Here is a 230,686-nt window from a genome sequence, read left to right as displayed (position 1 = left end):
TTGCTAGTCCCTTCTCTATCCCATCCTAATATAGTTACTCTAAATCCATCTTCTTGTAACCATTTTGCTGTCTTTTCCACTCTAGGTTCCGGGTCTATGGCTGTTGTTCTTAAAATTATCACGTTTATTTGATTGTAATCGCCTTCTAATTTCATATGAAATTGTATTCATCCTTTCATCCCATGTAAATGTAATCTTGTTACTATGCCTATTTCGATCTGAGTTTTCAAGAAAAAGTATTATTTTGGAGGATATTTCTCTAGCAAAACCTTCGCTTATATTTGCCTTTACTGAATTTTGTTCGGTAAGAACAGAGTTAGTACTACCATCATTAATTGTAGCAACTGGTATGTTTAAATAAGCTGCCTCCTGAATAGAGTTAGTCATATTGGAAAAATCACAAAATGAAAAAAGCATAGAAGCATTCTTCATTACTTGTAATGTGCTTTGATGGCTTAGAAACCCTGTTAGAGTAATATTGTTACTTAGCGAATACTTATCAATTAATAGTTCTATATTTTGTTTTTCTGGACCATCTCCTACTATGATTAGATGAGATTCTGGTTCTAATGTTAGCAATTCTTTAAAAACTTCAATAGATCTATCAATTCGTTTCCAGGTAACTAATCTTGAGGCCGTAACAAATGTATATTTATTTTTTGATATAATTCCCATAATATTATTATTAATGGCTATATCTTGCGAATAATTATTAATTTGTACACCATTTGGTATAAAAATAATATTAGCTTTATTATGCCCAAATGTTTCCAAAACCTTATCTCCTTGGGTTCCGTCATTAGTCATAATAATTAAATCAGCGTTGATTTTATGGGAAAAGTATTCTAATGGAAATTCTTTAATTAACCGCCATTTCCTATATATCCTTATATATGGATATATTACGGTTCCCTGAAAACTCGTAATAAATAAATTATGTGGTATTTTCCTCCTAATATGGTTGGTTATAATCGCTCCGGTTCGTTCGTATCCCCACAAAACATCATAACGTACATGTTTTTTTAAAATCAACCTAGTTCGAATCATAAACTCTAATAAGGCAACAATACTCTTCCATTGATTATGATCATTACTAAAAGTTGATTGATTATCCGTATAAGTATTTCTTGGCGTCACATAATCTTTTGAAAATAGATTTTTGTATAATCTTGTTAATTTTTTTATTACAAAGGAGTTTTTTATATGTCTATAAATAATTTGGGAGTATAAATAAACAGGAATAATATAAATATTGCTATCTTTTATTTCGTCAAAAGTGAGATATTCATTTCCATTTGCACAAGTTATTATTGTTATAGTGAACCCATTTTTTTCCAATCCCATAACCGTATTATATAAACTTTGATTTCCGGCCTTTAAAAAGAAAGTATTGCTTATTAATAAAATCCTATTGTCTTGCATGATATCCCCCGGTTTCATAAAAGTATAATAATTATTGCACGTTATACTGTTTGATGATGACTCAGATAATTAATAATCTTTTTCGCCGAGTATCCATTCCCGTACGGGCAATTACCCAAAATCCCATTTAATGAAACATATTCTTTAATTTCGCGGATAAACCAGACTAGACTATGTGGTTCCACCAAAATATTACAACCCATATCTACTAGTTCTATCCATTCTGTCTCCTGCCGCACAGTGATACATGGTACACTATAAAAATATGCTTCCTTCTGTACCCCACCGGAATCGGTAGCAATAAGGCGAGCATTTTTCTCTAACATAACCATGTCCAGGTAACCAATTGGTGGAATAACAACCAAAGAATCAATGACCGTTTTGTATAAGTTTTCCCGGATTAATGCGGCCTGCGTGCGAGGATGCAGAGGCAGTACTACCGGGATTTCCTCTGCTATCTGAGATAAGCCTTCAAAAATTGTCCTTAACCGTACAGGGTCATCGGTATTCTCAGCTCGGTGAATAGTGGTCAATATGTACTGCCGGGGCTGAAGATGGTTCTGTTCGAGTATGTTACTTTTCTCCGTAACCCTTTTCCCGTAATATAATGATGCATCGTACATCACATCCCCAACTAGAAAAATCTTCTCTTCGCTTATACCTTCGTTCTTAAGGTTCTCAACTGCCGTTTGTGTAGGAGCAAACAGCATGTCTGCTATATGGTCGGTAAGTACCCGGTTTATTTCTTCCGGCATCTGCCGGTTAAATGATCTCAAACCTGCCTCCACATGAGCTACCGGGATATGTAACTTGGCTGCTGCTAACGCCCCGGCCAAGGTCGAATTCGTATCGCCATACACCAGTACCCTTTCCGGTTCTTTATTGAGCAGCACCTTTTCAATCTCTTCCAACATCCTACCCGTTTGGGCTCCGTGACTGGCAGAGCCTATCCCCAAGTGGTAATCCGGTTGCGGTATATCTAATTCTTCGAAAAACACATCCGACATGTTTTCGTCATAATGCTGTCCGGTATGAACCAGGAATTCTTCTATTGGCTTCTGGTTATGAGTTAGCGATTTATTATATTCCGTTACTGCGCGAGAAACGGTTGCCGCTTTTATAAACTGCGGCCTGGCACCAATAATTGTAACAATCTTCATTTTCGCTATACCTTTACTCTGATTCTAGTGTTTAAGCTAACTAATTTTTTATAACAAGAATATATTCTACGAAGAACATTAAGAATAGTAGTATTTGTCTTAAAATCCTCATGGTTTCGAGGAGGACGATTCATAATTTCATCAAATTCTTCCCTTGTAATATCAATTTTATTAATGAAATATATTATATCCTCTTCAAGTTCTTGTATTTCATACAATGGCTTATTCAATTCCTTAATTGCTTCTTCTCGGGTTATCTGCCCAGCTACAATTAAACTTGATAAGTGTGCTTTCCTTTTATCATAACCGAATTTAACTGGTAGAATATGTGCTTGGAATAGTTTAGTGAACCTCGATTCATAATGCTTCCCTCCATAATATTGCCAACCCACTTCTTTTTCTAATATTTTTATTGCTTCTTCCTTATTGTAATCAATATAGTTTAATGGTTTAAGGATTATTATTTTTTTTAAAAACCGATACTTTATATACCAATTATAGAAACTCATTAATTTATAGTTCTTTAAAAGTTTGGAACCAAACTTCTTATGAATATCTTTAATATTTCTTGTATCATAAGCATCATGCCCCCATGCAGTTGGTAAAATTGATTCAGTTGCCAAATTAAATCCATTTATAACATACTTTATTTTGTTTTTCTCTGCATAGGAATATAAAACAGTAAAAAAAGCGTGATCCTGTGGTATATCCTCGTTAGGAACCCCTGCAAAAAAGTATGCCCGCTGTAAATCCATCATTTCATTAAAATCAACATTTTCTACAACAAGGTCAATACTTAATTTTTGACATAAATTCTTTACATTGTTATCTGCTATTTTTGAATTAAACCCAGCATCAACATGAACAGCTAACATCCTTAATCCGTATTGTGATGCCAAATATGCTAAATATGAGCTATCAATACCTCCACTTAAACCAATAATACAGTCATATTTATTATTAATACCCTCTACTTTTATCTTTTTAAAAAGCTGCTCCAATTTGACTTTTCCGTTCCGACCTCTAAGCCAATATTTTTCAATATTGCTAATCGCACTGCTACAGTGATTACAATATCCGTTATTGTCAAATGTTATTAATGGATCGGTAGTATCCATAACACAGCGATTACATATTTGGAAATTCATATATTAATCACCTCGTTTATATTTATCCTACTCAATTCCTATTTAACGTCAAATATGGATTTAATTATATATTTCCTATAAATTCAGCGACAGCTTTGACATTTTGCTCACCATTATAACAAGTGTTAAAACAATTAAAAGCATTATTCCTTAATTCTAGTTTTACTTCAAGTGGCAACCTAGTGAATTCATTTAACAATTGTGCTAATTCTTTTGGTGAAACGTTAGGATTTAATAATTTTCCCGTTTTATCGCTGACTATTTCTGAAGTGCCCCCGACATTAGTAGCATAAACAGGTATACCTGCAGACATAGCTTCCATAATAGATACTGGAATGCCCTCAGATGAACTTACATTAAGGAAAAGATCAACTGGTTTATCAATATAGAAATCCAGTACTCTATCTGGCTTGACTATTCCAACAAGATTTGCTTTTACATTGCCAGGAAGATTAACTACCCTTTCTTTTATTTGCTCCAATTCAGAGCCTCCGCCTATGTGGGTCCATTCTATATTGTCTTTGCATAAGGTTAATGCTTCTACAATTAACTTCACTCTTTTAACCGGTACTAAGAAAGAACAAGACACTATCCTAATAACCCCATCCTTACTCGGTACGGATAATCCTCTATGATAAACCCCTAAACGGAACAAATGCATTTTGTTTTTATTGGCTGGATAGTGCTGGGTTGCATAATCCAATCCGTGTTTAGATATAAATAATGCTGCATCAACAGAATTATACTGAGCATTACGAATCGGAAAATATCCATTGTTTCTTTCCTTATATAAGTCAGCTCCATGATATTTTATGATCATCCTTATATTTGTATTTTCAATATATGGTACTATACTGGCTGTACCACTTCCCCAAAAAAAATAAAAAACAGCATTTGTATGAATTACTCCACGCTTACTTAACTCTCGATAATAATATCTAGTTAATAACAAATCAGTTAACCATCTTTTTATCCAAGTTCGTTTAGTCCAGACTTTATTCTCTTTAAAATCGCGCAAATGGTACTTAACAGGAGAGTTACATAACATTGCTCGGAATAATAATTTTAAAAGCGAGAAATCAAAATATTTAAATTTAACTTTTTTAATGTATGGTATTATTGGTTTCTGTACTTCGATATCAGAAGGAACAGATTTCGCTACATTATTACCTCCATAGGAGTTTGGAATAACAACTATCTTGTCAAAATGATCTTTCAAACAATTAAGCTCATTATATTTCCATACCTCTCCTATACCAAATGGATACGAATTTGTAAAATAGTATAGTATCCTCATTATTATTTAACCTCTATTGTATTGTTTTCTCTTATTCTAGCTAACACTACAATTGTGTTTCTAAGTAATGAATGGTTCTGTATTTTTCGGTAATATAAATAATTCCTTACACGAGCGCGCTGACTAGGACGTTCTGATTCACACATGTATATTTTTTCTATTTCACATCCAGCATTTTTAACAATTCTAGATATCGTATAAGGTGTAAACCAAAAATAGTGGTCACTGTTGATAAATTCTATATTATTCCTAGTAAACTTTGTGTTTTCTAATGCAAATGCATTTGGTACGGTTATAACCAGATGTTTTACTCTTCCCTCTAGATTGTTTATCAATTTATTAATAAAAATAGATGGTGCAGGAACATGCTCAATAATCTCTCCCATAACTAACAAGTCCCATGATTTTTCTCTTATTTCGGCTAAGGGTTGATTTGAAAGATCTGCGCAATATACATCTTTATAACCTAATTCCCATTTCACATATTTTACAGCTTCATTGTTTATATCAACTCCTAAACACTTTTCACTGCTTCGTACTATTCGTGCATGCAACCAAGTATCTTTTCTTATTTTTTCTTGAATTAGAGGGAGATGGTCAGTGCACCCTAAATGAATTACTTTTAAGCCTTTTGTCAATGATTCCAACAACTCAATCCTATACATTAATTCCGTATGAGGAATTTCAACTTTTAATCCCGGATCAAAAGAACTGCCATTCAAATAATCCTTACATTCATAAAGACTAATCTTTGCCATAGCTACCTCCCTTAAGTAAATTATGTTTAGAAGTCTCATAAAAAATATATATTAACCCAATTGGTATGCTTACTACTATTGAAAAAGTACAGCTACACGATAAAGCATCTTTTACAAACAATAACAGTAATACAAGCACTGCCAATTGGATTTCTAATTTTGTAAGGCAGAATACATCTTTTAGACTTATGTTTGAAAAAATAATAACTAAATAAATAGCTAATAGATACATAATTGCACCTGTTAAACCGTAAAGCATAATTGCAAGCATATCGTTATTTAATAAATTTCCTATATAAATACTAAGGATTCGTAAAGACAGCGAACACAAGTCAAAGATCAGAGTGATATTTTGCTTTCCTAGAATAACAAATATACTTGAAAGTGGCGAAGATATAAACCTAAAACAAGCAAATATGCCTAACCAAACGCAATATTTGCCCGCTACATCCCATTCAGAACCGAAAATCAATCCAAATAATTCGGGAACAACAAAAATAAACAACATAAACGGAACTAATCCTAAACGCACAAGATATACAAGCATATTTAATGTTATCTCAGTAAGTTTATCCGTTAGGTAAGCAGCATTCGCTTTGGGATAGAAAACCTGAGAAATTGAATTCCCTATTAGCTGGGTTGGAATAACTAGAATCCTGCTGCTAAGTGCAAAAAAGCCAACTGTATGAGGATTAAACCAATAGCCAAGCAAAAGTAATGGCAAAGTTGATGCTAAGTTATTAAGTAATCCTGCTGGGACAAGATACAGTGGGAAACGCTTATAACGCCTCGCTACACGCCACATATTAGTTATCTTTATATGCTTGTATAATAAAGCTAGGTCTTCCTTAATCATCTTCATTAGTATTAGGCCTGTTGCAACTAACTGTCCTAATAATGATGATAAGAATAAACCTAATAAACCTCCACTTAGCGAATATCCGGAATATAATTGTGTTCCTATAGTTAGTGTACTCTGTGTAAACTGCCGTACTGCTAACCTCGGGAACTGACCTATTCTGATACTCCAATAAGTTACAGTTTGGAATAATACAGTAATAAAGACCCCGATTGCAACTAGCCATAGCCAATTTTTATAATTTAAAACATTAAGTATTGTTGATATTTGGTATCTAAATATATTGAATAAAAATAGAAGAATCAGGCTATAAATAAGGCTAATTAATAGAGTCAGAGCCATAATGTTTAAAGCATCATCATCTTGATCAGTTATAACAATCGCCTGTTCATAGGCACCACCTGCACATATGGCCAAAGCACCGACCAATGCCATATAAATTCCATATACTCCAAAATCCTCAGGTGTATATAACCGTGTTAATAGTGGTGCCGCTATTATTCCTAACGCCTGAGCAAAGGTAGTACCCGTCATTAGGGTTACTACGTTACGAATGAAACTGCCCGGGGGTAGTTTGCTTGTCAGGATTGTTCGAAGTTTATTTATCATTTAGAGTGAGGAGTGAGGGGTGAGGGGTATCCTTTCAATTAATTTCCTTCCCTATTTTCCCTACTCTTTCAACCTTTCTTTGGTTAGTAAGGTTTATTATTTGTATATATTTGTTCCAATAAATAAAGCGATTTTCTACCTTCTGGGCCAGTGCTGATTTGTTCCGCTGTACCATGGGAACTGCCGATTAGGTTACGATAGTATTCGCTATGGCCGAAGCCGTAAACGGAGCTGGGGTTAGTGTTGTATTTTCCTATTTCATCATCATAGGATTGTTTATCCGCAAATTCCCAGTGTTCGATTTTGTTCATGGAGGTTCCCGCAACTCTTACTGTACCTTTTTCACCAAAAATGGTAATGGATCCTTCCAGGTTTTGGGGGTAGGTCAGCATGGTTACGTTGATGCTGCTGATGGCACCATTTTGGAATCTGATTATGGCAGAGCCGGTGTCTTCAGCTTCAATGTTTCTTGCCAAGGTGGCGGTTATAGCCTTTACTTCCGCTATGGGACCGCCGAACCATTGGACCATGTCCACATAATGGGAAGCCTGGTTCATGAAAGCGCCGCCGTCCAGTTCCCAGGTGCCGCGCCAGGGGGCCATGTCGTAGTAGTCCTGGGGGCGGGTCCAGAAGACGTTGGAGGTTATCATGTATATTCTGCCGAAGCGGCCTTCTTCGAAGGCTCTTCTGACCAGTTGGATGCTGGGGTTGAGGCGGTTCTGGAGGACTACGAACAGTTTTACTCCTGCTTGGTCACAGGCTGCTATCAGTTCATCCGCTTCGTTGAGACGGCAGGCCATGGGTTTTTCGGTCAGCACGTGTTTACCGGCTCTGGCGGCCAAAATACCGTGCTCAGGGTGCAGACCTGAGGGGGTGCAGATGGATATCAGGTCGATTTCTGGGTTCTGGAGCATTTGTTCGTAATTAGTTGTCCAGGTGGAAATATTATATTTTTGTGCTGCTTCTCGGGCGCGGTCCTCGATTATGTCGCAGCAGGCGATGCACTGGGCATCGGGTTGCCTGGCAATGGCTTCAAAGTGATTTTTTGAAATTCTTCCGCAGCCGATTAATCCTATCTTTAACATATTGAACTCCTCTATAATAACTCTATATTCTCTCGACCAGTTACATTTTTCATAGCATTTTTGGTGTCGAATATGTGTTTGGCGTTTTGTTGGATGAAGTCGTAGTCTACTCCTTTTGTATGGTTTGTCGTTATTACTATTATGTCGGAGTTTTGAATTGTTTCCGCAGTTAGTTCAGGCAGACCTTTTTTTGTATGGCTTTTTTCTTTGTATTCGGTTATAAAGGGGTCATAGTATTGAACTTCTGAACCTGCCTTTTCGAATTCTTCTATTACCCTTATAGCCGGACTTTCGCGATAGTCGTCGATATCGCCTTTGTAGGCTACGCCCAGGATTAATACTTTAGCACCGTTTAATGCCTTTTTAAATTTGTTTAGGATTTTCCCGGTGCGTTCTACGGTATATTCAGGCATGCGGTCGTTTACCATCATGGAGGCTTCGATCATTGAGGTATGGAAGCCGTATTCTCTGGCCTTCCAGGACAGATAGTAAGGATCCAGGGGAATACAGTGTCCTCCCAGGCCGGGGCCGGGGTAGAAGGGAGTGAAGCCGAAGGGCTTGGTTTTGGCGGCTTCGATCACTTCCCAGATGTTTATGTTCATTTTATTACATAGCATGGCCAGCTCGTTTATGAGGCCGATGTTTACGTTGCGATAAGTATTTTCCAGTATTTTTTCCATTTCGGCCACTCGGGGGGAGGAGGCTTCGAATATTTCACCTTGGAGTACGTTGCGATACATGGCGGCAATGACTTCGGTGGCGTCTCTGCCTACTCCGCCTACTACCTTGGGGGTGTTTTTGGTCTGGTATATAAGGTTGCCCGGATCTACCCGCTCGGGGGAAAAGGCCAGGTAGAAGTCTTCTCCGCATTTTAATCCGGAGCCTTCTTCTAATAGCGGAAGCATTAGTTCTTCGGTTGTACCGGGGTAGGTTGTGGATTCCAAAACTACCATGGTACCTTTACGTAAGTATTGGGCTACGGCTATGGTAGAATCTCTGACATAGCTTATATCGGGCTGCTGGTATTGATCCAGGGGGGTGGGGACGGCTACTGCTATGAAGTCTGCGTCTTTCACGAAGGAGAAGTCGCAGGTGGCGGACAGCATACCGTTTTCTACCAGTTCTTTAAGTTCGCTGTCAACTACATCGCCAATATAGTTGATACCCTGGTTGACCATTTCTACTTTGCTGGGTTGGACGTCAAAACCAATGGTTTTATAGCCGGCTTTGGCTTTTTCCACTGCCAGGGGCAAGCCTACGTATCCTAGGCCGACTACGCCGACGATAATTTGTTTGCTGTTTATTTTATCAAGCAAGTTTTGTTTCAATGACATTATAATACCTCCCTGACAACTTCATTTTCCTTCATATATTGTGCAGCGCAGACAATACATTGGGCCTGTCCGGCTTCGTTAAATGCCAATCTTTCACCGCATTTGCAGACGTAGCCTATGATCCTGGCGGGGTTGCCTACCAATAGAGCATAGTCGGGGATGTCTTTACTGACCACTGCACCAGCTCCGATCAGGGCATAGCGTCCTATGGTGTTGCCGCAAATGATGGTGGCGTTGGCGCCGATGGTGGCGCCTCGTTTTATCAGGGTAGTTTTATATTCGGTTTTGCGTTCTATGAAACTGCGGGGGTTTATGACGTTGGTAAAGACGCAGGACGGTCCTAAAAAAACATCGTCTTCGCAGATAACTCCGGTATAAACGGAAACGTTATTCTGTATTTTCACTCCATTTCCCAGTATGACCCCGGAAGATATGACTACATTCTGGCCTATGTTGCAACTCTCTCCCACCCGGGCTCCCGGCATGATATGGGAGAAATGCCATATCTTCGTTCCGGTACCAATCTGGCATGGTTCGTCTATGTAGCTGGATTCATGGACGAAGTAGTCTTTTCCCATCAGGAATCCTCCTTTATAGCAGAAATAATATAATCCAGTTCCTCAGTCGTCAGTTCCGGGAAACAGGGTATGGCAAAGGTTCGTTGGGAAAGATACTGGGCCACCGGCATATCTTCCGGTTTATAGCCCAGATCCCTGAAGGCTTTCTGTTGGTGTAGGGGAACCGGATAATAAATACCTGTTGCTATACCTTTTGCTGCCAGTCTTTTTACTATGTCCGCCCGCTTTTCGGTCTGTAAAATATATAGGTGATATACGCACTCTCTTCCATCAATAGTGGCGGGAGTAATAAAGGAAGTTCCGGTCAGTGCCTGCCCATAATAAGCAGCTATCTGCTGGCGGGCCCGGTTATAACCGTCCAGTTTTTTTATCTTTATCCGCAGAATGGCTGCCTGGATTTCATCCAGGCGGGAGTTATGCCCGATAAGATAATTATAGTATTTACGGGGGTCATATACGGTGTTGTCACCGGATGCTTCCTCCAGTTCTTCTTCTGTTTTATACAGGAGATTATAGGCTATGCGGCCCCCTTCACCGCTGCCATGCAGTCTTAAGGCCTGGCAAATGGCGGCGAGATTGTCGTCATTGGTGGTAATCATACCACCGTCACCGGCAGCTCCCAAGTTTTTGGTTGGGAAAAACGAGAATACGGCTATGTCAGACAAACTGCCCACTTTTTTTCCCTGGTATTTTGCGCCTACCGCCTGACAGGCATCTTCAATCACCTTTAAGCCATATTTGTCAGCAATATTATTTATCTTCTCCATCTCGGCCGGCTGTCCGAAGATATGTACCGGCATTATTGCGCGGGTACGTTCGGTGATGGCAGCTTCAATACGGTTTTCATCCATGTTATAGGTGTCAGGGCGAACATCTACAAAGACTGGCCGGGCGCCGACGTTGGAAATGCTTTCCGCGGTAGAAAAAAAGGTATAGGGAGAGGTGATCACTTCATCGCCCGGGCCGATGTTTAATGATTGTAGAGCGATTACCAGGCCGTCGGTCCCGTTGCCTACCGCTATAGAATGTTTAACTCCTATATAATCAGCGAATTCTTTTTCAAAGGTTTTTACGTTTGCGCCCATAATGTATTGCGCATCAGCAAGAACTTCACAAACAGCTTTATCGATTTCATCTTTTATAGCAGCGTATTGTCTTTTTAGGTCTATGAGTGGTATTTGCATAGTTAGTCGGAACTCCTTTCTGTTACGCAGAAGGATGCAGATTTTTTATGATTGACACTGGTTCAATACTTCTTTTTTCGTGGCGTGGTACTCCGGTAGTACCTGACTGATTAGTTCTACTACGTCGTTATGGTTGATAAAGGCGTTTTTGGCAAATAGGGTGTCTATGGTTTCTATACTGTTAAAATTCCTGTCTTGGTCTTTATTGGATATGTATATCCGGTCATGGATGGTGGCAGCCATTTGTTCCCGGGTGCTGAATAGCTCTTCATATAGTTTTTCGCCGGGGCGGATGCCGGTGAATTTGATTTTGATGTCTTTATCGGGTTCATAGCCATGCAGGCGGATGAGATCCTGGGCCAGGTCAACTATTTTTACCGGTTCGCCCATGTCGAGGACGAATATCTCTCCCCCCGTGGCCATGGCCCCGGCTTCAATTACCAGCTGCACGGCTTCGGGGATAGTCATGAAGTAGCGGGTCATATCGGGGTGGGTGACGGTTATCGGGCCTCCGTTTTCTATCTGTTTTTTGAATGTGGGGATCACGCTGCCCCGGCTGCCCAGGACGTTGCCGAATCTGACGGCGGCAAGATTGGTTTGGCTATTCTGGTTTAAGTCCTGTATCAGCATCTCCGCGATACGTTTGGTAGCCCCCATAACACTGGTAGGGTTGACGGCTTTGTCGGTGGATATCAGGATGAAGGTCTCGGTACCGAATTTATCAGCCATTTCAGCTATGTTTCGAGTTCCCAGGATATTATTTTTAATGGCTTCAGCCGGGTGTTTCTCCATCATGGGTACATGTTTATGGGCAGCCGCATGGAAGACCACCTGGGGCCGGTTGCGGGAAAATACCAGTTGCAGCCGGGCCCGGTCTTTTATATCGGCCAGTTCGGTCTCAATCTGTATATCGGGCCAGACTTCCCTTAGCTCGTTATCTACATCAAAAAGGTTATTCTCACTGTAATCCAATACGATCAGGCTGTGAGGCTTGAAGCTGCAGATTTGGCGGCATAGTTCCGAGCCTATGGAGCCTCCGGCTCCGCTGACCAGAACGGTTTTGCCGGTCAGGTAGGCAGCTATTTCCTCCAGGTTTAATTTTACCGGCTCGCGCCGGAGCAGGTCTTCCAATTCAATATTTCTTATTTTATTACCTTGGCTTAAGAGATCGCCGGCCCCCTGGAAGATACGCATTTGAGCCGGAGTGGACTGGCAGATCTCAATCAGCTCTCTTATTACCCTGCCGCCGGCCGAAGGCATGGCGACAATGATTTCTTCAATGCCGTAGTGTTCGACTATATGAGGAATGGCTCTGCGGTTTCCCAGGACCGGTATGCCGTACAGGCTTAAGTTCTGCTTATAGCGGCTGTCATCTATGAAGCCTACTGCTTGCAGGTTTAATCCCTGGTTGTTTTTTAATTCCCGGGCCACCAGGGCTCCGGCATCTCCGGCGCCAATAATCAGGGTCCGTTTGGCTACGGAGCTGATATCCTTGATTATAAAATCTCTCAGTATCCGCCATCCCAGCCTGGACCCGCCTATAAGGGCAATCATTAAGCCCCAGGAGAGTATATATACGCTGCGGGGCAGGTAAGGCAGCGGGATGGTGTAGATCAGAGCCACTATAACGAGCATGCTGGTGGTAATGGCTTTTATTATGCTGTACAGTTCACCTACGCTGGCATACTGCCACATACGGTGGTAGATGCGGAAGAAGTAGAGGCTCACCAGGCTGATGATGGCGAACCAGGGAACCAGGGCAATGAAGGCCTGGTAATAAGGAGCTTCGATCCCGCCGTCAAATCTCAGTAACAGGGATAAATATACTGATGAGATTACCAGTACGGCATCGAAGATTATCATGCTTATCAGTCTGAGCCAGTAGTTCATGGGTATCGCCTCGTTTTATAGAAATAGACAACATAATCAGATTTTCGGGTACAGAATCATTACCTTAAGGGTTGCAGAGTAATCAGATTCTGGTACAGGGCAAACAAGTCCGGGTTACTTTGCTTTATGGGTTCCACTATGGTCAGGGCCCGGGCTTCTTCGCCGGTCTTGTAGAGAATAGCTGCATACCAGCTTCCGGCGCCGGGGTCAGTGGGCGGTGGTCCGGCAGTACCGTTCATTACTGGTTCCAGCACCTCCCGGGCGGGCTGGTAAGCTCCCAGCAGATAGTGGGCTTTGGCTGTGTTTAAACGGCTATCCGAACTGGGTATCAGTAAGGCTCCCTGCCAGTAGCCCATAGTGATTTTATTCTGGTCAGCTCTTTCGCTTTGTTCTATTAAGGAATTGTATTGTGACACCGCTTCTTTAAGGTAGTCTTTTTCTTTTTCCGGCTGTCCGCTGTTGCGAGAAAGCTCGGCCGCAGCCAGGGAAACCTTTATGGCGGTTTCATAGCTGGTGATATCGTTGGGATTGGCTTCTACCAGATAATGCGCCTGTCGCACCATTCCATCATAGTCCTGCAAGAGTATGCAGGAGTTTACCATGCTGCCCCGCAGTTTGATATCATATGGAGCCAACTTTTCCGCTCTTTTAATGGCTTCCCGGCCTTTATCCCGGTAAGAAGCGGCATTGGGGTCATTACGGGCAATCAGACCGTTATACTGCAGGGCGCAGGCCTGGGCATACAGAGCATAACAGCGGGCATTAAACGGGTCTAACTTGCAGGCCTGCTCAGTCTGTGCTGCCAAATTCTCCAGTTTTTTAGCTTTTTCCGCTCCCTCCGCCAGGGATGCCGCCTGAATCATGCGGGCATCGCCGGCAACAAATATGTTATTGGCCATCAGCATACGCTGCCCGGATACTAACAGAACCACGGCTACAACTATCCCTATTGAGAGCAGTATCCATGGCTGCTGCATGGTTTTAACGGTATATAATTTGTCGTTTCGGGCTGCACTGTCAATCAAGGCAAATAAGGTCCAGAGCAGTATCGCCATGGAACCCAGAGAAAGATCAAAATCAATGGCGGCATGAGCCCCGAAGGCCAGCGCAGCGGTTAATACTCCCCAGTTAAGCGCCCAGTGTTCGGTTTCTGTATTCAATTCATCTTCAGATGAACTGCGCAGCTTCCGCCAGCGCCTGAATGCCATATACAGCAAGAGCAACCAAATGGAAATGAATGCAGCCAAACCGACAATGCCCGTTTCCACCCAGACCTGCAGAAAATGGCTGTGTGTTTCCGTAGTCCAGGTGAGATATTCCTGGTACTGATGGTATAAAGCATTCCACCCCCCGGCTCCCGCACCGGTCAGGAAGTGATCCCTGCCGATCTGTCCAGCCCAGCGGTAAAAATCAATCCGGCTGGTGTAGCTGGTTCCTTTGACATCCTTAAGACCGGTAAACTCAGCTGCCAGACTGCTGACCTTTAATTCTTCTGTAATTTGCTGTACTTTGCCTGCCTGCTGATAAGCAGCCAGCCCGGCTAATAGCAGAAACAAGGTTATTATGACGGGAATAGTCCTTCTGCCCCAGCGCCGGTAAATCCTAAGCATCATCTGCCAGAACAGTTCGCCGGCCAGAATGATAAGGACACCGATCATTAACATTTTTAGGGCTCCGGCTGTAGGAGCCGACTTTATGGCCGGGAGAAATTTGCTTGCGGTGACCGCTGCAGCTGCCATAGCCAGCATAAGGCCGTATACTGAGCTTAAGCGGTATTTCCCCGGCATGCCCAGCAGTAATAACACTGCTCCCAGAATAAATATCAGCCAGGCCCCTTTGGACATGGTGGCCAGTACTACCAGTATCATGAGAAAGTTGGCCAGAGAGTAGAGCGGGCGCAGGTAAAGTCTGCGTTCCACTATCCACAGGGTGACTCCCAGCAGGCTGGCTATGGCTAAATAAACTGCTGTAGTATTGGGATACTGCAATGTGGACAGGATAACCCCGGTAGCAGGTTCGAAGGCAGCCGGATATTTGGAGCAGCCGGTAGCAGCCATAATGCCTATCAGGGCTACTCCCACCGCACTGGCGAACAGAACCCGCAGTATGTTTATGTAATCACGGTAGCTTCTTACCGCCTGGCTGATTATCCAGAAGACTATAAAGTAGTTAAGCGCCTTCAGGAAGCCGTAAACCGCTTCACCGGGGTGAACTGCTCCTATTATGGAAAGCAGATAAGCCAAGGCATAGGCCAGTACTGCCCAGTCCAGGGGAGTGCTCAGGAAGCTGTAATCCCGCCGGCGGATTTTATCAATGCAGACCAGGAGGAATACCAGAGCGGTAAGGCTGTGGTAGATGAACATGTCCTGGTTGAAGAACAGGCCCCGGAAAAAGGGCGGATAAAAAATCAATGCAGCGGCCAGGATAAAAACCAGCAGTGAGAAATAGTTTACGGTTGGTTGGGTGCCCTCTGTTTTAGGTTTGTTTTTTTTTACCTTTTTTTTGCTCATCGCGTCCTTTGTTAAGTCCCATGTATTTTATACGGTGGCGGCTTCTTAAGGTGGTGTTTTAGTTATCTTCCTTTTTTAAGTACTCCACCAGGAAAACGCCGAATACTGATATCATCAACCCGAGAACTCCGGCTATGGCGACATTTAATTTCTTATTGGGCTTTACCGGATCTTCCGGTACGGCGGCAGCAGACAAAACTACCACCTTGTCTTCTACCGAGTCGAAGGATTGCAAGACTTTAAGTTCCAGTATTTTGGAGCTAAGCGAGTTAACGATATTTTCCCTGCGGTTGACTTCGTTTTGTAACCTATTTAGTTCTATTTCTATTTGAACCGAGCCGGGGGCCGAGGTTTTAGCTGCCTGGTACTTTTTTAAGCCGGCTAAGGCATTATCCAGATCACCCTGGGCTGCTGCCAGCTGATTCTCCAGGTTTAGTGACAGGTCATCCATTTTCCTCTTATTCAGCCTGTTTAGGTATGCAGCGGTTTGGCTCACCAAGGTATTGGCTATGGAAGCCGCCAGCTTAGGATTATCGCTTGAGACGGTTACTCGGCTGACATCAGCCATTTCCCTTTGGGGTTCCACGCTGATCTGACCTCTGAGCTTAATAGGAGTAGTTTTTAGCCCCAGTTCTGCTATTGTATTCTGCAGGATTTCATTGCTGGTCAGGATTACCGAATAGCGACTGACATCTACCTTGGTCAGTTTGATGATGTTATCTACATTGTCCGACATCTTTTTGCTATTGGTAACATTGTTGTAGTTATCCTCGGTTACTATGTAAGCTATGTTGCCGGGACTGCCCAGAGGAGATACAGAGGCGGGGGCAACTATGGTAGTGGCTTCATAAACCGGAGCCATGAAATATAAGCTTATGATGCCGCTTAAGAACATGCATGTTAGGGTTACACTGATTATAGTATATTTCCATTTTCCCATGGTTTTAAATATATCCCGCAGGTCGATTTCGTCATATTCGCAGTTATACTCTGGCTGATTGTTAATCCGGTTCATTTTATACCTCTGCCCCTTGTTTTTTACTTTTTTATACCTTTTATAAAATAAGCTGTTTACACAATAATTAGATATAATTCTATAAGTTATTACTGTTTTCCTGCTGTTTGGTGAAATTATTAAAAGAATTATATGGAAAATAAACTATAAGCCGGGCCTGTCAGGCCCGGCTTATATGGTTTATGTTAGCAGTTTGTTCCTTACTTGGAGATTAATACTGTCTGAGAACCAGGATCCCAGCCAACATGGTAGCCAAGGCCTTCTGCCACATAGCGGGCAGGAAGCATGGTGCGGTCGCTGGCAATCTCAGGTGCTACGTCCATGGTCTGAGCTTCGCCATTTACGGTAATGGTAGTGCTGCCGATGGTCATTTCCACAACATTGTCACCCTTGGTCAGAGTAACTTTTTGAGTTGCTTCGTCCCAAACTACGTCAGCTTCAGCAACACCCAGGCCATATCCCAGGTAACGAACGGGGACATAAGTACGGTCACCCTTGATATAGGGGGCAACGTCCATAACTTTGGATACTCCGTTTACCTGGTAGATGTTGGAGCCAATTTTAAACTGCCCGGCAGCTGCACCAGCAGTTCCTTCATTGGGAGCAGGGGTTACGCACTTGGCTACAACTACTCTGTTGCCTTCATACTGTGAAAACGGCAGGTTTACTCCACCAACTTCGTTGATAGCTTGACCGTCTACAGCAACTTTGAATTCACCTTCGGGTATGGTCCGGTTCAGGGTCGCTTTCAGACCGCTGATTTTAATCGTACTTGCTTTGGTACTTTCGGATTTCACAGGTATGCTTATGGAGTGAATACCTGTAACCGGATTAAAGGACTTGCTCATGCTGCTTATGCCAAGTTCCAGATTACCCTCGGTTACTTCAACCTTGGGATATCCGCCGCTCCAGCTGGCACCCGCAGGTAAGCGCAATTCAATGCTGGTGTTGCCGGGATTTAGAACAGCATAGTTGGTACCATTGGTATAAACAGTGTTGTTTCTAAGGTTAACAGCTTCTTTTTTGCTTTCGACAATAACGATATCTCCAAGAGCCTGATCCTGTTCACCAATTCTTACATTGGTAACATTCTCAGATTTTAATTTAACAGCAGGGTCAACGGTAGCTACTTTAACCTCTCCATTAACGCCAGCATCTGAGCTTACAGATATCTTCACATCTCCAGTAAAGTCAGGAGATACGTCTACTTTCAAGTTATCTAACTCGAGTACAGCCTTGCTGGTACTCTGGGCAGCCAAACTGAACCTTAAGGTTCTTCCCTGATCACTGGCGTTATTGGTGTTTGTTCCAACCAAGAATGCCTGGATGCCACCTGCAGTGGGATTAGCATCGCTAAGCGCAATAGTTGCACCTTTTTTGATGCTCGGATTGGGTATCTGGTTAGTTATACCGGCGGGAACTAATGTGCTCTCGTCTCTGTATCCAGCCCACCATTTTACGCCCTGGGGAAGGGTCAGCTTGATGCTTCTGCCGGCCAGCAGGCTTCCAGCAATGCCTTCTTCAATGGTGAATTTGCCAATCTTTTGTTCTGATTTACCTGCAGTTAGGGTTTTTGCGTCTCCCTCAACAAGCTTTACACCATAGGAAGCGTAGTTGGCAACCACCAAATCCTGCTCAGTTACTTTGCCGGCAGCGTCATAGATAGTAGCAACTACTTCGCCTTCTTTGGCTACGGAATCATCAATAGCTATCGTTCCGCTAAATCTGACCTGGCCAGCGCCAACAGTAGAATTAGACGGGGCGGTAGGAATAGTTAAATCGAGTATACGGTTATCACTGCCATTAACAGCAACACCCAGAACTCCCGGAGCCCAACCCCAGTTCAGGGTTCCCGAACCGGCAGTCCATCTGAAACCAGGAGCCAATTTTACTTTAATGGTGTCCCCGGCGGGTATTCTGCCAGGAATAGTTTCGGTAAGGATAATCTCATCAGTAGTTCCGCCATTTGAGCCAAAGGTTCTTGCAGATTTAATGGTACTGGTTGTAGCACCACCACTGCTGATTTTGGCTACTGTAACAGATCCCTGCGGGAATACTCCACTGGCAGGGCCCATCAGGCTAGCGGTAATTTCATTTTCAACTGATCCAACAGTAGTGTTGGTTAAATAAACCATTAAGCGGCCAGGATTGGAACTACCTGCAGCTGAGAAAGTACCGTTGAATACCAGGTCCAAGGTATTGTTGCTGGCATTGATACTTGCACTTGCCAAGCTGGTTGTTGCTAATGCATTGGCTGTTCCCCCGATTAAACCAGGAACAACTACCTCTTCAGTAGCTGCTGTTCTGACTGCAACTACGGATACAGCACCACTAGGGCCGATATTCATTGAACTGGAAAAACTAACGGTGAGGACATCACCATTTTTAATGGGAGCACAATTGTCAATATCAATCTGCATGATACCCAGACCTTGTGCTGCTGTATTAGCTGATACTATAGGTACGGACAGAGCTTGATAGTTGACTGCTGCCTGAGCTGCTGGCGGAGCAATAAATACGGGAGCTATTAGAGCCATGCAGAGGCACAGGGTCATAACTATAGAAAGAGTCCTGTTTCTTCTTAGCATATTTTTTCCTCCTTGTTAATATAATCTTTGCTAGATTTAGTCAGGTAATCAGTGCTTGCAGATGTTTCACAATTCCCCCTTTTCCTGTATTTCCTAACTGTTCAGGTAATCAGTGGACATATACTAATCCACCAGCCAGTTTATATGGACGACATTTTCCGCCAGTTTGTTCCGCTTTATATTTATGTTTTAAATTATATATTTATGATATGTTTATTGTATTATAGGGCGAATTATGTCGTTACATTATTAAATTGCTCGTTGTTCCTATATTTAACAGCATTTACTTTTTCGACATAAACTGAAAAAGCAGAGCTCGTAAGCTCTGCTTTCATTTGAAACAATAACCAATTTATGTATTTGATGTTGTATAGCAGCTTGCAGACCGCGGCCTCAACTATTTTTGGGGTTTTATTTCCCCATATAAGCCGCTACACCTTCGGCTACGGCTTCAGCGGCCAAATTAATGAAATATTCTTGCTGCAATAGCCTTTCCTCCTCGGGGTTGCTGATAAAGGCTAATTCTACCAGGGCAGATGGCATAGTGGTGTTTCTTAACACTGCCAGGTTTTTAGTTTTTACCCCACGGTTGGGGCGTTTGAGCTTGGCTATTAACTGACGCTGCAGATTTTCGGCCAGGGATTTTCTCTCATCCTGCTGCAGGAAGAGCAGGTCATTATCTACCGGAGCGTAATAGTAGGTCTCCGTACCCTGAGCCGAGGAATTCAAGGCGGCGTTAACATGAATGGATACAAATAGAGCAGGATTAAGCCGGTTGGCAATCTCGCTGATCTCATCCCTGGTTTCCGTCAGCTCCAGGTATATATCGGTATCACGGGTATACTCCACCTCGATCCCTCTTTGCTTGAGCAGTTCCCCGGCTTTTAAGGCGACTTTCAGATTTATGTCCTTTTCTTTGATGTCGGCTCCGGAACTTCCGGGATCCTTGCCACCGTGGCCCGGGTCCAGAACTACCAGGTTGTCGCGGCGAGACTTGATTTGGCTTTTACCTACCATCAATATGTTGATATCGCGGCCATCAGTGCTCTGTCCCACTATGTATTTTGCCACTTCGCCGGTTGTAGCAATCTTAATTATCGTGGCACTGTTTGTCCCGGTCGTTTCTTCGATGGCGACGGTCTTCATCAAACTATTGTTATACTGGTATTCCTTCTGAACTTTGCCTTTGAGTACTCCCGGCAATTTTATTTCGATAATATCCCCATTCTTGCTGCTGCTGTATTTAGCGGGAGTAAGGGTGCTGATAACCAGACGCTCGCCGGAACTGCCTATACCCTTCTGTTCTATTGCCCGGATAGAATTAGGAATGATAAAGACTTCCCTTTTGCCGCCTTCTTCACTGGCGGTCTGGTATTGGGTGCTATAGGGGAATTCTATCTCCACTATGGTATTGCCCCCTACGTTCCTGGCTTTAGCCTTCGCTTCACCGGCGCCCAGGGACTGCTTGACCAGGTTCAGTCCTTCGATCTGGCGGTCTTTAAATTCATAGGTCACTTTGCCGCTGTCCTCTTTGATATCGGCGTCCAGTTTGGCGCCCGAGTCCATACGTATCTGGATGCCGTTTTCATCGGTATTGAGTGAGAGCCATATCGCTCCCGGGCCGGGATTCTCCGGCTTTGGTTCAGGTTTGGGCTCTTCCGGCTCAGCCGGGGAAGGAGCCGGGGGACTGGTAATGGTAATAGTACGGGTGGTATTATTCCAGTCTACTTTGCCGCCGAAGGCTTCACCTACAAAGCGCAGGGGAGCCAGGGTACGGTCGTTTTTTATTTTGGCCGGCACATCCAGAGGCCAGGCCTGTCCGTTTACGGTGGGACGGGTGGAGCCGATAGCCAGAATTACGGTGGTCCCATCCTTTACTGAAGTGACGGTACGGGTCTTGTTATCCCAGTCCACACTGGCGCCCATAGCTTCAAATATGGCTCTTAGGGGCACCAGGGTACGGTCATTTTCTATAATGGGCGATACTTCAAAGGTCAGCTGGCGTCCATCCAGGATTACGGCGGGAACGCCGGTATTATTGTTGGGGGTCGCGGGGGTGGTAGGCGCGGCGGCATTGGCGGGCTGAACCAGCCACCCGGCTACGTAGGCGCTGCTGCCGTCGGCCTTCTTTATTTTATACCAGTCGCCTTCCTGGCCCAGTACCAAAAGAATATCGCCTCCGGAAACGCTCCCCGTTTTATCGTAGCTGCTGCCGGGGCCGCTGCGCAGGAATACAGTCCCCGAGGTTACCTCTACCTGTTTGCCGGACGCAGCAGCAGGGGGAGGCACAGGTCCGGTATTGTTACCCGGAACCGGTTTTTCCGTTTTCTGAGTAAACGATGCCTTTATATAGGCCTGTAGACCGGCAACAGTCTTGACCTGGTACCACTCACCCTTGACGTCAAGCAGGGTAAGGATTTCACCTTGGCTGGCAGACCCTACAACATCAAAGCCAGTACCGGGACCGGAGCGCAGATTTACTCCGTTGCCGGTCACTTTCAGGAAATATTCTTTTTGCACGTTGATCAGGTCATTGCGAATCCAGCCGTTTAAGCCAGTCGATTGAATCTGATACCAGTCGTTTTTGCTGCTCAGTATTTCCACTTGGCTGCCCTGACTCAGCCGACCCAGTGCGTCATAGGTAGTAGCGGGGCCGGAGCGGATGTTTACGTTATCGGTATTGATGATACCGGTGGCAGCTGAGGCGCTGAGCAGGAAAGAGAAGAAAAAGGTGCTTAGCAGGACAACGAGCAGCGGTAATCTTATGGTTCGTTTTCTATAATCAGCCGGATTAGGCGTCGTTAATCTTTTAAAGGCAGCTTTTGGTTTCAGCATTATGTAATATTCTCCTCCATAGCTTTTGTCTTTTGTCTATAATACACTATTTTAAGTGTTTTACTTGCAGGCAAGTTAAATTTTTTGGCGGAAAATGTTCCACGTGAAACATCAATAATTTCCAGCTTGACGGTTGCCTATCGCTTGCAGCAGTTGGTATAGGCGGTGGAGGGCGTCGGCCCGGTATAGCAAAGATGATCATGCTCCACGCTGAAGGCAGGCACACCTTCTATGGGCAGGCTGCTGTTTTCTCCGCCGGCCAGGTTATAAAGCCGTCAGCCGCTATGGGTTATCCTGCAAACCAGCTTATCTCCCCATACATCCGGCATGCCGTATGGTGTCCGGTGGGAGAAGAAATACGAGCACAGGTCTCAGGCCCGGTATCCTGCTTTTTATCTGTTTTTCAGGCAGAAAATGCGTCAAGGCCGCTAGCTTGCTGACTTATGGCTAGAGTTGGCAAGTTAGCGGCCTTGACTGCTCTTATATATATCCGTCGGGTCCGGCGGGATCCGTATCCTCCGCCGGGGGTGTTTCGATTTCTCCATTATGGCCGGGACTGGGTAAGTTAGGCCGCTGCTTATCGACACCCTCCGTGACGGGGGTATCCTTATCATGAGTCTCGGCTTCACCTTCGGAACTACCGCTCCCTGCAGGCGGCCCGACTACTGCCGGAGGAGGAGATTGCTTTACCACGGCCACGGTCTTGCCGGCAAAGAGGTTGTCCAGCAAACTGGTGGCTTCATCTTCATCGGCCAGCCAGTAACTTTTCAGGAGTTTTCCGTTTCTGTCCACTTCGTCATAGAAGCAGCCGGGCAGGGTCTGGGTTATGACTGCATCGGATTTAAAACCCGGCGCCCAGCTTGCCATTTTCAACATGCCGGTAAAACCGATATCTGTTTCTACGTATTGTTTTAGCTGCTTAACCAGGCTGGGCAGTTTGGTAATGGTTTTCGGCTGCAGAACTTCGTTCGCCAGGGCTTTTATAAATACCTGCTGCTGGTAGGTGCGGTCAATATCACCGTTGATATAGTCCCGGAAGCGAACAAAGGCCAGGGCATTTTTACCATTCAGCTTCTGTTTGCCCGGATGAAGGTTGATTCCTTCCAGCGGCTTGTACATGCGCTGCGGCACATCTATGGTGACGCCGCCCAAGGTGTCGACTATTTGTTTGAATCCGTTAAAGTCCATCTCTATATAGTGATCGATTTTCGTCTGCATCAGGTCTTCCACCCGGTCAACGGCGTATTTGGGACCGCCAATGTAGTTGGCCGTGCATATTTTATCCAGATAGCTCCCTTTAACTTTTATCCGGGTATCCCGAGGTATGGAGATTACTGCTACCTTGTCCAGTTTGGGATCGATGGAAACGAGCAGCATGGTGTCGGAGCGGGAGTTTTTTTCTCCCGGTCGGGCATCCACCCCCAGCACCAGGATGTTGGTTCTCTCACCATCATCAGGATACTGCTTTTGGGCCTCTGCCGGTTTTTCTTTTTCCGGCTGCTCGGGCTGCATTAGTTTGGTAAGTCCTGCCCCCAGCCCAAAAAACATGCCAAATAACAGTCCGACCGCCAGCATCCATTTTAAGAATGATTTCTTCATTAATAATTGCTCCTTTTATAGCTCAACATTCCGTGTGTGACCTTCCACCCGGGTACTGGTCTGACGCTCTTCTCCGCTCAAGAGCCCGATTTTATAGGCCGCCAATACCACCAGCAGCAGGAGCAGGGCCAGCATCACATTAGCTTTGGAACTGCTGATGAAGGTAATGACAACGGCGACCGCGCTGAAAAAGGCACTGATGCCATAGATGATTAAAACGCTGCGGCGGTGGCTCATCCCCAGGGCCATGAGGCGGTGATGAAGATGGTCGCGGTCAGGCAAAAAAATCGGTGCTTTATTGTGCATCCGCCGTATAATGGCGAAGAAGGTATCGAATATAGGAATGGCCAGGATAACGATAGGTATAAAAAGCGAAATCAGGGCCGCACTTTTGGCCGTACCGATTATAGCCAGGCATCCCAGCGTAAATCCCAAAAAGTTGGAACCGGAATCACCCATAAAGGTTCTGGCGGGATAAAAGTTAAACGGAAGGAAACCGACGATGGCCGCAACCAGGGTAAAGGTGACTGCTGCAAACTCGGGCTGGCCTTTGATTAAAGCTATAATACCCATAGTGGTAGCGGCAATAGCCGATACCCCTGCTGCCAGACCGTCCAGCCCATCAATCAGGTTAATGGCGTTGCTTATTCCAACTATCCAGAGCAGGGTAAGGGGTATGCTCAGGAAACCCAGATCGAGGGCGCCATTAAAGGGGTTGGTAACAAAATGCACTACCACTCCAAAATGCACCGCCACCGCAGCGGCAGCAATTTGCCCCAAAAGTTTGATCCAGGCGGAAAGCTGGAATATATCGTCCAGCAAGCCTACCAGAAATATTATGCAGGCGCCGTAAATCAGGCCGGTAAACGGCCCCGATACTTTAAGAATAAATAACAGGCAAACGAGAAAGGATAGGAAAATAGCCATACCGCCCATGCGGGGCATGGGCTGGGTATGGACTTTGCGCTGTTCCGGACGGTCAACCGCCCCGATTTTAAAAGCCAGCCTGATGGCAAAAGGACTTGCCAGACAGGACAAGACAAAAGCTGACAGCAGAACTGCTATATATAAATGTGCGGCCATAAGGCACAAACCCTCCAAAACTCTACTAGAAACATTCTAGCACCGCCATATTACACTTGTCCATATGACATATACAGGCTAATTATGTAGACCGGGCATAATTTATGGTAGAATTAGCATGATTTGAGCGGATTGTAATCATATTATTTATTTCGGCCATTATCAATTATTTACGAAGATTGCAGGAGTAGCTTGCAGGTCGGCCGATGAGGATAATATTTATTGCCACCTGGTTTTGGCAAATACTATAATGAACTAGAATGCAAACGACAATTATACGACACAGGAGTCTAGGATATGAAGATTGCCCTTTCAGGTTATTATGGCTTCGATAATGCCGGGGATGAGGCTTTGCTCTCAGCTATAACCAGCACCATAAAGAAATTGGAACCATCGGCCAGCTTTGTGGTATTATCCGGTTATCCGGGGAAGACCGCTCGTCTGCATGGTCTGAGAGCGGTTAACCGCATAAATCCCTGGTCGGTCAGCCGGGAACTGCGCAGTTCTGATCTCCTGATCAGCGGAGGGGGCAGTCTGTTTCAGGATGTTACCGGTCCCCGCTCGTTGCCTTATTATATCAGTATAGTGGCCCTGGCTTTATGGCTGAAAAAGCCGGTTATTTTTTATGCCCAGGGGGTTGGCCCGATCAACCGCCGCTTCAGTAAGTTTCTTATGCGCCGGGTTGCCAATCGGGTGGACATGATTACTTTAAGGGATGAGGATTCAGTCCAGGTACTGCAGCAAATCGGGGTAACCCGCCCTCCGGTTAGGGTAACTGCCGATCCGGTTTTCAGCCTGGAACCAAAAGATAACGATTATGAGGCAATGCGCCGGCTGCTGCGCGAACATTGCCCGGGCAAAGGCCGGGTGGTGGGAGTGTCGGTGCGCCAATGGGCGGCTCTGGAAGGTTATCAGCCAGAACTGGCCCAAGTCCTGGACAAACTGGTGCGCGAGGGTTATCAGGTGATATTTATACCCATGGACTACCCGGCAGATGTGGAGGAGTCTATGCGGGTCGTTTCCCTGATGGAAGAACCGGCCGCACTAATAGATAGCTATCTGACCAGCCACCAGCATGTGGCCCTGATTTCACATCTTCAGCTCATGATTGGCATGCGCCTGCATGCTCTGATTTTTGCCGCCAGCCAGGAAATTCTTTTTCAGGGTATTTCCTATGACCCCAAGGTCGATTCTTTCTTAAGACAGTTCGGGGAGAAGCCGTTGACAGGTAATGCAGGCCAGATGACCGCGCAGATACGTTCCCTGCTGGCCGATACCGGAGTGCAGGAGAAAATCCGCCGGAAGGCCCGCGAACTGCGCACCCGGGCCGAAGAGACCGCCCACCTGGCCCTGGCCCTGTGCCGCACCCGCAGGCAAGGTTATTAAGCCGCAGATTACGCAGATAATAATATAATTAAGGGAGCAGCATTATGAAGCTTGAGAATCAGGATATATTATGTATTGCCGGGGTGGATTTTGAGCCGCTGTGGGCGCGTACCCAGCAGTTGGTGTGGCGCATGCCCGCATCCAACCGGATAATTTACGTGGAAGCTCCCTTAAGTTTGCTTTCGCCTTTTAAAGACCGTTCTCTCTGGTATAAATGGTCTCTCTGGCGGCAGGGCTTACGGCAGATAAAGGATAACCTCTACCTTTACTCGCCGCCCTTGCTTTTACCCTTCGCCAATCGCTGGCGCTGGGTAAACCGCCTCAACCAGCGTCTCCTGGCCCGGGCCCTGAAAAAGGCCTGTGCCGCTATCAGCTTTCATGAGCCCATATTGCTCACCTATCTGCCCAATACGGCGGATATGCTGGGACAGATGGGAGAGAAGCTGCTGGTATACGATTGCGTCGACGAGCACTCCGCCTTTCAGGGTTTTAACCCCCGATTGGTAAAAGAAATGGAAATTGAGCTGCTCCAGCGCTCCGACCTGGTCCTGGCCACCGCCCAGCCGCTCTATGACGATAAGTCCCGCTATGCCCGGGAAATACACCTTCTGCGCAATGCTGCCGATGTAGCCCACTTCGGTACTGCCCAGAACCAAGACCTGCCCGTCCCTGAAGATGTCCGGGATATCCCGGGGCCGGTCTTGGGATTTATCGGCCGTATTAAAGAATGGATTGATTTGGAGCTCATTCGCCAGGTAGCGCTGTCCCGGCCCCAATGGTCGATTATCATGGTCGGGCCGGTGGAGATAGACGCTGACATAACTGCCTTTGAAGATTTGCCTAATGTCTGTTTTACCGGCAGCCGCAGCAAAGAGGAACTGCCGGGTTACCTGAAAAAATTCGATGTCTGCTTAAACCCCTTCAGAGCCGGCCAGCTTTCCCAAGCGGTAAACCCGCTTAAGTTCTACGAATACCTGGCTTCCGGCAAGCCCATAGCTTCAACCCCTATGCCGGAAATGGAGATGCTTGATGCCGTAGTGGAAATCGGTGCAGGAAGGGACGGTTTCATAACCGCTATAGAGAGAGGCTTGGATGACAGCCCCGCCAAAATCCAGGCCCGCCTCAACCTGGCCCAAGAACATTCCTGGGAAAACCGGGTCGAAATCCTCTGCAGCCTTATCGCCCAACATCTGGACCAGGTACAGCATCGGACCGGGTGAAATTCATCCTCTTGCCTGTTATTTCAGCACTTCCTCATAGACCTGCTCGACTTTTTGGGCCATGCCGGGCAGGGTGAATCGGTTTACTTTTTCCCGGCCCTGGGCGACCAGACGGGCGGCCAGGTCGCTGTCTACCAGGATATTCATGATAGCTTGGGCCAGACCCCGGTAATCCCGGGGTTCGACCAGGAGGCCGTCGTTCCGGTGGCTTATTATTTCCGGAATACCTCCGGTGTTGCTGGCCACTACCGGGACCTTAAAGTACATGGCCTCCAGAACCACCAGCCCCAGGCCTTCCATAACCGAGGGCACGCAGAGGATATCCGAAACTCCGTAGATGTCCTCGATGGAGCTGTAGTAGCCTGGCATTTTCACTACTTCGGCAAGCCCCAGTTCCCTGACCAGCTGTTCCAGACGGCGGCGTTCAATACCTTCGCCGATAATCAAGAACTGGGCTTTAAAACCCGTATCTATCACCTGGCGGGCGGCCCGCAGGAAATACTCATGTCCTTTGACCGGGTGCAGGCGGGCTATCATGGTTACCGTTCGCCGCTCCGGATCCAGGTTCAATTCCCGCTTCACCTCACCGGCTTCCCGGGGAGGGGAAAATTTACCGGTATCCAGGCCGTTGTGAATAGTTACGATTTTATCGCCGGGAACCCCCATCTGCCTAATTTCGTCAGCAATGGCGCCGGAAATGGCAATGAATTTAGCGCTGTGTTTATTGGTAAGCCGGGTTAAGAAGCGCGCCAGGACAGATTTGAAGGGTGAATCATAGTCATAGCGCAGTACGCTGTGCACGGTGGTCACCACCGGTATCCCCTCCCGGGCCGCGGCCAGGCGGGCTACCAGGTTCGCCCGTACCCCGTGGGTATGAACCAAATCAATATGCTGCTCTTTAATATATCGTCTGAGCGGGTCAACCGTAGTAAGATCCAACCGGTGTTTCATGGCAACGATACCGGCGGGAAATCCCTGCCGGGCCGCCAAATCGGCAAATGGCCCCTCACAGAGGCAAAGCAGAAATGGCTGGTATTTTGCCGGGTCAAGCAGTTTCATCAGGGTCAGGACCAGTTCCTCAGCCCCTCCTACTTCTCCGCCGCCAATCACATGTAAGACTTTGACCCTAGCCATCTTGCTCAACTCCCACTTTCGGGTCGGAAATTAAAGGCAGTGCCAGCAGCACGCCCAGGAAGAACCAGAAGTAGGTGGATATCAGGGGAAACTCAAACAGGTTCTCCACCATATTATGTCCCAATATGGCGATCAGAGCCACCAGGATGCCGGTTCCCAAGACCTTTAGATATGGGTCGGAAGCCCTGTCCACCGCTCTTTTGCCCTTGCGCACCGCGGAAAACAGCAGATAGAGAAAGGCGGTTATCCCCATAAGACCGGTTTCGGTAGCCAGTTTAAGGTAGTAGTTGTCAACACTGTAGGCGCCCTTGGGGAAATTGGCAATGGCTACTCCGCCGCCGAACCGGCCCAATCCCAGTCCGGCGGCAGGTGCGCCCTGCCAGTATTCCACGGCTTTCGACCAGCCCGCAATGCGGCCGCCTTCAGAACTGGAGGCCACATACTGGGGACTGAACATATAAGCCATACGATTGTAGACCGAAGGTACTGCTGCCGGAGTAATAAAAGCCAGCAGCAGTAAAGCGATTATAATGCGCTTATCCAGCCACAGGGCCAGCAGGATGAAAGCAAAGAAGAATACCAGCCAGGCGCCGCGGGACAGGGTGAATACCAAACATAGGGCTGATATACCGGCAGTTCCCAGATAAAGGCGCTTTTTGATCCAGTTGGAGCTGGCCATAAAGGAAGCAAAGGCAATGCTTATGTTGAGTATGGTAAAGCTGCCCAGCACATTGGGGCTGCCGATAAAGGAGAAGGCCCGGGTGCGGATGCCTACCTCGGCCTTATCAACCCAGGCAGCAGGCATAGCCACCCCGGCGGCATATTGATAAATGCCGTATAAGGCCACTACCAGACCTACCAGCAGAAAAAGGTCACAGATATTTTTGATCTGCTGTTTACTGCTTACCAGGTTTAAGGCCAGGAAAAACCAGAAGCTGTATTGAGTCACCGCCCGCAGTTCCATCATGGCTACGGCTGGTTCCCCGCTTACGGCCAGGTAGTTGAAAAAGACCACGCCGTAAAATAGTAAAAGGGGTATAAGAAGGCCGCCGCTGACCGGTTTGACCCCCTTAACCGCGATATGCAGCACCCAGCTGCCGGCGATGAGGATGAAAAGGATTTCATCCCACAGGCTGACCAGCAGGGAGCTCCCGCTCAAGCGCAGGAAGTAGTCTACCAGCACGTAGGCAGGCACGATATATAGGAGATAACGGCTTAGTGCCTGACTGAATCGTTCCATTTGTTGCTCCTTAATATAAAAGCACAGATTTCGCAAAAATCTGTGGTTTCTTATTTTAATCGGTCCCGGTCCACCAGCTGCAAAAGCGGTAGATGATACTGCCCCGATAGATGCCCGGATAAGGTTTTAGTGCTGGCAGAAGCAGACCGGTTATCATCAAGAGGATCTCTATTAGGGTCCGCTTTAAGCCGTAATCGTTCAAGCTCAAGTCAAAACCGAAGTAGAAAAACACCAACAGGCCAACAAAGCCGGCGGGATTAGCGATAAAGGCACTGGTTTTACCCTGGGCAATAAGGACCCGTCCCAGACGCTGCAAATACCGGGTTAAAAATTTTGCCAAATTGTTGCCGAGCCGGTAAGCATACGAATTACTATAGCAGTCAGAGCGCTCCCCGGGGATGGATACCAGCCAGCCCAGGAACCAACTGCCGGATATTGCTCTATAAATAATGCTGTTTTCCCAATAGTTCATTTAAACCACCACTTTATTACCGCTACTTCTTTACTTCTACCTCCAAAATTTCACCCGTCACCTCGACCACCTGGGTCTTTAAGATATACTTGTCCAATCCTGCCCGGATACCTTGTCCGGCCATATAGATTTCAGCTCCGGTGTAAGAAACCGGCCCCTCCAGGGTAAGGTAAACATCCTTGCGGAAAGGGTGCTGCTGCAGTACCAGGGTGCCGTCATCCCGGGTATCGGAATCACGTGCGGTCACAATCTCAACGTCCTTGATATACACCGGTTGCAGCTGCCCCCGGGCCAGAAGCTGGTCGCCGTCATGTATCTGTTCAGCCACCTCGGGGCGCAGGTAAGGGCAGATAACCTTGACCCTGGCCGTATGGGTTGCAACCGGGGCCGCGTTTTTATGCTTGTAGAAAAAACCTGCTGCTACGACCAGAATCAATATAAGAACCAGAAGGTCTATGATGTTGATAAAACCAAACAGCCTTCCCTTCTCATCCAGCATGCTTACTCCTCCTCTTGTCTGCCGGTATATTCTCTAGTATCATATAGCAAATCCGCCCGACTAGCAAGCCGACAAAAGGGACGTTCCCTTCTGTCGGCGAACTGCCGGCAAAAAAGAAACGTCCCTGTTTGCTGATTTTATTGTCCCTGCAGTTATTCTTTTATCCGCAGGGTAGGAAAGAGAATTACGTCGCGTATCGAGGGGGAAGCGGTAATCAGCATGACCAGGCGGTCGATGCCGATGCCCAGGCCGCCTGCCGGGGGCATGCCGTATTCCAGGGCATTTATGTAATCCTCATCCATCATGTGCGCCTCGCCGTCCCCCTTGGCTCTTTTCTCCACCTGCTTTTGGAAACGCTCTTTCTGGTCGATGGGGTCATTGAGCTCCGAGAAGGAATTGGCTATCTCCCGCTGCATGATGAACACCTCAAAACGATCGGTAAACTGGGGGTTGGCCGCGTTCTTTTTGGCCAGCGGGGATATCTCCACCGGATGCCCGTAAACAAAAGTTGGCTGAATAAGTTTTTGCTCCACAAACTCTTCAAAAACCTCATTGATTAAATCTCCGCGGGTAGCGCTGTCGTTTACCTCCATATTGAGGCTGCGCGCTGCCGCTCGGGCTTCTTCATCCGCTTTTATGGCGGTAAAGTTAACCCCGGTATATTTTTCTATCGCTTCCAGCATGGATATCCGCTGCCAGGGTGGGGTGAAATCAATGCGCTGCCCCTCCATTTCCACCACCATACTGCCGTTCACCCGGTCGACCACAGCGGCAATCAGGTTCTCGGTCAAATCCATCATAACTTCATAATCAGCGTAGGCCTGATATACTTCCATCATGGTAAATTCAGGATTATGCCGGGTGGAAATTCCTTCGTTGCGGAAGTTGCGGTTTATTTCATAGACTTTTTCCAGTCCGCCCACAATCAGGCGCTTCAAATAGAGCTCGGGGGCAATGCGCAGATAAAGGTTCATATCCAGCGCATTATGGTGGGTAACGAAGGGCCGGGCCGTAGCACCGCCGGCTATGGGCTGCATCATCGGGGTTTCCACCTCCAGGAAGCCCCTTTCATCCAGGTAGTTTCGCATTTCCTTGATGACCCTGCTGCGCTTGATGAAGACTTCCTTTACCTCGGGATTAACGATGAGGTCAACATAGCGCTGGCGGTAGCGCAGTTCCACATCTTTAAGCCCGTGCCATTTTTCCGGCAGGGGGTGCAGAGATTTGGAGAGGTAAACCAGGTCTCTTACGTGGATGCTGATTTCGCCTTTCTGGGTACGAAAGACCTCGCCGGTAATTCCCAGTATGTCGCCTATATCCAGTTTCCTGAATAAGTCATATTGGGGCTCGCCCAGGTCGTCCTGGCGAAAATAGAGCTGGATATCTCCGGAAAGATCCTGCAGATTGGCAAAACCAGCCTTGCCATGGCGGCGTTTGGACATGATGCGTCCGGCAATTTTCACCGTATGGCCTTCCAGGCCGGCAAAGTCATTTTGAACCGCCTGGGCGGTTGTATCCCGGTCAAAACGCTGTCCGAACGGATCAATACCTGCAGCCCGCAGCTCTTCCAGCTTCTCTCGGCGCACTCTTATCAGTTCGTTAATGTTTTGTTCCTGTTCCGACATGTGTACACTTCCTTAAATACTTTAAGTACTACTTCTCTACCTTCATGATCTTGTATTTAATAATTCCTGCCGGGGCTTCTACTTCCACGGTGGATTTGACTTTCTTGCCCAGGATGGCACGGCCTACCGGCGATTCATCAGAAATTTTACCATCCTTTAGTTTCGACTCCACCGAAGAGACCAGCAAAAGGTTAACCTCCCGGCCGGACTTGACTTCTTTTAAGGTTACCCTGGAGCCTAGCGAAACCACATCGGTACGGATATCAGTTTCTTCCATAAGACGGGAATTCTTAAGAGTCTTTTCCAGGGTCATGATTCTGCCTTCGATAAAGGCCTGTTCGTTCTTGGCGTCCTCATACTCCGAATTTTCGGATATATCACCAAAGGCTATCGCCTGTTTGATCCGTTCGGCCACTTCCTCCCGCCGCACCGATTTCAGGTGCTCCAGCTCAGCCTCGAGCCTTTGCAGGCCTTCCTTGGTTAGAATAATTTCTTTCTCTTCTGTCATCTCATCGCTCCCTAACTCTAAAAATTAAGCCCTCTTATTTTTAGCTCTGGCCTGAAACTCCCTATAATAAAAAAGGCTGGCCCCTGCAGCTATCTTTATGGTATTATAAGGAGCTCATATGGCCTTGTCAAGAAACAGGTCCCACAGACCCAGTTCAGCTCCGACCTGCTGTAACCCAAGGAATTTCTGTCCTTCCTCCAGGGTTGCTCCGTTTGCCCATATCTTTTCTCCACCAGACGACAAAAATCCTGCTTCTGCCAGCATGCAAGTTTCCATTATCGGAGCCAGGTTATAAAGGTTGTTTACTATTCCATTTCTGTCCAGCTTGGCTTCCAGCTCCGGGGCCAGACCGCAGCTGTTATTGGTAAGCCGGATGCAGCAGACGCGGGGAAAAGCCACGGCCACCCCCTCCTCCCGGGGGTCCAGGATAAAGACCAGCTCGCCTTCATTCCAGGTTTGCGGGCTTAAAACGCTGGTACTAACGGCATATCCTTTCTCGTAGAGCAAACGGTAAGCCATCACCTCATACCGAGCCGGAAACCTGGTCTGAATCGACAGGGGGATTCCGTGGGCGCAGATTCCGCCGATAAAATCAGAAAAATAGTCGGTTTCTCCCACCAGGATGACCCTTTTTATCTCCCGGCGGGAAAGCATCCGGGCGGTCAAGGCTACGGCCAGCGCCTTGATAAAATTATCCCCAAAGACCAGCGGAAAACTAATGGATAATTCATGCAATTGCTGCTTTAAACGACGATCCGCAGCCAGGCCGGGCAATTGATATTCCCGCGCTATATCTACCGAACGATTAAGCATCAGCTGACGCGTTTCGGGCTCAATCAGGCTCAGATTACCCGGCCCCAGCGGCATGCTTATCTGGCACCCCCGGAAGTTGAGGTCACTTAACTGAATTAGTTTTTCCACTCGGGGAGAAAAAAAAACCGGGCCCAGTCGGTCCAGAAAATATTTCCGGTACACCAGACCCCGTTTTTCATCATGGTTCAAATTTAAAAAGGCAAAATCCAGATCAAGCATCTAACCTCTCCAGGTCCACCACCCCGGGCTTCATATTGAGCTCTTTCAGCATATTATAATAATCCTGTGGCGCAATCTGGTTCAGCGGTCTTTGCATAATGGCAACCATCAGGGCCTCAATTACATTGGTACCGAAAGAACGGCCGCCCATGTCCGGCGTAGTGGTAATCACCCTCTTGATTCCCCGCTGTTTCAGCAATTTCATATCGTCACTGGTGGTGGTATTGGTAATTATGGTCTGCCCGTTGAGTTTATCGGGCAGGTAGCGGCGGATATAGTTGAAATCACCGGCTAAAATATCCGCTTTATAATAATATTTCGAATGCTTGGGAATTATGACCTCCTGTTGTTTTCCCGTGGGGTAAATTTTATCAAAGGGCATACGCACCACAAAGGGGGCGGCGATGCGCCCGGCAATTTTTAAGGTATTAAGTGAATGCAGAGGCAGAGGAATCCCCACCGTATAGATAAAGTCGCCCAGGGTAAGACGGGCTCCTACCTCCTCGAAGGCTTCCGCCATGCCGAAACGGTCAACCGCACAGACCATAAGCACATTTTTCCCCCTGAGATCCATGATGCCGTCTTTTTGGATATCCATTACGCATTTGCGTTCCAGGGTGTTTTTGAGGCCGCTGCCATCAACCATGGGGGTCTTGCGGGCTTCCGCCACTAACCTTTGGGCATCTTTGATTATATAAGGTTTGCCGGCCAAGTGGACGTAAAGGTCGATCCCCCCCATGCCAAAGGCATCCACCTTTCCATCCAGTTCCCGTATAAGGTTTATGGCCTTGTCCCAGTCTCCATCAGTGCCGATTCTTTCGATGCGGAACGCTTGCCCCATGAAATCAGTTTCAAAGGCATGGTCGCGCTTGGACGAACCCAGACTGACACTTACAACCCGTTTCAATATTAAGCCTCCTTTGATATAAATTTATGACTCAAAGATAATATTACCGGGCGGATTTTATAGAGCGCAGGATTTTTCTTAATTCGGAGGGATCGACCCATTTGTCTTCGGTGATGGGGGATGTTCCTATTTCCATGGATATTACCTGCCCATCCAGCACCCCTTCCATCAACTTTATGCGTTCATCGGAGCCTATGCAGATGACAGCTTCATAGCTGCGTACCCGGGCGGTAAGATCCATCATTTCATTTAGCAATTCTTTACCGCTGCGACGGTTGACAAAATCCAGCCTTTCCCGCTCGCTCATCAGCAGGATGAAGTCCACTCCTTCTTTTTCAAGAATCTCCCGCACTTCCTCCTTGTTTAAAATGGGGAAACCTACGCAGGCGATGGACTGACCCTTACGCAGTTCACCGATGCTTTCCAGACGGGAAATAAAGGTACGGTCTATTTTCAAGCGGTCGGCGGTTTCCTGCTGGGAAAAACCCCGGGCCCTCATGCTCAGCGCCTTTTTCAGAGTCTTGTCAATTCTTTCCCAGCTTATAATCTTATCCTGAATACGATAAAATTCCATAAGCAACTCCTTGCGCACAATATTGTTCACAACTTTTCTCATTTTAGCACGTTAATAGAATCGTATGCAAGAGGAGAGCAAGCAGGGATCGGGGCCGTCCCCTGTCACCGATATGCTACTGCTGCAGGCTGCGGAGGATGGCTTCCATTTCTTCCCGGGTGATGGCGTGGTTTATGTCCTGGCGGATGCGGGCGGCGCCCCGCAGGCCCCGGGTGTACCAGGCCAGGTGTTTGCGCATTTCCCTTATAGCTACCGCTTCGTTTTTAAAGGAACAGGCCAGATCCAGGTGTTTATGGGCGGCAGCTATCCGTTCCTTGATGGCAGGAGGAGGCAGATGTTTCCCTTTTTCCAGCAGCTCAGTTGTTTCTTTGAATATGAAAGGGTTGCCCATGGCGCCCCGTCCAATCATGACGGCATCACAGCCGGTATGTTCCATCATGCGTTTAGCATCCCCGGCCGTCCAGATGTCACCGTTGCCGATTACCGGAATGCTCAGGTTTTTTTTCACCGTTGCGATCATATCCCAGTCGGATTGTCCGGAAAAAAACTGATTCCGGCTGCGCGGATGCAAAGTTACGGCACCGGCCCCCTCCATCTCTGCTGCTCCGGCCAGCTCGATACAGGTTTTATCCTCGTCGTTCCAGCCTCTGCGCATTTTAACGGTTACCGGGACCTTGACCGCCCGAACGATTTCCCGGATTATTTCCCGGGCCCGGGGTATGTCCAGCATCAGGGCTGCCCCCTCGCCATTCTTTACTATCTTGGGGGTGGGACAGCCCATGTTGATATCTATCAGATCAGCTCCCAGCTCTTCCAGAGCCAGAGCGCCCTTTACCATCGGCTCCGTCTGAGAGCCGAAGATCTGCAAAGCCAGGGGCGGGTCTTCCCCGCTGCGCTCAGCCAATTGGCGGGTCTTGGCCTGGTTGTATACCAGACCCATATCGCTTATCATCTCTGAAAAAACCAGCCCACAACCGTACAATCTGGCCATATGGCGAAAAGCCCGATCAGTTACTCCGGCCATGGGAGCCGATACCACCCGGTTGGGAATATTGACTGCTCCAATTTTAAACATTATTACCCCCGGTTCATTTCGTAAATCATGCGTAAACCATCCAGGGTGAGAAAATCATCCACAATTTCAATAGTATCGGTTTCCCGGGCTATTACCCGAGCCAGCCCTCCGGTAGCCACTACCCGGCACTGACCTGCGATTTCCTTTTTCATGCGGTTAATTATCCCTTCCACCTGGCCGACAAAGCCAAATATGATTCCGGCCTGCATACTGGCCACGGTATTCTTGCCTATCAGGCTGCGGGGCTTGGTCAGTTCAACCCTCGGAAGTTTGGCCGCTTTGGCTACCAGGGCTTCACTGGCAATTACTATCCCTGGCGCTATGGCTCCGCCCAGGTAATCCCCTTTGTCATTGACCACGCAAAAGGTGGTGGCAGTGCCGAAATCCACAATAATTAACGGCCCCCCGTATTTGTTGAAAGCAGCCACAGCATTTACCACCCGGTCGGCTCCGACCTCGCGCGGGTTTTCATACTTGATGGCCAAGCCCGTTTTAATCCCCGGCCCGATGACCAGGGGGCGGCAGGAGAAATATTGGTGGCTAAGCCTCTCCAGTTCTATCATCAGGGAAGGTACCACTGAAGAAATTACCACGGCCTTAACCAACTTCATGTCCAATTGCTGGTAGTCGAACAGGGCCTTGATTATCATGCCGTATTCGTCGCAGGTACGCTGGGTATCGGTGCGAATACGCCAGTGGGTAAGAAGGTCGTCTTCCTTAAAAACCCCGATTACCATATTAGTGTTGCCAACATCGAATACCAGTATCATCTTGGCCTCCTCCTTTAAGTCACAGCAAGCGGAATCATGTTAACGCTCTTTTTATATCCAATCTCCTGCTCAGTTCCCGGGCCAGCAGGGCAGCCACCGCCATCTTTGCCAAATCCAGGGCAAAGAAGGGGACGAATCCGATCTCTATTACCTTTAGTATATCAATACTGCTTTTCAGATAGAAATTCAATATCAAATACATATACGGCAAACCTATGGCATTATAAGTGATTATACCCGCCAGACCGGCCAATATAAAGTTTAGGAGCCCGGTGTTTTTTATCAGCCGTGACTGCACCCAGGCAGCAGGGGCAAAACCCAGCAAAAAGCCGAAGCTGGGTACCAGCGCGTATGCGGGTCCGCCATAAGGAGGACTGGAGAACACCGGCAGCCCGATCAGTCCCAGCAACAGATAGGCCAGCATGCTCAGAAAAGCGGCCCGGGGGGACAGGAGGTAGGCGGCCAGCAGCATTACCAGGGGCTGCAAGCTGAACGGGATTACTACCACCGGTTGAAAAACCCGCACCATGATGGTGAGTACACACATAATAGCAGTAAACATTGCAGCCAGTACAATTTCGCGGGTAGAGATTTTCATGTGATTACTCCTTTGCAATTTGTTAACCCCAATTTTATCATGCGGTTAACAATCTGCCAAGAAGCAATTACGGAGCTACAGCCCAGCCTTCCGGGCCACGTATTGCAGGTGCCGGTCAAGGTTTTCCGGGGTTACCCGCACCCCAAAATCCTCCGGCAGGCTTTCATCTTTATAACCGCTGATCCGGCGGGCTATCAAGGTGCCTGTCCGCGGGTAGAAATGGCTGGCGTCGTAATAGTTGCCAAGATCGCCGGTTATGGAGTTAGGATACATAAAGTTGTAAACTTCCCCATTAGCCTCCACGCAGTCGCGAATCCATCGCTCATAGTCGCCAAAGCGCCCCTGGCGGATGAGCAGCTGGAACAACAGATCCGAGCTGGGGGTGGTGAATATGATAAACCGGGTATGAGGGTTGGCCTTCTTCAGCTCCTGCAGGACCGGTTTTACACTATCATACCGGTAGGTGGCGCCATAGACCTTTTCCCCGTACCACTTGAGGTTGTTATTGATCAGCCACTGCCGGTCTTCCGGAGCAGGGGCCACCAGAGTCTTGACATTGGCCCGGTCATAAGCGTAACTGCGGGGCAAGCCTTCCCGCGAGGCTTCATAATTTTTGCGGGCATATTTCAGGACATCGGTTGACAGCAACGTTTTAAAGCGATACCCCAGTTGCTGCGATTGCCCGAAGTAATAGGAGGGTGGTTCAAACTGGCTGGGAAGCTCCAGGTTTTTGTTGGTAGCAAAAAAGTCCAGTCCGATTATTACGCAGTCAAAATCATGCCCCACCTGCTGTTTGGCATAATCGATGTATTCGCTGTACTCGCCAAGCAGCATATTGTTCAGGGCATAGTTGAATACCCTGAGTCGGGGGAAGTCATACTGGCTGATATAAGTCACCCGGCTGCTGCCGAGCATAAGGGCATTATAGTCATGGCTGCCGAAGGTAATGAGATTAGTCTTCTGCTGTCTTTCATTAAAAGACATTTGAATCCGGTTGCAATGATGAGCGTGGTTGAAATTCCACAGCGGGTCAATGTAAAAATTGAAGCCGGCAATGGCTGAAAGGGGCAGCAATATAAGGGTTAAGGTTGTAATTATCCATTTTTTATAAGCATCCATTAATGAATCTCCCGCCAGTTTTGGTAAAGTACAAGAATAGTTCCAGCATTTGTTTATTTTAGTAAAGATATCTTTAGAAATTAACGTAGATAAACTCGCTGACCCGCGTCAGACTCAGGATTGCGGTAATTGCCAGGGCGGCTGCAAAGACCGCGTTGACTGGTGAGGGCTTAAATTTACGCTTCAGTTCCAGAGAGTTCTTGGTGAAAACCACCAGGAGTAAACAGACCAGCAAAACGGGTACCGCCAGGTGCAGGAAATCTTCCATAAGAAATCCGCCGAAGCTTATATTACATCGGGTCAGAAAACCCAGCATGCCTGCCAGCGACTCGGGCAGCGTTACCCCATTTAAACCGGCCATGGCCTTAAGCACCTTGATGGCGTCGTTCCAACTGTGGGCCCGGAAAAAAACCCAGGCGGCATTGATAAAGTTGAAGGTTATCAGCCAGGCCAGAACCTTGTTCATGGGCAGGTTCAATTTCTGCCAGGCGCGATGGACAACCAATGCCATTCCATGCAAAAAGCCCCAGAAGACAAAGGTCCAGGCGGCTCCATGCCACAGCCCGCCAATTAAAAAAGTCAGGAGCAGGTTGCGGTAGAGCTTGAAATCACCAGCCCGGCTGCCCCCCAGGGGTATATAGATATAATCCCTTAGGAAACGGCTCAGGCTGATATGCCAGCGCCTCCAGAAGTCCTGAATGCTGACCGCCTTGTAGGGGGAATCGAAGTTTATGGGCAGTTTTATGTTGAACAGCAGAGCTACGCCCAAGGCCATGTCGGTATAACCGCTAAAGTCAAAATAGAGCTGCAGGGTATAGGACAGGGATGTTACCCAGCCTTCTATCAGGGTAAGGCTTAAAGCCGTGTCGAAGCCAAAATTGGCCCAGACTGCCAGAGTGTCGGCCATAACCAGTTTTTTAAACAGGCCCAGGCTGAACAGGAAAATTCCGGCCGCGATATTAGTATAATCCGGGGTCTTAAGGAGGGGGTCGTCATACTGTCCGGCCAATTCGTTATGGCGAACTATAGGTCCCGATAATAAATAGGGGAAAAAGCTGACAAAGAGCAAATAATCCAGCAGTTTTTTCTGCCGGGTCTCGCCGCGATAAATATCTACCAGGTAGGCGATTTGCACGAAGGTGAAAAAGCTAACGGCTACCGGTAAGGCTATTCGCAGAAATGCTATATCACGGCCCAGAAAGTAGTTCAGGTTGTTAATCAGGAAGTCGGCATATTTAAAATATCCCAGCAGGCCAATATTGAATACCAGGCCCGCACTGAGGAGAAGCCGGCTTTTTCCCGGGGCAAGGCTTTCCCGGCCCAGAACGCCGGCGACAAGGTAGTTGACCAGGATGGAGCCCAGTATCAGAGGCAGATAGTAAATGCTGAAGGTGCCGTAAAAGAACAGGGAACTGACTGCCAGCCATACCTTCCCGCCCTTGCTCCAACCCTGTCGGTTCAGCAGGAAATATACCGCTACGGTCACCGGGAGAAATATAAAGATAAATCCATAGGAGTTAAAAGGCAATTTTAACTATCCTTTCCTGGTCCGTTATTTAGAAAACAACCGCCCTCAGCGATGACAACTGCTTTTAGAAAGACATCCCCTTGTTTTGGTTGGTTGCAGAATATCCGTTTTCTATTGTATAGTAAATCTTGTTATTAAGTACATGGGGAGTGGGCATATTATGCGGGAGCGTTTAATCGAATACGATCTGCTGCGGATTTTTGCCGCCCTGGCGGTAATAGCCATTCATATCACCGCCCGCTATGACCTTGGCTCCAACTGGCTGGTGTTCCTGGGTAATCAGGCTACCCGCAACGCTGTTCCCATGTTCATTATTATGTCCGGTTTCGTACTCTACTTCGCCGACCGGCAGAGATGGCTGCCGGTCCAGTTTTTCCTCAGCCGACGCTTCGGCCGGGTATTGAATCCCTATATATTCTGGACGGTCATATACGTACTGGCGACAGCCTGGTTCTATCGTCAGTTCTGGCCTGATACCCAATCATTTGCGGTCAGCCTGGCTAAACACCTTATGTTCGGCACCGGTTTTTTCCACCTCTATTTTCTGATAATAATATTTCAGCTTTACCTGCTTTACCCCCTCTTGCGAATATGGCTAAAGCGTTATCCGGGCTCCCTTTTGCTGTTGTCTTTTGTGCTTACTCTAACCGGGCAAACATTAGTTTACCTAAGTGAACTAAAGCTTATAACCCTGCCCTACCTGGGGTTCCTGTATTGCACCCTTTTTCCGCTGTGGCTTTTTTACTTTGTACTGGGCATGTATATGGCTGCCCATACTAAAGAAATGGCGAATCTGGTGCGAGGCCGGGAGTGGCTGCTGGGGATATTGGCTCTGCTCAGCCTCGGCCTGTTGCTGGCAGACAGTTATTATACCCGGGTCTATATCGCTATAAAACCCAGCCTTATTTTGTACACCCTGCTGGGACATTTTTTTCTCTATTCTCTGGCTTTGCGCTGGAAGGAATGGTTTAGACGCTGGGAAAGTCCGATTCGCTGGCTGGCTGACCAGTCCTTTTTGATTTACCTTTCGCACCCGCTGGTGTTGTCTATCCTGTTCTTCGGCGTGCCTTCCCGCTGGTGGGCCTATCCCTGGCAGGGTGACCTACCCATGCTGGCCTTATACCTGCTGGTAGTGCTGGCCAGCACCGGCTTCTGCTACCTGGTAAGCCTCACCCCGGCCGCCACTTTGATCGGCGGGGTACGTATATCAAAATCATGGCACTCGCAAGAGGAACAGAAGAAACCGTAAGGCTCTCAGGGGGAGGCAGCCCCAAGCTGTCCTTCTCCGGTCCTTTTACCAGGTTTCGGTAAGGTCGAAACTGATGTCCAGGCTGACGGCGGAATGAGTAAGGGCTCCGGATGATATCAGGTCTACACCGCTCTTGGCCACTTCGACCAGGGTCTCTTCGTTGATGCCCCCGGAGGCTTCCAGTTGCGCCCGTCCGGCAGTGATTTCCACCGCCTGTTTCATCTGTTCCGCGTCCATGTTGTCGAGCAGGATTATATCAGCCCGTGCTTCCAGGGCCTGCTGCAATTGTTCCAGGTTATCTACTTCCACCTCAATTTTTACGGTATGAGGGATTTTTTTGCGGGCATCCGATACTGCCCGGGCTATGCTCCCCACCGCCCTGATGTGATTGTCCTTGATCAATACCCCGTCATATAGACCAAAACGATGGTTGCGGGCTCCCCCTACGGTTACCGCATATTTTTCCAGCACCCGCAGGCCGGGAGTAGTCTTGCGGGTATCTATCAGCTCAGCCGGCAGATATTTTATCAATTCCGCCATATGCCGGGTTTTGCTGGCGATACCGGAGAGACGCTGCAGGAAGTTCAAAGCTACCCTTTCGCCCGTAAGGAGAGTGGCAGCCTTGCCCGTAACCCGGGCAATTATATCACCCTTAGCCAGGGTCTCACCATCAGTTTTAAAGGCTTCAAATTTGATTCCGGGATCAAGGTAGCGGTAAACCGCTTCGGAGATATTTATTCCGGCAAGAACTCCTGGGCTTTTGGCCACAAACACTCCCGAGGCCTGCATTTCGTCAGGAATAAGGCTTGCGGTAGTCAAATCCCCGTGGCCGATATCCTCCGCCAAGGCCCAGGCAATAAGTTCGTTCAATCTGATATATTCCATAACCAAGCCTCCTGTTATATTTGACCGCAGATTTACCCGGACTCCCCTAGCAGTTGACGAAGCTGGTGTGTTTTAGCCAGCGGAGGTTGTCGCGCTGAGGATAATCGGAGCGGTAGTGGCCGCCGCGGCTCTCCTTGCGCCATAGGGCGGCCTGGATGATAATTCGGGCCACGGTCAGCATATTTATCACTTCGTAGTAGGCCAGCGGGTCATTCCCCCGGGCCAGGTTGTTATACAGATATTCAACTTGCTCATTAGCCTCTTTTAAGCTGTCCTCGTTTCGTATTATACCCACTTTATCCCACATAATTTCCTGCAGGGCAGGTTTGCATTCTCCCGGGGCCAGCTTTTCCTCCCCGGGTACAAAGAGTCCGCCCGGGTCGAAGTGGCGGAAAATCTCATCCGCTTTTATCGTGCGGCGATAGAGCACTTCTTCCACCTTGTCCACTATACGCCGGCCGAAAACAATGCCTTCCAGCAAAGAGTTACTGGCCAGACGGTTGGCCCCGTGTACTCCGGTACAGGCAGCTTCTCCGCAAGAATACAGCCCGTAAATTCCGGTTTCGCCATGGGTATTGGTTTCTATCCCTCCCATGGTGTAATGAGCTGCAGGTGATACCGGCACGTAATCCCGGCTGATATCGATTCCCCGCTGCAAGCAGGTGCGGTAAATATTGGGGAAACGGGCAGTTACCTTTGGTATGGCGGTCATGTCCAGATAAACATATTCACCGCCGGCCATGCTGGTTTCGTTTAAAATGGCTCGGGACACCACATCCCGGGGCGCCAGTTCCTCCAGAGGATGGTATTTATACATAAACCTTTCCCCCTGCCGGTTATAGAGTAGTCCGCCTTCGCCTCGAACCGCCTCGGAAATAAGAAAACGCTGGGTGTCGCGGCTAAAAAGCACCGTGGGATGGAATTGGATAAACTCCATATCGGTCAGGCAGCAACCGGCCCGAAAACAGGCAGCCATACCGTCAGCAGTGGCCACATCAGGGTTGGTAGTATTCTTATATAATTGCCCCGCTCCCCCGGTGGCGATAATAGTAGCCCGGGCAGCATAAAGCAGGGGGGTGTCACTGCCGGCATCGTATACCAGAGCGCCATAGCACTCTCTCCCCATGGTGCCGGTAAGAATATCCACCAAAAATTGGTTTTCTACGATTTTTATGTCCGGATTTTCCTCGCAGCGCTTGACCAAAGCTATGCGGATGGCTTCACCAGTCGCATCCGCCGCATGCAGGATGCGGGCTTTACTATGGGCTCCCTCCCGGGTTAACGAAATATTGCCGTCTTTCATGTCGAATTGGGCCCCGGCCTGGATAAGTTCCCTTACCCGGGACGGGCCTTCCCTGACCAGTACGTCAACTGCTTCTATGTCGCAAAGCCCGGCGCCAGCCTCCAGGGTGTCTTCAAGATGCAAAAAAGGGGAATCCTCTTCATGAACAGCAGCGGCAATTCCCCCTTGGGCCAGACCCGTATTGGACTCTTCAATTGTTTTCTTGGTTAGGACGGTGACTTTGCCATAGGCTACCGCTTTTAAGGCGGTAAACAGACCGGCTATACCTCCGCCGATAATTAAAAAATCGGTATTAATTACCGGCATATCCCGGGTGAGAATTCCTATGTACCTGGTAGTAATCATATCCCTATTCTCGTTTCCCATTAATGATGTTGATCAACCGCAGATTAACACAGATTCAATTTGGACTCCGCAAATAAGGCATACAGTTCCCTTTAAATTTCAGCCCATTAGTGGTGAAGGGCAGCGAATTTCCAAGTCTTTTAATTTACCTTAAGCATTCGCTCCAGGGTTATATAGGCTTTCTGCCGGATATCCTCCGGGACTTCAATCTGGTATTCCAGCCGTTCCAGAGCAGCAGCCAGTTTATCCAGGGAGGTCAGTTTCATATCCTCGCAGCGGAACTCCTGCCGGGCCAGGTGAAATACCTTGTCGGGACAGTTTTGCTGCAGGGTATATAAAAAGCCCTCTTCAGTACCAATAATAAACTCTTTTTCCGGGCTGGTTTTTACATAATTCAATATACCGGCTGTTGACCTTACGGCATCAGCCAGTTGGATAACATCGGGCGGACATTCCGGATGCACCACCACTTTGGCGCCGGGATGCAGCTTCATTTGATTTCTCACTTCTTCCCCGCCCAGCCGGTCATGAACCGGGCAGCAGCCTTCCCAGAGTATCATTTCCCGTCCGGTCCGGCTCCGGATATAGGCTCCCAGATTGCGGTCCGGGACAAAAATAATGGTTCTGTCCGCCGGTATGGACTTTACCACATTTACCGCATTGGCCGAAGTGCAGCATATATCGCTTTCCGCCTTAACCTCGGCGGTAGAATTGACATAGCATACCACCACCGCCCCGGGATGCTTTTCTTTTAGATTTTTTAAGCCATTAGCGGAAATCATGTCGGCCATGGCACAGCCAGCCTTTATCTCGGGCAGAAGAACCATTTTATCCGGGCTCAATATTTTGGCGCTCTCCGCCATAAAGCTTACTCCGCAGAATACAATGACTCCAGCATCAGTTTCTGCGGCCTGCCGCGCCAGCTGCAGGGAGTCCCCTACAAAATCAGCCACATCCTGAATTTCCGGCGGCTGATAAAAATGAGCCAGTATGAGGGCATTAAGTTCCTTTTTCCTGCGGGTTATAAATTCCCGTAACGCAATTGTCATTACTACGACATCCTCCCAATAGCAAAGTCGCAACCCGTTAAGATTTACGGCCAACTACGTGGAGCCGCATAGCTGCGCTTACGCCGATTCTAGGATAACGCACCTACTGGTAACGTCCCTGACAGATTTTTTTAATGCTGTTGTTTTCCCCAATAAACACCAGCGTAGGTTTGTGGTCAGCGCATTCTCCATCTTCCAGGATGGTGTAGGTAAGAATGATAACCACATCGCCTTTCTGTACCAGACGAGCTGCTGCTCCGTTCAGACAAATCACTCCGGAACCGCGTTCTCCCTCTATTACATAGGTCTCGAAGCGTTCACCATTATTATTATTGACTATGGTTACTTTCTCATTCTCCACTATATCAGCCGCATCCATCAAATCTCTGTCTATGGTAATGCTGCCCATATAGTTTAAAGACGCATCGGTAACCACTGCACGGTGAATCTTGGATTTCAGCATATAACGAAGCACCTGATTTTACACCTCCACCAACAGGTTGTCAATTAATCTTGTTTTCCCAAACTTAACTGCCACCGCTATCAGCACTATGCCGTCAACAGCCTCCAGTTCAGAAAGATCTTCACCGTTCACTATCTCAATATAATCGATTTCAGCCTGGGGGCTGGCGGTGATAATCCCACTGATTCTGTCTTTCAGCCGGGCTATATCCCTCTCTCCGCCTGCTATTTGCTCTTTGGCCTGGCTCAGGGCCTTATTAAGCGCCAAGGCTTCCTGCCTCTGCCCGGCATCCAGGTATACGTTGCGGGAGCTTAAAGCCAGCCCGTCGTGTTCCCTGACTATGGGCACCCTGATTATCTCCAGCGGAAAATTCAGCTCTCTCACCATTTTTTTGATGATAAGCAATTGCTGCGCATCTTTTTGCCCGAAAAAGGCCTTATCGGGCATACAGGCATGAAAGAGCTTGGTGCAAACGGTGGTAACCCCTTTAAAATGACCCGGACGTGAAATTCCGCACATCTTCCGGGTGATTTCACCGCTTACCTCAACACTGGAGCTAAACCCGGCCGGATACATCTCCCGGGCCGCAGGCGCAAAAACGGCGTCTACGCCCGCATCTGCCAATAAATCGGTGTCCCGGCTCAGGTCGCGGGGATAATCCTCAAAGTCTTCACCCTGCCCGAACTGCAGGGGATTCACAAATATGCTCACCACTACTAAATCGCAATTTCGGCGGGCTGCCTGTACCAGTGACAGGTGTCCATCGTGAAGATAGCCCATAGTCGGCACTAAACCGATGCTCTTGCCCTGTTTGCGAGCTTGTAATGACCATTCCTGCATTTTTTTTATGCTATCGAAAATCTGCATAACGTCTCCTAATGATATATAAAAAATACTGTCGGCTTTGCTATTGTAGTATTAATCCTCGCCACTACCAGTTAAAGCCTGCTTCGGTTGCTTAAAATTTAATCCTGCCGGGCAGGCTTGCACCCGCCCGGCAGTAAGGTTTTAGTAGAGCTTATCAAGCACATCGTCAGCCATGGTAAAGGAGTGCTCGGGGCCAGGGAAGCTGCCATCTTCAACCTCCTGCTTGTAAGCCTTCAAAGCTTCAATGATAATCGGCTGCAGATCGGCATACTTCTTGACAAATTTGGGGATATGCCCGGAGAATATTCCCAGCATATCGTTAATGACCAATACCTGACCATCACAATAAGGTCCCGCCCCTATCCCTATGGTAGGAACCGATACCTCGGCGGTAATCCTTTGGGCCAGGGCTGAAGGAACACATTCCAGAACGATAGCGAAAACACCGGCCTTATCCAGGGCCCGGGCATCCTCAATCAGTTTACGGGCAGTCTCCAGGTCTTTGCCCTGCACCTTGAACCCGCCAAACTGGTTGACTGATTGGGGTGTTAACCCAATATGCCCCATCACCGGTATCTGGGCATCCAGAATAGCCTTGACCGTATCCACCCTTTCCACTCCGCCTTCCAGCTTCACCGCCTGGGCGCCGCCTTCCTGAATAATACGGCCGGCATTGCGAACCGCCTCGCTGGTGGTAATGTGGTAAGAGAGAAACGGCATATCCCCTACTACCATCGCATGCTGCGTACCCCGAACCACCGCCCGGGTATGATGAATCATGTCATCCATAGTGACCGACAGGGTATTCTCATATCCCAGAACTACATTTCCCATGGAATCGCCTACGAGTATCATATCCAGACCCGCCTGGTCAACCAGGCCGGCGGTAGCATAATCGTAGGAGGTGAGCATGCTGATTTTGACTTGTTTGGCTTTTTTGTCTTTCAATGTTGCTGTTGTTGCTCTTGTCATGGCATATAACCTCCTTCGAGCCGGTAGCTTTAACTGGCGTTAACAACCCGCGAGAGCTGTTTTATAAACACCTTCTGAAATTCTTCCATGCTCTTATGGTCTATGCTGCCTTTCTCCACTGCAATTTGAGCAGTGTAAAAACCCAGCCAGCTATATAACTTCATGAGCTCCGGAGCCATTTCCTCCAGGCAATCAAGATGCTTAAATATGGTGCTGAAATCACCCCGGGCAATAGGTCCGGTTAAAGCTTTGGGAATGCCTATATTTTGAACATTATTGACTGTGCCGTTGATAAGCGGCAGCAGCGCTTTGGTCGCAATCTGCCGAGGTATTCCGGTTGATTCCAATAATTTGACCCCAAAATCAATAATGGTGACCAGGTAGTTGGAGACCACACAGGCCCCGGCATGATACAGGGGCTTGGCCTTCCTATCGATGAAGAAATATTCTCCACCCAGGGTTTCCACAATACAGACAGCCGTATCGTAGGCTTCCCGGTCACCTTCAATACTGAAAATAGAGCCAGGCAGAATACTAATCGCCCGTTCAACGCTGGCAAAAGACTGCAATGGATGAACGGACAGTACATGGGCGCCGTAATCCTTGGCTCGATCCAGGATTTCCGAAGACTGAGCCCCGCTCATGTGGACAATGACCTGTCCCGCGCGGAAGGCGCCACTATCTGTCAGGCTATCGACAACGTCCTCAATAGCCGTATCAGATGTAGTTATAAACAAAATATCAGCCGAGCGAGAAACTTCTTGAGGTGATGTATAAGCGGTACATCCAATCCGTTCCACAAGCTCTTTTGTAGATTCGAATTTAATATCATACACACTCGTAATCTCATAGCCCTTGTATTTGAGTACCACCCCAACAGCCGTTCCTACAACTCCCGCCCCGATGATGCCAATCCTCTTATCCATTTCCAAACCCCCTCTTTGGTATCAGGTAATCAATTGGTGACTTGATACCAAGGCCTCGTCCTGTTCCTTCAGGATACAGGCGAAACATTCAATAACCGGAATATCGGCGGGAGACCCCCTAAATTTTTCTTATTCCTCTGTTCTCTTCTCGGTCTAAAACGCTAACCAACACCTCCCTGAGTTTGACCCCATCATCAGGAAAGACCAAATCCGCGTTTATTTCCCTTAATGGAATCAGGACAAACAACCGCTCACGCATATGGGGATGAGGGACTCTCAATTCCGGCGAGTCAATGACTTCATCTCCATATAAAAGGATATCCAGATCTATAGTACGGGGGCCCCATTTTACGTTCCGCTGGCGGCCCATTTTAATTTCAATTTGCTGCAGCCGGTCAAGCAAATCCCCTGCCGGCAAACCGGTACTCACCTTGATAACCTGGTTAATAAAATCCTCCTGGTCAGGGTTTCCCCAGGGGGAAGTCAGATAAAGGGACGATGTCTGGATGATTTTTACATCCCCAATGCCAGCAATCATCCCTCGGGCCTGTTCAAGCCGCCCCTTTTTATCTCCTATATTCGAACCCAGTCCTATATAGACGATGTTTTTCATAACCGGTTTCATCCTTAAAATAGCATATAGCCTTTTTATGAGCAAGAACTTTTGCATTTTGATACCCCAGCAAAAAGTCCAAAATATTAATCCCCTTTCCGCCTGATCTGAACCGCAAAATAGTCGAATTCCCCTTCAACCGGGGCTTCAGGTTTATATACGGTCACTGCCACTTCGGCAAACGGGAATTTTCGCAACAGGGTTTGGGCAATTTTTTCCGCCAGTGCTTCCAGCAGGTTGCATGACGGGCCTGTCATAACCTCATTTACGGCATGATACACCCGATCATAATCCACGCTGAGGCTAAGGTCGTCCTGCCGTCCTGCCGCCCGCAGGTCAAGGTATAATTCCAGGTCGACCCTGAATGGCTGGGGGCAAATCTTTTCGCTGGTCAAAACCCCGTGGCAGGCCTTAAAATTCAGGCCCCGGGCTATTATACAATCCATCTTCTTATCCATCTTCCTTGACCACCGCATCGATCATGGCAGCTAACCGCTTGCTGGCTTTCACATCATGTACCCTTACTATATCAGCGCCATTTACAGCCCCCAGGGCCACGGCCGCCAGACTGCCTTCCAGACGCTCGTTCACTTCCAGATCAAGGGTTTGCCCGATAAAGGATTTGCGCGATGCCCCTAATAAAATCGGTTTTCCCAGGCTGCGGAAATCGCCCAGCCGTTTAAGCAGTACGCGGTTTTCGGCCGGTGTTTTACCGAACCCGACGCCAGGATCAATGATTATTTTATCTTCAGCCAGCCCAGCCCCGGCAGCCTGTCCAATGGCTTCCTCCAATTCGCTCAGAATATCGGCGATAAGATCCCGATAGGGTTCTCCACGGCGCAACTGCATACGGTTATGCATCAGAATTACCGGAGCTTCTTTTTCCACCAGCACCGGCAATAGCCCGCTATCCAGCTGCAGGCTGCCGATGTCGTTAATTATATGGGCTCCCCTTTCCAGACAGGCCCGGGCTACCCGGCCACGAAAGGTGTCTATGGAAATAATCATATCTTCACCGGCCAGTCTGTCCATTACCGGAAGCAGGCGCTGCAGTTCTTCCTCTTCTCCCGCCATCAGCGAATCCGGCCGGGAGGAAGCGGCACCGATGTCAATTATATCAGCACCTTCAGCAAACATCTCCTTGGCCCGCTCTGCCGCTTGGTCAGGATGCAGATAGCGGCCGCCATCGGAAAAAGAATCGGGAGTTACATTAAGTATTCCCATGATCAGGGTTCGTTCTCCCAGCTTCAGACTCTTCCCATGGGGCAACTGAATTGCCTGTTCCCCTTTTTCGAGGGCAGTTAAGATTCTCTCTATTTCCCCGGCCACTTTCTTCAGCCCCAAAGGCTGAATCCTGAGCTTGCGCCCGAGCAGACGATATTGTTTAAGCGTCCCCATAAGGATTATATCGCCTGAACCTTCACAGGTGATAGCCTGCCGGGATACGGCTGCCTCGCCCCCTTTGGAGAGCATTTCCTGTTTGATGATATTAGCCGCCCGATATGATATGTCCTTTAGCTTTATACAGTAAAACCTGGCCTTGGGTAAAAGATAGGGATAGGCTCCAGGGTCGACCCCGATATCTTCCAAAGCCCTCCGGGCTTCCTGCTGACTGCGAAGTAATATTACATGATTTCCTGCCAATTTGCCTTCCTCCTGTATGCCTTGCACCTGATCCCGTATGTTCCTAATACTCAAAACCGCTTACGTTTATTTCTTTAAATTTGGCCTTGGGGCACTGGGAAAGGTCAGGACATTCGCTGCAGATACGGGACAGATTATCCGCCCGGTGCAGACGCTCACCCAGAAAACTCATATCCAGGCTTATGTTCCGGTGTTCGAATATTGCCTGGCTGATGATATCAACCTCATTCTGGTTGAAAAAGGTCCGCGCCAGAATATCCCGGGCCAGGCGTGCACCGTAAGAGGCATGGTCGATCCCTTCTTTATATTCCTTCCATTTACCGATATCATGCAATAAACCGGCCGCATATATAACTTCCTTGGCCGCCAGCCTGCCGCTAAGTCCGCATTCTTTAATAAAATAATTCAAATCATTATGTTCCAAAACCAGAATATATGCAATCCTGGCTACATCAAGGTGATGTCCAAAGTCATGCTGACAGAATTTGGGCTCCATCTCTTCTTCCTGGTTATACTTCATATATTGTCGGTAAAGTGTATCGTTTATCAGTAGTTCCACCCTTTTCAATCAATTCACCTCAATATTATGTTTAATAGTTATGATAATGTATTTATATTATATTAAACGATAGCAGCAAAAATCCTTCATATTCATATGTAATTAATCATATTTTCATTTTTCGCTGACGGAAACCAGATAAAGACCGAGCATCTCCCGGCGGGATTGCCCCGGTAAATTTATTTTTGAGAGTGCAAAGGGACGACTCTCATACCTACTGAGAATCGTCCCTTATCTGAACATAAAAGAACCCTAGAAAGCCCATTTATCCATATCGCGCTTATATTCCAGTATCTCTTCCGGGCTGAAAAAGAGGCCAATCTCCCGCTGAGCAGACTCGGGGGAGTCAGAACCATGAATGATGTTCTGGGAGGTACTTACCGCCAGGTCGCCCCGTATAGTCCCCGGCAGGGCTTCCGAGGGGCTGGTCTTGCCCATCAGGGTGCGCATGGCGGCGATAACTCCCGGGCCTTCCCAAACCATGGCCACCACCGGGCCAGAGGTAATAAAATCCACCAGTTCACCGAAAAAAGGCTTATCCTGGTGTTCGGCGTAATGCTTCCCGGCCAGCTCCGGGCTGATGGCCATGATTTTAAGGCCCCGCAATTTAAAGCCTTTGCGCTCGATACGCCCGATTATTTCTCCCACCAGGCCTTTCTGCACTCCATCTGGCTTAATCATGGTAAAAGTTCTTTCCACTTATCCTGCTCCTTCCCAATACTTTATAATCAGTAATGCTTATCAATAGAACGGAATCCCCAATAGATTAACTGATGCCGCTGCCCGCATCTGGAATTGGCTGCGCTCCAGGGTTAAAAAAGTTTACGCGGATTTTTTTAAAAAATTCCGCGCTATTTTTGCCATTCCCTATATTTCCGATCTGAAAAGGTCACGGGCTTCATCCTATTCTTCCTCTTCGGTAATCTCCTTTTTCGAGCCCATTATTTCCTCGAATTCATCGGCTTCCATGGTTTCCTGCTCCATAAGGCGGGCCGCCACCTGGTGCAGTTTATCCATATTCGCCTTCAGTATTCCCTCCGCCTTCTGGTAACTGTTTTCGATATAGAGACTGGCCTCTTTGTCAATGGCATAGGCTATGGCATCCGAGTAATTACGATCCCTGGAGATATCCCGGCCCAGGAAAACCTCTTCACTCTTGTGGCCGAAGGTAATGGGCCCCAATTCTTCGGACATACCATATTCGGTAATCATTTTGCGCACTATGCTGCTGGCCCTTTCCAGATCATTCTGGGCGCCGGTGCTGATATCATTGAGAACCAGCGCTTCAGCCACACGCCCCCCCAGAAGGGTGGTTATTTCATCCAGCAGGTAGGAACGGGTAATATAGTTGCGGTCTTCCTCCGGCAGCAGCAAGGTGTAGCCGCCTGCCCTGCCCCGGGGTATAATCGATATTTTATGCAGTTTATCCGTATGGGGAAGAAAATAGCTGACTATGGCATGCCCACCCTCGTGATAGGCCACCAGTTTCTTCTCTTTTTCCGATATGACCCGGGATTTTTTCTCCGGACCGGCAATAACCCTTTCGATGGACTCTTCCAGTTCCTCCATCCCTATAGTTTCATTTCCCCGCCGGGCCGTCAGAAGAGCGGCTTCATTGACCATGTTGGCCAGATCCGCCCCGGTAAAACCAGGCGTACGTTTGGCCAGAACCTCAAGATTAACATCCTCGGCCACCGGTTTGCCCTCTATATGCACCTCCAGGATGGCTTCCCGGCCCTTGACATCCGGCCGGTCGATTAATATGTGACGGTCGAAGCGCCCCGGCCTCAACAGGGCCGGGTCGAGAATATCCGGACGGTTAGTGGAGGCCATGACAATGATGCCTTCGTTGGTGCTGAAGCCATCCATTTCCACCAAGAGCTGGTTGAGGGTCTGCTCTCTTTCATCATGTCCGCCGCCCAGGCCTGCGCCGCGCTGCCGTCCGACCGCATCGATTTCGTCGATAAATACTATGCAGGGAGCGTTCTTTTTGGCCTGCTCAAACAAATCACGGACTCTGGCTGCGCCAACTCCAACAAACATCTCCACAAAATCCGAACCGCTGATGGAAAAGAAGGGAACCCCGGCCTCACCGGCAACCGCTTTCGCCATCAGGGTCTTGCCGGTACCAGGCGCCCCGAAGAGCAGCACCCCCTTGGGTATTTTGGCCCCTATCTTGATAAATTTACCCGGGTTTTTAAGGAATTCAACGACTTCTTCCATTTCTTCTTTGGCTTCTTCGGCCCCGGCTACATCCTTAAAGGTAACTTTAACCTCTTCCCCGCTCATCATGCGGGCTTTGCTTTTGCCGAATTGCATGACCCGATTGCCGCCGCCCTGGGTCTGATTCATGATAAATATCAGAAAAGCAATCAGGATAAGTATGGGAAATAGTGTGGTTAGCAGTGACATCCACCAGGGGGTGGGCGGTACCGGAACCACATCATAATCGACTTTCTTGTCGGTAAGCAGTTTGATTATATCGCTTTCCTTAGGTGCGGTGGCAGTGTAGGCAGTATTGTCGGTGAGCTGCCCTTTGATGCGATAAATATTATTATCCGCCTCCAGTTCAGCCGTCTTAACCAGTCCCTGCTCAACTTTGCTATAAAACTGAGGATACTTAAGTTCACTGACCTTGTCATTGCGATTGGAGGTTATTTGTATCGCGAATAATGCCAGTAATACTATCAGGACGTAAATAGCAATGTTTTTTAGAGCTCTGTCCAAAAATATTTCCTCCCCTTCGGAGTATTGAGAATTTCGTCATATTTTAACATACCCGGCTGTCCTTTTCAATTATATCGCCTTTTGTACGGCAAGGCTTTAGGCCGGTCAAGGTCAGCGCTGATTTTAATTGTAACCAGCCTTTTTTAATCCGCTGCTTTTATCCTTATTCTTATCCCCGGGCAGGGTTTTTATTAGCAATACCCGGTCGGTGTCGGCATCGACAACGGCGAGGCGGGATATCCTGAATCCCCAAATGCCATATACGGTGCCGGCAGTTGCCAGCAGAGGAACCTGCTCCCGCTCTTCCCGGGGTACTTTAAGGTCAATGAAAAAATCCTTTATTTTTTTACGTCCCTGCATGCCCCAGGGATAAAACCAGTCCCCCGGTCGGCGGGAGCGCAAATAAAGCTCACCTTCTATTTTATCGTAATCCAGATAAAAGTCACCCGCTGCCGGACAAAAGTCTTCCCGCGCCAGCAGATAAAAACCAAAGGCCTTATCGATTTCCGGGATATAAAGCTGCCCGGGTACCTTAATCTTATAGCTAAAGCTAACCTGATCCGGTGGCTGGGAGCCAAAAACCAGCTGCCGGTATATTTTTTTAACGTACAGGCCCTTTTTTAGCTGCAGACTTTTGCTTGAACCCGATTTGGTCAGCAGGTCTCTAACCAGCTCGATGTCCTTGAAATCCCAGCCCCTCTCTCCCTGCAAGGCAAAAAGGACTTTGCGAATAATACGGCGCTGGTAGGCGGGATGCAGTTGCCCCAAGCCGCCAGTGTCGAGAATGATTTCATCGGCGGCGTTTCTTTTTATCAAATCTCTCCCCCAGCGGTCAGTTTCCAACTCCATCGCTTCGTTTTCCGCAGCCGCAATAGCGGCAAGCTGGTTGAGGCTTTCCATTATACGAGGATTATAATCCTGCTTTAATAAGGGCAGAAGTTGGTGACGGATGCGGTTGCGCAGATAATCGGTACTGTAATTGCTCTGGTCAATACAATACTCAATGGAGTTTATATCCAGGTAATTTTCTATATCGCTTCGGGTTAGACATAACAGCGGCCTGATTATCATGCCGTTCAGCGGTCTGATGCCCCGCAGCCCTTTAATGCCACTGCCCCGCACCAGGTTTAGCAGCACCGTCTCGGCGTTATCATCCTGGTGATGAGCCGTAGCGATCCGGGAAGCTCCCAGCTTGTCCGCCAGCTCGGCAAAATAGCGGTAGCGGCTTTCCCGTCCGGCCTCTTCCAGGGATTTCTTTTCCCGGCGGGCCAATTGCCCTATATCCAAACGGCAGGAGTAAAATGCAATACCCCGGCTTGCACAATATTCACGCACAAAGTTCTCCTCTGCTGCTGCCTCCGGGCGCAGGCCATGGTTGAGGTGGGCCGCCGCCAGGTCAAACCCCAGCCCCGGCCTTAAGCTAGCCAGTATATGCAGCAGAGCCATAGAATCAGGCCCGCCGGAAACGCCGACAATGATAAGCTCTCCCGGATTAATCAGGCTGTGCTCCTTGATATATTTCTGTACTTCAGCCAGCATCAGGATTCACCCCAATCAGATTCTACCCTAATGCTACCCAACTTCCACCCCGGGGTAAACCCCGAAGGAAATTATTAATTAAGTTCTATATACATGCAGATTGCGGTCATGTCGTCGTGGGGGTTCCCTTTACAAACGGATAGGGCTTTGTGGATTATCATTTCCGCCAGTACCTGGGGGTCTTTTTCATCCACGTCAACCAGAAAATCCCTGAGCCATAGCTCAGAGGAAGCATCACGGGACGCTTCCAGCACCCCATCGCTAACCATGACCACCATATCATGCGGGCAGAGAGCCCTTTTTTCGCTTACCACATCCAGGTTGTCCAGAATACCGATGGGAATGGAGTTGGAGTTTATAACCCCTACTTTTTTCCCTCTTTTGATAAACGATGGGGCACTGCCCACCTTGATGAAATCCAGTTCACCGGTGTACAGGTCAACCATCAGCATATCCAGGGTGGCGAAGCTTTCCGAAGCAGACCGGAGAATAAGCACGGAATTTATAGTCTTAAGGGCTGTTTCCCGATCAAATCCGGTACTCAGCAGGTTTTCCAGCAGCCGTACTGCAGCCCGGCTTTCGCTGCAGGCTTTTTCCCCCACGCCCATGCCGTCGCTTAAAGCCACCAGTTCTTTGCCCTCTTTGAGAGTAGCAATGGTGAAGCTGTCGCCACAGACCTCTTCCTTGCCCACCTGGGCTGCACCGCTGATCACCTGGTAATTGAAGGCCCGGGTAAGGGTAAATTCACAGTGCCCCTTGCCGGCAATTTTCGGGCATCTTTTATCACTGACTTCCATTTTTTCTCCCAGAAGGCCGGAGATAACCGGAGCCACCTGGATTTCGCATTCGTCCCCCGCCGCACAGGCGGGCATTACACTGTTGATATACAATTGCTGTTCCCCGCAGCGCATGGGACTTAACTCCTTGAGGTCCAACCCCCGTTTTTTACATTCTTTCTGCAACCGTTCACGCAGTTCAAAATCGACCACCGTTTTGACATCAATTTCCCGGGCCAGGTTCTTCATTACCCGGCTGATACCCTGCAGCTGCTGCGATACCAGACTGCGGGACTCCGTGAGTTTTCCCGACCAATATTCGTTAATACGCAGGTTGTCAAAGAGATGGTTGATAGTGGCCAGCATTTCCCGGCCGTAAATACAGCGGCGGCGGAAGCTTACCGGGCATTGTTCGTAATTAACCTCGCCGGCACTCTCCGCAATACTGAATATATCAAGGATCTCCCGGGAGGTAGTATAGCAGTTTTTGACCCAGCACTCCTCATAACGGGAGCAACTGCCGCAGAAACTGGCGGAGATTTCATCGTAGAGATAAGCCAGATAAGCTGACTCCCCTATTGGGTGCCGACTATAGCTTTCCTCGGCAAAAGTACTGCTTAATTCATCAAATACCGTGGCCAGATGTTCGATACGGTTGCGGGCCGTGTCCTTCACGCGAAAATCCATAAGGCTCAGGTCTTTTTCCCGGAGACTGCTAATCGGCCCCAAGGTTTGTACCGGCAGCTTTTCCTTTAATGAAGCCGGTAACAGTAAAAACAGGATGCTGGCCACTCCCGTTTCCCACATCCCCAGAACAGTTGCTTGGGTTTCGGCGACGAATAAGGACAGAGCCAGGGTGCCCAGCATATAGCCGATTATCACCCCCAATCGGCCAAAGTTTCTGAACAGACCGGCCAGCAGGCCGGATATGGCGTATATCCCCAGGCTCTGGGCAAAAATACTGGACGCTATCGAAGGTATGATTCCCGCCATCACCCCCACCATGGTACCTCCTCCGCTCCCCCATAGAAAGGCAGCAATGAGTATGCCCAGACGGCATAGGATAGCGGCAATACTCAATCCGCCTATATTTACCTCATTAAGGCCCATTATGATTCCGATGCCTAAAATCATGCCGGCAGCAATATCTTCGAAGGAAAAGGTGGCCAGAGGCTTGCGCTGCTTAATAAAATCAGCCGCTACCAGAAATACGAAGGTTAAAACCCCTGATATCAGAGCCTCGAATACGATCACCATCTCCTGGTAGAAGGATATGGCACTGAAAAACATGAATAAAGTCTTGCTCACAAATATTACCGCCGTGGTTAACAGCGGCAGCCCCCACCAGATTTTGTCGGCTGGTATTTTTATATAATTAATTACTCCCAGCAATACCAGGAGGGCGATCAGGGCAGAGCCCAGGCTGGTGCCCTGCAATACGGTGAAAAGTCCAATCACGGCACAGAATGCCAGGAGCAGCGAACGGGTTTTATCCCGGTAGCCGAAGGCAGTCAGACAGGCATAAACAAAGGGCAAGAGCTCACCCAGCACAAAAGCCCGGGACATAAAAATTATTAAGGCCGCAGGCAGGAGCCTGTCCAGAGTCAACAGGGAATTAAGATGATTGGCCGCTGCGGTCAGGATAGTCCGCGTATCCAGGTTTATTTTATGATTGGGTTTAAAAACCCGGCGCCTGGGTTTGTGTTTACCCGGCAGTGGCGTTTCGCTAATTCTCTGATAAGGATAAATTTGAAGTTTTTCCAGCATCCTTATCCCCCCAATACAAAGTCTTGCCCAACAATTATAGCAATGGGTCATCGGTAAATTTTGTCATTAGGGGGAGACGTTCATTATTTATTTCAAACAAATTAAGGCTATATTGTATAGAAGGAAACAGGAATTCTTTAAATTCAACAAACGGCCCGCCAGGCTTTATGCTCCAAACGAGAGGTGTTCCCCCCAACTGCCCCCGCTGCAATTCTTTTCATGTCCTCTAAAAAAATAGGAGACCCTTGTTCGGATCTCCGATATGTACGACTGGGGCATGTATTTAGATAGCTATGAAGTCAGGCCGATTTACCGCTACAGGCTGGCCAACCGAATCTGCTTGCAGTCATCTTGGCAACGGGTTGCAAGCAGGGGCGGAAGCTATTTTTTCAAATAAACTAACCAGTAAAACATACCTACGAATATAGCACCGCCTACGATATTCCCCAATGTTACGGGAACCAGGTTGGCACTTATAAAATTACCATAGCTGAAGAAAGCGGTTACCTGGTCTGGAGCCATATTGAAAAGGGAAACCGTGGACCCATCCGCTGCGACTTTGGTAGCTCCGGCAACCAGCTCGGGAGCTTTCTGAGCAATGCTGATACCCATGGGAATAAAGAACATATTGGCGACACTATGCTCAAACCCGCTGGATACGAAAGCCATGATAGGGAAGAATATGGCGAAGATTTTGCCTACAATATCTTTGGCGGCAAAGGCCATCCAAACGGCCAGACAAACCAGCCAGTTACAGCAAATGCCCCGGAAGAACGCTTCCCCAAAGCTTAGTGACATTTTTCCCTTGGCAATAGCCAGCGCCTTTATGCCATGGGCACTGAGCGCGGTGGCGGCGGCGGAATCAGCCCAGAATCCGCCGTAGAAAATGATATAAACAAGCAATACAGAACCTATAAAGTTGGCTAGAAAAACAACCACCCAGTTTTTAAGTAATCCGCCCCATGTAGCTTGCCCATTAATAACGGAAATACAACAGAACAAACAGTTGCCGGTAAACAGCTCTGAACCGGCAATGACAACCATCATCAGGCCCACCGAGAAGACTGCGCCAAACAGGAACTGTCCGCCTGACGTGCCTGCCATCTCCATGGAACCTATCTTGGTAGCCAGGTTGGCTCCAAATCCAATGTATGCCCCGGCCAGTATTCCCAGAATAAGCATTTTAAAAATCGGTAATTCACATTTCGCTTTTCCAGCATTACATGTAGCTGCTGCAATTTCTGCAGGAGTTAAAAAATTCATTCTCTCGTTCACTCTCCTTTTCCTTCTACTGTGCTACGTCCAAAAACACCTTTCCCCCTCCCTGTATATAGGTAAAAAGCCCAACTCATAGCAGGTAACCGTAGATAATCCCGGACCTTATATCTGATGGCCCGGGAATCCGAAACACATTTCCCTCTGCAGATTATCCCTCAAGAATCAAAATATTACATTAGTCATAAATCAATATGATACAATTAAGGCTAGATAAAAACATTTTATACTTCAAAAAGCTATTAACCGTCAAAATCAGCTCTTCCGCAAAAGAATTTCTACATAAAGCTGTGAATACCTGCGCAGTTATAAGAATTATAATTCTTAGTTATGGGCGTAATAAAATATTTTTATATGACGGAGGTGTCGGTTATGAGTCATTCTTCTCCCCATGTCGACCGGGATGCCTTGCTACAGGGTTTGGCGGCATCTGCCGAGGATTTTTGCCGCCAGTTTCCCCTGGAGGATTTCAGCAAGGGCGATTACAAACAATACCCGGTCATCACCTTGCTCACCTGCTCTGATTCCCGCATGCCGGTAAATATCTTCGGCACTATTTTTAACCGCATATTCGCAGTAGAAAATATCGGCAATCAGTTCCGCAGCAGTGAAGGCTCGGTACTCTATGGGCTGCTGCACCTGCACACCCCGGTGATGATTATAGCCGGACATACCGACTGCGGGGCTATCAAGGGGGCAATATCTAATTTTGTCGATGAGCCCCTGGGTATCCGTAATGAACTTTCCCTGGTCAAAGATTCGTTGGATGCGGCTCGCGCCCTCTATGGCCTGAACGATGTTGGGGATCCCGCGTTAAGCCTTACCCGCCTGGCGGAGATCAATGTGGACATGCAGATCAATTATCTGCTGACTAACCCGGCAGTCAGCCAGTTGGTACATAATAAGGAAGTATTGTTGCTGGGGCTGATGGTTGATTTACATAATCATTATCAGGAGGGGTTCGGCAGAACTTTTACCATCAACGTCAATGGCGAAAGGGATACCGTTGTCATAGGAGGCAATGCCGAACTGGGCAGGTTTGCTGAGAAAGCTAAAAGGCTGACCTGATAGGAGAATTTCCAGATTGGGGGAAACAGACACCGATTTGGACTGATCAACACCCTATACGAGGGCAATATAGGGCCGCATAGTCCGCAATTGCGAGACCAGATTTTTTAAAGTTATTGATTGCTTCTAAACCTGGTGATTCATTTTCATCCATGGTTGCCTGTCCGCCTGTGGCCGAAGGGTATGCCCTGTGGGTACGGGCCTGTCGGCCATGGGGGGTCAACACTAATTTAGCCGGGGGCGTCAGCCCCCTTATGCAGCTGGCGGATAATGCCTTCCAGTATGTCACTTTCACTGACCCTGATTTCCTGGCGGCCCAGAGCATCCATTATGAGCAGTATAATCCCGGCGCCGGCGGGGATTATATCAGCCCTTTCCGCCTGCAGGCCGGGCAGCCGGCGGCGCAGGTCCAGGGGCGTAAGTATCAGCATATCATAAAGATCGGCCACTTCCTCACGGCTCAAAATCTGTCCATGCACCTGCTTGGGGTCGTAGATTTCCAGCGACAGCTTCATTGCCACCAGTGTGGTGGCGGTTCCCCCGACCAACACCAGGGGGTATTCTTTAAACCGGTCGCGGTCGGCAGCTACCGGGGCCAGGATGTTTTTTATATCTATAACGGAAAGGTCTGCCTCAGTAGCTCGTACCGCCCCCAGGGGCAAGGAAAGCGAGAAGCGCTCATGGCTTTCTTCCAGCCTGAATTCACAGCTTCCCCCTCCTAAATCTGCCACCAGCGGTACCTGCTCCAGGGTTAGGCCTTCTTTTACTCCCCGATAGCTCAGCCGGGCTTCCTCCTCACCGTCTATAACTTCCAGGACCAGACCGCACGCACCCTTTACCATAGTCTGAAACTCCTTCCGGTTGAAGGCCTCACGCATGGCACTAGTGGCAACTGCCCGGCAGGAATCCACTTTCAGCCGCTCTATCCGGCCAGTGTAATCCTTAAGACAGTCAAGGGTTCGTTCCATGGCTTCAGGCCCAAGCTTATGGCCGGCATTCACCCCGGCACCCAGCCGGGTGCTTTGCAACTCCTGACATATAGGCTTAATTCGGCCATTTACCATGTCTGCCACCAGCAGGCGGCAGGAGTTGCTGCCGACATCAATGGCGGCATATCTCATTATCAGCATCTCCTTAACGGTATTGGGTTTAAAGCATTCTCCGGCAATACCCTTCCCTGTGTTCCGCGTCTAAACGTCAGCCCATGCCAAAAAGCACTTCCTGCCGGAAGTGCTTTCAATAATCTCTTTACACAAAGCGGTTGCGTTTTTTCGGTTCCATCCGGTTTTTGAGGGGCTGCATCCTTTCGTCGCTTTCCTTTAAAAACCTGGTTATTTTATCATCCAAACTGAGCTCGCTAATGGGAGCTTTGTTAGACTGGGTGTTGCTTCTATACCTGTCTGTACTGCGGTTACGAGCCGGAGGTTTTGCGGGTTTGTCCTCCCGAACCGTGGCCTGTTTAATCGACAAACCGATTTTTTTGCCGTCCACATTAAGTACCTTAACCTTAACCGTATCACCCTCCTGAATAAAATCCTTTACATTGCGGACATAGGTATCGGCTATTTCCGAAATGTGCACCAGTCCAACCGATCCGCCCGGCAATTCAATAAAAGCTCCAAAGTTGGTAATCCCCTGAACTTTGCCTTCTACCAGATCACCAGGATTGATATTGCTTTGTTCAATAGGCATAGAAAATGATGTCCCCCTCAATATATGCTAGATTAATTGTATTAAATGCCAGATAACTAGTCAACATCAACCTTGGCTTTCATATTATTATACTGTTCTTTTAAGGCAGGACTTCAATGATGCGAGTTTCGCCCGGCTTAACCATACCCAGTTGCTCACGGGCAATTTTTTCCACCGTAGCCATGGAACCGGCTTGCTGCAGTTCCTGTTCCAAATCCCGGTTAACCGACTGCAATTCGGCTTTTTGATTCTCCAGTTGTTCCAGACGGTGATTCAAATCCCATATGGTTTTTATCCGCGGAGCTATGGGCAAGATCAGCACAACCGCCATTACTCCGACCAGCATCAGTCTAAAGGGGGATCTACCCCGGCTATTGCTCATCTTCATTACCCTCCTCATGGAAGAGACCCAGAACGTCGCCTGGGAGCACGATAACTACTTCATACCCTTTGGAACGGGCACGATTATACAGAGTGGCAACGGTACTGGCACTTATTTTAAGAGTTCTGGATATCTCTTCCGTGCTTTTCCCCATCTCTTTCATCACCACTACTTGTCTTTCTCTGAAGCTAAGCTTCTCGGCTCCCCGGATCTCAATATGCATATCCTTAACAACTCTATCCACAATTTGTCCACAATCTGTGGACAAATTTAGTATAACTTATCTTCGGGAAGAGTCAAAATAAATCCTTCTTTTTTATGAAATTTTATTTGCATGGATACCGGTAACGCAGATCGCCAGGCTTTGCGGGAATCATTTTAATCATGGGGATCTGCCGGCGGGTCTTCGGGACGGGATTTGAGCCGACCGAGTTGTCCGGCCACCCAGGAAAATATTTTTTTGCTTCCCCTGGACAAAGCAGCACAGACAGCGACAGCCGCATGGGCTCCCCTGGCTACACCGGCGTCAAAACGGCGGGCAAAGCGGCGGTAGTATATGATTATTCCCAGAAGCAGAGCTATCAAAACGTAGATTCGCATTTCTCCCTGATTGATAAACAGCATGCTTAAAAAGACCAGAACAATAATAATTATCCACAGAGAAAAATCCAGCATATATAATACGTAGCGTGATACCCGGGCGGAACGGATAACGGTCTGGTAAAAGTGAAAGATGGTCCCGGTAACTAAACCCAGTACCAGGGTCAGGATAAAGGTTTCTATCTGTCCCAGTAAACTGGTCAAAAAAGCCTCCCCCCTTGGCGTGGGCTGCTTTTATTAGGATAGCCCAATCAGAGTAATCGGGTTATCCCGCAGCAAATAAAGCGGACAGCTTCGGTTCAGCTGCCTTTACCAGTCTGTACCGCAAATACGGGCAATTATATCCACCAGATCATGGCAGTTAATTTTCAGCGCCAGATTTGCAGAATATATTTTTCTGCCACGGACCGGATTGCCGACCTTTGCCGGCGGCGCTTTTATCTGGCCGTTGCCCCAGGCCTGATTAGCTTAAAGGTTACTTCAGCAGCCGGTTAAGGATATTTTTCCCTTTAGCCTTGATGTCGGCTCCCTGAGTTCTATATTCCACACTGTTAACCGTGCCCTCCAGAGCAACTTTTCCCTGTTCCAGGTTTAACATGCTTACATGGAGTTCCTGTCCCACAATGCAAAGGTAACCTAATTCGGTTTCCAGAATTATTTCGTCCTCGTCAAAGGTGTTCACATTCTTGATTCCGCTGAGCTGCATATTGCTCCGGTTCACCAGAGTCAAGGAATGGTCTGCCACGGCATCCGCCTCCTTATTTAAGCTATTTAACAATATGCAACAACATGCGGGGTTTATGCCTGAAGTTTTGGAATATAACGGGGTCAGCAAAGGGGACGTTCAATTGGTTTGCAAATTTGCAAACCAATTGAACGTCCCCTTTTTGGCTCTCGCTTGGCTTTTATTCTAATATGCGGTATAAGTTTTTTGCTTCGGCAGCCTTTACATTTTCCTTTATGTCCAGTACTTCAAAAGCGGTACTTTTGTCTCCTATCTGGAGTACAATAATATCCCCCTTTTTTACTTCACTGGAGGGTTTGGCCATTCTTCCGTTGAGCAAAACCCTCTCATTGGCAGCGAAATCTTTGGCAACGGTACGTCTCTTGATGATACGCGATACTTTAAGATATTTGTCCAGACGCATTTTAACTTACGGAGTCTTTTAATGCCTTGCCAGCCTTGAAAGCAGGAACCCGGGTGGCCGGAATGTCAATTTCAGCTCCGGTTTGAGGATTTCTCCCTTTCCTGGCCTGGCGATCCCTTACTTCAAATGTGCCAAAACCAATTAGTTGCACTTTGTCTCCGGCCTTTAAAGCATCTTCAACCGTTGCAAAAAAAGCATTAACTGCCTGTTCAGCATCCTTTTTAGTCATATCGGCCTTTGAGGCTACGTGAGCAATCAGATCTGTTTTATTCAAGCATGCATCCCTCCTTTAATGTGTATTAACTGGCTTATTCGCTGTTTAGCGGGATTATCCTTCTTTTACCGGTGAAAAGATATAAATTAATCATTATTTCCCTGTCTTTATAGCCCTTTGGTCTTGGCTTCTTCCCATATGGAGTCCATTTCTTCCAGACTCATCTCCGGGAAATCTTTACCCTTGCTCTTAATCCGGTTCTCTATGTAATTAAACCGACGGGTAAACTTGTCATTACTGGCCTGCAGTGCCTGTTCCGGTTCAATGTTTTGCAGGCGGGCGACATTTACCAGAGCAAAGAAAATATCTCCCCATTCTTCTATTTTCTCTTCCCTATTCACCGCCTGACACAGCTCGTCCACTTCTTCCTTGAATTTTTCCACGGCTCCATCCACAGAAGGCCAGTCAAAACCGACCCGGGCCGCTTTTTCCTGTACTTTTTCAGCCCGCATAAGGGCCGGCAGATTTTTGGGTATGCCCTCCAGGAGATATTTTTTCCCCTCCCGGCGCTTGAATCCCTCCCAGACCTCCATAACATCATCTCCGGTTTCCAGTCGTTCCGCGTCTCCGAAAACGTGGGGATGGCGCTTTATCATTTTCCGGCTTACTCCGGCAGCCACGTCGCTGAAGTCAAAATACCCTTCCTTCCGCCCCAGCGCTGTATGGAAGACTACCTGCAATAACAAGTCTCCCAGTTCTTCCCGCAGTTTATGCATGTCCCCTTCGTTTATAGCTTCGATGACTTCGTAGCTTTCCTCAATCAAATAACGGATCAGGGACTCATGGGTCTGCTCCCGATCCCAGGGACAGCCTTCCGGCCCCAGCAGTCTGTCCATTATCTCGATTAGCTCATTTATGGCTTGACCCGCATCATCCATTACAGTTCCTCCTTACAATTGGGAAAATAACCGTAGAATCGACCTGTTTTCATCCGTGGCTGCTTGCCTGCCTGCGCCTTATGAGTATGCCCTTTGGATACGGCCCTGCGGTCATGGGGCTAAAAATTTTTCCCCGTTGCTCCTAATGAATTCTCTGCCGGATATTTAGTTCCTGACGATTCTCTTCACCATATCCAGGTCCAGTTCTTTAAGCAGCAGCAGCAGTATGCCGTATATGCCTATGCCGACTGTTATCGCCAGCAAAGTGGCAATGTGCGAGTTGATATCCACCCCGACCATACCCTGATAGGAGAACTTTACTCCAAAAGCCATAACCGCAGTTACCAACCCTATCTTAACCAGGCGGCCGTTTTCATAGTCCATTCCGGTCAATTTCTTAAGGTAAATCATATTAAGCAGGGAGCCTGCCAGGAAAGCAGTAACCGTTCCTATAGCCGCCCCCTGGATGTTCAGCATGGGGACGCTGGTAAGGGTATAGTTAAAGATTACCTTAAGTATGCCGGTTATTATCAGGTTGCGCATGGCTATCTCAGGATGTCCTATACCCTGCAGCCCGGCGCTGGAAAGCTGAAAGGCCGCCAGCACAATACAGGAAAAAGCCAGCGGCTCCAGAGGCAGACCGGCTTCCGGAGTGGCATAAAGCAAATCACATATCTGAAAAGCCAGTATATATAACCCGGCCGCACAGGGAAAGGATATCAGCATACCAGCCCTAAAGCCGTTGTTGATTCGCGCATTTAGCAGCCGACGGTCGTTCAGGGCCAGAGCTTCAGATACCGCCGGTACCAGGCTGGTGGCAATGGAAATGGTAAAAATAGTAGGCAGGCTGATAAGGACAGCCGCCATGCCGGAGAGCTGACCATACAGGGCGGTAGCCTGGGAGGTAGTGTAGTTTATAGCCATTAAGCGGCCGGGGACAATGACGGCGTCCAGCATCTGCACCAAAGGCAGGACTACGGCGCCAAAAGAAACGGGAATGGCCAGGGTAACCATTTCCCGGGCCAGCTGTATGGAGCTGGCCCCTGAATATTGGAGAATCTGTCCCTGTTTCTTATTTTTGGCCCGGAAGTTAAGATAGTAGATGCTGAGTACAATCAGCCCGATTATACCTCCTACCACAGCACCGAAGGTAGCCCCGGCAGCAGAGTACTCCAGACCCCGGGGAAAGAGGAAAAAGGCCAGGATAAGCACTGCCGCTACCCGGAAGAGCTGCTCCAGGACCTGGGAAACAGCCGTAGGCAGCATGGATTGGTGCCCCTGAAAATAACCCCGAAAAACCGACATCAGGCCGGAGAAGAAAATGGCCGGGGCTACTGCCAGAATGGGATAATAGGCCCGCGGTTCTTTTAAGATATGGTTGGCTATGAAGTGAGCGGATTGCATGACCAGAAGGGTTAAAAGCACCCCGAAAATAAAAAGTATCAGTAGTGACACCCGGAATATCTTGCGGCTGTCCCCCGCATATCCTTCAGTTTCTTTGCGTGATACCAGCACCGATATGGCTACCGGTACCCCGGCAGTGGCCAGGGCCAGTATGGTTGTATATATAGGATAGGCCATTTGATAAAGGCCCATGCCTTCCCCCCCCAGCAAACGAGCCAGAGGAATGCGGTAAACCGCCCCCAGTATTTTACTAATGGCTCCGGCAATGCTCAAGACCAGGGCTCCCCGGAGGAAGTTTTTCTTCGTCTCCATTTTGTTCCTCCCCAATGTTCGTGAGCTTTATTATATCACACGCCAGTTTGAATTATTAATTTCTGATGTCTTTAAGTCCTCAATAACCGGGCACGGGCACCTTCAAAAAGCCGCAGATACTGATTCATTCTTGGCCGGAGGCCGTGCCGGGCTGCATGCTGTCCCCGCAGAGGATGTAATCTGTGATTATTAATAATCCAGTTCATAAAAAAGAGCGATCCTATAATATAAGACCGCTCTTTGCTTAACGCGATTACTGTTCCATTTGTTTGGCCAGAAAACCAGCGGCGGTTTCAGCCAGTTTAACCTCCATGTCACCCAGTTTTATTCCCGCTTCCTTGGTAACAATGATTACCGCTCCAATTGGGTCACCCTGGGTGATGATAGGCGCAATGACCTGTGATTTAATGGTGTACTCCCGGTCATCATTCTGAATCACATACACACTATCGTCATCCGCCGGCTGCAATTCATTCATTATCAAGGTGGTTCTCTCTTCCAGAGCCCGTTCAACAGCGGGTCCTATAGCCTTGCTCAGGAACTCCCTTTTGTTAGCGCCAGCTACCGCTATGATAACATCCCGGTCAGCTATCATGGAAATATGACCGATAGTTTCGTGCAGCGAGTCTGCGTATTCTTTAGCAAAATCCCCCAGTTCTCCGATGGGAGAATATTTCTTTAAAATAACTTCACCTTCACGGTCAACAAAGATTTCCAGAGGGTCACCCTCGCGAATGCGTAAAGTTCTGCGTATTTCCTTGGGAATAACGACTCTTCCCAGGTCGTCAATGCGGCGTACGATTCCTGTTGCTTTCATTTTACAATTATCCCTCCTTTTTTGAAAAATTGAAAATGCTGTTTTATTTCTCAGTGATAGTATATAACTCAAAATACCCTTTTATTCACTTTTTACCATCAAAGTGTGAATTTTTTTGGAATCCCTGATTAATGGGGTTTTAAGCTTTCCCCATTGGCCTTTCAGGCTTGTAGATAATTCCCTGCTTAAGGCAGCATGATTTTTTCAAGAGCCCTGCCCAAACATCTCTATGATATTAATACGTATATCATTTTTTTAATTGGGGGTTAACCAAAACCCATAATATATTTATTGGTTTAGGTAAGACTAAAAACATTAATTCTATATGGGTGGGATATATGAAAAAAATCAATAGGTTTCAACTTTACTGCATGTTATTGATAATGACTACCCCTCTTGCTTTCCTTATAGTGCCCAAACTAATTGCTGCTCCGCTCGAGAACAACGCCTGGCTGGCTATAGTTGTTTCCCTGATACCCGGAAGCATCATTATTTATCTTTATACCGCTATTATAAAAAAAAGCCGCCATCCCTTTCCTGTCCTGTTAGAGGAACACCTGGGCCGGTGGGCGGGTAAAGCCGTCGCCTGCTTGTATATACTGTTTTTTCTTCTTGCCAGCAGTTTTGCCTTGCGCATCTTCGTGGATTTTATTGAAACCAATGTCCTTCCCGGTACCCCGATAAGTATTTTTATTGGGATAATGCTTTTCTCCGGCTTTGCCGGGATTAAGTCCGGGCTCACCAACATAGCCCGTACGATAGAAATAATCACCTATGTGGGTTTGCCTTTTACACTGCTTATGCTTTTACTGACACTCGCTCATAACCCTGATTTCAGCAATCTGCAACCGTTCGGCTATATGAGCTACCAAGATTTCGCCCTGGGATTGCAATATGCTACCATACCCCTGCTAAATATGATGCCGGTGCTGACCCTGGCCTATTTTTTCGACCAGCAAAAACACCTGGTGGCAACCATGGCTCAGGCAATGCTGACCCACGTCCTGGTTATGGGGTTAACTGTCCTGGGTACCATCGTGGTTCTGGGGGGACAAAACGTCAACCTCTTTACCTTTCCTACTTTTGTAACCATACGCTTGATAAGCATCGGCGACTTTATCCAGAATATCGACATTATTTTTATAGGAATCTGGATACTTGGTATTTTTGGCGTACTTGCCATCTGGTGGTTCATGACCTGCTATACTATCCAGAAGGTTTTTAATCTCCATGACTACCGTTTTCTGGCAGCGCCTACGGCGATAATTATCGGGGTGGCCTCCATTATGATAAGTCCCAATATTCTGGAGCTCAACCTGGTTATAAAACGGGTTTTACCCCCGATCTATTACTTTTTTCTATTGCTGATCCCCCTGGTTGTTTTTATCATTACCCTATTCAAACAGCCGGTAAATCAAAACACGGAGATTCAAGGCCACGGCTCCAGCCCTGAAGTGGCGGCTAAATAGTAAGACCGAGCGCAGAATCCGTATAAATGTATTGAGTATGTTTAAACTAAAATAGCCAATCTTAAATAACAGGAGTAAAAATATGCGCTTTATCAAGAAGGAAAATAATCAGGTTAAACCGCCGGAAGCAAAAATACCCCGGCCTCTGTCCACCGATATACAAGAGAACATAAGTCAGCTGCAGACCATGCTGCAGCGCTGCTCCGACGCTATTTTCCGGGAACTGCTGCTGGGCAGCCATCCCCCTACCCGCTGCCTTATAGTTTATTTCGACGGTCTGGTGCAGCGTAAGATGCTGGACGACAATATTATCAAATCCCTGCAGTTGGAAGTGGAGATGACCAAAGACCCGCAGAGCAAGCTGGAACAGCACGACCTGCTGACTGCCGTTGAACAGTGCATAGTGAATGTCGCTGAATTAAAGCAAGGCGTGTCGACCTATGATGCGCTTATTCAGGCTATAAGCTCCGGCGACAGCGTGATTCTGCTAGACGGCTACAGCCAAGCCCTGGTGGCAGGAACCCGGGGCTGGGATGCCCGTAATGTAAGCACCCCTGAAAATGAACTGGTCATATTCGGGCCCAAGGAGGGTTTTGTTGAGAACCTGCGCTCCAACACGGCCTTGATGCGGCGGCGCCTGAAATCCAGTAATTTTAAAATCGAGAGCCTGGTTCTGGGAAGGATTTCCAAAACGGATGTCGTTTTCTGTTATATCGAAACTATCGCCCCCCCGCAATTAGTGGATGAAATCCGCCGCCGCCTGCAAAAAATAGATATCGATGCAGTTTTGGACAGCAATTATATTCAAGAGCTGATTATGGATAACAAGTCCACTATCTTCTCTCAGACTGAACATACTGAAAAACCGGATCGGGCAGTAGCCCACATGTTGGAAGGCAGAGTATGCATTGCGGTAGATGGCTCTCCCATGGTTCTGGCCCTGCCAACCTCGTTCCCACGCTACTGGATTTCTCCCGAAGATTATTATATCCACTATATTCCGGCCTCTCTTTTCCGCATAGGCCGTTTCGTTGCTTTCCTGTTGGCCTTGACCCTGCCTTCGCTATATGTAGCGGTAATCAGCTATCATCAGGAAATGGTTCCTACGGCATTATATCTTACCATTGCCGCTTCCCGGCAAGGGGTTCCCTTCCCCTCGTTCGTGGAGGCCCTTCTGTTGGAGCTAACTTTTGAAATGCTGCGTGAAGCCGGATTACGCCTGCCCCGGGCAGTAGGTCCGGCGGTCAGTATCGTGGGTGCTTTGATAATTGGTGACGCAGCGGTAAGGGCCGGCCTGGTTTCCACCCCCATGGTAGTGATAGTAGCTTTTACCGGCATCGCCTCATTCGTTTCCCCCAGCTATAACGCGGGTATTATAGTACGAATATCCCGTTTTGCTTTTCTGTTCGCCGCTGCTTTATTGGGTTTCCTGGGGATAATGGTGCTCTTTATCCTGCTGCTGATTAGAATGGTTTCCCTGTCGTCATTTGGGGTACCGTACCTGTCCCCTATTGCTCCGCTGAATACCCAGGAAATATCGGATATTTTGGTGCGGCGACCCTGGTTTAAGATGTACCGGCGCCCCTACCAGGAGGGTATGCAAAACCAGGTTCGTCTCAATACCGGGAAGGAGTCAAAAGGCTAATGCGGCGCTTTGGTTGCTTGCTTTTAATGCTGCTGTTGCTGCCCCTGGCCGGGTGTCAGGCGAAAGAGGTCAATAATACCAGCGCGGCTCTTGGTATAGGAGCCGATTTGGAAGGGGAACAGATCAAAATAAGCATCCAGATGGCCAAACCGGTCCCTCCCGAGAAAAGCGGTAAAGAGCTACCGTTCATAACTGCTTCCGGTTTAGGCAGGACTGCCAGTGAGGCCACCCGCAATATTTCTCTGTCTATTCCCCGGCAAACTCTATGGTCCCATGCTTCTATTCTTTTTTTGGGTGATACCTTGGCTCAGCGGGATCTGAGCCTGATAGCCGATATTTTGGCCCGCAACACTGATATCCGTAAAAGCGCCCGGATTTTCGTTGCCCGCGGCAATACCGCAGAAGAGATAATGTCATCCCAGACCCCCCTGGAACCTTACTCCAGCCTGGGTATACGGGATTTGGTCCGCACACAGGAAAAACAATTGGGCATATACACCACAGTAAGTCTGGGAGAATTCATTTTTGCCCTTTCAACGGCTGGAATAGACCCCCTGCTGCCCCAGGTAAGCCTAGTCAGGCAGGGGGACCGGGTGCTTCCTACCCTTAACGGAACCGCCGCCTTCAAGGGTAAAAAAATGGTGGGTTCACTGGATAAAGATGAAACCCAGGGCTACCGCTGGATGAAAACAGGCTTAGCCCAGGGCGGAATAATCATCATCCCCTCTCCCATCGATCCCCGGCAACAGGTTACTCTGGAGGTAATCCGTTCCCGGGGGCAAAGCCGGGCAGTTATTAAGGGTGATGAAATTAGAATAAAATTAGAAATTAATGCCGAAGGCAACTTCTATGAACAGGATTCCGCCGGCCCGGTTTTGACTGCGGAAAATGTCAAAAAAATGGAGGAACTAGCCAGCCGGGAGATTGCCCGCCAATGCAATGCCAGCATTGCCCGGGCTCAATCCCTTAACAGCGATATCTTCGGCTGGGGCCGGGCAGTGGATATTGCCTCTCCTCATACCTGGGAACAGGTTAAATCTGATTGGTATGAAATCTTTCCCCGGGTGCAGGCGGACGTGAAGGTCAAATTTTCTATACGCCGGACTTACCTCACCGCTGACTCTTTTGTCTTCCGTTAGATAGACAGGGAGGCTGCGGAGAACATATGGAGGCTCAAAGTGCTTGCGATCCTTATCTTTATTTTTATTGTGGTTTTGGCCCTGGAACTGCCAACCCTTTTGCGGCAGCGTCGCTACCATGCCCTGGCGGTTTTCTTGTTCTTTTACCTGGTCGGAGTATATTTGGCCCTGGCCCAATTTTACGGCTGGAACATCTATAACCCTATCGAGACTCTATTGACCATGTTGGGCGCTCTTCCCGCACCTGGTATGGAAGCACTGGCGAGGTGGGCCTGTGTATAGACATATAACCGCAGCGCTCCTCATTTCAATTCTGACTATGAACTGCTGCGGCTGCTGGAATCTGACTGAGGTTAACAACACGGCTATCGTAGCCGGTCTGGGAGCTGATGTGCTGGATGACGGGCAGATGCATTTTTCGGTACAGGTGGAAACCGCCTCTGCTGCCGCCGAGGGCGAACCGGTAAAGCCGAAAAATACGGTTCTAACCAGCACCGGCCGGACTATAACCGAAGCTGCCCGCAATATCACTTTAATCATGCCCCGCGTCCCGCTCTGGCCCCATGCCAGCAGTCTGGTCATAGGAGAGCAGCTGGCCCGTAGCGACTTGGCCCGGATAGCCGACTTTCTCGCCCGTAATCGCAATGTACGTATGGATTCAACCATGCTGGTAGCTAAAAACGCCAGACCCGACCAAGTCTTTTCCGTCAATGACCCCCTTACCGGGTGTTCGGCTCGCTGCCTGGAGGATTTGTTGGATTTTGAAGAAACTACCCGGGGAAGCTATGTCTCCGTTACCATAGCGGAGTTCTTATTCAAGCTTGCTACTCCGGGGGTTGACCCGGTACTGCCTATGTTGGCGACAGCTACCTCCAAATCGGGCCCAATCTTAAAACTGCAGGGAACCGCCCTTTTCCGGGAACGCCATATGGTGGGAGCCTTAAATGAAAGGGAAAGCCGTGGCTTCCGCTGGCTATGCCCGGTAAAGAACAGGGGGGGGCTGCTGGTGACCAGCATGCCCCAGGGAAAAGGAAGGGTTGCCTTTGAACCGATAAAGTTCAGCTGCAAGCAGCTTCCCCGTTCCCAGAACGGGCTGGTAGTTATGGATATTGAAATCAACGCGATACTTAATTTTTATGAACAGCAAGGAGATAATAAACTGATAGGGCTATATCAGCGGCGGGATTTGGAGATAGCCGCCGCCCGGGAAATCAGGAAAGAAGTCCGGGCCTGCATAGATAAGGCTCAGACCCTCAATAGCGATATCCTGGGATGGGGGCGAATCATTTACCGCCATCATCCTGTCCAGTGGGAAAAGATGCAGGGCAACTGGGAGCAATTGTACCCGCAAGTCAAGGCTAATATTAGGGTAAACTGCCGGGTAGACAAGACTTACCTGAGTGCCAGTTCTTTTAAATTCAGATAGTTTTGAAGGAGGAATACTTATTATCGGGTTAATGATAGTTTTTACGCTTCTAATAGCCCTATTTGAAGGTCCGGCAATCCTCAGGAGGAAAGAGTGGAAAGAAATACTGACGGTGGCTGTCCTGGTTCTTTTATCCTGGGCCTATGGAGTAGATTATTCCCTTCAGCTTCACCTTTTGCCTGACCCCAAAGCTCTGGTTTATAAGATTTTTCCCCTGGGACAGCAGTACGAAAATTTCTTTCATTTGAGATATTAGGCACCGTTTTAGACGGACGGTTAAAAACACAGGGGGAAAAGAACTTTTAAAGCAGATTGGGGCTACTTTTCCCGGGAAGTTTTTCACCAGACTTTGAGGAGATGGATATTATGCAGAGTACAACTCTGTCCTCCCGGCAGGCTGCCTTTATATTATTCATGATCCTGGTAGGCAACGCTCTGGTTCTGGCGCCTGCTACCGCTGCAGGACGCAGCGCCTGGATATCCAACCTGCTGGCAGCGCTGGTAGGCCTGTATATAATTGCTGTTATAATAGGTGTGCAGAAGGCTTTTCCGGGTCAGAGCATAATAAAAACCACCGAGCTCTGTCTGGGTAAACTGGCAGGCAAGCTTTTAAATTTTATTTATATTACCGCGATTTTATACGCTACCATAGTGTACCTCTTCGATGCCTGTATTATCATCAGAACCATATTGCCCTTTGTTACCTGCAACATACTGCGGCCTTTGATGATGCTGGCTGCTGCTTACTGCATCTATAAAGGGGTAAATGCAGTAGGCCGGCTAACTGAAGTATTGGCGCCTGTGGTATTGCTGCTGGTCATCATGAGCTTTATCCTTATGTTTATCGTAACCGACTTCAGCCGCTTGCAGCCGGTATTGGCTGACTGGAAAGCCCTGCTGGGAGGGGTCATTGAAAGTGCCGGCTGGCCCTATTCCAGCATCAGCAGCCTGGCCCTGTTCCTCCCCTTTGTAAATGATTTAGCTGAAAAGAAGCGCCCTATATACATCTGCTATCTGGCGGGAGTTTCGGTCGTTGCCCTGAGAAGCCTTCTAATCATGGCCGTGCTGGGTCCTGAGATGACTATCCTGCTCCGATTCCCTCTTTATTCATCACTGCGCACGCTGGCCCTGGCTGATTTTCAAAGGGTGGAACTGTTCTTTTTCATCCTCTGGTTTATTTGCGGGTTTACCGTGCTGATGATAAACTACCTGGCTGCATCCCTGGCCCTGAAGGATTACATAGAACTCCCCCGCCTTAACCCCCTGGTTCTTCCCCTGGGTTTTTTTCTTACGGTGATATCCCTTTATATGTACAATTCGGATATGGAATTTTATGCTCTGGGTTCAGTCACAACGCCGTTAATAAGCCTTACTGTTAATCTGCTGTATCTGACGGTAATACTGATAGCTGTCAAGCTGCGAAAGCAGACCGGCTAAAGAACTATCCATCTATATTATCTGCAGAATTTCACCCAGGGCCTGTAAAGAAGCAGAGCCGTCCAGATTAAGTACGAGGGTATGGTCATTAAGCCGGCGAAATTTAAACTCCCGGCTTACGGCGCTAAGATGCGAAGGCAGCTTGCCGACCGTCTTAATCTCCACCTCGCGGCCTTTGCGGCGCAGGGATTTTATATCCTTGTTACGTGCCATAATGCGCAATGACGCTATTTGCAGGAAATTTTCCACCGGCTGGGGGGGATGGCCAAAACGGTCCCACAGTTCACTGCGTATTTCTTCTATCTCCTGCTGTTCATTGGCCAGCAGAAGGCGCCGGTAAAGCCGCATTTTAGCGCCAGAGTCGGGAATATAGGCTTCCGGTATATAATAGTCGACATCAATATCCATCTGGGTAGTGATTTCCTCCCGGGGGCTTTGCCCTTTAAGCCGGGCGGTCTCCTGTTCCAGCAGACGGCAGTAAAGGTCAAAACCTACGGCATGTATATAGCCGTGCTGCTCCGGTCCCAGGATGTTGCCCGCTCCCCTTATTTCCAGATCCCGCAGGGCTATCTTCATCCCCGAACCCAGCTCGTTGAATTCCCGAACGGCATTGAGGCGCTTCTGCGCCGTTTCGGTAATAATTCTATCCGGGCGGTAAGTGAGATAAGCATAGGCGATACGGTCAGACCGCCCCACCCTTCCTCGCAGCTGGTATAGCTGGGCCAGCCCCATTTTATCAGCCTCGTCAATTATGATGGTATTGACATTGGGCATATCCAGACCCGACTCGATTATAGTGGTACAGAGAAAAATCTGGTATTTTCCTTGCAGGAAGTCCATCACCATACGGGAAAGTTCATCTTCTCTCATCCTGCCGTGTCCAACCGCTATCTTCACATCAGGAAGGATTTCCTGCAGATGTTCATACACCCGGTAAATATCCTCTATGCGGTTGTGGACAAAGAATACCTGGCCCTGACGTTCCAGTTCGCTTTCTATCGCCCGGGAGACTATATCATCGTTATATTCCAGCACATAGGTGGTAATCGGGTAACGCTCCGGGGGCGGGGTCTCTATTATGCTCAAATCGCGCAGACCGGTTAACGCCATATGCAGGCTGCGGGGAATGGGGGTAGCAGATAGAGATACTACGTCTACCGTTTCTTTTAATGCCTTGATTTTTTCTTTCTGAGCTACGCCGAAGCGGTGCTCCTCATCAACCACTAAAAGGCCTAGGTCTTTGAATTGTATATCTCGCGACAGCAGGCGGTGGGTGCCGATAACGACATCGGTCACCCCTTTTTTGATATCGGCAATGATTCGCTTCTGCTCACTGCCGGAGCGAAAACGGCTTAATACCTCTATGGTGCAGGGGTACTCCTGAAAGCGCTCGCTGAAGGTCTGGTGATGCTGCTCGGCCAGAACCGTGGTGGGAACCAGCACGGCTACCTGCTTCCCGTCCATGACAGCCTTGAAAACTGCGCGCATGGCAACCTCGGTCTTGCCGTAACCCACGTCTCCGCAGACCAAGCGGTCCATGGGGCGTCTGCCTTCCATATCCTGTTTAACATCATTTATGCTCTTTAGCTGATCCGGGGTTTCCTCATAAGGAAAAGCCTGTTCGAATTCCCGCTGCCAGGGGGTATCCGGCGAAAAGGTATAGCCTTCACTGGCCTCCCGGCTGGCATAAAGGCGCAGGAGGTCTTCGGCCATTTCCCGGATAGATTCGGAAACCTTCCTCCGGGTGCGCTCCCATTCACTGCCTCCCAATTTGCTCAGGCGGGGGGCCTTCTCTTCCGCGGTGGTATATTTATAAAGCAAATCCAGCTTTTCTACCGGCAGGTAGAGTTTGTCGGTTCCGGCATATTGCAGAAGAATATACTCCCGGGTTACCCCATCATTTCCTACCTGGGTTACGCCGCGGAAGATACCTATACCGTAATTCTCATGGACTACGTAATCTCCCAGCTTCAGATCCTCCAGGAGTATGCGTTCCTGGGACTTCTTACGCTGATGAGCGCCGCGCCCGGAGGCTTTACCCCATATGTCCTTTTCGGCAACCAGCGCAGCCTTCAGGGTTTGACTGACAAAGCCTTTTTCCACCGTACGGTTGAGAAAACCCGCCGCATTTATATGCTGATCAAGGAGTTCCTTCTGTATTTGCTCGCGGGCTACTTTGCTTTTGACCGCCAGTTGCACCAGATAGCCTTTTTCCTGCCATTCCTTAAGCCGGCCGTAAAGCATACTGAGATTGGCATAGAAGGGCTCCATCTCCTGCTGGGAGATATGCTCCATCAGGGCAACCGGCACCTGGGGGATATTACCGGGGAAAAAGGAATGGTACAGACTCGGCCGGGATTTTATGGCCTCTTGCAGGTTTTCCAATTCCATTACGACCGGTTCCCGGATCATCTTGCCTTCCCGCCTTGCCTCGCGCACAAACTCCCGGTGGCGCTTCAAATTCTTATCATATAAACGGTAAAAATCTCGGGCCTCGTCCAGAAACAATACGGTATTGGCAGGCAGGTAGTCCATAAGTGTGCTCTGCGGCTGCTCTCCATACAGTTCATCAGCCGGGGTAATTCTTACAAGGTCTTCCTTTTTGCCGGACCGCTGGCTGCCTATGTCAAAACGGCGGATAGAGTCGACAAAATCGCCGAAAAACTCTACTCTCAAGGCTTCTTTTACAGCCGGGGGAAAAACATCCAGTATACCTCCCCGAACAGCGAACTCGCCTGGCCTGCTTACGGTAGTAACCCTGTTATAGCCGCTGTCAACCAGTCTTTGTAAGATTGTCTGCAACTGCTGTTCATCTCCCGGATGCAGTTGCAGGGTGGCAGCCTGCATTTGCCGGGGGCTGACCAGATAATACATAAGGGCTGCCGGAGTAGCAATGATTATTCCGCTGCGAACCGGATGCTGCAAGCATTCCTGCAGGCTGAGGATGCGGCCTGTTTCCACTTGGGAATAGTTTTCTTTCATAAATACGAAATCCCGGCCCAGAAACATAAATATGCGTTCGGGCTCCATAAACCCCTGCAGTTCACGATTCAGGTCATAGGCTTTTTCTTCCCCTGCGACCAGGCACAGCATTTTTCCAGGCAGCGTTTTAAGTAATTCGGCCAGCACAAAACTCCGGGCGCTTCCCGCCAGCCCGGTTATTATTGCATTATTATTGTTCTGCAGGCACCTTGATACCTGCTGCAAGATTTCTATATGCAAAGGTTTAGGTAAACCCCCCCATCGGTAAAGGTGGACGCCTGCTGCAGACCTCCACGTATTCATTATTATTTAATAGATCCAGACAACGTAACGGAACTTCCCATTGCAGGGAAATCAATCCCTAGCTATAAAAATGCTGTCCCCTGCTGTTGAAGGTCTCGCCTATTCCCAGTTCGCTGGCGCAGTCATCGCAAGTTCCGTTTAACTGTACAGCACCTTCAGGGCCCTCCACCTCTATAGTGGAGTAAATCTGCTGACAATACTCACAAATATGGTATATCTTCATTATGCCTGCTCCTTCAAGGTTCCAGTGTAAACTTTCCCAGGAAGGTGTAACCGCAATATGGAATAAAAGAGGGTAGGATGCACATTATAGCTAAACCTTCCGCTCATTCACACAAGGTTATTCACAGAACCTTTAGATTTTATTAATATTCTCCCTGAGATTACAGGCAAATATACTGCTGATTAATTATACTCATTCATGGCCCGGTCTATGCCTTGCCTTACCCAGCACTCCAGGGCATCGCCAGTACGGTCAAGGGCCTGTTTAATGAGTTTCTGCTCGGCCGTACTGAATTTCCCCAATACCCAGTCAATGGCCTCATCGTCCGGGCGGCCTATACCGATACGGATACGGGCAAATTCTTTGCTCCCCAGACGCTCAATGATCGAAGTCATTCCCTTATGTCCCCCGCTGCCTCCCTGAGCCCGCAGGCGTACGGCGCCGGGAGCTAAATCCATATCATCGTAAACCACTATGAGCTCAGCCAGATCCAGCTTAAACCAACGCATAAGGGGCTGAACCGCCTTACCGCTAAGGTTCATATAGGTCAGCGGTTTTACCAGCAAAACCTTCTCCCCGTCAATACGCATATGCCCGATGATGGAATCGAAACGACTCTCTTCTTTTTCAATAGTATGGCGCCGGGCCAGTTCTTCCAGTGCCCGAAATCCTATGTTATGCCGGGTATCACTATATTTTCTCCCCGGATTCCCCAGCCCCACGATTACTTTCATACTCCTACCCTCAAGTTATTCTTCCGTCAAAAAAGGATTGAGCGCGAGGCCCAATCCTTTTTCAGCAGTAATTATTCGCCTTCGGCTTCTGCAGTTTCTCCGGCTTCGGCGGCAGTCTCTCCCTCTTCTACCCCGGTAGCGGCTCGGGATGGAGCCAATACCGTAACTATCAGGGTGTCCGGCTCGCTAAGCATCTCCACCCCTGCCGGCACCGTTAAGTCGGCCGCCGTAATCTTATCCCCAATTTCCAGTGTGCCCACATCACAGGTCAGGCCTTCCGGAATATCCTGAGGCAGACATAAGACCTCAATCTCCTTGGTACCCACTTGCAGGATACCACCTTTTTTGATCAGTTCTTCTTCACCAGTAATGTAAACACCTACGGTATTGTTTATCTTCTCATCCATACTAACTTTCCAAAAGTCCACATGAATAAGCTGACCGGTAATGGGGTGTCTTTGTATTTCCCGCACTACCGCCATAAGGGCCTTGCCATTGCCGCCTATTTGTAAAGAAAAAAGACCTCGCGAACCATGGTTTTGAAAAATCCGGGTAAGATGGCGCAGGTCAAGAGAAATAGCCTGGTTGCCCATTCCCTTGCCGTATACCGTTCCGGGTATAAACCCACGACGTTTCAATTCTTTCAGGTAGCCCCTGGTGCCTAATTCTCTTGGTGAGCAGTTTATTTTTTCTGCATTAACCATAACATCACTCCCTTAATTAAATGCATACCAGGCTGCACTTATTAAGTAGTAATTATACCAGTTTAAGCTACTGATGTCCAAAATCTGGCTAGCCCTCAAAAAGCTTGCTTACCGACAGGTCTTCGTGAATTCTGAGAATAGCCTCTCCAATAAGCGGAGCTACGGAAAGAACCGTAATATTGGGGAGTTTTTTCTCGTCGCTTAACGGTATGGTATTGGTAACCACAATCTCTTCGAAAGGCGCCTTGGAAATCCGGTCTATGGCCGGTCCGGAAAACACCGGGTGGGTACAGCAGCCGTATACTTTTAAGGCCCCTTTTTCTTTCATCACTTTGGCTGCAGTGCACAGGGTTCCCGCGGTATCTATAATATCATCCACAATTATGACTGATTTCCCATTCACATCACCAATTACATTCATTACTTCCGATACATTAGGCTCAGGTCGACGCTTGTCCACAATAGCCAAAGGCGCGCCCAACTTTTCGGCCAAATCCCGGGCCCGGGTCACACCACCGACATCGGGGGATAGAATAACAGCATTCTCGTTTAAACCGCGAGCCTTAAAATATTCAGCTATCGTGGGCACTCCAGGCAGATGGTCTACCGGGATATCATAAAAGCCCTGGATCTGAGTGGCATGCAAATCCACTGCTACCACCCGCTGGGCACCAGCCTCTGTAATCAGGTTGGAAACCAGTTTGGCGGTAATGGGATCGCGCGCTCTGGTTTTACGATCCTGCCGGGCATAGCCGTAATAGGGAATAACTGCATTTATACGGGACGCAGAGGCTCTCCGGAAAGCATCAATCATGATGAGGAGTTCCATCAAATTTTCATTAACCAAGGTACAGGTTGGTTGAATTACAAAAACATCTACCCCGCGAACACTTTCATCAATCACACAATTTATTTCCCCGTCCGAAAAGCGCGAAACTTTTGCATCTCCGATGGGCATTCCCAGGTATTTAGCTATTTCCTCAGCTAGGCAGGGGTTGGCGTTCCCGGTAAATAGTTTCATCCTCCACCTGGATGCTTTCATTGTATTAACCTCCTATAAAATTCTCCTTGCATATGGTCATGCTTTAAAGCAGTTTAATCGCTGGTTTTGCTTTTATTTATTTTTTTTAAATTTCTTTGTTCAGCCCGTTCCACGGCCAGGGTGTTGGCAGGAACATCCCGGGTGATGGTTGACCCTGCTCCGGTTATAGAGTCTTCCCCAACAGTGACCGGGGCAACCAGATTGGTGTTACTGCCTATAAATACCCGGTCTTCCAGTATGGTACGGTGTTTGTTTTTTCCGTCATAATTACAGGTTATGGTGCCTGCACCTACATTAACCCCTTTGCCCAGCAGGGCATCTCCGACATAACTGAGGTGGGGTACCTTGCTGCCCGCACCGATGCGGGATTTTTTTATTTCTACAAAGTCCCCTACTTTAACATCTTCATGCAGCTCGGCTTCAGGCCTGAGATAAGCAAAGGGTCCAATATTGCAGCGGTCGGCTATACGAGCCTGATTAACCCGCGAATTTTCAATTACTACATCATTGCCTATGAGGGAATCATTTATACGGCTGTGAGGTCCGATAACACAGTTCTGCCCTATGCGGGTCTGCCCTTCGATGATGGTGAAGGGGTACACTACTGTATCCATGCCGATTTCTACCTGGCTGTCGATAAAAGTGGTCTCCGGAGCCATTATGGTAACCCCGTTTCTCATCAATGCCTGGTTTTGCTTCTGGCGGATTATGCTTTCGGCCCGGGCAAGCTGAACCCGGTCGTTAATACCATGAATCTGGTCTGTTTCTTCTATAGCCATTACGGCTACCTTGTGCCCGCCTTGTTTTAATAGGGGTAAAACATCGGTCAAATAATATTCGCCCTGCGCATTGGCGGTATTGATTCGGGCCAGTGCTTTAAATACCGGTTGGGCCTGAAAGCAATACATACCCGTATTTATTTCTGTTATCCTCTTCTCTTCCGGACTGGCGTCTTTTTCTTCAGCAATGCGCTCAAGTCCCCCATCGGCCTCGCGTATGATACGGCCATAGCCATAAGGCTCCGGCAGAAAAGCACTGAGTACAGTGGCTTCGGCCCCTTGTTGCCGGTGATATGCCAGCAGTTTTTTGACAGTTGCAGCTTCCAGCAAGGGGGTATCGCCGGCCAGAACTATCAGGGTGCTGGCGGGATCGATGTTGTTTTGAGCCTGCATCAGAGCATGTCCAGTGCCCAATTGCTGTTCCTGCACCACAAAATGCAGGTTCTCTCCTCTCAGGGCTTCCTCCACTATTTCCCGGCCATGCCCTACCACCAGGGTAATATCACTAATTCCGGCTTCTCTGACCGCATTGACCACATACCATATCATGGGCCGCCCTGCCACCCGATGAACTACCTTGGGCATTTGGGAACGCATACGAACCCCCTTGCCCGCAGCCAGGATAATTGCTGAATAACTCACTTGTAAATCCACCTTTTTACCTAATATAAAAAATAACTATACTAATATTGTTTTTATCTTTAATATATGCCAGTGTGTATAAGGCCGGGAATCAAATCTCACAGTCAATTGTATTATACCTTTTATCAGAAAGAATGAAAAATTTTTCACAGGCTTGAGCGTTCTTGTTTTTCCCTGCAAATCCGGCTTAAAGCAGCCTACCCCTACAATCCGGGGCGGGCGCATAAAAATTCTCTATAGGAGGCCGGGATGAGTTTTCCCGTCTTCTCGGCCTGAGGTTCGGTGGATGAGACTTGAACGGGAGTGTTAAGATAAGGTTAATGGAGGAGTTGCATGATGGCCTATAGACTGCTGCTGGTGGACGATGAAGACAAAATTCTTTCCATGCTTGAAAATTATCTCGGCCAGGAAGGCTTTGAAACTGCCCGGGCGAGTAACGGACGCGAAGCTTTGGAGATTTTCCGTCAGCAGAGCTTCGATTTGATCGTCCTGGATTTAATGCTGCCCCAAGTCAACGGTCTGGAAGTATGCAAGGAAATCCGCCGTTTTAGTGAAGTTCCTATTATTATCCTTACCGCCAAAGGTGATGAAATCGATAAGCTGCTGGGGCTGGAACTGGGTGCCGACGATTATGTCAGCAAACCTTTCAGCTTGCGCGAACTCAGTGCCCGTATCAAAGCAGTATTGCGACGCAGCAAAAGCTCATCCGCCGGCGGAAGCTCCTCGATGGCAATAGCCAACCTGCGGCTGGAACCGGCTCGTTTTGAATTGTTTGTTGAGGACAATCCGGTTGCGCTAACCCCTACAGAATTTAAGCTGATTTTTTCCCTGCTGGAACACCCCGGTCAGGTTTTGAGCCGCTTGCAGCTTTTGGAAAGGGCTTACGGCGATATCTACGAAGGTTATGAACGCTCTATTGACACCCATATAAGCAACTTGCGCCGCAAGCTGGAGAAGGCCGGCAGCAGGCTCGGCATCAAGTCGGTCTACGGTATCGGCTATAAGGTGGAAAAGGAGGGAAACGGGCATGAAGATATCTCATAGGCTGGCTCTATCCATGGCGGCCATGGCGGTGCTTTCGGTCTTCCTCCTGGCAGGATTGATTTATAATTCCACCAGCAACATTTTCTCCCGCTATATAGATCGCAGCATCTCCGTTCAATGCCAGCATTGGGCAGGTTCCCTGACCGCCTATTATGCTGCCCGGGGCAGTTGGGATGGCTTGCAGAGCTACCTGCAGAGTTCGACCGGAGATATTGCCGTACCTGGCCACCATTTCCGCGGCCGCGGCCTGGGCATGAGCTCCCAACGCTATCTGATGGGTAGTGAAGTAGTGGTAGTGGATGCCAGTCATCAGGTAGTCGGCGATTCCAACGGTACCAGGCTGGGCAGAACCTTGAGCAGTAAGGATTGGCAAAATGCTTATCCTTTGTTGATAGATAATATGTATATCGGCAGCGTTATCTTTTTCAATGCCGGGGTCAGCCGCCTGGGGGACCTGGAAGTGGATTTTCTGCATAATATGAGTCGGGCCACCCTCCTGGCCGCCCTGCTGACTCTAATTATTGCGATTCTGGCGGCAATTTTTATCAGCCATAAAATAAGTCACCCCATAAGCGATTTGGTTCGGGCTACCAACCAGTTGGCCGAAGGCCGCTGGCAAACCCGGGCCCCGGTTGGAGGAGACCAGGAATTTGCAGTTCTGGCCGATAATTTTAATCTTATGGCTCAAAAGCTGGAAGAAGCCCAGAACCGGAGAGAAAATATGACTGCCGATATTATTCACGAATTGAAAACCCCCCTGTCCATTTTGCGGGGCAACCTGGAATCGCTGCAGAGCGGAGCGCTAAACCCTTCCGAGGAAACCTATCTCTCACTGCAGGATGAGGTTATTCGCCTCTCCAAGCTGGTGGATGACCTGGAGGTGCTGAGCCGGGTGGAAAGCGGCCGGCTGGCTCTAAATCTTAAGGCATGTGAACTGCCGCCGTTGCTGGATGCACTGTTTCCCATAATCAATACTCTGGAATTGCAGGGCAAAAATTTTAGCAGCGAGATAGCAGACGATGTACCTGCTCTTTATGTGGATAAAGACCGGATATTGCAGGTGCTGATTAATCTGCTCAGCAATGCCATGGCCTATACCCCGGAAGGCGGCACTATCAAACTGGCTGCCGGTAAGGGCGAGGGCGGTTTTGTCCACATAGCTATAAGTGATTCGGGAAAAGGTATTGAGGAGCAGGATTTAGAGCATATATTTGACCGCTTTTACCGGGCGGAGCGTTCCCGCTCCAGGCGCCTGGGGGGAACCGGGCTGGGGCTGGCCATAGCGCGGGGTTTTGTCGAGGCGCATCAGGGCAAGATCTGGGCTGAAAGCACCCCGGGACAGGGCAGCACCTTCCACCTCCTGCTCCCGGCAGCCTAAAATTTTACTCCGGCCAGATATTTTTGGGCCAGTTCCAGATCGCTGGGCTTATCTACGTCTACACCTACTTCGGCATAAGGAGATATTACAGCCTTGCCTCTAATCCCCAGCACTTCGTAGAATCTTTTTTCCACGGTCTCAATGCTCAGACGCCGGATAATGTATTTCCAAACCAGGCCAAAGCCAAATAGTTTGGCCATGGCCAGAGGGTTTTTCCTGCGCTCCACCAGTTTTAATGCTATATCCAGCACCTGTTCAAACAATGCTGATCTTAATATAAACAGGTTGCCCCCGGTAAAAATACCGTCTTTAATATTAACATAGGTGCGGGCAACCCCGGGGAATTTGGCTTCGTTTACCTCCTTGCAGGTTACCGGGTAATAGAAATCAGCCTCGCTTGCTTGTGCCTGTTTTATAAAGTCGTCAATAGCTTCAGTAGTAATAAAAGGTATATCCGAAGGCATTATTAAAACCTGCTCACTGATACCTTTTTCCTGTAGTATTTCCATACCGTGGGCAAAGCTTTCTATGGCATTTTCGCCTCCATTTACAAAGAAAAGCCGCTCTTCCCGGGCAAATATATTGCGTAAAGCTTCGGTGGGCCCGCTGATAACAATATTCCTTACGAAGCTCGATTGCCTCAGGGCCCTATAAACATAGTAAATCATAGGGTAATTGCCGATTATAATCAGAGCTTCATTATCATAGGGAGCTATTTTTTTTAGTTCGCTGCTGCTTTCTCCCCCCGCCAGGATGATGGCGTCGTATTGCATACTTATACCTCCGTTAATCAGCTATGGGAAATCCGTCCTTTTTTATAGACTCAATCATACTGTTTTCCGCATTCTCGATATGATCCTGAGCTGCCTGGCGGGCTCCCGGCACATCACGCGCCTGAATGGCCTCCACGATAAGACGGTGTTCTTCCAGGGACTGCTTCATTCGGCCCGGATAGGCCAGAGACGTAGCCCGGAAGCGTTGAATCTGTTCACGCAGGTTGTTTATTATGGTAAAAAGGCGTTCATTACGGCTGGCCCGGTATACGGCTTCATGGAACTGGGTATCAATCTCCACCAGACGAACCATATCGTTGTGGGCTATGGCGTCAGCTTTTTCCACCAGGTGCCTCTCCAGGTATTCCATTTCCTCTTCCGTTATCCGTTCTGCGGCCAGTCCTGCAGCCAGAGCCTCCAGTGCGGCTCTGATTTCAAATACATCGGCTATATCTTTGAATGAAATATCGGCTACATAGGCCCCTTTGCGAGGAACCATTACAATGAAACCCTCCAGTTCCAGTTTACGCAAGGCCTCCCGGATAGGTGTGCGGGATACCCCCAGTTCTTCAGCCAGCTGTATTTCCATGAGCCTTTCCCGCGGCTTTAAGGCCCCGCTTATTATAGCTTCTCTGATGGCCTCCAAGACAAGTTCCCGCAGGGGTTTGTAGGAATCAAGATTTACCGGCAGCAGTCTTTTCTCTTGCACTTCAATCACCTCTTCCATAGGATGAAACCAGGTATACTTCCCGGTAGTCCTGCTTAAACTCCGTAAATGCCTGGCGGGCTGTTGCTTCATCGGGGAAAATGCCGAATACGCTTGGTCCGCTGCCGGACATCAGGGCGTTAATAGCTCCCTGTTCTTTCATTCTGGCCTTGACTATTCCTATCTCCGGCTTTTTCCTGATACTGACCGACTCCAGCACATTACCCATATAAGTTGCTATACTAATAATATCGTTATTATACCATGCCTGCAAAAAGCTTCTGGTATCAGGGGATTGGTTGACTGCCTGCAGGCCAAACTCCGCGTAGATCTGGGCGGTAGACAGCTGAAATCCCGGCTTGACCAATAAGATAAAGGGAATGGTCTTGGCGGGCAGGGGTTCAAGTATTTCCCCCCGTCCCCGGGCTATAGCCGTAGCTCCAGGGCTCATCAAGACTCCGGAATAATGCTCTGTATAATGCTCAGGCAAGCAGAAGGGTACATCGGAGCCAACAGCAGCAGCCAGTTCAAGCAAATCCTGACAGGAAAACCGGCTGCCGTAAAGGTAGTTAATTCCGGCCAGCACGGCGGCGGCGTCAGTACTGCCCCCGGCCAAGCCGGCTCCTATCGGTATGTTTTTCTCGATAAATATCTTGATCCCGGCTCCCGGGCCACATTTTTTGAGAATGGCAAGCGCTGCCTTATAAGCCAGGTTATCTTCACCAACAGGAATTTCGCTGCTGCTGGTTGCAAGTTCAATTCCTTGATCCCATATTTCCAGCGCTATCCGGTCAAAAAGATTAATCTGGTGCATAACGGTTTCCAATTCGTGATAGCCATCATCCCGTTTCCCGATCACGTCCAGGGTAAGGTTTATTTTAGCCGGAGCTTCTAAGATTATTCTATTTCGCATCATTTACTGCTCCTGTATTTTTTTAATTATATAACTAAAATTCCACTCAACCAATATTTTTCCTGCCATAGCTTAAGCAGCAGTGTTTTTCCGATATGAAAAACGGGGAACGGCTGGGCCGTTCCCCGGGGTTAGGGGGGAATGTAATGAGATTTAAGAAAATAAAGGGAAAGTATTGTCAGCCCTCTGTCAAGTGCAGGGGCAAATCTGAGTTACCGGTTCATCATCCAACTTCGCTTAACCACCTATAAAAGAATACTCCATTCCTTTACAGGGCTGTCACATAACTAGCTTAATTTCCAGATAATTTAACCTTCATCCCCCGTGGGATTAGTTCCAGGCATTTCAGACTGACCTGAGCCTCGGAGGGGCTACTAAGACTCAGGCCCTGGTCAGAGGAGGAAACCATACACAGGGGCGGAAACAGGACACACCACCAGTTTTTGCCTTCCCCTCCTCCCAGCACCACTCTCACCGCTTCGTATCGCCCCTGGGGAAATACCACATTGCCGTAACTCTTGGTTGGGAAATCAAATTCTCCTATATAAACTGCTACCGGGTAGTTATACCCCCGGGCAGCTACCACCGACTCAGCCAGTTCTTTTATCTCCTCCTGTTTATTTATGGCAATAGAGCGGGCTTCTTCCGCACTTTTTACATCAGCGAATTCATTACCCATATGAGCAACGATGCGATCCTTGACCTCCAGTTTTAAAGCCTGATCCGCCGGGCTGTCGCTGTTAGCTATTACATGCAGCCTTAATACGCTTTTATTTAAGGGCTGGCCCCAGGCCATCAGAGTATATGCTCCCAACAGGGTCACGCATAATACGATGGCGATAGTCAGGCATTTTTTAAACATAAGTTGTCTCCCCCTCTCTGATACTAAAAATTATTTCCTAAATAATAAGATTTAAACCTCCAATATTATTTCCGCTGTGCTGTCACAGATATTTCGATATATTACTCTAATTCGGCAAGAATTATAGCGTAAATTGTCGTTGAAAAAGACCTTCTTTATTTATAGACTATAAGCGGAGGGTATAGCTAGAGAGGTGTGATCTCCTTGAACTGCAGAATACAAGTCTTATTTGAGATGGCAGCAACGGCTGCGCACCCATCCATAATGAAAAGTATTATTTCTTATATGGATCGCAATATGGTGCCGCTTTGCTATAAAAAACCTGAACTTTTGGCGCAAGAAATCAATGGCGTGCTCAATAATATGACCAATGGCTACCATATCATCAACTCTGTCCCGGAAAATTTGGAAGAGCAGCAGCTCTATATTGATTTGCAGATGGAAAAAAGTGATGAAATGGGTGTGGTGTACCTGCAGGGTCGTTTCCGGGTATTTGTTATCCAAACCGAGGAGCCGGTTATAGAAGACGTCTTTAATATAATCGCTAGCCCGGGGCCGCAGTTGGAGGCTCTCAACCGCCAGCTATATCTTTATGGCGAGACTCTTGACCGCAAACTTTTTCCCGGCAGCAAAAAAACGCGCTTGGCGTCCAGTCACCCGATCCTGCCCCAGGCGAGCATGGTTAACCTGTAATTTTTAAAAACCGTTTCCTTATTCCAAAACGACCGGGCGCTTATGGCCCCGGGTGGCTGTAAACAGCTTACTGTCAGGGCCCGGGCTACGGCTACTTTCTGCTTTTCACCACCTGAAAGGCGGAGGGCAGACTGCCTGCAAAAATGCAAGCAGAAATGGAGTATAGCAAAGAAGGGGCACATCGGAAGAAACCCTCCCGTAATACACCCCTCTCCTGATATAAAATTATAGTTCTATTTTATGGTTGTACACCAGTACCGCAGCTATAAACACTATTACCGTACCTGCCAGCATGATAAGCGTGTTTATCCCTACCAATTGATTAAAGGCTGCCATACTGAAGTTATACTGGCTCATGTGCATCTGGCTGTAGTTTCCCAGTTGTTGCCACAGAGGGGTCATTGCTTTACCCATCAGCCAGAAGGTGGCTACGAAAACAATAGCCGTTACCAGGCCGGAAAAGCGCCTTACTAATTTGCCCAGCAGCTGACTGAAAAAGCTGATACAGATTATATAAGCCATCCCTACCAGAGTCATCAGGAAACATAGAAGCCCTGAGCTGAGCATGGTTTGTATTCGGGTATCTATGCCCAGTGCCTGGGCCTGTCTCAAGGTTTCCAGGAGCCCCGGTTCAGGGAAGAGCACCAAGACCAGAATAATGCCTCCGATAGAAACCACCACCGTCCCAATAACATACTGGCTGAGCAGGGCCAGCAGTTTGGAACCCAGAATACTTGCTCCCCTTACCGGCAGGGACAGCAACAGGTAAACCGTGTTAAAATTCCATTCCCGTCCCAGCAGTTTAAAAGAGGATATAAAAGGCAAGAGCGCCGCCAGCCCTAAAATCATCATCAAAGGTCCGACAACCAAAGCGGGAAAATTCTGGGCTTTATAATACAATACAATGTCTATTACCAGAGTTGCTGCCAGCACTATGAATATTTCGGGGCGCAGATCCCACATTTCCTTGGCATAAAGCTTAAAAAACTTCTTCCAGCTGCTAGTCTGCATTTCTGAACGCCTCCTTCATCAGTTCTACCAGGGACATGTTTCTTTCCACCCGCAAATCTTCAGCATTGCCACTAAGCTTTACTGCACCGCGATCCAAGAAGATTACTTCGTCCACCAGGCTCTCCACCTCGGCAATTTCATGGGTGGAAATGATAATAGTCTGTTCCCCTTCCCGGTAATCCCTGATTAAGGTGTTGATAATCTCTTCCCGGGTTAAAATGTCAATACCGGACAACGGTTCATCCATCAGCAGATATGGTGCTCGCCGGGATACGGTCAGGAGCAGCTTGGTTTTGGCCCGCTGGCCTTTGGAAATCTTGGAAATTTTCATATCTTCTTTCAGATTAAGATATTTAATTAATTCCCGGTATTTGGCCTCATCCCAGTCAGCATAAAAAGTACGGATGAAATTGGCTGCCCGGGCTATGTTCATCCAGGGGTAGAGATGGTCAATCTCCGGCAGATAGGCTACATCCTGCTTCTTGTCCTGAGGGTTCTGCCCGTCCACCATAACTTCACCCCGATCAGAACGATTAAGTCCCATAATCAGCTTCATGCTGGTCGACTTGCCGGCGCCATTAGGTCCAAACAGGCCGATTATTTTTCCCTTGGGAAATAAAATACTGACATTATCCAAGGCAACAGTGCTGCCAAAACTTTTGCTTACGTTCTTAAACTCTATCACTAGTGACGGCCTCCTTCCGGCGGGATTGTTCCTCCCCGAGTATTTCCAGCATTGCTTCCGCACTGTAACCCAGCGACTCCATCTCACTGATAAAATTGTCTACCAGATTAACTGCCATTTCCATCTTTATATCCTCCAGCTTATCCCCGGATATACTGATAAAGGTTCCTTGCCCTCTTAATGTTTCCACCATATTCATGCTCTCCATTTCCCGATAAGCTCTCTGTACCGTGTTGGGGTTGATCCTGGCCTTCTCAGCATATTCCCGCTGCGAAGGTATTTTATCTCCTTCTTTTAATTCCCCGCGAATGAGTTTTTTCTTAAAATCATCCATTATCTGTTTATAAATCGGCTGCGAGGCATTAAATTCCACATCCGGCCACCTCCTCTGGTGAATTAGTTTACTAGTACACTATTATAATAATTCTCCGTTCTGTTCCTGTCAAGTTTATTACGCCTGTATATTTCCCAACTTTAGGCGGGGGTAAAAAAATCCCGCAGGCAAACACCTGCGGGGCGGATACGGTTAAGTTAATGCTGGCATTTACCACCATGGTGATGGTGTTCTCCGCAACAGTCACATTCTTGCGGACGGGAAGGATTAACTCTGACATCAAGCTGGGCTTTTACCTGCTCCCGGATGTTTTGCAGGTATACTGCATATAGTTCCTTCTGCTCCTTTAATTCTTCCGGGGTAAGCCCCTCTTCCTTCTTCTTTTTGGCCAGCTGGTTAATCCGTTTAATCATTTCCTCCAAAAAACATGCCCTCGCTTTCCCGTTTGTATAGTATTTTACCCCAATATCTGAGCAAGCGGTGTTTTAAACCCGTATTTTTATCCCATAAAAAAGATGCTTGCCCCTACGCAACAAGCATCTTCTTCACATAACTCCTATACCCCTCATAAACGAAGCCTTACTTTCCTTTTTCTTCCTCCTGCCTGGCCAAATATTCCCTTATTATCATCCTCACCAGTGCACTGCGCGATATTTGATTTTTCTTGGCCAATTCCTTTATATCGTTTACCTGATTTTTGGTCAGACAACAAGTGCAAACCACAGTAAATATTACCCACCTCTATCAGGTGCAGATTCAGAAAAAAGGCCGCAAAGGATATAATTATAACATTAATCAGGTAAATGGCTCTTATACTTTGAGCTCCAACTAAAAGACTAGTTCGATACCTTAAAAGATGTTCTCAGAACTACTACAAAAAGATGGCTTGTTCAAGTTATTGAGCAGGCCATCTTTTCATTTATTTAAGTATAATTATGATAGAAGACTGACTAGGTTGCAATCCCTCTACATATAGACTCTTCTTTCTGGTTGCTCATCTAAATGAGACTCGATTTTTGCAATAGTTTTTGTATAATCACTGCCACCTCAGCTCTGGTGATGTTATCCTTCGGAGCTACCATATTGGTACCCTTTCCGGATATGATCCCGGTTTTTATACAGACAACCGCGCTGATTTTGGCATACTCTGCTGTTTTGTCGGCATCTACATATGCGGCCAATAGCTTTTCGGCATCTACTGATGGGATTTCCACCTTTAATCCGGTGATATTCATAGCTTTTGCAATCATGGTCATGGCTTGTTCGCGGGTAACCTTATCTGTGGGACCAAATTTCCCGTTGCCGTAACCGGAGATTATTTTGTACTGGGAGGCCGTTTGTATGGCACCGCTATACCAGTCGCTGCTTTGAACATCGGAAAAATCCTCCTGGCTGCTGCCGGGTTTCAATCCTAAAGCTCGCACCACAATACTGGCAAACTCTGCCCGGGTAATATCTCGGTCAGGCTCGAAGCTACCTTTACTTACTCCGCTGATGACCATTCTTGATCCCATATCATTGACTGCAGTTTTGGCCCAGTGTTTATCTACATCCTTGAATTCGATGGGATGCCAGATAACTAAATAGGTACTGTTGGTTAAACTGTTGATTTTAGCATAGTATTTGCCGTCTATTTGTACTATACGGGTCGGTACTGGTCTTACGCTTCCATCTGCTTCAATCACTACTCCGGTAGTAATTTTACTTGGGTCTACCCCTTCCGGGATGGCTACGGTTCTTTCGACATAAGAGTTAAAGCTATTCACAGACACAGTTTTATTTCCGAAGGTGCATCGAACATTGAATTCTATCGGCGGTGCTACTATAGTAAACTCACCTGTCCTGGCAGAGTTCTCCACTACCTTGACTATTTCGCCTGCGGGAGTCGCCATCTGTATCTGTACCTTTATATCCTTTAGTTCTACATTGGAAGCGAATTGCGCTGATATTTCATCAATTCTGATCTGTTGAGCAGGGAGAATATAGGTTGCACTATCGGTCTTGACTTCTAATATAGCCTGTTTGTTTTCCATATTCTTAACCATTTGGCCAGTCAGTTCTCCAACCACAATATCAGATCCTGTCATAACTGGAATGGTCACTACGGCATTACTGCCTTCCGCTTCAAGCTTTGCTTGCAGCTTGTCAGGATTAACGCTTAGGATGGTTACGGTCTGATCACCTTGCTTGGACGTTGTAGCTATTCCTGCGTTTTCAGTATGGCCGTTTACCTGAATGTCGGCGCCGGTTACTGCCGTTATAGGGGCAGGCGTAGCTGTTGATGAATTACTGCCGCCACCGGGGAATGTACTGCTGACTGTCAGGGCTGCTGCATTGGATGTGGCCGACGGAGCTGCTGTACCGGTTATGATCACCCGATATTGATATCCGTTCATAGCCGCCGTGGCTCCGGTGATATTCAGGGTGGCTGTTGTTGCGTTGCTGTAAACGCCGCCGTCAGCTATATTGCTGAAGCCCGAGCCGGTATTCACCTGCCACTGGTAGGTGAGACCTGTTCCGGTTGCGGCTACCGTAAAGCTGGCGTTGTTTCCGGCATTGACGGTCGCATTGCCTGGCTGACCGGTAATGGCCGGCGGCCTGTTGACTGTCAGGGTTGCACTGCCGGAAGTGCTCGAGAGGGTACCGGCATCCGTTACCACACAGCGATATATATATCCGTTCATAGCTGCCGTGGCTCCGGTGATATTCAGGGTGGCTGTTGTTGCGTTGCTGTAAACGCCGCCGTCAGCTATATTGCTGAAGCCCGAGCCGGTATTCACCTGCCATTGGTAGGTGAGACCTGTTCCGGTTGCGACTACCGTAAAGCTGGTGTTGTTTCCGGCATTGACGCTTGCATTGCCTGGCTGACCGGTAATGGCCGGCGGGCTGCTGACTGTCAGGGCTGCTGCATTGGATGTGGCCGACGGAGCTGCTGTACCGGTTATGATCACCCGATATTGATATCCGTTCATAGCCGCCGTGGCTCCGGTGATATTCAGGGTGGCTGTTGTTGCGTTGCTGTAAACGCCGCCGTCAGCTATATTGCTGAAGCCCGAGCCGGTATTCACCTGCCACTGGTAGGTGAGACCTGTTCCGGTTGCGGCTACCGTAAAGCTGGCGTTGTTTCCGGCATTGACGGTCGCATTGCCTGGCTGACCGGTAATGGCCGGCGGCCTGTTGACTGTCAGGGTTGCACTGCCGGAAGTGCTCGAGAGGGTACCGGCATCCGTTACCACACAGCGATATATATATCCGTTCATAGCTGCCGTGGCTCCGGTGATATTCAGGGTGGCTGTTGTTGCGTTGCTGTAAACGCCGCCGTCAGCTATATTGCTGAAGCCCGAGCCGGTATTCACCTGCCATTGGTAGGTGAGACCTGTTCCGGTTGCGACTACCGTAAAGCTGGTGTTGTTTCCGGCATTGACGCTTGCATTGCCTGGCTGACCGGTAATGGCCGGCGGGCTGTTGACTGTCAGGGCTGCTGCATTGGATGTGGCCGACGGAGCTACTGTACCGGTTATGATCACACGATATTGATATCCGTTCATAGCCGCCGTGGCTCCGGTGATATTCAGGGTGGCTGTTGTTGCGTTGCTGTAAACGCCGCCGTCAGCTATATTGCTGAAGCCTGAGCCGGTATTCACCTGCCACTGGTAGGTGAGACCTGTTCCGGTTGCGGCTACCGTGAAGCTGGTGTTGTTTCCAGCATTGACGCTTGCATTGCTTGGCTGGCCGGTAATGGCCGGCGGGCTGTTGACTGTCAGGGCTGCACTGCCGGAAGTGCTCGAGAGGGCACCGGCATCCGTTACCACACAGCGATATTGATATCCGTTCATAGCCGCCGTGGCTCCGGTGATATTCAGGGTGGCTGTTGTTGCGTTGCTGTAAACGCCGCCGTCAGCTATATTGCCGAAGCCCGAGCCGGTATTCACCTGCCACTGGTAGGTGAGACCTGTTCCGGTTGCGGCTACCGTAAAGCTGGCGTTGTTTCCGGCGGTTACGGTCGCATTGCCTGGCTGACCGGTAATGGCCGGCGGGCTGTTGACTGTCAGGGCTGCTGCATTGGATGTGGCCGACGGAGCTACTGTACCGGTTATGATCACACGATATTGATATCCGTTCATAGCCGCCGTGGCTCCGGTGATATTCAGGGTGGCTGTTGTTGCGTTGCTGTAAACGCCGCCGTCAGCTATATTGCTGAAGCCCGAGCCGGTATTCACCTGCCACTGGTAGGTGAGACCTGTTCCGGTTGCGGCTACCGTAAAGCTGGCGTTGTTTCCGGCGGTTACGGTCGCATTGCCTGGCTGACCGGTAATGGCCGGCGGGCTGTTGACTGTCAAGGCTGCTGCATTGGATGTAGCCGACGGAGCTACTGTACCGGTTATGATCACACGATATTGATATCCGTTCATAGCCGCCGTGGCTCCGGTGATATTCAGGGTGGCTGTTGTTGCGTTGCTGTAAACGCCGCCGTCAGCTATATTGCTGAAGCCCGAGCCGGTATTCACCTGCCACTGGTAGGTGAGACCTGTTCCGGTTGCGGCTACCGTAAAGCTGGTGTTGTTTCCGGCGGTTACGGTCGCATTGCCTGGCTGACCGGTAATGGCCGGCGGGCTGTTGACTGTCAGGGCTGCTGCATTGGATGTAGCCGACGGAGCTACTGTACCGGTTATGATCACACGATATTGATATCCGTTCATAGCCGCCGTGGCTCCGGTGATATTCAGGGTGGCTGTTGTTGCGTTGCTGTAAACGCCGCCGTCAGCTATATTGCCGAAGCCCGAGCCGGTATTCACCTGCCACTGGTAGGTGAGACCTGTTCCGGTTGCGGCTACCGTAAAGCTGGCGTTGTTTCCGGCGGTTACGGTCGCATTGCCTGGCTGACCGGTAATGGCCGGCGGGCTGTTGACTGTCAGGGCTGCTGCATTGGATGTGGCCGACGGAGCTACTGTACCGGTTATGATCACACGATATTGATATCCGTTCATAGCCGCCGTGGCTCCGGTGATATTCAGGGTGGCTGTTGTTGCGTTGCTGTAAACGCCGCCGTCAGCTATATTGCTGAAGCCCGAGCCGGTATTCACCTGCCACTGGTAGGTGAGACCTGTCCCGGTTGCGGCTACCGTAAAGCTGGCGTTGTTTCCGGCGGTTACGGTTGAACTATCTGGTTGTGTGGTGATGTTCGGGGGAGTATTTTCAACAGTAAAGGTTGTACTCGGTCCAGCCCCTGGAGCGGCGTTTCCTGCCATGTCTGATGCAGTTCCCGCCGCTATGGAGATTCCCAGAGTGCCGTTGCCGGTAATACCGCTGATGGTGACCGTGCGTGTGAGGCCTGTTCCGTTTACACCCAGCGTTCCATCGGCATTACCCGTCCTATTAAGTGTTATGTTTTCTACAGCCAGAGTGCTGGCATTAAAATTCGCATCTGAATAAGTAACGGTATAGGTCACCGGACCGTTGGAAGTCAGTGCAGCCGATGGCGCACCAATACTTATAGCCGGCGGTGTTTTGTCAATGGTATATGATTGGTTGGAATAGGGCTTTACAGTTGTAATACTCAGGCTAAGGCCTGTATCGTTCACTAACCTGGGAGTTAAAGCGCCATCTCCGGTGCCAGTGTTCACCGTAATATCCCACTGGGCATTTGAGGATTCCGCCACAACGGATACACTATTGATAGAAGCACCGGTCACGGTAGGATTTAAATCAAAATTACTTGTGCTGACTCCGGTAACACCCTTACCGAAAGCAGCACGGTAGGTTACACTGGCTGCATTGGTGATACTTGATGCGGGGCTCGTACAAACTATAGAATCAATGGTTGTTCCAGTTTGTATACCCACACCGACACCGTCTAATACCGGATAACCTGAATTTTTGCCCTCTGTATCTGCTTTCCACGCAGTTCCTCCCGCGTTTAAACCGATCACAAACGCAGGAAGCGTCATATCGACTGAAGGTTTTCCAGTGGAATCATTGGTGCTGATGCCGTCAGAACCAATAGCACCAACTCCTGTTGCTATTGCAGTACTGTTCCAATAGCAATTTGTTATGGTTGCAGGATTGATGCCTCCGGCCAGACCGCCTACACTGCCAGCAGCACCAGTCACCCCGCCTGTTGCATAGCTGCTGGTTATTGTACAGCCGCTGGCAACTCCTAACAGGCCGCCCGCATAACTGCCTGTACCGCCCTTCACGTTGCCTGTTGCATAGCTGTTGGTTATTTGGCTGCTTCCTTCGCCAAATCCTGTCAAACCGCCCGCTTTGCCGTTATTTATTCCACACTCCACACTTGCCGTTGCATAGCTGTTAGTTATAATGCTGCCATTTATATATCCGACCAGGCCTCCAACCATGGCAACTTCGTTTACTCCTTTAATAATTCCTGTTGCATAGCTGTTGGTTATATTACTGGACAAAGCACCACCTGCCAGACCGCCTACATAGGAATTTGATGGAGATGAATCTATGACAACATTTTCCACCCCCACTTTGTTTATAGTTGCACCGTCTATATAACCAAACAAACCTACAATTGTTTCGGCTGAAGACGAATTTATCATCAGGTTGGAAATAATTTTTCCATTTCCATCAAATATTCCTCCAAAGGAATTGCCCGTTCCTATCGGTGTCCAGGGATGATTATTAAGATTAATATCGTCTGTGAGCTTAAAGAATTCGCCGGTATAAGGTTGCCCTAAATTTACCTGTTCCGCTAAATATGCAAGCTGCGCGCCCGTGGCAATTTGATACGGGGCAAGGGCTGATCCGTTCCCAACGGTAAACGCAGTTTTAGAAGAACCGTCCCAAGTATCTGCTGCACTTGCCGTCGGCGTAAGCTTGAACAGTATGCCTGCAACAATCACCAACGCTAAAGCCGTCATAATTAATGTATCCCTCAATCTTTTATACAATAGCGTTACCTCCCTTGTACATTGTAGTTAGACGTACCTAAATCAAAAAGCTTAGTTCTTTTGACAATCACATAGGAATTCCGGGGTAACTCGGATAAATATTCTCGTAAAGGCAGGGGGCTTCGAAGGTCCTCCTTGGGAAGTATTGCTCTGTCCCGAAATTAAGAGTGAAGCCCCACCCGTACGAGAGGACTCGAATGAGCACGTTGTTGATGCGGCTTGCCGCATGCTGCGAGTTACGCGCAAGGTTGAGGCTCGTAGGGGCTAAAGGGAACCTGCCGTATTTTGTGAAAGTAGGGGTTAGTATGTTCTATGCAGGTATTGACATCGCCAAGCACCGTCACGAGCTTTGCCTGGTTGATGAGACAGGTAAACCGGTTTTGCAGATTTTTATCGAGAATACTCACAAGGGGTTTGAAAAGCTTTTGCAAGCGATCAATGGTTTAGAAGTTGCTCCTGATGGAGTTCGGTTCTGCATGGAAGCTACCGGGCATTACTGGTTAGCTCTCTATTGCCATCTTAAGGAGCTGGACTATAAGGTTAGCGTTATTAATCCTATTCAGTCTGATGCCCTGCGCAATCTCTACATTCGCAAAATCAAAACTGATGAGAAGGATGCTTTGCTCCTGGCTGAGATGCTGCGTCTTGGTCTTGCCCCTGAAGCCAATCTGGCTTCGGAAACGGTAATGAAGCTGCAAACCCTCTCTCGTATTCGAATTGAATTTGTGCACCAGATCGGCGCTTTAAAGAACAGGGTGCTTGGTATCCTCGACCGGATCTTTCCTGAATACCCCAAGTGCTTTTCTAATGTCTTTATTCGCACTTCCAAGGAATTGCTTAAGCGCTATTGTGAACCCGAGGAAATCGCCGAGTTGGATATCTCAGAATTGACTGGCTTTCTTAAGCAGCACTCCCGCGGCCGCCTCGGTGCAGAACGGGCTGAACAGATTCAGGCTTTGGCCAAGGGTACGTTTGGGATTAACCTGGCCTTGGACGCTTTTACTCTAGAACTCCGCCTTATGGTTGAACAGGTTGAATTCATTGAAGATCAGATCGCTGTCATTGAGGAAGCCATCAACCAGGTCATGGAGGAAATGCGCCCCAGCCCTGATACGCCTTACCGCCATGTTCTGGAGACCATTCCTGGCATCGGTCCTGTACTGGCTGCTGCCATCATTGGCGAGGTGGGCGATATTAGTCGATTCCCTAATGCCAAGGCTTTGGTGGCTTATGCCGGTATTGATGCTACGGTTCGCTCTTCGGGTCAGTTTGAGGGCACCCGTAATCGGATGTCTAAACGGGGCTCCCCTGTTTTACGCAACAGCCTATGGCTGGCTGCCGTTTCGGCCCGCAGATGCAATCCGGAACGGAAAGCTTTTTACGAATTGAAGTGCAGCCAGGGCAAGCATTCGAGTGTGGCTACCGGAGCTGTAGCGCGGCGTTTGGTGCATTTGATCTATTCTCTTTGGAAAGAAAATCGCCCCTTTGACCCGAATTATACCTGGTCGCCCACAAACCCCAATGGGTAACCGGAATCTCTATGTGATTGTCAAAGAACTTTTTTAAACCTATTGACTTTTCATAGCACGTCTTAATAAATCAGGCTGTACTTAAACAAGGTTTAAATTAAACTCCCCCTCTTGCGCACTTTTGTAATATTCACTTGACCCATACCGAGACTAAGAATCTATTTTAAATAAAACTTACAGTCACTATATATTCCATATTCACATGCGACTTCCTCTAACCAAATTATATTTTTTTTGCTGCTGTTAATATGGTTTTATCAACCTTTTAACCACCACTACGGTAAACTTTTGCTGGAGTATTTTGAACAATTAATCATATACAAGGCCGAGCACCTATCATTATATATAGGTCGCCGCTGCACCCGGTATTTCTAATCGTAAAACCCGGGGGATAAATTACTGCCCTTACTCTCTTCGGGATTTGTGTGTTCCATGATATAGTGAACGAGAAAAACGGATGATTTTGTCTAGCCACCGGACAAATCATCCGTTTTATCGGTTTATATCTGAGCTTAGACGACTGTTTTCGCACATCTGGTCAATCATCATGTCCCTTATGTTGCATATCTCAATACCGGTTATAACGCCTAATTGAACAAACCATCTTCCTGGTCAAGTTTACAGGCCGGAAACAGCCCCTTATTAAATCAACCTTTATATTTGCAAAACGTAATTAAAATATCTCATACATCTTCTATATAATAGATGATCATTATGGCCGGCAAGGCTGCCGATGTGTCGTTAATTTCGGCCCTTTCGTTTAATGTAATTTGCGATTGCTTTTGCGATATCTTTTAGAATCTTTTCATCCCGTTCCGGATTTGGTTCAGCGTAAACAGAAATAACCTCGATTTGCTTCTCAGCCATCCTTCTCCCCCCAGAATTCCCTTTCTGGATTTTATGCATACGCTGCACAAAATCACCCCCACAAGTTTTTCCTTATAAAACAAAAAAAGCCGGGCGTTTAATCCCGGCACAAAAAGCGGATTCTGATAAATTCGCAGGGAGTTTTTTCAGGTTGAGATACAAAACCATTAGAGAATAAAAGCATCCTTAGCGTTTAAGCACAGATTGCACAATGTACGGGTCAAACTGCTGGCCGGAAAGAGAGAAAATCTCACCGACGGCTTCATCAAAAGGCAGAGGCCTTCTGCGATACGGCCGCGCCGAGGTCATGGCGTCCATAGCGTCAGCTATGGCTATGATCCGACCGGCTAGCGGTATGTTCTCTCCGGCCAGGCCGTAAGGGTATCCTCTGCCGTTCCAGCGCTCGTGATGGGCAATAATACCGGCAATAATCTCCTCCCCTATAGTCTTTTCAGCCTGTATCATACCGGCTCCGGTTACCGGATGTTGATAAAGTATCTCCCACTCCTGTAAAGTCAGTTTTTCACCACGGTTTAGTATTTCTTTTGAAATACTAACTTTGCCAAGATCATGGAGTAATGCAGAATAGTGTAAATATTGCAGAATAGACTGATCAAGTGATAATTCCTGGCCAATAAAAACGGAAATGCGAGCCACCCTGCGGCAATGTATGTATGTAGCGAAATCATGCTTTTTTATCAGTTTAAGATGTTTATAGACTACGGCACCTACCAAAACATACACCTCCGTAAGATTACTTAAAAAACCCCAATGCTTTATGCAAAGGGATTAATAAATTAGATTTCTTATTTCGCCATATTGGCTTTTTGCAGGAACCAGTACATCGTAACCACAACCTCGCTTTTGGTAAGCGGTTTGGACAGGTTGCGGCGCTCATTAGCCCACTTATTTATCTCCGCCTGGTTTACTTTTACTGGCGAAGCCTTAAGGATGTTATTAATGATTTGCTCCATTTGAGCCGGAGTAACAAATGTAGAGCCGCTTATACCGGGATTTATTCCGGTGGCACGGGCAGCTACCTGTGTAACGTCTTTTGTTGTGATATTTTCTCCTGCCGGTGGAGCAATCCCCCTGTTTTCAAACCAGTCTTTGGCCGGGCTGGCCCAACTCTGAGTTGAAGGGGAAGGCAAAGTTACCATAACATACTTATCGTTTCCGCCCAGAATTGTATACTTGCCACTTGCCGGATCATAAATGCTTGGAACATATTCATATTGTCCATCAGCACCAGGCTTAAAAAACGCTGTATCACCAGAAGGAGCTTGAACCTCGTTCCCTTCAACGGTACCGATTACGTTACCAGGAAGTTCAGTAATTGGTGATTCATTGTGTGGTTTATGTGCTTCTGCTGTATTTCCATTGTTACCTCCCCCATTATTCAGGGATATAACATAACGGCCTGAAGCTTCGATATACTTTTTACTACTGATATCGTAATCATAACGAACATAAAAACCGCCTGATAATAGCTCTTTGATAAAAGTATGGCTTCCTTCAAAAATGCCTGGATTGGTTTCACTGCATATAATCCTGGGATTGCCCTGGATTCCATAGGAAATGACTTCAATATTTTCCTGGCCGATTCGATTATAATCAGTTACGGTTATCGTCATCTTATCCCCGGTAGTATACTGGTCTTTGTCAATACTGATTGTCGGCAGCCCTGCATAAGTGGCCAAAGTAAAGGAAATGTTCTTACCGGCTTTATTTCCCGCTCGGTCAATTGCAGATACTGAGAGGATATAGGTTCCATATTCACAAATTTCCTGCCCGGATAACCAGGCTGCAATTTGGCCAAATCGTTTAAGATTAGCTGCTACCGTTACTTCCCCGCTGTTATCCTGGGCTGATACAATCGGTATTACCGGCGAGGAATACTTCCCGCCGTCTGTAACCCCAGTTATATTGACTTCAGGCGGTGTAAGGTCAACAATAATATCTACCGATCCGGTATCTGTTTTAGCCCAGGCAAAGGAAGCCTGGGCTAAAATCAGAAGGGCGATTAATATAAAAGTGGTTAAGCTTTTACGCATTGTCCCCCTCCTATCTGCCGTCATCAGCTATAACTTCAATAGTATGGGAACCTTCCGGAAGGGCTACCGCATCAAGACTTATACTGTAAGGCTTCCCTCCCTGGCAGTCTTCTATCACCACCGACCTGGTTATCCCGTAAACGCTGGCAGTCACGGTTACGCTGTCGTTGTCTTCATCGGACACGGTTCCCGAGACGGTGATAATATTGTATCCCTCCGCCTGGGAATAAGCGGTTCCTGTTTCCGGAGCAGAAATGGTTAATTCCGGCGCCTTGTTGGTACTTGCCTCTATATTAACACCCGCGGTCTCTATCTCGTCTCCGTTGCGCGCTTTAGCACTGATCGTATACTCTTTCCCCAGAACCAAACCGGTAAACTCATGGGCCAGCAGATTAGCGGTAAATGGGACAGTGTCAATGTATCCAGCACCATCGGTAATACTTACGGCATATTCGGTCCCTTCCGGATTGCCGTTGGCTTCCCATGAAAAAGCGAGGCTGGTTGAAGTCTTACCGGTTACCTGAAGATTAGCAGGATCGTTAGACAGAGTGAATACTGCTTTTTCAGGACTGGCCGGGCTGTTACCCATGGGGTTATACGCGACAACCTTGTACTGGTGGACAGTGTTCGGCAAAAGCCCTTCGTGGATATATGAAAGTTCAGTTACATCAGCTATTTGAGTGACTCCATCCATTAATTGATATCCGGTTGCTCCTTGAACGGCGGTCCATTCTACCTTTACTGATTGAGGAGTCAAGGCGGCAGTGGTCGGCTGCTCCGGAGCAACCGGAGCGCTCAGATTAAACTGCATGGTCCGGCTGGCAGTATTGGTAGCAGTATCAGAGGCATTGACAACCAAGGTATAATTTCCCGGGGTATTTACCGCCGTTCCAGATGTAAAGGGAGTAGGTGTACCACCGTCTTTGGCAATAGTTGCCGTACAGCCGGCCAGGCCGGAGCCCCCGGCATCAGCTGCGCTGTATACGGGGCTTACAGAACTGTAATAGGTCTCGTTGTTATCAATACCCGTGACTGTGATTACCGGCGCGGTTTTATCGATTTTTACGGCCCCAACGGCTTCAGGCCCGACGTGCCCTACCATATCTACTGCTTTTACCGACAGGTTATGATTACCTTCATCGGTAATAGCTATTTGGAACTCTGCTGAACCCGGGTTGCTGTGCTGTACCCCGTTTATTTCATAGTCCACTTGTTTGACCCCGGATGATACCCCGTTACTTACCGGGTCAACCAGATTATCGACTAATATCTGAACATCTTTATTCACCCAGGCGGGCGGTACACCGGTCAATACCGGAGCCAGGGGTGCGGTTTTATCTACGAGTATATTCCTATTGATATGGATACTCTCTGCAGCAATAGCCGTGCCTTGAATGCTAAAAGCAAGCATGACCATAAGAGCTATTAATTTGTGTTTCATTTTTACCTCCTACCTCCCGTCATTGGCCCAAAGGTCAATCGTGTACGTACCTTCCGGTTTACTTTGGTCAATTGTAAATAAAAAAGAAAAAGGCTTGCCTGACCCGCACTGCGACACCGATTGGTCCTGTGTAAATATAACGCTGCCATCTTTTCTAACCCTTACGGATACGGTCACATTATCGTTATCCGGATCGGTTACGGTACCCGACAGAGCAAGCTGATTGTATCCGTTTACTTCAGAAAAACTCGCTCCTTGCTCTGGATTTGTCAGAGCTACAGAGGGAGCAGAGTTCAGGACTACGAACGCCGAACGGAAACCAATGGAGGAGCTCGTACCGAACGCACCATAGCTGCCGCGATAGGACACTGGAAAGTTGCTTCCATAATTGTTGTAACAACCACCGCGCGTAAGACGTTCACCAGAGTATGTAGAGTATGCGTCCATTGTCCATTCCCATAAGTTACCCGCAAAATCGTAGATATTGTTTTTACAAAACTCTGAATAGGCACCCGTGTTCATTAAATTATTATTCCCGGTATAAGGGTCATTCGCACTGTTACCCCAGTTAGTGCTATCTGTTACATTAGCACCGCTGTTCTCCAGCCACTTACAGATTACATCCCATTCTTTGTCATATAATAGATGGGAGTAAACCCTTGTCCAACTATAATTAATGGCCATATTTTCGGATTGGGTTATTGAATTAGACCAACTAATATTATTCCAAGGGGCCTGGTTTTGTTTGGACTGGACCTTCCCCCCATTATTACTAGCTTCATATCTCGCTACATAGAAACCACCTGTAGCAGCAATAGCATCAGTGATCTGAAGCGGTATTTCTTCGTATTGTATCTGATCAGGCGCAGTTAAGCCTTTTCCCCAATCATAATGCGTTAGAGCCGCTACGCCTCCCGGGGCATTTACTGCCCCCACTGGTATCCATACAAATTCATTTCCATGGGTGTCTTGTATTACATACCCAGTACCCCAGGTGCCGGTCAAGTATGTCCAGCCCGGCGGGATAGGCGGTGTCTTCCAAGGCTCGGCAGAAGCCTCCGCAGGCTTTTGAACAAGACTTAAGAAAAATATAAGCATAAGGAAAAATCCCAGCTTCTTTAATTGGAACCGCATCTACATTCCCCCTTTTATAGTTTTAAATATCCGGGTAATTCCCGCTTTGCGAGTTGGAATTTGGGCAGAGACATTACCAGCACATACTTCTTTTACTATTGCCTGCCATGGGGCTTTGTTTATACCCGGAATCTGTCCCTTATGAGAGGCCCTGGCATACTTTTCCCACTGGTTGGGAATCAGCGCCACTATCTGAACATCACCGCGTATACCCTGGTTAAAAGCCCTGACGATTTCCTGTACCGGCATAAGCCTGCGGCTATACCGGTTTACAACCAGCTTAACTTTATGAGGATTAATACCGAGGCCCAACAAAAAGCTGCCGTAGTCAAATATATCCTGATCGGTGAAGCGGCTCTGGTCGATAATAACCAGAATCAGATCGGATTCCTGCAAGATAACCGGCGTATGAGGACAATTCAGATCACTGGGAGTATCAACAATTACGTAGGAAGCTGTATCCCTTAAAGCATCCAGGGTTGCCTTTACTTCTTCAGGGTCTGGCCAATTCATCGGAGTTTTACAACCGGAGCCAGGTAGTACATATACGTTTCTGTCTATTGGCACTACCGAACTTTTAGTGTCTCTATTATTTATGAAACCTCGTGAATCAACCTTAAAAAAAGCAGTAAGATCCTGTCTGGAATAGTCAGCATCTGCTGCGGTAATGGGTATTCCGCGCAACGCTAAAGCCTGCACGATTCCTGCCGCGACCGAGGTCTTCCCGATTCCCCCTTTTGCCCCCGCAGAGGCGATTATAATGCCACGATTACGTTGTTTTACTGGTGCTTCCGATACAGTATTATGTTTGTTTTGGGATGCTTCCACTTCAGGCAAGGAATACTGCAAAGCCTGATCTAACGTATAAGGGAGATCACCCGGGAGATCGCCGGTTACTATGTTCATAAATCCCATCTCTTTGGCCAGTCTCATATAATGGCGGCACTGTTCGTTTTTAGCTCCTACCAGCAATACAACATGCGTTTTTTGATTTTGATAGTGTTCGTGAACATAGCGGAGTATTTCATGGGGTTTATCCCCCGGCAAAAACCGCGAGATAACCAATATATCCGGATTTACAATAGTATTCAGCAGGTCACTATGTGAAATTGAAGAAAAATGCCACCTGCTATCATCACTGAACGGCTCCATGTGCCGAAGGTTGTCCAGAATAATATCATCAATCCCCGGCTCAACGGCTAGTACTACATTTGTCTTTGTAGCTGTCCACTGAAGCAATTGATTACCTCCTCACCAAATAGATTTGTTTCTTTGCTGCATACCCTACTACGACAGCGACTTTATCATCAGGGATTTCAACCTCAACCATAGTGGGGACCCGGTTTTTGGTTTGTGCTCCTATGCCGTCGTCCTCAGTAGGTGCAATTACCCGGCCCCCTTGGTCGTAACTGGCTACGACATAAGCATTTTCTACAAGGGGAGCATCAGCCATTACAAGCTGATTGTTTTCATTCGCAAAGACCGGGTATACGTCAACCCGGTCACCGGCAATAGCCTGGTCGCTGGAAGGCTGCGTAACCGGCAGTCCAACCTTCTTAAAAGCTCCTTTTGTGCCTGCAGATTCTTTGCTGACCTGGTTCATATAAACTGGATTTCCGGCTAGTGCATGACTGCAGAGTACTTTCCCCTCGATTAAGCTTTTATCCGTGACCATTTTTAATTTTTTAGCAGTGACTTCCGGTACCGGAATTGTTTTAAACATTCCAGGCTGTACTTTTGTTCCCATCGGAACGAACTCAGAGGCCACACAAACATTTATACTCTTTGAAACTTCGTTATACTTCTGATTGGCCCCCTTGGTGATCAAAGCGGTCAATATCGCCGCAACCAGAAGGCAAACAACAATAATGATGACTTTCTTACGCAATCTAATCCTCCTTCTTAACAATTGCTGCGCCATGGTGCAGCGGTTTATTGTAACGTCTTTTGGTGTAAACAAACGGAGGCCGGGGAAATAATACCCCCTCACTCAAAAACCCGGCCCCTTCGTTTTCAAGTTTCTTTACAACACGTTTGATGGGCATCGGTATAGCAACATGAGTTTCCCAATAATAAAGACCCGGACGGGTCTTAATAATGTCTTGTATGTCGGAGACAATATTATTTCTTTGTTCTTTCAAAGACACAGCATCAGAAACCATGATGTGTACTTCATACGCTGCATTCCATTTTCCCTGTAAAAATCTCTTCCGGAGAAGAATTCTCGCTATGAAAGGATGAATTGGTAAAAGCGCCACCTGACGGTAACGAATTGCATTGGGTCTTTCAATCAGAAGGAAATAGGCAATGACAACCATGGCCACCCCTTCTGGGATAAGAATATATATGATCCAGGGGGTAAGGATTCCAATACCGGACAGCACATAAAAAGCCCATACTACGATATCTCGTCCCTTGGTTCCTATCCTCATGGAACCACATACAGCCCGGGAACAAAGGTACTTACTGCAGCAGCCCTGGTCTTGATGTCATAGTCAAATATTGTATGCATATCTGCCAAAAACAGTCCTTTGCTGTATGGATAATTGATTTTCACGGATACTGTTTCGCCATAGACTTTTATATCGCTGCTGTCTGTCGGTACCAGCTGCAGGGTTAAATTACTTCGTTTAATGTTTGAACGGTCGCAAAACGACTGTAAGGAATCTTCGCAGGTGCCGTTGTAATAACCATATCGTGCCATGGTATTGACAATGATATGGGTCTGAGTTGAAATCTGGTACCACTTCATCACCCCACCGATTACTACTACTCCCCCAGTAAGGAAGAACACCAACAAGATAACAATAAAAACAAACATTACCGGTTTTTCTATCATGGCATCACCTAGTTAATTCCGAACTGACTTTGCACCCAGGTCCATACCGTATTCCAAAGATTAGTGGCAGTATCGGGAGCCAGAGCTTTAATAACAAGAACGACTACTACAACAATCACAAGGCATCCTATCACCCAGGCTGCAGCTCCCAGGTCGCCATTTTCATCATGGCAAAAGCGCTTCCAATACTTCTTGATTTTTTTCACAACTTTCATTTACAAATAACCCTCCTTTAGATGATTAGATTCCATAATTACCTAAGACAAAATCTGCAAGTCGATAGATAATGGCATAGACCAGATCGGGCGCTATTATAAAGAGAACAACAATAATAAATATGATTAAGACCACCACGCCTATTGTCCATACGCTTCCTTTTATCCCTCCTTCTTCTTTATGAATAAATAACTTTACCGGCAAGTGCCACACCTCCCAAAACCAGATATCCGGCCAAAATAAAGGGAGCGAGCGGTATATGAAGCCTCGTATCGTGCTTTGCAAACCACATACATATGAGGAAAAGAGCTAAGATAACAAGCACAAGAAATAATAGAACTGATACTGCAGGCCCCATCACAAAGCCCAGTGAACAAAAGAGTTTCACGTCGCCCGCTCCCATACTACCCAGCAAATAAGGAATCAGGGTAATACCTGCAACAGCTAACCCCGTAAAACCCAACAGCCAGGTATCATTTGTTAAATGAAGATAAAAGCCAAAAAATAAGACTATAATAGAAACGTAGTTTGGAATAATATGTTTCTGCCAATCTATATAGGCAGCCCAGGCCAGAAAAATCAAAACAGTGTATGCAACTAACATTCTCACCCCCTTGAAAAAGAAAAAGCCGGGATTTCCCGGCTATGCTCCGAAACCGGAGCTGACTGAATTTAATATATTCGATATTATCGGGAACCCGGCCAGTAGCCCCATGCCGAGAATTCCCACCAATACAACTACTACAAACAATCCTTTTTTCTTGGTTGTAGCTCTGGCGGCGGCCATCTCCTGTACATTGGCCACTTCTTCCCGCAGGTCGGAAAATAAATCCGGATTAATAGTTGCATCCCAAGTGGTAGCCAGTCTTGTACAGACTGCTTCCACAACCGGATGGCGTACCCTTGAAGATAACAGCATTAACTCCCGTCTGGCGTTCCCGGTTCGCTTAATAACCTCCAAAGTCTTGTTCAATTCTTCTCTCAGCGGACCCGGTATAAAAGGGATTGTGTATTCCAATGCTGCCCGGGTGGTGATACCCGGAGTTTCCAGAAAAGACGGCAGAAAATCAATCAGAGCCGGGATTCCCTGGACCATATTAACCTGCCATACCTGATATGCATTATTGATCGCGGCTTCCGCAATCAAGACGCTTGCCGCAATACCTGTGAGCAGAAAGACTATACTGTATGGCCCCAAGTATCCAAGTGTCACCAAAAACAAGAGCGCGCCACCTAAGATTCCGACTATAAAGGCTCTTTTTAAGAAGTCCTCTGCGTTCTTCTGAATGTTATTTAGTTTCTCCCAGCGGCCGTTGGAGTTAAGTTTCCTTAGAATACTGGTTCTCACGTTATCTACGGTTATCTCAGCCATGGTCATACCCACATTTTCCTCAACAGCAAAGCAGACATAAAGAGCTGTAAAGATACAGATGAAAATAGCCAGAGCCATATTACACCCCCACATCCTTGTTCTTTAGTAGGTTTAATATAAGTAAAGATAACCCCACTATGATACCCACCCCTATACCGAGCATCATCCCGGCCAGGCCGTTTGTTACAAATACCGCCCTGAATGTGGTCGCATCCAAAACAGAGGTCCCGATCAGTATTATCAGCACTAGACCGGCTGCAATCGCCGGTTCCAAGATGCCCCGGTACCTTTCTGCCAGTATGCGTTCCCTCCGCCTCATTGCATCTCCCAGCCGGGATAACCCCCGGGCAATTGCCCTGGCACCTCCGGTGATATCCCCGGCTTCGATTATCCTGGCCACAGCGCCCATCTCCGGGATCTGATAGCGATTGGAAAGCCGGTTGAACATAACCGGGAAGGCAGTTCCTTTAAGCTGTCTTTCAATTAGCATGTTCCGCAAATCAGACGCGATCGGTTCGGACATATAGGTAGAAGCCATCCGGACTACTTCCGGAGTGGTATTATCAGCCATATAAAGGCTGGTGGCGCTGGTCACAAAATCCTTCAATTGTTTTTGAACCTGCCGGCTCCGGTATGATGAGACATAACGGTCAATCTCTACTGCCAGCACCCATCCCAGCGAAGCTAAAAATATGCCGGCCACAGGAGTCATAAATAACGCCGAACCGGCTAAAAAAAAGAGAACCGCCGCTAATGACGGAACCCCTAATCTTCTTAAAAATCCCTGGATACTCTCTTTTTCAGGAAGTTCTTTGAAACAGGCAGCCATTAGTGCGGCTGCGATACATAAGAACAATAGAAATTTCAATTCATCACCTTCTTTTCCGGGTACAGGTACTTTTCATGTACTTTTTCATATTCCGGCCGTATGACAGCACCGCCGAAAGCCAACCGGGCCAGGCGTTCTTCGGAAACGGGTTTATGGTAAATCCACCGGCGTTCCTTTTTGGCTGCGTATTCGGCATAATCCAAAGTGATGATAGGTTCATAAACTCCGTCCGGCTTTACCTCAATAAGCTCGGTCATGGTTCTGATACCGTCGCCGGGTTTGCCGAAGAAGACTAAGAAGTGGAACATAGTGCTGATCTGGTCGTCCACATGCTCATATTTGAGTTCCATGCCGCCCCGGGCAAACATTTTGGGATATCGCGAACGAAGCTCCCTCACTCCGCCTGCGTGACCGGAAGTAATGAATCCCCCGGGAGTAACTTCCGCAACCTCGCTGGCCGATACGATCTCACCGGCTCTTATCTCACCAATAACAGAACGATCCGGGTTATTCCTGAGCATTGTGTTGTTGATATCACCTATGGTATATAGCTTACGGTCACCAAAACCTACTTCCACCAGATTCAGGCAGTTGGGCAGATGCGGAAAGGACAGTTCAAAAGAAGTCTCCCCAATCATCACCCGCTCATCGGGGTCGAATAAATCCCCGCAAGCCCGGATCACCGTAGTCTTTCCGCTGTCCGTGCGCCCGAACGCTCCGAAATTGGCATGCCCGGCAATCAGTAATTCTTGGAACATATCGGCAACGATCGGGGGGAACATCTGATTCTCAACCAACTTAGCAAGCGGCATGGCCGGTCTTACCAGCGGAGATTTTCTGATCGTAAACGCTGGCCCGGTGGGAGATACTTTAAACCCGAAAGCAGCTAACCTGCTGCCGTCTTTCAGCCAGGCGTCCACAATTGAGTTTTCCTCGTTGAATCCTCTTCCGGCATCTTCACATACTTTCTGGATGTAGTTTTTCACTTCGTCATGGTCTTCGAAGAAATGATCCCCGGCATACCACTGGCGGCCATGCCAGCCGTAGAAGACCCGGGGCCTGCCTAAAGGGTTGGGGTTAACCATAACTTCGGTTATATCTATTGCGTCTATCAAACCTTCAGGTCCCTGAATTTCACCCATGAAGAAAGGTTTTAACGGTCCGTATCCGACCGCCTGGCCCATTAAAATCTCTATGTATTTTTCCTGCTCCTGAGCCGGTATCTGGGGCGAAGAAATAACGGCTGACTGTACTACGGGATACAAGGATTCATATTGATTGGCCGTCTGAGCAAATAAATTAGGGTTTTCATTGCTTAGTGTGTGTACAATATCATCAATTACCCTTTCCTTTTCCCTCTTAATAGCCTCACTCCAGTTGCCATTGATTGCTTGCAAGCCTGTCATATTAACCTCCTTGAATTGATCTAAATCACTCTAAACCTAGGTGCGCGACACCCATGATATTCCTTGGAATCACTTTTAATTCTTGATTTAACCACCCTCTTTCTCGGTTCTCCTGCATAATAAAAACCCCGGCATTTCCGCCGGGGGCATATGGTAATATATAGTTATAAAAAGATTGACAACAAAGTCGATTCCGGTAGATGTTAGCTGATAAAAGCCAAAATAATGTGACTACTCTTTCTCTGTATGATTTTGATATTCTTTTCCCTTATTTTGACGGTCTTTTCCCATAGAATATTCTTTATCTGTCAGGTAATAAGCAACAAGTAAAAGCAGTATTATGAGCCAAGGTCTTGCAGATAAAACCGCAAGGAAATCGTTTTCCGGTTCCCAGCATTTATTAGGCAGAAACCATAGAAGCATTAAAGCCCCGGTAACAAGAAAAATATAATAAAAGATACAGTGCTTGAGTACTGGATCGGAGTTGATCCTTTTGAATAAAGATACAAACCGTATAATCAGAATAATATGCCCCCTTTGGGTATTACTATCTTTAGGTTTAATGTTTTACTCCTTGGAAAAGCTCACACCATCAGGATATCTACAAGATTTAAGTCTTATAAAAATTCAAGGATTATCGGTTAATTTGCTATATGGAACTGGTATAGGGCTCTTGTACATAGCTGTTGGAATAATACTTTTCAACAGGCACTCTAACTGGCGAAAAAGCATGGAGTTTCTTGTTGGCAAGGGTCTGACTAAAGGTAACGTTGGAAGATTAGTAATAATGTCTCTAACAGCAAGCATTTGGGAGGAAGGCTATACCAGAGGTTTTGTTTTAGTACTTTTTCCAAAAAACTATTCAGGTGTTATTCTTATTGCTTTTATCTTAAATAGCTTATGGGCTTTGAGCCATTTATTGAATAATCAAGATGATCTTGCCGATTCTTTCACAAGAACCTTTAAGCAAGCAACTCCACATATGATAATTATTTTCCTCTCAGGAATACCATGGTATTTTATTACTTTTGCTACAGGTTCACTTATTCCAGCAATCGTCTCTCACTTCTTGCTAGATTTCGGTATAGGGATTTTCTATCGAAAACAATTAATAAACGAGAATTTTTATGCATAATAAACCCCCCCCCGATCGTTGACCGAGGGATGCAGTATGACTATCCGGTTTTAACGGGCGCAGCCTGTAATATTCTATATAGCTTCATTTCTACTCTGGCAGGCTTTATCTTCCACAACCCACCGGCATATATGGGAACATCAACATGGACCACATAACCCGGCTGGTTAGCTTCCTCTCCTTCCAGCCTGGGCATGCCCGGTCCTGTCGGTGCAGGCGGGATAGGATCGCCCGGATATACCGGGTAAAAATCCTTTATGATAATATTGCCGGGTAATCCAGGGACAACGAACTCTCCCCCATCATAGCTGCCCTCAGTAATTTGGCAGAAAGCAACTATGAAGTTGCCCATGACTTTCTCCTGGCTCATATCTTCAATTCCACTACGATCTGTTTCTTCACTGGTTCTGGTTCCGGTTGTGGTCATTATGCTGACTGATGAAACTGCGTAGTCCATTGCTGATCCCACTGTATCGTATATGTCTGAAGCTTTGGTATAGGCTGCAATCCAGAGAACAACAATCACCACCAGAGCTATTACCGCAATTATCCCCGCGACCCCTAAGATAGTAGTAGCCAGAAATCCCTCCTCGTTTTTTAATAATTTCTTTATCCCTCTGATATCAAACCACCCTCTTTGCTTGATTTCCTGATGGGTCTATATGTATGCCGTCAAAAAGAGCTACCGACATAAAAATCCCCCGGCCAGTAATGACCAGGGGATCCGGCAGCAATTCTAATATGGCACTTCAACCAAATGAGGAAAGACATTCTTAAATTCTTCCACGTGTTGAGTAGGTACAGGCGCAGCTCCCGTTCCATCAATGAGAATCTTTCCGGTACCGGTATAGTTATATATAGCAGTTAAGCCTTTAGTCGTTTCATATTCACACCAGCAGGTTGTATTTCCTTCATCATCCGTCTCGCATACAAGATAACCGCATGTCTGGTCATAGGTTACTTTCACGGTATAGTTGGCCCGCAGAGTATAGTGTTTTGGCGGGCCGACAAAGTCATTAATAGTCCGGTCAAAAACCGGTGCTCCGTCCATCGCCCATTCTTCTTTGATTTTCTCTTTTGCCACCTTACCCTGCGGTTTCATAGACTTATATGTCCAATCATTATCCCAGAAAGGATGGCCAAAGGTAAATCCTTCGCTTTTTTCTGGGTAATGCAGGGTAGCCTTGGTGATCTCCCAGCCGGTCATAGTATTCCAGGCTCCGCAGCTGTCTCCACAAGTTGGTACCGGCGGGGCTATGGTATTGGTATAATCAACGCTTTCACCCTGCGACACCGTATATTTCACCTTCTTAATATTGGTCGGGGTGAGTGTTGTTTCAACAATATCAGTATATCTGGCGGTATTAGGCTTTCTGTATTCCCTGGGTTCCCCCATCACGTCTATGAACGACCACTGCCGCCAGGCCTGGAAGGTCAGTTCCTGCTGCCCGGTTCCGCTCATCGGGGCGGAAACGACCGTCATTACTTTGTTGTCCTTGTAATTATCTTCCGGGTAGACGGTCGTTAACGGCTCAACGTTGATAACGCCTTCCAGCTTGCTGTATTCGCATAAGGTCCACTGGAAGGTGAACTGCTTAGTTTCCCCGGGGCCGAAGTCGGCCTGGGTAACGGGGGTCCAGAATATATCTCTCAGGGTTGTTCTGTAACCGTTGTTGAATACCGCGATGGGTACATTATACAGGGTTACATTGCTGTTGTTTTTGAATGTTACCGTCCCGTTGTAATGTCCCCCGGTTACTGGTGGTGATGCCCCGGCTTTGATGCTTACTGCCGATAGATTAACGTTTGATGTAATCCTGATTATCATGATATTGTTTTCCTGGTTTGATTCCGCGGCCGGGGTCTTGCCGTCTAGGTTGGCCAGAAAGACTAAACGGGTTTCCTGTCCTGGTTCGGGGACTTTTACTGATAAGTTAAAGTCCTGTTTTTCTCCCTTATCCAAAGTGATATTATCAACTTTCCAGATGGGGTCATTCCAGCCGGAGCCGAACCAGGCGGCGGCAAAATCGGTAGTCTGTTTGTCACCGGCGTTATGCAGGGAGAAGTTGATGTTTACGGTCTCACCGGGAGTACCGATATAGGTTTTAGCGCAGGTCTTAAATGATTCCTGCCACCGATCGGAGCCTTCCGGGGTCGGAAAGAAATCGGGTACCCCCTTGGCATTCACTCTCAGCAAAGCCGCGGAGAAGTACCATATATGGCCCTTGGTATAAGGGCTGCCCATAGCTTTAGTTTTATGATAGGCGTAGGTTCCGTTATCGCTCCAGCCTTCCTGACCGGTCATCTTATCCTTATCGGCTACCTCCAAATATAATTCGATATAGCAGTCCTGCTCCGGATAGGTATCTTTCATTTCCTGCAGAGCTTCCTGGAAGTAGGTGTTTATCCCCTCCCCGGAAACGGACAGCTCACTGCGGAAATCAACCAGGGCTTTAATAGTAAACTGGCTGCGGTAAGCATCTATGTCCGCTATATCTTCTTCCGGCACCGGCAGGATCCTGTACTGCAGATCCCAGGTGCACAACTTATTGCCCGGATAAGCCCGGCTGATATCGCGGAGAGTGATAGTATCGTTAAGATTAATGTCTATTACGGCAGTGGGAGCGTCCAGGTCGCGGCCGGGATCGCTCTGTCCTATCGCCTGACCGTTTGCCAGGACTTCAAACTGGGCGGTTGGCTTCTCTTCTTTAGTGGCTCGGCTTGGGGCTTGTATACGCCTATAATCCACTGCATATTCTTCTCCGGTATCATCGGGGATTCCAGTGGGTGGAATAGTAAGTTTATTTACATCTGCCTGCGATAATCCCAACTGATACGCAGGAGGCAGAGCCGCCTGGGCCTTGCCCGGAAAAATCATCACCAGGATCAGCGGTATGATGATTAATGCTGTTTTTAACTTCAGCCTGGCTTCCCCCTTTCATAAATATCTATGTTCACGTTCGTCTACCTCCTTCCCTGACTTGATACCCAGAAAATAAAAAAGCCCCCTAAAAAAAGGGGGTACTTTTATTTGTATGCTTGTCCTCGCGGTAGAATGGCTACGATTTGGATTACGTCTTTTAATCTAAAGATTATGCGCCAGTCCCCGATTCTCAACCTATATTGGTCATTCCGTCCCTTTAATTTTGATATATCGCCCTGGGGCGGAACTAAGCTAATTTCTGAATGCCGGTTTTGATTCTTATTTGTACCGAATTTATCGAGAAATTGTTTTTTAGCTGTCGGAGAAAAGACAATTTGCTTATATTCCGGCTTCTTCCCAGACACTTTCCGCATCAACTCCTAAACCACTTTCTAATTCGGCCAGGGCGGCATCAATAATCATTGCGTCTTCGGGAGTTATCTCTTCAATATTCATTGATTCTATTTGCTGTTTTACCATTAAAGATTCCATAAGATAAATTACTATATCCAGTTTTTCAGGGGATAATCTCTTTAAAAGCACCATCGCTTTTTCCAGAGTTGACATATGGCCTCACCTCCATATTTAATTATATGTCAGGTTCCGGTGCCATTCAAATTCAAAATAAGCTGAATAATAAACAAAAAAGTCCTCTTGCGAGGACGCTAGGACAGTTATAGTTTCAAATGAAATTCTTAATAAAATCAACTAAAAAGGCACCGGCCATAGAAGTAAATAAACCGGAGGTAAAAACGGGTAAATGGCTTTTAATTAGAGCTGCCAAGCCTTTTTCGTCTCTGTTGACCGTGTACTTTATAGCATTCTGAATAGCAGTAAATTCGTTTGATGAATCGGGTAATTTGTGTATCAAGGCAAAAAGTTCGTTCTCTAATGACTCCCAATCAATATTTACCTCATTACGAACATGGACTACGTTGTTATTACCAATTGTAATGGTAGAATTGTCACTAATAATCTTGATGTTGCGCATATTAATCAGTTCCCTGCAGGTTAATTGTATTATCTACTTCTACCACATTTTTATCGCCAACAGTAATAGTAGAATTCTGAATATCTATTATATAATTCGCTAATTTATTGTTAGCGCAGCTTTGCAGCACATCTATTATTTCGTTCAAAAAGGGGCGATCTTTAACTATAAACCAAAATATGCTGCCTGAATTCAATTCAATACTAAGAACCTCTCCTAAGTCAGAATTTTTCTTATATACTGTATAAATAAAAAAACCGCCACATACAATAAGCAAAATCCCTACGGTAACTCCACCTTCATAATGAGACCTTGCCAACAGTATTCCTATTATCACCAACACAAAAGCAAATATAGGATATGAATGCTTTTTTACCGGAGCTATTGATACCTGAGAAATATTGCTTATCTGAAGAAAATAATCCTTAAAACATAAAATATTTTTTTCAATTTTTAAAGTTGCTGTATCAATAACCTTTTCTTCACTTGCTAACAGTTTATCAAAATTCAAGTTCCCTATCCTCCCACCTTGTAAAAATGGCAAATTATACATTTACCAATAATATATCTGATATTTAGAGGAAGAACAAGGTAAATAAACTATTTAAGGGTTTTTATAGCCTAATAATAATAAAACTGACATTTTCATCGGCGCAGGTAAACTGAATCACAGTTCGCTATAACCCCAATAAAATAAGAAGGCAAGGCTGCTTGAGCCTTGCCCGGTATATCAATATCAAAGCTACATTTGGAAAGTCATTTCATAGAGCTTATCGCCGGCTTCGTTGTAGACATCGTATTCAATCGTCATGCCGGGTTTAATCTCGTTATTCTGATAAAATCCATTCGAGATAAAGAAATCACCATAATAACCAGTATCTACTCGGACTGGCCCATTTTTAGTACCGCTAGTATCACCAAATGTCGCAAAATATTGAGAATTTAATACTTCGTGGCTGGTGCAGACAAACCGGTATTTATTTGAGTCTCTACTTACAAACTTTACTGCTAATGGCCAAGTATAAACCTTAAACTCTTCATAATCATTTATTAAGGCTCCTGCAGAAGACTTATAGCAATCAATAGTCACCTGCTTAACCCCGGTATCATGGGTGTAGATATTTACCGTATAAGTACTCGCATCCCACTCCACCCTGGCCCCCATGGCCTCCGCCGCAAAGCGAATCGGGAAAGCGGTTCTGTCGCCAGTAATCACCGCCCGGGTATCCATAGTTTTATTTACCCCATTTACCGTATAAGTATTACTTCCGATGGTAAATACCGCAGTATTTCCGCCTTTTCTAATAGTCGCCTGGTGGCTTTTATCATTCCACTCCACCTGGCAGCCCATAGCCTCCATCGGTGAACGGACAGGAACCATAGTCCGGTCATTGGAATCAATATAAGGCAACTGGTCAGGAAACCCCACCAGCTTACCATCTACCTTAACACTAACATCCGAAGCCGCATAAACCGGAGAAATAATACCGCCGCTGATGAAACCAGCTGCCAGCAGCAGACCGACAATAACTATAACCATAAACCGCCGCATACACACATCCCCTTTCATTAACTGATATCTCATTGAATTAAACATCCAATAATGTATAATAGTGGGAAGTTTACTACAACTCCTGGTGCGATCGTTAGTACAAAATAATTACGACTTAGCTAATACGTATGTATTAGCTTATTTTTTACGGTTGAACTGGAGCACAAGACTCGCTGTCGTCATCGGCAGCATCAACAATCCGCTGACCTCAAGAAAGCTCATCTTGCCACCCCCTCTCCCGGCAACTGCACCAGGAGCCGGAGGCCTCCCCTATCTGGTTACCTTATTTTACCCTTAAACCGTAGGGATTTCCATATTTAGCTATTACAAATCCCGCCTTCCGGAGCACTCATACTAATCCAAAAAAACATCTCCCCGGCATATCTGGGCAGTAATAAACGCCAGCATCTCTTGTTTTCATCCGCTGCCTCCATGTCTTCCGGCTTTCAAACTCTGCCAGCAAACTATCCAGTTCCCCGTTACTCAGTCCATTCAACCAGTCCCAGACTGCCTCAAAACTGTCCCGCCCCTCTTTCAGCGCTTGCCATCGAACCTCCAGAACCTCCCGCACCCCTCATTCCCCCTTACCTATATTTAAGCTCGCCCCCCGCCGCTTGCCAGGCTACCATCATGCCTGCAGAGGCTCCGGGTCAAGGTTTGGGAGGGCCCCTTGGGGAGGGACCCAACCCGAAGGGCCTGACCTTGACTTGGAGAGGCGGGCATGATAGCATTCCCGTGCTGCCTGGCGGGTAAGCGAGCCGGCCTTGAATATCGTTACATCTTTAAAAACAGGCATAAAAAAACACCCCGCAGGGTGTTATGTATCAATATCATTAAATTTATTTCATACGCTTTTTCAAATATATCTTTAATTCATCATAAAAATTCTCCCGTGTACCAGCCAGAATAATAATAAGCAACTGCCCTTCCCGTTCTATAACCTCATAGGCCATTTCATAATTAACGCCATTGTGGTATATATCATACCCTATAATTCCTTTAAGATTTCCCTTTTTGGGTACTCCTACGGAGGGGTCTGTGCGTATAGCTATTATTGCTTCACGGTACTTTTTCTTTAATTCCCTATCTTTTAACTTTTTAAAATACCTCTCCGCTTTTGGCGATACCTTATAATCTATCATGCTATTCCTCGCCAAATAGCGCCTTGTCTAACTCTTCAGGCGTACGATTATCATAAGCTGTCTTATCTCGTACATCCTTAACATAGTCTTGCACTGCCAGAGGCAACAAATTCATCCGCAGCCTGAACTCTTTCAAAATCTCTTCCTTACCCTCAATCCCTTCATCCAGGATAGATTTCAAAATCAAATCGGCAAAATAATCATGTGACTCTTCTAATCGCTGGTATCTTCTGATGCGCAATTCATCATTATCAAGGATCATTTCTACATCACCTGATAAACCCAATTTATCAAAAAAATCTTTAGGAATCGTAAGTTGCCGTTTTGAAGTAATCTTTCCCAGTCTGGTTTCGGGCATAACTTTCTCCCTTTTGATCAGTTCTGCACTCATTATATACACCCCCGTATATTTTTATTCCTTCTCCTTACCCTTCCTTACCAGAGTATAGCATATATTTTCATTAAGTGCAGAATAAGATTAACTACTCCCTCCTGCCGGGGAGCTGGTTCGGGTGCAGCATAGCGTAACCCGAAGGAGCGGACGGCCACGGAGCAAAAGCGATGCCCAGGCTTAGGTATGCTTTACAGGCATGGCTTGCAGCGGACTTACTTGTATACGTACAGAATTTTGATCGCCTCCAGCATGTAAGGTGCAAGACTGCAATTAAAAAGGTTGTATGGTGTGTAATTCCTGGTCTGCTCTGATTCGTCATATTGTCCGCAAGTTCCATTGTAAAGGTTGAATGCCAAGCGGCAAACCCGGATTGTGGTTCCTGTTTGCCAGGGCTTTTTTAGGCCTTCCGATTTAATGCAGTTTTCATCGAAGTCATAAAGTTGATTAATGTTTTCTCTTGTCTCAGCAGTAAGGCCCAGGGTATAAAATAACGCTTTTCTTTCACGATCTCTATGGCTGCCAGTTTTATCAACGGAACTATTATAAAAAGCCTTTTGCTGGTCGTCTTTAAATAACATCTATCGTTCCTCCTTTGGGGTTGGTTTATATAATTAACTCTTTCTGAGTCAGGATTTCTTTGGACTGCGCAGTTAGTAATCATTTGTTGTTCAAATATAATGCCTTGAAGTTTTCCTATTGGTGGAAAGCCAAAGGGGATAAGTTATACCATGATGATTTTGAATATCTATCCTGTTCATCTACTTCCCTTGCTAATACTGGAAAATCTGGTGCGTGTTCTTTGATTAGATAATTAGGAATAATTTGAACCGCTATTTTTTCTTCTGCCATCCGCTTTCTTGTAATATCATCCATCATTTTCTTGTTCGCTCCTTCCCAAATGTCTTGTTTAATTTTCGGTGGGCTACAATGAACCTTGCTCCATATAGTCTTTACATGGAGGATCATACTCCGTAATGATTTTGTCATGCATTGTGCAATAGTTTCTCTTTCCGTTTCTATATTCACTAAAATCACAGTTTATACAACCTTCAGTACCATCCTTACTTATTTCTTTGGTAATAAGTTCAAGTTTTTCTTGTATAGAAAACTCTTTATTAGCCATTCAAAAAGCCCTCCTTTTTAACGCTAATCCGGGTGAAGCATAGCTTAACCCGGATTATTTTTGCTGTTAAACCTATTCCTTTATTAAAGGCCCTGACCCTTAATCAAATAACTCACTATCCAGTTCTTTACGCCGCTTTTCCAGCTCATTAGTTCCTGCGATCTTCCAGGCCAGACAGCCTCGCATATCATTTGCCCTGCGATCCTTTTTATTTATCTGGCATTTACCTTTACTTGGCCAGCGGGGCTCAAGGTCAAAACGGCAGCAGGTACCACAACATTTAACCAAACCACCACCACCCTTATTATTTTTATTGCTCTCCGAGCAATGGTATTACTTACATCAGTTTCTCTTTACGGTCATTTGCCGGGTATCCTTCTCCCAGACCACATTGTACCCCGCAGCCTCACATACGCATCGGGCCGGCAGGCATATACGCCCCGGGGGAATAACGGCCGGTACCACATCCATCAATTCGTACTTTCCGTTGTTGTTCAAGAAGATTTCTCCGATCTTCAGTATCAAGACCTTGCCGTTCTGCAGTTTAAAGGCGGCTTCTTTTTCGGCTTCGTTCCATATGACCTCCGCTCCCAGCACTTCCCCCAGGTAACGGGCCGGTAAAAAAATGCGGTCCTTCTCAATATAGGGAGATACGTCGATGATGAATCCAGCCTCGTCGACCTGGACCGCACTCTGGTTCACCGTGAATACCGCCTTCTTCTGCAAAGGCGGTAAGGCAGGCTCCTGTGCCGTTACATTTCCGGCATCTGTGCCGATCAATAACAGCATCAAACCAACAACGACCGCCTTAAACACCTGTTTTTTCAAGCTTTCGCCCTCCTTTTTCCGAATAAAACAAGATCCGTTTCCGTCCGGTCAATCTGTGGATCAAATGCATTTCACCGGGCGGATTCTTCCGGATCAACCAGTTTCCCGAGTTCAGCCTGTACCTTTCAATGACTTCTCTTTGCCTTCGAGTAGGCGTTTTGCCACTGGCCATACCTTCACCCCTCCGCATAAAAATAGGCATAAAAAAACACCCCGAAGGGTTAATAGAGTACTATGTATTTAATTATTTGCAGTACTTATGCTCTAATTTTTTACCTTAAGCTTCCAAAAAAATTTCTAAAACATAAGCAGTATATTATCTGATTTCAAAAGTTGCAGTCCTCTTGGCTATACGATTGTATGCTTGTAAAAAATCAAGCTTAAAAGCATCTATAACTTCTTTATTATCTTGCATCCAGAAATCCATCAGCTTTGTTGACTCAAAATATTGTCTATGATTGTTGAACCACGCTTTGTATTTATCACGATCCTTTTCACCTTTATAATCATCAGATAACGGCCCACGTTCTTTAAAATAGTCCCAAGTAAAGCCGACCCGGCTTGCCGGACTACTCCAAAAAGCATGATCCGAGTCCAAATTTAACAAGTATTCATAGATAACTTGCTCGGGAGGCTTTCCTCCCGGGAGCTTAATAATATTACCTAAATTTTTCCGTATTGCATCTGGAATTTTTTTTAGCTGTTCCTCAGACACATCCCCGTCAAAAACAATAAGCGTGTTTCCAAAATAAGAAATGTCGGCATTATACATGCTAATAAGGGAATCGCATCCAATGGAGGATTCAAGTAAGTCTACGTAGCATAAGTAGTCCGGTATCAAGTATTTTAAAAACCATCTTGCCTCAGCATCTTCTGAATAAACCTTTATTTTATTACTATTTTGTACGACAGAACTCACTAATAAATCACTCTCAATTTCGGTGAAAGCGATATTGCGCTTAATCTCTAGTCTTCTATTTGCACTTGTGAGGTAGTATAGTTCAATATCGTTATTCACATCTTCTTCGTGACTATTATATGCAGTTCTGCCGCAAATATCCCTTAAAAGGCTTATACTGTGTGTTGTTAGGATAATCTGCAGTTTATTAGCACGCGCTTCTCTGATAAATAATTTAATCAACCTGTTCTGGGCAGCCGGATGAAGCGTAGAATCTATTTCATCAACCAATAGAACGCCTCCATCCCATGCTTCGCCCCGCTCTTCCTTAAGCTTGCGGAAAGACAATAAGGCCAACAGAATTTGGCCTAAATTATCTTGTCCTGATGAGTTTGTCAAATAGTCATAATGATCGGTGCTAATTCCTATACCGTTTTTTTTATCTGTTTCTCCAATGCTGTAATTAGTTATGTCCAGAACGTCTGATTGCATTGATAATATTGATTTGTAATTGTTTATAAACCACTGCTTGTGTTCTTCGTTTTTAAAAGTTATTTCATTTGTAGTTATCAAGTCATCGCTGGATTCCCCGAGAGGGAATAAACGCGATAAGCCAAGATAAATTATCGGGTAGTTAAATTTAGCTTCAGTCCGTCTGTTATCTTCCTTTTTAAAAGGAATAATGCGAAATCGTTCCCTTTTTATATCTGAAACGTAATTGCTAACAGAATTATCAGATACAGAGGCATCGCCACTTGATGCTCGGCTTTTTCTGTCCTTATCCTTTTGTTGCCAGGCGGTTCTAAAGCTTCTGTAATCTGTCTGTTTGCCATCATCGTCACATAATGTGATCAAGAAGCGATTAGCTCCTATGGCGTCAAAAGTTTTACTGCCCTTAAACAACTCGCTAAAATCTGCACGAAAAGCTTTGGATAAATATGTTACGCCATCTTTCTTTTTAAGTTCTCCAGAATTAGCGATCATTCCAAGAATCGTAGATTTCCCCGTGGAATTTCGCCCACTTAATATTGTCAAATATTTACCTAACAACATCTTCTGATTTTTAAATAATCTGAAATCGTCAATCTGGATGCTTTTATACATAAACGAGTCCCGCCTTTAGAAATTGCTTATTGCCAATCTAGTCAATTCATTTTTAATTTCAAGTTCATTTGGCACTAATCCCGATGACTTGAATATAATCAATTCTGTTCCTTTACCCTTATTCGCAGCACTATAAGTTAAAACATAATTTCTCATAGCATAGTTCGAATATAAGCATCTGATCCTTGCCTCGTCATCATATGTCATAACCCAATCACAAGTTACATTCTGCACAATACTGCGTGCAATCTCTACATGATCATTCTCAACAAAGAAGTTCTTATAAAGCCTTTTTCCGTTCATAAAATAAGGCGGATCAAAATATATAAATGCATGCTCTTGAAATTTAGGCACTATGTGGGTCAAGAAGCTTCGCACTTCTTTATTGTATACAAAAATACCTTTTTTCTTAGCAGCAATAGACTGTATGCGTTCAACTAACATTGCCTTATTATATCTGGCATCCATTTTATACAAGCCGGTTTGACTATACCCCCCAATTGGACCCGCATTTAATATACCGGAACGATTTGTCCTATTCAAAAAGAAAGCTGCAAACCCAAGTTGTAATGAATACTTCCGGTTTGAGGTAGAATATATCGCCTTCTGTTTATACCATTCCTCAATAGTAACTGGCGTATCTTCAATTAAAGAAATTAAACCGTCTGTTTGCTCTTTTAAAGCACGCCAAAAGGAGTATATAGCCTTATCATAATCGTTAATGACGATCTTATCGACAACGCCATCCAGCAAGAGGTTTATCGCAACCCCTGCCCCCCCTGCAAAAGGCTCAATATATGTCGTCGTTCTATTATCTTTTTTGGAAAGAATCAATTTAATTAAAGGGGTGATGCTGCTTTTCCCCCCCGGATATCTTAGCGGAGATCGGTTCAAAAAATCACCTCCATATACAATTCTATATAAAGATGCCTATTCTATCGTCTTCTTGAAACTGAATAAATTGGCTTTATCCCATCCATATTTAAAAATATTCTTCTTTAAAACCAAGGATAACAATTTTCCCCATATTTTGCAAAAGAATTTTAATCAGTATTATTTGTTATTTTTAGTTCATAGCGTAGAACTAAGTATTTCTTCACCAAATAACTCGCTATCCAAGTCCTTGCGCCGTTTTTCCAGCTCATTAGGCTCTGCGGTTTTCCAGACCAGACAGCCCCGCATATCATAAGCCCTATGATCCTTTTGTTTATGCGGCAGCGGTGTTGCCAGATAAGTAATGCATCTATACGGTCATTCAGATCATCTCTTTGACCTATACCCGACAAATCGAGTATAGGTCATATAACCCTTGACCCCATTTATTACCAAAGTTATAATCACTTATAAATGCTTATGGTTAGAAGGATAGGCTATGTCTACTGATAATAATAATCCTAATCAGTACAGCGTAACATTTATTGACTTTCTATTTACATTTGCTATCTTAATCGGATTAGTGCCCGAAGGCAACGGTATTAGATTAAAAGGAATCTTTTCTGAAAACTGGATATTGCATACGCATTTACCAAATGTAAATGAACTATTTACTTTCTTAACCTTCTTAATATGTTTTTTAGTAGTAGTATTGAGCTGGTTCGGATATCATCGAGCAATCGAAAAATACCCGCATTCGAAAAATAGTTTACTCGGTATTGCAAGGTTTGTAATTGACGTTTTATTGGTCCTGCTTTATACATTACTGCTAATGGAATATAAATCCTTGAAATCAGTTTTAATTATAACAGTCATAATATTTGCTCTTTATGTAATATGGGATATCTGTCTTGTTTTTGAATATGATTTTCAGTCGCGGGTTAAAGCGGGTAGCTCTTTCCGAAATGCCTATCGGGCACAATTTGTCACATTTATATGGTTTCTCCTCATTCTAATACTACTCTGTTGCCAACCTATATTATCTAAATGGATTGTAGTATCTCTAGCAATTGTCTTTGTAGTGATGCATCGTGTAAATAAAATTTACCCGATTTTTAAATCTTTCTGGAGTTAATTATTGTGAATAGCATGAAAATTTACATTGCAAGCCCTTATTCTGCGGAAACAGAGGAAGGTCCGTTGAAGACATACCTCAAGTATAGGACTATCCGATTCCCCCCTTTCTTTTTTGCAGAATTCCCTGTGAGGCTTTTTCTGGTCTATGTATGCCTGATAAGTACATTAACAACCAAGCTAGCAAAATTTTTTCTAATCAATTTTAAATATTGATTTGTACACTGTTTGCATACTAATTGGTATATTATTATTTATCGCTTACCAATAGTTCTATCATAGAATCGTATCCGGACAAAATTCCACGGAACATACCTGCGCCGTGGAATTAAAATATAATAATTTACGGTTTGCTCTAAAATTACACTTATGTTATGTAATAACGGCATTTGCAGTCATATTACCGTTTCGGCAGACTGACTGCAACTTCCTTCATAGCCGGCAGCCTGGCGGATATTGATTCCATGTGCTTGATCATATCCTCGACTATGACCGCTTCCTTAGCGCCGACTTCCCCGTGACTGTCCTTCAGGATATCATGCGCTCCTGTACGGATCCGGAATGCGTCCTCAGAAATAATAAACAAGAGCTTGCTTATATCCGTACCTTTATTTTCATTACGTTTGCTTTCTTTCATACTATTTCCCCACTCCTTACTTGGTTCAATGGAAACTTCCCGAAAAATCCAGCCGACCTCCCCTTTGATCCGCCCTCCTTTCCGAACGTTCATTTCAGCAGTTTCAGCCCGTCGATCCACCGGCCGTTTTCCTTTACGCCCAGATGTAAATGGGGGCCGGTACTCCTGCCGGTACTTCCTACGTATGCGATCATGTCCCCGGCCTTCACGGCCTGCCCCACCTGCACGGCGGCAAAATGTGAACAGTGCAGATATGCGTATGTCCTGCCGTCCGTTCCGCTGACAAACACCTCATTGCCCCCGATAGGGTCGCCCTGCACCAGACCCGATATCACCCCGTCTGCCATAGCGTATATCGGGGTACCCAGAGGGCAGGCAAAATCGACCCCGGTGTGGGGCCCGGTGCTGCGCATTTCCCCGAATGAAGAAGAAATAAAATACCCGGTCTGGATCGGAGAAGCAAATTTACCTGCAATTAGGGGCGCCGGATCGCCGTGGTCAGTCCGCAGTTCCCTGAAAAACGCCGATACCCCTTTCCACCAATCAGGATCGGTGGCATACATCCCCCCTTTGTTGTCCGTACTGTTCAGCCAGGCGACCGGATGGAATCCTTCCGGCCGTCCTCCCGACAGACGGGCAATGCATTCCGCCGCATACATAGCCGACTTCTCAACCGGATGATCGGTGTTCTGCCAGCTTCCGAACGTATTCCACGGGTTTCTCAGCATTGCCGCCGGCGAGCCCGCCGGGCAAAAAGATTGCTCCTGCCCTGTGATCGCGACCAGCAGCAACGGATTCACATTATACTTCCTCCCTGCTTCAATGCAGGCGTTGGCAAATTCCATCGTTGCGAGAGCCGAATTACACCGCTGCAGCCAATCGATTATAAATTGAGGCTTTATTTCCTGAAAGGCGATTTCCTCGGCAACAACAAAGGCGGCGCCGCCGCTCCCTCCTGGCAACATCTCTTTATTGTTTATATCCAGAAAAGGTATCAGGAAGAACAGCGGGATAAAAAAGATTACGGACAATAAGGCTAATATTCCGGTTGCCATGAGTTTCCCGGCTTTCCGCTTTATAAACCGGCTTGCGCCACGGACTAAAATCGAATCCGACACCCTTCTCTACTCTCCCAATAATATTTCTCAGAAAATAACGAAGCAGCAGTTATGCACTGCTGCCGACAATAGTCGATTATTGATTTATTCGATTTTACTATACGGAGATGTATTTGACCTCCGTTTTCGGCTTAGGCAGCGGGATCCCGTCTTCTTTCAAGCCTTGTACATGCATATTAAACGCTTGTTTGATATTCTTAAGGGTTTCTTCTTTCGTTCTGCCTGTTGCTACGCATCCGGGGACATCAGGAAGATAGGCCGAATAATTCTCTCCCGCCTTTTCGATGATCACTAAATAATTCATTTACCCTGCCTCCTGTTCAACTGCGCTTGTTTAAATATACTGTTGAGCGTTCCCGCCGACACATCATCGCCAAGTTTTCCCGCAACAGTTACGCGGCCGGGCTTGGTCGGGTGCTTATACTGGCGATGGCTGCCCACCTGGTTCACTATGTACCAGCCGTCTTGTGTAATTAATTTTACCACTTCCCTAACTTTTATAGTCATAAATAAACCCTCCAGGAAAATACATTAATCGGCAGATCCCTTAAGTCCACGGGTACGGTATAAAGCCAGTTCTTCATCGGGGAGCTGCATTTTCAGCCGGTCATAACCCCCGGGGGTTTTAAGGATGTAGGAATAGGTTCCCTGAAGACGGCTAATAGATGATGTAACCGTTTCCGGAACCGCCCCGTGGTCGGCGATCTGCTTGATTTCCGATTCTTCCATATAAAAAAACACCTTATAATGCGTATTGTTCCAAAGCCCCTCGCCTCCCTGGGAGCCGCCGGTTTTATCCCCCCACAGGATGGCTGAATTATTGGTAGCCAATACCGCCATGGAGTTGAACTTTCGGGCCGTGGTGGCGATGCGCAGGACAAAGTCCGAAATACTGTCCACCGGCAGGGCCCGCTGGCCTTCGTCGAAAAATATGGCCGTATAAACCTTTCCCCGGGCTCTTTCACGCCTTACCATATCCCATACGGTGGCGAAGGTCATAGCCAGCTTTATGGAACTGGTATGAGCGTCCTCCGTGTTGTTTACCGCCCCGGAGATATCGAAAACAATATAGTCGTTGTCGTAAAGGTCTGTTTCTTCTCCCGGTTCGGTAAAAAGGCCCTGCTGAGAACCGCGGAAAAAGATCCGCACTTTGGCCCGCAGGCTTACCGCCCCCGGAGCCGTCTCGGTGTCGTCGTTTTCAAGAAGATTATACCAGCGCCTGATTCCTCCGTGGGGAAGGTCCCAGGTGTTCTGGTTTTCCCTGATAATGCCTGTCTCCAGCCACAGAGCGCTCAGCGCTGTGTCACAGGCGTTCTTTTCCAGATGGTCCATGCCTTTGGCCAGCAGGTCTATCGCCCAGAAAACATTGCTTTCAGTATTTTTTACCCGGGCGCCGTCCTCGTCCCGGTCTCCGATCCCGGCCGGAATCCTGCTCGGGTCGGGGAACCTGGAATTCTGCGTGTCTACTATTATGCCGTCCAGTTTGCGGGCTAAGGCGATATACTCCCGGTCAACGTCGATTACGAATATCTTCATTCCCGTTCCCTGAAGACTGACGCTGAAGCCTTTCTGCCAGGTCGACTTGCCTTCGCCCGTTTTGCCTATCACCAGGAAATTTTTCGCTCCGGAGCCGCTGATCAGATCCAGGAACGTCAGACTGTTATTGCTCACCCGGTTTCCGACATAGACCCCCGTTTCACATTCCTCCGATAACGAGCCTTCCAGAAAAGGATAGAAGCAGCCTGCGGCTTCACCGTCAAGCAAACGCGATTTGCCGGAATAAGCGGGAACGATGCCCAAAAGCCCGGACAGGGCGAATGCGTCAAGCTGGGTTAGGATCCTTTCGTCCGTTTTCAGCTTTAACCGGGATAAATATTTTTCAAGCGCTCTGCTGCTGTCGAGCGCTTCGTCTTCCCCGGCTCCCCAGGCTGTCACCACCATATTCATGTCATACAGTTCAGTCTCATTCCAGTCGGTCTGCTGCTGTAAATACTTCAGGCCCTGCAGAGCCCGGGCTTCGTAAGGTTTTACCCCTTCGACTGTGCCTTGGGCAGCGGCTATGGATGCTTCCAGCCTTCGCATTTTCGCTCTCATCTGCCAATTCCATTGGAATTTGGCCGGGCGAAAGTGTAAAGAGATCCGGTTATAAACTCCGGGCAGCCTGCTCAGCCCCTGCAGCCAGCCGGGAAAGATCTGTTCGGGATAGCTTCTTACTGTTAGGTTTTTTTGGATTCCTTTGCCTGATTTAACGACCCGGTCGGTTATATACATAATTCCCTCCCCTGCTCCTCTTCCGGAACGTACTTTATGATATTGATTCCGGCGTTCTCCATCCTTCCTACGGTCTCGTTCATATATTTGCCGTCTTCAAACTGCGGAACGATGACCGCCTCGCTGCATCTGACAGCTGCCAGCGTTCCCGGATGGGACGGATCCGCAGGGCAATCAATCAATACCACTCTCGTCTCCTGCCGTACGCTTTTTATCAATTCTTCGTACTCTTCAGCGGTCATTACCCGGGCGTCCGTAACTCCCATAGTGTTTCCGGCCGGCAGATACAGGATGTCATATCTGTATTTATAAAGCAGCCGCGCCGCTATTTCCGGCGTTATCTGACTTCCGAAAGTCAGCAGCCCCGCTCCGATTTCCTGCGGATCGCGGTTATAACACTTTTCCAGGGAAGGTCTCGGTATGTTTAACAACATATCAAGCCTGGGATTGACACAGTCGAATTCTAATAGGACTGCCTCACGTCCGGCTTTTCTGAAACTGATTGCCAGCTCCAGAGCTGTGCCGGCTTTTTTGTACCCGTCCGGATTCCATACCGCCAGACTGCGGTATCCCTTGACCTCGGCAAATAGCCGGGATTCCGCGCCCGCTGTTGCCTGGCGGGGAATAGCCGGCATTTTTATGTGAGGCCTTCGTTCCGTCAAAGCAAGCAACCTGGCAGGCTTCGTCCGTCCGGTTCCGGCCGGCTCCCGCCATCTTAACCCGGTATTTTCCGCCGCCTTGAGCTCTTTTTTCCGCGTGCCGGTCAATCCTTTCCCGGCTTTCCCGGAACTGTTTGTTCCGCCGCTATATCGTTCCCGCAGACGCTGCCGCAGCTGTTTGGGATCGGCCGCCTCTTCGATATCCGGAAAAGGATCACGCTGATATTCCATCCAATTTAAAATGCTTTCCCGGGCCAGGAAAGTATAACTGATATTCTGATTCTCCAGGCGACCCATAAAATCAAGCGCAGCTTCCTTGACGACATCCTGGCGCTTGCCCCAGAAAACCACATGATAATAGGCCTGGAACCTTTCCATCCCGTTCCAATAGTCATTGCGCGCTTCCAGCATGGCCAGGGTCCCGGGGCATGTGCTGACCGCTCCGGGTATGTTCCGGGTCTCGTGATAATTTTCTAAAACTACCTGGGTCATTACTCCGGATTGATTGGTCTCTGCCAGGGCTGCCCGGAAACTATCCGCAGCCGCCTGTCTTTCGCTCGGGGTCAAATAATCCCACGGCCCGGGCTTGATTTCACAGACCATGACGACCTGGCTGCCCAAAATAACGGCGATATCCTGCGGGCTGCCCGGTTCCGCCTCTGTTTCGTCCGCGTGACCGCTTTCCTGCCGGAACAATTTCCATTTGTTTAACCATCCCGGGATATCCAGAGCCAATATCACGGCAGTGCTTAACGGGATCATGAAAAGGAAAACGAAACCTAAAACTACCGCGGCGGCTGCCCAGCAGAAAAGGAAGATCATCCCCGCAGCTCCGCACGCAATAACAAACGGAACGATATACGTTGCTTTCACCAAAGGGAATATATAGGTATCTTCAGTAATATCCGCCGGCAAATAAGTATAGTCCGATATGGTTTTCCCCTCTCTTTCTTACAGCGATACCGATAAAAAAACCACCCTGGCTGCAGGGTGGCGGACGCAGGGGGGTCTACGATGACAGACCTTCCAGCTTGCTCTTTAATTTATCCCTCTCGCTTTTCTTCCTTTGTATCAATGCTTCCAGGGTCCCGTTCGATTCTCTGCCGGCGCCATTGAGATGAGCCAAAGCCTTTTCGTACCACTGGATGCCATCTTCCAGGGATTTTATCTCTCTTTGGATTGATTCCGGACCGCAGTCTTTGGATTTTGCTGATCTCAGCCTGGTCATAATCACCACTCTCCCATATATACTCCGTCCTCCGGCGGAGTCTTTACTTTTACGGGAATATTCTCCTTCAAGATAATAAATCCGTCGCCTTTTTTCCAATACTTCAGAGGCTGGACCTCCTGAGCAACGTCATCCAGTATCTCTCCTGCCCCTTCGGCATAAGCCGGATGGACCCATACCTGGGTCCCCTCAGTATTCCATACATATGCCTGAGCAGGTACGCTATCGTAATTATCTTCCGCAGCCTGCATAACTTTGTCCCGAATGCCGCCATTTACTTTAAAACCCTGATATCCCTCCAGATTATTATCATGTTCGTGCTTCAGATCGGAATAGTATAATGACTCTAAATAAGAAGCATCAGTTTTATTGGCCCTATCAAAAGAATCGTTAATCTTCTCGATCGTTTTGCCCCGGTCGGTATTGTCCCGGGCCTGTTTCAACCTGGCAGTAGCCTTATTACGTACGGTATCATATCCGTCTTTAATGGCACCTGGGAAAGCATTGAGCCCTTCCCTTTCCAACCGCTCCCCGCCTCTTTGAATAATCCGGGCCCCTGTTCCCGTCCATCCGGCCGTCTTTTCTATGCCCCGGCCCAGCTTTCTTCCCCATACTCCGGCCCGCTCGGAATTGGAAAGCATCCTTCCCCCGAGTCCGACCGCCGCGGCAACTCCGGCCGCTCCGCCGGCCACTGCGGCAGTGATCCGGCCCGTGCGGTTAATTACTTTAGCTCCGCCCAGATCGCCGGGAGATCTTATCGCCTGGAGCACTTCCCTGATATATAGGAAATGAATGAGAAACACCAGCACCAGGATCATGATCAGAGTGATCAGGTCCGGGCTGGCGCCGCCTAATCCGGCCTGGCCTTCGGCGCGGACACTGCTCACAAATAAAAAGAAGGCCCCGAACAGGCTTTGCAGAAACAGACTTCTGAGTATTATATTCCAAATACCTATAATGGGCTCCATAGCTGTCTTCAAAGCCCCGACGCCGGTATAGAGAGGCGAAAACACCAGCCCCAGGGCCAATATCCAGATATGCAGCATAGCAGCGAAAGCGATCAGGATCAGGCAGGCCATCACTATGACCATCATGGCAAACGATCCGCGATCGGAGTCCGGATCGTACAGCACTTTGGATACCCCCATGGAATCAAGCTGGTTGACGTCGATACCGCTCATATTGCCGCCGGTCAGCATGGCCTTCAGGACCATATCGGCGCGGACTCCGGACAGTTCGCCGTCCCAGGCCGCCCCCCCGGCGCCGTAAGTGGTGCTGATAGCCGGACTCAGCGTCTCCTGCCAGACATTGTTCTGCACATCCGTCCCGAACCTTACCAGGAATAAGGCGAAGAACGATAATAACAGCGCCAGCGCTAAAGGCTTGAAAGTTTCCCAAGGTCCTTTGCTGTTTTCGTCCCTGGCGAAAAAGCTCCTGTACACCGCGGACAAAACCGCAATCATAACGAGGCCTAAAAAGACAAGAAGCGTTACCGACCACCAGTTTTTTACCCAGGAGTCGGCAGGAAAGGGTTCCGTATAAATAAAAGCGACCGCAAACGCATTCTGGAAAAGCTCCAGTATATCGTCCAGCAGAATAGCGATCAGCTTTGTGAAGGCTTTCCATAGAGTCGCACCCGGATTCGTCAGGAATTCGGCCAGCTTTTGAAAAGCATTGACGATCCACTCGGGGATAAAACTTCTTCCTCCCCCCTCTTCTTCATCTTCTTCGTCCTGCTCCGTTTCCTCCCCGGTGTCCCCGCTTTCCTCCATGCCGGCTTCGGCAGCAGTATGATCCGGTTCGGCCGCAGCTTCGAAAATAAATATCTGGAACAGGTTGAACAGCAGCAGGAATAACAGCAGCACTGCCGGTGATTTTCTCCGCGTCATGGCTGTTCTCCCGTTTAACCCGGGTATTTGAAAGCGTTGAGGATCGCGCCGGTGGTTCTCACATTATTAAGCCCTTCTTCGGCCTGAGGCACGATCATCGTCCAGAGGAATACCAGAAACTTATACCACAGCCCGGTTATGGCGAAAAGCACCAGTATAATACCGAACAAAACCGGTTTCAGCATATCCAGGACATTCTTGACTTCATAATCGCCTCTTCCGGTAAAGACCTGCCAGACGATTTTCAGCGTTTTCCATATCCCTATCACCACCAGGATCAGTCCGAAAATACCCGCAGCCCAGTTGATCAGGCGCAGTATCGGAGCAACCGTCTGCAGCGAAGCATTCAGATCCGGGGTAAAATACTCCACCCCCGGCAGCGCGCTGGCATCGTTGGCCGCTAAAGCATCCGGCGGAGAAGTTATAAGGAAAAATACAAATACTAATAAAAATACTAAATATAGGTTTAGGCCTTCTTTTTTTGAAATTTGAGGATGCAAAATAACTCCTCCTTTTCAACATTTTTGCTGCCGGTCAATGTTTGCTTGCTGATAAACCATACAGCCAGGATATTGTGAATCTTTTTTACAAAAGACTTCAGCTTTGGCCTTATCAATTTTTCTAGGTGTATCGCTTGCATTGCAGAAATATTTTAAAATCGGCTTAGAGCCCCCGTAAAATGGGCACATGATTTAACACCTCCCTCTGCATATCATCCAGAGCATATAAAGCGCTGCCGCCATCATCCCGGGCATGATAACCAGCTTTTCCAGCACCCCCGAACTGCTGACCAGGGGGATGCCGAACCGGCCGGGCAGCGGCCACAGCCACGGTACTCCCATGGGATTAAGGGAATCCAGCAGCAGATGGCTGATCATCCCTACCGCAAATGCCTTTATGTACACGCCGGGTACGGGCAGTATAAATGTCAGTAAAACATACATGGCGGCGGTAAAGACTAAACTGTGGGTAACCCCCCTGTGGCGCAGGGTATGCCCGACAACTGCTCCTGCCCCGGGTATATATTTCTGTATCCGGGAATGCGGCGTATCAATATCCGGTATCAAAGCCCCCGCCGCAGAAGCAGCCATCAGCCAGCCCAGCGGTTCTTCCGTTCCGGCGACGCCGATCAGCAGACAGCCGGCGACGACCCCTCCGGCAGCATGCGTCAATCCGTTCATTACATCCCTCCTATCTTTAATGCTTTCATTACATGCGGAAACAAGACGGACGAGATTGAGGCGATTGCCCCCATCTCGTCCGGAGCAGGAGCGGCACAGGTTTACTTCTTTTGCTTGTTCCAGACGTCGATAATGGTCTTTTCAAACTCTTCTTTCTTGCTCTTGTCCTTGAAGTAGACCGTGTCGTAGTACTTGTCGCCGCTTTTTTCGCTGGGCATGGATACAAACAGAGCGCTTTCATCATCCTTTTTGTGGTAGAGACGGATCCCCTTGATGTAGAGCCCGTGATAAAGGACCTTGACGTAGGCCAGCATCGGGTCCTTCATGTTTTTGGTCTCGAAACTGATTTCTTCAACAGCCTTGGCCATCAGAACACCACTCCTTATTCAGTGTAATAGGCTTAAGTAAATTCACCGCTTTCCTCCTTCGCATGAATTGCCCATAAAAAAACCCGGCTTCTGCCGGGCGAGCAAACCATATTCAGCCGTAAATCGACGAATAGGCCTGAGAATTATGGGCGCTTCTGCGGGCGCCTCCGCGCCCCCTGGTATAATTTCCGTCCCCGGCGGCAGCCCCGGCCTTCTCCTCTTCTCCGTCGAAATAAGGTTCATGGGGACAGCGATCGATCCTTTCATAGGACAGAACATAACTGTCCTGCCGCTGGAGGGCTTTTAAATCAACGTAGCTGTTATATGCGATCCGTAAGCCGTGACCTGATTTATTCAGGTTCCTCTTTACCAGCTTGGGGGCATACCCGGTTTTGATAATCAAAGAAGCTACGGTCGGGCCGAATATCAGAGCAGGATCGGATTCCACCAGATCGTTTATCTCCTTTTCGATCCCTTCGTCGATTTTGTGCTGCTGCCTGTAATTGAGTACGGTTCGGGCCGTACATCCATAGATTCCTGCTATTTCGGAATTACTTAATCCTTGTTTTATGTACGCCGTAATTTCAGCAAGGCTTTCCGGACCTAATTCCTTCCGCCGGCCGGTATTGTCCCTTAACCCCCCGCGCTTCACACTGATGCCGTGTTTCTGTCTAAATCTTATGACCGTGCGGCGGGAGCAATTATAATGCTTTGCGATATCATTATCGTTTTTCCCCTCGGCGATCATATGCAGAACGGCCTCTTTATCCAGGATGTCACTTTGATTTTTTCCATTTCGGCTTTCCTCCGGGCATACCAATGCCATTGGCGCCACCTCCCCCGTTACCGCCTTTTTGATTTCAGATTCCGTTTATTAGGCTCAGAATATCTTCGGCTTCGGTCGCCGTGATATTGATATCGTCCCCGGGGGCCCGTACCTCAGCCCCCCGGCAATTACTCAGGATATCTGAGATAACATTCCTGAATTCCGCCGACTGAACAAATTCCCGCAGCGCGTTCCTGATATCCGCTTTTTTTCTGCCTTCGTCCAGATCTTCCCGGATCAGTCTTTTGATGTAGACACTGTACCCTTCAGGTCTTGCCTCCGCCCAGTTTTTTAAATATTCCTCCCCGGCGGTAAAGTAAACCGACTTCTTAGAATTGAGCCCGGGCATTACGCGCACCCGGTTACCAGTTTGGGGAGAATAGCCTGATTCACAAGTGTCTTATACATAGCTCTGACATTGGAAAACTGGGCGTCCTCCATCAATATGCAGCGGGGAAAGAGCTCCCGCATATATGATCCCAGACTGATAAATCCACCGCCGCATAAGATATTTTCATCGGCCGTGCTTGGACTGAAAACATTCTCCATATCCTGCACCAGTTCGTAAACATGTTCGCGCCCGACCTGAGCAGCTAATTCCGATACGTCTTCGCTCCCTGCCGGAGTGGGGAAAAACCCCTGTTCAAAAATACGCCTGAGCTCTTCAATAGAACTGAAATTTAGCGTGGGATACTTGGAGTCAAGTTTCTTGCGGAAGGTGATCAGCATGGGGATGATCCCCAGATTTCTGGTATAGAGCTTGGTTTCCGGTTCTTTCTGGGGTATCCCTCCCCGGAATTCGGCAACGTCGAAGGTATGCCCGCCCAGATCCCAGATCAGAACGGTCGCCTGTTTTTGCTGGTACTTTTCTCTTTCCTCCTGGGGCAGCGTGTAGTAGGCAATCATGGCCTGCGGCATGGAAACGGCCTTTTCCACCATGATCTCCTTAACGATACCGTCGCGCGTTACCTTTGCATACTGCCCGCCGGTTCCCAAATAATCCAGCAGAGCACGGCTCAGATTAGTTTCGGTATGGCTTTTTGAAAGCGGAGTGCCGGTGACCACCAGGAACTTGCCTTTTTCACCTTCGCAGAGCTGGTGCAGGTAATTGAGCATTTCGATCTTGGTCTTCATGCTTTGGGTCTTGTCATGATGCAGATCGGGAGGGACGTTTAAACCGTCGCCGACCCGGTATTTCTTTCCCTGAAATTCGACTAAAGCGGCTCCGCCGTCGGGCACTTCGCTGTCGGCCACTTCCTTCACCCGGGCCAGGCACATGTACTTGCCGCCTGCGCTGTACCCCTTGGTGAACTGAAAACCCGGGTCGAAAGCTACTGTCTGGATATCCATTCTCTCTACCTCCCTGTCAATTTATCTTCGGCAACAAGCTCTTCCACTGATGCGCCGAGAGCCCCGGCCAGCTTCTTCAAGGTATCTAAACGCGGCGAGAGGGTCTGACCCCTTTCAATGGCACTTATGACCGATTGGTGGACCCCCGATAAATCTGCCAGTTGTTCCTGGGTCAACCCTCTCTTTTCGCGAATACCCTTTAAATTCATCTCACCATCCCGCTTTCTTTGGTTTAATCAATAAGGTAAAATTGCTATTTTCCCGAACTGCAGGGATACGCACAATCACATCGAAATCCATTGGTATCCATGCTGTTTCCTTCGATCAACTGCGCTGCGGAAACGTCCAGAGCTTGCGCAATATTTTCTATGACTTTCAGCGAGGGGTACACCCGGCCTGATTCGTACCAGCTTACGGTTTGCTGAATCTTGCCTATTTTTTCGGCCAGGTCCGCCTGGGAAAGCATTTTCTGCTTTCTGATCCGTCTAAGATTACTGCCAAACATAATACCCCTCCCCATAAAGACTGGATAAACTTGTATAAATACCAATAAGATTGGTATAATCGAATTGTTAAGAAATATAGGATTTTTTTAATCATCTTGATTAGCCAGTAATTCACTGGCCGGAATATTAAAGAAGCGTTCAAGGCGTTTTTCTACTTTACGAGAAGGCAGTTTTTCGCCTGATTCTATGTAATAGTACATACGCCTTCTTATACCAATGGCTTCAGCAACTTGCTCTGCTGTAAGCCCCAGACTTTTACGTTTATTTTTTAATAACATAACTATCTCATCACCCGCGCACTTTAATTGCACTATTCATTTTTAATATTAGTGCAATATTATTGCACTTGTCAACGAATTTTTATTGGGGGGAATAATGTGTCTACCTTTGGTGATCGGCTTAATCATCTAAGAAAAGACAAAAATTTAAAAGCCGAAGACCTAGGTGAAATTTTAGGTCTAAAAAGACGTATCATCTTTCTTTATGAGAAAAATGAGACAAGGCCAACTTTTGATACATTACTTGCCCTGGCCGATTACTTTGACGTATCCCTGGACTACCTGGTGGGCCGTTCCGACGACCCGGCCAGGCGGTAAATCGCTTAGGAGGAAACCCATTATGAATCATGATTCTGAAAATAATTCCAACCCAGCTTTAATTAAAATTATTAAAGATAATCCTAATCTTTTTACTTTATGGAATGATACTGAGCGTCAACTCCCCAATTGCTTCTTGCGGATAATGTATATGAACGACTACGCTCGAATTACTGGGGTTAATAGAGCCCAAACAAATTATGCTTTTTGTAAAATAGAACCTTTTTCCAATAACGTGGAAACTGATAAAGATTATTTAGCAACAATGGTAATTGCATCAGATGCACTTATACCTGATATAGGACATGAACTGATGCATTTATACATACACAGTATTGGTTATCCTTTTATTGTGCCAACTTATAAATATGGCGAAGTTTTAGATAACAGCGCCGAAATCCTCGAAATGGATAAACTGGCCACTCGTATCCATGATGTAACTGTTCACCCTATTATTGATAGAAATTTAACTACAATAAATTTATTTGACAATCAAGTATGGGAACGAATGTTCAGGACTTATTCAAACGAATTACAGAGTTATCTTAAAAATCCGAATTATTTCAAGGACAAGAACTACATAGTAATTAGAACGATAGAATTACAACATCGGTTACCACCGGAAATGTGGCAGCAGATAGAAACTATGTTTAAGGAAAGACCCAGTTATCAGAGGCTCTTAGGTAAAATTAAACAATTACCATGTTTCCCTGACAATTTATCCCCGCAAAATGTTTATGAGTACATTAAAAATATGTGGAAATATTATAGGATTAAACCTGAACAGTTAAATCTGGACTTAACGTTTAACAGTCCTCTTCTGCAGAAACCTCACTCCTCGTAAGGAACACCTCCGTGTTCTCTCTAGGGGTACCAAACGTAATGCGGTCCGGATTCTGTCGCAAAACAGCATTCATTAACTCATTAAGTTTAAGTGTTGCAGGCTCCGGCTTGATATTATTTTGATCAGTTTTTTTAGGAGTATCATTCATGGAATTACCTTCTTTCATATATATTTTCCATTTCGGCCAGCAGCTCGCCGGCCGGGATACAAAAAAATTGTTCGAGACGTTTCTGAACTTTCCAGGATGGGTTGCGGTAACCAGTTTCAATAGAACCGTACATTCGGCGGCTAATACCTATGTGAACAGCAACCTCTTGTTGGGTATATCCTTTTTGGTTTCTTAGTGTAATTAAGTTTTTTCTCAAGTAAGCTCAATTCTTTAGGCACTAATTGTGCCTAATGTGTTTTAAGTATAAGGCACCTATTGTGCCTAGTCAATACTTTTTTGGAGGCCTAAGTTGGTTACTTTAGGTGAACGTTTACGCGAACTAAGAAAATCAAAGAACCTAAAAAGAGAAGAACTTGGTGAAATAATAGGTTTAGGCCCTAGAATTATCACCTTTTACGAAACTAATGATAGAGACCCGAGTTTAAAAGTTCTAATCGCCCTGGCCGATTACTTCGACGTATCCCTGGACTACCTGGTGGGCCGTTCCGACGACCCGGCCAGACGGTAAATGCTGGTTTTCTAGTCAATTGAGACTTATCTCGGAGGCCATAGTATGTTTGTCGGAAAATTACCTGACATTCTAATTAACATAGGATGCGGTCTTATATTAATGGTTGTTTCTTTTGCTGTCGGAAAGTTGCTCTCTTCAAGAGAACATCTGAACGACTACTCTGTTATATCTGTTGATAACCGCTTTATTGAAAAACACCATCATGACCACTACCATAGCTATAACTATTATCAGGCCGCGCCTGTCCCCATACAGCAGACTTCGCAGCCGCAAGACAATGGGGGTTTGTTTGTATTTTTGCTTTTTATTGTTGCCCTCTTAATTACTCTGGCCATTTTCTATATCAAATACGGTCAGTACTTCATTTATACCGGGTATCTGATTTCATTTATGTTCTTATGTATAAATAGCTCAATGATTTGGTTTTCAATTAAAAATAACCGCTATGCTTTGTTAGAACCTCAGCTTAAGGGATTAGCCTTCACTTTAACCGTATTATGGGTCTTGTTATTTGTTATTTTCTTTTCCGGTGCCCATCCTTACTACATACCCGACGGGGTTCCGGAATTAATGTCCCGGTTAAAGCCGCTACCCATTTTCGAATCTTTTAAAGCAGCTGGCGAATACGGTTCAAAACCGGAATTATATTTCTTCAGTTTCCAAGCAGTAGGTTTAATAGCAGCAATGTTATCAACAGTGTTTTTATTGGGCTGTCAATTACTTTGTTTGAAAAGCTGGGGGTCCGGACGTATAGTTACTACCAGCTCAAGCAAAATAATTCGTTTTTTCTCGGGCTTATGGAATAAAAATGGTAAATGGACTGCTTTTACTATATTTATACTTGTTCTGGTACCTAGTTTTTTGTTACTTAGTGGAATTTTTCATCACTGGATATCGTGGTTAAGTCAATATGGGTATATGAAGTATTCCTAAAGCCGCTATAGTAAAAGGCCACATAAAAGTAAATGCCTTGTCGCAAACACGCCACACCAACCTTAAAAAGATATTAACAGCAGGTTGGGAAATGAACATCTGAAGCTGGCGTTCAATCGGGTACCAATAAGCTGTCAATAAAGCATAGAACGAGCTTGCATAAATCAAATATATAATCAGACAGAAAACGATTGCCGAGTAGGGAGAGGCAGAAAGGGTACTAGGATGATAATTAGCGTTATAGATGCTTGAGAATATATGATACATAAAATAAGAAGATGTAAATAGGTAAAAATAAAAAATACCGAAAAGCATTATAATAGTACTCCAAAACCTCAACCTGAAGGATTTTTCTATCATTACTAAAATGACTGTTGCACAAGAGATTATGTAACCCATTATTAAAACAGCACATACCTCTGCAGCAAAGGAACTAACACCATGAAACCGGCAAAATTCGGTTAGATAATTATAGGTAAATTGAATAGGCAACAACGCTCTTTGGATCACAGGCATCGGCATCAAAGGTAAAAACAGACTTATATATATCCAGGCGCATAACATGTACATAAAACTGTACCAACGTTCAGATTCTTTATATGTCAGTTCACCGAACCAGTTACTGCACTTAAAGTTATTAGAATTATAAACATGGATTAAAAAACTCATTTTAGATCTCCTTTAGGGAAATTATTATTATTGCTCAGGGTTCTTCTTTCGTTTCAGCCAGTAGTTCACTGGCCGGGACCTTAAAAAAACGTTCGAGTTTAAAAGCTACAACAATTAAAGGCCTGCGTCTGCCAGCCTCAATGTTTATGTAGCCGGATTTTGATAAACCAACCATTGAAGCAACATATGCGGCTGTGACATTTAATTTCTGTCGTTCGTTTTTTAGTCGTGTTGTCATATTTTTACCTCATTGAGGTGTTCCTCATGAATACTTTTACTAAGTATAGTTTTCTTATTGAATACAGTCAAGGGGTTTTTTATGTTTAATAAAGATATCCTTAGATTCAGATTACGAACCATAAGAAAAAATAAAAATCTTACACTCCAAAATGTTGCAGATGCTGTTGGCTCTACAAAAAGTACTATTAGCAATATTGAACGTGGAGCAAAGCCAGCAAGTTTTGACCTCGTGATAGCCTTGGCCAATTATTACGAGGTATCTATAGATTATCTATTGGGAGCTACCGATTTCCCCTACCCCCTTTCCGAAAAGGTGTTAAACATCATTAACCAGTCCCGGGATCCGGATGAGTTGCTGGCTATTATTAAAGAAATAACGCAGTCAGAAAAGAGCGGCCAGGCTGCGGAACAGCCTGGCCGGAGTAAGATAGATCGCCTACTAGAAGGATTGGATGAGGAATCAATGGTTGAATTAAGAAAGTATATTGCGTTTCTGCGAATCAGGCAGACGCTAGACGGTGGGGGCGACGAAAACTCCGCTGGATTGGATGGAGACGCCGGCAATAAGAAATAGGAAATAAAGGTCGGGATTTACATATGGAAAACAGGTGGGGATATTTATGCAACAAGGGTCGCTAGGATACCATTGTCTTAAGTTAAGCACAGAGGGGTAAAAATGTTTTTTCTTAAATGTTTTTTTCCCATTTCCACACTTTTTTCAATAATTTTTGACGTAATAAGATACTTTAAAGTGAATTCACATGAGTCAGATTTCCTAGCAGATAAAATTTCTTCTACCTTATTACCTTCAACAGAAAGTATGCCAATGCCAGATTCTACAAAAAGCCTTTGTTCAATATTCTTAATATAATTGCTTGGCATAGCGATGTATGCATAATCAGAAAAGCATAAATACCGCTGAGCTTGCAGACATGCACCTCTCCAATCTTTTAATTTTGCCTCTATAGAAATGGTAGTTCCCAATTTTGCTGAAAAAATATTTTTAATTGCTCTTACAATATCATTCTTAACTTTAACAAAGCTCATTTTGGCTAATATAACAACATATTGTTTAACCTTATCAAGTGTTATCAAAAATTCATTTTTTATTTCATGAAAAGAAGTACAATGCTTTTTATTCACAAATTCTAGAATAGATAGTAAAAAGTAATCATCCATGGGTTTCAAATAACGGGTTGCACCAATATTCAAAGAAATATCAGGAATCCCAACCCCCATTCTTAATTCATTGGAAAAATGGATTCCTTTACATTCTAGGTAAGTATTTATATTATTTACAATTTCTATTTCCAGCATATAATCACATCCATTTCTCTTTCAATTTTCCAATGACCTCTAGCCAAGTTTTAAGAAATCTAGAATCATCTTCTTTAAAAATAGGTTTTAAATTATTGTAATAAAATATGGCATCCTTAACTCGTTGCTCAATATATTCGACTCTATATTGTGTTGTGTTTAAATTTCTTAGTTTATCAATTTCCTGATTCCGTCTATATAAAAAATGTTTTCTTGTCAAACCATCACCGACCAAAGCGAGCGGATTCTGCCCCATACAATACGGGCAAGTGCATCCAATATTTTTCCCTGTTTCAGTAGCTAATAGTTGAACAATTTTAGCGGGATTTTTTCGTTCGATAGCTACATTACTTAATAACTCAGGGAAATAATACCTAACATACATATTATAAGGATCGCCAACTTCTTTATATAAATCTTCATAAAAGGACTCAAAACGAGATGTTCCAGATTCAAAACCGTATAACCCAAATGACAAAAGAATCAATCCAAAAGCACCTATACGGCCAGCAACAACAGGTTTCTTTGCTGCTTTTTGTAACTCCAATAATACATTAGCATAATTATAAAGTTGCGAAAAATTTGTACTATTATCAATGCAATCCACATAAACCCAATAAACATCACATTCTAAGCCCGTAAGCACATTTAAAAAGTATTCTCGTTCCGTTTTTGATGTCAATATATCAGTCTTTACACAAAATCCTCCAACTAATTTCCCGGAATAGTTTATACTGTTTAAATAATCTTTAGTTTCCTTTAATAACTTCACATCTAGACTAAACCAATTCTCATTGGTATCCATTTTTATGTGTACTAAATTAGAATTATTACTGACATGGAAGGGTGAAACTATTAAAGAAGGATTATGCTGTAACTGCTCGTCAACCACACATCTAACATAGGTTTTTTTTGCTTCGTAAGATTTTAAATCATCTAATTCAAGTCTGCTTAAATCTTTTGGCGCATAGGGTAGAGCAATTAGGCCCTTTACATCTGAGTAAGAATCATATGCTAGTCGCATTGTAGCAGGGTCTATTATAAATTCAACATTTTGCTTTTTGATAAAATTCAAAAGATTCCTCTGCTGATTTTGGTGGTTTATTGGAAAAATAGCATGTTCTATTGAAAAGCCATCCTTATAAAATTCCTCTAAAACTTTCTTTTCGTTCCATAGGCGAACAAAAAAGGTTGGTTCGATTTTAACTATATGATGAGTAGAGCTACTACTCCCAATTTTATCAAGATAGGCTATTATATCTTGTAATGTATTTGGTCTTTTATAATTTTCTTTCTGTAAAAGTTCATTTATCAAATTATCAATTGCATTATCAATAGTGGGTAGATATGTCCTTATAGAAATCGGTGGCTCAACCTGAATTTTATAATATAGCTCTTCTCGTGAAGTAATATGACCATAAGGAGTTTTATTGGCTAACATTTTAAATAAAATAACACCTAATGCATAATAATCAGAGCGATAGTCTATATTTTTGCTATCGCTTATCTGCTCGGGAGACATGTACAAAGGGGTTCCTAATTGATCTCCTGTATTTGTAATAGAAGTAAAATCAATAAGTTTTGATAATCCAAAATCTAAGATTTTTACATTTCCATCTTTAAGTAAATATATATTGGCTGGTTTTAAGTCTCTATGAATTAGTTTAGCTTCATGGATAGCGAAAATACCATTTAAAATTGAATTAAAAATAATTAAAGCTTCTTCTTGCGAAAATGTTCGTTGCTTCAGGATATTTTCTAAGTCATCTCCATCTACGTAGTCCATTACCACATAATAATACTTCCAATTATTATCAATAAAACTACCGTCATCAATATATTTCACGACATTTTCAGAATTCACCAATTTCAAAGCTTCTATTTCTCGGCTTATCCGATTATCATTTCCTTTAGAAAACTCCGAATATACAAAGTCAGCAGAAAATATTTTCATCGCATATATGTTGCCATCTTTTTCACATCTATAAACAGAGCCAAATGTGCCTTTACCTTTAAACTTGATAAGTTGGTAATCACCAATTTGCTTGTAGGGCATGTTGCCTCCTCCAATTCAAACATTATACAAATAATACCACAATCAAAAAAAAAGTGGTATAATACTTTGTTACAGAGATACCCAACGAACTTAACGTTTGAAAAGAAGGATAAACAAACGCTACTCAGCAGGTTTACCTGCCATATAGAATGCTGCATAAAAAGCTGGGAAGAAAATTGGTATATTCCGAGTACTTTCTTTGCATATCCGCAGGAGGCTACTCAACTAATGAGTAGCCTCCTGCTCAATTATATAATTTGAGTTGAATTTTTCTTAATATTATCCATTATGCATGATTGCACCCAGATTTGGGATGAGCTCAAGAACCATTCATTCTTTTCGCTAGCCAACAAGCTCATTCCTACGGTCTCAAACCAAGCCCGAGCTGAATCCGGCGGCACCGCATTTCCGATTCGCTTTCTCCACCGGGCTGATGATTTCCCTGCCAGAAGTAATGGACTCCCATCCGGCATAATAAGCGGAAAACTCTGCAGCGCCGCGTTTTCATAATCAGTCAAGGGTCTATGCCATGTCCCGTCCAATGCAATGATGACAGGTGGAGGATCCGGCCGTTCGTGGTCAAGGGGTATCCTCGGATCTGCCACCGCAGACGCTCCCGCATGGATATCGCCGCTGGCCGTAACTGTATTGGCCGGCTTATCCCAAGCCTGTACTTTATATGAGCCGTTTCGAGGGCTGCATCCCAAACGAGGATCTGCTACGGCCAGAGCTCCGTTGTTTACTCCCAAGGCGCCTGTTACCGTTGGCGACGGCTTTTCCCACGGAACCACCCGGTATATGTTTTGATGGGTTCCTACGCCAAGATTAAGCCGAGGATCTGCCACGGCCGCTACTCCATTACTTCCACCTACCCTGGCATGTCCTGTAATAGTCCTTGACGGCTTATTCCATTCGGCTACTGAAAAAACTCCGGTTCGCGGCACATGCTCTATTTGGTATGGCCCACAGCTCTTTAAGTCTTTCCAATCTCCACCCTGGCGAATAAGCGCAAGTCTTACCCAGGTTTTCCAGGTTAAGCGAGGGCTTCTATGCATCGGCCCGGCGATGGGGTCGTCGGGCAAAGGCAACGGGCTGAGAACATCCCCTATAGTTTTCATCTTTTGCCGATGCGGCCTGAATATAATAGCGCTGCACTTTTCCTTATGCCGGGCTATCATCATGTACCTTTTGCGGTGCTGCCCTAATCCGCCAACTTCCCCGCAATCGTGGTATCCGTCTTTGTCTTTTACGGGATGGATCTCATAGTCATGGGACCGGAGCATCATCCGGATACGATTCAGCAGACGGGCGCTACGCGTTGTTATCCTGGGAACGTTCTCAAAAAGAAACACCGGTACCGGATTATCCCGGAAGGCCTCAAGCATAAGCCACATAACATGGCTCGCAAGGTTATTCAAGGCCTGATATTTATCCGACTGGGCTGCGCTCTCAGGTAGTAAGCCGGAGTTCCCCTGGCAGGGAGCTGATACAAATACGACATCCGGCGTATCTTCAACTAGAATCTGAATATCTGCCGGCGTAATCTCCCGCCAATCTTCCGGCGGCCGGCGGCCGTGGTATGCTGTATAATCATCCCGGGAAAAGAGATCCATGCAATGCGCCGGCGCTCCGGTTAGCTTTTCAAAATCTTGACAGGCCTCTGGGTCAACGTCAATGCCGCCTACCACCCGAAACCTGCCAACATGACCTTTAAATTCTGATATTGCTTCAGCAGCTCCTATTGCCGCACCTCCACTGCCGCAGCAGGGGAAAAAGGCAGTGTATTCTCTAATCATATGGTCTACCTCTTTCTTATTAAGAAAAGCGGCTCCCTTTATGGAACCCGCTTATTAATAGATTAATTTAAGTGGCCTCTAAGTATTAAGAACCGCTTATCAAAACAAAAAGCAGAATAGCGTGGTCCAAAACTTAGTCTTCGAATTCGAAAACGATCCTCCTGTCTTGGTTCAGCGCCAGGAATGCTTCAAAATTGCCGCCATGCTTTGCTTTGAAGCCCTTTATTTTATCGCTTCTACCCTTAGCCAGAATTTTTTTAGCCTGGGCCTCAGATATGCTTTTGCCCGCTATTTCTTTCCAAATAGCGAATTTACAGCCTTCCTTCCAGGCCGAACAGGAGTATGCTTTTTTGGTCTCTGTCACAGGGGCGCCGCATAACGGGCATTTTCCTAATTCCTTCTTCCCTTCCGGAATGTTATCTATAGTTACACTTCCCGCATCTGCTACAATAGCGGTTACGTACTCTTTGATCTCTTCAATAAATTGGTTGAAGCCTACTTCCCCCTTTTCTACGCCTATCAACTTATCTTCCCACGCTGCGGTCAGATCGGCAGATTTCAGCCCTTCTGTTTTCAGGATATCAATTATGCGTTTGCCTTTGGCTGTCGGCATCAGGGCTTTACCTTTTGCAGTTATATATCCCCTTTTCTTAAGGGTTTCCAGGATAGCGGCCCGAGTGGCCGCCGTGCCTAATCCCCAGTCGCCGGGCACGTCGATACCTGATTTTTTACTGGCTGTTTTCATTGCATGCAGTATTGTCGCCTCGGTGTATCGTTTCGGAGCCTGGGTGGTTTTTTCGCTGAATTCAAGATTGCTTATTTTAACATCGTCGCCTTCTTTAAGTTCCGGAAGTGATTGTTCCGCTTCCTCCTCTTCTGGCTCCTCGGTCCGTGATGCCATGCCCGGTATTTCTCTGTAGCCCGGCTGTTCGACAAACTTAGATAATGCTTTGAATTTATGGCCGCTTATTTCATATTCGATCCGGCGCTCCCTGAAAACGGCCGGCGGGTAAAATATGGCCAGAAAATAGGCCGCAATAAGCTCATATAAGGTCAAAAGATCCCCGCTCAGTTTATCCGCTACGGTGTCCAGCGGAATAATGGCATAGTGATCGTCGACTTTGCTGTCGTCAATTGCTTTTATGGTGGGCCGGGCTGATTTAATGTGGTCAGCAAAAGGGCCATACCGTTCCATATGCTTTATTGCCTGGAGCCGGCTCATGAAAGTGGGCTCCAGGTCCGAAGATAAGTACCTGGAGTTGGTCCTGGGATAAGATATAAGGCGTTTTTCATATAGTTCCTGCGCCAGCAGCAAGGTTTGGGCCGCCGTCCAGCCAAACCTGGTATTGCATTGCTTCTGAAGCTCGGTAAGGTCCGGCGGCAGGGGCGGTTTCTGTTTGATTTGCCTGTTTTCAAATAAAGTCACCTTTCCTGTGCCGTCTTCTACTTCCCGGATGATTTTTAACAGCTCGGACTTTTCCCTGATCTGTTCTCCGGCATATTTGGCAATAAAAGATCCTTTACCGGATTCGGTATTGGCCGACAGCACATAGTAAGGCTCCGGTTTAAAGTTTTCGATTTCTCTTTCCCGGCTGACTATCAATGACAGCGTGGGGGTCTGCACTCTCCCTACGGAAAACAGTTCGTTGGTATGTAACCTGGTGGTATAGGCTCTGGTAGCGTTTATACCCACATACCAGTCGGCCATATTTCTGCACCTGGCCGCGGCGTACAGATGGTCATAAATGACCGCCGGCTTCAGGTTATTCATGCCTTCCAGTACTGCCGCCGGTGTCTGGGATGATATCCAAAGGCGCTTCACCGGTTTGGAGTTATTGGTATAAGACAAAATGTAGCGGGCGATCAGTTCCCCTTCCCGCCCTGCGTCCGTGCCTACAATGACTTCTTTGATATCTCTGCGCTGCACTAAACTGCGAATAACATTCAGTTGCTTACTTTTCCCCGGGTTATGCGCAGCCGTTAACCGGAAGTCTACCAATAACGGCAGGTCCGCATAGTTCCATTTTTCCGGAACGCCGATTCCCTGAATCTCAACCAGATGCCCCAAGGCCCAGGTGATGATAAATTCCCCGTTTTCGAGGAATCCGTCCTTTCTTGAGAATGAGCCCAGGGCCTCCGCATAGTTCATAGCTACGGATGGTTTCTCCGCTATGATCAATGACTTGTCCATTTTCCCCCTCCTTATAATATGGTAATGAAAAACACCACCAATTGAAGTATTTGAAATTTATTTAGTCGTGAAAAAAGCTACTATATATTGACCATTCGTATATTTACTTTGCTGACCCGATGAGGATTAGACCGTAATAAGTATGCTTCGCCTGTATCCAGTTGTTTAATCTTATCCGGATGAACCATAAAGGAACGATCCTTTTTTACTGTCCCACCTCCGGTCAGTTCTCTTTTTCCTGTTTCTAAATCGGCATTTACCTGCTCTGTCCAAACTGTGGTCATTTTCGTTCCGATAGTCGTCGCAAACAGCTCTGCGCTGTCCGGATTACGCTGGCTGTGAATGATCTTGGTATTAGTATTGGCAAGCACTTGCTTCGCATCCTGGGGCGGAAGGGTGGCGATCTCCTGTAAAGCTAAAATTACATGAAAACTGGCACTGCGGGCTTGCCGAAGTATGTTATAAAACTCTGAATTAGCATAATCGCTGAATTCATCAAAAATAGCATACACCTTGCTGGTATTGCTCTCTTCCCCTAAACGCCTTCTTTCCCGCTCCGCAACAACGGTCTTAATATCTTGAATAACTAATCGGGCAATCATTGGGGCATACTGGCTATATTTCGAGCTGGAAAGGCTGAAGAGGATTATGGCGCCTTCGTCCATTGCGTCTCTGATGTCTAATGTCCTGCTGTCGCCGGTATCGGTTAACAGGCTTCTCAGTTCCTTATCGGCTTCGGCAAAGACCATAAGCCGTGAAAAAATGCCCTGATAGGCCTCTATTTCCTCCCCTGTCAAGCTTTCAATGGCAAGGGCCGCCCGTACTGCTTCTTCGTTTCCTCCCCTGGCCAGGCTGATCAATTTATCTTCCCGAAGATTTTTCGAGGCGTTGATCAAATCAATGCTGCTGCCCGTATTCAGGAGAATATGAAAAGCATTCTGCAAATAGCGTTCTGCGCTCAATTTGTAATGGGGTTCGGTCCAATCACTGGTACCGATGATCTTGTCTTTAAGCTCGGTGGCGCCGCCGTGACGGAGAGGGTTGTAATGACAGCTGTCTTCCGGATAGGTCAGTGAAAACATATAAAAGGGCCTTCCAAATTTATCAGCCAGCCTCCGGCATAAGCTTAACAGACCTGCATCTCCCTTCCCGTCTATAATGCAGCAGGAAAGGAGACTCTGGCAGCAATACTCAACAAAATTGGCCAGGGTTGTTGTTTTTCCCGCACCGGTTGCACCGGCTACCAATATGTGGGCATTTGCCTCACGATTAGTAATGACTTCACCTGGGGCAATTAACGTACCATCTTCAGGATGATCCATTTTGGATATATCTTCTTTTTGTTGGGTCACTATAGCCTGTTCCTCTTCTTCATCCATCCTGGTTAAAGCTTCTTCAATCTCTCGCCGATCACCCAGGATATCTCTTTCTGGTTGGTTGGGCCAAAACTCAAACCCCAAATATACAAAAGGAGTACCGGTCAGTGCAAATTTGATTATTGGCTTCAAGGATTCAGGTTGAATATACTCACTAAATCCTGTATAGTGTCCGATAAAATATAAGATGTACTGAAGTTCCAGAGCCAACCATTCTTTGAAGGCCGGAACGACCTGCGAGTAAACTAGTATACACAGAATAAGTCCTATTCCCCGGCATATCCAAAGTATTTTACGGCTATGTATATATTTTCTTCCGGCGAGATGCAGAGCGCCTGCCGGGATCAAGGCGGGCAGCAGAACCAGGGCCGCAGGGAGCTTCCACAGATCGTTTTTCTTTTCCTCGTCATACTGCTCATACACGGTCTATACCCCTTCCCGGCCGAATATGCTTGAAAGTTCCGTATTCCCATTAGTAAGACATAGGGCTAAGTCTAATTTCCATGGTCCCATGTATCTGGCGCCTTCCGGCTTTTTACCGGCCTGGTTCAACCTTTCTCCCGGCTTTTTTATGATATAAATTCCGCCGTAATAAAAATCCCAGAAGAATACCTCATCCCCGGATGTAACCAGATCGAAATCCCGGATAAGCTTGCCGGGCTCGCTTGGCAGCCAGTATTCTGTCAAGAATGGGTTTTGACGGATATGCCTGATCAATTGTTCCATGTATTCCCTGCCGTAAAACGGCAGCCATTGATCATAAATAAGCTGCAATTCATGCCCGGGCTCTGCCGTCTGTTTGTCAGGAGTCGCCGATTCCCGACCGGCATTTGCATTTACAGCTGCTTCAGGTTGCGGCTTCTCCTGAAGATCGCATTCTTCCTGAAGACCGGCGAATATTTCTTCGGCCGGCATTTCAAAAAAACCGGCTATTATTTGTTTGGTTTCCTGATCCGGTATCCGTCTGCCGCTCTCATAATTGGCGATTTGACTCCTGGTCAAGCCCAAAAGCTCTGCTAACTGGCTTTGACTCAGATTCCTTTTTTTACGCAGTTCGATCAGTTCTGTGTTTTCCATCTTTATTCACTCCTTCCGACATTCCGGCCGACACAATAGGGTGACACGACCACTGGCTGACACAGCTGCAGGGGTGACACAAATTGCCGGGCGACACAACCGCTGGCTGACACAACCGCCGGCCGACACAACCGCTGGGGCTGACACAATCGCCGGCCGACACAACCGCTGGCTGACACAACCGCCGGCCGACACAGCCGCTGGCTGACACAACTGCTGGCCGACACAACTGCTGGCCGACACAACTGCTGGCCGACACAGCCGCGGGACCGACACAGCCGCGGGACCGACACAATCAGCCGCCAAACTCCAGCGATTTCTGCGGCGGTTTCCATTCCCGCATGGTACTGAGCATGTAAATCTTCACATAATCCCGGCTGCCGCCGTAGCTCAGTATCCTATGGGCCATAGCTTCCCCGGGCACATAATATCTGACTTCATGATATTCACTGCGCTGAAAATACCAGCGGAATATTCCTTCTATGCGCTCTTTATTCTTGGCGCTGAGCTCCACTTCCACGGCTACAACTTTCCCGTCCGGCATGTAGGCGATAATGTCCGGGCAGTGCTCTCTTTTGCCTTTTTGGGTACTGAATACGTTGATGCCTTTATCGCTTCTCAATTCTTGTTCCGATAGCAATCTGGGGCTTTCCTGCTCCAGCGCCAGAGCTACGTCAACGGCGGCTACGGTATGCCTGAAAAAATGTTCCGATATCCGTTCCACCGGCGGTAAATTAGTATCAGCCAGCATCCTGCCTTTAGGCAGGCATCTATAAACCCCGGGTTTATCAGCCAGGACTTTTTCATGTTTTAAGATGCTGGCCCGGCACAGTTTATCCAGGCGGCGATACATGGCGGGAGTGGAGGTACCGAATTTCTTAGCTAATTGCTTTACATTGGCATAACGCCACTGCTGCAGGAATACGCATATTTCTTTATCGCGAGCCGTAAGCCGTATTCCCCGTATGGCCAGAAAACTTTCCGGCTGGGGTACATTCACATCAATCACCTTCTTTAGCCTGTTTTCCCGGTATACCGGTTTTAGCACTTTGCCGGGCGGCCCAGTTTACTTGGTTTGCGTAGTTTTCTGATTGGCCGAGTTTAACTAGTTTTATTAACTAAATATTTAATTTTAATTAATCTTTAAATCTTAATATCAAAACTTTTAGTTATTGTTTTATAATCTTTATAAGACACTAATAAACTTAAATTAAATATTTAAAAAACACTATGCTGACCGTGGGTAGATTCGGGTCGGAAACATGTATAACTGCTTTACTCGAGCCGAAGCTATCCACGGTCCATTTTAACTGGCTTATGTGTTTATTAGAAATTACCCCGGACCGGGGTTGTGTCGTGTTGAACCCGTTTCAAGGCCTCAATTCTACAGGCAGAAAGTCCTATTCATATAGCTGACACATAACTAAAAGTTTTGATCTGTTTTTAATCAGGCGGAATAAATAAGTCATATTCAGAGTAGCTTCTTTCTTTTGTTGGCTCACTTTTTTCACTTTTGTTTTTAAATTCCTTTATGGCTTTTTCTACATCCTCTACTGTATTTAACCCCTTATCTCGCCAATCGTTTAATACCCGGTCAATGTACTCAAGACTGCTTTTTTGGGCATAGAGTGCCATTAATTCCGCTGCCTTCAGAATCATTTCCCGGGTGAAGCCCCAATCTTTTCGCCATTTTTGATATGTACCTCTGCGAATAAGCGATTTCATGTCAATTCCGGTATATATCATGAAATGCTCTATTTCCGCTTCTAAGGATTCCACTTGTCCTTTAGGAGTATCCAAAGGCTCCGGATAGAATGTGCCATTTAAAATGCTTTCTATGACGCCATTGGGATTGTTTATCAATATGCCCAACGGGTTTATGATTCTGCCTTCAGCTTGCTTTCTTTGGAGGGTAGATGCTATTAACTGAACTTGACTGCTCTCCTGGCAGTACTCCAATAAGACCGGATAAATATTATCCGGAATGCTTTTACTTAAATACTTAATAAAGGTTTCCTCAATCATCTTTTTATCAACAACCGCCGATTGTTCTTGTAGACTCGATTTTTCATCCCTTTTGTTGGTGTTAACAAGATTAAGATCAGTTTTATATTCTTTACTGCTATCGTTACTGTTGTTATTGTTAGCTGCAGGTTTTCCGGCAGCGGGTTTTCCGATTTCAGATTTACCGATATCAGGTTTTCTGCAATCGGTAGAATCCCCTATTTCATGGGATTCAGCTGGTTCCTCATAAACTTCCCACACTCTACCTATATACCGGCCATGATCGTCGCGGATCCAATCGCGGGTTAGGTATCCGTACTTCTCCAACTCTTGTAAGCCAGTGGCCACACTGGTACGTCCGTCTGTTCCATGGCTGCAGATTTCACTCTCATAAAATTGCCATGAATCACTTTGATCTAATAGATATGTAAGTAGTCCCTTCGCTTTCCAGCTCAAACGCGAATCGTTAATAATGTCCCTGCTGATTTGTAAAAAAGGATTCTTTCTCTTATGCTTTCTTAAATAATTCGTTACTTCATTTTTTTCCCGCACAAGCAAGCCCTCCTGTGTTTAAGGATTTTAATGGACCAAAAAGAGCCCTGGAATTAAACTCAGGGCTCTCTATAAAAATAAAATTATTCGATTGTCGAAAATCGTTTCACTTTACTTGGTTAAAAATCCCTTTATAGCAATCCCCCCCTTGATGGTATAATGGGAATATCTTCTATATAGGAGAAAAAATCCTTTGAGAGAGGTATTATAGATGCTCTACGGTGCTTACTGCCGCGTCTCAACCGAGGAACAAGCAAAAAATGAGACTATAGATGCTCAAATTGATGCCATAAGGGCATATTTTAAAAAAAATAATATCAGCGTCCCCAAAGAACGCTGGTACATAGATGATGGGGTATCAGGCGAGCTTATGCTTCGCGAGCGGCCTGATGGTGCAAGGCTGCTGCTGGATGCTGTTGAGGGAAAATTAACCCACCTGGTAGTTGTAAGGGTAAATCGAATTGCACGCGAGGATTTTGCCGCACAGGAGGCTTTTCATACGCTAAAAAAATGCGGAGTATCTCTGATTTCTCTCAGTGAACCTTTTAACTACTTTGAACCATCCGGCCAAATGATGGCTACGGTGTTCTCATCCTTTGCAGCTTATGACCGGGCAACGATTAAACAGAATTTTGCAGATGGCAAAGCACGCAAAGCACGCAGAGGGAAGCTGCCGCAGGGAACAATACCCTATGGCTATACGGTTGCTGACGATATGTCTGTTAAGGTCAACCCTGACCAAGCAGAGGTAATTAAACTGGTTTATAAGCTCTATATTGAAGAAAATATGAGTCTCAGAGCTATAACAGAATATCTTACCGGTATGGGTATTCCTGCCCCGGCCGACTTTAAAGGAACTTGGTACCGAAAACATAACCGTACTGGCGGTTGGTGCGAATACTCGGTAAATAATATTCTGCGAAGTGATATTTATACCGGCATCTATCCTTATAAACCACCGGGACAGAACCCTATACCGGTACCCATACCCAAAATCATAGATTCGGAAACTTATTTTAAAGCCAGGCAAATAGCACAGGACAAACGCAAACATTATGCACCTAATGAACAGTACCGAACCTACCTGCTGCGTGGTTTGGTCGAATGCGGCACTTGCCATAGCGCATATGTAGGCACATCATCAGGCAAAGGCCGCTTTGCCTATTACCGCTGCACTAAAAAAAAATCGGATGATATGACCTGTGAGAACCCTAATATCAACGCTGATCTGTTGGAAAACACCGTCTGGGAAGACTTGTGCAATACATTTAAAAATCCCCAAAAATTGATTAGGGAAGTCTCCCGGGAAATGGAAAGCAGGTCTTTACTTATAAGTGATTATGCTGCTGAAATCAGCGAAATTGATAAACGGGTCAATGAAATCACCCAGGAACGAAAGCGATTACTGGATTTATATGCAAAAGGCATTACTGCGGAAAATGAATTAGTTGAAGCTATTAGCGAACGTGAAGAGTCTTTGGACACTTTACAATCACGGAAAAAGCTTCTTGTCCAGCAGACACAGATGCAGCAGAATCAGCAAGAACTTGTTAGCACGGTAATGGAGATAGCAAGAGAGATTAAAAACATACCTGACGAAGCAGATGATGAACTTAAAATGGATTTAATAAAAACCTTAGTTGATAGAGTTGAAATTATTCCTGGAGAAAGTCCGAAAATCAGGATTTCTTACCGTATCAGTTTAGGTTTGTTTAATGAATGTTATTTGGTCAGGTAGAAAGTAGCATGTTCGAATTTGTCCGTAGCCATTTTAACCTCCTCCCTGCCTTAACCCGCTGTATCGGCTAATCTTATGCTTTGTCGATATTATATGTAAATTACTGTCTGTCTGTTACACTGTTAAGCCAGGAGGTTTCTTTTTAACTTAGCAACCTCTTTTTTCATGGTCCGGCGCCCGATACGGATGATTTCCGCTGCTTTGTCCAGGTCGCTTAGCCTTACTTCACTCACATCAGGGTAAATGGACATATCGGCAAAAATTTTTTCTTCCGTGGCCGAGGTTTCATAGCCCAGGATGTTTAAAGCGCGGTTCACTATTTCCGGTATGCCCTGTACCCCCTGGTCATAAATATACTGCCCCAGATTTACAGCTAGGACATACTCCGCTCCCAGAAGCTTTTGCACAGCGACCGGAACCATACTGCGGACTCCTCCGTCTACCAGTTGCATTCCCTGCAGATGACTGGGGACGAAGGTAGCCGGAATCGATATACTGGCCCTTACAGCCTGGCTTAAAAGGGCATCCTGGACAACCAGCCCGTCATTATCGTCCAGCCTGATTTTTTCACCGGAAAATATAATCTCCCTTCCGCTGTCAATATCGCAGGCAATTATAGCCAACGGTAATTTGCTGTCCTGCAGGTATTTGCCCCCGGTTAAATGGAAAATCAGCTTCTCCAGGCGATCACCCTTGATAATTCCATCCAGGGTGGCACCCATTGTCGGGATAAAGCAGGACAAGAGATACCTGATCAGTCCACTGATATTATAATCCAGGTAATCACCCGGCTTAAGCTTTAAGACCTCTTCTTCCATGCTATAGGGGGACAGTCCGCTGGCATAAAGGGCTGCCATTATGCTCCCGGAACTGGTTCCTGATACCATGGATACGGGAATGCGGTTATCCTCCAGCACTTGCAATATGCCTATATGAGCCAATCCCTTAAGCCCTCCACCACCCAATGCCAATCCAAGCTTCTTCATTATTATCACCTACTAACCACCCTTTATTAGGGTACCAAAACTCCCTTTGGCCGTTATTAAGAAAGCAGATTACACCGACTACAAAGGTGTGTGCATCCGGGGTTTACTAAAAAAGGCAAACTGCCTCTTGGGTTAAATTCAGCGGTTGCACTTGCGTACCATGAAGCGCGACAGCTTTTGCATGGTTTCCGTGTTGTTCTGCTTTAGCTCCTGCCAGAATTGCTGGTATTCCGGCACTTCCGTTTCTTTATGGAAATCATCTATTATACGCTCCGTTTCCCTTTGCAGCTCCAGCACTTTTTCCAGTTGGCTGCGCATTATGTTCTTATGCCTGCGGTCTATTCTCACATCGGGCACATAGCCACCTCCTCAACTAGGAAAAATAAATGCCCGGCCAGAGCCGAGCATAAAGTGGGCAGGGGGGTCTTAAAATTCTACTTCCGGATCAAGTTCGCCATAAACAACCACATCATGCATTTTACCCAGCTTGTCGATAATATCGACAAACACTCTTAACCCGATGCAAGTTCCTCTGATAGGGGTGGTCAGATTGCAAGGGTTACAGGGATCTTCACAATTACCTTTGATTTCATAGTCAAAGGTCCAGTTCTTAAGGATTAATTCGGATTGTTCGATTTCCTCTCTGAACTCTTCTGCGGTAAGGGGCGGATCGAACTCATCCAGCTCGATACTTCTCTCGAAACGGTCAGTAACCGTTATAATCTGATACTCGCCATCCACGATAACAAAGAGAATTACTTCATAGTCGATAAAAATTTTGACTTTGTTGAAACAGGCCACATCCTCAAATTTTTGGATTATCTTGACCTTGATGTCCTCTACACAGGCTACTTTCCCCCCCACCTGCTCATCAGGCACACAAAACACGGTATCCAGGACTTTTACCTGTTTTTCGATAAATTTGGCTTTGATGACCTTCGCCCATAAATCTAATCTACAACCATCCGGAAATTCACATTTAAGTCCAGCCATGTTACTCTCCCCTCCTTTGTTCTTTTTCTTTCTCTTGCCACCAGGGCTTCTGTTGAAATTTGTAAGTTCAAATTTCTAGCTTATACTATGAGAGAGAGCAACAAAATGTGATTATCCTAGTCACTTAACCTATTTTTTCTTGCATATAATGTAAGCATTCCACCCGGCCATCACAGAAAATACCAAATCCCTTGGTGCGTGCAGCCTCGCAAAAAGCTATATCCTCCCCGCCACGCCGACCGGAGTAGCGAGTCCCCGCTTCTATGACTGATCTCTTTATCAGGCAGGCGGCGCCGGTACAGTCCACCGGGAATACCTGGTTCCGGGGGAAATCCCTGATATGCAGGTAGCTGCCTTCCCCACCCCGCTGCAGTATGTTGTAAATACCCGGGTCTCCAAGCTCATGCCCATTGCATACCAGAGCCGATACCATATCACATTGATCCCGGAGTAATTGGACAAGGGTATTTGGAGGTACCAGGATATCGCTGTCCAAGGAAAAAAGGTAATTACAATCTGACTCTAAAAAAGCCTGCAATAGGAAGTTGCGCAGCTTGGCCAGATGGGAGAAGCTGTACTCCCCCCGGCGAAATCCTCCCGGCTGCTGATGATCCTTGAAAATCAGGGTCACCGGTTCCGGCCCTTCCCGGGCAAAGCGGGCCAATATTCCAGGGCTGGCATCACTGCAGTCATTGATGATAAAGCAATAGCTGATCTCAAACAGTCCCTTATCCAATTTTTGCAGACAGTCCAGGTAAGAAGGCAAAACCCAGGCGCGGTTACGTACCGGACAGCCTATCATCACTTTGGGCATGGATAACCTCCGGTTAGTGACAACTTAAATTTCTTGACTTCCGGGTATTTCACCCGGCTGGGAGCATAATATTTCCTGCATCGGTAAGCAACGGCTGCAGGTGGGGTCGGCAGGCTTCCCCGGGTCCTAATCCCTTTGGCCTGAAGCTTTTCCTCTATGGCCTTAAGCATTTGCTTTGCCCGGACCGTCCAGGAGTTTTCCCGGGCCAGAGCCATTCTCTGTTCACGCCGGTTCCCGGTTTCTTGCAAAGCCTGGCGGGTATGGCTTATAAACTCTGCCCGCCCGGCCGAGCAGTAAACTATATCACCGTATCTGCCCGCTTCCGGTAGTGCCGTAGTAACTATCGGGATTCCCAGCGCCATGTATTCCCACATCTTAATCGGGTTAACTGCCTCGGTCAGAACGCTGGTTTTAAAAGGAATTATACCTACGTCAAAATGGCCGGCATAGTCAATCAGCTTATCGTAGTCCTTATATCCTAACCAGTGGAGATTGGGACGCAAGGGGATATTATGAACGCCATATAACGGACCTATTATCAGGAGGCTGCAATCGGGAAAAGCTGCCGCCAGCCCATCCAGAAGTTCCAAGTCACACCAGCTGGCAACAACACCGATATATCCAATTACCTTAGCCCTAAGATCCGGTAAATCAACCGGCCTGGCCCGTTGCCCGGTTCCGGCCTGGCTGAAATAATCGTAGTCACAGCCATTGGGAAGCAGCACGGTGCAGGGATTGATTTCCCGAGCCCGTGAGAAAAGCTTATCCGAGGCCGCCAGTACTAAGTCGGCTGAAGCCACCGCCCGGGGATAATAGGTCTTCCAGGTTGAAAACCCCTCCACTGTATCATCCAGGCTGTCAAACACCCGCAGACCAGGGTTGTAGCTGCTGATGTTTTCCACCTGGGTCGGGTTGCTATAGTAAACCACCGGCCTTATATGCGCCGGATAGGAGGGCTCCTCCTGATGAAACAGGTAAAAATGCTCATTATATCTTTCAATGCCCCGCGGCTCCTCCTGGCAATGGGCACAGCGGTTCAGAAAATAAATCGTCACTCCCAGTTGGGACAGGGCCTTTAGCAACTGCTGGGGACGCTGTACCAGATAGTTGAAATCTACCGTAGGAGGGTAAATTATACCTGGTATACCGGCCATATATAAAGCCTCCAGTCATGAGTCATATCTTCAATAACCTGGGTTGATCTTCGTTCCTATAAATCTGGCGATAATCTTTCCCCGAATGTGTGGTTTTGCTCTATGGGTTCCACACCTTTTCCCTTAGGTACCCGGGGATCAGTCTTCATCATACTCCTCTTCACAATCATGCTCTGACAAGCACTGGCTGCAGAAGTCCAGCCCGCAGCCGGAACAGGTCTCCAGTTCCTGTTTTTTTACCCTCATCCCGCATTCGGAACAGTTATAGCTTACCTCGATATTACTCCGGCGTGCGGTTGCAACCATAAAAATGCTTTCTTCAATGGCGTTCTTAACCGGAACCGCTCTAAAGATTCTGGTCTTTACCTTTACTTCCGGAGCGCGTTCTTCCTCTTTTAACTCGCCTTTTTTAATCGCAAACACCTCCCCTTCTTCTCTGCCCACCGGGTTTAAAGGTGGTTTCACCTTCCGGCAGTTATATCATTATATGAAAAGTGTTCACATAAGGTTACGCAATGGAATAATTCGTTGTGCAAAATGGCAGCAGGGGGAAATCAACCATCAACTTAAATCAGATTATTTAAAAACAACCGCTTTATCCTGCTGCCCAAGCTGGGTTCGCTTTCCTGTTCCCCCGGGGAGCTTTCCCGGTCAGGAAAACCGGCTACCCGGGGATAGTGCTTTAACCGATATATATGCGATTCCTTCTCCTGCAGGTTTTGCCTTAAGCTTTCTGTTTCCCGCTGGTATAAGCTTATATCTTTAAGCAGACTGCTATTGCGCTTCTCCAGCTTGCTGATGCCTCGTTTCAAGCTGGAGATGTCGCGCTGATAAAAAAAGACTTTTCGATGCAGTTCCTGGTTCTCTTCGGCCAAACGGCTGACTTCAGCTTCCAGCCGCTCGAACAGTTGGCTGAGGGATTCCTGATTAACCTCACTCTGCTCCCCAGTCCATAACCTGACTACCTGTTCCCGGGTCGCTATCAAGGTATATTCCACCAGAAACCTTACCCGAATCTCTCCGCCCTTCAACTCACCGTCAAAAGAAATATCCTTAACATTGATGACAAAGCCTATACCCTCTTCCCTTTCCAGGCTACGGTCAAATTCGGTATAGGCTACCCGCTCGCGGAGGGTTTCTTCCTTCTTGACCAGATGCATGCGTCCTGCCGGGTCTTCCAACAGGCACAGTATATCAATTTTAACCCGCACTTCCACTGCCTGCCCCTGGGGAATTACTTCGGATTGTTTGACTTTGATTTTCAAGTCCTCCAGCATGCGGAAAAGCCGTTCAGCGGCATAGCTTCGTTCATCCCCCAACCGGCGCGGAGTATTAAGCTGAGCTGTGATTACCGGCGACCATATAGAAAAAGCCTGTTCCATACTTACACCTTCTTTTTCCATTCAATGCTAATTTATATTACAAAGTGGAGCCAAGTATGAGCCCAGGCTAAAAGGGTAAAAAAAACTGCATGGTTTGCATGCAGTACTTACCTGTTTTATTTAGTTGTTGGCAGAGGCTATACGGATTTCCGCGTCTTGAGTATCGTAAACGAAGAGTTCAACTGTTTCTGTCAGAACGTCGGCATAACTATATGAAACCCGGCGCTCGATCTTCCTCTCGTTTAATTTAACTACGAATATATTGGGGTATATAGATTCAAGAACTCCTTCTCTTTCTACGATGCGGTTCCTTCCCCGATTGGCCTTTAATCTGATTTTACTGCCCACAAAGGATTCCAGGTCTCTTTTAATATCGGATAAAGCCCTGGGAGAACTCACATTACCACCTTCTTCATACAAATATCATTTTAATTTTATAACAGGAAGGAGGCAAAGTCAATATTGAAATAATTAGTATATTAAAAAACGTTTGTGATGTCAACTGATAAATGGGCCAAAAATTTCGCTAATTACAGGTGTTTTTCGGCCTACAGACCTGGTAACGTCTCTTTTATTTGGTATATTTGTCGGCTACTTTACTGGCTGCACAGGCATTGGGTTTTATTTTGGCATCAAAACCGCTGTTGACTATCATTCCCGTTACTTCTCTTATCAGTTCCCTGGTTTCCCCGTGGGTACCGATATCCAGATGGATTTCCACCTTCATTTCTTCGTGTCCGTGCTGTTTGAGTAAGTGGGAAAGCTGGTCAGCCAGGGTCAGACTAAGAGAGGCTTCGTAGAAAATACGTTGGCGCAGGCTTTTTATTTTCTGCTCCATCACCTTGTTATAGTAGTAACGGGCGCCTTTACCCAGACGGTGAATAATAACGGCGCTGACAAAACAGGTTCCCTGCTGGCTGGGGTGAGAATCACTGCCTACCAGAAGCTTGTACGGCCGGTCTATATCTTCACTGATATAGGCCAGGATATCATTCACTACTTGGTTTAGTTCCATTTGACCTTTACTGGGGCTATGAAATATCACATTTACGCCTCCTGTAAGGGCAGGTTGTTGGCCAGTAAGGCGAAATCCTCCAGGGTGAGGTTTTCCGGTCGCGCCAGAGGAGAAATTCCCCATTGGGTTAGCCAGCCATGGATTAGGCTTTTTTCCTGTCCCGAAAAATCTGTGCAGATATTTAAGATAGTCTTTCGGCGCTTTTGAAATGAAGTTCTAAGCAAAGTTTTAAAAAGAACCTCACTTTTCAGTTCGATTCTTCGCTGCCTGGGAGTTAGGCGCAGCACAGCCGAATCAACCTCGGGCCGGGGATAGAAACAGTTACGGGATACATTCATCAGCAGTTCACTGCTGGCATAGTAGGAGGTCATCAAGGTCAGTAAGCCGTAATCCTTCCCGCCCGGACCGGCCATTATACGTTCGGCTACCTCTTTTTGCATCATAAGGGTGGCAGACTGTAAATGAGGACAGTTTTCCAGCAGGTAAAAAATAATCGGTGTGGTTATGTTATAGGGAATATTGGCACAAACCTGATAAGGCTGGGGCTCAGGCAAGGAAAATGCCCGAATCAACTCCGTTTCCAAATCCACTTCCAGAATATCGGCGAATAAAAGGCGCACGTTATCCTTGCCGGCCAAGGCTTCCTCCAGCATTACTTGTAAATCCCGATCTATGTCTATAGCCAGTACTCCCCGGCCATACTGGGTTAGCTTGGTGGTAAGAGCACCCATGCCAGGCCCGATCTCCACAATATAATAATCCGGGTTGGCTTCACATGATCTGGCTATTTTATTTAATATGTTGCCGTCTACCAAAAAATTCTGGCCCCATTTTTTACGGGGGAAAAATTTGTGGCGACGCATTAATTCTCGAACTTGAGATAAGGATTCTGCTGGTATCATACCTTTCGTATTTTCTTTGCTTATTATACTACAAATCGTCATTAAGCTGAAATTTCTGCCTCCTGTCTCCCTTTAATAAGGATAAACCCCGGGGGAAGTGGCCTGAAAAGAGCCTAATTGAAAAACCCCGGATGTTGAAGCAACACCCGGGGCGCACATTGATTTTAAAATGCCGGACGCTGTTGTTTTACCTTTCTGGTTATATCGTTAATATCGCTCTGGAAATTCTGTATGGGTTTGCCCTCAATAATACCCGCCGCAACATCATTAATCCGTTTAATCAAAGTAGGGTCAGTAGTAACCAGGACTTGAGAAATACGCCGGTCACTGGCCTTTAGTTTATTAGCCACTGTGCTCTTAATCTTGTTTTGGGTAGCAGGGTCCCTCGTCGCGGTAGGTTCCAGGGTTAGCCCAACCATTACCATCTGGCCGCTATAATTGGTTTTAGCGGTATTGGTGTTGTTCATTTTATTGTTGAGATTGTTATTAGGATTGGTGTTCATCCTACTATTGGGATTGGTGCTATTAAGGTTATTTGTGGTGGTGCTTTTATTAGTACTTTTGGTAGTACCCATACCTGCATTACTCATACCGATACTGGATACCACTACACTAGCCCGCCGAACTCCCTTTACGTTTTCGGCCATTTTTGATAACCGGCTGGCCATTACCCGTCGCTCGCTGGCAGTCATCTCGCTACTGGTTTTTTTGGCAGTGACACCAGGTTTACGTGCCGGGGTCGTCGGCTTTTTGGCTGCGTTCTGACATCCTACCAGGCTGATAAGTAGGAAACTGATGCATAATAGTAAAGTAAATAATTTACGCATGCAAGACTCACCTCCTTTATTTTTATCTATCTTATTTTTCTGTCATTAGCGCTATTTAAACCGAGGAAAACGATGGCAACTTTTAAAAAATTTGCACAAAAAAAACCCTGCCGGGTTTCGACAGGGGACTCGGATCAAGGTTTAATTTAGAACATATACCTTAACGGTTCTACGCCCCCAGCTTAAACACTGGGAACGTTCTTCCATAAAAAGATCCAGCCGATCTCCCTTTATGGAACCGCCGGTATCAGCAGCCCGGGCAAAGCCATAGCCTTCAATATACAGCCTGCTTCCCATAGGAATTACGCCTGGGTCTACCGCCACCATTCCTACCTCGGGATGCCTGCCGCTGGCGGTACGGTAACCGGTATAGGTATAGGCTGATGCCTCCATATAACGCGCTTCGCGGAAGTTTAACAGTTGATTGCCACGCGATACAGCGGTTATGGTTCCCATGGCAATAACCCGGTTTTTAGGTTCCATCAGGGTTTCACTGCTGATTACTTCCCGCTTTGCTTCCTGACCATTATGGTAGGTGATTTTAATGGTATTCCTGGCCAAACCATTCTTCCCGGGACTAAGCGTTTTAGTAAGACCGCGCTCCAAGGTATTGTCCGTAGTCCGCTCAACCCCACAGGGAATAGGTTCCTCTGTCTTGACTTCATTTTCCGTAACCCGTATTACTTCAATTTCCTGATCGGGAATAGTTTTAGGCACAGGAACGGTTTTAACAATATCCTTTTCTCCCAGTTTATAACCGGCCAAGCGAATAGCTTCTCTGATGCTTATGGGTGTGGTAATTATCTCTTTGCTGCTTCCATCAGCCGTTACTGTTACTTTGAAAGCCCGGGTCACCACGATATTGACGTCCTTTTTGACTTTGCTGCCAAGAGAAGGCTCAACCCGATCATGCTTCCCCAAGATGATAGCTTCTTTTTCCAGAACTCCCTCAACACTGCTGACAAAAAACACTCGGCTGTTGATTACTTTACCATCAACAGCAATGGTGACTGGTTTTTGTAAGGCGAAGAAAAAACTTACCCCCAGAACAAGTGCAAAGAGAATAGCGGCTGTCAGGCAAGTCTTTTTCCCAGACCAGACAATCCCCATAACTCTCCTCCCTTTCATTCAAACTATGCTTTGTAAATAGTTTGAATACATACAACATTTTAGCCAAAATATCAGACCCACGTCAAATTTTATGGGCGCTAATGGTTTTGCCTACTCTTTATGGCTGCAATTCCAAAAAGAGTCATTATTAATTATTATCGTTCTATCCTTATTTTATTCCTTAAGGGGCAAAAACTTTGCTGAAAAACATTTTTTTCCATTGCACTAATATCGTCGAAGGGAAACGGTTTGAATAAAAAAAGAGCCTTTTTCGGCTCTTCAATCATTTATGTGGAAGGCGCGCCTGGCATTAAGTCCAGTCAAGTAGGCTATCTCTTGAGGGTCTTTGTTTCTTAGCTCGGCCAGTTTACTGGCTATATAACTGACATTGGACGGTTCGTTGCGCTTGCCCCGCAACGGTTCCGGGCTTAAATAAGGGCAATCGGTTTCTATCAGAATACGTTCGAGAGGGATTTTGGCTGCCACCTCCACCGTTTTTTTGGCGTTCTTGTAGGTCAAAGGGCCGGCAAAGGACAGGTAAAAGCCTTGCTTCATCAGATCAATGGCCAGGGGCAGATGTCCGGAATAACAGTGCATTATCCCTCCGCTGCGGCCGGCCTTTTCTTTTTTTATGATATTCAGAACCTCCTGATGAGCATCCCGGTCGTGGATTACAATGGGCTTATACAATTCCTGGGCCAGCTTTATTTGCTCGATGAAGGCTCTCTCTTGCATCTCCTGCGGCGACAGGTTGCGATAGAAGTCAAGCCCGATTTCACCAACGGCCAGTACCCGGGGCTCACGGGCTAAGTCATAGAGCCCGGCTAAAATGTCATTGTTAAGGGTTTTGGCATCATGAGGGTGCACTCCCACCACGGCATAAATTTGTGGGTGCTTACGAGCCAGTTTTACTGCCTCACAGGATGATTCGTAGTCATAACCTATACATATTATCTTTTCCAGACCGGCTTGTTCAGCCCGCTGCAGAACCTGTTCCAAATCCTCTGCAAATGCCTCATCCTGCAGATGAGCATGACTGTCGATTAGCATTCAATAAACCCTCCAGCATACAGATTCCATGTATTCCAAGCCCATTCCCAAAATTAATCGCTATTTTACTCTGTTCCCGGATGCTATGCGCTCCACTGTCAGGACTTCGATATCATTGTCACCCGGGTCGGAGGCAGCGAGAATCATGCCCTGGGACAAGGTTCCCCTTAATTTGGTCGGCTTCAGGTTAGCCACCAGAACCACCCTTTTCCCTATGAGCTCCTCCGGCTGGTAGTGCTTGGCTATGCCGGATACCACAGTGCGTTCCTCTTCACCCAGGCGAACCCTGAGAATCAGCAGCTTATCGGCTTTCGGCATTTTTTCACAGGCTATTACCTCGGCCACCCTGAGTTCCATACGAGCAAAATCTTCGATACTGATATATTCCTGCTGCTTGGGTTCCCCTTTTTCTTCACTTGCTTTTTCCGCAACTGCTGCTTTGTTGTCATCCATGGCATTATCCTCCTCCAGTGTCTTTAAATCAATGCGGGGAAAGAGTATCTCTCCCTTGCTGACTTTGCTGTTACTTCTGAGCAGTTCCCACTTCCCGGCATCTTCCCAGACAAGCCGTTCAGGGTCGTCAAAAAGCTCTATCTGCTGATTGACCCTTGAGGCCAGGGTCGGCATGGCCGGAGCCAGCATGATTACTGTCATCCGTATGGATTCTGCCAGATTATACATCACTGTGCCCAGACGGGCCTTTTTATTCTCATCCCGGGCCAGCAGCCAGGGTTCGGTCTCGTCAATATATTTGTTGGCCCGGGATACCAGTTTCATCACGGCAACGAGATAGCCGGAAAAATCCAATCCCTCCAGCTTGGCGGTAGCTTCCTGATATACCTGGGCAGCCATCTGCTTTAGTTCCAGGTCAACCGGTTCCTGACCTGCAGCGGCAGGAATTTTGCCATCAAAGTAACGAATTATCATGGCCGCAGTCCTGCTGATAAGGTTGCCCAAGTCATTGGCCAGATCGGAATTGATGCGGGTAACCAGCATTTCCTCCGAGTATAGTCCATCCTGGCCGGAAGTAAGTTCTTTCACCAGGTAATAACGCACCGCATCTACCCCGTATTTTTGGATAAGAATGCGGGGGTCAATAACATTCCCTTTTGATTTTGACATTTTGCCACCTTCAAGCATTATCCATCCATGGGCAAAAACCGTTTTCGGGAGAGGGATATCCAGGGCCATCAGCATAATTGGCCAGATAATAGCGTGGAAACGGATAATATCTTTGGCCATCAAATGTACATCGGCCGGCCAGTAGCGCTGGAATTTTTCCTCATCACTGCCGTAGCCGATGGCGCTCAGGTAATTAATTAAAGCGTCAAACCACACATAGACCACATGTTTGTCATTAAACGGTACCGGAACCCCCCAGCGAAAGGTGGTACGGGATACACAGAGATCCTCCAGCCCCATCTTAATGAAACTTACCACTTCGTTGCGCCGTGATTCCGGCTGAATAAACTCAGGGTGGCTTTCAATATGTTCCAGCAGGCGGTTAGCGTATTTGGCCATTTTGAAAAAATAGCTCTCCTCTTTTACCAGTTCCGTTTCGCGTCCGCAATCCGGGCATTTGCCGTCCACCAGTTGCCGGGCGGTAAAGAAGGTTTCACAGGGGGTACAATACCAGCCTTCATACTCGGAGATAAAGATGTCTCCCTGGTCATAAACCTTTTGAAATATTTTTTTTACCACAGCTTCATGGCGTTCCTCGGTGGTACGGATAAAATCATTGTTGGTAATCAAAAGGGTATTCCACAGACGACGGATATTGCTGACTATGGTATCCACATACTCCAGTGGTTCCTGCCCCTTTTCCCGCGCCACCTTTTCTATTTTCTGACCGTGCTCATCGGTACCGGTCAGGTAAAATACATCATAACCCTGCATTCGTTTAAAACGGGCCATGCAATCAGCCGCCACCGTGGTATAGGCATGGCCTATATGTAAATTGTCACTGGGGTAATAAATAGGGGTGGTGATGTAATAACTGCGTCTTTTTTCCATTGTAATCCCTCCTGTTAAACCTGTATCTTAATTAAGAAATTGACCATTCAAAACTCATAATTTACATAGGGTTCTTCTATATAATAAGCAAACTTCACCGCGACAGCAAACGGAATCGGAAAGGAGATTGATTATAGTTTTTCATATTATCAGGTCTGATATCCGCAGCCCGGAAGCAATACCATATATTGATAAAAACGGTGGTATCTTGTGTTTCAACGTGTTATTTAGCCCATAATAAACAAATATATACTTTAAACTATATTTTTTCGTCTGAAAATGTAGAAAAATACTTGACTATTTCTCCCAGCAATGGTATATTTGCGGTGAAGAACGAAATTTGTTGATGGAGGAGGGTTGTAGCAATGATGAAATCAACCGGTGTAGTAAGAAAAGTTGATGAGCTCGGTCGTATTGTTATTCCCATTGAGCTGAGACGTACCATGGGTATCGAGGAAAAAGATGCTCTGGAAATCTATGTTGATAGCGAAAAAATTATACTTAGAAAATACGAACCCGCTTGCATATTCTGCGGTAACGCCGAAGAAGTATTTAACTATAAGGGCAAGAACCTGTGCAGAAACTGTCTGACCGAGTTAACCAAGCAAGTAGGCTAATACATAGCAATTATTCCTTGATTTCAAGAAAATACTTATAAAGGGTGGATTTTTTAATCCCGTATTCCCGGGCCTTCAACTTGAAGGCCTCTTTTTTATCCATACCCTTTTGCAGCAATTCTTCTACCTCCCGGGCAATTGCGGGCAGGCTTTTAGCCTCTGCCGCCGCTGGCTTGCCGGCAATAATCAGGCTGATCTCCCCCCGGGGTGGATTGAGGCTGTAAAAGGCGCACAGCTCTGCCACCGATCCTCTTTTAACTTCTTCATGGATTTTGGTAAGTTCTCTCACTACTGCTATTCTCCGTTCTTCTCCGAAAATAGCTTTTATATCTTCCAAACAGGCCGACAGGCGATGGGGTGCCTCATAAAGAATTATAGTCCGGCTTTCCTCTTTTAATGCCTCCAGCTTTGCCCTTCGGGGAGAACTGCGGGCGGGTAAAAAGCCTTCAAATACAAAGGCATCGGTATCCATACCAGACAGGGCCAGGGCTGATACCGATGCTGAGGGCCCGGGGACAACCTCCAGGTCTATCCCTGCCTCTATGGCTTTTTTGACCAGGCGTTCTCCCGGATCGGATATGGCGGGCATACCTGCATCAGAGACCAGCGCTATGTTCTTGCCACCTTCCAGTAGTCTAATGATGTGGTCTTCTTTTTCCGGTTTGCTATGTTCGTGGTAACTGAGCAGCGGTTTTTTGATGTGGTAACGGTTTAAAAGCCTCAGGGTGTGGCGCGTATCCTCGCAGGCAATCAAGTCCACCCGGCGCAGAATCCTAAGCAGCCGTATGCTGGCATCTTCCAGGTTGCCGATGGGAGTACCGCATATATAAAGCTTGCCCACCTTATCTTTCCTCTCCGTAGTATAAACTCATTACTTCTTTACTGTATATGCCTGCCCGCTTATAGATAATCAACGGGGAGAGCAGTTTAAACGGCCCCTGTTCTCTTTTCTGAGCCTCTACAAGTACTAACCGGGCCTCCTGCTCCTGAAAAGAATGAACTGCTCTCAGGCGAACCGGCAGAAGCCTGTGAGCCATACAGCAATTAATAATGTCCGGCAGGCGCTCACAGCGGTGAATCAGACAAAAACTGCCCCCCGGGGATAACAAATAATAGGCAGCCGCAACAAGGGCATCCAGGGTCATAGCTGTTTCGTGGCGGGCAACCGCCTCTTCCGGATCCCGGCTTATCCGCCCCTGCCCCCGGCCATAGAACGGCGGGTTGCTGATAACCAATCCGGCCGACCCCGGGGGCAAGTGTCTATCGATTTGGCAAAAATCACCCTCGACAATCTGAACTTGCTGCAGCAGGCGGTTATATTCTACACTTCTTTGGGCCCGCTCTGCCATCTGTTCCTGGATCTCAATCCCGGTAATCTTTAAATTCGGCGACCGGGCCGCCAGCAGGAGTGAAATTACCCCATTGCCACAGCCCAGATCCACCGCCTGTTTCACTTTTTCCAGAGCGGCAAAATGAGCCAGCAGGACAGCGTCTATGGAAAAGCGGTAGCCCTTCCGGGGCTGGATTAGTTTAAACCCTCCGATAATCAAATCGTCCAGGGTTTCATCCCCACCCACCAGCCTCATTGCTTCTTGCTCCACTTGTTACTCCTTTTCCAAAAAAGCTATGCAGAACAGGCATTCTTCATGGCGCACCTGACCAAAAGCAGCCGGGCAGATATGATATCCCTGCTGATAGATTCGGCCAAGGTTTTCATAGCTTTCCCCTTCCAATTCCAAATTATAGGCCGGGGGGGGTATCGGAGCCTCCTTCTGCCCCAGTTCTATCTCCAGCCGGTTCACCCGCTCCTTGATTTCCCCCACTTCCAGCATCAATTCCCGTAAGATCAATTTCAACTCCTGCAGACTTTCGTCCATGCTTGTCCTCCCCATTGCCCTTACCGGACTCATATAATTCCGATTCATATTTGAGGCAGCACATCAAGCGTCCGCAAATGCCGGAGATTTTGGTAGGGTTTAGTGACAGGTTCTGTTCTTTGGCCATGCGGATAGATACCGGTTCAAATTCCCCTAAAAAGCAATTACAGCACAGCACCCGTCCACAGGTTCCCAAACCCCCCAGCATCTTGGCCTCATCCCGCACCCCAATCTGCCGTAACTCGATTCGGGTTTTAAATATGGCTGCCAGATCTTTAACCAGTTCGCGGAAATCTACCCGTCCCTCAGCGGTAAAGTAAAATATGACTTTACCCATGTCAAAGGTATATTCGACATCAATTAAGCGCATGGGCAGCTGGTGCTCCTTGACTTTCTGCTTGCAAATCTCCATGGCTTCTTCTTCCCGCTGCTTATTCTTTCGGAAAATCTCAATATCAGCCTCGGTAGCCTTGCGAACCACACTTTTAAGCGGTAGAACCAGGTCGTCCTCGCTCATCTCCCGCCTGCCGATAGCCACGCTGCCACACTCAACCCCCCGAATAGTCTCAACTATAACGGCGTCTCCCGCCTGCAAATCGATATTTTCACACTCAAAATAATATATTTTACCGGCAGGTTTAAACCTTACCCCTGCAACCCAGGCCAATCCGATTCCTCCTTTGCGGTCTATCAACTATTGCAAGGCATTCCACAGTTGATAGCCGATACTGGTGTTTAATAATAGTGTGTTTACATTGCGCCGGTAATAAGTTTTCAGTTTCTCTATTTCCATAATCGCTGTCATTAATCTGCCTGGATCTTTAGCCTGTAATAAACTCATGATCTCCGGCGCCTCCGGAGCCAGTAACAAATCCTGGTTCCCACCCCCGATTACCAATGCGTCTCTTAAAATTGTTTCCACTATCCGAATTATTAAGTCAGGAGCGGGCTGCAATTTCTCCGCTGCCTCGAAAATAGCGGCCCGGTCGCCCTGGGCCATATCTCTGATAAGGCCCAGGGCTGCCTCCCAGATCTCCTCCAGTCCTTCTTCCTCGACAAAGCGAAGGGCACTGGCGACACTACCCTGACCCAGGCGGACTGCCCGTGAAGCTTTTTCCCTATCAAAACCGCGGGCTCGCAAAAACTCCATCAGTTCCTTTTCAGTTACCGGGAAAAAACGCACCAGCTGGCAGCGGGAAACGATAGTCTCCAGTATATTTTCATCGTCACATATGAGTATTATTAGTGCATAAATCGGCGGTTCTTCCAGAGTCTTTAACAGGGCATTGGCCGCCTCCAGGCTCATCAGGTGGGCATCCCGGATTATAGCTACCCGATGCTCGGCCCGATAAGGCTTTAAAGCCAGCCAAGGCTCCAATTGGCGGCTTATCTGTTCCTTCCCTATTAAACTGCGGTTCTCCAACTTTTCTATGATTAAAAGGTCAGGATGCATTTCTTCATTAAAATATACCCCGGCCTGTTTATCCTCCAATTCAATCAGGCTGCGTGCAAAAGCCATTGCCGCCTGCATTTTGCCTACTCCGGCGGGTCCGGAAAAAAGGTAGGCGTGGCTGGTGCTGGCATGGGCAATACTTTTTTTTATCAGCTTAACGGCTCTATCCTGTCCTACGATACCAGAAAAATAATCCATTATAACCCCTATATTCATATCATCAAGTCAACCAGCATCCCCCTGATTTTATCCAGGGCAGCCAGCACCTCAACCGGTTTTTTACGATTTCTGACAAAGTCCTCCATCAACTGTTCCACTTCACTGTCTATGGTAGCAATGGAAATCAACAGGCTGCGCCCTCGTCGATTGCGGCCTCTTTCCTGTTTGACGCTGTAAGCTCGGGTAGTAGCTTCGGTAAGAAATCTTTTCACCATTTTTTTGTAGGTCATTAGATCCTGTACGGTCAAGCTCCTACTTAATCTCTCATTTAAGCGGTCAATCTCTTTCAGGATCTCCTGCATGCGAAGCTTTTCTTCCATATCCCGCCGCTGGGCCAATTCCTGTTCAAAGGAAGAAGGAGCGCCTTTCTTTATCCCCTGCAAGCCAGCTTTGCCCGGAGCAGCAAAGTTATTCAGTTTATCCCGCTCCCGTTCTATTTTCATTAAACTCCCTCCGATCGGAGCCTATAGCCGCTTCAGCAGCAATTTGTCCAGATAGCACAAAGCCTCACCTAACACCCTTTCCGGTTCCTGTCCGGCATCAAGGATCTTTATCCGCTCTCCTTCCTCTCGGGCTAACTGTAAATATCCATCCCGGACCTTTTCCTGGAAAATTAAGCCTTCTTTCTCCAAACGGTCAGGAATATCCTTTTTTCGCCTTTGCAGAGCTTCTTGGCTGTCCATATCCAGCAGCAGGGTCAAATCCGGTTTAAGCCCGCCGGTGCACAGCTGGTTTAACTGCTGTAAAAAATTGAGTTCCAGACCACGTCCATAGCCCTGATAAGCTATGGTGGAATCCATATAACGGTCGGCCAATACTACTTTATCTGCCATCAGGGCCGGACGTATGACCTCTTCCACCACCTGGCTGCGGGCTGCTGCATAAAGCAGGGCTTCCGTTCTGGAAGTCATACCCTGATTGCCGGCATCGAGCAGTAATTTTCTGATTTTTTCGGATATGATATTACCCCCGGGCTCTCTCACTCCCAGCACTTCCAGTCCGCAGTTTTTCTCCAAATAAAGCTGAAGACGCTCTTTCAAACTGGTCTTGCCTGATCCATCTATTCCTTCCAGACTAATAAACAATCCTTTACCTGACAGAATATTCACCTCTTTATATCGGCTTGGCTGCGCTCAACTTATATTCATATAATAGACTATAAACGCTAAACAGGAAACTTAAGACGGCAAATCAATAATGTTAATATAGTTTAGCGCAGCGTCCTCAGGCCCCTGTATCCGGGCACCACTGCGCGATAGATAGGCAAGGTAGTCTATCATTTCCCGGCTGATTAATTCTCCCGGAAGAATGCAGGGTATCCCTGGGGGATAGGCAGCTATCATCTCACCTGCAATCTGGTTTACTCCATCCTTTAAGGCCACACGCCGACAGGGCGCCATAAATGCCTGCCTGGGGCTCAGCAGCATAGGAGGCAACGGATTAAGTTCAACCTTGACCGACTTCCTTCCCTGGCCGGGATAGGAATATGCAATATCCTCCAGGGCCTGATAAAACCTCTTCCAATCCTGGGCCTCATGAAAAATCGAAAACATGGCCAGGATTACATTGCTATCCTCCAGTTCCACCTGAATTCGGTGTTTATCCCTTAGCTGGGACGCAAACTGATAACCGTTTAATGCGGTACCCTGCACCGATACCAGTACCTTGAGAGGGTCAAGCTGTGCTACCCCGGTCACCTCCCGCAATTCCTGCTCACAAGTCTTAAGGCCGGTAATATGATTTATCTGGCAGCGGTAGTGGCGGGAAAATTCGTAGGCCCGCTCCAATAAGGATTCCCCGTTTTCTTCCATAAACTGTCGGGCCAGCTCAATTGAGGCCAGTACCGGATAGGAGGGACTGGTAGTAGCGAGCAGGCTGGCCGCCTTTCTTATCCGGCTATTATCGGCCAAACTAGCAGATAGATGCAGAACGGCACCCTGATTTAAAACCGGCAGGGTCTTATGCAGGCCATTTACCACCGCATCGGCTCCACTCCTCAGAGCCGGTTGGGGATATAATTTACTGAAGCTAAAATGGGCACCATGAGCTTCATCCACCAACAGATTCTTCCCCCAAGTCCGGGTTACTGCAGCGATAGCGGCAATATCGCAGGTAGTTCCATAGTAGCTGGGACTGGCAAAAAACACCGCTTCTGCCTCCGGGTTGCGCCGCAGCAGGCGGTCTATATCCTCGGCGGTAACCGCCAGGGCTATACCCAATCCCGGTTCGGTCTGGACTGGTATATATACCGGCATGGCACCGGAAAGCACCATTCCTCCATAAAAAGAACGGTGGGCATTACGCGGAAGCAATATCTTCTTACCCTCGCTCCCCAGGGCCAGAAATAAGGCATGAATACCCTCGGTAGCACCATTCACCAGGAAACAGCTGTCCCCGGCGGCAAAAGCCCGGGCCAGCAGCTCCTGTGATTGTTGGATGATGCCGGCAGGCAGATGCAGATCATCCAGTCCGGGAACCTCAGTCACATCCAGAGAAGCAAAAGCACTTAATTCCTGCTGTTTAATACCTTTTCCGGCGTGCCCCGGCATATGCAAGCGCAGGAAATCCTTCCCCGCATATGCTTTCAGGGCCGAATAAATAGGGGTTGCTTGCGGCAAATTATTACTCTCCTTTAAAGGCACAGGATAAACCTGCGTGGAGGGAATTCATTCCCCCGGTCTATCCAGGAATAAATTCCCCGCCAATGGTTCGTGGCCCTTTTTCTTTGCAGTCTTTTTGCCTTTCAAATAACCAGTTGTAAGGCGGCAGGCATTATTTCAAACTCGAAATCTCCCCGACCGACTGATTCGCCATCTATCTCCAAATAAATATCCTCAGTCGATTTGATGATCACGTGCCGTCCCCGATGAAATTCGACCTTGGAATGATTTAAATGACCTCCCCGATAAGCACTGGGCATAATCGAGAATAGCTCCATCTTGCCAAAATCTTTCGCAATAATGACATCCAGTAAGCCATCATTGGTAGTGGCCTGCGGGGCTATTTTCACCCCGCCTCCAAAATACTGTCCATTGGTAATAGCAATCAGGCAGGAGCGACCCTTAAATACCTCTTGCCCATCAATACTGGCGGCTAGATAACGATTTTTATACAAAGCTATACTGGTCAGGGCAGCCAGCAGAAATGACCAGAAACCACCCAGCACCTTACTGCTCCGATTGACCCGGGCCACGGTTTCACTGCCAATACCGCTATCAGCAATATTTATGTAATATCGGTTTGAGCGCCTTCCCTCCCAATCGGTATAGGCGGCTCTAACAACATCGCAGGCCTGCAAGCGGTTAATTGCCAGTAAATGGACAAGAAATTGGCCGTCGCTGCTAAAACTAAACAATCGGGCAAAATCACCGCCTGTACCAATGGGAACCACTGCCAGGCAGGCCTCGGGATTAATAATTCCCTCTTCATCATAAAAACCATTTACCACTTCGTTCAAGGTTCCATCCCCGCCTGCGGCCAGGATGCGGTTATACCCCTGCTTCAGGGCTTTTCTGGTTATACTGGTAGCATCAAGAGGACGGGTTGTGAACTGGACATCCATCTTAATTCCTGCTTTCCGTAGAGAGGTATCGACCTGTTGCCATCTCTGTTTACCCCGTTTATTACCAGCACACGGATTTACTACGCATAAGGTCTTGTATTCCAATTCTCTTCACTCTCTCCCCAGCTTACAAAAATAACTCCATTCTTGATTGTATATTAAAAAGGTAAAAAAAATAAGCACTCTTCGTGCTTATTCTCAGGTACTACCAAATCTTCTTCAGTTCCTCCAACAGATAGCGGTATTCACTGCATCCTGCCTGCAGGGAGACAATATGTGCCTCGCATCGCTCACAGATAAAGGCTTTTCTTATCCTTATTCCGCCCCTTATTCCCTTCTCCGGCACTTGCCCACAAAAATGGCAGCGTGGTAAAAGTATTCCTGCAGTTCGCGTATTGTTATTACCGCAGGCCTCCGGCATTTCCATAAATAATCCCCTTTTTAGTGAAATTATCTCCTTCCCTCCATATTTTATGCACCCGGAGCAGCAAGTGTTAACCCGCTGCTGGACATTGTTTAAAACCTACTGGTTTGCTATATTATATACTATCCGGCATTCATAAAAAAAACGTGCTTACCGGGACAAAGCAGGCCCTATCCACAAAACTCGGTAGGTTTTTACCTAATTTAAGGAGATGAATACACCGGTGAAGCTCATGGAATTGTTTACATCGATTCAGGATACGGACCCTCGCAATATGGATATAATCGAGAAAATTACCTACTATACCTGCGCCGCTCATGCTGTTTTTGAAGAGGCCAGAAATACCCTTAACCCTGCTGCTATTGCCCAAGCTGAGCATGCTCTGCATGAAATGCTGGAGGTTATAGACAAGTCCCGAATCCATATTGAAGCTCCTGAAAACCTTGCCATTCTGCAGGAGGCCAATGACTTGCTGCAAGCCGACTACCAGTTATTTAGATAAGATGGTCGCCATCCTTTTGCAGGTATCGGCGGTTTGTTTAAAAAAGGAGCAGGTACAACCGCACCTGCTGAAAAAGGATTTTGAAGGAAGTATTGTATTCGGAAACTGCCCCAGGCCCCCAATATGGGAGTGGGCTGCTCCAGACTAATTAAATATCTCTGGTCCACAACGAAGCCATGCCCGGCCCGCCGCCTACACAGAGGGATGCCCCGCCGACGGTCTTACCCAGTCTTTCCATTTCATAATACAGGCTGACTATGATGCGCAACGCAGTACATCCGACCGGATGACCCAGAGCTATTCCAGAACCATTGTGGTTGATGTTATCAAAATTCATTTCGATACCCGCTTCATCCTTAATCATTTTCTTTACACCAAGAACCTGTGCCGCAAAGGCCTCATTAACCTCCCAGTATTCAACATCTTCATATTTCATGCCTGCCTGAGCCAGACACTTGGGGATAGCCTTGGCGGGCCCAAGGCCCATGACCTTGGCATCTACACCGGCAGAACACACATTAATCAATTTCATTAAAGGCTTAATTCCCAGTTCATCCGCTTTTTTCTTGGTCATAAAGACTGCCGCAGCCGAGGCATCATTCAGTCCGGAAGCATTGGCGGCAGTAGTTACACCGGTTTTGGTAAATGCTGCTGGTAATTTAGCCATCTTTTCCAGACTGGCATCTTTAATGGGATGTTCGTCGTTTTCAAATACCTTGACCCCTTTTTTGGTTTTGATTTCAACCGGTACGATTTCCCGTTTAAATATACCTGATTCAACCGCAGCAGTAGCTCGCTGATGGCTCATCAGAGCCAGTTCGTCACATTCCTCCCGGGTTATTCCGTACACCTCAGCTACTCTATCAGCCGTGCTTCCCATATGTCCTTGAGCCAGAGCGCATACCAGTCCATCTGACAACATGGGATCCTGGAACTTGCCATCGCCCATGCGGTAACCCCATCGGGCATTTTGAACGATATAGGGTATATTGCTCATGCTCTCGGTTCCTATTACCAAAGCTATATCAGTCTTGCCCAGCATAAGACTCATGGCTGCCATTTCCGTAGCTCTCATACCGGAAGCGCAGTTCTGGCTTACCTGGCTGGCAGAAGAACTTATATCCAATCCCAGTGCCATAGCTACCTGGCGCGGAGGCAGAGAGCCATTGCCATGATGCAGACACATGCCCAGCACCAATTCGTCAATCATCTTCGGGTCTATTCCCGCTCTCTTAATTGCTTCTGCTCCTGATATAGTAGAAAGCTGGTTAGCCCGCACGTCTTTCAGCCCCCCGCCATAGTCGCCTATTGGAGTTCTGCAGGCGCTGACCATTACCACTTCATTTATCTCTTTTGACATTTTTTAACCCCCTTATCTGTCTCTCTAACCATTCCAATATATGTGACACCAACATAATCAGCGTAATTTAGAGGTGTCATTACGTTTTTTAGAGCATAACGCCAAGCTGTTAAACCCATCCTCCCTTCATTTGTAGTAATTAAAATTCATTCTTGTCCAGCATTTATGATTGCAAAATACGTTCCACAAAAAGCGATAAATTAATAAACCCAATATTAACTTATGGATTGACAATTATTATCCATTGCATTCCATATATGTTGCTACTTGGTTCAATATTAGGCATAAATCGTTCTATTACGCAGGAATATATTACATATCGGTATTTTTTTCTTGCGCTTATGCAAAAACATATTGCTAAAATGCAATAATTGCATTCTTTCAGTGCTTGTCGATGATGCTAAAAGAAAGGTCCATAAAGAGTCAGGGGGGATTCGATATGTAGCCGGAAAAATAAAGACAGATCCTGGCAACGACGCCTCGCCCAATGCCGCCGAAAAGAAGCCCGCGGGGCAGGACTGGCGGCGCCCGCAGCGGGAGGCTGGAAAAAGAAAGACTCTGCCGATGCAGAGTCTTTCCAGAAAAAATCAAATCCTGGCAACGTCCTACTCTCCCACAGGATTCTGCAGTACCATCGGCGCTGGAGAGCTTAACTTCCGTGTTCGGGATGGGAACGGGTGTGGCCTCTCCGCCATTGTCACCAGGAAATATGATTACGTATTAAGTTTTGCTTAGATTAACCTGTCTGCCGAGTTTTGACTTACGTATGGCGGAGACCGCCATTGCGAGCCGACGATATCTCGGCGAGTGTCGATGGATCGAAGCCGTTAGGCTGAGCATCGACGCACCAGGAAATATGATTACTTGTTTGGTTTTTGTTTCAGTTCCCTGGCCCATGACCTCTGGGTCAGGATGTGATAGCCCGGCATTTCGCTCTTCGCCTTGCTCAGGCGAAACGCTCGTGTTCTCTCAAAACTGCACAGGTATTAAGCAGATACTGTTCTCTTTAAGGTCAAGCCCTCGGTCTATTAGTACCGGTCAGCTTAATGCATCGCTGCACTTACACATCCGGCCTATCAACCACTTAGTCTTAGTGGGACCTTACTTCCTTGACGGAATGGGAGAACTCATCTTGAGGTCGGCTTCGCGCTTAGATGCTTTCAGCGCTTATCACGTCCAGACATAGCTACCCAGCTGTGCCTCTGGCGAGACAACTGGTACACCAGCGGTCTGTCCATCCCGGTCCTCTCGTACTAGGGACAGATCCTCTCAATTCTCCTGCGCCTGCGATGGATAGGGACCGAACTGTCTCACGACGTTCTGAACCCAGCTCACGTACCACTTTAATGGGCGAACAGCCCAACCCTTGGGACCTTCTCCAGCCCCAGGATGTGATGAGCCGACATCGAGGTGCCAAACCTCCCCGTCGATGTGAACTCTTGGGGGAGATAAGCCTGTTATCCCCGGGGTAGCTTTTATCCGATGAGCGACGGCCCTTCCACTCGGCACCGCCGGATCACTAAGCCCGACTTTCGTCCCTGCTCGAGATGTCTCTCTCGCAGTCAAGCTCCCTTATGCCTTTACACTCTTCGCGCGATTTCCATCCGCGCTGAGGGAACCTTTGGGCGCCTCCGTTACTCTTTGGGAGGCGACCGCCCCAGTCAAACTGCCCGCCAGACAATGTCCCTGACCCGGTTTACGGGCCCAGGTTAGAACTCCAGCAATCCAAGAGTGGTATCCCACCAGTGACTCCTCCAAGCCTTGCGACCTGGATTCTTAGTCTCCCACCTATCCTGTACATGCACTACCAAAATCCAATATCAAGCTGCAGTAAAGCTCCACGGGGTCTTTCTGTCCTATCGCAGGTAACCGGCATCTTCACCGGTATTACAATTTCACCGAGCCCCTCGTCGAGACAGCGCCCAGATCGTTACGCCTTTCGTGCGGGTCTGAACTTACCAGACAAGGAATTTCGCTACCTTAGGACCGTTATAGTTACGGCCGCCGTTCACTGGGGCTTCGGCTCAAGCCTTCGCGTTGCCGCTAAGCTCTCCCCTTAACCTTCCAGCACCGGGCAGGCGTCAGCCTCTATACTTCATCTTTCGATTTGGCAGAGACCTGTGTTTTTGCTAAACAGTCGCCTGGGCCTGGTCACTGCGGCTCTCTCACGCAAAGTACATGTTTTACGTACTCACGCTGTCAGAGCACCCCTTCTCCCGAAGTTACGGGGTTATTTTGCCGAGTTCCTTAACGAGGGTTCTCTCGCGCGCCTTAGGATTCTCTCCTCACCTACCTGTGTCGGTTTGCGGTACGGGCACCCGCTTCCTTGCTAGAGGCTTTTCTTGGCAGTTTGGACTCAATGACTTCGGTACTACGCTTCCCTCCCCATCACACCTCAGGCTTACACCAGGCGGATTTGCCTGCCTGGCACCCTACGTGCTTGGACGCACTCTTCCAATCGTGCGCTTCACCTATCCTCCTGCGTCACCCCTTCACTCAATCGGAAACTAGGTGGCACTGGATTTTCAACCAGTTGTCCATCCCCTACGCCTTTCGGCCTCGGGTTAGGTCCCGGCTTACCCTGGGCGGACGAGCCTTCCCCAGGAAACCTTAGGTTTACGGCGGACAGGATTCTCACCTGCCTTCTCGCTTACTTATGCCAGCATTCTCACTTCCTATTAGTCCACTGCTCCTTACGGTACAGCTTCTGCCCCATAGGAACGCTCCCCTACCGATTGAGAAGTGAGATGTGAGAAGTTGGACGCGGGATTTTTATTCCCACTTTTCTATCAGTCTAAAGAGCTGTTTTCCGAGTACATCATAGTCTTCTATGATTTTATCGTCTTGCATGTATCCTAAATCTTTGCTTAACTTTAGAAGAACTATCATTTCGTTGCTGGAACCTAAGGCATTTCTTAGGTAATGCTTGAATTCTTTGGCGGAGTTCTTCCGGCCATAGCCTTCGGCTATGTTGGCTGGTATGGATACTGCTGCTCTTCTTATCTGATATCCTAATTCCCTTTTCTCTGCTTCTGGAAATGTGTTAGTCAGTTTGTGAGCTTGTAGTACTAGTTGGTATGCTTTTTGGTACACTATGAGATCTTCAAAGCTTTTTATCTTTTCTTCTCCCATCTGGCACACCTCTCACTTTTTTCTCACTTCTAACTTCCCACATCTCACTTCTCAATCCCAAAGCTTCGGTACTATGCTTAGCCCCGTTATATTTTCGGCGCAGGGCCACTTGACCAGTGAGCTATTACGCACTCTTTGAATGGTGGCTGCTTCTAAGCCAACATCCTGGCTGTCTGTGCAGCCCTACATCCTTTCCCACTTAGCATAGATTTGGGGACCTTAGCTGTTGGTCTGGGCTGTTTCCCTCTCGTCTACGGACCTTGTTACCCGCAGACTGACTGCTATGTTTTTCCTTATGGTATTCGGAGTTTGGGAAGGTTCGGTAACCGAGTAAGGCCCCTAGCCTAACCAGTGCTCTACCCCCATAAGGCACTTCATAACGCTAGCCCTAAAGCTATTTCGGGGAGAACCAGCTATCTCCGGGTTCGATTGGCATTTCACCCCTATCCACAGCTCATCCACGCACTTTTTAACGTACTCTGGTTCGGGCCTCCATCTCGTGTTACCGAGACTTCACCCTGGCCATGGATAGATCACCCGGTTTCGGGTCTACCGTATCATACTTTTTCGCCCTTTTAAGACTCGCTTTCGCTTCGGCTCCATCCTTTTTTGATTTAACCTCGCATGATACCGTAACTCGCTGGCCCATTCTACAAAAGGTACGCCATCACACTTGGGAAGTGAGAGGTGAGAGGTTGGGTTGACAGGTGTGAGGTGCGATGTTGGAGGTGAGACATTTCTCACTTCTAACTTCCCGCTTCTCACTTCTCAATTAACTTCCCACTTCTCACTTCCCAATAGTGCTCTGACTGTTTGTAGGCATACGGTTTCAGGTTCTTTTTCACTCCCCTCCCGGGGTGCTTTTCACCTTTCCCTCACGGTACTGTTCGCTATCGGTCGCCAGTTAGTATTTAGCCTTGGAAGGTGGTCCTCCCTGCTTCCCACCGGGTTCCACGTGTCCGGCGGTACTCGGGGTCCTGACTAAGAGTCCGATGTTTTTCGGCTACGAGGCTTTCACTCTCTGCGGCCTGACTTTCCAGACAGGTTCGCCTAAATATCGGTTTTGTAACTCTTTGACAGCTCTGCAATTCTGCCCTGTCAGCCCCTCAACCCCTCATATGCAACGCTTGCAGGCTTACACATATAAGGTTTGGGCTCTTTCCCGTTCGCTCGCCGCTACTAGGAAAATCTCTCTTGATTTCTCTTCCTCCGGTTACTAAGATGTTTCAGTTCACCGGGTCTCGCTTCTCCTACCCTATGTGTTCAGGTAGGGATGATACCTGTTCTCAGGTACCGGGTTTCCCCATTCGGATATCCACGGATCTATGCTCGCTTGCAGCTCCCCGTGGCGTTTCGCCGCTAGCCGCGTCCTTCTTCGCCTTCTGGCGCCAAGGCATCCACCATACGCCCTTTTTATCTTGACCTTTGCGAGAGAACTTTCTTTCGTTTAGCGGGTCTTTTGAACCTCGATTCGCCATTCCCGCTTCCCTCGAATGAAATTGTTCTGCTTTTTTTATCCTGTGCAGTTTTCAAAGAACTTTCAGTGAATCTATCACTATAATAATATGGTGGAGATGAGGAGACTCGAACTCCTGACCCCCTGCTTGCAAGGCAGGTGCTCTCCCAACTGAGCTACACCCCCGTATTTGGAAGTGGAAGGGGAGATGTTTGATGCAGGCAAAAATAGAATCGGCACCGCCGATTTCTTTTCCCACTTCTAACTTCTCAGTTCACACATCACAATGGTGGGCCTAGATGGATTTGAACCATCGACCTCACGCTTATCAGGCGTGCGCTCTAACCGACTGAGCTATAGGCCCTTGATATATAAAACGAACAGCAAGGTCGAAGTGATCGACCTGTTTCGGGTGTTAACCCTACTCCTTAGAAAGGAGGTGATCCATCCGCACCTTCCGGTACGGATACCTTGTTACGACTTCACCCCAATCACCAACCCCACCTTCGACGGCTCTCTCTATTGCTAGTTGAGTCACCGGCTTCGGGTGTTGCCGACTTTCGTGGTGTGACGGGCGGTGTGTACAAGGCCCGGGAACGCATTCACCGCGACATGCTGATTCGCGATTACTAGCGATTCCGACTTCATGCAGTCGAGTTGCAGACTGCAATCCGAACTGAGAATGGCTTTTTGAGATTCGCTCCACTTCGCAGTCTCGCTGCTCTCTGTACCATCCATTGTAGCACGTGTGTAGCCCAGATCATAAAGGGCATGATGATTTGACGTCATCCCCACCTTCCTCCCGCTTGTCACGGGCAGTCCCATTAGAGTGCTCAGCTTTGCCTGTTAGCAACTAATAGCAAGGGTTGCGCTCGTTGCGGGACTTAACCCAACATCTCACGACACGAGCTGACGACAACCATGCACCACCTGTCTCAGAGCTCCCGAAGGCACCCCCTGCTTTCACAAAGGTCCTCTGGATGTCAAGACCTGGTAAGGTTCTTCGCGTTGCATCGAATTAAACCACATGCTCCACCGCTTGTGCGGGCCCCCGTCAATTCCTTTGAGTTTCAGCCTTGCGACCGTACTCCCCAGGCGGGATACTTATTGCGTTAGCTGCGGCACGGAAGGGGTCGATACCTCCCACACCTAGTATCCATCGTTTACGGCGTGGACTACCAGGGTATCTAATCCTGTTTGCTACCCACGCTTTCGCACCTCAGCGTCAGGGTCAGTCCAGGCAGCCGCCTTCGCCACTGGTGTTCCTCCTGATTTCTACGCATTTCACCGCTACACCAGGAATTCCACTGCCCTCTCCTGCCCTCAAGATATCCAGTTTCAGATGCAACCCCAGGGTTGGGCCCCGGTCTTTCACATCTGACTTAGTTATCCGCCTACGTGCTCTTTACGCCCAGTAATTCCGGACAACGCTCGCCCCCTACGTCTTACCGCGGCTGCTGGCACGTAGTTAGCCGGGGCTTGCTGGTAAGGTACCGTCATTCCGTATCACTATTCGCAATACGAACTTTCGTCCCTTACAACAGAGCTTTACGACCCTAAGGCCTTCTTCGCTCACGCGGCGTCGCTGCGTCAGGGTTTCCCCCATTGCGCAATATTCCCCACTGCTGCCTCCCGTAGGAGTCTGGGCCGTGTCTCAGTCCCAGTGTGGCCGTTCACCCTCTCAGGCCGGCTACTGATCGTCGCCTTGGTAGGCCGTTACCCCACCAACCAGCTAATCAGACGCGGGCCCATCCATAAGCGATAGCATATTCAGAGGCCATCTTTTCTATCAAGGTCATGCCACCTCAATAGTTTATGCGGTATTAGCAGTCGTTTCCAACTGTTATCCCCCTCTTATGGGTAGGTTGCCCACGCGTTACTCACCCGTCCGCCACTAAGATTATTAAATCGCAAGCTTCATTAATAATCTCCGTTCGACTTGCATGTGTTAGGCACGCCGCCAGCGTTCGTCCTGAGCCAGGATCAAACTCTCCAATGAAAGTTTATTTCCTAGCCTCAATCTCTTAAGGCTGACTTTTCGTTGTCTCTTTTCGGAGTCCTGGCTTTCATTTCTTTAACAAAAATGTAGTTCCATTTCTCCCGCACTTCTTTCCTTGCTGTTCTGTTTTATCAAGATCCTGCGCCCCTCTCTCATGGGCGCAAAACATATATTATCATGCCCCTGTTTCTATGTCAAGCGCTATTCTTTGCTTATTAATCTTTGCTTTCCGGGGGCATAAAATAAGTACTTCGCAAATTAGGCTGCACAAGTACTTTTCTATTATATATCTAAGTTTATAATTTGACAACAGATTTACTGTTTCCATAAGCTCTTAGCTAAAGGCTGATGGGGTAAACAGATTTATCAGGAGGAGGAAAATCCCTACTGTCAGAAAGATGTCCCTCATTTATTAAATGCTGATTATGATACAAAAAGTAGGTCAACTTCCTTTACCCCAGTGAGTTTATTACAGGATCCTTTTTACTTCTTTAGTATAAAATGAATGTAGTTTGCTAAACGTAAAAAAATGTTTTCCTGTTTAAATGGTGCGGATATATCAGTCTTCATACTCCCCGATACCCCTTCCTCCGGATTTAGTCCTTTATTAATCTTAGACATCTTTTCAACTTTTTCCCCTAAAACTGATTTTAATTTGTCAGAAGACATCAATTCCTTTGATTTTAGCCCATACTCAGGATCATCATAAAAAGGTATATATCCAAAGTTCTTTCCGTCCTTATTGTTTAATACAAAGGTTTCTCCGGCAAATCCTAATATTTTGGCATCCGCTACATCAAATCCTTCTCGTTTGGATACATCATAAATGGTCTGGCATAGATTGCCGCCAACGTCCACTTTCTCCCATTTTCCGTTTTCTAACACAACAGTCAGGTCAGTGACGGGCTCCCCATCTACCATAACCGGGAACACATAAAAAATAGCAGGTTTAACTTGGTTAATTAGATGGTCATACATATCTAGATCATTAATATTAAATCTGGGAATTGGAGTCCCTAACTCCGCTAGCTTTACATCTTCCTGGCTGAAAAAATTAAAATCTCTATAATAAGCTTCCATCGTGCTTCTGAAAAAGTCTAAACTTTCTTCAGCACATATCCGTGCCTGTTCTTCGGCGGAAACAGCATAGCTTATTCCAGTTATAAGCAATATAGCAAGTATCAGCAAGCTTCCTGCTAATCCCATCTTTCGCATTTAACTCAACTCCTTAATGAATCTTCTATTGACAACTGAATATACTATGGATCCAATTATAGTATTGATTATCCCAATGGGTACCACTGCAATACTTCGTATATTGCTGGGCGTGGTAGCTTCCGTTTGATGGATCAAAAAATAGGACTGTATCATTAGATGTATCATAACCTCTAATTACATTATTGTGGAAAGCTCCAGAAAGAGGATCTAATACTGTAAGTATTGGATGGTCATTATTGATTTGAGATACAACTGCAGTATAAGAAAGCGGATTAAATTGGCGCGAACTAGATACCTGCCAATTTGTTAATACACTTCTAATCTGGTCAGTTGTTGCTCCTTGATTTATGGGACTTCCGAAAAGAAAGGTTGCCTCGTCTGACTGACTTGGTGATGAACCTTTGCAGAATTGAATTATACTTTTATCGCACGCAGCCCAGCACCACATACTTTGCGCTTGAGTGACTGCTGTTACCGACAATAATTTTCTCGCCGCAAAAGCTGGCGTTGAACAAACTAATATTAATATCATAATAATACACGCAGTTGAGACAATACGTTTAAACATTATATAACCCTCCTTAACTTAGTGAATTAAATGAGTTTTTAATTAACCGTTAGTCTTCACCTCCATTGTCATTATTTGACACCCACCCCTATTCCAATTATGTCGCCTTTTTTGGTTTTGTCAACCCAAATTTTCCATAATTCGTAAAATAAAAAGACGGCTTGGTTATTTGGGATTGACATAAACCATTAAGCCGTCTTTTATAAATGATATTATTAAGTGCCCCTCTTTTTTAGCCAATTTACTAATATAGTGCAATCGGGGCAGATCATTTCACAAATATTACAGGCTATTCCGCTGTCTCCATCTTTTGGCTTCACCGTATACGTTACTATAGACACCCATTTTCCGACCATTCCAGTACATCATTGAGACACTTTTCTTTACTATTTCGTTTTTATCTGTCTCCTTGACAGGGAGCAGTTCAGTTTTTTATACTATAGCGCTTTTTTCTGGCGAATTTTTTCTACCAGAATGGCACAGTCGGGGCATACCATTTCACATATGTTGCAGGCTATGCAACTGTCCTCATCCTTGGGCTTTACCGTAGGGGTGCCGTACACACCCAACTTATCCGACCATACCAGGACACCGTTAGGGCACTTTTCTTTACACAGGCCGCAGCCTTTGCAGTAATCCGGGAATATATGAAAAATTGCTTTTTCCAGGGGGAAGGTTATTGGCTTCAATTCTCTACCCATATTAAAACACCCCTTCCTTCAGGGACTCTTCAGCCATTTTTTTACCCAGTTCCAGCGCCTTGAAGTTAAGCTCTCTCAAGTTTGGATTCTTTTCAAATTTATAACCCAGTTTATGCTCCAGGGCTTCTTTGGCTGCTTCAAATGCTACCATATTGGTAAGCCCGATCACCGCACCCATAATAATAATGTTGAAGACCCGGGGGTGTAACTGCTGATTAGCAGTGTCAATGGCTGGTAAACCAATGATTTTCTTAGCCTCCCGGGGCAAGTCACCCGAATCTACCTTGAACCCGGTGTCATAAACAAACAGGGTGTTCTGGTCGGAATAATTTGCCGTCCTCCCAACAGCCCTTTCACTCAGGGCGATAACCACATCCGCTTTATTGAATTTGGGGGCGCCTATTCTCTCGTCACTGACCTGAATAAAGGCGATGGATACGCCCCCCCTTTGCTCCAGGCCAAAGTTGGGGATATATATTGTTTGCTTTTGCTCATTATAAGCAGCCTCCGCCAGTATCTCCGCTACCGATTGTACTCCCTGTCCGCCTTCACCAGCCAGCGCTATTCTTAATAAAGCCATTTTACTTATCCCCCTTTCCGAAGGGGCTTTTCAGTTCTCCCACCGGGAAATACTGCTCCATCTCATCTTCCAGGAAATGCCAGGTCTGTTGAGCATTTGTTCTCCAGTTGGTGGGACAGGTAGAAAGAACCTCCACAAAGGAGAACCCATTACCTTCTATTTGATTGCGCAAGGCATTTCTCAAGAATCTTTTCAGCTGCTTGTATTTGGATACGGTTGCCCGGGCTACATAAGCATTGTCAGGGGTAAGCTGGGCCACGAATTCCGGCCCTTTGGTCGGATAGCCGGTCAATTCCGGGTCCCGCCCGAAGGGAGTGGTTTCTGTTTTTTGTCCGGGAAGGGTGGTGGGCGCCATCTGTCCTCCGGTCATGCCGTAATTGGTATTGTTGACCAGTATCAGGGTAACCTTTTCGTTTCTCACCGCTGCATTAAGCAGATGCTGGGAGCCGATGGAATATCCGCCTCCGTCACCCATATACCCTATAGTGATAAGTTCCGGCCGGGCTCTTTTTATGCCTACCATAACCGGAGTGGTCCTGCCATGGTGTGTCTGAGTACTGTCACAGGCAAAAAAGTCCCACGATAATAATGAACAGCCTATGTCACAGCCAAATATGGTTTTATCCTGTATCTCCAGTTCATCTATCACTTCACCCAGGGCTTTTAACACAATCCCGTGTCCGCAGCCCGGGCAGAATTTATGCGGTTTGGATGGCAAATACCATGATTTCGGTGTTGCGGGTGCTACATTTTCCATTTCAATATACCCCCTTCCTTATATAATGCTCTTTACTTTATTAATAATGTCGTAATCAATAATTCCAACCCCGGGCATAAACAAGGTTTCTATATTTACGGTTTCTCCGTAAATTTCCTGCCTGGTTAAACGGTACAATTGCCCGTAAGCGGATTCGGCCACCAGCAGTTTTTTGGCCCCGCTTTTAGCTATTGCTTCCCGCAGTTGGTTTTCCGGATAAGGCCTTAAGGTTATAGGTCGGAAATACCCAACTTTGATGCCCTGGGCACGCAGAACTTTAACGGCATCATCAGCTGCCCGTGAAACTACCCCATGGGATACTACTATTATTTCAGCATCATCGCATTCTTTTTCCTCATATTCCACTACTTCGGGGCTAATGGCTTCAAATTCAGCAGAATACTTCATGACTATTTCATAGAGCTCTTCTTCCAGGCTATAGATATTACACAGGTGTTGGGGATCCCGCTGGGAGGCGGCAATACTGCCTTCTACCCCAACCAGAGGATAGGTATCGACCATTTTAATGCCCCGGTCTCCGGGATCATACATTTCCAGTGGTTCTCTCATTTTGGCCTGGTAGCCGTCTCCCAGAATAAAGGTGGGGAATCTGTATTTCCAAGCCGTATTAAAGCCCTTAATAATATAATCGTATATTTCCTGATGAGTAGCAGTGGAGTATACGATACGGTGCCCTTCCCCATTACCTCCAAAGGTGGTCAGGGTTACTTCCTGCTGGGAATAAACTACGGTCCCCGAAGAAGGACCTCCTCGTTGCTGGATTACAGCAACCAGAGGCAGCCTCATACCCTCTGCCATACCAAAGGGCTCCTGCATTAGGACGTTACCTGGGCCAGCCGTAGCGGTAAAAGCCTTTTTGCCGCTCTGGACTGCTCCGCAAACAGTAAATCCGGCGGAGATTTCGTCTTCGGTTTGGAGAAAACTCCTTTCATACCGGGGAGCCAGACGGGTCCAGTAATGCATTATTTCATTCTGGGGAGTAATCGGATAGCCAAACATAACATCAGCGCCAGAAACCAGTGCCGCCCAGGCTGCGGTTTCATTACCAGTCATAAATGCTTTTTTAGTCTCGGTGATGACCTTCTGCATTTATATTGAACACCTCCCATTTTTGTCTTATAAGCTAGATTGCAGCAAATTGGGTTACCATAAAGCCTGTGGCATGTATCTGTGTATAAACTTGACTGGAACCTCAAATTCTTCTTGCTTAATCAAACCCATCATATTTTCATCTACGGCCAAATAATCCACTGGGATACTTAGCTTTTGTGCTACGGCCAGTATCTCCTGGGTTCCCTTTTTGATGATATCAGTTGTAGTCTGGTCTCCCAGATGAGTGTTGGCTACTATGGCATCTACTCTACCCAGATGGTTGATATATTCTAGTATTCTTTCCTGGCTATCAGTCATGGGGCGGGTATAATTAATTACCGCAATAACGCGCAATTCCGCCGATTCATTGGCTCCCTCAACCAGGTTTAGGGTTTGGGCGCCGAAAACACCGTAGCCGATATCAAGGATTATATCCCCTTCGCGCCACAGTGCCCATCTGGCTGCGGGATTGAGCATGGCTCCGGTTTCCCCTAGGCCAAAGGCATTTTCCCTGGAATAACTGATAACGGTGAGGCCTTTTTCTTCCAGGATTTTTTTTATTGGTCTTAAAGTATAAAAAGGCTCTACCGTGTCCAGGTCTACCAAGGTTACCATATGTCCCTGGATTTTAAGATCTAGAGCCCTGTTTATAGATAATTCGCTTTTACCACTGGCGTACTCTCCAACATATGCTTCTACAACCTTTGCCGGAATTTCTGGACTAAAAGCAAACACCTCCTGCAGGTCTAAATATTGTAATTGTTATTAGTATAAAATAGGTCTTAATTATGAGTCAATAATAATATGATTTGGACAAATAATACTCACATTTAATCCTTGACGGTTAATTAAATGCACTATTTTAAATCCAGAATCTTGCTCACAATAAAGATTAAATTTAATAATACACTTTTTACTTATATGAATGCACTATTTTTTTGTTAATTTTAGATTAAGATTTGTTTTAATTATGTTAATATGGTTTGCTTTATTAATTATCTTTATCAAAAATAAAAAAGGCCGACTACGGCCTTTTTTAAAAATCTCATTTTAAAGGATATTTACTGCATCAACAATTGCAGGCAGATGAGCAGAAGAACACCGGGTATACCTAAAAAGCCAGCAATCAAAACACTTATGATATTTACCGGCAGGGAAAACTCAAAAAACGCCCCCAGATAATTGACCAACAATAACAAAACCAAGCCTACTACAGAGTTTATTGCCAGCTTCCAGAGCAATTTTACCGGTTTGATGAACACCTGGGCCACTATGTAGATGATAATCAATAAAAAAAGCGCCGCTATGATTACATTCAGCATCTCCATTATTCCACCCCGTTTCCGCCTAACTGGCCAATCATAGTCGTATTCTTCCGGGAGTAGCGCTCCTGTTTTATTTGTTTAATCAGGTAATTGTAACGCTTTTCTGCAGCGTTGATGCTGAAGATGGCACAGTCCACCATGTCTTCGTCCAGCATCCTGGCAAACATATTATGCGCACACATGAGTTCCAGATGAGCCTGCTTTAATAATTGCTTATCGGAGTAGTCCTGCTTATCCGGGCGATCATCACCCAAAATCCGGTAAGCAAGGAACTGGCTATACAGCCTGGACCATATTCCCATAGAAAAACCTCCTGGCATATCTTAGTATGTTACCCATCCTATGCCATGAGGTTCAATTTTATGTTATATTTCTTTACGGCCTTCCAGAGCCCGGCGCAGGGTGATTTCATCCGCAAATTCGATGTCTCCGCCTACCGGCAGGCCATGCGCCAGGCGGGTGGCTTTGACCCCGTGGCTGGCAGCCAGCCCGGCCAGATAGCGCGACATTACTTCCCCCTCAATATCCGGGTTAAGGGCCAGTACTACTTCTTTTACTTCCCCGGAAGCCAACTGGCTTATAAATGAGTCCAGCTTCAAGTCCTCTAAATTATTGTCATCCATGAGGTTGAAGTTTTTGTTTAAAACATAGTATCTGCCCCGGTATCCGGTACGCTCCATGGCAATAATATCACTGGCCTCTTCGGCCACACACAGCATGCTTTTCTCCCGGGTTTCATCCTGACATATAAAACAGGGGTCGCTATCGGTAAGGTACCCGCAGTGAGAGCAGGGAAAAACTTTTTCCCGGGCATCAATTATGGCCTGGGCCAACTGCCGGGCCTCTGCAGCCGGCATCTTTAATATATACAAAGCCAGCCTCTGCGCAGTCTTGGGCCCGATAGTGGGAAGTTTGAGCAAATTATCGATAAGATTTTCCAGCGGCCGGGCAAGTCTCATTTCGGACCTCCTGAGTAGTATTTATATGGAGATTACGGGATTTAGGAACCACAGAATTACACAGATTAATTAGAAAACAGACGCGGATCACGCACCCATAGGGCCCACTGATGCTCGCTGCCGCTCACTATTAATGCAGCTGATTAATAAGGGCTACACGGATTTTTTAAAGAAATTTTTCCGCGTTATTCCTAATTGATTTCCCATATTCCGCATCAAAAAATTATTTGGCAAAGCAGTTATTTAACATCGCAGATCTATGGTTATTATTTGACTATAGTCCGGGGATGTTGAAGCCGCCGGTGATTTTGGCCATTTCGGTGGAAACCATTTCCTGGGACTGCCGGATTCCTTCATTGACGGCGGCCATAACCAGGTCTTCCAGCATTTCGATGTCTTCCGGGTCTACTACCTCGGGTTTGATTTTAATGGCCAATAATTCCTGCTTGCCGTTTACCCTGACCGTAATGGCCCCGCCGCCGGCAGAGGTTTCAATTTCCCTTTGCTGCAGCTCCTCCTGCATTTTTACAATCTGCTCCTGTACCTGCTTGGCCTGTTTTATCATTTTGTTCATAGATCCGCCGCCAGGGTTGAATTTCATTGACACATTCCTCCTAATCCTTTATTTCTACGATATCCTCGCCAAAATATTCAATGGCTTTTTTTACAATAATATCATTATATTGTTCATCGTCCAGGAAAATAAACTCTATTTGCACTTCTTTTTTTAAGATATCCCGGGCTACACTTTCCACCAGTTCGCGGTTAGGCCTCTCCTCCATGCGTTCTTTATGGAAACGGTATCCTTTTTTATAGCCTATATAGAGAACGTCATCACGTGCTCCCAGCAGTTTTCCCTGGGACAGCAGGGCATGGGTGGGAACCTTTTGCTCTTTGACCCCGGCTAACAGCCGGTTCCACAGCATCCCCCGGGCATCATCCTTATCATTCTTTCCACCCGGCCGGGGAGGCCTGACTTCTGCCTGTACCTGCCGGGGCTTGGTATCTGCCCTGCTAAAAATCTCCGCCAACTGCAGAAAGGCTACTTCGAGAATAAATCGGTTGCCTTCGCTAAACCTTAATTTATCAGCCGTATCCATCATTAGCCGCAGAGCCTGCAAAATTTGCCCCCGCTGAGCCCTGGACTTCTGCTGTGCCAGGAATGGCCGGGCTGATTCGGTTACTACTATAAAGTCGGCTTCATCGCCCAGCACCGTGTATAAGAGCAGATCCCTTAAGTAAAGTGCGCTTTCCCGCGCCAGCTGCTGGGCCTCTTTTCCTTCTCCCAGCGCCGCTGCCAGCATCGCTATTATATCGGCCGTATCCTGCTCCAATACCTTTTCCACCAGTTGGGCCAGATACAATTCATCCACCAATCCCAACACGTCCAGCACATCTTCCTTGCCAATCATTTTGCCTTTGTAGGAATAAATCTGATCCAGGGTACTGAGGGCGTCGCGCAGGCCTCCATTGGCACGTCGGGCAATGAGCTGACCTGCTTCCCGGTCCAGTTCTATACCATCATTTTCTGCTACCTGCTGCAGTCGATTAAGTATCTCCGGCCCGGTCAGACGCCGGAAACTGTAAGACTGGCAACGGGAACGAATAGTATCCGGAATCTTCTGCGGCTCGGTGGTAGCCAATATAAATATGACGGAATCGGGCGGTTCCTCCAGGGTTTTCAGCAGGGCGTTAAAGGCCTCGGTAGTGAGCATATGGACTTCATCGATAATATATACCTTTTTCTTGCCCTGGGCCGGCAAGACCCGTACTTTTTCCCGCAGGTCCCGGATTTCATCTATACCCCGGTTGGAGGCAGCATCGATTTCAATGACATCCATGAAATTGCCGCTATTTATATCCGTACAGGAGGAGCAGGCGTTACAGGGCTCCCCCTCCGCTATATGCTCACAATTAAGGGCCTTGGCCACAATTTTAGCAATACTGGTCTTGCCGGTTCCCCGGGGGCCAGAAAAAAGATAGGCATGGGTCAAGCGCCCTTCTTTGATGGCATTGCACAGAGCCGTAACGGTTTTTTCCTGCCCTACCACCTCGGCGAAGCGCTGAGGGCGCCAGGCACGGTATAACGCCAGGTAAGCCATAATATCTCTTCCTTTCAGCCAGGTTGCAATAACAAGGAGTTCTTGATTTAAACCGTTCTTTCCTGCTCTATAATACAAAAATAGCAGGCTTAACCTGCTTTCCGCATTATGATGATAAAAACTCAATCTAAAAACAAAAATCCGCGGTATCCGCGTTTAAATATTCAAGCCGACGTATGAGTTCCATTCATAATAAATTATTAATTGCCGTGCACCTGGCTTCGAGAATACCCTCCAAGCGTTACTTGAACAGTTAACTCCATTCAGGCTACCCTGCGTCACACGGGGTTAATCCCTTAGTGCTGCTTCCTTCCGGACCTGACACGGTTCAAGATGTCCCGTTGCGCCGGACCCAAACTTCTCAGCCACTTATTCAAGCCAGACCTTACAGGATAGACCCTCAGCTCAGGAATTCGACCCTGCTATAGCGGGTTGCAGGTTACAGGGCACCGCTAATTCCCCATCTAGCACGGCAAATATTTTTCTTCTATGGCTCATTTATTGTACCTGCTTTTCCCCTGATTTGCAAGCTGTAAAGCTTTGCCAGATAGAATCTAGCGCATTGTGGTGTCGGTATATAATAATCTATAATCAAACTGATACTGTTATCTGTATTTCCTGCCCTCAAGCTGGTAAAAGTAATGGTATCACGGCTTAAAAAATTGCAGAAAAGGGGAACTATATCGAATTGATAACATTTGAGCAACTGAACATTGACCATCATATCCTTAAAGCACTCAGCAACATGGGGTTTGAAGAAACAACTCCCATACAAAAAGAAACCATCCCTCTGGCTTTGGCGGGTCGAGACCTTATAGGAAGGGCACAAACGGGAACGGGTAAAACGGCAGCCTATGGTATACCATTGGTGGAGAGGTGTGACCGGGACTCAGACCATATCCAGGGTATAGTTATTACTCCTACCCGGGAACTGGCCATTCAGGTAGCTGAAGAACTTAATCGCATCGGACAGTATAAAAGTATCCGCGCTCTCCCCATTTATGGGGGACAAGAGATTGAGCGCCAGATTAGAGCCCTCAAAAATCGCCCTCACATCATAGTCGGTACTCCTGGACGGCTTATGGATCATATGCGCAGAAAAACTATCCGCCTCCAGCAGGTCAAAATGGTGGTTTTGGATGAAGCTGATGAGATGCTCAATATGGGCTTTAGGGAGGATATTGAGGTTATTTTGCAGCAGATGCCGGCCGGAAGGCAGAATCTTCTGTTCTCAGCTACCATACCGCTGCACATCCAGACCCTGGCCGGCCAATTCATGAATAATCCGGAAATGATTCATATTAAGCCCCAGGAAGTTACGGTATCCCATATTGAACAGTATTATATCGAAACTCCCGAAACCCAGAAGCTTGATGTACTCTGCCGCCTGCTGGATATAGATAATCCAGGTCTGGCAATTGTCTTTGGCCGAACCAAACGCCGGGTGGATGAAATCGCCGAGGCCTTAAACAAACGCGGATATTCCGCCGAAGGCATTCATGGTGATTTAACTCAGAGCAGAAGAGAAACGATAATGCACCGGTTCAAGTCGGGCATGACCGAACTGCTCATAGCTACCGATGTAGCAGCGCGGGGTCTGGATATTAGCGGCGTTACCCATATTTATAATTTTGATATTCCTCAGGACCCGGAAAGCTACGTACACCGCATCGGAAGAACGGGACGGGCAGGCGAAACCGGTAAAGCCATCACCCTGGTTACCCCAAGGGAAATCGGTCATCTAAAATATATAGAGCAATTTACGCGGCAAAAGATAGGGCGTCAGCCGGTACCAACTATTAATGACGCTCTGGCAGGTTTACAACGTATAGGCGTGGAAAATCTTCTTGCCGTAGTAGAAAATGAAGATATCGGGCAATATAAAAGCTTGGCGGAAAGTTTATTGGAGGAGCACGATTCTATTACCCTGTTATCGGCAGCTCTTAAACTTATTACCCGGCAGCCGGATAATATTTCCTCCCAACTGCTCTCAGAAGCACCCCCGATCAAAGTTAAGGAGCCCTATATCGGTAACCGGGGCAAAAGGCCTTATGGAAAAAATGCCTCGCGCAACCACAGAAAGCCTAAAAGGCCAAATCCCAGCAGTTACTAATACTTTTAAGGGCAGGGGGTTCCCCCTGCCTTAATTATTTAAACAGTCCGGTAAATTTTTTCGGCACTTCCGTTTCAAAACGCATCAATTCCCCGCTTACCGGGTGATAAAAGCTGAGAATGTGGGCATGAAGGCCTACTCGGCCAATGGGGTTGGTAACAGCACCGTACTTTTTATCCCCTATGATACTATGACCCATATCTTTCATATGAACCCGGATTTGATTCTTCCGTCCTGTTTCCAGCCTTATTTCCAGCAGGGAATACCTGGCGCCTGCCTGCAGCACCTTGTAGCGGGTTACCGCTTCCTGTCCGTCTCCGGGGTTAGAACTGGAATATACCAGCCGGGTTTTGGTTTCTTTTAACCAGGATCTGACCACGTCTTCCGTTTTATCTACCTGCCCTTCCACCACTGCTACATAAGCCCGATCCACTACGACCTCTTTCCAGTTATCCTGCAATGAACGTTTTATTGCTTCGCTTTTGGCAAAAAGCATTACCCCGGAAGTATCACGGTCCAGCCGATGGACAATAAATATTCGCTTTTCCGGATCCTTTAATCTAACATAATCGGTCAATTGACGGTAGGCAGTACGCTCTTTTTCTTTATCTGAAGCCATGGATAAAAGTCCCGCCGGCTTATCAATTACAATGATACTCTCGTCTTCATATAAAATCCGAGGGCCCCGACCCGGCTTCTCATCCCTGACCAGAGACCAGTTGATGATTACCTCCTGCCCCACCGCTAAAGGATGATTATACCGGGTAGCCACCTGCCCATCCACCATTATCTGACGGTGAGTCAACAAGGACTTAATATTATTGCGGCCTTTATCAGGCAGCTTGGCGATTAGAAACTTCATTAACTCCCCGGGTTCGGTTACGGAGAGGCAGGTCTGCCGCCCCTGTCCTGCTTTAAAACTATTTTTCCGGCTATATGGTTTCATATGATCCTCCCTGCTTAAATCGACGTAATCCTATTATATACAATAAGACCCAAGTTAACGAATCAGGCTCGTTTTATGGTTAGACCAGTTAGTAAAGAAGGTGATTATTTGACTAAAGTTTTAGCTGGCAAAACAAAAGATTAAAATGATAAAATAATCTATAATTGTAAAATATGAACAATTTAAGTCGGGGGTTTTTTTATTATGTCTATGCAACCAAAAAATCTGGGTGTATTGAAATTACAGCCGCATGATCATGCTTGCCTGATTTATGAGTCTGAAAACGAGTGGCGAGAAAACGTTATTCCATTTATTTTGGAGGGACTTAAACGGGGCGAAAAGTGTATTTATGGACTTAATCACCGGAAAAAACAAGAAATTATAGATTGCCTCCGGGAAGAAGGTATAAATACCGCCGGTTACGAAAACTCGGGGCAATTGTTAATTATGGACAAAAGTGTTCTGCCTGCTGAAAGCAGCATTGACCGCCTGGAGCAAATTCAGGAGTTCTGTGTCCAGTTCCTGGAACAATGCCTGGCTGAAGGCTACTCGGCCATACGTTTTACCAGTGAATCCTTATACACTTTAACCGGGCTTGACCCTGCCAAAAATATGATAGAGGCAAATTCCCGCATGAATACCAACCTCTTCCCCCATTATCCTTGTGTTGCCTTATGCCAGTATGACCGTTGGAAAACCGATCCTATGATATTAAAATACGCTATCATCAGCCACCCGCTTATCATAAAAAACGGTGAGATTTACGTGAATCTTTCCAGCATCTGCGATGAGCGTTTCCTGGAAATAACCAGTGACCGTTGGGAAGTTGAACACTGGTTGGCTATCATAGTATTCCTGCCAGGAAGGCTCTATATCGTTAAGGTGGCGAATATATTCTCCGCTGCGGCCTATAAGCTGTAAAAAGGCCTTATTGTAGGCAATAATGGAACCGTGAAAGAGAAAACCGGGAAGTACAAATGCTGCAAAAAATAGCCTACACTCTGGAAAACTGCAGCCAACCATTATTGTGCTTCCATAGCGCTGGCAGAGATCATGCAGGAATTAAAACATAACGGCACCGACCGCTACGAAAAAGACTGGCCTCTGCAGAATGGCAACAGGTTGGTGCTCGATATGTCTATTCTGCAAAGATTGGATGAGTCGGGTAATATATCCTACTATTATGCCTTTTTAACTGACATTACCCGGCAAAAAAAAGCCGAAGAGTCTTTAAGAGCATCTGAAGCCAGGTATCGTCTGATTGCAGAAAATGCCTACGATATGTTCACCATTATCGATCGTGAAACTTACCAACATAAATATCTGAGCCCATCCCACGAGCGGGTAGTTGGTTATACTAACGAAGATTTGCTGGGCAAATCCTGTTTGCTGCATGTGCATCCGGAAGACTTGCTATCCGTAATGAAAAAACTTGAGGAAGGTATAAAGAAGGGCAGCGATGCCACTCAGTACCGTGCACATAATAAAGATGGCGTCTACCTCTGGCTGGAAAGTTTAGGCAAAGTTATTGAAGAAGGGGAATTTGCAGGCGATATTCTGCTTATAACCCGCGATATCACTGAGAAAAAACAGGCGGAAATCGCCCTGCTGAACTCGGAGGAGAAGTATCGCCTGATAGTGGACAATGCTTACGACGGCATTTCTATTGTAGATTCCCATACCCTTACCAGTCTTTATCAAAACCCGGCCTTAAAGCAAATGCTGGGATATCCCAAGGACGGCTGGCAGAACAGGCAGCTTATGAGGTATGTACATCCAGATGACTCGGCTTTGGTAAAGCAAAATTTGCAGGAAGGTCTGGAAAAAGGTGAAGGCAGCATGCAGTGCCGGATAAAAAAAAATGACGGCAGCTATATCTGGATGGAGATTAACGGCAAGGTAATGAACTGGGAAAGCGACAATCCCCAACTACTGTTCATCGCCCGCGATATCAGTGAGCGTAAACGGGAGGAAGAGGAACTGAGAGCCAGTCAGGCCCAATTACGTTTCAGTGCCCAGGAGCTTAAACATCAGCTTGATTATCTCAACTATCTGATAAATACCATGAGCGAGGTATTTGTAATCTACGATTTGAATCAGCGTATAACGTTTATAAATCAGGCTGTCTATAAACAGCTCGGTTATCAGCCTGAAGAAATGCTGGGCCAAAATGTAATTGATTTTATCGTGGGAGCCGATAATGAAAAGGCGGGTCGGTATATCCGTGAGCGTCTGAACAAAGGTGAAGCCGATACATTTGAGACCGTTGTAAAGCGTAAGAACGACAGTGAAGCTCTAGTCCGGATTAAAAGCTCGCCGATCAGAGAAAACGATACCGTGGTCGGTATCATGCTGCTCATGGAGGATATTTCCGAATACCGAAAAATCCAAAAAGAGATGGCCCGGCTGGACCAGCTTAATACGGTGGGCGAAATAGCAGCAGGAATCGGGCATGAGATAAGGAATCCCATGACTACGGTAAAGGGATTCCTGCAGATTTTGAGCCAGGACGAAGATTTCACCAGGCATCAGCACTATTTCAATCTTATGCTGGAGGAATTGGAACGGGCAAATGCAATAATCACCGAGTTTTTAGCCCTGGCCAAGAATAAGCTGGTCGATTTACAGCCCCGTAATTTAAACAGCATAATAACCGCTCTGTTTCCCCTGCTTCAGGCCGATGCTACGCTGGCAGATAAATCAATTATACTGAACCTCTCTGAAATCCCGGATCTGCTCCTGGACGAAAAAGAAATCCGCCAGCTGCTGCTTAATCTGGTTCGCAACGGCTTGGAGGCCATGCAGGCCGGAGGCAGGGTGCACATTAGCACCTGCCTGGAGGAAGAGCAAGTAGTCCTGTCAGTGCAAGATGAAGGAAACGGTATCGACAGCGAATTGCTGGAAAAGTTAGGAACTCCCTTCGTCACCACCAAGGATAACGGTACCGGATTGGGTCTGGCCATATGTTTCAGTATAGTTGCGCGCCATGAAGCAAGTATCCAACCATATACCAGCCCTACCGGAAGTACCTTCGTTGTGCGCTTTAATGCTCTCCCCTTAAGCCTGGGCCAGATGACCTTGCCCTTGATTTGAAGACTTTCCCAAGAATTAAAATACATGTACGGCAGTAGTTTTAAAAACCGCCCAGACCTGTTGACCTTCCGTAAGGTTAAGTTCCCCGACTGCCTGCCGGGTAACCAGTGCAACCATAGGTATACCTACATCCAGTACAACTTTACATAAAGATCCCCGAGGCATAATTGCAACTATTATCCCTTTAATCGTATTTTGGGCACTACTAGCCATTGCCTCCCGTGCAATTATTATATCCTCAGGCCGAATAGCAACCCGTACCTTTCCCTTAAGATCCGAAACCACCCGCAGCGGAAGGTTATTCAGGTGAACAAATTTATCTTCCCCCCGGGCCATGATTTCACTCTTATAAATATTGTCCACCCCTACAAACTGGGCTACAAACTCAGAGCCCGGTTTCTGAAAAACTTCTTCCGGGGTACCAATCTGCACCATCTCACCTTTGTTCATAATCCCTACCCGGTCAGCCAGAACCAGGGCCTCATTAAAATCATGGGTGATATGAACAGTAGTGGTTTTTATTTGCTCATGGATGGCTTTTAACTCCTGCTGAAAAAGCTCACGGCTGCGTGGATCCAGGGCACTCAAAGGTTCGTCCAGCAACAACACTTGGGGCCGGGTAACCAGAGCCCGGGCAATTGCCACCCGTTGCTGTTCTCCCCCGCTCAGGGTAGCTGGATAACGCTTAAGCAACGCTTTTATTCCCAGCAGTTCAGTTATCTCATCCCGGCGAAAATTCATTACCTCCGGCGAAGCCTTTTTAATCTTGAGTCCAAAAAGGATATTATCCTCTACGGTCAGATGGGGAAACAGCATATAGTCCTGGTATACAAAACCTATATGTCGCTCCTCCGGATACTTATGGGTTACGTTTTCGTCACTTATCCAGATTTCCCCCTGGTCGGGAAGATACATACCGGCAATTAGTTCCAGAATGACGGTTTTGCCGGTACCGGTGGGACCCAGTATAACAAAATACTCATTATTCTCAATATTTAAGCTGATGTTCTTTAAACTAAATTGACCCAAACGTTTGGATATGTTCTTTAAATAAATCATTTACTACTACTCCGACTTTAAACTTACCCGGGAATCATGCTTATTGCTTTTCCCCAGCATTTCAAAAACCAAAAGCGCAGTTACCGATATAACAATCAAACAGGTGGCTGCGGCCATAGCCATGTCCAAATTACCAATTGACATATTTAAAAAGAGAGCCACGGGCAGAGTCTCCGTTTTCATTCTGGTGGCGCCGGCCACCATCAAGGCACAGCCGAATTCGCCAACGGCCCGGGCCCAACTGATAACCAGCCCGGCTATGATACCATTTTTAGCCAGGGGAATGGTAATCCGGTAAAAAGCTTCCCATTGGGAACAACCCAGAGTACGAGCCACAAATTCCAAACGGGGATTAATGTCGGCAAAGGTGGAGCGCAATACCCTTACCATGTAAGGAACTATTATAAAGAACTGTGCAAGAATAACTCCATTTACTGAAAACACAAACTGTAGTCCCTTTTCAGCCAGAACTCTTCCAAACTCCGTGTTTCCAAACAACAGAAGCAAAGCTACTCCGGAAACCAGCGGCGGCAGGGACAGGGGGATCTCCAACAATACATTAATAAATCCCTGGCCGAAAAATCTGAAACGCTCCAGGCCATAAGCAACAGGTAAAGCTAATCCGAGACATATCAAGGTTGAGGTAACGGAGGTAAGCAAGCTTAAACGAATGGCAAAGCGGATCTCTGCGCTGGCTAAACTTGAAACCAGACCGGCAGAGCCTTTCCATACAATATTGGCCAGGGCGGCTAGGATAAAGATGAACAGTATAACGATAACCAACACTACCAAGCTCTGAAAAAACCGGTTCCTTACCTTAAAGGAACCTTTGCCATGGATGGACGCTTGCTCAGCCGCTCCCTGTCCACCGCCTTTTTTTTCCGATAATACTGTCCGCTGCTTCATTATAGCCTCCCTGCCGTTTTTCAACCTAGGGTATTCAAAATAGACGCGATGTAATGCCGGTTATAATGGCTCTTTGCTATTCAATAGGTTTAAAGCCATGCTTTACAAAAAGGGCTTTCCCTTCAGGGGAGATTACATAATCAGCAAACTTCTGGGCTAACTCGGTTTTTCCCGAAAAACTTAAAACACAGACCGGTACCTTGTCAATCACATTTTGCTCCGGGGGAATACTGACAACTTCAATATCTTTGGCCCCAAAACCGTTGTCTTCCCAGATCAACCCGGCATCGCCCTGCTTCATGGCTAAATGGGTTACGATTTCATTAACCGTAGCATCCCGGGCTACAACATTCTTGTTAACACCCTCCTGCAACCCGTTTTTGGCAAATATTTTGGCTCCTTTTTTACCGATAGCATTGCTTTGCTCATCACCCAGCACCAGCTTCACTCCTGGTTTTGCCATATCTGCCAGACATGTTATCTGGGCAGGGTTTCCCTTCGGTACGCCTATAGCCGGAATATGGTAGACCACCTCATAATATTTACTGGTAAAGCCCTTCTGAGTGGCTATTTCCATATCGTTAAGCGACCCGCCGACAAAAACATCACCTTGCTTGCTAAGCTCCATCTGACTCAGCAGCTGGGCACAACCGGCATAGTTGTAATTAACCTTTACCCCATACTTCTGTTCAAAAGCCTGTCCGATTTCATCCATAGCCACCCGCAAACCGGCACCGCTATAGACAGTCAGGCTATCCCCTTTATCCGCTACAGCAGGGGTCGAGGTCTTGGACGGGTCAACCGGCTGTTTTCCACTCTGCGGCGAATTACCACAACCAACCAGAGTCAAACACCCTACAATTAATATTGCAGCTAATAATAAGGCCCCTAATTTTGTTTTCCTCATAAAAACACTAACCTTTCCTTATTTGTTCTCCTGCAGCTGCTCCGGCAACATACAAAAGTACCGGCACTAGCGCTCTTCTCAACAAATCCCTGGAAATAACATGCATAGGCTGTATTGACGCAATTGAAGCTTGATCACCCCCCACGGATATTCTGATTGTCTGCCACGAATTCCATATCCTTTATGTTAGTTCTTGTTGGAACCAAAAACCACTATATATAATAACATAATGCTACATAACTTTACACATTCCAACTGCACTTTACATAAAAAACAAATCCGGGGGAAAACCACCCGGATTTGTTTCAATCTTCATTTAGCTCTATCTTCCGACCAGCGCCAACGTCATTGCCAGCAGAAACATTGCCCCTTGGCCTCTTCTTTTTCCGGCCTTTCCTATATTCAAGCCGTTTGCCACTCATGGTGACAATAGGTCACCTTGCCGGTGCTGACGGGAGTGCTATGCTACACTTCACTTCATCATTGGGGACAGTTCCTGTGAGCTAGCCACATACTCCGAGGTACCGCTATAATCTCGTGGCATGAGTTGCCTTTCCGCTATGCTTTGAAATAATCGGTTTTGGATAAAGCATTAACATAGGCGCGGGCACTGGCCTCAAAAATATCGGTACTGATTCCCTTCCCGATGATAATCATATTACTGTAACGAACCTTGACGGTTGCATCACCCAGTGCTTCCGCCCCCCGGCTGACCGATTTCAGGGTATAGTCCTCCAGTTTTACGGTCTTTCCGGCAATACGGTCAATAGCTTTAAACACTGCGTCTACCGGACCATTGCCGCAGGCGGCATCGGTATATGTTTCTCCGTTCATCTCCAGCACTACGGTGGCTGAGGCTGGGGCCGATCCGCCATTGGTGGTGACGGAAACACTCTTTATCAATAAGCCGTTAGTCTCTTGTTCGGCGTTGCCCATCAGGGTATGCAGATCCTCATCATAAACCTCCCCTTTTTTGTCAGCCAACCCCAGGAATCTGGCATACACCTCATTGAGCTCCTCCGGCGCAACGGCGTATCCGAGTTCTTCCAGCCGGTGCTGCAGGGCATGACGTCCTGAACGGGCGCTTAATATGATCAGGTTGCGGGGTATCCCTACCACCTCCGGATCAATTATTTCATATGTCTGCCTTTCCTTCAAAACCCCATCCTGATGGATCCCGGAAGCGTGCATGAAGGCGTTGGCCCCTACTATGGCTTTGTGGGCCGGTACCGGTACCCCGGTTACTCTGGCTACCATGCGGCTGGTAGCAGCGATTTCCCTGGTATTTACCCCCAGATCAATCCCGAATGTGCTGCGCTGGCTATAAAGGGCCATGATCACTTCCTCCAGCGATGTGTTGCCTGCCCGTTCCCCGATGCCGTTGATAGTTCCTTCCACCTGGCGGGCTCCCGCCTTAATCCCGGCCAGCGAATTGGCGGTAGCCATGCCCAGGTCATTATGGCAGTGGATACTTACCACCGCCTGGTCGATGTTTTTCACATTATCCATGACATAGGTTATCAGATCGCCATATTCCCATGGAGTAGCATAACCAACCGTGTCGGGAAGGTTTACCACCGTGGCTCCGGCAGCGATGACCTTTTGGATAATATCAACCAGGAAGGCGGGCTCACTGCGGAATGCATCCTCAGCATAAAACTCAACATCACTGACATACTTGCGCGCCCGCTTAACCGCAGCTACGCTAGCCTCACTTACCTGCTGCGGCGAGAGCCTGAGCTTCTTTTCCATATGCACCGGAGACACCGCTATTCCGGTGTGAATTCGAGGCTGCTCAGCCTCGCGCAAGGCTTCGGCGCAGATGTCGATATCCTTCTCTACTGCCCGGGAGAGTCCGCATATACAGACCCCCTTGATTTGCCTGGCTATGGTTCGCACCGAATCCAAATCACCGGGAGAAGAAGCGGGAAAACCAGCTTCGATAACATCTACGCCCAGCTTCACCAATTGACGGCTTATCTCCAATTTCTCCTTAACGTTTAAGGTTATCCCCAGGGACTGCTCTCCGTCTCTCAAGGTGGTATCGAATATATATAACTTGCTCATTGGTTATATCCTCCTTTGGTATTGATAGTCTGTATTCTCTTTTAAGGTCGTCCAGGTCTATTTCCACTGCCACCACCACCTTTTAAAACATAAAAAACCCTTCGCTCAAATATCTTGAGACGAAGGGTTTTAAACTCCGCGGTACCACTCATTTTAACGGCCGACAGCCGCTCTCTCAGTCAGGATACGGGATTGGTATCCGATATCCCCTTCCTTTTAACGGTGGAAGTTTCCGTCTGAGCCTACTTTATTAGTATTTCGGTCAGCAACTCCGGGGAGAGTTCAGCGTAGCGTTTCGACCGCCTCACAGCAACCGGCGGCTCTCTGAACCCACGTACACGCTTACTAAGCCCTGTCATCGTCTTTTTTAAATATTGCCTTATATTTTACCGGGATTAAGCCTTAAGGTCAAGGGTATCTTTTGTGTCCAGATAACCATCAAAATGATAATCAAACGTATCGATAGCTTAGCCTCTTAAATCCTTTAAAACTGCGATATCCCGGTCAATTGCCTCGAATGGTGTTTCCAGGATAAAGGGAAAAGCCCCAAAAAAGTCATGATTCAGCAGCCGTTTAAATCCGGCCGGTCCTATAAAGCCATCGCCGATATGGGCGTGGCGGTCACGTTTGGAACCTAATTCCTTTTGACTGTCATTACTGTGTATCATTTTAATACAGCTGCGCCCGAAGGTATGGTCAATCTCCTCCATTACCCGGACAATGCCCTCTTCACTGCTTATATCATACCCGGCGGCAAAAACATGGCAGGTGTCCAGACATACTCCCACCCGGGGTTTATTATGGATTAACTCTATTATGGTGTTGAGCTCGGTAAAATCTTGGCCTATTTCCGTTCCCTGCCCGGCCATGGTCTCCAGGCAAATGGTAACGTCTCCGGTGTAATTATCCAAAATACCGTTTAAAAGCCCGGCTATCCTCTCTATCCCCTGTTCAAGCGTGGATGTAGTATAAGAACCCGGGTGCAGCACCAGATAACCGGCCCCGATCAGAGTGCAGCGCTTCAGGTCTTCTTCCACCACCTGTCGGGCAAATTCATACAGGTCATCCTTGGCCGCGGCGGGATTGCAGATATAGGGTATGTGAACGACTACCGGATCAATGTTATGGTCTTGCATGGTCTGCTTAAAGTAGTCCAGTTCTTCCTCCGTCAAGGTGCGCGCCCCGCGCCCCCGCGGGTTGCGTACAAAAATCTGCAAGGCCTCCAGCCCCCGGGCTACTGCCTCATCTGCGGTGTTTTTCAACCCCTTCCCGATAGGTAAATGAGCTCCGATTCTTGGTTTCGTGTTAATTACGGTTCACTCCTTTAAGCAGTTTTACTTTCCCGGTTCTTTGTCTTATTCGCCGGTAATAAGCGGCCTCCCCCTTTTTCCCGGATCTGCCCCGCTTACATTATAGCCATTAATCGAAGCGTCTAACAGATATGCCCCTATGAAATCCATTGATTATGCCCGGGAGGCCGGGAATATGGGTAACCAAAGGCAAGAAAAGGGTTTCAGTCTAAAGTCTGAAACCCCTTGATAATGCTTAAATAGCACCCTGCGGATATACCGATATTCACTTCGTTCATATATTTTATGAAATGATACGCATTCCACGAGGAACATATGAAATGTTTATCTCCATCCTTTATATTTTCAATATAAAGGATGGAGATAAAAAGCTGTCCCGACATGCCCGTTATTCCGCGCTTTTTAATGCTTCTACCATGTTAATGCGGTCAAGTGCCCGATTGGTTATCCAATTGACGATGCTAGCAAAGAAGAATGTGGTCGCCGCCGCAATCAGGTAACTGACCGGCTTTATATACACCGCGAAATGGACAGATGGCATGTTGAGTGCAGCGGTGAGAAGTCCGCCTAAAATACGGCCCGCCGGTAAACCAACTAAGATACCCATTGCGGTCAAAATCAGCGTTTCTTTATTGACATATTGATACACCTCTTTATCGTAGAATCCCAGTACTTTGATGGTGGCCAGTTCCCGGGCGCGCTCCGAGATATTCGTGTTCGATAGGGTGAAAAGCACCACGAATGCAAGACCTCCGGCCATGGCAATAAGCAATAGAACGATTGCATTGAGCAAATCAAATCCGAAATCGTCTCTTAAAGCGACGGTGCTGACAGCGGAAATCACGGAATCGTTGTCGAGCAAAGTTTCTGCATATGTCGCCGAATCGATAGTGGCTTCGGACAAGTGCGCAAGTATGCCATTTGGCATGTATACGCCAAACAATGATTCGTATAACTTTTGCGTCATATATACGTTATTGCCCAGATAGTTCCGCACAACGCCGGACACAATAGCCTCGTCTTGCGCAAGCTCTAAATTTTGCAGAGAAACTGTGCCGTTAGGTTTGAGGCCAAGGATTCGGGTCGCGTTTTCAGTGATTAGAACACCACCATCATCCAGATGGGATAGTGTTCCGTCCAGGTTTTCTATCCGAATGTAGTCTTCGATAGAGCTTCCGGTGGGGATAACCATCAATTGCGCCGGACTTGATTCTCCGTCAGCATTGAGCAGTTTTATGCTTTCGATTCGCAGATTCAGATAGTCGTCGATACTTTCGTCCTTTTCTAATTGCCGGATCATATCGTCGTTGTCCTTTTCTTCGAAAACAGCCATGAGGTCGTACTGATAGATATAATCATACTGATTTGGCGCCAGCTTCATCACCGAATCCTTGATTGCAAATCCACAGATAATCAATGCAGTACAGCCCATGATGCCGCCAATCGTCATAAATAATCGCTTCTTATACCGGAACAAATTGCGAACGGTCACTTTATTCAAGAAATTCAAACGGTTCCAGATAGCCGGAATACGCTCCAACCATACACGCGATCCCGAGCGAGGAGCTTTGGGACGCAAGAGGGCCGCTGGCATTTGAGCCAGTTCACTACGGCAGGCAAGTACGGTTGCTCCAATAATCGCAACCATAAACAGCACGACACCACCTATGCCATACAGGATGTCAAAACGCAGATAAAACTGTGGAAGGCTGTAAAGCGACTCCAAAATAATCATTACAAATTTCGGCATGAAGACGAAGCCGAATATATCGCCTAAGATACCTCCGATCACGCAGGCGGTAAAAGCGAACAAGATGTATTTCCGGTAAATATCAGCATTCCCAAAGCCCAACGCCTTATAGGTGCCAATCAGGCCACGTTCTTCTTCTACCATCCGGGTCATTGTGGTTAAACTCATGAGCACTGCGACCAATAGAAAGATAATTGGGAAAACCCTACCTACAGCCTCGATGGAGGCTAAATCACTGTTAAGGCTGGAAAAACTGTCCAGTGAGGTGCGGTCTTGCACATACCACCTTGTCATATCAATGTCGTCCAGTTCTGCATACGCATCGGAAAGTTTTTGCTGGGCTTCTTCCTTTTTCTCGGCATATTCCTGCTCTTTCTGGCTCAGTTCCGCTTCGCCGTCTGCCAACTCCTGTTTTCCCTCTGCAATATCATCCCATGCGTCGGCAATTTTAGATTTGGCGTCAGCCTCTTCTTTTTTCAACTTTTTTTCGCCATCGGCCACCTCGATTTCCCCTTTTTCCAGCTCAGTGCGCCCTTCGGCCAGTTCAGCCTTCCCATCTTCCCATTCGGCCCAACCATCATCGAGTTGAGCTCTGCCATTTTGCCACTCGGCCCAACCCTCAGCCAGTTCAATTCTTCCATCTTCCAGTTTGGCCCTTTCTTCGGCTAGTCTGGCTTTTCCGGCAGCCAGTTCGGCTTTCTTAGATTCTATGGTGTTTCGAGCTTCTTCTATCTTTGCCTCTCCGGCAGCCAGTTCTGCTTCCGCCTCGGCCAAAGCCTGTAAAGCAGCCGCCTTTTGTTCCGCAAAGCTGATTTTCTGCGCATCCAGTGCCTGCTGACCGCCGTTCACCATACCGAGGCCAATAGCTGCCTGAACAACAGAATCCGCAGACAGAGCATCTAATTGTCCTGCTTGTATATTCATTTGCTCGATAGCAGAGGCAAGTTCTGCCGCTGTGGCAGCTTGGGTATCACGCTCATCCGTCAGATTTGCAACAGCTTCGTTTGCAGCATTCAGCGCAGCCTGAGCATTGATCACAGCGACTTTCGCAGCATCCAATTCACGCTGCGCATGGGCCACAACCGCTTCTTGCGCCTCATATTCCGGTGTTCCTTCTTCCAGAGTGTTCAGTTTTTCGGGTTCAGCGTTCAACGTGCTCTGCGCCTCATTGGCAGCAGATTGTTTTTCGGAAAGCACCGTTTGCGCATTGCTTACCTGTTGTGAGGCGAGATCAATCTGTTCATTAAGTGCGTCTATCGCCTGATCCATAAGGGCTAAAGCGCTTTGTGCCTGATTGATTTGCTCTAACAGAACGGCTCCCATTTCTGCAACCTGCACTTGAATTGCGACGGCGAGAGTGGATCTTTCGTCAGCGGTACCCGCCGCTACCGCAGTATCATCAGCACCGGTTGTCGCCAGAGCAGTAGCAGCATCAACCAGCGCATTCCACTCATTTGTCGGCCATACAGCGCCAAAAGAGCTTTTAAGTTGTGCAATTCCCGGTTCTAACTGCGACCGGACAGCATCTAACTGGTTCTGCGCCGCATTGAATTTTTGCTCCGCTTCGGCAAACTGCACTAAGGCTGCATTCCGTTCTTCTTCTAACCGCTGTCTGCCGTCTGCCAGCTTTTGCACATTTTCGTCCAGTTCCGCTTCACCCTGCGCAAGCAGGGCTTCACCGTTTTTTAGTTCATTTTCGGCCTCTATAAGCTGTTTTTCACCATCGGCCAGTTCCCGCCCGCCTGCTAAAAGCTCCTTTTTGCCATCAGCCAGCTCCCTCTCGCCATCCAGCAGTTCGGCCTCGGCCTCGGCAAGTTTCTTTTCAGCTTCGGCAAGTTCTTCCTTGGCTTCCGCTGACTCCCGTTTTGCTTTTTCCAGTTTTTTACGGGCCTCAGCAATCTTTTTTTCTGCATCCTTCTGCTCATCAATAAGCTTGGCCTCGCCATCAGCCAGTTCCTGTCCGGCCTCGTATATATCCCGCCATGCATCGGCAAACTTCATGTCTGCCTCCGCAAATTTCTCGTTCATGGTATTCTCAGCATCTGTGATTTTTGCTTTTGCCTCGCTTAAAATAGCGTCGTAACGCGCCCGCTCCCGTTGGACTTTTATGCGATTTTCAATATTCCTGACAACAGACCGTACCTTTTCTTCATATTCGTCGGAATAGGAGTTCATTGCCTTTGTGCCAGACAAAACAATATAAACAACGGTAAAAATATCGCCGTTAGCATCGGCTTCCTTAATAAAAAACGTATAATCAGCGGTGACAGTAGAACGGAAAGCACCATTGATGTCATCAGTGCTACGAATATCCTTGGGGTCTAAGACAACGCCTGTGATAGTATAGTTTGTGTTGGCGAAGGTGGGTGTCTCTTTTTCCTCCTCCAAGCCCGTATCCCAGTCTATATCTATATCAAGGTTAGAATCGCCAACCCCGTCCGCGTTGTCTTCCGAATTCATATTATCGGGTGTTTCTTTCGTATTTTCTTCGTCGCTCTCCTCCTCAATGTCTTCCTTTATCGTCACGATATCGCCTATTGACTTGCCGCTTTCATCCAAGTACCTTTGGGTAACAGCGATCTCACCTGCTTTTGCTGGCAAAGCCCCAGCCAATAATAGCGGCATGTTAATGCTGCCGAGACTTAATACAGTCATGTCCGCGCTCTTGCGTTCGCCATTAATATCTGTATGGACGGTTTCAATGTATCCCCCCTTAACAGTCTCAACACCGTCCACACGCGCTAAAGCATCCACATCCGCTTGTGTCAGTCCCAATGTAGACAAAATTCGGATATCGAACAGATTCTGGTTATCAAAAAGCTGATCTGCTGAGTAATACATACCCAGACAGGCCGCATACAGGCCCGTCATCATTCCGACCCCCAACGTCGTGATAATGACAATGGATAAAAAGCGTTTCCATCCCTTTTTTATGGAACGCCCAATATCCTTATGAAATGCTTTGTTCATGCTATCACCACTCAATCTGTGCAATAGGCGTAGGCTGCTCGTTCTGTACAGTCTTTATGACCTTACCGCTTTTAAAGTGGATGACCCTGTCGGCCATCGGAGCAATGGCCGAATTATGGGTGATAATGAGCACCGTAATATTATCCCTGCGGCAAGTGTCCTGCAAAAGCTGTAGAATCTGCTTGCCGGTGCTATAATCCAGCGCACCTGTAGGTTCATCGCACAGGAGCAATTTGGGGTTCTTTGCAATGGCGCGAGCAATAGATACGCGCTGTTGTTCACCGCCAGAAAGCTGCGCAGGGAAATTGCTCTTACGCTCTGCCAGCCCTACTTTATCCATTATTTCGGATGCGTTCAGTGAGTCCCGGCAGATCTGAGCGGCCAGCTCGACGTTTTCCAACGCTGTCAAATTCGGCACCAAATTATAGAATTGAAACACAAATCCTATGTCTGTGCGGCGATAACCCACCAACTGTTTGTGGCTGTACTTGGAAATGTATTCGCCGTCTACAATGACATCACCGGATGTTACGGTATCCATTCCGCCCAATATATTCAGTGCCGTAGTCTTACCAGCACCGGAAGCACCTAAGATAACGGCTAATTCGCCTTTTTGCACCGAGAAATTTGCGTCTTCCAAGGCGCAGATTGAAACTCCATCAGAGGCGTATCTTTTTACAACATGATTGAATTCGATATATGCCACTGGATTCTCCCCTTACATTCGTTTTTGCGGCAAGGCAAGCAAAATAACTGCAAAAAAATCAGCCATTGACTTTTACCTGCTGATTTCATATTATATAAACACAGTGTTGGTTTTGCAATCATCAGATGTTTATAAAACGTAGCGCACACAACAAAACGCAGCGCAAATGTCGAGTTCACGACAAAAAATGAAAAAATTGTTTTTGGAAGGAAAGGATAATCATGAAAGAAGTTAAATTGGATAGAAAAACGCGATATACCCGGATGGTATTGCAAGATAGTTTAATTGAGTTGATGAGGGAAAAGCCCATCAATAAAATCACCATCAAAGAGCTGTGTGAAAAAGCAGATGTCAACCGGACAACCTTTTACGCGCATTATACCGATCAATACGATCTTCTTCGTAAGATTGAAGATGAAGTTCTGTCGTGGGCAAAAGACGCCTTTAACACGATTATTGGTACAGCGGCAGACGAGAATGAAACAATAAAGGGACTTGAAGGAGTTTGCCAATATATTGTGGAGAATAGTAAGCATCTTCAAGTTCTAATGAGCGAACAGGGTGATATAGATTTTCAAAAACAATTATTTACGCTGGTATATCAGCTATGGGGAATGCCTCCCTCCTCCGGACAGAATGGAGACGCAGATATAAAAGAGTTGTACTTTATATTTGCAGTAAATGGAAGCGTCGGTCTTATACAGTACTGGCTGAAAAACGGGTTGAACCAATCCGCTAAAGAAATTGCACATGTTATCTACAGCATGGCTGCACCTACTCTAAAATTATTGCTTTAAGACAACAAGCCATATAGGTTCGGACATAAAAAACCGGCTGCGAAAAGGCCAAGCGCAAATTATGCGGGACCTTCAGCAGCCGTTTTTAGAGCTTGCTTTCACGCCTTCAATATGTAAGCTGTGAGCCACAGGCAAAAGCCTAATACAATTTGAAAGGCGGCAACGAAAAATGAAGGCAGGAAAAATCACAGCGAAATTGAGGGACGCGGTGCAAAATTGCTTCATGGTAGATGGCAAGGGGGTTAAGCGGTACAAAAATATCGAGCTTCCCGACGAGCTCGAAGAATTGGAAATCAAAGACTTCAAGTTCCATGTTCCGCAAGATGAAAAATTTGTATTTCATCTTATCTTTGACGAAGGCGTTCTGCCGGAAATTATAGCCGTTTAGAACTGGCCGCGCTATGCTGCGAGGTTGATACCCTAAAAGCAGTAAGCTCGAAAATTCCCATATTACAGGCTTTTCAGGCCATAGACGCAATAAAGCCACCCATGATAGGTGACTTTTATTGTATCCAAATTTGTCCTTTGATTTGGCGGAGAGGGCGGGATTCGAACCCGCGAGGGAGCTATTAACCCCCTACTCGATTTCCAATCGAGCGCCTTCAGCCGAACTCAGCCACCTCTCCATGTTGCCTATTTTGTTTTGGCCAGCTGTGTAAGTAATCATCAAGCTGACAGCTTTTTTATTTTACCTTATAAACGGTTTTCCCGCAAGCATCTATATGGTATTTTGTCGTTAATCAGTGATAATGTCATGGTATAACTCTTCAGGGAAAATGTCATCCCCCAGAAAAGATATAATGGGAGGATGAAATTAGAAATGAGCAAACAAGAAGCAAGAAAAATAACTATCATCGAAGAACTGTTGGCAGGCCGGTTTACAAATAAGCAGGCTGCAGAGCTTTTAGACCTCAGTGTAAGACAAGTACAGCGGATGAAAGCGGAGGCATCCGCAAATGGGGTTATAAGTATTTTGCATAAGAATAGAGGACGGAAACCGGCTAATGCATTGGATCCTGAAGTTGCTGAAAAAATCTGCCGAATTTATCAAACGGAGTTGTCCGGATATAATTTTTGTCATGCTACCGATGTGCTTGCTGAAGATAAAGATATTTTTGTTTCGGTAAGCACTGTCTCAAGGTATCTTAGGGCCAGTGGTATTCGCTCTCCAAAGGCCAAGCGCAGACCCAAGAAACATCGTTCCAGAAATGCCCGGGAGCGCGAGTGTGAAATGATTCAGATGGATGCTTCCAGCTTTGATTGGCTTGGCAATGGTTCCTACTTGCACCTGCACGGTGCGGTTGACGATGCCACTGGTCGTATCCTGGCTCTTCATTTCGAAAAGGAAGAAACCTTTGAAGGTTATTGTGAACTGATGTTTCAGATGAATCAGAATGGGCACCTGCCAAGAGAAATCTACACTGATGGCAGAACCGTTTTTGTTTATAACAGCAAAAAGAAAAAGGAATTAACCCTTGAAGAAGAATTGGCCGGCAAAGTGGAAAAGCAGACTAACTTTGCCAGAGCCCTTAAAGAACTCAACATCCTGTTAATCATTGCCCGGTCTGCTCAGGCTAAAGGTGGTATTGAAAGGCTCTGGGAGACTTTACAGGACCGTTTGGCGAAAGATATGCAGCGTAAAGGAATTTCTTCTATCGAACAGGCTAATGATTTCCTAAAGCATTATATTCCCTACTACAACCGTAAATTCGCCGTCCAGGCTGCCAGCCCGGAAAAGGCCTATTTGCCTAAGCAAGATATGTCTGCATTGCAGTTGATTTTTGCCAAGCATGTAACAAGAAAAATCGATTCAGGGCTTTCCTTTTCCTTTGAGAACCATAAATACCGTCTGCCTGCCAAGGTGGAAAATATAAAAGTCCCTGCATCCCCTCATGATACGATTACTGTAGCAACCAGTAAGCATATCGGAATGCAGGTCCTTTACAAAGGCCTCGTTATTAAACCCGAATTGCTCAAAACTCAGCCCAAGGAAAGTATAGTACAAATACCTCAGCAGGACAATTCCTTGAATAGCCTGCCGGCTCAGCCCAAAATCAAGCCAAAGAACAAATCACCTTGGTTCGCATATAGTGAAATCTTCTATTCTAAGAGCCGCAGCAGGGATGACATTTCTGCTGCTGAGTTATCTAGGTAAAGGGGTGACATTTTCCCTGACCATTGACAGCATCTATATGGTATTTCTACACCTTTCCTGCTTGTCAGAACATTGAAATAAATTAAGAGTTCTACCCTGGAAGCAGAACCCCTGTTACTTAATATGGCGGAGAGAGTGGGATTCGAACCCACGGAGCCGCTACGAACGGCTCACACGATTTCGAGTCGTGCGCTTTAAACCGGACTCAGCCATCTCTCCTTTTGGAATTGAAGAAATCCTTCAGTATTTGTCCGCATTCATCGGCCTTTACTCCAGATCGAACTATTACCCGGTGGTTAAAGGCCGGGTGATCCAGAAGGTCAACTATGGAACCGGCAGCGCCAGCCTTGGCGTCATATGCCCCAAAAACCAGCCGCCCCAGCCGGGCCTGAATCATGGCCCCCGCACACATGGAGCAAGGCTCCAGGGTAACATACATGGTAGCATCTGCTAAACGCCAGTGGCCAAGTTTTTGGGCTGCCCTTTGCAGAGCCAGCATTTCGGCATGGGCAGTAGCATCACCCCGCATTTCCTTCTCATTGCGGGCCTCGGCTATTATTTCCCCGTCTACAACCACTATTGCCCCTACCGGGATTTCCCCGTTTTCCTTGGCTTCCTGGGCCAGGCTGAGAGCAATTTCCATGTAGGCTTCATGGCGCTTCATCATTCTATCCCCTTAACCTGCAATTAAGATTGTAGGATATAGCCGGTGTGGTGTCAAGATTGCTGCCCTGATGCTATCCATCCCTGCCTGGATAAAATAAATCCCACAATTGCTTGTGGGATCTTATTTGCTGTAATGGTGCGCCCGGAGGGACTCGAACCCCCGGCCCACGGTTTAGGAAACCGTTGCTCTATCCTACTGAGCCACGGGCGCCTAATTGATGAATAATGGTTTTTAAATGATATCAAATGGCGCGCCCGGCAGGATTCGAACCTGCGACCTCCAGATTCGTAGTCTGTTACTCTATCCAGCTGAGCTACGGGCGCACATGGCGGAGAGAGAGGGATTCGAACCCTCGAAGCAGCTACTAACCGCTTACTCGCTTAGCAGGCGAGCGCCTTCAGCCTACTCGGCCATCTCTCCAAAAATTCAATTCTATGGCGGAGGAGGTGGGATTCGAACCCACGGAACCCGCAAAGGTTCAACGGTTTTCAAGACCGCCTCCTTCAACCGCTCGGACACCCCTCCACGCGAAGGATGCATCAATCTCGTCAATGCAAATGAAAGTATATCACAGGCTCAGAGCAATGTCAATATGGGCTGGGCCGACTGTTTACTGCCTTTTTATTACTTCCAGCCCACCCATATAGGGCCTTAATACTTCCGGAATTACCACGGAACCGTTCTGCTGCTGGTAGTTTTCCAGTATGGCGGCTACCGTCCGGCCAATGGCTACACCGGATCCATTAAGGGTGTGGACATACTGTATTTTCTCCTTGGGACCTGGACGGTAGCGGATGTTGGCCCGGCGGGCCTGAAAGTCCTCGCAGTTGGAGCAGGAGGATATTTCTTTATAGTCATTGTACCCTGGCATCCACACTTCCAGATCATAGGTCTTGGCTGAGGAAAATCCCATATCTCCGGTGGAGAGCAGTACTACCCGGTAGGGTAAGCCTAATAACTGTAATACCTTCTCCGCATTGGCGGTCAGTTTTTCCAGTTCCTCATAGGAACTCTCCGGGGTTACAATCTTGACTAGTTCTACTTTGTTAAACTGGTGCTGGCGAATTATGCCCCGGGTATCGCGCCCGTGCGATCCGGCTTCAGCCCGGAAGCAGGGGGTATAGGCGGTTACATATTTAGGCAGGTCTTTGGCCTCCAGGATCTCCTCCCGGTAAAGGTTGGTCAAGGGTACTTCGGCGGTGGGGATTAGATACATTTCCCGCCCCTGGACCTTGAACATGTCTTCAGCAAATTTGGGAAGCTGCCCGGTTCCCAGCATGCAGTCAGCACTTACCATAAAAGGCGGCAGTATTTCCTGATAACCGTGTTCACGAGTATGGATATCCAGATAGAAGTTGATGACCGCTCTTTCCAGACGGGCACCCATGCCCTTGTAAACGGTAAATCTGGCACCGGATAGTTTGGCTGCCCTTTCAAAATCCAATATGTCCAGATTAGGCCCGATATCCCAGTGGGCCAGGGGTTCAAAGTCAAACTGGCGTGGGTTGCCCCAACGTCGCATTTCCACATTGGCACTGTCATCCGGCCCTACAGGTACTGATGCGTGAGGCAGGTTGGGGATATTGAGCAGTATCTTTTCTATTTCTTCTTCTATCTCTTTTAAGTCCTCATCCAATCCTTTGATATCCTGCCCGGCCAGTCGCACCTTTTCCATGAGCTCGGAAGGGTCCTGACCTTCTTTTCTCATCTTTCCTACCTGCTGAGAAGAGGTGTTGCGGAAATTTTTAAGTTCTTCCACCTTGCCCAGTATGGCCCGGCGTTTTTCATCGAGAAGCAAAAAGTTGTCCAACACCCCGGAGAGGTTGCGTTTCTCAAGGTCCTGTTCTACTGCCTGGGGGTTGGCTCTTATCTTGCGGGCATCCAGCATACTAACACCTTCTTTATTGTCTTTAATAAACCACAGGTTGTCACGGATTTGCACCGACCGCCGCTAAAACTCCAGCAACCGGGGACGCTCCATTATTCCATCCAGGTTTTTTAGCTTCTCCAGGATATGGTCTTCTACTTTGTTGTCTACGTTAATCAACATGATAGCAGTCTCGCCTCTGGTCTTGCGGGCTACTTTCATGGAGGCGATGTTTACTCCTTCATCACCCAGGGCAGTAGCGAATGGTCCAATGACCCGCGGGCGGTCCTGGTTTTCAACCATGATCACAAACCCTTCCAGCCCGGTCTCGGTTTCGTAACCGTTGATCTCCACCAGCAGCGGGTCACGAGCCCGGGAAACGGTGCCGGCAATATCCAGGTGGTTATTATGGTTATAGATTTTAGCCGTAATTACATTTTTATAGCGCTTGGAGCTCTGCCCTTCTTTTTTCTCATAGACCTGCACACCTCGATCTTCAGCCACCAGCCTGGCATTAACGTAGTTCACCTTTTCATCCATGATCGGTTTAAAGAGGCCTTTTAAAAAGCTTACGGTCAAGATTTCGGTTTCATTCATGCTAATGGGGCCGCTGAAGGTTAGTTCTATCCGACTGACCGGAGATTTCCCCAGTTGATAATAAAAACTGCCCATTTTCTCGGCCAGATTAATATAGGGCCTCAGGTAGTCCAGTTCCTCGCTTAGCATGGTGGGCAGGTTGACCATGTTAGGTACGATATCGCCCCGCAGAGCTTTGATCACCTGCTCGGCTATGTTTTCCCCCACCCGTTTTTGGGCTTCATAGGTATCTGCTCCCAGATGGGGGGTACATACTACATTGTTGAACTTGAACAGGGGATTTTCGGTGGCCGGTTCCTTTTCAAAAACGTCCAACCCGGCACTGCCGATTTTGCCTTGCTCCAGACCCTGCAGAAGGGCGACTTCGTCAATTATCCCACCCCGGGCACAGTTTACCACCCGTACTCCATCTTTGGCCAGAGCCAGCATTTTTTCGTTTATCATGTGCATAGTCTCTTCATTGCGGGGGGTATGCACAGTGATAAAATCGGCTTCCTGCATCAGTTCCTCCAGGGTGTTTTTCTTTTCCGCCCCAAAGCGCTCAAAGCGTTCATCCGCTATATAGGGGTCATAAGCAATCACCTTCATGTTAAAGGCTTTCAGCCGGGTCGCCACCATGGAACCGATGCGGCCCAAACCTACTATTCCTACAGTTTTGCCGTAAAGCTCCACTCCCCTGAAGGGCTTGCGATCCCAGGTGCCGCCCTTGACAAAGGCATTGGCCCAGGCGGTATTGCGCACCGAGGAGAGCAGGAGACTGATGGTCTGCTCGGCGGCGGAAATAGTATTACTGTCGGGGGTATTGGCTACTATAACCCCGTAGCGGGTGCATACCTCTACATCTATGTTATCCACACCGTTACCTGCTCGGCCTACCACTTTGAGACGACTGGCCCGGCTTATCAGTTCTTCATTTACTTTAGTTACGCTCCTGACAATCAGGGCATCGTACTGGTCGATTATTTCCAACAGTTCCTCCCTTGAAATACCGTCACGGTAATCCACATTGAGTTCTGTTCTTAAGAGCTCCACTCCCTCATCGGCTATTCTTTCCGTAACAATAACCCGCTTCTTTTCCATCTCTATACCCCTTTCATCATTTGCTGTGTATTTCTAAAAGTATTTCCTGGGCTTTCTTAACCCCCGCGCCACTTTCCACTGGGTATCCCAGCTTAATTAAGACAATTTCCAGGGCAGCCAGGATGGATAGTAAATCCAGCTCCCGTACATAACCCAGATGTCCGATGCGGAAGATGACATCGTCCAGTCGCTGCTGGCCCCCGGCCATAATGATGTTGAATCCTTCCTGCATGGCCCGCCGTATCCGGTTGGCCCCCAGCCCGGCAGGAGCAATAACCGAGGTCAAGGCCGGAGAGGCGTTGGCATCTGCCGCCAGCAGGCCAAGTCCCATTGCTTTGACTGCCTCTCTCACCAGATGGCGATAATCAAGGTGGCGTTTCAATATATTATCAAGCCCTTCCTCCAGCATCATCTGCAGGGCTTCACGCAACCCATAATAGAGGGATACCGGAGGAGTAAAGGGATTCTGCCCTTTTTCCAGGTAATTAAGTCCCGCACGAACATCCCAGTAGTATTTGTGATTGCAGTTCTTATTATAAACCGCCAAAGCCCGGTCATTGAACGCCATAAAGCTTAACCCCGGAGGAATCATAAAGGCCTTCTGAGAACCGCTCACCACCACATCCAAGTTCCATTCGTCCATATATAACTCGGCTGCTGCCAGCCCGCTGACCGCATCAACTATGAACAGAGCCGGATGCCCTCCCACTGCCTCGCGAATACTCTTTATATTATTACAAACTCCGGTGGAGGTTTCATTATGGGTAACAAGTATGGCTTTTATCTCGTGGTTGACATCCCTGGCTATTATATCTCTGACTAATTCCGAATCGGCCGCCTGCCCCCAGGGAAAATCAATTTTATCTACCTCAGCTCCGAATTCAGCGGCTATCTGAGCAAAGCGGTCCCCAAAAACACCTATGGATATGGCCAAAACCCGGTCTCCCGGAGATATGAAGTTTACCACCGCCGCTTCCAGCCCTCCGGTGCCTGATGCTGGATAAATCAATACATTGTGGCTGGTATGATAAACTTTTTTAACCCCTTCGGTCACTTCACCCAAAATCTCCTTGAACTCGGGTCCCCGGTGATTAATCACCGGTTTACTCATGGCCCGCACTATTCTGTCTGGTACGGGGGTAGGACCGGGAAGCAGCAAAAACTGTTCTCCCACAATCATTTCCTTAGAAAACCTCCTTAAAATACTAAAAACTAATATAAAAAAACCCCTCGCCCGGTCAGGGACGAGAGGTTATTCCCGCGTTGCCACCCTAGTTGGTGTATAGCACACCCGCTTGGAGGTTATATCGGTACCACCGGTACTGTTTTCACAGTCTGCATCCAGGGTGGATTCAAAATCCGGCTGCTCTGGTTCACACCATCCACCAGTTCTCTGGGCCAGCCCTGGAATTTTACTAATCCCCTTCATCGCGCCTAAATTTCTACTTGAAGATTGGCTCTCATTATATTATACAATTTGCGCTTTGGCAATAGATGAAGCGACATAATACAGTATACCGTTTTGGCAAGGGATTATTCGTGATTACTGTTAGCTGCATTCAGCTGTCTTGCTTTGCTGAAATAAACTGATAAGTATGATCGAGTATGTCCTGGGGATATTCTCTCAAAGGAATCAATTCGGCAATAAAAGACTTCCAGAAAATCCCCGACAAAGTTTGCTGTATTGAAACGAAGTTATTTAACCAATTTTATAACATAGACAGAAAATAGCGATGCATTTCCCCACCTTCGGTCAGTTCGGGATGAAAAGCGGTGCTTAGGAGTTTATTACCCTGCTGCACGGCCACAATCTTATCCTGATATGTAGCCAGGATCCGGGCTTCACCCCAGGTTTTTTCCACATAGGGAGCGCGTATGAATATCCCTCGGGTTTTGCCTATATCCGCAATCTCCAGATCAGCCTCAAAGCTGTTAATCTGCCGGCCGAAGGCATTTCTTTTCACCCTTATGTCCATAAGTTCCAGGCTAAACTGTTTTGAGTCTGCCACTTCCCGGGCCAGGAGAATCATCCCCGCACAGGTTCCCCAGATGGGCATACCGGCAGCAAACCGGTCTTTTATGGCCTTATCCAGGCCGTATTCCCGCATCAGTTTACCAATGGCAGTGCTTTCTCCCCCCGGTATTACCAGCCCATCTACCTCTGCCAGTTGAGCCGGGCTTCTAACCTCTATGCTTCGGGCTCCGCATCGGTTAAAAGCCTGTTCATGCTCAATAAAAGCACCCTGCAAGGCCAGTATGCCAATCCTTTTACCAGCCACGCTCCTGCATCCTCTCCTCCGGCCTGATGGTGCTGATGTCTATTCCTACCATAGCTTCTCCCAGGTCCTTGGATACTTCAGCCAGTTTAGCGGAATCATTGCAATAAGTGGTGGCGGCTACTATGGCCCGGGCCCGCTTCATGGGGTCGCCGGATTTAAAAATGCCGGAGCCAACAAATATACCGTCACAGCCCAGTTGCATCATCATGGCAGCGTCAGCCGGCGTGGCGATGCCGCCGGCAGCGAAATTAACTACCGGCAGGCGTTTTAACTGCGCAGTCTCCACTACCAGTTCGTAGGGGGCCTGTAATTCCTTGGCCGCCGCCATTAATTCTTCTTCGGGCAGGTTGCTGACCCACCTGATTTCGTCATTAACCTGGCGGATATGGCGTACGGCTTCAATAACGTTGCCGGTACCCGGCTCGCCCTTGGTTCTTATCATGGCAGCCCCTTCGCCGATACGGCGCAGGGCTTCTCCCAGATTGCGCGCACCGCAAACGAATGGAACCTTGAATTGTTTCTTGTTGACATGATATTTGTCATCAGCGGGGGTTAATACTTCGCTTTCATCTATATAATCAATCCCCAAAGACTCCAGGATCTGTGCTTCGACAAAATGTCCAATACGGCATTTGGCCATAACCGGAATAGAGACGGCATCCATAATACGCAGAATAACGCTGGGGTCAGCCATCCTGGCAATACCGCCGGCGGCACGAATATCTGCCGGAACCCGCTCCAGAGCCATTACGGCGCAGGCCCCCGCCTCTTCGGCTATTTTAGCCTGTTCGGGAGTAGTTACATCCATTATTACTCCACCCTTTAACATTTGGGCCAAACCGGATTTTACCTTAAAAGTACCCTGTTCCATGCTAACAACACCTCCACTGAACTTGGAAGAAACACTCTTGCCATGATTATAACAGTTTTTTTTATTATCTATGGTATGGTTTTTGATTATCCTGGTTTTATTTTCTTGCTATTCTTCCTTTTCAACCTTGAAGCGAGCCATACTCACAATGCGGTCATCATCCGGCAGCCGCATCAATAATACTCCCCGAGAATACCGCTTTTGCTGGGAAATATCGTCCGCTTCCAGACGGATAATCTGTCCTTCCCCGGTTAGCAGCACCAGTTCTTCATCTTCCCCAACTATTTGAAAAGCTACCAGGGAGCCATTTTTATTCGTAATGTCGATGGCCTTCAAACCTTTGCCCCCCCGGTTCTGCTCCCGGAACTCGATGGTCGGGGTTCTCTTCCCATAGCCTTTCTCGGTCACCAAGAGGGCATCAGTTCCCTCCCGGTATTTGTCCATGCCAATAACTTTATCACCCGGGGATAATCGGATAGCCTTGACTCCGGTGGCCGTTCGCCCCATAGCGCGGACTTGAGCCTCGTCGAACATTATGCATAACCCGTTGGCGGTGACCACCATAAGCCGGTCGCTTTTTTCCACTCTTTTGACCCCGATCAGTTCATCATCTTCCCGCAGATTAACCGCAATTAATCCTGATCTGCGAATATTTTCAAAGGCAGATAAGGGAACCTTTTTTATAATCCCCTCTTTGGTCACCATGACCAGATAGCGTTTAGGGTCGAGGTAGCGGGCAGCCACCATGGTGGTTACCCTTTCATCCGGTCTTAGTTCCAGGAAATTGATAAGTGGCATTCCCTTGGCCTGACGCGAGGATTCCGGCAGGCGATAGGCTTTATTGGAGAACACCCTTCCCTGGTTGGTAAAGAACAATACGGTTGACAGTATACTGGTGACAATAACACTGCTTACCGCATCCTCAGCCCGGGTAGTAGTGGAGCTGATACCTTTGCCGCCGCGTTTTTGGGCCTTGTAGGTATCAAGCGGCTGCCGCTTTATATATCCCCGGTTGCTCAGGGTTATCATCACTTCCTGATCATCTATCAAATCTTCGATGTTGTAATCGCTTAGTTCCACACTTATTTCAGTTCGGCGCGGGTCGGCATATTTGCGTTTTATTTCCTCCAGATCCTGCTTTATAATTGCCCTTATCCGTTCCGGACGGGCCAAGATATCTTCAAAATCGGCAATCCGGTCCAATAATTCGCCATGTTCATCTTCCAGTTTACTGCGTTCCAGTCCGGTTAATTGAGCCAGCCTCATATCCAGGATGGCGTTGGCCTGAATTTCACTCAACTGGAATTGGGACATCAATCCCTGCCGGGCTTCTTCCCTATCCTTGCTGCTGCGAATCAGGTCAATAACCTGATCCAGGTGATCCAGCGCCTTGAGCAGCCCTTCGACGATATGCAACCGATCCCGGGCGACCTTCAGGTCAAACAGGGTGCGCCGGGTTATTACGTCCTGGCGATGTCCGATATAATTCTGCATCATTTCCTTCAGGCTCAAAACCCGGGGCTGTCCATTAACCAAAGCCAGCATAATAATGCCGAAGCTCTCTTCCATCTGGGTATGTCTGAAGAGTTTGTTGACTACGACATTGACATTAACATCCTTGCGAACTTCAATTACTATGCGTATACCCTGCCGGTCGGATTCATCTCTTAAGTCAACAATGCCGTCTATTTTTTTATCCCGGGCCAAATCGGCTATTTTCTCTACCAGTCGGGCTTTATTGACCTGATAGGGGATTTCGGTTACGACTATGGCGTTCTTGCCGCCCTTTTTTTCTTCGATGCTGTAGCGGGCCCGGGTTTTAAAGCTGCCCCGTCCGTTTGCATAGGCCTGCTTTATACCATCAGTCCCCATGATGATACCTGCGGTAGGCAAGTCCGGGCCGGGTATTTTGGTCATCAGTTCCTCCAGGCTGACCTCGGGATTATCTATTAAAAGTTCCAGTCCTTCCACCACTTCACCCAGGTTATGGGGTGGTATGTTGGTGGCCATACCGACGGCAATACCGGCTGAACCGTTTATGAGCAGGTTAGGAATACGTGCAGGAATAACCTGGGGTTCTTCCCGGGTATCATCATAATTGGGACGCCAGTCAACCGTTTTCTTTTCAATGTCCTGCAGCATCTCTCCTGCGATCCGGGCCATGCGGCTTTCGGTATAACGCATGGCTGCCGCCGAGTCACCGTCAATCGAGCCGAAGTTGCCGTGACCGTCAATTAAAGGATAGCGCATAGAAAAACCCTGGGCCATTTTAACCATGGTCTCATATATGGCGGCATCACCGTGGGGATGATATTTTCCCATAACTTCTCCCACAATGTTGGCTGATTTTTTATGGGGCTTTTCATGGGTTATACCCTGATCATAGAGGGCATAGAGTATGCGGCGGTGTACCGGTTTGAGACCATCCCGGACGTCAGGAATGGCGCGGGACACGATAACACTCATGGAATATTCCAGGAATGATTTTTTTACTTCTTTCTCAATGTCAATCGCTATTACATTATTGAATAAACTACCTTCTGGCAAGCTCTATCACCTCTCTTATATATCCAGGTTAGTCACATACCTGGCATTGGCCTGAATGAATTCCCTGCGAGGCTGGACATTTTCCCCCATCAAATCGGAGAATATTTCATCGGCCCTGATAGCATCGTTTATGTTGACCTGCAATATGGTTCGGTTTTCCGGATCCATGGTGGTCTGCCACAGTTGTTCCGGATCCATTTCACCCAGGCCTTTATAGCGTTGGATGCTCCATTTCTTATTGGACTCTTCCATAAAGCTGTTCATTTTGGTTTCGTCATGGAAATAGTGTATTTCATTTCCCCTTTTTAACCCATACAGGGGAGGTTGAGCAATATAGACATAACCATTTTCAATCAGTTCCCTCATATAGCGATAGAAGAAGGTCAACAGTAATACCCGGATATGAGAACCGTCCACATCGGCATCAGTCATAATAAAGAGGCGATGGTAACGGGCTTTCTTAATATCGAAATCCTCATCGATACCGGTGCCGATAGCAGTAATCAGAGACTTTATCTCTTCATTGGAAAGCACCCGGTCCAGACGTGATTTCTGTACATTAAGAATTTTTCCCTTGAGGGGAAGTATAGCCTGGAAATTGCGATCCCGGCCCTGCTTGGCCGAACCGCCGGCCGAATCACCTTCTACGATGAACAGCTCACTCAAGGCCGGGTTTTTATTGCTGCAATCAGCCAGCTTTCCCGGCAGGGATGTGGATTCCAGAGCACTCTTGCGCCGGGTCAGTTCCCGGGCTTTTTTGGCTGCTTCCCGGGCCCGGCGGGCGGAAACGGCTTTTTCCAGTATCTTTTTGGCTATCGCCGGGTTTTCATTAAGATAATCCTCCATGCTTTCGTAAACACTGCTCTCGACTATACCCCTGATGTAAGTGTTTCCTAATTTGGTCTTGGTCTGGCCTTCGAACTGAGGGTCTTTGACCAAAACCGATATAATGCCGGCCATCCCCTCCCGGATATCCTCACCGCTGAGATTGGCGTCATTCTCTTTGAGGATATTGTTCTTTTTGGCATATTCGTTAACCACCCGGGTAAGGCCGTTCTTGAAGCCTACTTCATGGGTTCCGCCTTCTTGAGTGCGGATATTGTTGGCAAAAGAATACAGGTTTTCACTGTAACCGTTATTATACTGAACCGCCACCTGGACTATGACGTCTTCTTTCTGGTTTTCAAAATAAACCGGATCGGGGTTTATAACTTCTTTATTTTTATTTACGTAAGCGACAAAATCGCGCAGACCCCCAGAATAATGGAACTCCTTGCTATATATTTCTTCTTCCCTCTCATCGCTAAAAATTATTTTAAGGCCTCGGTTGAGGAAAGATAACTCCCGCAGGCGTTGGGTTATTATATCCCTTTCAAACACCGTTTCTTCAAATATTTCGGTATCAGGGTAAAAATGAATGCAGGTCCCTTTTTTATCAGTATCCCCGGTTTGCTGCAGCGGAGTTACCGGTTTACCTTTTTCATAGGTCTGAGTATAGACATGACCGTCTATGCGAACTGTTACATCCATACGCCGGGATAAGGCACTAACCACTGATAATCCTACCCCGTGCAGGCCACCGGATATAGTGTATCCGCCCCCGCCGAATTTTCCGCCGGAATGCAGAGTGGTCAATATCACTTCCAGGGCCGGAATACCCATCAGGGGATGTTCATCTACCGGTATTCCGCGGCCATTGTCGCTGACACTAACGCTATTATCAGGTTTAATAACTACGTTTATGGTATCACAGTAACCTGCTACTGCTTCATCTATGCTGTTGTCCACAATTTCAAAAACCAGGTGATGCAAACCTCTAGGACCCGTAGACCCTATATACATACCCGGTCTTTTGCGAACTGCCTCCAGTCCTTCCAATACCTGGATAGCAGAGGCATTGTAAGCGTTTTCACCGTTCAAAATTTAGCCCTCCTTGTAGTGACTGAATGCCCGCTTATAGAGAGTGGTCGAGGAGATGGGTGACAGATAGACTTTTTCATTACATACGATCAGGGCTTTTTCTTTGCCCTTTTCACTTATATATACCAGTTTACGGTCTAATTTCGCCGTATCCATAATATCAATAAGGTCATCTGATATTGGGGGTTCGATATTCAGAATAGCAATTATTCTTTCTGAAGGAATGATGAAGTTGTTTCCCAGGTGAATATACATAATATTACCCCTTTCATTGCAGGTGCCCGTCCTTCACAGTTGCTACTACCGCAGATCTGAAGTCTATATCATTTAAATTTACCGAAGTCAGAAAACTTTGAAATTCGGCTTCCTGTAGATAATCCAGCAGCAACTGTCTTTTTTCCCTGTCAAGCTCGGATAATACCTCATCCAGAAGAAAAACCGGCTTAAAACCGCTTATTTTTTGAAAAGCATGGAGTTCTGCAAGCTTTAAGGCCACAACTATATTTCTTTGCTGGCCCTGAGAGGCAAAATACCTGGCTATTCTGCCGTCCTGATATACGTTTAAATCATCCCGGTGTGGGCCGACCAGGCTTTTTTTTCTTTTAACTTCCTGCTCCTTTTTTTCCTGGATTTGCTTTTTTAAGGCTTCTTTCAAGGCATCATGATTTATTTTACCACTATCAAGGGGAAATGAAAGGGCATATCTTATTTTAAGACTGCCCTTCCGGTTGGTAATCTCCTGGTAAATCGATGCTGCGTATTCATCTAAAGTATTAATTAAGTTAATTCGAGCCAGAATAATCCTGGCCGCATTCTCAATGAAGACCTCTTCGATAATGGCAAATGATCTGGTATTATATTGTTCTCTTTTTAATAATAAATTCCTCTTTTTTAAAATTTTAACATAATTAGCCAGATTGTAATTATACTCGCTTTTTATTTGCGTTAGTATAAAATCCAGGAATTGCCTGCGTTTACCCGGTGATCCCTTAATCAAAAATAAATCGTCGGGAGAAAAGAGCACTGCTCGCAGGCGAAGAGGATTACCAAGAGTTGTTTTTTTGGAATTAATCTTGAATTTTTTGCCGTATTTCAGATCATAGTTTACTTCTGCCTCTATGTTCCGTTCGTTGCAGCTGTATAAGCCTCGCAAAACGTAAGCATCTTTTTCGTAGCGCAGCAGATTTTTATCCGAGCCGGTACGAAAGGAAGTACCGACGCTTAAAAGGTAAATCGCCTCCAGAATGTTGGTTTTACCCTGGGCGTTGTCCCCCAACAGTATATTTAGACCAGGCCCGGGGCGATAGGTAAACTTTTCGAGATTACGAAAATCCCTGGCCTCAATTTGCTGCAGCTTCAAAGTGTTAAGCTCACTCTCCTAAGCCTTTAATTAGTGGTTCGCAGGGGAACCAGTACATAGAGATAATTCTCCTTCTGGGGATTTTTTATTAATGCCGGTCCCAGGGCACCTGATAATTGTATGTCAGTTTGCTCGGATTCGCCAGCCACGATTTTGATGACATCTAAAAAATAGTTGGTATTAAAGGCTATTTTTATATCGCTTTCTCCGCTCAGTTTTATGCCTTCCAATACTTCTTCGATTTCACCCATCATCTCTGAGAAAGCATTTACCTTTATTTCATCTTCGCCTATGTCAAAGCGGGCATATTGAATTTTAAGTTTGTCATCGGTGGGCATAGTGCGTACCCGTTCCAAAGTATCGGCCAGAACGCCGGTATCGATTTTTAAAGAGGTGGTAAAGGTAGTAGGTATTACCTGTTCATAGTTAGGATATTGGCCTTCGATCAAGCGGGAATGCAGGAAAAAATTATCCTTGGAAAAAATGACGTTGTTGTCACTGAAAGCTATATCAATGAGTTCGTCGTTATCATCCAAAATACGCAGCAACTCGTTGACTGTGCGGGTTGGAATAATGAATTTAAAGGTTTCGATTTCCGGGCCGGTTAAATTGCAGGTGTAGCAGGCCAGACGATGAGTATCTGAAGCTATCACTTTAAGCATATTGCCGCTTAAAATATCGAATAATACGCCGGTAAAAACTTGACGGAAATGGGTGGCGGCTGCAGCAAAAGAGGTTTTGCGCAGAGCTTCTTTAAGAATTTTCTGGGGCAGAGAAAGCCGCTGCTGCATTTTTTTAAGAGGCAAATCGGGATATTCGTAATCCCTGTAGGTGTTGATAGATCCTGCTGAGCGGCCATAGTATACGTTTAGCTTGTTTTTGTCCTGATTGAGCTCCAGGGTAACCGGGCCGTCGGGCAGTAACTTTATGAAATCGGCAAAATAATGGGCGTTGACCAGTACTATCCCGGGCTCTATTATTTCCAGGCTGCTGGTGGATGCTTTGATGCCTATTTCCATGTCGGTTGCTGTCATTGTCAATCCTTGAGTTGGGTCGGCTTCAATCAGCAGTCCTGATAAGACCGGAATCGTGTTTTTACTGGATGCTGCCCGGTAGACCAGGGTGGTAAGAGAAGATAAATCTCTTTTTTCCATACTCACTTTCATGCTAGTACCTCCAATAACTTCCAGGGCTGCGGGAGCGAGCCCTATGTTATTTATTATTTATAAACAGTTCCGTAGTAATAGTAGTAGGCTGGCGGGATATGTGGATAAGGGTGACGAAGCCCGTTCCCAAGCCAGCTTGTCCGCTTGATAAAGTTGTTGAAAAACATTGAAAATCAGACGGTATAGTTGGGGTTAATCTTTTTGCATAAATCGTCGATAGCTGCTGCCAGTTCACCGTCGTTTTCCAAATCCCGTTCGACTTTTTCGTTGGCATGGATAACCGTGGTATGATCCCGTCCTCCGAACTGTTCACCGATCTGTGGGTACGAAGCGTCGGTGAGCCGGCGGCAGAGATACATGGCAATCTGTCTGGGATATACTAGTTGTTTGTTGCGCTTTTTGGAAAGCAGCTCGCTTACTTCCAGACCGTAGTACTTGGATACGGTTTTTTGGATAGATTCAATGGTAATTTTTTTGGGTCGGGGTGGAGGTAAAATGTCTTTTAAAGCTTCGCTGGCAGTGGTCATATTAAGGGGTTTGTTAGTAATGGTGGCGAAAGCTACTAAACGGACCAGGGCACCCTCCAGTTCACGGATATTGCTGTCGATGTAGTTGGCTATATAGTCCAGTACATCATAGGGAACATTAAAGTCTTCGGTCTGGGCTTTTTTCCTTAATATAGCTATACGGGTCTCCAGATCGGGGGGTTGGATATCAGTTATAAGGCCCCATTCGAAGCGGGAGCGCAGCCGATCCTCCAGGGTTGGAATGTTTCGGGGGGGACGATCGCTGGAAATAACCACCTGCTTGTTGGATTCGTATAGAGTATTAAAGGTATGGAAAAATTCCTCCTGGGTTCTCTCTTTGCCGGCCAGAAATTGGATGTCATCTATTAGAAGCACGTCAACCCGGCGGTAGCGATTGCGAAAACCAGCCATATTATCGTCTTTGATTGAACTGATGAGCTCATTGGTAAATTGTTCGGAAGATACGTATACTACCGAATAATCACGCTTCTTTTTCATGATATGGTGGCCGATCGCCTGCATGAGATGAGTTTTCCCCAGGCCGACTCCACCATAGATAAATAGAGGATTGTAAGCCTTGGAAGGAGATTCGCCTACGGCATAGCAGGCAGCGTGGGCAAAACGGTTACTATTGCCGACGACAAAGGTATCGAAGGTATATTTATGATTAAGAGTAGTAAACATCCCCTCTTTTTCAATCTGAGATTCAGTGTTAAAAACCAGTTCAATATTCTGATTGGTAAGATTGCGGATTTTGTTCTGCAAACTGTCCAGATAGCGTGATTCAATCCACTCTTTGGTGAGGGAGTTAGGGACGCTGACATAAACCCGGTCGTTGCGGAAGGTTTTGAACTTAACCATGGAGAACCAGATATCAAAACTACTTGCATCTATCTCTTCAGCCAGGGATTGCAGAACCTGATTCCATATGGCTGAAAAGTTATATTCCTGGGACAT

General features: G+C 47.0%; 222 protein-coding genes, 8 tRNA genes, 3 rRNA genes, 1 other RNA gene and 2 other annotated features (1 of these 236 cut by a window edge). Of the genes, 30 read left to right on the top strand and 204 right to left on the bottom strand.

All coding sequences use genetic code 11. The annotated features are described in order from the left end of the window. The 18 genes from ACU70B_RS01170 to ACU70B_RS01085 all read right to left on the bottom strand — a co-directional run. Nucleotides 1-155 carry the beginning of a glycosyltransferase gene (locus tag ACU70B_RS01170; RefSeq protein ID WP_447184541.1) on the bottom strand. 991 nt of this gene lie to the left of the window's left edge, so the window shows 155 of its 1,146 coding nt (coding positions 1-155); its start codon is at nucleotides 153-155; its stop codon lies off the left edge, out of view. Beyond that, on the bottom strand, nucleotides 82-1,422 hold the full coding sequence (locus ACU70B_RS01165; RefSeq protein ID WP_447184540.1) for a glycosyltransferase family 4 protein: 1,341 nt from the start codon (nucleotides 1,420-1,422) through the stop codon (nucleotides 82-84). Before ACU70B_RS01165 ends, ACU70B_RS01170 begins: the two co-directional genes overlap by 74 nt. 41 nt (nucleotides 1,423-1,463) lie before the next feature. Further along, nucleotides 1,464-2,582: a non-hydrolyzing UDP-N-acetylglucosamine 2-epimerase gene (wecB, locus tag ACU70B_RS01160; protein ID WP_447184539.1), complete on the bottom strand. Its 1,119-nt coding sequence runs from the start codon at nucleotides 2,580-2,582 to the stop codon at nucleotides 1,464-1,466. Nucleotides 2,583-2,587: 5 nt separating this feature from the next. Beyond that, a complete protein-coding gene (locus ACU70B_RS01155) occupies nucleotides 2,588-3,730 on the bottom strand; it encodes an N-acetyl sugar amidotransferase (RefSeq protein WP_447184538.1) in 1,143 nt (380 codons plus the stop codon). Nucleotides 3,731-3,794: 64 nt separating this feature from the next. Next, the gene (locus ACU70B_RS01150; protein ID WP_447184537.1) at nucleotides 3,795-4,949 is read right to left on the bottom strand and encodes a glycosyltransferase; all 1,155 of its coding nucleotides are present in this window, start codon (nucleotides 4,947-4,949) and stop codon (nucleotides 3,795-3,797) included. Between the two features lie 80 nt (nucleotides 4,950-5,029). Continuing rightward, nucleotides 5,030-5,785 carry a methyltransferase domain-containing protein gene (locus ACU70B_RS01145; protein WP_447184536.1) on the bottom strand — a complete coding sequence of 252 codons (756 nt, stop codon included), beginning with the start codon at nucleotides 5,783-5,785 and terminating at the stop codon, nucleotides 5,030-5,032. Continuing rightward, nucleotides 5,772-7,253, bottom strand: a complete 1,482-nt coding sequence (locus ACU70B_RS01140; RefSeq protein WP_447184535.1) for a lipopolysaccharide biosynthesis protein — start codon at nucleotides 7,251-7,253, stop codon at nucleotides 5,772-5,774. Before ACU70B_RS01140 ends, ACU70B_RS01145 begins: the two co-directional genes overlap by 14 nt. Before the next feature lie 83 nt (nucleotides 7,254-7,336). Then, nucleotides 7,337-8,338: a Gfo/Idh/MocA family protein gene (locus ACU70B_RS01135; RefSeq protein WP_447184534.1), complete on the bottom strand. Its 1,002-nt coding sequence runs from the start codon at nucleotides 8,336-8,338 to the stop codon at nucleotides 7,337-7,339. Between the two features lie 11 nt (nucleotides 8,339-8,349). Next, nucleotides 8,350-9,672 (bottom strand): nucleotide sugar dehydrogenase, encoded by a 1,323-nt coding sequence (locus ACU70B_RS01130; protein WP_447184533.1) that lies wholly within the window; start codon nucleotides 9,670-9,672, stop codon nucleotides 8,350-8,352. After that, nucleotides 9,672-10,250 carry an acyltransferase gene (locus tag ACU70B_RS01125; RefSeq protein ID WP_447184532.1) on the bottom strand — a complete coding sequence of 193 codons (579 nt, stop codon included), beginning with the start codon at nucleotides 10,248-10,250 and terminating at the stop codon, nucleotides 9,672-9,674. The genes ACU70B_RS01130 and ACU70B_RS01125 overlap by 1 nt, the downstream gene beginning before the upstream one ends. Further along, nucleotides 10,250-11,434 (bottom strand): DegT/DnrJ/EryC1/StrS family aminotransferase, encoded by a 1,185-nt coding sequence (locus ACU70B_RS01120; RefSeq protein ID WP_447184531.1) that lies wholly within the window; start codon nucleotides 11,432-11,434, stop codon nucleotides 10,250-10,252. Before ACU70B_RS01120 ends, ACU70B_RS01125 begins: the two co-directional genes overlap by 1 nt. Nucleotides 11,435-11,479: 45 nt before the next feature. Next, nucleotides 11,480-13,324, bottom strand: coding sequence for a polysaccharide biosynthesis protein (locus ACU70B_RS01115; RefSeq protein ID WP_447184530.1), 1,845 nt, complete (start codon nucleotides 13,322-13,324; stop codon nucleotides 11,480-11,482). Between the two features lie 59 nt (nucleotides 13,325-13,383). Further along, complete coding sequence (locus ACU70B_RS01110) at nucleotides 13,384-15,834, bottom strand: O-antigen ligase family protein (protein ID WP_447184529.1); 2,451 nt, start codon at nucleotides 15,832-15,834, stop codon at nucleotides 13,384-13,386. A gap of 58 nt (nucleotides 15,835-15,892) precedes the next feature. Beyond that, complete coding sequence (locus ACU70B_RS01105) at nucleotides 15,893-16,849, bottom strand: Wzz/FepE/Etk N-terminal domain-containing protein (RefSeq protein WP_447184528.1); 957 nt, start codon at nucleotides 16,847-16,849, stop codon at nucleotides 15,893-15,895. A 200-nt stretch (nucleotides 16,850-17,049) separates the two neighbouring features. Then, a complete protein-coding gene (locus tag ACU70B_RS01100) occupies nucleotides 17,050-19,437 on the bottom strand; it encodes a copper amine oxidase N-terminal domain-containing protein (protein ID WP_447184527.1) in 2,388 nt (795 codons plus the stop codon). A 411-nt stretch (nucleotides 19,438-19,848) separates the two neighbouring features. After that, entirely contained in the window at nucleotides 19,849-22,272 is a 2,424-nt protein-coding gene (locus ACU70B_RS01095; protein ID WP_447184526.1) for an N-acetylmuramoyl-L-alanine amidase, read from the bottom strand. Between the two features lie 480 nt (nucleotides 22,273-22,752). Further along, nucleotides 22,753-23,871, bottom strand: a complete 1,119-nt coding sequence (locus tag ACU70B_RS01090) for an LCP family protein (RefSeq protein ID WP_447184525.1) — start codon at nucleotides 23,869-23,871, stop codon at nucleotides 22,753-22,755. Nucleotides 23,872-23,886: 15 nt separating this feature from the next. Continuing rightward, nucleotides 23,887-24,954, bottom strand: coding sequence for a glycosyltransferase family 4 protein (locus ACU70B_RS01085; RefSeq protein WP_447184524.1), 1,068 nt, complete (start codon nucleotides 24,952-24,954; stop codon nucleotides 23,887-23,889). Between the two features lie 297 nt (nucleotides 24,955-25,251). On the opposite strand from ACU70B_RS01085, the gene csaB reads away from it, so the two are divergent. Next, nucleotides 25,252-26,340 carry a polysaccharide pyruvyl transferase CsaB gene (gene csaB / locus ACU70B_RS01080; RefSeq protein WP_447184523.1) on the top strand — a complete coding sequence of 363 codons (1,089 nt, stop codon included), beginning with the start codon at nucleotides 25,252-25,254 and terminating at the stop codon, nucleotides 26,338-26,340. A 44-nt stretch (nucleotides 26,341-26,384) separates the two neighbouring features. Then, nucleotides 26,385-27,560 (top strand): glycosyltransferase, encoded by a 1,176-nt coding sequence (locus ACU70B_RS01075; RefSeq protein ID WP_447184522.1) that lies wholly within the window; start codon nucleotides 26,385-26,387, stop codon nucleotides 27,558-27,560. A gap of 18 nt (nucleotides 27,561-27,578) precedes the next feature. Here ACU70B_RS01075 and ACU70B_RS01070 read toward each other — a convergent pair whose 3' ends face one another. The 14 genes from ACU70B_RS01070 to ACU70B_RS01005 form a co-directional block, all read right to left on the bottom strand. Continuing rightward, nucleotides 27,579-28,694: a glycosyltransferase gene (locus tag ACU70B_RS01070; protein WP_447184521.1), complete on the bottom strand. Its 1,116-nt coding sequence runs from the start codon at nucleotides 28,692-28,694 to the stop codon at nucleotides 27,579-27,581. Continuing rightward, nucleotides 28,687-29,934, bottom strand: coding sequence for an O-antigen ligase family protein (locus ACU70B_RS01065; protein WP_447184520.1), 1,248 nt, complete (start codon nucleotides 29,932-29,934; stop codon nucleotides 28,687-28,689). The genes ACU70B_RS01070 and ACU70B_RS01065 overlap by 8 nt, the downstream gene beginning before the upstream one ends. A 55-nt stretch (nucleotides 29,935-29,989) precedes the next feature. Further along, a complete protein-coding gene (locus ACU70B_RS01060) occupies nucleotides 29,990-30,406 on the bottom strand; it encodes a hypothetical protein (protein WP_447184519.1) in 417 nt (138 codons plus the stop codon). A gap of 22 nt (nucleotides 30,407-30,428) precedes the next feature. Continuing rightward, nucleotides 30,429-30,905: a DUF4330 domain-containing protein gene (locus tag ACU70B_RS01055; RefSeq protein ID WP_447184518.1), complete on the bottom strand. Its 477-nt coding sequence runs from the start codon at nucleotides 30,903-30,905 to the stop codon at nucleotides 30,429-30,431. A gap of 152 nt (nucleotides 30,906-31,057) precedes the next feature. Further along, a complete protein-coding gene (lysS, locus tag ACU70B_RS01050; RefSeq protein ID WP_447184517.1) occupies nucleotides 31,058-32,530 on the bottom strand; it encodes a lysine--tRNA ligase in 1,473 nt (490 codons plus the stop codon). 28 nt (nucleotides 32,531-32,558) lie between these two features. Further along, on the bottom strand, nucleotides 32,559-33,038 hold the full coding sequence (gene greA / locus ACU70B_RS01045) for a transcription elongation factor GreA (protein WP_447184516.1): 480 nt from the start codon (nucleotides 33,036-33,038) through the stop codon (nucleotides 32,559-32,561). 114 nt (nucleotides 33,039-33,152) lie between these two features. After that, nucleotides 33,153-34,070: a hypothetical protein gene (locus tag ACU70B_RS01040; protein ID WP_447184515.1), complete on the bottom strand. Its 918-nt coding sequence runs from the start codon at nucleotides 34,068-34,070 to the stop codon at nucleotides 33,153-33,155. Beyond that, nucleotides 34,063-34,977 (bottom strand): DUF8754 domain-containing protein, encoded by a 915-nt coding sequence (locus ACU70B_RS01035; RefSeq protein ID WP_447184514.1) that lies wholly within the window; start codon nucleotides 34,975-34,977, stop codon nucleotides 34,063-34,065. The genes ACU70B_RS01040 and ACU70B_RS01035 overlap by 8 nt, the downstream gene beginning before the upstream one ends. Before the next feature lie 43 nt (nucleotides 34,978-35,020). Continuing rightward, a complete protein-coding gene (locus tag ACU70B_RS01030; protein WP_447184513.1) occupies nucleotides 35,021-35,551 on the bottom strand; it encodes a transcriptional regulator in 531 nt (176 codons plus the stop codon). 115 nt (nucleotides 35,552-35,666) lie between these two features. Further along, the gene (dusB, locus tag ACU70B_RS01025; protein WP_447184512.1) at nucleotides 35,667-36,626 is read right to left on the bottom strand and encodes a tRNA dihydrouridine synthase DusB; all 960 of its coding nucleotides are present in this window, start codon (nucleotides 36,624-36,626) and stop codon (nucleotides 35,667-35,669) included. A gap of 2 nt (nucleotides 36,627-36,628) precedes the next feature. Continuing rightward, nucleotides 36,629-37,396: a type III pantothenate kinase gene (locus ACU70B_RS01020; RefSeq protein ID WP_447184511.1), complete on the bottom strand. Its 768-nt coding sequence runs from the start codon at nucleotides 37,394-37,396 to the stop codon at nucleotides 36,629-36,631. Nucleotides 37,397-37,430: 34 nt separating this feature from the next. Then, nucleotides 37,431-37,994 (bottom strand): biotin transporter BioY, encoded by a 564-nt coding sequence (locus ACU70B_RS01015; protein WP_447184510.1) that lies wholly within the window; start codon nucleotides 37,992-37,994, stop codon nucleotides 37,431-37,433. 75 nt (nucleotides 37,995-38,069) lie between these two features. Next, nucleotides 38,070-39,113: a hypothetical protein gene (locus ACU70B_RS01010; RefSeq protein WP_447184509.1), complete on the bottom strand. Its 1,044-nt coding sequence runs from the start codon at nucleotides 39,111-39,113 to the stop codon at nucleotides 38,070-38,072. A gap of 73 nt (nucleotides 39,114-39,186) precedes the next feature. Beyond that, nucleotides 39,187-40,641 carry an MBOAT family O-acyltransferase gene (locus ACU70B_RS01005; RefSeq protein ID WP_447184508.1) on the bottom strand — a complete coding sequence of 485 codons (1,455 nt, stop codon included), beginning with the start codon at nucleotides 40,639-40,641 and terminating at the stop codon, nucleotides 39,187-39,189. Nucleotides 40,642-40,801: 160 nt separating this feature from the next. Here ACU70B_RS01005 and ACU70B_RS01000 point away from each other — a divergent pair, with 160 nt between their 5' ends. Next, nucleotides 40,802-41,890: an acyltransferase gene (locus ACU70B_RS01000; protein WP_447184507.1), complete on the top strand. Its 1,089-nt coding sequence runs from the start codon at nucleotides 40,802-40,804 to the stop codon at nucleotides 41,888-41,890. 45 nt (nucleotides 41,891-41,935) lie between these two features. Here ACU70B_RS01000 and nadC read toward each other — a convergent pair whose 3' ends face one another. The 16 genes from nadC to ACU70B_RS00920 all read right to left on the bottom strand — a co-directional run bounded on the left by nadC (nucleotide 41,936) and on the right by ACU70B_RS00920 (nucleotide 59,600). Then, nucleotides 41,936-42,775, bottom strand: coding sequence for a carboxylating nicotinate-nucleotide diphosphorylase (gene nadC / locus ACU70B_RS00995; protein WP_447184506.1), 840 nt, complete (start codon nucleotides 42,773-42,775; stop codon nucleotides 41,936-41,938). Nucleotides 42,776-42,821: 46 nt separating this feature from the next. Beyond that, entirely contained in the window at nucleotides 42,822-44,423 is a 1,602-nt protein-coding gene (gene nadB / locus ACU70B_RS00990; RefSeq protein WP_447184505.1) for an L-aspartate oxidase, read from the bottom strand. 140 nt (nucleotides 44,424-44,563) lie between these two features. Continuing rightward, nucleotides 44,564-45,472, bottom strand: a complete 909-nt coding sequence (nadA, locus tag ACU70B_RS00985; RefSeq protein WP_447184504.1) for a quinolinate synthase NadA — start codon at nucleotides 45,470-45,472, stop codon at nucleotides 44,564-44,566. A gap of 103 nt (nucleotides 45,473-45,575) precedes the next feature. Next, nucleotides 45,576-45,947 (bottom strand): aspartate 1-decarboxylase, encoded by a 372-nt coding sequence (gene panD / locus ACU70B_RS00980; RefSeq protein WP_447184503.1) that lies wholly within the window; start codon nucleotides 45,945-45,947, stop codon nucleotides 45,576-45,578. Nucleotides 45,948-45,953: 6 nt separating this feature from the next. After that, entirely contained in the window at nucleotides 45,954-46,802 is an 849-nt protein-coding gene (gene panC / locus ACU70B_RS00975) for a pantoate--beta-alanine ligase (RefSeq protein ID WP_447184502.1), read from the bottom strand. Nucleotides 46,803-46,943: 141 nt separating this feature from the next. Further along, nucleotides 46,944-47,774: a 3-methyl-2-oxobutanoate hydroxymethyltransferase gene (panB, locus tag ACU70B_RS00970; protein ID WP_447184501.1), complete on the bottom strand. Its 831-nt coding sequence runs from the start codon at nucleotides 47,772-47,774 to the stop codon at nucleotides 46,944-46,946. 29 nt (nucleotides 47,775-47,803) lie between these two features. Then, complete coding sequence (locus ACU70B_RS00965) at nucleotides 47,804-48,700, bottom strand: Rossmann-like and DUF2520 domain-containing protein (RefSeq protein ID WP_447184500.1); 897 nt, start codon at nucleotides 48,698-48,700, stop codon at nucleotides 47,804-47,806. 118 nt (nucleotides 48,701-48,818) lie between these two features. Beyond that, nucleotides 48,819-49,313 (bottom strand): 2-amino-4-hydroxy-6-hydroxymethyldihydropteridine diphosphokinase, encoded by a 495-nt coding sequence (gene folK, locus ACU70B_RS00960; RefSeq protein WP_447184499.1) that lies wholly within the window; start codon nucleotides 49,311-49,313, stop codon nucleotides 48,819-48,821. Nucleotides 49,314-49,399: 86 nt separating this feature from the next. After that, complete coding sequence (gene folB / locus ACU70B_RS00955; protein ID WP_447184498.1) at nucleotides 49,400-49,771, bottom strand: dihydroneopterin aldolase; 372 nt, start codon at nucleotides 49,769-49,771, stop codon at nucleotides 49,400-49,402. Next, nucleotides 49,764-50,957 carry a dihydropteroate synthase gene (gene folP, locus ACU70B_RS00950; RefSeq protein WP_447184497.1) on the bottom strand — a complete coding sequence of 398 codons (1,194 nt, stop codon included), beginning with the start codon at nucleotides 50,955-50,957 and terminating at the stop codon, nucleotides 49,764-49,766. Before folP ends, folB begins: the two co-directional genes overlap by 8 nt. Before the next feature lie 43 nt (nucleotides 50,958-51,000). Continuing rightward, nucleotides 51,001-51,516 carry an HD domain-containing protein gene (locus ACU70B_RS00945; RefSeq protein ID WP_447185676.1) on the bottom strand — a complete coding sequence of 172 codons (516 nt, stop codon included), beginning with the start codon at nucleotides 51,514-51,516 and terminating at the stop codon, nucleotides 51,001-51,003. Nucleotides 51,517-51,768: 252 nt separating this feature from the next. Next, nucleotides 51,769-52,215, bottom strand: a complete 447-nt coding sequence (gene ndk / locus ACU70B_RS00940; protein ID WP_447184496.1) for a nucleoside-diphosphate kinase — start codon at nucleotides 52,213-52,215, stop codon at nucleotides 51,769-51,771. 204 nt (nucleotides 52,216-52,419) lie between these two features. Then, a complete protein-coding gene (ftsH, locus tag ACU70B_RS00935) occupies nucleotides 52,420-54,243 on the bottom strand; it encodes an ATP-dependent zinc metalloprotease FtsH (RefSeq protein ID WP_447184495.1) in 1,824 nt (607 codons plus the stop codon). 123 nt (nucleotides 54,244-54,366) lie between these two features. Beyond that, entirely contained in the window at nucleotides 54,367-55,782 is a 1,416-nt protein-coding gene (tilS, locus tag ACU70B_RS00930) for a tRNA lysidine(34) synthetase TilS (RefSeq protein WP_447184494.1), read from the bottom strand. Nucleotides 55,783-55,856: 74 nt separating this feature from the next. Next, nucleotides 55,857-58,325, bottom strand: coding sequence for a stage II sporulation protein E (gene spoIIE, locus ACU70B_RS00925; protein WP_447184493.1), 2,469 nt, complete (start codon nucleotides 58,323-58,325; stop codon nucleotides 55,857-55,859). Nucleotides 58,326-58,706: 381 nt separating this feature from the next. Next, nucleotides 58,707-59,600 (bottom strand): formate/nitrite transporter family protein, encoded by an 894-nt coding sequence (locus ACU70B_RS00920; RefSeq protein ID WP_447184492.1) that lies wholly within the window; start codon nucleotides 59,598-59,600, stop codon nucleotides 58,707-58,709. A gap of 372 nt (nucleotides 59,601-59,972) precedes the next feature. On the opposite strand from ACU70B_RS00920, the gene ACU70B_RS00915 reads away from it, so the two are divergent. After that, nucleotides 59,973-60,668 (top strand): carbonic anhydrase, encoded by a 696-nt coding sequence (locus ACU70B_RS00915; protein ID WP_447184491.1) that lies wholly within the window; start codon nucleotides 59,973-59,975, stop codon nucleotides 60,666-60,668. A 230-nt stretch (nucleotides 60,669-60,898) separates the two neighbouring features. On the opposite strand, the gene ACU70B_RS00910 is transcribed toward ACU70B_RS00915, so the two are convergent. From ACU70B_RS00910 to spoVT, 11 genes are all read right to left on the bottom strand, one after another. After that, entirely contained in the window at nucleotides 60,899-61,789 is an 891-nt protein-coding gene (locus ACU70B_RS00910) for a Ppx/GppA phosphatase family protein (protein ID WP_447184490.1), read from the bottom strand. 127 nt (nucleotides 61,790-61,916) lie between these two features. Next, on the bottom strand, nucleotides 61,917-62,360 hold the full coding sequence (locus tag ACU70B_RS00905; RefSeq protein WP_447184489.1) for a S1 RNA-binding domain-containing protein: 444 nt from the start codon (nucleotides 62,358-62,360) through the stop codon (nucleotides 61,917-61,919). A gap of 100 nt (nucleotides 62,361-62,460) precedes the next feature. Continuing rightward, nucleotides 62,461-62,742, bottom strand: a complete 282-nt coding sequence (locus ACU70B_RS00900; protein WP_447184488.1) for an FtsB family cell division protein — start codon at nucleotides 62,740-62,742, stop codon at nucleotides 62,461-62,463. Then, nucleotides 62,732-62,965 (bottom strand): RNA polymerase sigma factor, encoded by a 234-nt coding sequence (locus ACU70B_RS00895; protein WP_447185675.1) that lies wholly within the window; start codon nucleotides 62,963-62,965, stop codon nucleotides 62,732-62,734. Before ACU70B_RS00895 ends, ACU70B_RS00900 begins: the two co-directional genes overlap by 11 nt. Nucleotides 62,966-63,120: 155 nt before the next feature. Further along, complete coding sequence (gene yabQ / locus ACU70B_RS00890; RefSeq protein WP_447184487.1) at nucleotides 63,121-63,546, bottom strand: spore cortex biosynthesis protein YabQ; 426 nt, start codon at nucleotides 63,544-63,546, stop codon at nucleotides 63,121-63,123. 271 nt (nucleotides 63,547-63,817) lie between these two features. Beyond that, entirely contained in the window at nucleotides 63,818-64,087 is a 270-nt protein-coding gene (gene yabP, locus ACU70B_RS00885; RefSeq protein ID WP_447184486.1) for a sporulation protein YabP, read from the bottom strand. A gap of 160 nt (nucleotides 64,088-64,247) precedes the next feature. Next, nucleotides 64,248-64,490: an RNA-binding S4 domain-containing protein gene (locus ACU70B_RS00880; protein WP_447184485.1), complete on the bottom strand. Its 243-nt coding sequence runs from the start codon at nucleotides 64,488-64,490 to the stop codon at nucleotides 64,248-64,250. 1 nt (nucleotide 64,491) lies between these two features. Then, entirely contained in the window at nucleotides 64,492-64,764 is a 273-nt protein-coding gene (gene hbs / locus ACU70B_RS00875) for a non-specific DNA-binding protein Hbs (RefSeq protein WP_447184484.1), read from the bottom strand. 107 nt (nucleotides 64,765-64,871) lie between these two features. Next, a complete protein-coding gene (gene mazG / locus ACU70B_RS00870) occupies nucleotides 64,872-65,642 on the bottom strand; it encodes a nucleoside triphosphate pyrophosphohydrolase (RefSeq protein ID WP_447184483.1) in 771 nt (256 codons plus the stop codon). 165 nt (nucleotides 65,643-65,807) lie between these two features. After that, nucleotides 65,808-67,358 carry a putative polysaccharide biosynthesis protein gene (locus tag ACU70B_RS00865; protein ID WP_447184482.1) on the bottom strand — a complete coding sequence of 517 codons (1,551 nt, stop codon included), beginning with the start codon at nucleotides 67,356-67,358 and terminating at the stop codon, nucleotides 65,808-65,810. Between the two features lie 253 nt (nucleotides 67,359-67,611). Continuing rightward, a complete protein-coding gene (spoVT, locus tag ACU70B_RS00860) occupies nucleotides 67,612-68,175 on the bottom strand; it encodes a stage V sporulation protein T (protein ID WP_447184481.1) in 564 nt (187 codons plus the stop codon). Nucleotides 68,176-68,513: 338 nt separating this feature from the next. Between spoVT and ACU70B_RS00855 the strand changes: the two genes are divergently transcribed. The 6 genes from ACU70B_RS00855 (at nucleotide 68,514) to ACU70B_RS00830 (ending at nucleotide 75,291) form a co-directional block, all read left to right on the top strand. Further along, nucleotides 68,514-69,644, top strand: coding sequence for a GerAB/ArcD/ProY family transporter (locus tag ACU70B_RS00855; RefSeq protein WP_447184480.1), 1,131 nt, complete (start codon nucleotides 68,514-68,516; stop codon nucleotides 69,642-69,644). A gap of 82 nt (nucleotides 69,645-69,726) precedes the next feature. After that, complete coding sequence (locus ACU70B_RS00850) at nucleotides 69,727-71,289, top strand: spore germination protein (RefSeq protein WP_447184479.1); 1,563 nt, start codon at nucleotides 69,727-69,729, stop codon at nucleotides 71,287-71,289. Further along, nucleotides 71,289-72,428 carry a Ger(x)C family spore germination protein gene (locus ACU70B_RS00845; protein ID WP_447184478.1) on the top strand — a complete coding sequence of 380 codons (1,140 nt, stop codon included), beginning with the start codon at nucleotides 71,289-71,291 and terminating at the stop codon, nucleotides 72,426-72,428. The genes ACU70B_RS00850 and ACU70B_RS00845 overlap by 1 nt, the downstream gene beginning before the upstream one ends. Before the next feature lie 39 nt (nucleotides 72,429-72,467). After that, entirely contained in the window at nucleotides 72,468-72,710 is a 243-nt protein-coding gene (locus ACU70B_RS00840; protein ID WP_447184477.1) for a hypothetical protein, read from the top strand. Further along, nucleotides 72,703-73,854 (top strand): Ger(x)C family spore germination protein, encoded by a 1,152-nt coding sequence (locus tag ACU70B_RS00835; protein ID WP_447184476.1) that lies wholly within the window; start codon nucleotides 72,703-72,705, stop codon nucleotides 73,852-73,854. Before ACU70B_RS00840 ends, ACU70B_RS00835 begins: the two co-directional genes overlap by 8 nt. Before the next feature lie 366 nt (nucleotides 73,855-74,220). Then, complete coding sequence (locus tag ACU70B_RS00830) at nucleotides 74,221-75,291, top strand: GerAB/ArcD/ProY family transporter (RefSeq protein ID WP_447184475.1); 1,071 nt, start codon at nucleotides 74,221-74,223, stop codon at nucleotides 75,289-75,291. Between the two features lie 12 nt (nucleotides 75,292-75,303). Here the strand turns inward: ACU70B_RS00830 and mfd are convergent, their stop codons facing one another. From mfd to glmU, 6 genes are all read right to left on the bottom strand, one after another. After that, nucleotides 75,304-78,513, bottom strand: a complete 3,210-nt coding sequence (gene mfd, locus ACU70B_RS00825) for a transcription-repair coupling factor (RefSeq protein ID WP_447184474.1) — start codon at nucleotides 78,511-78,513, stop codon at nucleotides 75,304-75,306. A gap of 121 nt (nucleotides 78,514-78,634) precedes the next feature. Continuing rightward, a complete protein-coding gene (locus ACU70B_RS00820; RefSeq protein ID WP_447184473.1) occupies nucleotides 78,635-78,799 on the bottom strand; it encodes a hypothetical protein in 165 nt (54 codons plus the stop codon). Nucleotides 78,800-78,981: 182 nt separating this feature from the next. Beyond that, nucleotides 78,982-79,533 (bottom strand): aminoacyl-tRNA hydrolase, encoded by a 552-nt coding sequence (pth, locus tag ACU70B_RS00815; RefSeq protein WP_447184472.1) that lies wholly within the window; start codon nucleotides 79,531-79,533, stop codon nucleotides 78,982-78,984. A 71-nt stretch (nucleotides 79,534-79,604) separates the two neighbouring features. After that, entirely contained in the window at nucleotides 79,605-80,237 is a 633-nt protein-coding gene (locus ACU70B_RS00810) for a 50S ribosomal protein L25 (protein ID WP_447184471.1), read from the bottom strand. A gap of 88 nt (nucleotides 80,238-80,325) precedes the next feature. Continuing rightward, a complete protein-coding gene (locus tag ACU70B_RS00805) occupies nucleotides 80,326-81,279 on the bottom strand; it encodes a ribose-phosphate diphosphokinase (RefSeq protein WP_447184470.1) in 954 nt (317 codons plus the stop codon). 53 nt (nucleotides 81,280-81,332) lie between these two features. Beyond that, on the bottom strand, nucleotides 81,333-82,700 hold the full coding sequence (gene glmU, locus ACU70B_RS00800; RefSeq protein WP_447184469.1) for a bifunctional UDP-N-acetylglucosamine diphosphorylase/glucosamine-1-phosphate N-acetyltransferase GlmU: 1,368 nt from the start codon (nucleotides 82,698-82,700) through the stop codon (nucleotides 81,333-81,335). A gap of 333 nt (nucleotides 82,701-83,033) precedes the next feature. Here glmU and ACU70B_RS00795 point away from each other — a divergent pair, with 333 nt between their 5' ends. Both ACU70B_RS00795 and ACU70B_RS00790 read left to right on the top strand, forming a co-directional pair. Continuing rightward, on the top strand, nucleotides 83,034-83,744 hold the full coding sequence (locus ACU70B_RS00795) for a response regulator transcription factor (RefSeq protein ID WP_447184468.1): 711 nt from the start codon (nucleotides 83,034-83,036) through the stop codon (nucleotides 83,742-83,744). Continuing rightward, nucleotides 83,728-85,122 carry a HAMP domain-containing sensor histidine kinase gene (locus ACU70B_RS00790; RefSeq protein WP_447184467.1) on the top strand — a complete coding sequence of 465 codons (1,395 nt, stop codon included), beginning with the start codon at nucleotides 83,728-83,730 and terminating at the stop codon, nucleotides 85,120-85,122. The genes ACU70B_RS00795 and ACU70B_RS00790 overlap by 17 nt, the downstream gene beginning before the upstream one ends. Here ACU70B_RS00790 and ACU70B_RS00785 read toward each other — a convergent pair. The 4 genes from ACU70B_RS00785 to spoIIR form a co-directional block, all read right to left on the bottom strand. Further along, nucleotides 85,119-85,895, bottom strand: coding sequence for a nucleotidyltransferase family protein (locus ACU70B_RS00785; RefSeq protein ID WP_447184466.1), 777 nt, complete (start codon nucleotides 85,893-85,895; stop codon nucleotides 85,119-85,121). The two genes, ACU70B_RS00790 and ACU70B_RS00785, sit on opposite strands and share 4 nt — an antisense overlap. Before the next feature lie 13 nt (nucleotides 85,896-85,908). Next, nucleotides 85,909-86,604: a GntR family transcriptional regulator gene (locus ACU70B_RS00780; protein WP_447184465.1), complete on the bottom strand. Its 696-nt coding sequence runs from the start codon at nucleotides 86,602-86,604 to the stop codon at nucleotides 85,909-85,911. Between the two features lies 1 nt (nucleotide 86,605). Further along, nucleotides 86,606-87,517 carry a 4-(cytidine 5'-diphospho)-2-C-methyl-D-erythritol kinase gene (gene ispE / locus ACU70B_RS00775; protein ID WP_447184464.1) on the bottom strand — a complete coding sequence of 304 codons (912 nt, stop codon included), beginning with the start codon at nucleotides 87,515-87,517 and terminating at the stop codon, nucleotides 86,606-86,608. 289 nt (nucleotides 87,518-87,806) lie between these two features. Further along, nucleotides 87,807-88,376 (bottom strand): stage II sporulation protein R, encoded by a 570-nt coding sequence (gene spoIIR, locus ACU70B_RS00770; protein ID WP_447184463.1) that lies wholly within the window; start codon nucleotides 88,374-88,376, stop codon nucleotides 87,807-87,809. 204 nt (nucleotides 88,377-88,580) lie between these two features. On the opposite strand from spoIIR, the gene ACU70B_RS00765 reads away from it, so the two are divergent. Next, nucleotides 88,581-89,069: a hypothetical protein gene (locus ACU70B_RS00765; RefSeq protein ID WP_447184462.1), complete on the top strand. Its 489-nt coding sequence runs from the start codon at nucleotides 88,581-88,583 to the stop codon at nucleotides 89,067-89,069. Between the two features lie 225 nt (nucleotides 89,070-89,294). Here the strand turns inward: ACU70B_RS00765 and ACU70B_RS00760 are convergent, their stop codons facing one another. From ACU70B_RS00760 to ACU70B_RS00735, 6 genes are all read right to left on the bottom strand, one after another. Continuing rightward, nucleotides 89,295-90,080 (bottom strand): hypothetical protein, encoded by a 786-nt coding sequence (locus ACU70B_RS00760; RefSeq protein WP_447184461.1) that lies wholly within the window; start codon nucleotides 90,078-90,080, stop codon nucleotides 89,295-89,297. Further along, on the bottom strand, nucleotides 90,070-90,765 hold the full coding sequence (locus ACU70B_RS00755; RefSeq protein WP_447184460.1) for an ABC transporter ATP-binding protein: 696 nt from the start codon (nucleotides 90,763-90,765) through the stop codon (nucleotides 90,070-90,072). The genes ACU70B_RS00760 and ACU70B_RS00755 overlap by 11 nt, the downstream gene beginning before the upstream one ends. Continuing rightward, the gene (locus tag ACU70B_RS00750; RefSeq protein ID WP_447184459.1) at nucleotides 90,752-91,138 is read right to left on the bottom strand and encodes a GntR family transcriptional regulator; all 387 of its coding nucleotides are present in this window, start codon (nucleotides 91,136-91,138) and stop codon (nucleotides 90,752-90,754) included. Before ACU70B_RS00750 ends, ACU70B_RS00755 begins: the two co-directional genes overlap by 14 nt. Nucleotides 91,139-91,296: 158 nt before the next feature. Then, complete coding sequence (locus tag ACU70B_RS00745) at nucleotides 91,297-91,512, bottom strand: DUF896 domain-containing protein (RefSeq protein WP_447184458.1); 216 nt, start codon at nucleotides 91,510-91,512, stop codon at nucleotides 91,297-91,299. Nucleotides 91,513-91,678: 166 nt separating this feature from the next. Further along, the gene (locus ACU70B_RS00740) at nucleotides 91,679-91,822 is read right to left on the bottom strand and encodes a ribbon-helix-helix domain-containing protein (RefSeq protein ID WP_447184457.1); all 144 of its coding nucleotides are present in this window, start codon (nucleotides 91,820-91,822) and stop codon (nucleotides 91,679-91,681) included. A 275-nt stretch (nucleotides 91,823-92,097) separates the two neighbouring features. Then, nucleotides 92,098-98,013 carry an S-layer homology domain-containing protein gene (locus ACU70B_RS00735; protein ID WP_447184456.1) on the bottom strand — a complete coding sequence of 1,972 codons (5,916 nt, stop codon included), beginning with the start codon at nucleotides 98,011-98,013 and terminating at the stop codon, nucleotides 92,098-92,100. Nucleotides 98,014-98,318: 305 nt separating this feature from the next. Between ACU70B_RS00735 and ACU70B_RS00730 the strand changes: the two genes are divergently transcribed. After that, nucleotides 98,319-99,542: an IS110 family RNA-guided transposase gene (locus tag ACU70B_RS00730; protein ID WP_447184455.1), complete on the top strand. Its 1,224-nt coding sequence runs from the start codon at nucleotides 98,319-98,321 to the stop codon at nucleotides 99,540-99,542. 741 nt (nucleotides 99,543-100,283) lie between these two features. Here the strand turns inward: ACU70B_RS00730 and ACU70B_RS00725 are convergent. The 14 genes from ACU70B_RS00725 to ACU70B_RS00660 all read right to left on the bottom strand — a co-directional run bounded on the left by ACU70B_RS00725 (nucleotide 100,284) and on the right by ACU70B_RS00660 (nucleotide 111,700). Further along, nucleotides 100,284-100,409, bottom strand: coding sequence for a hypothetical protein (locus tag ACU70B_RS00725; RefSeq protein WP_447184454.1), 126 nt, complete (start codon nucleotides 100,407-100,409; stop codon nucleotides 100,284-100,286). 186 nt (nucleotides 100,410-100,595) lie between these two features. Beyond that, nucleotides 100,596-101,144: an HD-GYP domain-containing protein gene (locus ACU70B_RS00720; RefSeq protein ID WP_447184453.1), complete on the bottom strand. Its 549-nt coding sequence runs from the start codon at nucleotides 101,142-101,144 to the stop codon at nucleotides 100,596-100,598. A gap of 71 nt (nucleotides 101,145-101,215) precedes the next feature. After that, nucleotides 101,216-102,463, bottom strand: a complete 1,248-nt coding sequence (locus ACU70B_RS00715) for a hypothetical protein (RefSeq protein WP_447184452.1) — start codon at nucleotides 102,461-102,463, stop codon at nucleotides 101,216-101,218. A 10-nt stretch (nucleotides 102,464-102,473) separates the two neighbouring features. Further along, nucleotides 102,474-103,904 (bottom strand): fibronectin type III domain-containing protein, encoded by a 1,431-nt coding sequence (locus tag ACU70B_RS00710; RefSeq protein WP_447184451.1) that lies wholly within the window; start codon nucleotides 103,902-103,904, stop codon nucleotides 102,474-102,476. Nucleotides 103,905-103,913: 9 nt separating this feature from the next. Further along, nucleotides 103,914-105,038 carry an SUMF1/EgtB/PvdO family nonheme iron enzyme gene (locus tag ACU70B_RS00705; RefSeq protein ID WP_447184450.1) on the bottom strand — a complete coding sequence of 375 codons (1,125 nt, stop codon included), beginning with the start codon at nucleotides 105,036-105,038 and terminating at the stop codon, nucleotides 103,914-103,916. Further along, nucleotides 105,039-106,277 carry a CpaE/TadZ family protein gene (locus ACU70B_RS00700; RefSeq protein ID WP_447184449.1) on the bottom strand — a complete coding sequence of 413 codons (1,239 nt, stop codon included), beginning with the start codon at nucleotides 106,275-106,277 and terminating at the stop codon, nucleotides 105,039-105,041. It lies immediately after the preceding gene. Between the two features lie 4 nt (nucleotides 106,278-106,281). Continuing rightward, a complete protein-coding gene (locus ACU70B_RS00695; protein WP_447184448.1) occupies nucleotides 106,282-106,926 on the bottom strand; it encodes a CpaB family protein in 645 nt (214 codons plus the stop codon). A 1-nt stretch (nucleotide 106,927) separates the two neighbouring features. Beyond that, the gene (locus ACU70B_RS00690; protein WP_447184447.1) at nucleotides 106,928-107,356 is read right to left on the bottom strand and encodes a hypothetical protein; all 429 of its coding nucleotides are present in this window, start codon (nucleotides 107,354-107,356) and stop codon (nucleotides 106,928-106,930) included. Between the two features lie 110 nt (nucleotides 107,357-107,466). Beyond that, on the bottom strand, nucleotides 107,467-107,877 hold the full coding sequence (locus ACU70B_RS00685) for a hypothetical protein (protein WP_447184446.1): 411 nt from the start codon (nucleotides 107,875-107,877) through the stop codon (nucleotides 107,467-107,469). 8 nt (nucleotides 107,878-107,885) lie between these two features. Next, nucleotides 107,886-108,092, bottom strand: a complete 207-nt coding sequence (locus tag ACU70B_RS00680) for a hypothetical protein (protein WP_447184445.1) — start codon at nucleotides 108,090-108,092, stop codon at nucleotides 107,886-107,888. 179 nt (nucleotides 108,093-108,271) lie between these two features. Continuing rightward, nucleotides 108,272-108,697, bottom strand: coding sequence for a prepilin peptidase (locus tag ACU70B_RS00675; protein WP_447184444.1), 426 nt, complete (start codon nucleotides 108,695-108,697; stop codon nucleotides 108,272-108,274). 39 nt (nucleotides 108,698-108,736) lie between these two features. Continuing rightward, complete coding sequence (locus tag ACU70B_RS00670) at nucleotides 108,737-109,543, bottom strand: type II secretion system F family protein (protein WP_447184443.1); 807 nt, start codon at nucleotides 109,541-109,543, stop codon at nucleotides 108,737-108,739. 1 nt (nucleotide 109,544) lies between these two features. Beyond that, on the bottom strand, nucleotides 109,545-110,333 hold the full coding sequence (locus ACU70B_RS00665) for a type II secretion system F family protein (protein ID WP_447184442.1): 789 nt from the start codon (nucleotides 110,331-110,333) through the stop codon (nucleotides 109,545-109,547). Further along, nucleotides 110,330-111,700: an ATPase, T2SS/T4P/T4SS family gene (locus ACU70B_RS00660; protein ID WP_447184441.1), complete on the bottom strand. Its 1,371-nt coding sequence runs from the start codon at nucleotides 111,698-111,700 to the stop codon at nucleotides 110,330-110,332. Before ACU70B_RS00660 ends, ACU70B_RS00665 begins: the two co-directional genes overlap by 4 nt. Nucleotides 111,701-112,193: 493 nt before the next feature. On the opposite strand from ACU70B_RS00660, the gene ACU70B_RS00655 reads away from it, so the two are divergent. Further along, the gene (locus ACU70B_RS00655; RefSeq protein ID WP_447184440.1) at nucleotides 112,194-112,835 is read left to right on the top strand and encodes a CPBP family intramembrane glutamic endopeptidase; all 642 of its coding nucleotides are present in this window, start codon (nucleotides 112,194-112,196) and stop codon (nucleotides 112,833-112,835) included. A gap of 40 nt (nucleotides 112,836-112,875) precedes the next feature. Here ACU70B_RS00655 and ACU70B_RS00650 read toward each other — a convergent pair whose 3' ends face one another. From ACU70B_RS00650 to ACU70B_RS00565, 18 genes are all read right to left on the bottom strand, one after another. Further along, complete coding sequence (locus ACU70B_RS00650) at nucleotides 112,876-113,292, bottom strand: hypothetical protein (RefSeq protein ID WP_447184439.1); 417 nt, start codon at nucleotides 113,290-113,292, stop codon at nucleotides 112,876-112,878. 279 nt (nucleotides 113,293-113,571) lie between these two features. Next, nucleotides 113,572-115,716: a COG1470 family protein gene (locus ACU70B_RS00645; protein ID WP_447184438.1), complete on the bottom strand. Its 2,145-nt coding sequence runs from the start codon at nucleotides 115,714-115,716 to the stop codon at nucleotides 113,572-113,574. Nucleotides 115,717-115,862: 146 nt separating this feature from the next. Further along, a complete protein-coding gene (locus tag ACU70B_RS00640; protein WP_447185674.1) occupies nucleotides 115,863-116,132 on the bottom strand; it encodes a type II toxin-antitoxin system RelE family toxin in 270 nt (89 codons plus the stop codon). Beyond that, nucleotides 116,098-116,325, bottom strand: coding sequence for a hypothetical protein (locus ACU70B_RS00635; protein WP_447184437.1), 228 nt, complete (start codon nucleotides 116,323-116,325; stop codon nucleotides 116,098-116,100). The genes ACU70B_RS00640 and ACU70B_RS00635 overlap by 35 nt, the downstream gene beginning before the upstream one ends. Nucleotides 116,326-116,440: 115 nt before the next feature. Next, the gene (locus ACU70B_RS00630) at nucleotides 116,441-116,749 is read right to left on the bottom strand and encodes a hypothetical protein (protein WP_447184436.1); all 309 of its coding nucleotides are present in this window, start codon (nucleotides 116,747-116,749) and stop codon (nucleotides 116,441-116,443) included. 1 nt (nucleotide 116,750) lies between these two features. After that, entirely contained in the window at nucleotides 116,751-117,260 is a 510-nt protein-coding gene (locus ACU70B_RS00625) for a hypothetical protein (RefSeq protein WP_447184435.1), read from the bottom strand. A gap of 231 nt (nucleotides 117,261-117,491) precedes the next feature. Beyond that, nucleotides 117,492-118,301 (bottom strand): copper amine oxidase N-terminal domain-containing protein, encoded by an 810-nt coding sequence (locus ACU70B_RS00620; protein WP_447184434.1) that lies wholly within the window; start codon nucleotides 118,299-118,301, stop codon nucleotides 117,492-117,494. A gap of 349 nt (nucleotides 118,302-118,650) precedes the next feature. After that, nucleotides 118,651-118,872 (bottom strand): hypothetical protein, encoded by a 222-nt coding sequence (locus ACU70B_RS00615; protein WP_447184433.1) that lies wholly within the window; start codon nucleotides 118,870-118,872, stop codon nucleotides 118,651-118,653. A gap of 268 nt (nucleotides 118,873-119,140) precedes the next feature. Continuing rightward, nucleotides 119,141-119,443: a type II toxin-antitoxin system RelE/ParE family toxin gene (locus tag ACU70B_RS00610; protein WP_447184432.1), complete on the bottom strand. Its 303-nt coding sequence runs from the start codon at nucleotides 119,441-119,443 to the stop codon at nucleotides 119,141-119,143. A 1-nt stretch (nucleotide 119,444) separates the two neighbouring features. Continuing rightward, nucleotides 119,445-119,834 (bottom strand): AbrB/MazE/SpoVT family DNA-binding domain-containing protein, encoded by a 390-nt coding sequence (locus ACU70B_RS00605; protein ID WP_447184431.1) that lies wholly within the window; start codon nucleotides 119,832-119,834, stop codon nucleotides 119,445-119,447. Nucleotides 119,835-120,049: 215 nt separating this feature from the next. Then, a complete protein-coding gene (locus ACU70B_RS00600; RefSeq protein WP_447184430.1) occupies nucleotides 120,050-120,415 on the bottom strand; it encodes a DUF6075 family protein in 366 nt (121 codons plus the stop codon). A 115-nt stretch (nucleotides 120,416-120,530) separates the two neighbouring features. Continuing rightward, nucleotides 120,531-120,713: a hypothetical protein gene (locus tag ACU70B_RS00595; protein WP_447184429.1), complete on the bottom strand. Its 183-nt coding sequence runs from the start codon at nucleotides 120,711-120,713 to the stop codon at nucleotides 120,531-120,533. Nucleotides 120,714-120,759: 46 nt separating this feature from the next. Continuing rightward, nucleotides 120,760-120,960, bottom strand: a complete 201-nt coding sequence (locus ACU70B_RS00590; protein WP_447184428.1) for a hypothetical protein — start codon at nucleotides 120,958-120,960, stop codon at nucleotides 120,760-120,762. Between the two features lie 99 nt (nucleotides 120,961-121,059). Next, nucleotides 121,060-121,248 carry a hypothetical protein gene (locus ACU70B_RS00585; RefSeq protein WP_447184427.1) on the bottom strand — a complete coding sequence of 63 codons (189 nt, stop codon included), beginning with the start codon at nucleotides 121,246-121,248 and terminating at the stop codon, nucleotides 121,060-121,062. Nucleotides 121,249-121,302: 54 nt separating this feature from the next. Continuing rightward, nucleotides 121,303-121,788, bottom strand: coding sequence for a copper amine oxidase N-terminal domain-containing protein (locus ACU70B_RS00580; protein WP_447184426.1), 486 nt, complete (start codon nucleotides 121,786-121,788; stop codon nucleotides 121,303-121,305). Further along, entirely contained in the window at nucleotides 121,769-121,960 is a 192-nt protein-coding gene (locus ACU70B_RS00575) for a DUF6906 family protein (protein WP_447184425.1), read from the bottom strand. Before ACU70B_RS00575 ends, ACU70B_RS00580 begins: the two co-directional genes overlap by 20 nt. A 144-nt stretch (nucleotides 121,961-122,104) precedes the next feature. Beyond that, nucleotides 122,105-123,790, bottom strand: a complete 1,686-nt coding sequence (locus ACU70B_RS00570; protein ID WP_447184424.1) for an AAA family ATPase — start codon at nucleotides 123,788-123,790, stop codon at nucleotides 122,105-122,107. Nucleotides 123,791-123,805: 15 nt separating this feature from the next. After that, nucleotides 123,806-124,684 carry a DNA adenine methylase gene (locus ACU70B_RS00565; RefSeq protein WP_447184423.1) on the bottom strand — a complete coding sequence of 293 codons (879 nt, stop codon included), beginning with the start codon at nucleotides 124,682-124,684 and terminating at the stop codon, nucleotides 123,806-123,808. Between the two features lie 478 nt (nucleotides 124,685-125,162). Here ACU70B_RS00565 and ACU70B_RS00560 point away from each other — a divergent pair, with 478 nt between their 5' ends. Continuing rightward, the gene (locus ACU70B_RS00560) at nucleotides 125,163-125,798 is read left to right on the top strand and encodes a hypothetical protein (RefSeq protein ID WP_447184422.1); all 636 of its coding nucleotides are present in this window, start codon (nucleotides 125,163-125,165) and stop codon (nucleotides 125,796-125,798) included. A 399-nt stretch (nucleotides 125,799-126,197) separates the two neighbouring features. On the opposite strand, the gene ACU70B_RS00555 is transcribed toward ACU70B_RS00560, so the two are convergent. The 17 genes from ACU70B_RS00555 to ACU70B_RS00475 form a co-directional block, all read right to left on the bottom strand. Then, nucleotides 126,198-126,434, bottom strand: a complete 237-nt coding sequence (locus ACU70B_RS00555; RefSeq protein ID WP_447184421.1) for a hypothetical protein — start codon at nucleotides 126,432-126,434, stop codon at nucleotides 126,198-126,200. Between the two features lie 89 nt (nucleotides 126,435-126,523). Continuing rightward, on the bottom strand, nucleotides 126,524-127,552 hold the full coding sequence (locus ACU70B_RS00550) for a M23 family metallopeptidase (protein ID WP_447184420.1): 1,029 nt from the start codon (nucleotides 127,550-127,552) through the stop codon (nucleotides 126,524-126,526). 97 nt (nucleotides 127,553-127,649) lie between these two features. Continuing rightward, on the bottom strand, nucleotides 127,650-127,856 hold the full coding sequence (locus ACU70B_RS00545) for a type II toxin-antitoxin system HicB family antitoxin (protein WP_447184419.1): 207 nt from the start codon (nucleotides 127,854-127,856) through the stop codon (nucleotides 127,650-127,652). After that, nucleotides 127,853-128,059, bottom strand: coding sequence for a type II toxin-antitoxin system HicA family toxin (locus ACU70B_RS00540; protein WP_447184418.1), 207 nt, complete (start codon nucleotides 128,057-128,059; stop codon nucleotides 127,853-127,855). Before ACU70B_RS00540 ends, ACU70B_RS00545 begins: the two co-directional genes overlap by 4 nt. Nucleotides 128,060-128,083: 24 nt before the next feature. Then, nucleotides 128,084-129,823, bottom strand: coding sequence for a VirB4 family type IV secretion system protein (locus ACU70B_RS00535; RefSeq protein ID WP_447184417.1), 1,740 nt, complete (start codon nucleotides 129,821-129,823; stop codon nucleotides 128,084-128,086). Beyond that, nucleotides 129,814-131,304 carry a MinD/ParA family ATP-binding protein gene (locus ACU70B_RS00530; RefSeq protein ID WP_447184416.1) on the bottom strand — a complete coding sequence of 497 codons (1,491 nt, stop codon included), beginning with the start codon at nucleotides 131,302-131,304 and terminating at the stop codon, nucleotides 129,814-129,816. The genes ACU70B_RS00535 and ACU70B_RS00530 overlap by 10 nt, the downstream gene beginning before the upstream one ends. Before the next feature lie 187 nt (nucleotides 131,305-131,491). Then, nucleotides 131,492-131,710 carry a hypothetical protein gene (locus tag ACU70B_RS00525; RefSeq protein ID WP_447184415.1) on the bottom strand — a complete coding sequence of 73 codons (219 nt, stop codon included), beginning with the start codon at nucleotides 131,708-131,710 and terminating at the stop codon, nucleotides 131,492-131,494. Between the two features lie 2 nt (nucleotides 131,711-131,712). Further along, on the bottom strand, nucleotides 131,713-133,599 hold the full coding sequence (locus ACU70B_RS00520) for a hypothetical protein (protein WP_447184414.1): 1,887 nt from the start codon (nucleotides 133,597-133,599) through the stop codon (nucleotides 131,713-131,715). Nucleotides 133,600-133,613: 14 nt separating this feature from the next. After that, nucleotides 133,614-134,099 (bottom strand): hypothetical protein, encoded by a 486-nt coding sequence (locus ACU70B_RS00515; protein WP_447184413.1) that lies wholly within the window; start codon nucleotides 134,097-134,099, stop codon nucleotides 133,614-133,616. A 192-nt stretch (nucleotides 134,100-134,291) separates the two neighbouring features. Further along, complete coding sequence (locus ACU70B_RS00510) at nucleotides 134,292-134,780, bottom strand: metal-dependent hydrolase (RefSeq protein WP_447184412.1); 489 nt, start codon at nucleotides 134,778-134,780, stop codon at nucleotides 134,292-134,294. 101 nt (nucleotides 134,781-134,881) lie between these two features. Further along, nucleotides 134,882-135,148: a septation protein SpoVG family protein gene (locus tag ACU70B_RS00505; RefSeq protein WP_447184411.1), complete on the bottom strand. Its 267-nt coding sequence runs from the start codon at nucleotides 135,146-135,148 to the stop codon at nucleotides 134,882-134,884. A 112-nt stretch (nucleotides 135,149-135,260) separates the two neighbouring features. After that, nucleotides 135,261-135,974 carry a hypothetical protein gene (locus tag ACU70B_RS00500; RefSeq protein WP_447184410.1) on the bottom strand — a complete coding sequence of 238 codons (714 nt, stop codon included), beginning with the start codon at nucleotides 135,972-135,974 and terminating at the stop codon, nucleotides 135,261-135,263. A 34-nt stretch (nucleotides 135,975-136,008) separates the two neighbouring features. Beyond that, complete coding sequence (locus ACU70B_RS00495; RefSeq protein ID WP_447184409.1) at nucleotides 136,009-136,323, bottom strand: hypothetical protein; 315 nt, start codon at nucleotides 136,321-136,323, stop codon at nucleotides 136,009-136,011. Further along, nucleotides 136,323-137,324 (bottom strand): ParM/StbA family protein, encoded by a 1,002-nt coding sequence (locus tag ACU70B_RS00490; protein ID WP_447184408.1) that lies wholly within the window; start codon nucleotides 137,322-137,324, stop codon nucleotides 136,323-136,325. Before ACU70B_RS00490 ends, ACU70B_RS00495 begins: the two co-directional genes overlap by 1 nt. A gap of 5 nt (nucleotides 137,325-137,329) precedes the next feature. Continuing rightward, nucleotides 137,330-137,533 carry a type II toxin-antitoxin system RelB family anti-toxin gene (relB, locus tag ACU70B_RS00485; RefSeq protein ID WP_447184407.1) on the bottom strand — a complete coding sequence of 68 codons (204 nt, stop codon included), beginning with the start codon at nucleotides 137,531-137,533 and terminating at the stop codon, nucleotides 137,330-137,332. A gap of 44 nt (nucleotides 137,534-137,577) precedes the next feature. Further along, nucleotides 137,578-137,829 carry a helix-turn-helix domain-containing protein gene (locus tag ACU70B_RS00480; protein ID WP_447184406.1) on the bottom strand — a complete coding sequence of 84 codons (252 nt, stop codon included), beginning with the start codon at nucleotides 137,827-137,829 and terminating at the stop codon, nucleotides 137,578-137,580. An 87-nt stretch (nucleotides 137,830-137,916) separates the two neighbouring features. Beyond that, nucleotides 137,917-138,108, bottom strand: coding sequence for a helix-turn-helix domain-containing protein (locus ACU70B_RS00475; protein ID WP_447184405.1), 192 nt, complete (start codon nucleotides 138,106-138,108; stop codon nucleotides 137,917-137,919). 99 nt (nucleotides 138,109-138,207) lie between these two features. Between ACU70B_RS00475 and ACU70B_RS00470 the strand changes: the two genes are divergently transcribed. Further along, nucleotides 138,208-138,426, top strand: a complete 219-nt coding sequence (locus tag ACU70B_RS00470) for a helix-turn-helix domain-containing protein (RefSeq protein ID WP_447184404.1) — start codon at nucleotides 138,208-138,210, stop codon at nucleotides 138,424-138,426. A gap of 22 nt (nucleotides 138,427-138,448) precedes the next feature. After that, nucleotides 138,449-139,270, top strand: coding sequence for a hypothetical protein (locus tag ACU70B_RS00465; protein ID WP_447184403.1), 822 nt, complete (start codon nucleotides 138,449-138,451; stop codon nucleotides 139,268-139,270). A gap of 152 nt (nucleotides 139,271-139,422) precedes the next feature. Here the strand turns inward: ACU70B_RS00465 and ACU70B_RS00460 are convergent, their stop codons facing one another. Beyond that, nucleotides 139,423-139,635 (bottom strand): helix-turn-helix transcriptional regulator, encoded by a 213-nt coding sequence (locus ACU70B_RS00460; protein WP_447184402.1) that lies wholly within the window; start codon nucleotides 139,633-139,635, stop codon nucleotides 139,423-139,425. A gap of 93 nt (nucleotides 139,636-139,728) precedes the next feature. On the opposite strand from ACU70B_RS00460, the gene ACU70B_RS00455 reads away from it, so the two are divergent. Then, a complete protein-coding gene (locus ACU70B_RS00455; protein ID WP_447184401.1) occupies nucleotides 139,729-139,947 on the top strand; it encodes a helix-turn-helix domain-containing protein in 219 nt (72 codons plus the stop codon). Between the two features lie 45 nt (nucleotides 139,948-139,992). After that, nucleotides 139,993-140,883: a hypothetical protein gene (locus ACU70B_RS00450; RefSeq protein WP_447184400.1), complete on the top strand. Its 891-nt coding sequence runs from the start codon at nucleotides 139,993-139,995 to the stop codon at nucleotides 140,881-140,883. 703 nt (nucleotides 140,884-141,586) lie between these two features. Here ACU70B_RS00450 and ACU70B_RS00445 read toward each other — a convergent pair. Then, complete coding sequence (locus ACU70B_RS00445) at nucleotides 141,587-141,790, bottom strand: helix-turn-helix transcriptional regulator (RefSeq protein WP_447184399.1); 204 nt, start codon at nucleotides 141,788-141,790, stop codon at nucleotides 141,587-141,589. An 81-nt stretch (nucleotides 141,791-141,871) separates the two neighbouring features. On the opposite strand from ACU70B_RS00445, the gene ACU70B_RS00440 reads away from it, so the two are divergent. After that, a complete protein-coding gene (locus tag ACU70B_RS00440; protein ID WP_447184398.1) occupies nucleotides 141,872-142,366 on the top strand; it encodes a helix-turn-helix domain-containing protein in 495 nt (164 codons plus the stop codon). A gap of 77 nt (nucleotides 142,367-142,443) precedes the next feature. Here ACU70B_RS00440 and ACU70B_RS00435 read toward each other — a convergent pair whose 3' ends face one another. From ACU70B_RS00435 to ACU70B_RS00395, 9 genes are all read right to left on the bottom strand, one after another. Then, nucleotides 142,444-143,109, bottom strand: a complete 666-nt coding sequence (locus tag ACU70B_RS00435) for a hypothetical protein (protein WP_447184397.1) — start codon at nucleotides 143,107-143,109, stop codon at nucleotides 142,444-142,446. Nucleotides 143,110-143,113: 4 nt separating this feature from the next. Then, nucleotides 143,114-145,165, bottom strand: a complete 2,052-nt coding sequence (locus tag ACU70B_RS00430) for a serine/threonine-protein kinase (RefSeq protein WP_447184396.1) — start codon at nucleotides 145,163-145,165, stop codon at nucleotides 143,114-143,116. 248 nt (nucleotides 145,166-145,413) lie between these two features. Then, nucleotides 145,414-146,961 (bottom strand): DNA cytosine methyltransferase, encoded by a 1,548-nt coding sequence (locus ACU70B_RS00425; protein WP_447184395.1) that lies wholly within the window; start codon nucleotides 146,959-146,961, stop codon nucleotides 145,414-145,416. A 133-nt stretch (nucleotides 146,962-147,094) separates the two neighbouring features. Then, entirely contained in the window at nucleotides 147,095-149,152 is a 2,058-nt protein-coding gene (locus ACU70B_RS00420) for a type IA DNA topoisomerase (RefSeq protein WP_447184394.1), read from the bottom strand. A gap of 80 nt (nucleotides 149,153-149,232) precedes the next feature. Next, nucleotides 149,233-150,951 carry a type IV secretory system conjugative DNA transfer family protein gene (locus ACU70B_RS00415; RefSeq protein WP_447184393.1) on the bottom strand — a complete coding sequence of 573 codons (1,719 nt, stop codon included), beginning with the start codon at nucleotides 150,949-150,951 and terminating at the stop codon, nucleotides 149,233-149,235. Between the two features lie 3 nt (nucleotides 150,952-150,954). After that, nucleotides 150,955-151,605: a helix-turn-helix transcriptional regulator gene (locus ACU70B_RS00410; RefSeq protein ID WP_447184392.1), complete on the bottom strand. Its 651-nt coding sequence runs from the start codon at nucleotides 151,603-151,605 to the stop codon at nucleotides 150,955-150,957. Between the two features lie 2 nt (nucleotides 151,606-151,607). Continuing rightward, on the bottom strand, nucleotides 151,608-151,898 hold the full coding sequence (locus ACU70B_RS00405) for a hypothetical protein (protein ID WP_447184391.1): 291 nt from the start codon (nucleotides 151,896-151,898) through the stop codon (nucleotides 151,608-151,610). Nucleotides 151,899-151,900: 2 nt separating this feature from the next. Beyond that, nucleotides 151,901-152,653 carry a hypothetical protein gene (locus ACU70B_RS00400; RefSeq protein ID WP_447184390.1) on the bottom strand — a complete coding sequence of 251 codons (753 nt, stop codon included), beginning with the start codon at nucleotides 152,651-152,653 and terminating at the stop codon, nucleotides 151,901-151,903. A 395-nt stretch (nucleotides 152,654-153,048) separates the two neighbouring features. Next, nucleotides 153,049-154,161, bottom strand: coding sequence for a DnaD domain protein (locus ACU70B_RS00395; RefSeq protein ID WP_447184389.1), 1,113 nt, complete (start codon nucleotides 154,159-154,161; stop codon nucleotides 153,049-153,051). 211 nt (nucleotides 154,162-154,372) lie between these two features. Here ACU70B_RS00395 and ACU70B_RS00390 point away from each other — a divergent pair, with 211 nt between their 5' ends. Next, nucleotides 154,373-155,899, top strand: coding sequence for a recombinase family protein (locus tag ACU70B_RS00390; protein WP_447184388.1), 1,527 nt, complete (start codon nucleotides 154,373-154,375; stop codon nucleotides 155,897-155,899). Between the two features lie 122 nt (nucleotides 155,900-156,021). On the opposite strand, the gene ACU70B_RS00385 is transcribed toward ACU70B_RS00390, so the two are convergent. From ACU70B_RS00385 to metG, 14 genes are all read right to left on the bottom strand, one after another. Next, nucleotides 156,022-156,885 carry a patatin-like phospholipase family protein gene (locus tag ACU70B_RS00385; RefSeq protein ID WP_447185673.1) on the bottom strand — a complete coding sequence of 288 codons (864 nt, stop codon included), beginning with the start codon at nucleotides 156,883-156,885 and terminating at the stop codon, nucleotides 156,022-156,024. Nucleotides 156,886-157,023: 138 nt separating this feature from the next. Continuing rightward, nucleotides 157,024-157,242, bottom strand: coding sequence for a hypothetical protein (locus ACU70B_RS00380; RefSeq protein ID WP_447184387.1), 219 nt, complete (start codon nucleotides 157,240-157,242; stop codon nucleotides 157,024-157,026). A gap of 69 nt (nucleotides 157,243-157,311) precedes the next feature. Next, nucleotides 157,312-157,878: a hypothetical protein gene (locus ACU70B_RS00375; RefSeq protein WP_447184386.1), complete on the bottom strand. Its 567-nt coding sequence runs from the start codon at nucleotides 157,876-157,878 to the stop codon at nucleotides 157,312-157,314. A 124-nt stretch (nucleotides 157,879-158,002) separates the two neighbouring features. Beyond that, nucleotides 158,003-158,692 (bottom strand): glycosyltransferase family 2 protein, encoded by a 690-nt coding sequence (locus tag ACU70B_RS00370; protein ID WP_447184385.1) that lies wholly within the window; start codon nucleotides 158,690-158,692, stop codon nucleotides 158,003-158,005. Next, complete coding sequence (locus ACU70B_RS00365) at nucleotides 158,680-159,846, bottom strand: glycosyltransferase family protein (RefSeq protein WP_447184384.1); 1,167 nt, start codon at nucleotides 159,844-159,846, stop codon at nucleotides 158,680-158,682. The genes ACU70B_RS00370 and ACU70B_RS00365 overlap by 13 nt, the downstream gene beginning before the upstream one ends. A 138-nt stretch (nucleotides 159,847-159,984) precedes the next feature. After that, nucleotides 159,985-160,311 carry a hypothetical protein gene (locus ACU70B_RS00360; RefSeq protein ID WP_447184383.1) on the bottom strand — a complete coding sequence of 109 codons (327 nt, stop codon included), beginning with the start codon at nucleotides 160,309-160,311 and terminating at the stop codon, nucleotides 159,985-159,987. Between the two features lie 101 nt (nucleotides 160,312-160,412). Further along, nucleotides 160,413-161,228, bottom strand: coding sequence for a hypothetical protein (locus ACU70B_RS00355; protein ID WP_447184382.1), 816 nt, complete (start codon nucleotides 161,226-161,228; stop codon nucleotides 160,413-160,415). Between the two features lie 120 nt (nucleotides 161,229-161,348). After that, a complete protein-coding gene (locus ACU70B_RS00350) occupies nucleotides 161,349-161,627 on the bottom strand; it encodes a Veg family protein (RefSeq protein ID WP_447184381.1) in 279 nt (92 codons plus the stop codon). 172 nt (nucleotides 161,628-161,799) lie between these two features. Then, entirely contained in the window at nucleotides 161,800-162,273 is a 474-nt protein-coding gene (locus tag ACU70B_RS00345) for a ribonuclease H-like YkuK family protein (RefSeq protein WP_447184380.1), read from the bottom strand. Between the two features lie 2 nt (nucleotides 162,274-162,275). Then, nucleotides 162,276-163,106 carry a 16S rRNA (adenine(1518)-N(6)/adenine(1519)-N(6))-dimethyltransferase RsmA gene (gene rsmA / locus ACU70B_RS00340; RefSeq protein ID WP_447184379.1) on the bottom strand — a complete coding sequence of 277 codons (831 nt, stop codon included), beginning with the start codon at nucleotides 163,104-163,106 and terminating at the stop codon, nucleotides 162,276-162,278. Between the two features lie 203 nt (nucleotides 163,107-163,309). Continuing rightward, nucleotides 163,310-163,972 carry a YhcN/YlaJ family sporulation lipoprotein gene (locus ACU70B_RS00335; protein ID WP_447184378.1) on the bottom strand — a complete coding sequence of 221 codons (663 nt, stop codon included), beginning with the start codon at nucleotides 163,970-163,972 and terminating at the stop codon, nucleotides 163,310-163,312. 141 nt (nucleotides 163,973-164,113) lie between these two features. Next, a complete protein-coding gene (locus tag ACU70B_RS00330) occupies nucleotides 164,114-165,082 on the bottom strand; it encodes a resuscitation-promoting factor (RefSeq protein WP_447184377.1) in 969 nt (322 codons plus the stop codon). Nucleotides 165,083-165,361: 279 nt separating this feature from the next. After that, nucleotides 165,362-166,132, bottom strand: a complete 771-nt coding sequence (locus ACU70B_RS00325; protein ID WP_447184376.1) for a TatD family hydrolase — start codon at nucleotides 166,130-166,132, stop codon at nucleotides 165,362-165,364. Between the two features lie 60 nt (nucleotides 166,133-166,192). Beyond that, nucleotides 166,193-168,145 (bottom strand): methionine--tRNA ligase, encoded by a 1,953-nt coding sequence (gene metG / locus ACU70B_RS00320; protein ID WP_447184375.1) that lies wholly within the window; start codon nucleotides 168,143-168,145, stop codon nucleotides 166,193-166,195. Nucleotides 168,146-168,513: 368 nt separating this feature from the next. Here metG and ACU70B_RS00315 point away from each other — a divergent pair, with 368 nt between their 5' ends. Further along, a complete protein-coding gene (locus ACU70B_RS00315; RefSeq protein ID WP_447185672.1) occupies nucleotides 168,514-168,762 on the top strand; it encodes an AbrB/MazE/SpoVT family DNA-binding domain-containing protein in 249 nt (82 codons plus the stop codon). 10 nt (nucleotides 168,763-168,772) lie between these two features. Here the strand turns inward: ACU70B_RS00315 and rsmI are convergent, their stop codons facing one another. The 10 genes from rsmI to ACU70B_RS00265 all read right to left on the bottom strand — a co-directional run bounded on the left by rsmI (nucleotide 168,773) and on the right by ACU70B_RS00265 (nucleotide 176,300). Beyond that, the gene (gene rsmI / locus ACU70B_RS00310; RefSeq protein ID WP_447184374.1) at nucleotides 168,773-169,603 is read right to left on the bottom strand and encodes a 16S rRNA (cytidine(1402)-2'-O)-methyltransferase; all 831 of its coding nucleotides are present in this window, start codon (nucleotides 169,601-169,603) and stop codon (nucleotides 168,773-168,775) included. A 1-nt stretch (nucleotide 169,604) separates the two neighbouring features. Next, entirely contained in the window at nucleotides 169,605-170,363 is a 759-nt protein-coding gene (locus tag ACU70B_RS00305) for a tRNA1(Val) (adenine(37)-N6)-methyltransferase (protein WP_447184373.1), read from the bottom strand. Nucleotides 170,364-170,366: 3 nt separating this feature from the next. Next, nucleotides 170,367-170,594: an initiation control protein YabA gene (locus ACU70B_RS00300; RefSeq protein WP_447185671.1), complete on the bottom strand. Its 228-nt coding sequence runs from the start codon at nucleotides 170,592-170,594 to the stop codon at nucleotides 170,367-170,369. After that, the gene (locus tag ACU70B_RS00295) at nucleotides 170,503-171,306 is read right to left on the bottom strand and encodes a PSP1 domain-containing protein (RefSeq protein ID WP_447184372.1); all 804 of its coding nucleotides are present in this window, start codon (nucleotides 171,304-171,306) and stop codon (nucleotides 170,503-170,505) included. The genes ACU70B_RS00300 and ACU70B_RS00295 overlap by 92 nt, the downstream gene beginning before the upstream one ends. A 27-nt stretch (nucleotides 171,307-171,333) precedes the next feature. Then, nucleotides 171,334-172,290 carry a DNA polymerase III subunit gene (locus ACU70B_RS00290; RefSeq protein WP_447184371.1) on the bottom strand — a complete coding sequence of 319 codons (957 nt, stop codon included), beginning with the start codon at nucleotides 172,288-172,290 and terminating at the stop codon, nucleotides 171,334-171,336. Between the two features lie 14 nt (nucleotides 172,291-172,304). Beyond that, nucleotides 172,305-172,754: a YaaR family protein gene (locus tag ACU70B_RS00285; protein WP_447184370.1), complete on the bottom strand. Its 450-nt coding sequence runs from the start codon at nucleotides 172,752-172,754 to the stop codon at nucleotides 172,305-172,307. 21 nt (nucleotides 172,755-172,775) lie between these two features. Continuing rightward, a complete protein-coding gene (tmk, locus tag ACU70B_RS00280; protein WP_447184369.1) occupies nucleotides 172,776-173,420 on the bottom strand; it encodes a dTMP kinase in 645 nt (214 codons plus the stop codon). Nucleotides 173,421-173,489: 69 nt separating this feature from the next. After that, nucleotides 173,490-174,929 (bottom strand): aminotransferase class I/II-fold pyridoxal phosphate-dependent enzyme, encoded by a 1,440-nt coding sequence (locus ACU70B_RS00275; protein ID WP_447184368.1) that lies wholly within the window; start codon nucleotides 174,927-174,929, stop codon nucleotides 173,490-173,492. A gap of 125 nt (nucleotides 174,930-175,054) precedes the next feature. Beyond that, nucleotides 175,055-175,978 carry a diacylglycerol/lipid kinase family protein gene (locus ACU70B_RS00270; protein ID WP_447184367.1) on the bottom strand — a complete coding sequence of 308 codons (924 nt, stop codon included), beginning with the start codon at nucleotides 175,976-175,978 and terminating at the stop codon, nucleotides 175,055-175,057. 100 nt (nucleotides 175,979-176,078) lie between these two features. Then, nucleotides 176,079-176,300 carry a sigma factor G inhibitor Gin gene (locus tag ACU70B_RS00265; protein ID WP_447184366.1) on the bottom strand — a complete coding sequence of 74 codons (222 nt, stop codon included), beginning with the start codon at nucleotides 176,298-176,300 and terminating at the stop codon, nucleotides 176,079-176,081. Nucleotides 176,301-176,520: 220 nt separating this feature from the next. Between ACU70B_RS00265 and ACU70B_RS00260 the strand changes: the two genes are divergently transcribed. After that, complete coding sequence (locus ACU70B_RS00260) at nucleotides 176,521-176,799, top strand: hypothetical protein (RefSeq protein ID WP_447184365.1); 279 nt, start codon at nucleotides 176,521-176,523, stop codon at nucleotides 176,797-176,799. A gap of 148 nt (nucleotides 176,800-176,947) precedes the next feature. Here ACU70B_RS00260 and ACU70B_RS00255 read toward each other — a convergent pair whose 3' ends face one another. From ACU70B_RS00255 to ffs, 19 genes are all read right to left on the bottom strand, one after another. Further along, nucleotides 176,948-178,159 carry a thiolase family protein gene (locus ACU70B_RS00255; RefSeq protein WP_447184364.1) on the bottom strand — a complete coding sequence of 404 codons (1,212 nt, stop codon included), beginning with the start codon at nucleotides 178,157-178,159 and terminating at the stop codon, nucleotides 176,948-176,950. Nucleotides 178,160-178,751: 592 nt separating this feature from the next. Further along, nucleotides 178,752-178,864: ribosomal RNA gene (gene rrf, locus ACU70B_RS00250) — 5S ribosomal RNA — on the bottom strand. Between the two features lie 303 nt (nucleotides 178,865-179,167). Further along, nucleotides 179,168-182,715 (bottom strand): 23S ribosomal RNA (locus ACU70B_RS00245). A gap of 142 nt (nucleotides 182,716-182,857) precedes the next feature. Next, nucleotides 182,858-182,933 (bottom strand) — tRNA-Ala (locus ACU70B_RS00240). A gap of 101 nt (nucleotides 182,934-183,034) precedes the next feature. Then, nucleotides 183,035-183,111: transfer RNA gene (locus tag ACU70B_RS00235), tRNA-Ile, on the bottom strand. A gap of 68 nt (nucleotides 183,112-183,179) precedes the next feature. After that, nucleotides 183,180-184,746: ribosomal RNA gene (locus ACU70B_RS00230) — 16S ribosomal RNA — on the bottom strand. Together the 16S, 23S and 5S rRNA genes with 2 tRNA genes alongside form the textbook arrangement of a ribosomal RNA operon. Nucleotides 184,747-185,229: 483 nt before the next feature. Beyond that, nucleotides 185,230-185,961, bottom strand: coding sequence for a hypothetical protein (locus ACU70B_RS00225; protein WP_447184363.1), 732 nt, complete (start codon nucleotides 185,959-185,961; stop codon nucleotides 185,230-185,232). Between the two features lie 25 nt (nucleotides 185,962-185,986). Next, complete coding sequence (locus ACU70B_RS00220) at nucleotides 185,987-186,532, bottom strand: papain-like cysteine protease family protein (RefSeq protein ID WP_447184362.1); 546 nt, start codon at nucleotides 186,530-186,532, stop codon at nucleotides 185,987-185,989. Between the two features lie 437 nt (nucleotides 186,533-186,969). Continuing rightward, nucleotides 186,970-187,233 (bottom strand): 4Fe-4S dicluster domain-containing protein, encoded by a 264-nt coding sequence (locus ACU70B_RS00215; RefSeq protein WP_447184361.1) that lies wholly within the window; start codon nucleotides 187,231-187,233, stop codon nucleotides 186,970-186,972. 1 nt (nucleotide 187,234) lies between these two features. Further along, nucleotides 187,235-187,813, bottom strand: a complete 579-nt coding sequence (locus ACU70B_RS00210; RefSeq protein WP_447184360.1) for a 2-oxoacid:ferredoxin oxidoreductase subunit gamma family protein — start codon at nucleotides 187,811-187,813, stop codon at nucleotides 187,235-187,237. 1 nt (nucleotide 187,814) lies between these two features. Further along, the gene (locus tag ACU70B_RS00205) at nucleotides 187,815-188,570 is read right to left on the bottom strand and encodes a thiamine pyrophosphate-dependent enzyme (protein WP_447184359.1); all 756 of its coding nucleotides are present in this window, start codon (nucleotides 188,568-188,570) and stop codon (nucleotides 187,815-187,817) included. Between the two features lie 18 nt (nucleotides 188,571-188,588). Further along, nucleotides 188,589-189,680: a ferredoxin oxidoreductase gene (locus tag ACU70B_RS00200; RefSeq protein ID WP_447184358.1), complete on the bottom strand. Its 1,092-nt coding sequence runs from the start codon at nucleotides 189,678-189,680 to the stop codon at nucleotides 188,589-188,591. A gap of 54 nt (nucleotides 189,681-189,734) precedes the next feature. Continuing rightward, a complete protein-coding gene (locus ACU70B_RS00195) occupies nucleotides 189,735-190,418 on the bottom strand; it encodes a hypothetical protein (protein ID WP_447184357.1) in 684 nt (227 codons plus the stop codon). A gap of 326 nt (nucleotides 190,419-190,744) precedes the next feature. Further along, a complete protein-coding gene (locus tag ACU70B_RS00190; protein ID WP_447184356.1) occupies nucleotides 190,745-191,011 on the bottom strand; it encodes a pro-sigmaK processing inhibitor BofA family protein in 267 nt (88 codons plus the stop codon). Beyond that, nucleotides 191,011-191,310: a DUF2508 family protein gene (locus ACU70B_RS00185; protein ID WP_447184355.1), complete on the bottom strand. Its 300-nt coding sequence runs from the start codon at nucleotides 191,308-191,310 to the stop codon at nucleotides 191,011-191,013. The genes ACU70B_RS00190 and ACU70B_RS00185 overlap by 1 nt, the downstream gene beginning before the upstream one ends. 63 nt (nucleotides 191,311-191,373) lie before the next feature. Continuing rightward, nucleotides 191,374-191,967 (bottom strand): recombination mediator RecR, encoded by a 594-nt coding sequence (recR, locus tag ACU70B_RS00180; RefSeq protein WP_447184354.1) that lies wholly within the window; start codon nucleotides 191,965-191,967, stop codon nucleotides 191,374-191,376. A 274-nt stretch (nucleotides 191,968-192,241) separates the two neighbouring features. Next, nucleotides 192,242-192,568, bottom strand: coding sequence for a YbaB/EbfC family nucleoid-associated protein (locus ACU70B_RS00175; RefSeq protein ID WP_447184353.1), 327 nt, complete (start codon nucleotides 192,566-192,568; stop codon nucleotides 192,242-192,244). 13 nt (nucleotides 192,569-192,581) lie between these two features. Beyond that, nucleotides 192,582-194,069, bottom strand: coding sequence for a DNA polymerase III subunit gamma/tau (gene dnaX / locus ACU70B_RS00170; protein WP_447184352.1), 1,488 nt, complete (start codon nucleotides 194,067-194,069; stop codon nucleotides 192,582-192,584). Between the two features lie 207 nt (nucleotides 194,070-194,276). Further along, an RNA gene (gene ffs, locus ACU70B_RS00165) (signal recognition particle sRNA large type) lies at nucleotides 194,277-194,542 on the bottom strand. Between the two features lie 215 nt (nucleotides 194,543-194,757). Between ffs and cshA the strand changes: the two genes are divergently transcribed. After that, complete coding sequence (cshA, locus tag ACU70B_RS00160; protein WP_447184351.1) at nucleotides 194,758-196,182, top strand: degradosome RNA helicase CshA; 1,425 nt, start codon at nucleotides 194,758-194,760, stop codon at nucleotides 196,180-196,182. Between the two features lie 34 nt (nucleotides 196,183-196,216). On the opposite strand, the gene ACU70B_RS00155 is transcribed toward cshA, so the two are convergent. Continuing rightward, complete coding sequence (locus ACU70B_RS00155) at nucleotides 196,217-197,128, bottom strand: RluA family pseudouridine synthase (protein WP_447184350.1); 912 nt, start codon at nucleotides 197,126-197,128, stop codon at nucleotides 196,217-196,219. 204 nt (nucleotides 197,129-197,332) lie between these two features. On the opposite strand from ACU70B_RS00155, the gene ACU70B_RS00150 reads away from it, so the two are divergent. Together ACU70B_RS00150 and ACU70B_RS00145 are read left to right on the top strand one after the other, a co-directional pair. Then, nucleotides 197,333-198,049, top strand: a complete 717-nt coding sequence (locus ACU70B_RS00150; protein WP_447184349.1) for an MEDS domain-containing protein — start codon at nucleotides 197,333-197,335, stop codon at nucleotides 198,047-198,049. A 132-nt stretch (nucleotides 198,050-198,181) separates the two neighbouring features. Continuing rightward, complete coding sequence (locus ACU70B_RS00145) at nucleotides 198,182-200,221, top strand: PAS domain-containing protein (protein WP_447184348.1); 2,040 nt, start codon at nucleotides 198,182-198,184, stop codon at nucleotides 200,219-200,221. Between the two features lie 15 nt (nucleotides 200,222-200,236). Here the strand turns inward: ACU70B_RS00145 and wtpC are convergent, their stop codons facing one another. From wtpC to ACU70B_RS00110, 7 genes are all read right to left on the bottom strand, one after another. Then, the gene (gene wtpC, locus ACU70B_RS00140; protein WP_447184347.1) at nucleotides 200,237-201,280 is read right to left on the bottom strand and encodes a tungstate ABC transporter ATP-binding protein WtpC; all 1,044 of its coding nucleotides are present in this window, start codon (nucleotides 201,278-201,280) and stop codon (nucleotides 200,237-200,239) included. A gap of 6 nt (nucleotides 201,281-201,286) precedes the next feature. Continuing rightward, nucleotides 201,287-202,186, bottom strand: coding sequence for an ABC transporter permease (locus tag ACU70B_RS00135; RefSeq protein ID WP_447184346.1), 900 nt, complete (start codon nucleotides 202,184-202,186; stop codon nucleotides 201,287-201,289). 76 nt (nucleotides 202,187-202,262) lie between these two features. Then, the gene (gene modA / locus ACU70B_RS00130) at nucleotides 202,263-203,093 is read right to left on the bottom strand and encodes a molybdate ABC transporter substrate-binding protein (protein WP_447184345.1); all 831 of its coding nucleotides are present in this window, start codon (nucleotides 203,091-203,093) and stop codon (nucleotides 202,263-202,265) included. 558 nt (nucleotides 203,094-203,651) lie between these two features. Next, entirely contained in the window at nucleotides 203,652-205,160 is a 1,509-nt protein-coding gene (locus tag ACU70B_RS00125) for a 2-isopropylmalate synthase (RefSeq protein ID WP_447184344.1), read from the bottom strand. A gap of 112 nt (nucleotides 205,161-205,272) precedes the next feature. Then, nucleotides 205,273-205,528 (bottom strand) — a binding site (T-box leader). A gap of 99 nt (nucleotides 205,529-205,627) precedes the next feature. Further along, nucleotides 205,628-206,452 (bottom strand): deoxyribonuclease IV, encoded by an 825-nt coding sequence (locus ACU70B_RS00120; protein ID WP_447185670.1) that lies wholly within the window; start codon nucleotides 206,450-206,452, stop codon nucleotides 205,628-205,630. Nucleotides 206,453-206,858: 406 nt separating this feature from the next. Further along, nucleotides 206,859-211,190, bottom strand: coding sequence for an ABC transporter permease (locus tag ACU70B_RS00115; protein WP_447184343.1), 4,332 nt, complete (start codon nucleotides 211,188-211,190; stop codon nucleotides 206,859-206,861). 4 nt (nucleotides 211,191-211,194) lie between these two features. Continuing rightward, entirely contained in the window at nucleotides 211,195-211,896 is a 702-nt protein-coding gene (locus ACU70B_RS00110; protein ID WP_447184342.1) for an ABC transporter ATP-binding protein, read from the bottom strand. Between the two features lie 221 nt (nucleotides 211,897-212,117). Between ACU70B_RS00110 and ACU70B_RS00105 the strand changes: the two genes are divergently transcribed. Further along, nucleotides 212,118-212,693, top strand: a complete 576-nt coding sequence (locus tag ACU70B_RS00105) for a TetR/AcrR family transcriptional regulator (protein ID WP_447184341.1) — start codon at nucleotides 212,118-212,120, stop codon at nucleotides 212,691-212,693. Between the two features lie 169 nt (nucleotides 212,694-212,862). Next, the gene (locus ACU70B_RS00100) at nucleotides 212,863-213,081 is read left to right on the top strand and encodes a hypothetical protein (RefSeq protein WP_447184340.1); all 219 of its coding nucleotides are present in this window, start codon (nucleotides 212,863-212,865) and stop codon (nucleotides 213,079-213,081) included. Between the two features lie 143 nt (nucleotides 213,082-213,224). On the opposite strand, the gene ACU70B_RS00095 is transcribed toward ACU70B_RS00100, so the two are convergent. Further along, nucleotides 213,225-213,319: transfer RNA gene (locus tag ACU70B_RS00095), tRNA-Ser, on the bottom strand. Nucleotides 213,320-213,513: 194 nt separating this feature from the next. Between ACU70B_RS00095 and ACU70B_RS00090 the strand changes: the two genes are divergently transcribed. Then, on the top strand, nucleotides 213,514-214,848 hold the full coding sequence (locus ACU70B_RS00090; RefSeq protein ID WP_447184287.1) for an ISNCY family transposase: 1,335 nt from the start codon (nucleotides 213,514-213,516) through the stop codon (nucleotides 214,846-214,848). Between the two features lie 124 nt (nucleotides 214,849-214,972). Here ACU70B_RS00090 and ACU70B_RS00085 read toward each other — a convergent pair. The 17 genes from ACU70B_RS00085 to dnaA form a co-directional block, all read right to left on the bottom strand. Beyond that, nucleotides 214,973-215,067: transfer RNA gene (locus ACU70B_RS00085), tRNA-Ser, on the bottom strand. Continuing rightward, nucleotides 215,054-215,515 carry a tRNA adenosine(34) deaminase TadA gene (gene tadA, locus ACU70B_RS00080; RefSeq protein WP_447184339.1) on the bottom strand — a complete coding sequence of 154 codons (462 nt, stop codon included), beginning with the start codon at nucleotides 215,513-215,515 and terminating at the stop codon, nucleotides 215,054-215,056. Before tadA ends, ACU70B_RS00085 begins: the two co-directional genes overlap by 14 nt. Nucleotides 215,516-215,648: 133 nt before the next feature. Next, a tRNA-Arg gene (locus tag ACU70B_RS00075) sits at nucleotides 215,649-215,725 on the bottom strand. 36 nt (nucleotides 215,726-215,761) lie between these two features. Further along, nucleotides 215,762-215,838 (bottom strand) — tRNA-Arg (locus tag ACU70B_RS00070). 3 nt (nucleotides 215,839-215,841) lie between these two features. Further along, nucleotides 215,842-215,935 (bottom strand) — tRNA-Ser (locus tag ACU70B_RS00065). A 15-nt stretch (nucleotides 215,936-215,950) separates the two neighbouring features. Further along, nucleotides 215,951-216,040, bottom strand: a tRNA-Ser gene (locus ACU70B_RS00060). Nucleotides 216,041-216,125: 85 nt separating this feature from the next. Then, nucleotides 216,126-217,403 (bottom strand): serine--tRNA ligase, encoded by a 1,278-nt coding sequence (gene serS / locus ACU70B_RS00055; protein WP_447185669.1) that lies wholly within the window; start codon nucleotides 217,401-217,403, stop codon nucleotides 216,126-216,128. A 63-nt stretch (nucleotides 217,404-217,466) separates the two neighbouring features. Then, entirely contained in the window at nucleotides 217,467-219,059 is a 1,593-nt protein-coding gene (gene serA, locus ACU70B_RS00050) for a phosphoglycerate dehydrogenase (RefSeq protein ID WP_447184338.1), read from the bottom strand. A gap of 16 nt (nucleotides 219,060-219,075) precedes the next feature. Next, nucleotides 219,076-220,239, bottom strand: a complete 1,164-nt coding sequence (locus tag ACU70B_RS00045; RefSeq protein ID WP_447184337.1) for a pyridoxal-phosphate-dependent aminotransferase family protein — start codon at nucleotides 220,237-220,239, stop codon at nucleotides 219,076-219,078. A 57-nt stretch (nucleotides 220,240-220,296) separates the two neighbouring features. Then, nucleotides 220,297-220,497: a binding site (T-box leader), on the bottom strand. Between the two features lie 271 nt (nucleotides 220,498-220,768). Continuing rightward, nucleotides 220,769-221,338 carry a pyridoxal 5'-phosphate synthase glutaminase subunit PdxT gene (gene pdxT / locus ACU70B_RS00040; RefSeq protein WP_447184336.1) on the bottom strand — a complete coding sequence of 190 codons (570 nt, stop codon included), beginning with the start codon at nucleotides 221,336-221,338 and terminating at the stop codon, nucleotides 220,769-220,771. Further along, nucleotides 221,328-222,209, bottom strand: coding sequence for a pyridoxal 5'-phosphate synthase lyase subunit PdxS (gene pdxS, locus ACU70B_RS00035; RefSeq protein ID WP_447184335.1), 882 nt, complete (start codon nucleotides 222,207-222,209; stop codon nucleotides 221,328-221,330). The genes pdxT and pdxS overlap by 11 nt, the downstream gene beginning before the upstream one ends. Nucleotides 222,210-222,317: 108 nt before the next feature. After that, nucleotides 222,318-224,756 (bottom strand): DNA gyrase subunit A, encoded by a 2,439-nt coding sequence (gene gyrA / locus ACU70B_RS00030; protein ID WP_447184334.1) that lies wholly within the window; start codon nucleotides 224,754-224,756, stop codon nucleotides 222,318-222,320. 15 nt (nucleotides 224,757-224,771) lie between these two features. Continuing rightward, nucleotides 224,772-226,676 (bottom strand): DNA topoisomerase (ATP-hydrolyzing) subunit B, encoded by a 1,905-nt coding sequence (gyrB, locus tag ACU70B_RS00025; RefSeq protein WP_447184333.1) that lies wholly within the window; start codon nucleotides 226,674-226,676, stop codon nucleotides 224,772-224,774. A gap of 3 nt (nucleotides 226,677-226,679) precedes the next feature. Beyond that, nucleotides 226,680-226,931 carry an extracellular matrix regulator RemB gene (gene remB / locus ACU70B_RS00020; RefSeq protein WP_447184332.1) on the bottom strand — a complete coding sequence of 84 codons (252 nt, stop codon included), beginning with the start codon at nucleotides 226,929-226,931 and terminating at the stop codon, nucleotides 226,680-226,682. 13 nt (nucleotides 226,932-226,944) lie between these two features. Continuing rightward, nucleotides 226,945-228,036, bottom strand: a complete 1,092-nt coding sequence (gene recF / locus ACU70B_RS00015) for a DNA replication/repair protein RecF (RefSeq protein WP_447184331.1) — start codon at nucleotides 228,034-228,036, stop codon at nucleotides 226,945-226,947. A 26-nt stretch (nucleotides 228,037-228,062) separates the two neighbouring features. Then, the gene (dnaN, locus tag ACU70B_RS00010; protein ID WP_447184330.1) at nucleotides 228,063-229,202 is read right to left on the bottom strand and encodes a DNA polymerase III subunit beta; all 1,140 of its coding nucleotides are present in this window, start codon (nucleotides 229,200-229,202) and stop codon (nucleotides 228,063-228,065) included. A 173-nt stretch (nucleotides 229,203-229,375) separates the two neighbouring features. After that, nucleotides 229,376-230,686 (bottom strand): chromosomal replication initiator protein DnaA, encoded by a 1,311-nt coding sequence (gene dnaA / locus ACU70B_RS00005; protein WP_447184329.1) that lies wholly within the window; start codon nucleotides 230,684-230,686, stop codon nucleotides 229,376-229,378.

This window comes from Syntrophomonas curvata, from assembly GCF_052976825.1.
The sequence above is the reverse complement of the archived record's forward strand: the minus strand, read 5'-3'. Positions and strand labels throughout refer to the sequence as shown.

Coding starts and splice junctions, on each gene's coding strand:
- metG (WP_447184375.1), bottom strand. CDS start 168,145: ATGGAAAAAAGACGCAGTTATTACATCACCACCCCTATTTATTACCCC.
- ACU70B_RS00495 (WP_447184409.1), bottom strand. CDS start 136,323: ATGCCCGGGCTCAATTCTAAGAAGTCGGTTTACTTTACCGCCGGGGAG.
- ACU70B_RS00820 (WP_447184473.1), bottom strand. CDS start 78,799: ATGAAGATATACCATATTTGTGAGTATTGTCAGCAGATTTACTCCACT.
- dnaA (WP_447184329.1), bottom strand. CDS start 230,686: ATGTCCCAGGAATATAACTTTTCAGCCATATGGAATCAGGTTCTGCAA.
- ACU70B_RS01030 (WP_447184513.1), bottom strand. CDS start 35,551: ATGGAATTTTATCGTATTCAGGATAAGATTATAAGCTGGGAAAGAATT.
- ACU70B_RS01020 (WP_447184511.1), bottom strand. CDS start 37,396: ATGATACTGGTATTCGATGTTGGCAACACTAATATGGTAATCGGGGTT.
- ACU70B_RS00830 (WP_447184475.1), top strand. CDS start 74,221: ATGCAGAGTACAACTCTGTCCTCCCGGCAGGCTGCCTTTATATTATTC.
- ACU70B_RS00965 (WP_447184500.1), bottom strand. CDS start 48,700: ATGGATAAGAGGATTGGCATCATCGGGGCGGGAGTTGTAGGAACGGCT.
- ACU70B_RS01015 (WP_447184510.1), bottom strand. CDS start 37,994: ATGAAAATCTCTACCCGCGAAATTGTACTGGCTGCAATGTTTACTGCT.
- ACU70B_RS00715 (WP_447184452.1), bottom strand. CDS start 102,463: ATGCGTAAAAGCTTAACCACTTTTATATTAATCGCCCTTCTGATTTTA.
- spoIIE (WP_447184493.1), bottom strand. CDS start 58,325: ATGCTGGAAAAACTTCAAATTTATCCTTATCAGAGAATTAGCGAAACG.
- ACU70B_RS00225 (WP_447184363.1), bottom strand. CDS start 185,961: ATGCGAAAGATGGGATTAGCAGGAAGCTTGCTGATACTTGCTATATTG.
- ACU70B_RS00425 (WP_447184395.1), bottom strand. CDS start 146,961: ATGATTAGAGAATACACTGCCTTTTTCCCCTGCTGCGGCAGTGGAGGT.
- tadA (WP_447184339.1), bottom strand. CDS start 215,515: ATGATGAAGCGCCATGAAGCCTACATGGAAATTGCTCTCAGCCTGGCC.
- ACU70B_RS00500 (WP_447184410.1), bottom strand. CDS start 135,974: ATGGCATTGGTATGCCCGGAGGAAAGCCGAAATGGAAAAAATCAAAGT.
- ACU70B_RS00725 (WP_447184454.1), bottom strand. CDS start 100,409: ATGGCTGAGAAGCAAATCGAGGTTATTTCTGTTTACGCTGAACCAAAT.
- ACU70B_RS00790 (WP_447184467.1), top strand. CDS start 83,728: ATGAAGATATCTCATAGGCTGGCTCTATCCATGGCGGCCATGGCGGTG.
- ACU70B_RS00290 (WP_447184371.1), bottom strand. CDS start 172,290: ATGGATTATTTTTCTGGTATCGTAGGACAGGATAGAGCCGTTAAGCTG.
- ACU70B_RS00900 (WP_447184488.1), bottom strand. CDS start 62,742: ATGAGCAATAGCCGGGGTAGATCCCCCTTTAGACTGATGCTGGTCGGA.
- ACU70B_RS00730 (WP_447184455.1), top strand. CDS start 98,319: ATGTTCTATGCAGGTATTGACATCGCCAAGCACCGTCACGAGCTTTGC.
- ACU70B_RS01000 (WP_447184507.1), top strand. CDS start 40,802: ATGCGGGAGCGTTTAATCGAATACGATCTGCTGCGGATTTTTGCCGCC.
- ACU70B_RS01130 (WP_447184533.1), bottom strand. CDS start 9,672: ATGTCATTGAAACAAAACTTGCTTGATAAAATAAACAGCAAACAAATT.
- ACU70B_RS00845 (WP_447184478.1), top strand. CDS start 71,289: ATGCGGCGCTTTGGTTGCTTGCTTTTAATGCTGCTGTTGCTGCCCCTG.
- ACU70B_RS00650 (WP_447184439.1), bottom strand. CDS start 113,292: ATGGACTACGCAGTTTCATCAGTCAGCATAATGACCACAACCGGAACC.
- ACU70B_RS00505 (WP_447184411.1), bottom strand. CDS start 135,148: ATGGCCAAGGCTGTTGAAGAAATCAGTTTCGAGACCAAAAACATGAAG.
- ACU70B_RS00525 (WP_447184415.1), bottom strand. CDS start 131,710: ATGACCAGGCTGAGATCAGCAAAATCCAAAGACTGCGGTCCGGAATCA.
- ACU70B_RS00675 (WP_447184444.1), bottom strand. CDS start 108,697: ATGTTAGTTGCATACACTGTTTTGATTTTTCTGGCCTGGGCTGCCTAT.
- ACU70B_RS00420 (WP_447184394.1), bottom strand. CDS start 149,152: ATGGACAAGTCATTGATCATAGCGGAGAAACCATCCGTAGCTATGAAC.
- ACU70B_RS00285 (WP_447184370.1), bottom strand. CDS start 172,754: ATGAAAATAGAACGGGAGCGGGATAAACTGAATAACTTTGCTGCTCCG.
- panB (WP_447184501.1), bottom strand. CDS start 47,774: ATGACAAGAGCAACAACAGCAACATTGAAAGACAAAAAAGCCAAACAA.
- ACU70B_RS00540 (WP_447184418.1), bottom strand. CDS start 128,059: ATGACTATAAAAGTTAGGGAAGTGGTAAAATTAATTACACAAGACGGC.
- ACU70B_RS00670 (WP_447184443.1), bottom strand. CDS start 109,543: ATGGCTCTGGCTATTTTCATCTGTATCTTTACAGCTCTTTATGTCTGC.
- ACU70B_RS00685 (WP_447184446.1), bottom strand. CDS start 107,877: ATGATAGAAAAACCGGTAATGTTTGTTTTTATTGTTATCTTGTTGGTG.
- remB (WP_447184332.1), bottom strand. CDS start 226,931: ATGTATATTCACCTGGGAAACAACTTCATCATTCCTTCAGAAAGAATA.
- ACU70B_RS00175 (WP_447184353.1), bottom strand. CDS start 192,568: ATGAAATTCAACCCTGGCGGCGGATCTATGAACAAAATGATAAAACAG.
- spoIIR (WP_447184463.1), bottom strand. CDS start 88,376: ATGTTTAAAAAATGCCTGACTATCGCCATCGTATTATGCGTGACCCTG.
- ACU70B_RS00640 (WP_447185674.1), bottom strand. CDS start 116,132: ATGCGGAAAGTGTCTGGGAAGAAGCCGGAATATAAGCAAATTGTCTTT.
- ACU70B_RS00315 (WP_447185672.1), top strand. CDS start 168,514: ATGAAATCAACCGGTGTAGTAAGAAAAGTTGATGAGCTCGGTCGTATT.
- ACU70B_RS00185 (WP_447184355.1), bottom strand. CDS start 191,310: ATGGGAATATGGTCCAGGCTGTATAGCCAGTTCCTTGCTTACCGGATT.
- ACU70B_RS01065 (WP_447184520.1), bottom strand. CDS start 29,934: ATGGAACGATTCAGTCAGGCACTAAGCCGTTATCTCCTATATATCGTG.
- ACU70B_RS00125 (WP_447184344.1), bottom strand. CDS start 205,160: ATGAGCAAGTTATATATATTCGATACCACCTTGAGAGACGGAGAGCAG.
- relB (WP_447184407.1), bottom strand. CDS start 137,533: ATGAATTTAAAGGGTATTCGCGAAAAGAGAGGGTTGACCCAGGAACAA.
- ACU70B_RS00510 (WP_447184412.1), bottom strand. CDS start 134,780: ATGAACGGATTGACGCATGCTGCCGGAGGGGTCGTCGCCGGCTGTCTG.
- ACU70B_RS00445 (WP_447184399.1), bottom strand. CDS start 141,790: ATGACAACACGACTAAAAAACGAACGACAGAAATTAAATGTCACAGCC.
- ACU70B_RS00205 (WP_447184359.1), bottom strand. CDS start 188,570: ATGGAAAATGTAGCACCCGCAACACCGAAATCATGGTATTTGCCATCC.
- ACU70B_RS00705 (WP_447184450.1), bottom strand. CDS start 105,038: ATGCGGTTCCAATTAAAGAAGCTGGGATTTTTCCTTATGCTTATATTT.
- ACU70B_RS00100 (WP_447184340.1), top strand. CDS start 212,863: ATGAAGGCAGGAAAAATCACAGCGAAATTGAGGGACGCGGTGCAAAAT.
- ACU70B_RS00220 (WP_447184362.1), bottom strand. CDS start 186,532: ATGTTTAAACGTATTGTCTCAACTGCGTGTATTATTATGATATTAATA.
- recR (WP_447184354.1), bottom strand. CDS start 191,967: ATGAGACTTGCCCGGCCGCTGGAAAATCTTATCGATAATTTGCTCAAA.
- ACU70B_RS00265 (WP_447184366.1), bottom strand. CDS start 176,300: ATGGAAATGCCGGAGGCCTGCGGTAATAACAATACGCGAACTGCAGGA.
- ACU70B_RS00855 (WP_447184480.1), top strand. CDS start 68,514: ATGAAAAAAATCAATAGGTTTCAACTTTACTGCATGTTATTGATAATG.
- ACU70B_RS00440 (WP_447184398.1), top strand. CDS start 141,872: ATGTTTAATAAAGATATCCTTAGATTCAGATTACGAACCATAAGAAAA.
- ACU70B_RS00710 (WP_447184451.1), bottom strand. CDS start 103,904: ATGAAACACAAATTAATAGCTCTTATGGTCATGCTTGCTTTTAGCATT.
- ACU70B_RS00745 (WP_447184458.1), bottom strand. CDS start 91,512: ATGATTAAACGGATTAACCAGCTGGCCAAAAAGAAGAAGGAAGAGGGG.
- ACU70B_RS00150 (WP_447184349.1), top strand. CDS start 197,333: ATGTCTATGCAACCAAAAAATCTGGGTGTATTGAAATTACAGCCGCAT.
- ACU70B_RS00535 (WP_447184417.1), bottom strand. CDS start 129,823: ATGTATATAACCGACCGGGTCGTTAAATCAGGCAAAGGAATCCAAAAA.
- ACU70B_RS00370 (WP_447184385.1), bottom strand. CDS start 158,692: ATGCCCAAAGTGATGATAGGCTGTCCGGTACGTAACCGCGCCTGGGTT.
- ACU70B_RS01010 (WP_447184509.1), bottom strand. CDS start 39,113: ATGGATGCTTATAAAAAATGGATAATTACAACCTTAACCCTTATATTG.
- tilS (WP_447184494.1), bottom strand. CDS start 55,782: ATGCTGGCTGAAGTACAGAAATATATCAAGGAGCACAGCCTGATTAAT.
- ACU70B_RS01105 (WP_447184528.1), bottom strand. CDS start 16,849: ATGAACCGGATTAACAATCAGCCAGAGTATAACTGCGAATATGACGAA.
- serS (WP_447185669.1), bottom strand. CDS start 217,403: ATGCTGGATGCCCGCAAGATAAGAGCCAACCCCCAGGCAGTAGAACAG.
- ACU70B_RS00690 (WP_447184447.1), bottom strand. CDS start 107,356: ATGGTTGTCATTGCCTATTTCCTTCTGATTGAAAGACCCAATGCAATT.
- ACU70B_RS00430 (WP_447184396.1), bottom strand. CDS start 145,165: ATGCCCTACAAGCAAATTGGTGATTACCAACTTATCAAGTTTAAAGGT.
- ACU70B_RS00560 (WP_447184422.1), top strand. CDS start 125,163: ATGTCTACTGATAATAATAATCCTAATCAGTACAGCGTAACATTTATT.
- ACU70B_RS00630 (WP_447184436.1), bottom strand. CDS start 116,749: ATGCGCAACATCAAGATTATTAGTGACAATTCTACCATTACAATTGGT.
- ACU70B_RS00410 (WP_447184392.1), bottom strand. CDS start 151,605: ATGGAAAACACAGAACTGATCGAACTGCGTAAAAAAAGGAATCTGAGT.
- ACU70B_RS00545 (WP_447184419.1), bottom strand. CDS start 127,856: ATGAATTATTTAGTGATCATCGAAAAGGCGGGAGAGAATTATTCGGCC.
- ACU70B_RS00570 (WP_447184424.1), bottom strand. CDS start 123,790: ATGTATAAAAGCATCCAGATTGACGATTTCAGATTATTTAAAAATCAG.
- ACU70B_RS00910 (WP_447184490.1), bottom strand. CDS start 61,789: ATGAGATATGCCGCCATTGATGTCGGCAGCAACTCCTGCCGCCTGCTG.
- modA (WP_447184345.1), bottom strand. CDS start 203,093: ATGAGGAAAACAAAATTAGGGGCCTTATTATTAGCTGCAATATTAATT.
- ACU70B_RS01070 (WP_447184521.1), bottom strand. CDS start 28,694: ATGGCTAGGGTCAAAGTCTTACATGTGATTGGCGGCGGAGAAGTAGGA.
- greA (WP_447184516.1), bottom strand. CDS start 33,038: ATGACAGAAGAGAAAGAAATTATTCTAACCAAGGAAGGCCTGCAAAGG.
- ACU70B_RS00475 (WP_447184405.1), bottom strand. CDS start 138,108: ATGTTATTAAAAAATAAACGTAAAAGTCTGGGGCTTACAGCAGAGCAA.
- folK (WP_447184499.1), bottom strand. CDS start 49,313: ATGAAAAACATCGTCTATATAGGACTGGGTTCGAATATAGGAGATAAA.
- ACU70B_RS01100 (WP_447184527.1), bottom strand. CDS start 19,437: ATGCTAAGAAGAAACAGGACTCTTTCTATAGTTATGACCCTGTGCCTC.
- ACU70B_RS00520 (WP_447184414.1), bottom strand. CDS start 133,599: ATGACGCGGAGAAAATCACCGGCAGTGCTGCTGTTATTCCTGCTGCTG.
- pth (WP_447184472.1), bottom strand. CDS start 79,533: ATGAAAGTAATCGTGGGGCTGGGGAATCCGGGGAGAAAATATAGTGAT.
- ACU70B_RS01110 (WP_447184529.1), bottom strand. CDS start 15,834: ATGAGCAAAAAAAAGGTAAAAAAAAACAAACCTAAAACAGAGGGCACC.
- ACU70B_RS00385 (WP_447185673.1), bottom strand. CDS start 156,885: ATGAAGAAGCTTGGATTGGCATTGGGTGGTGGAGGGCTTAAGGGATTG.
- ACU70B_RS00435 (WP_447184397.1), bottom strand. CDS start 143,109: ATGCTGGAAATAGAAATTGTAAATAATATAAATACTTACCTAGAATGT.
- ACU70B_RS00200 (WP_447184358.1), bottom strand. CDS start 189,680: ATGCAGAAGGTCATCACCGAGACTAAAAAAGCATTTATGACTGGTAAT.
- ACU70B_RS00850 (WP_447184479.1), top strand. CDS start 69,727: ATGCGCTTTATCAAGAAGGAAAATAATCAGGTTAAACCGCCGGAAGCA.
- ACU70B_RS00155 (WP_447184350.1), bottom strand. CDS start 197,128: ATGAAACCATATAGCCGGAAAAATAGTTTTAAAGCAGGACAGGGGCGG.
- ACU70B_RS00680 (WP_447184445.1), bottom strand. CDS start 108,092: ATGAAAGTTGTGAAAAAAATCAAGAAGTATTGGAAGCGCTTTTGCCAT.
- ACU70B_RS01145 (WP_447184536.1), bottom strand. CDS start 5,785: ATGGCAAAGATTAGTCTTTATGAATGTAAGGATTATTTGAATGGCAGT.
- ACU70B_RS01085 (WP_447184524.1), bottom strand. CDS start 24,954: ATGGCCGCACATTTATATATAGCAGTTCTGCTGTCAGCTTTTGTCTTG.
- serA (WP_447184338.1), bottom strand. CDS start 219,059: ATGGAAAAGAAGCGGGTTATTGTTACGGAAAGAATAGCCGATGAGGGA.
- ACU70B_RS00450 (WP_447184400.1), top strand. CDS start 139,993: ATGTTTGTCGGAAAATTACCTGACATTCTAATTAACATAGGATGCGGT.
- ACU70B_RS00895 (WP_447185675.1), bottom strand. CDS start 62,965: ATGCATATTGAGATCCGGGGAGCCGAGAAGCTTAGCTTCAGAGAAAGA.
- ACU70B_RS00355 (WP_447184382.1), bottom strand. CDS start 161,228: ATGGAACAGGCTTTTTCTATATGGTCGCCGGTAATCACAGCTCAGCTT.
- ACU70B_RS00610 (WP_447184432.1), bottom strand. CDS start 119,443: ATGATAGATTATAAGGTATCGCCAAAAGCGGAGAGGTATTTTAAAAAG.
- ACU70B_RS01040 (WP_447184515.1), bottom strand. CDS start 34,070: ATGCTTGATCTGGATTTTGCCTTTTTAAATTTGAACCATGATGAAAAA.
- nadC (WP_447184506.1), bottom strand. CDS start 42,775: ATGGAATATATCAGATTGAACGAACTTATTGCCTGGGCCTTGGCGGAG.
- ACU70B_RS00365 (WP_447184384.1), bottom strand. CDS start 159,846: ATGGCCGGTATACCAGGTATAATTTACCCTCCTACGGTAGATTTCAAC.
- ACU70B_RS00555 (WP_447184421.1), bottom strand. CDS start 126,434: ATGAAAGAAAGCAAACGTAATGAAAATAAAGGTACGGATATAAGCAAG.
- ACU70B_RS01060 (WP_447184519.1), bottom strand. CDS start 30,406: ATGAACTATTGGGAAAACAGCATTATTTATAGAGCAATATCCGGCAGT.
- ACU70B_RS00660 (WP_447184441.1), bottom strand. CDS start 111,700: ATGACAGGCTTGCAAGCAATCAATGGCAACTGGAGTGAGGCTATTAAG.
- ACU70B_RS00805 (WP_447184470.1), bottom strand. CDS start 81,279: ATGAAAGCATCCAGGTGGAGGATGAAACTATTTACCGGGAACGCCAAC.
- ACU70B_RS00145 (WP_447184348.1), top strand. CDS start 198,182: ATGCAGGAATTAAAACATAACGGCACCGACCGCTACGAAAAAGACTGG.
- dnaX (WP_447184352.1), bottom strand. CDS start 194,069: ATGGCTTACCTGGCGTTATACCGTGCCTGGCGCCCTCAGCGCTTCGCC.
- ACU70B_RS01090 (WP_447184525.1), bottom strand. CDS start 23,871: ATGAAGAAATCATTCTTAAAATGGATGCTGGCGGTCGGACTGTTATTT.
- ACU70B_RS00390 (WP_447184388.1), top strand. CDS start 154,373: ATGCTCTACGGTGCTTACTGCCGCGTCTCAACCGAGGAACAAGCAAAA.
- ACU70B_RS00490 (WP_447184408.1), bottom strand. CDS start 137,324: ATGGATATCCAGACAGTAGCTTTCGACCCGGGTTTTCAGTTCACCAAG.
- csaB (WP_447184523.1), top strand. CDS start 25,252: ATGAAGATTGCCCTTTCAGGTTATTATGGCTTCGATAATGCCGGGGAT.
- ACU70B_RS00915 (WP_447184491.1), top strand. CDS start 59,973: ATGAGTCATTCTTCTCCCCATGTCGACCGGGATGCCTTGCTACAGGGT.
- ACU70B_RS00795 (WP_447184468.1), top strand. CDS start 83,034: ATGATGGCCTATAGACTGCTGCTGGTGGACGATGAAGACAAAATTCTT.
- folB (WP_447184498.1), bottom strand. CDS start 49,771: ATGGATAAGAAGATGGATTGTATAATAGCCCGGGGCCTGAATTTTAAG.
- ACU70B_RS01120 (WP_447184531.1), bottom strand. CDS start 11,434: ATGCAAATACCACTCATAGACCTAAAAAGACAATACGCTGCTATAAAA.
- spoVT (WP_447184481.1), bottom strand. CDS start 68,175: ATGAAAGCAACAGGAATCGTACGCCGCATTGACGACCTGGGAAGAGTC.
- ACU70B_RS00255 (WP_447184364.1), bottom strand. CDS start 178,159: ATGTCAAAAGAGATAAATGAAGTGGTAATGGTCAGCGCCTGCAGAACT.
- ACU70B_RS00905 (WP_447184489.1), bottom strand. CDS start 62,360: ATGCCTATTGAACAAAGCAATATCAATCCTGGTGATCTGGTAGAAGGC.
- ACU70B_RS01165 (WP_447184540.1), bottom strand. CDS start 1,422: ATGCAAGACAATAGGATTTTATTAATAAGCAATACTTTCTTTTTAAAG.
- ACU70B_RS00865 (WP_447184482.1), bottom strand. CDS start 67,358: ATGGAGACGAAGAAAAACTTCCTCCGGGGAGCCCTGGTCTTGAGCATT.
- panC (WP_447184502.1), bottom strand. CDS start 46,802: ATGCAGATTTTCGATAGCATAAAAAAAATGCAGGAATGGTCATTACAA.
- ispE (WP_447184464.1), bottom strand. CDS start 87,517: ATGATGCGAAATAGAATAATCTTAGAAGCTCCGGCTAAAATAAACCTT.
- ACU70B_RS01155 (WP_447184538.1), bottom strand. CDS start 3,730: ATGAATTTCCAAATATGTAATCGCTGTGTTATGGATACTACCGATCCA.
- ACU70B_RS00465 (WP_447184403.1), top strand. CDS start 138,449: ATGAATCATGATTCTGAAAATAATTCCAACCCAGCTTTAATTAAAATT.
- ACU70B_RS01140 (WP_447184535.1), bottom strand. CDS start 7,253: ATGATAAATAAACTTCGAACAATCCTGACAAGCAAACTACCCCCGGGC.
- ACU70B_RS00620 (WP_447184434.1), bottom strand. CDS start 118,301: ATGCGGCGGTTTATGGTTATAGTTATTGTCGGTCTGCTGCTGGCAGCT.
- pdxS (WP_447184335.1), bottom strand. CDS start 222,209: ATGGAACAGGGTACTTTTAAGGTAAAATCCGGTTTGGCCCAAATGTTA.
- ACU70B_RS00590 (WP_447184428.1), bottom strand. CDS start 120,960: ATGGCTAATAAAGAGTTTTCTATACAAGAAAAACTTGAACTTATTACC.
- nadB (WP_447184505.1), bottom strand. CDS start 44,423: ATGATTACTACCAGGTACATAGGAATTCTCACCCGGGATATGCCGGTA.
- ACU70B_RS00575 (WP_447184425.1), bottom strand. CDS start 121,960: ATGGCCAGTGGCAAAACGCCTACTCGAAGGCAAAGAGAAGTCATTGAA.
- ACU70B_RS00785 (WP_447184466.1), bottom strand. CDS start 85,895: ATGCAATACGACGCCATCATCCTGGCGGGGGGAGAAAGCAGCAGCGAA.
- ACU70B_RS00335 (WP_447184378.1), bottom strand. CDS start 163,972: ATGCGTAAATTATTTACTTTACTATTATGCATCAGTTTCCTACTTATC.
- ACU70B_RS00605 (WP_447184431.1), bottom strand. CDS start 119,834: ATGAGTGCAGAACTGATCAAAAGGGAGAAAGTTATGCCCGAAACCAGA.
- ACU70B_RS00045 (WP_447184337.1), bottom strand. CDS start 220,239: ATGATTGTGGGAGAACAGTTTTTGCTGCTTCCCGGTCCTACCCCCGTA.
- ACU70B_RS00880 (WP_447184485.1), bottom strand. CDS start 64,490: ATGCGTCTGGACAAATATCTTAAAGTATCGCGTATCATCAAGAGACGT.
- ACU70B_RS00190 (WP_447184356.1), bottom strand. CDS start 191,011: ATGGAGATGCTGAATGTAATCATAGCGGCGCTTTTTTTATTGATTATC.
- ACU70B_RS00480 (WP_447184406.1), bottom strand. CDS start 137,829: ATGTTTGGCAGTAATCTTAGACGGATCAGAAAGCAGAAAATGCTTTCC.
- ACU70B_RS00135 (WP_447184346.1), bottom strand. CDS start 202,186: ATGAAGCAGCGGACAGTATTATCGGAAAAAAAAGGCGGTGGACAGGGA.
- ACU70B_RS00215 (WP_447184361.1), bottom strand. CDS start 187,233: ATGGGTAGAGAATTGAAGCCAATAACCTTCCCCCTGGAAAAAGCAATT.
- ACU70B_RS00530 (WP_447184416.1), bottom strand. CDS start 131,304: ATGATCTTCCTTTTCTGCTGGGCAGCCGCCGCGGTAGTTTTAGGTTTC.
- ACU70B_RS00210 (WP_447184360.1), bottom strand. CDS start 187,813: ATGGCTTTATTAAGAATAGCGCTGGCTGGTGAAGGCGGACAGGGAGTA.
- ACU70B_RS01135 (WP_447184534.1), bottom strand. CDS start 8,338: ATGTTAAAGATAGGATTAATCGGCTGCGGAAGAATTTCAAAAAATCAC.
- rsmA (WP_447184379.1), bottom strand. CDS start 163,106: ATGCGTCGCCACAAATTTTTCCCCCGTAAAAAATGGGGCCAGAATTTT.
- ACU70B_RS00090 (WP_447184287.1), top strand. CDS start 213,514: ATGAGCAAACAAGAAGCAAGAAAAATAACTATCATCGAAGAACTGTTG.
- ACU70B_RS00330 (WP_447184377.1), bottom strand. CDS start 165,082: ATGGGGATTGTCTGGTCTGGGAAAAAGACTTGCCTGACAGCCGCTATT.
- ACU70B_RS00760 (WP_447184461.1), bottom strand. CDS start 90,080: ATGCAGACTAGCAGCTGGAAGAAGTTTTTTAAGCTTTATGCCAAGGAA.
- ACU70B_RS01055 (WP_447184518.1), bottom strand. CDS start 30,905: ATGCTGGATGAGAAGGGAAGGCTGTTTGGTTTTATCAACATCATAGAC.
- ACU70B_RS00375 (WP_447184386.1), bottom strand. CDS start 157,878: ATGGCTGGACTTAAATGTGAATTTCCGGATGGTTGTAGATTAGATTTA.
- ACU70B_RS00595 (WP_447184429.1), bottom strand. CDS start 120,713: ATGATGGATGATATTACAAGAAAGCGGATGGCAGAAGAAAAAATAGCG.
- ACU70B_RS00810 (WP_447184471.1), bottom strand. CDS start 80,237: ATGGTTAATGCAGAAAAAATAAACTGCTCACCAAGAGAATTAGGCACC.
- ACU70B_RS01125 (WP_447184532.1), bottom strand. CDS start 10,250: ATGGGAAAAGACTACTTCGTCCATGAATCCAGCTACATAGACGAACCA.
- nadA (WP_447184504.1), bottom strand. CDS start 45,472: ATGACAATTGCGTTACGGGAATTTATAACCCGCAGGAAAAAGGAACTT.
- mazG (WP_447184483.1), bottom strand. CDS start 65,642: ATGGATGATGCGGGTCAAGCCATAAATGAGCTAATCGAGATAATGGAC.
- ACU70B_RS00325 (WP_447184376.1), bottom strand. CDS start 166,132: ATGCTAATCGACAGTCATGCTCATCTGCAGGATGAGGCATTTGCAGAG.
- ACU70B_RS01075 (WP_447184522.1), top strand. CDS start 26,385: ATGAAGCTTGAGAATCAGGATATATTATGTATTGCCGGGGTGGATTTT.
- ACU70B_RS01095 (WP_447184526.1), bottom strand. CDS start 22,272: ATGCTGAAACCAAAAGCTGCCTTTAAAAGATTAACGACGCCTAATCCG.
- ACU70B_RS00300 (WP_447185671.1), bottom strand. CDS start 170,594: ATGCTGGAAGTGGGGGAAATCAAGGAGCGGGTGAACCGGCTGGAGATA.
- lysS (WP_447184517.1), bottom strand. CDS start 32,530: ATGTCGGAACAGGAACAAAACATTAACGAACTGATAAGAGTGCGCCGA.
- dnaN (WP_447184330.1), bottom strand. CDS start 229,202: ATGAAAGTGAGTATGGAAAAAAGAGATTTATCTTCTCTTACCACCCTG.
- wtpC (WP_447184347.1), bottom strand. CDS start 201,280: ATGATTTATTTAAAGAACATATCCAAACGTTTGGGTCAATTTAGTTTA.
- ACU70B_RS00105 (WP_447184341.1), top strand. CDS start 212,118: ATGAAAGAAGTTAAATTGGATAGAAAAACGCGATATACCCGGATGGTA.
- dusB (WP_447184512.1), bottom strand. CDS start 36,626: ATGTTTAAAATTGGAGCAGTCAATATTCCCAACCGGGTGGTATCGGCT.
- wecB (WP_447184539.1), bottom strand. CDS start 2,582: ATGAAGATTGTTACAATTATTGGTGCCAGGCCGCAGTTTATAAAAGCG.
- ACU70B_RS00600 (WP_447184430.1), bottom strand. CDS start 120,415: ATGTTATTTAAAGACGACCAGCAAAAGGCTTTTTATAATAGTTCCGTT.
- ACU70B_RS00115 (WP_447184343.1), bottom strand. CDS start 211,190: ATGAACAAAGCATTTCATAAGGATATTGGGCGTTCCATAAAAAAGGGA.
- ACU70B_RS01115 (WP_447184530.1), bottom strand. CDS start 13,324: ATGAACTACTGGCTCAGACTGATAAGCATGATAATCTTCGATGCCGTA.
- ACU70B_RS00635 (WP_447184437.1), bottom strand. CDS start 116,325: ATGTCAACTCTGGAAAAAGCGATGGTGCTTTTAAAGAGATTATCCCCT.